This is a genomic window from Bacillus sp. 5RYD7K (assembly GCF_059831465.1).
Genome location: NZ_CP191200.1, coordinates 2,768,934 through 2,999,619, shown reverse-complemented (window position 1 = coordinate 2,999,619; position 230,686 = coordinate 2,768,934). Strand labels below are relative to the sequence as shown.

Annotated in this window: 167 protein-coding genes, 1 tRNA gene, 5 pseudogenes, 1 riboswitch and 1 other annotated feature (2 of these 175 only partly in view); of the genes and pseudogenes, 61 read left to right on the top strand and 112 right to left on the bottom strand. The window is 44.6% G+C overall.

What is annotated here, in order from left to right; all coding sequences use genetic code 11:
• Positions 1-61, bottom strand: partial view of a transcriptional repressor XylR gene (xylR, locus tag ACQE26_RS14975; RefSeq protein WP_500469974.1) — the 5' portion only. Its footprint begins 1,094 nt before the window's first position; 61 of the gene's 1,155 nt are visible here — the first part of the coding sequence; the start codon lies at positions 59-61; its stop codon lies beyond the left edge, outside the window.
• Positions 62-299: 238 nt separating this feature from the next.
• Between xylR and xylA the strand changes: the two genes are divergently transcribed.
• The 3 genes from xylA (at position 300) to ppsA (ending at position 6,226) form a co-directional block, all read left to right on the top strand.
• Positions 300-1,637 carry a xylose isomerase gene (gene xylA / locus ACQE26_RS14970; protein ID WP_500469973.1) on the top strand — a complete coding sequence of 446 codons (1,338 nt, stop codon included), beginning with the start codon at positions 300-302 and terminating at the stop codon, positions 1,635-1,637.
• A 116-nt stretch (positions 1,638-1,753) separates the two neighbouring features.
• Positions 1,754-3,256, top strand: coding sequence for a xylulokinase (gene xylB, locus ACQE26_RS14965; RefSeq protein ID WP_500469972.1), 1,503 nt, complete (start codon positions 1,754-1,756; stop codon positions 3,254-3,256).
• A gap of 372 nt (positions 3,257-3,628) precedes the next feature.
• Entirely contained in the window at positions 3,629-6,226 is a 2,598-nt protein-coding gene (ppsA, locus tag ACQE26_RS14960; RefSeq protein ID WP_500469971.1) for a phosphoenolpyruvate synthase, read from the top strand.
• 297 nt (positions 6,227-6,523) lie between these two features.
• Here ppsA and ACQE26_RS14955 read toward each other — a convergent pair whose 3' ends face one another.
• Positions 6,524-6,640, bottom strand: coding sequence for a YjcZ family sporulation protein (locus tag ACQE26_RS14955; protein WP_438422021.1), 117 nt, complete (start codon positions 6,638-6,640; stop codon positions 6,524-6,526).
• A gap of 540 nt (positions 6,641-7,180) precedes the next feature.
• Between ACQE26_RS14955 and ACQE26_RS14950 the strand changes: the two genes are divergently transcribed.
• The 3 genes and pseudogenes from ACQE26_RS14950 to ACQE26_RS14940 all read left to right on the top strand — a co-directional run bounded on the left by ACQE26_RS14950 (position 7,181) and on the right by ACQE26_RS14940 (position 9,196).
• On the top strand, positions 7,181-7,366 hold the full coding sequence (locus ACQE26_RS14950; RefSeq protein WP_438422022.1) for a hypothetical protein: 186 nt from the start codon (positions 7,181-7,183) through the stop codon (positions 7,364-7,366).
• Between the two features lie 351 nt (positions 7,367-7,717).
• Positions 7,718-8,631, top strand: a pseudogene (locus tag ACQE26_RS14945) (helix-turn-helix transcriptional regulator).
• A 64-nt stretch (positions 8,632-8,695) separates the two neighbouring features.
• Positions 8,696-9,196, top strand: coding sequence for a DinB family protein (locus ACQE26_RS14940; RefSeq protein WP_500469970.1), 501 nt, complete (start codon positions 8,696-8,698; stop codon positions 9,194-9,196).
• Positions 9,197-9,313: 117 nt separating this feature from the next.
• On the opposite strand, the gene adhP is transcribed toward ACQE26_RS14940, so the two are convergent.
• On the bottom strand, positions 9,314-10,330 hold the full coding sequence (gene adhP, locus ACQE26_RS14935) for an alcohol dehydrogenase AdhP (RefSeq protein ID WP_500469969.1): 1,017 nt from the start codon (positions 10,328-10,330) through the stop codon (positions 9,314-9,316).
• Positions 10,331-10,686: 356 nt separating this feature from the next.
• Here adhP and ACQE26_RS14930 point away from each other — a divergent pair, with 356 nt between their 5' ends.
• The 7 genes from ACQE26_RS14930 (at position 10,687) to ACQE26_RS14900 (ending at position 16,280) form a co-directional block, all read left to right on the top strand.
• Positions 10,687-10,977, top strand: coding sequence for a YozQ family protein (locus tag ACQE26_RS14930; RefSeq protein WP_500469968.1), 291 nt, complete (start codon positions 10,687-10,689; stop codon positions 10,975-10,977).
• Between the two features lie 241 nt (positions 10,978-11,218).
• Positions 11,219-11,638: a UPF0715 family protein gene (locus ACQE26_RS14925; protein WP_500469967.1), complete on the top strand. Its 420-nt coding sequence runs from the start codon at positions 11,219-11,221 to the stop codon at positions 11,636-11,638.
• A gap of 48 nt (positions 11,639-11,686) precedes the next feature.
• Positions 11,687-12,439, top strand: coding sequence for a GNAT family N-acetyltransferase (locus ACQE26_RS14920; protein ID WP_500469966.1), 753 nt, complete (start codon positions 11,687-11,689; stop codon positions 12,437-12,439).
• 146 nt (positions 12,440-12,585) lie between these two features.
• Positions 12,586-13,125, top strand: a complete 540-nt coding sequence (locus tag ACQE26_RS14915) for a GNAT family N-acetyltransferase (protein WP_500469965.1) — start codon at positions 12,586-12,588, stop codon at positions 13,123-13,125.
• Positions 13,126-13,564: 439 nt separating this feature from the next.
• On the top strand, positions 13,565-14,212 hold the full coding sequence (locus ACQE26_RS14910) for a DUF3885 domain-containing protein (RefSeq protein ID WP_500469964.1): 648 nt from the start codon (positions 13,565-13,567) through the stop codon (positions 14,210-14,212).
• A 170-nt stretch (positions 14,213-14,382) separates the two neighbouring features.
• Positions 14,383-15,450 carry an LLM class flavin-dependent oxidoreductase gene (locus ACQE26_RS14905; RefSeq protein WP_060962697.1) on the top strand — a complete coding sequence of 356 codons (1,068 nt, stop codon included), beginning with the start codon at positions 14,383-14,385 and terminating at the stop codon, positions 15,448-15,450.
• A 209-nt stretch (positions 15,451-15,659) separates the two neighbouring features.
• Positions 15,660-16,280: a lytic polysaccharide monooxygenase auxiliary activity family 9 protein gene (locus tag ACQE26_RS14900; protein WP_438422031.1), complete on the top strand. Its 621-nt coding sequence runs from the start codon at positions 15,660-15,662 to the stop codon at positions 16,278-16,280.
• 161 nt (positions 16,281-16,441) lie between these two features.
• Here the strand turns inward: ACQE26_RS14900 and ACQE26_RS14895 are convergent, their stop codons facing one another.
• Positions 16,442-16,531, bottom strand: a complete 90-nt coding sequence (locus tag ACQE26_RS14895) for a YjcZ family sporulation protein (protein WP_082761591.1) — start codon at positions 16,529-16,531, stop codon at positions 16,442-16,444.
• 142 nt (positions 16,532-16,673) lie between these two features.
• Between ACQE26_RS14895 and ACQE26_RS14890 the strand changes: the two are divergent.
• Positions 16,674-16,950 (top strand): annotated as a pseudogene (locus ACQE26_RS14890) (GNAT family N-acetyltransferase).
• Between the two features lie 378 nt (positions 16,951-17,328).
• On the opposite strand, the gene ACQE26_RS14885 reads toward ACQE26_RS14890, so the two are convergent.
• The gene (locus ACQE26_RS14885) at positions 17,329-17,475 is read right to left on the bottom strand and encodes a hypothetical protein (protein ID WP_500471514.1); all 147 of its coding nucleotides are present in this window, start codon (positions 17,473-17,475) and stop codon (positions 17,329-17,331) included.
• Between the two features lie 169 nt (positions 17,476-17,644).
• Entirely contained in the window at positions 17,645-20,062 is a 2,418-nt protein-coding gene (locus ACQE26_RS14880; RefSeq protein ID WP_500469963.1) for a peptidase G2 autoproteolytic cleavage domain-containing protein, read from the bottom strand.
• A gap of 257 nt (positions 20,063-20,319) precedes the next feature.
• Here ACQE26_RS14880 and ACQE26_RS14875 point away from each other — a divergent pair.
• The 5 genes and pseudogenes from ACQE26_RS14875 (at position 20,320) to ACQE26_RS14855 (ending at position 23,232) form a co-directional block, all read left to right on the top strand.
• A pseudogene (locus ACQE26_RS14875) lies at positions 20,320-20,521 on the top strand (TM2 domain-containing protein).
• A gap of 164 nt (positions 20,522-20,685) precedes the next feature.
• Positions 20,686-21,120 (top strand): dUTP diphosphatase, encoded by a 435-nt coding sequence (locus ACQE26_RS14870; protein WP_016935986.1) that lies wholly within the window; start codon positions 20,686-20,688, stop codon positions 21,118-21,120.
• A gap of 214 nt (positions 21,121-21,334) precedes the next feature.
• On the top strand, positions 21,335-22,159 hold the full coding sequence (locus ACQE26_RS14865; protein WP_060962691.1) for a poly-gamma-glutamate hydrolase family protein: 825 nt from the start codon (positions 21,335-21,337) through the stop codon (positions 22,157-22,159).
• A gap of 106 nt (positions 22,160-22,265) precedes the next feature.
• The gene (locus ACQE26_RS14860; RefSeq protein ID WP_167388673.1) at positions 22,266-22,415 is read left to right on the top strand and encodes a DUF8570 family protein; all 150 of its coding nucleotides are present in this window, start codon (positions 22,266-22,268) and stop codon (positions 22,413-22,415) included.
• Positions 22,402-23,232: a prohibitin family protein gene (locus ACQE26_RS14855; protein WP_438422034.1), complete on the top strand. Its 831-nt coding sequence runs from the start codon at positions 22,402-22,404 to the stop codon at positions 23,230-23,232. The genes ACQE26_RS14860 and ACQE26_RS14855 overlap by 14 nt, the downstream gene beginning before the upstream one ends.
• Before the next feature lie 26 nt (positions 23,233-23,258).
• Here the strand turns inward: ACQE26_RS14855 and ACQE26_RS14850 are convergent, their stop codons facing one another.
• Entirely contained in the window at positions 23,259-23,708 is a 450-nt protein-coding gene (locus tag ACQE26_RS14850; protein ID WP_500469962.1) for a YndM family protein, read from the bottom strand.
• 158 nt (positions 23,709-23,866) lie between these two features.
• On the opposite strand from ACQE26_RS14850, the gene ACQE26_RS14845 reads away from it, so the two are divergent.
• Positions 23,867-24,295, top strand: coding sequence for a hypothetical protein (locus ACQE26_RS14845; protein WP_438422036.1), 429 nt, complete (start codon positions 23,867-23,869; stop codon positions 24,293-24,295).
• Between the two features lie 31 nt (positions 24,296-24,326).
• Here ACQE26_RS14845 and ACQE26_RS14840 read toward each other — a convergent pair whose 3' ends face one another.
• On the bottom strand, positions 24,327-24,584 hold the full coding sequence (locus ACQE26_RS14840; RefSeq protein WP_500469961.1) for a hypothetical protein: 258 nt from the start codon (positions 24,582-24,584) through the stop codon (positions 24,327-24,329).
• Positions 24,585-24,634: 50 nt separating this feature from the next.
• Complete coding sequence (gene lexA, locus ACQE26_RS14835; protein ID WP_007611720.1) at positions 24,635-25,255, bottom strand: transcriptional repressor LexA; 621 nt, start codon at positions 25,253-25,255, stop codon at positions 24,635-24,637.
• A gap of 152 nt (positions 25,256-25,407) precedes the next feature.
• Between lexA and yneA the strand changes: the two genes are divergently transcribed.
• The 6 genes from yneA (at position 25,408) to ACQE26_RS14805 (ending at position 29,758) form a co-directional block, all read left to right on the top strand.
• Positions 25,408-25,719 carry a cell division suppressor protein YneA gene (gene yneA, locus ACQE26_RS14830; protein WP_500469960.1) on the top strand — a complete coding sequence of 104 codons (312 nt, stop codon included), beginning with the start codon at positions 25,408-25,410 and terminating at the stop codon, positions 25,717-25,719.
• Positions 25,720-25,734: 15 nt separating this feature from the next.
• Positions 25,735-26,385 carry a YneB family resolvase-like protein gene (locus tag ACQE26_RS14825; RefSeq protein WP_016935979.1) on the top strand — a complete coding sequence of 217 codons (651 nt, stop codon included), beginning with the start codon at positions 25,735-25,737 and terminating at the stop codon, positions 26,383-26,385.
• A gap of 68 nt (positions 26,386-26,453) precedes the next feature.
• Positions 26,454-26,687 carry a DUF896 domain-containing protein gene (locus ACQE26_RS14820; RefSeq protein WP_003153997.1) on the top strand — a complete coding sequence of 78 codons (234 nt, stop codon included), beginning with the start codon at positions 26,454-26,456 and terminating at the stop codon, positions 26,685-26,687.
• Between the two features lie 166 nt (positions 26,688-26,853).
• Positions 26,854-28,857, top strand: a complete 2,004-nt coding sequence (tkt, locus tag ACQE26_RS14815; protein WP_016935978.1) for a transketolase — start codon at positions 26,854-26,856, stop codon at positions 28,855-28,857.
• A gap of 150 nt (positions 28,858-29,007) precedes the next feature.
• On the top strand, positions 29,008-29,454 hold the full coding sequence (gene sirA / locus ACQE26_RS14810) for a sporulation inhibitor of replication protein SirA (protein WP_047474793.1): 447 nt from the start codon (positions 29,008-29,010) through the stop codon (positions 29,452-29,454).
• Positions 29,455-29,539: 85 nt separating this feature from the next.
• Entirely contained in the window at positions 29,540-29,758 is a 219-nt protein-coding gene (locus ACQE26_RS14805; RefSeq protein ID WP_003153994.1) for a YneF family protein, read from the top strand.
• 73 nt (positions 29,759-29,831) lie between these two features.
• On the opposite strand, the gene ACQE26_RS14800 is transcribed toward ACQE26_RS14805, so the two are convergent.
• Entirely contained in the window at positions 29,832-30,005 is a 174-nt protein-coding gene (locus ACQE26_RS14800) for an aspartyl-phosphate phosphatase Spo0E family protein (protein WP_012117647.1), read from the bottom strand.
• A gap of 200 nt (positions 30,006-30,205) precedes the next feature.
• Between ACQE26_RS14800 and ACQE26_RS14795 the strand changes: the two genes are divergently transcribed.
• The 3 genes from ACQE26_RS14795 to ACQE26_RS14785 all read left to right on the top strand — a co-directional run bounded on the left by ACQE26_RS14795 (position 30,206) and on the right by ACQE26_RS14785 (position 31,930).
• On the top strand, positions 30,206-30,913 hold the full coding sequence (locus ACQE26_RS14795; protein WP_016935976.1) for a cytochrome c biogenesis protein CcdA: 708 nt from the start codon (positions 30,206-30,208) through the stop codon (positions 30,911-30,913).
• An 84-nt stretch (positions 30,914-30,997) separates the two neighbouring features.
• A complete protein-coding gene (locus ACQE26_RS14790; protein ID WP_016935975.1) occupies positions 30,998-31,360 on the top strand; it encodes a response regulator in 363 nt (120 codons plus the stop codon).
• Between the two features lie 78 nt (positions 31,361-31,438).
• Complete coding sequence (locus ACQE26_RS14785) at positions 31,439-31,930, top strand: CcdC family protein (protein WP_095240656.1); 492 nt, start codon at positions 31,439-31,441, stop codon at positions 31,928-31,930.
• A gap of 27 nt (positions 31,931-31,957) precedes the next feature.
• On the opposite strand, the gene ACQE26_RS14780 is transcribed toward ACQE26_RS14785, so the two are convergent.
• The 4 genes from ACQE26_RS14780 to sspO all read right to left on the bottom strand — a co-directional run bounded on the left by ACQE26_RS14780 (position 31,958) and on the right by sspO (position 33,408).
• Entirely contained in the window at positions 31,958-32,386 is a 429-nt protein-coding gene (locus ACQE26_RS14780; protein WP_045925794.1) for a DUF2621 domain-containing protein, read from the bottom strand.
• Between the two features lie 232 nt (positions 32,387-32,618).
• Positions 32,619-32,990, bottom strand: a complete 372-nt coding sequence (locus tag ACQE26_RS14775; protein ID WP_060962684.1) for an Hsp20/alpha crystallin family protein — start codon at positions 32,988-32,990, stop codon at positions 32,619-32,621.
• Positions 32,991-33,084: 94 nt separating this feature from the next.
• Positions 33,085-33,231 (bottom strand): small acid-soluble spore protein P, encoded by a 147-nt coding sequence (locus tag ACQE26_RS14770; protein ID WP_003153984.1) that lies wholly within the window; start codon positions 33,229-33,231, stop codon positions 33,085-33,087.
• Between the two features lie 30 nt (positions 33,232-33,261).
• Positions 33,262-33,408, bottom strand: a complete 147-nt coding sequence (gene sspO / locus ACQE26_RS14765; RefSeq protein ID WP_003244839.1) for a small acid-soluble spore protein SspO — start codon at positions 33,406-33,408, stop codon at positions 33,262-33,264.
• A 231-nt stretch (positions 33,409-33,639) separates the two neighbouring features.
• Here sspO and acnA point away from each other — a divergent pair, with 231 nt between their 5' ends.
• The 7 genes from acnA (at position 33,640) to ACQE26_RS14730 (ending at position 38,437) form a co-directional block, all read left to right on the top strand.
• Complete coding sequence (gene acnA / locus ACQE26_RS14760) at positions 33,640-36,366, top strand: aconitate hydratase AcnA (protein WP_500469959.1); 2,727 nt, start codon at positions 33,640-33,642, stop codon at positions 36,364-36,366.
• 63 nt (positions 36,367-36,429) lie between these two features.
• The gene (locus tag ACQE26_RS14755; protein WP_064778975.1) at positions 36,430-36,939 is read left to right on the top strand and encodes a TlpA family protein disulfide reductase; all 510 of its coding nucleotides are present in this window, start codon (positions 36,430-36,432) and stop codon (positions 36,937-36,939) included.
• Between the two features lie 78 nt (positions 36,940-37,017).
• Positions 37,018-37,143 (top strand): FbpB family small basic protein, encoded by a 126-nt coding sequence (locus ACQE26_RS14750; RefSeq protein ID WP_012117651.1) that lies wholly within the window; start codon positions 37,018-37,020, stop codon positions 37,141-37,143.
• A 63-nt stretch (positions 37,144-37,206) separates the two neighbouring features.
• Complete coding sequence (locus ACQE26_RS14745; protein ID WP_013352427.1) at positions 37,207-37,353, top strand: acid-soluble spore protein N; 147 nt, start codon at positions 37,207-37,209, stop codon at positions 37,351-37,353.
• Between the two features lie 24 nt (positions 37,354-37,377).
• A complete protein-coding gene (gene tlp, locus ACQE26_RS14740) occupies positions 37,378-37,620 on the top strand; it encodes a small acid-soluble spore protein Tlp (protein WP_500471495.1) in 243 nt (80 codons plus the stop codon).
• A gap of 85 nt (positions 37,621-37,705) precedes the next feature.
• Positions 37,706-38,122, top strand: a complete 417-nt coding sequence (locus tag ACQE26_RS14735; protein ID WP_328220612.1) for a YbgC/FadM family acyl-CoA thioesterase — start codon at positions 37,706-37,708, stop codon at positions 38,120-38,122.
• A gap of 15 nt (positions 38,123-38,137) precedes the next feature.
• Entirely contained in the window at positions 38,138-38,437 is a 300-nt protein-coding gene (locus ACQE26_RS14730) for a hypothetical protein (protein WP_500469958.1), read from the top strand.
• 31 nt (positions 38,438-38,468) lie between these two features.
• Here ACQE26_RS14730 and ACQE26_RS14725 read toward each other — a convergent pair whose 3' ends face one another.
• Both ACQE26_RS14725 and plsY read right to left on the bottom strand, forming a co-directional pair.
• A complete protein-coding gene (locus ACQE26_RS14725; protein WP_438422046.1) occupies positions 38,469-38,756 on the bottom strand; it encodes a HesB/YadR/YfhF family protein in 288 nt (95 codons plus the stop codon).
• Between the two features lie 86 nt (positions 38,757-38,842).
• Positions 38,843-39,424: a glycerol-3-phosphate 1-O-acyltransferase PlsY gene (gene plsY, locus ACQE26_RS14720; RefSeq protein ID WP_016935965.1), complete on the bottom strand. Its 582-nt coding sequence runs from the start codon at positions 39,422-39,424 to the stop codon at positions 38,843-38,845.
• A 151-nt stretch (positions 39,425-39,575) separates the two neighbouring features.
• Here plsY and ACQE26_RS14715 point away from each other — a divergent pair, with 151 nt between their 5' ends.
• The 3 genes from ACQE26_RS14715 (at position 39,576) to parC (ending at position 44,800) form a co-directional block, all read left to right on the top strand.
• Positions 39,576-39,983 carry a CoA-binding protein gene (locus ACQE26_RS14715; RefSeq protein ID WP_500469957.1) on the top strand — a complete coding sequence of 136 codons (408 nt, stop codon included), beginning with the start codon at positions 39,576-39,578 and terminating at the stop codon, positions 39,981-39,983.
• Positions 39,984-40,406: 423 nt separating this feature from the next.
• The gene (gene parE, locus ACQE26_RS14710) at positions 40,407-42,374 is read left to right on the top strand and encodes a DNA topoisomerase IV subunit B (protein ID WP_060962677.1); all 1,968 of its coding nucleotides are present in this window, start codon (positions 40,407-40,409) and stop codon (positions 42,372-42,374) included.
• A gap of 2 nt (positions 42,375-42,376) precedes the next feature.
• A complete protein-coding gene (gene parC, locus ACQE26_RS14705) occupies positions 42,377-44,800 on the top strand; it encodes a DNA topoisomerase IV subunit A (protein WP_500469955.1) in 2,424 nt (807 codons plus the stop codon).
• 70 nt (positions 44,801-44,870) lie between these two features.
• Here the strand turns inward: parC and ACQE26_RS14700 are convergent, their stop codons facing one another.
• Together ACQE26_RS14700 and ACQE26_RS14695 are read right to left on the bottom strand one after the other, a co-directional pair.
• Positions 44,871-44,996 (bottom strand): hypothetical protein, encoded by a 126-nt coding sequence (locus tag ACQE26_RS14700; RefSeq protein WP_013352436.1) that lies wholly within the window; start codon positions 44,994-44,996, stop codon positions 44,871-44,873.
• A 24-nt stretch (positions 44,997-45,020) separates the two neighbouring features.
• Positions 45,021-45,374 (bottom strand): hypothetical protein, encoded by a 354-nt coding sequence (locus tag ACQE26_RS14695; RefSeq protein WP_438422052.1) that lies wholly within the window; start codon positions 45,372-45,374, stop codon positions 45,021-45,023.
• A gap of 377 nt (positions 45,375-45,751) precedes the next feature.
• Here ACQE26_RS14695 and ACQE26_RS14690 point away from each other — a divergent pair, with 377 nt between their 5' ends.
• The 4 genes from ACQE26_RS14690 to ACQE26_RS14675 all read left to right on the top strand — a co-directional run bounded on the left by ACQE26_RS14690 (position 45,752) and on the right by ACQE26_RS14675 (position 50,372).
• On the top strand, positions 45,752-47,170 hold the full coding sequence (locus ACQE26_RS14690; RefSeq protein ID WP_060962674.1) for an alanine/glycine:cation symporter family protein: 1,419 nt from the start codon (positions 45,752-45,754) through the stop codon (positions 47,168-47,170).
• A gap of 157 nt (positions 47,171-47,327) precedes the next feature.
• Positions 47,328-48,140 carry a hypothetical protein gene (locus ACQE26_RS14685; protein WP_500469953.1) on the top strand — a complete coding sequence of 271 codons (813 nt, stop codon included), beginning with the start codon at positions 47,328-47,330 and terminating at the stop codon, positions 48,138-48,140.
• A 1-nt stretch (position 48,141) separates the two neighbouring features.
• Positions 48,142-48,750, top strand: coding sequence for a DUF4166 domain-containing protein (locus ACQE26_RS14680; RefSeq protein WP_438422055.1), 609 nt, complete (start codon positions 48,142-48,144; stop codon positions 48,748-48,750).
• On the top strand, positions 48,744-50,372 hold the full coding sequence (locus ACQE26_RS14675; protein ID WP_500469952.1) for a YndJ family protein: 1,629 nt from the start codon (positions 48,744-48,746) through the stop codon (positions 50,370-50,372). The genes ACQE26_RS14680 and ACQE26_RS14675 overlap by 7 nt, the downstream gene beginning before the upstream one ends.
• A 658-nt stretch (positions 50,373-51,030) precedes the next feature.
• Here the strand turns inward: ACQE26_RS14675 and ACQE26_RS14670 are convergent.
• The 18 genes from ACQE26_RS14670 to ACQE26_RS14585 form a co-directional block, all read right to left on the bottom strand.
• Positions 51,031-52,167, bottom strand: a complete 1,137-nt coding sequence (locus ACQE26_RS14670; RefSeq protein ID WP_500469951.1) for an alpha/beta hydrolase — start codon at positions 52,165-52,167, stop codon at positions 51,031-51,033.
• A 567-nt stretch (positions 52,168-52,734) separates the two neighbouring features.
• A complete protein-coding gene (locus ACQE26_RS14665) occupies positions 52,735-54,234 on the bottom strand; it encodes a cellulase family glycosylhydrolase (RefSeq protein ID WP_500469950.1) in 1,500 nt (499 codons plus the stop codon).
• 419 nt (positions 54,235-54,653) lie between these two features.
• The gene (gene xynC, locus ACQE26_RS14660; RefSeq protein WP_500469948.1) at positions 54,654-55,925 is read right to left on the bottom strand and encodes a glucuronoarabinoxylan endo-1,4-beta-xylanase XynC; all 1,272 of its coding nucleotides are present in this window, start codon (positions 55,923-55,925) and stop codon (positions 54,654-54,656) included.
• A 77-nt stretch (positions 55,926-56,002) separates the two neighbouring features.
• Positions 56,003-57,541, bottom strand: a complete 1,539-nt coding sequence (locus ACQE26_RS14655) for a glycoside hydrolase family 43 protein (RefSeq protein ID WP_500469946.1) — start codon at positions 57,539-57,541, stop codon at positions 56,003-56,005.
• A 308-nt stretch (positions 57,542-57,849) separates the two neighbouring features.
• Positions 57,850-65,670 carry an amino acid adenylation domain-containing protein gene (locus ACQE26_RS14650; RefSeq protein ID WP_500469944.1) on the bottom strand — a complete coding sequence of 2,607 codons (7,821 nt, stop codon included), beginning with the start codon at positions 65,668-65,670 and terminating at the stop codon, positions 57,850-57,852.
• A gap of 89 nt (positions 65,671-65,759) precedes the next feature.
• Complete coding sequence (locus ACQE26_RS14645) at positions 65,760-81,842, bottom strand: non-ribosomal peptide synthase/polyketide synthase (protein WP_500469942.1); 16,083 nt, start codon at positions 81,840-81,842, stop codon at positions 65,760-65,762.
• A 44-nt stretch (positions 81,843-81,886) separates the two neighbouring features.
• A complete protein-coding gene (locus ACQE26_RS14640) occupies positions 81,887-93,829 on the bottom strand; it encodes a non-ribosomal peptide synthetase/type I polyketide synthase (RefSeq protein ID WP_500469940.1) in 11,943 nt (3,980 codons plus the stop codon).
• Positions 93,830-93,848: 19 nt separating this feature from the next.
• Positions 93,849-95,051 (bottom strand): ACP S-malonyltransferase, encoded by a 1,203-nt coding sequence (gene fabD, locus ACQE26_RS14635; RefSeq protein WP_500469938.1) that lies wholly within the window; start codon positions 95,049-95,051, stop codon positions 93,849-93,851.
• A 618-nt stretch (positions 95,052-95,669) separates the two neighbouring features.
• Positions 95,670-96,455 carry a 3-hydroxybutyrate dehydrogenase gene (locus ACQE26_RS14630; RefSeq protein ID WP_438263499.1) on the bottom strand — a complete coding sequence of 262 codons (786 nt, stop codon included), beginning with the start codon at positions 96,453-96,455 and terminating at the stop codon, positions 95,670-95,672.
• A 12-nt stretch (positions 96,456-96,467) separates the two neighbouring features.
• On the bottom strand, positions 96,468-97,124 hold the full coding sequence (locus tag ACQE26_RS14625) for a 3-oxoacid CoA-transferase subunit B (protein WP_500469936.1): 657 nt from the start codon (positions 97,122-97,124) through the stop codon (positions 96,468-96,470).
• 17 nt (positions 97,125-97,141) lie between these two features.
• Positions 97,142-97,843 carry a CoA transferase subunit A gene (locus ACQE26_RS14620; RefSeq protein WP_500469934.1) on the bottom strand — a complete coding sequence of 234 codons (702 nt, stop codon included), beginning with the start codon at positions 97,841-97,843 and terminating at the stop codon, positions 97,142-97,144.
• A gap of 24 nt (positions 97,844-97,867) precedes the next feature.
• Entirely contained in the window at positions 97,868-99,313 is a 1,446-nt protein-coding gene (locus tag ACQE26_RS14615; RefSeq protein ID WP_500469932.1) for a GntP family permease, read from the bottom strand.
• Positions 99,314-99,625: 312 nt separating this feature from the next.
• Positions 99,626-100,822, bottom strand: coding sequence for a cytochrome P450 (locus ACQE26_RS14610; protein WP_500469930.1), 1,197 nt, complete (start codon positions 100,820-100,822; stop codon positions 99,626-99,628).
• Between the two features lies 1 nt (position 100,823).
• A complete protein-coding gene (bioB, locus tag ACQE26_RS14605; protein WP_500469928.1) occupies positions 100,824-101,843 on the bottom strand; it encodes a biotin synthase BioB in 1,020 nt (339 codons plus the stop codon).
• A gap of 2 nt (positions 101,844-101,845) precedes the next feature.
• A complete protein-coding gene (gene bioD, locus ACQE26_RS14600) occupies positions 101,846-102,547 on the bottom strand; it encodes a dethiobiotin synthase (RefSeq protein WP_500469926.1) in 702 nt (233 codons plus the stop codon).
• Positions 102,544-103,698 (bottom strand): 8-amino-7-oxononanoate synthase, encoded by a 1,155-nt coding sequence (gene bioF, locus ACQE26_RS14595; RefSeq protein ID WP_500469924.1) that lies wholly within the window; start codon positions 103,696-103,698, stop codon positions 102,544-102,546. Before bioF ends, bioD begins: the two co-directional genes overlap by 4 nt.
• The gene (bioA, locus tag ACQE26_RS14590) at positions 103,688-105,034 is read right to left on the bottom strand and encodes an adenosylmethionine--8-amino-7-oxononanoate transaminase (RefSeq protein ID WP_500469922.1); all 1,347 of its coding nucleotides are present in this window, start codon (positions 105,032-105,034) and stop codon (positions 103,688-103,690) included. Before bioA ends, bioF begins: the two co-directional genes overlap by 11 nt.
• On the bottom strand, positions 105,031-105,801 hold the full coding sequence (locus tag ACQE26_RS14585; RefSeq protein WP_438422077.1) for a 6-carboxyhexanoate--CoA ligase: 771 nt from the start codon (positions 105,799-105,801) through the stop codon (positions 105,031-105,033). Before ACQE26_RS14585 ends, bioA begins: the two co-directional genes overlap by 4 nt.
• A gap of 203 nt (positions 105,802-106,004) precedes the next feature.
• Here ACQE26_RS14585 and ACQE26_RS14580 point away from each other — a divergent pair.
• From ACQE26_RS14580 to uptA, 3 genes and pseudogenes are all read left to right on the top strand, one after another.
• Positions 106,005-106,454, top strand: a pseudogene (locus ACQE26_RS14580) (GtrA family protein).
• 6 nt (positions 106,455-106,460) lie between these two features.
• The gene (galU, locus tag ACQE26_RS14575) at positions 106,461-107,354 is read left to right on the top strand and encodes a UTP--glucose-1-phosphate uridylyltransferase GalU (RefSeq protein ID WP_099744131.1); all 894 of its coding nucleotides are present in this window, start codon (positions 106,461-106,463) and stop codon (positions 107,352-107,354) included.
• A gap of 74 nt (positions 107,355-107,428) precedes the next feature.
• A complete protein-coding gene (gene uptA, locus ACQE26_RS14570) occupies positions 107,429-108,019 on the top strand; it encodes an undecaprenyl phosphate transporter UptA (RefSeq protein ID WP_489202267.1) in 591 nt (196 codons plus the stop codon).
• 55 nt (positions 108,020-108,074) lie between these two features.
• On the opposite strand, the gene ACQE26_RS14565 is transcribed toward uptA, so the two are convergent.
• From ACQE26_RS14565 to ACQE26_RS14485, 17 genes and pseudogenes are all read right to left on the bottom strand, one after another.
• Complete coding sequence (locus tag ACQE26_RS14565) at positions 108,075-109,604, bottom strand: acyl-CoA carboxylase subunit beta (protein WP_438422082.1); 1,530 nt, start codon at positions 109,602-109,604, stop codon at positions 108,075-108,077.
• A gap of 17 nt (positions 109,605-109,621) precedes the next feature.
• Positions 109,622-110,401, bottom strand: coding sequence for an enoyl-CoA hydratase (locus tag ACQE26_RS14560; RefSeq protein ID WP_500469919.1), 780 nt, complete (start codon positions 110,399-110,401; stop codon positions 109,622-109,624).
• 15 nt (positions 110,402-110,416) lie between these two features.
• On the bottom strand, positions 110,417-111,316 hold the full coding sequence (locus ACQE26_RS14555) for a hydroxymethylglutaryl-CoA lyase (protein WP_500469917.1): 900 nt from the start codon (positions 111,314-111,316) through the stop codon (positions 110,417-110,419).
• A 15-nt stretch (positions 111,317-111,331) separates the two neighbouring features.
• Positions 111,332-111,544, bottom strand: coding sequence for an acetyl-CoA carboxylase biotin carboxyl carrier protein subunit (locus ACQE26_RS14550; RefSeq protein WP_045927041.1), 213 nt, complete (start codon positions 111,542-111,544; stop codon positions 111,332-111,334).
• The gene (locus ACQE26_RS14545) at positions 111,541-112,890 is read right to left on the bottom strand and encodes an acetyl-CoA carboxylase biotin carboxylase subunit (RefSeq protein ID WP_500469915.1); all 1,350 of its coding nucleotides are present in this window, start codon (positions 112,888-112,890) and stop codon (positions 111,541-111,543) included. Before ACQE26_RS14545 ends, ACQE26_RS14550 begins: the two co-directional genes overlap by 4 nt.
• Before the next feature lie 21 nt (positions 112,891-112,911).
• A pseudogene (locus ACQE26_RS14540) lies at positions 112,912-114,564 on the bottom strand (AMP-binding protein); the annotation flags it as partial.
• Positions 114,565-114,596: 32 nt separating this feature from the next.
• A complete protein-coding gene (locus tag ACQE26_RS14535; protein WP_500469913.1) occupies positions 114,597-115,739 on the bottom strand; it encodes an acyl-CoA dehydrogenase family protein in 1,143 nt (380 codons plus the stop codon).
• Positions 115,740-115,870: 131 nt separating this feature from the next.
• On the bottom strand, positions 115,871-117,409 hold the full coding sequence (locus tag ACQE26_RS14530) for a glycoside hydrolase family 10-like protein (RefSeq protein WP_500469911.1): 1,539 nt from the start codon (positions 117,407-117,409) through the stop codon (positions 115,871-115,873).
• Between the two features lie 117 nt (positions 117,410-117,526).
• Positions 117,527-117,907: a DUF1360 domain-containing protein gene (locus ACQE26_RS14525; RefSeq protein ID WP_500469909.1), complete on the bottom strand. Its 381-nt coding sequence runs from the start codon at positions 117,905-117,907 to the stop codon at positions 117,527-117,529.
• A 72-nt stretch (positions 117,908-117,979) separates the two neighbouring features.
• Positions 117,980-121,783 carry a non-ribosomal peptide synthetase gene (locus tag ACQE26_RS14520; protein WP_500469907.1) on the bottom strand — a complete coding sequence of 1,268 codons (3,804 nt, stop codon included), beginning with the start codon at positions 121,781-121,783 and terminating at the stop codon, positions 117,980-117,982.
• An 18-nt stretch (positions 121,784-121,801) separates the two neighbouring features.
• On the bottom strand, positions 121,802-132,577 hold the full coding sequence (locus ACQE26_RS14515) for a non-ribosomal peptide synthetase (protein WP_500469905.1): 10,776 nt from the start codon (positions 132,575-132,577) through the stop codon (positions 121,802-121,804).
• A gap of 25 nt (positions 132,578-132,602) precedes the next feature.
• Positions 132,603-140,249, bottom strand: coding sequence for an amino acid adenylation domain-containing protein (locus ACQE26_RS14510; RefSeq protein WP_500469903.1), 7,647 nt, complete (start codon positions 140,247-140,249; stop codon positions 132,603-132,605).
• Positions 140,250-140,264: 15 nt separating this feature from the next.
• A complete protein-coding gene (locus ACQE26_RS14505) occupies positions 140,265-147,962 on the bottom strand; it encodes an amino acid adenylation domain-containing protein (RefSeq protein WP_500469901.1) in 7,698 nt (2,565 codons plus the stop codon).
• A 25-nt stretch (positions 147,963-147,987) separates the two neighbouring features.
• On the bottom strand, positions 147,988-155,646 hold the full coding sequence (locus tag ACQE26_RS14500) for an amino acid adenylation domain-containing protein (protein WP_500469899.1): 7,659 nt from the start codon (positions 155,644-155,646) through the stop codon (positions 147,988-147,990).
• A 476-nt stretch (positions 155,647-156,122) separates the two neighbouring features.
• Entirely contained in the window at positions 156,123-157,598 is a 1,476-nt protein-coding gene (dacB, locus tag ACQE26_RS14495) for a D-alanyl-D-alanine carboxypeptidase/D-alanyl-D-alanine endopeptidase (protein WP_500469897.1), read from the bottom strand.
• Between the two features lie 19 nt (positions 157,599-157,617).
• Positions 157,618-158,586, bottom strand: coding sequence for an aldose 1-epimerase (locus tag ACQE26_RS14490; RefSeq protein ID WP_500469895.1), 969 nt, complete (start codon positions 158,584-158,586; stop codon positions 157,618-157,620).
• Between the two features lie 115 nt (positions 158,587-158,701).
• On the bottom strand, positions 158,702-160,090 hold the full coding sequence (locus ACQE26_RS14485; protein ID WP_500469893.1) for an MATE family efflux transporter: 1,389 nt from the start codon (positions 160,088-160,090) through the stop codon (positions 158,702-158,704).
• A gap of 228 nt (positions 160,091-160,318) precedes the next feature.
• Between ACQE26_RS14485 and ACQE26_RS14480 the strand changes: the two genes are divergently transcribed.
• Complete coding sequence (locus ACQE26_RS14480) at positions 160,319-160,861, top strand: DL-endopeptidase inhibitor IseA (RefSeq protein WP_500469891.1); 543 nt, start codon at positions 160,319-160,321, stop codon at positions 160,859-160,861.
• A 299-nt stretch (positions 160,862-161,160) separates the two neighbouring features.
• On the opposite strand, the gene ACQE26_RS14475 is transcribed toward ACQE26_RS14480, so the two are convergent.
• The 3 genes from ACQE26_RS14475 to ACQE26_RS14465 all read right to left on the bottom strand — a co-directional run bounded on the left by ACQE26_RS14475 (position 161,161) and on the right by ACQE26_RS14465 (position 162,367).
• Positions 161,161-161,233: transfer RNA gene (locus ACQE26_RS14475), tRNA-Arg, on the bottom strand.
• 42 nt (positions 161,234-161,275) lie between these two features.
• Positions 161,276-161,821: a site-specific integrase gene (locus ACQE26_RS14470; protein WP_045926205.1), complete on the bottom strand. Its 546-nt coding sequence runs from the start codon at positions 161,819-161,821 to the stop codon at positions 161,276-161,278.
• A 315-nt stretch (positions 161,822-162,136) separates the two neighbouring features.
• On the bottom strand, positions 162,137-162,367 hold the full coding sequence (locus ACQE26_RS14465; protein WP_058906086.1) for an excisionase family DNA-binding protein: 231 nt from the start codon (positions 162,365-162,367) through the stop codon (positions 162,137-162,139).
• 243 nt (positions 162,368-162,610) lie between these two features.
• Here ACQE26_RS14465 and ggt point away from each other — a divergent pair, with 243 nt between their 5' ends.
• Positions 162,611-164,386: a gamma-glutamyltransferase gene (gene ggt, locus ACQE26_RS14460; protein ID WP_500469889.1), complete on the top strand. Its 1,776-nt coding sequence runs from the start codon at positions 162,611-162,613 to the stop codon at positions 164,384-164,386.
• 46 nt (positions 164,387-164,432) lie between these two features.
• Here the strand turns inward: ggt and ACQE26_RS14455 are convergent, their stop codons facing one another.
• From ACQE26_RS14455 to ACQE26_RS14440, 4 genes are all read right to left on the bottom strand, one after another.
• A complete protein-coding gene (locus ACQE26_RS14455; RefSeq protein WP_438420018.1) occupies positions 164,433-165,608 on the bottom strand; it encodes an MFS transporter in 1,176 nt (391 codons plus the stop codon).
• 139 nt (positions 165,609-165,747) lie between these two features.
• Positions 165,748-166,050: an ArsR/SmtB family transcription factor gene (locus ACQE26_RS14450; protein ID WP_007407355.1), complete on the bottom strand. Its 303-nt coding sequence runs from the start codon at positions 166,048-166,050 to the stop codon at positions 165,748-165,750.
• Between the two features lie 31 nt (positions 166,051-166,081).
• A complete protein-coding gene (gene thrS, locus ACQE26_RS14445; RefSeq protein WP_500469886.1) occupies positions 166,082-168,010 on the bottom strand; it encodes a threonine--tRNA ligase in 1,929 nt (642 codons plus the stop codon).
• A 51-nt stretch (positions 168,011-168,061) separates the two neighbouring features.
• Positions 168,062-168,286 (bottom strand) — a binding site (T-box leader).
• Between the two features lie 359 nt (positions 168,287-168,645).
• Positions 168,646-169,512, bottom strand: a complete 867-nt coding sequence (locus ACQE26_RS14440) for a LysR family transcriptional regulator (RefSeq protein WP_500469884.1) — start codon at positions 169,510-169,512, stop codon at positions 168,646-168,648.
• 118 nt (positions 169,513-169,630) lie between these two features.
• On the opposite strand from ACQE26_RS14440, the gene ACQE26_RS14435 reads away from it, so the two are divergent.
• The gene (locus ACQE26_RS14435; RefSeq protein WP_500469882.1) at positions 169,631-170,611 is read left to right on the top strand and encodes a zinc-binding dehydrogenase; all 981 of its coding nucleotides are present in this window, start codon (positions 169,631-169,633) and stop codon (positions 170,609-170,611) included.
• 418 nt (positions 170,612-171,029) lie between these two features.
• Here the strand turns inward: ACQE26_RS14435 and gltD are convergent, their stop codons facing one another.
• On the bottom strand, positions 171,030-172,511 hold the full coding sequence (gene gltD / locus ACQE26_RS14430; RefSeq protein WP_045926200.1) for a glutamate synthase small subunit: 1,482 nt from the start codon (positions 172,509-172,511) through the stop codon (positions 171,030-171,032).
• A gap of 16 nt (positions 172,512-172,527) precedes the next feature.
• A complete protein-coding gene (gltB, locus tag ACQE26_RS14425) occupies positions 172,528-177,087 on the bottom strand; it encodes a glutamate synthase large subunit (protein ID WP_500469880.1) in 4,560 nt (1,519 codons plus the stop codon).
• A 145-nt stretch (positions 177,088-177,232) separates the two neighbouring features.
• Between gltB and gltC the strand changes: the two genes are divergently transcribed.
• The gene (gene gltC / locus ACQE26_RS14420; RefSeq protein ID WP_500469878.1) at positions 177,233-178,135 is read left to right on the top strand and encodes a glutamate biosynthesis transcriptional regulator GltC; all 903 of its coding nucleotides are present in this window, start codon (positions 177,233-177,235) and stop codon (positions 178,133-178,135) included.
• 58 nt (positions 178,136-178,193) lie between these two features.
• Here gltC and proB read toward each other — a convergent pair whose 3' ends face one another.
• The 4 genes from proB to ACQE26_RS14400 all read right to left on the bottom strand — a co-directional run bounded on the left by proB (position 178,194) and on the right by ACQE26_RS14400 (position 181,727).
• Positions 178,194-179,312, bottom strand: coding sequence for a glutamate 5-kinase (proB, locus tag ACQE26_RS14415; protein WP_438420025.1), 1,119 nt, complete (start codon positions 179,310-179,312; stop codon positions 178,194-178,196).
• Between the two features lie 21 nt (positions 179,313-179,333).
• Complete coding sequence (gene proC, locus ACQE26_RS14410) at positions 179,334-180,182, bottom strand: pyrroline-5-carboxylate reductase (protein WP_438420026.1); 849 nt, start codon at positions 180,180-180,182, stop codon at positions 179,334-179,336.
• Positions 180,183-180,357: 175 nt separating this feature from the next.
• Positions 180,358-180,726, bottom strand: coding sequence for a replication termination protein (gene rtp / locus ACQE26_RS14405; RefSeq protein ID WP_016936568.1), 369 nt, complete (start codon positions 180,724-180,726; stop codon positions 180,358-180,360).
• A gap of 284 nt (positions 180,727-181,010) precedes the next feature.
• Positions 181,011-181,727 carry a 3-ketoacyl-ACP reductase gene (locus tag ACQE26_RS14400; RefSeq protein WP_500469875.1) on the bottom strand — a complete coding sequence of 239 codons (717 nt, stop codon included), beginning with the start codon at positions 181,725-181,727 and terminating at the stop codon, positions 181,011-181,013.
• 128 nt (positions 181,728-181,855) lie between these two features.
• On the opposite strand from ACQE26_RS14400, the gene ACQE26_RS14395 reads away from it, so the two are divergent.
• Positions 181,856-182,161 (top strand): DUF948 domain-containing protein, encoded by a 306-nt coding sequence (locus ACQE26_RS14395; protein ID WP_060962624.1) that lies wholly within the window; start codon positions 181,856-181,858, stop codon positions 182,159-182,161.
• A gap of 64 nt (positions 182,162-182,225) precedes the next feature.
• Positions 182,226-182,987, top strand: a complete 762-nt coding sequence (locus ACQE26_RS14390; RefSeq protein ID WP_500469873.1) for a hypothetical protein — start codon at positions 182,226-182,228, stop codon at positions 182,985-182,987.
• 30 nt (positions 182,988-183,017) lie between these two features.
• Here ACQE26_RS14390 and ACQE26_RS14385 read toward each other — a convergent pair whose 3' ends face one another.
• The 3 genes from ACQE26_RS14385 to ACQE26_RS14375 are packed head-to-tail and all read right to left on the bottom strand — an operon-like array spanning position 183,018 to position 186,801.
• Entirely contained in the window at positions 183,018-184,265 is a 1,248-nt protein-coding gene (locus tag ACQE26_RS14385; RefSeq protein WP_500469871.1) for an RbtT/DalT/CsbX family MFS transporter, read from the bottom strand.
• A 37-nt stretch (positions 184,266-184,302) separates the two neighbouring features.
• Positions 184,303-185,781, bottom strand: coding sequence for an FGGY-family carbohydrate kinase (locus tag ACQE26_RS14380; protein ID WP_500469869.1), 1,479 nt, complete (start codon positions 185,779-185,781; stop codon positions 184,303-184,305).
• Positions 185,782-185,799: 18 nt separating this feature from the next.
• Positions 185,800-186,801 (bottom strand): 2-hydroxyacid dehydrogenase, encoded by a 1,002-nt coding sequence (locus tag ACQE26_RS14375; RefSeq protein ID WP_500469867.1) that lies wholly within the window; start codon positions 186,799-186,801, stop codon positions 185,800-185,802.
• Positions 186,802-186,922: 121 nt separating this feature from the next.
• Positions 186,923-187,015: riboswitch (SAM riboswitch) on the bottom strand.
• A 146-nt stretch (positions 187,016-187,161) separates the two neighbouring features.
• Between ACQE26_RS14375 and ACQE26_RS14370 the strand changes: the two genes are divergently transcribed.
• Together ACQE26_RS14370 and ACQE26_RS14365 are read left to right on the top strand one after the other, a co-directional pair.
• Positions 187,162-189,216 (top strand): molybdopterin oxidoreductase family protein, encoded by a 2,055-nt coding sequence (locus tag ACQE26_RS14370; protein WP_500469865.1) that lies wholly within the window; start codon positions 187,162-187,164, stop codon positions 189,214-189,216.
• A gap of 80 nt (positions 189,217-189,296) precedes the next feature.
• Positions 189,297-189,581: a hypothetical protein gene (locus ACQE26_RS14365; RefSeq protein WP_500469863.1), complete on the top strand. Its 285-nt coding sequence runs from the start codon at positions 189,297-189,299 to the stop codon at positions 189,579-189,581.
• A gap of 45 nt (positions 189,582-189,626) precedes the next feature.
• On the opposite strand, the gene ACQE26_RS14360 is transcribed toward ACQE26_RS14365, so the two are convergent.
• Positions 189,627-189,851, bottom strand: a complete 225-nt coding sequence (locus ACQE26_RS14360) for a hypothetical protein (RefSeq protein WP_500469861.1) — start codon at positions 189,849-189,851, stop codon at positions 189,627-189,629.
• Between the two features lie 177 nt (positions 189,852-190,028).
• Here ACQE26_RS14360 and ACQE26_RS14355 point away from each other — a divergent pair, with 177 nt between their 5' ends.
• Together ACQE26_RS14355 and ACQE26_RS14350 are read left to right on the top strand one after the other, a co-directional pair.
• Positions 190,029-190,607: a MarR family winged helix-turn-helix transcriptional regulator gene (locus ACQE26_RS14355; RefSeq protein WP_500469859.1), complete on the top strand. Its 579-nt coding sequence runs from the start codon at positions 190,029-190,031 to the stop codon at positions 190,605-190,607.
• On the top strand, positions 190,600-190,881 hold the full coding sequence (locus ACQE26_RS14350; protein WP_438420036.1) for a hypothetical protein: 282 nt from the start codon (positions 190,600-190,602) through the stop codon (positions 190,879-190,881). Before ACQE26_RS14355 ends, ACQE26_RS14350 begins: the two co-directional genes overlap by 8 nt.
• A 37-nt stretch (positions 190,882-190,918) precedes the next feature.
• Here ACQE26_RS14350 and ACQE26_RS14345 read toward each other — a convergent pair whose 3' ends face one another.
• From ACQE26_RS14345 to ACQE26_RS14330, 4 genes are all read right to left on the bottom strand, one after another.
• On the bottom strand, positions 190,919-191,383 hold the full coding sequence (locus ACQE26_RS14345; protein WP_500469857.1) for an SMI1/KNR4 family protein: 465 nt from the start codon (positions 191,381-191,383) through the stop codon (positions 190,919-190,921).
• A gap of 13 nt (positions 191,384-191,396) precedes the next feature.
• Positions 191,397-193,196, bottom strand: a complete 1,800-nt coding sequence (locus tag ACQE26_RS14340; RefSeq protein WP_500469855.1) for a T7SS effector LXG polymorphic toxin — start codon at positions 193,194-193,196, stop codon at positions 191,397-191,399.
• 348 nt (positions 193,197-193,544) lie between these two features.
• Positions 193,545-194,681 carry a site-specific integrase gene (locus ACQE26_RS14335; protein WP_060962613.1) on the bottom strand — a complete coding sequence of 379 codons (1,137 nt, stop codon included), beginning with the start codon at positions 194,679-194,681 and terminating at the stop codon, positions 193,545-193,547.
• A 236-nt stretch (positions 194,682-194,917) separates the two neighbouring features.
• Entirely contained in the window at positions 194,918-195,580 is a 663-nt protein-coding gene (locus tag ACQE26_RS14330; protein WP_060962612.1) for a hypothetical protein, read from the bottom strand.
• Between the two features lie 109 nt (positions 195,581-195,689).
• Here ACQE26_RS14330 and ACQE26_RS14325 point away from each other — a divergent pair, with 109 nt between their 5' ends.
• A complete protein-coding gene (locus tag ACQE26_RS14325; RefSeq protein WP_060962611.1) occupies positions 195,690-195,932 on the top strand; it encodes a hypothetical protein in 243 nt (80 codons plus the stop codon).
• Positions 195,933-197,339: 1,407 nt separating this feature from the next.
• On the opposite strand, the gene ACQE26_RS14320 is transcribed toward ACQE26_RS14325, so the two are convergent.
• Together ACQE26_RS14320 and ACQE26_RS14315 are read right to left on the bottom strand one after the other, a co-directional pair.
• Entirely contained in the window at positions 197,340-197,735 is a 396-nt protein-coding gene (locus ACQE26_RS14320; RefSeq protein ID WP_060962609.1) for a hypothetical protein, read from the bottom strand.
• A gap of 14 nt (positions 197,736-197,749) precedes the next feature.
• Entirely contained in the window at positions 197,750-198,061 is a 312-nt protein-coding gene (locus ACQE26_RS14315; protein ID WP_060962608.1) for a hypothetical protein, read from the bottom strand.
• A 148-nt stretch (positions 198,062-198,209) separates the two neighbouring features.
• On the opposite strand from ACQE26_RS14315, the gene ACQE26_RS14310 reads away from it, so the two are divergent.
• The 3 genes from ACQE26_RS14310 to ACQE26_RS14300 all read left to right on the top strand — a co-directional run bounded on the left by ACQE26_RS14310 (position 198,210) and on the right by ACQE26_RS14300 (position 199,757).
• Positions 198,210-198,437, top strand: a complete 228-nt coding sequence (locus ACQE26_RS14310) for a helix-turn-helix domain-containing protein (RefSeq protein WP_060962607.1) — start codon at positions 198,210-198,212, stop codon at positions 198,435-198,437.
• Positions 198,438-198,562: 125 nt separating this feature from the next.
• Positions 198,563-198,826 (top strand): hypothetical protein, encoded by a 264-nt coding sequence (locus ACQE26_RS14305; protein WP_060962606.1) that lies wholly within the window; start codon positions 198,563-198,565, stop codon positions 198,824-198,826.
• A gap of 253 nt (positions 198,827-199,079) precedes the next feature.
• The gene (locus ACQE26_RS14300) at positions 199,080-199,757 is read left to right on the top strand and encodes a hypothetical protein (RefSeq protein WP_060962605.1); all 678 of its coding nucleotides are present in this window, start codon (positions 199,080-199,082) and stop codon (positions 199,755-199,757) included.
• A 33-nt stretch (positions 199,758-199,790) separates the two neighbouring features.
• Here the strand turns inward: ACQE26_RS14300 and ACQE26_RS14295 are convergent, their stop codons facing one another.
• The 34 genes from ACQE26_RS14295 to ACQE26_RS14130 all read right to left on the bottom strand — a co-directional run bounded on the left by ACQE26_RS14295 (position 199,791) and on the right by ACQE26_RS14130 (position 228,968).
• Positions 199,791-200,033 (bottom strand): helix-turn-helix domain-containing protein, encoded by a 243-nt coding sequence (locus tag ACQE26_RS14295; protein WP_060962604.1) that lies wholly within the window; start codon positions 200,031-200,033, stop codon positions 199,791-199,793.
• Positions 200,034-200,497: 464 nt separating this feature from the next.
• The gene (locus ACQE26_RS14290; protein ID WP_060962603.1) at positions 200,498-201,169 is read right to left on the bottom strand and encodes a M15 family metallopeptidase; all 672 of its coding nucleotides are present in this window, start codon (positions 201,167-201,169) and stop codon (positions 200,498-200,500) included.
• A 41-nt stretch (positions 201,170-201,210) separates the two neighbouring features.
• Positions 201,211-201,618 (bottom strand): phage holin family protein, encoded by a 408-nt coding sequence (locus ACQE26_RS14285; RefSeq protein ID WP_014305660.1) that lies wholly within the window; start codon positions 201,616-201,618, stop codon positions 201,211-201,213.
• A 37-nt stretch (positions 201,619-201,655) separates the two neighbouring features.
• Complete coding sequence (locus tag ACQE26_RS14280; protein WP_060962602.1) at positions 201,656-201,898, bottom strand: XkdX family protein; 243 nt, start codon at positions 201,896-201,898, stop codon at positions 201,656-201,658.
• A gap of 2 nt (positions 201,899-201,900) precedes the next feature.
• Positions 201,901-202,182 (bottom strand): YomQ N-terminal domain-containing protein, encoded by a 282-nt coding sequence (locus ACQE26_RS14275; protein WP_014305662.1) that lies wholly within the window; start codon positions 202,180-202,182, stop codon positions 201,901-201,903.
• Positions 202,179-203,462 carry a BppU family phage baseplate upper protein gene (locus tag ACQE26_RS14270; protein ID WP_158509240.1) on the bottom strand — a complete coding sequence of 428 codons (1,284 nt, stop codon included), beginning with the start codon at positions 203,460-203,462 and terminating at the stop codon, positions 202,179-202,181. Before ACQE26_RS14270 ends, ACQE26_RS14275 begins: the two co-directional genes overlap by 4 nt.
• Before the next feature lie 7 nt (positions 203,463-203,469).
• Complete coding sequence (locus tag ACQE26_RS14265; RefSeq protein WP_060962600.1) at positions 203,470-206,058, bottom strand: peptidase G2 autoproteolytic cleavage domain-containing protein; 2,589 nt, start codon at positions 206,056-206,058, stop codon at positions 203,470-203,472.
• Positions 206,059-206,072: 14 nt separating this feature from the next.
• The gene (locus ACQE26_RS14260) at positions 206,073-207,929 is read right to left on the bottom strand and encodes a phage tail protein (protein ID WP_235588393.1); all 1,857 of its coding nucleotides are present in this window, start codon (positions 207,927-207,929) and stop codon (positions 206,073-206,075) included.
• Between the two features lie 21 nt (positions 207,930-207,950).
• Entirely contained in the window at positions 207,951-208,781 is an 831-nt protein-coding gene (locus ACQE26_RS14255) for a phage tail domain-containing protein (RefSeq protein ID WP_060962599.1), read from the bottom strand.
• Positions 208,781-213,076, bottom strand: coding sequence for a transglycosylase SLT domain-containing protein (locus ACQE26_RS14250; protein ID WP_060962598.1), 4,296 nt, complete (start codon positions 213,074-213,076; stop codon positions 208,781-208,783). Before ACQE26_RS14250 ends, ACQE26_RS14255 begins: the two co-directional genes overlap by 1 nt.
• 218 nt (positions 213,077-213,294) lie before the next feature.
• Positions 213,295-213,672, bottom strand: a complete 378-nt coding sequence (gpG, locus tag ACQE26_RS14245; RefSeq protein WP_022553671.1) for a phage tail assembly chaperone G — start codon at positions 213,670-213,672, stop codon at positions 213,295-213,297.
• Between the two features lie 117 nt (positions 213,673-213,789).
• The gene (locus tag ACQE26_RS14240) at positions 213,790-214,404 is read right to left on the bottom strand and encodes a major tail protein (RefSeq protein WP_060962597.1); all 615 of its coding nucleotides are present in this window, start codon (positions 214,402-214,404) and stop codon (positions 213,790-213,792) included.
• Positions 214,404-214,790: a tail completion protein gp17 gene (gp17, locus tag ACQE26_RS14235; RefSeq protein ID WP_060962596.1), complete on the bottom strand. Its 387-nt coding sequence runs from the start codon at positions 214,788-214,790 to the stop codon at positions 214,404-214,406. Before gp17 ends, ACQE26_RS14240 begins: the two co-directional genes overlap by 1 nt.
• Positions 214,787-215,173: an HK97-gp10 family putative phage morphogenesis protein gene (locus ACQE26_RS14230; protein WP_060962595.1), complete on the bottom strand. Its 387-nt coding sequence runs from the start codon at positions 215,171-215,173 to the stop codon at positions 214,787-214,789. The genes gp17 and ACQE26_RS14230 overlap by 4 nt, the downstream gene beginning before the upstream one ends.
• On the bottom strand, positions 215,173-215,499 hold the full coding sequence (locus ACQE26_RS14225) for a phage head closure protein (RefSeq protein ID WP_060962594.1): 327 nt from the start codon (positions 215,497-215,499) through the stop codon (positions 215,173-215,175). Before ACQE26_RS14225 ends, ACQE26_RS14230 begins: the two co-directional genes overlap by 1 nt.
• Complete coding sequence (locus tag ACQE26_RS14220) at positions 215,480-215,752, bottom strand: head-tail connector protein (protein WP_041482598.1); 273 nt, start codon at positions 215,750-215,752, stop codon at positions 215,480-215,482. Before ACQE26_RS14220 ends, ACQE26_RS14225 begins: the two co-directional genes overlap by 20 nt.
• Positions 215,733-217,031, bottom strand: a complete 1,299-nt coding sequence (locus tag ACQE26_RS14215) for a phage major capsid protein (RefSeq protein WP_060962593.1) — start codon at positions 217,029-217,031, stop codon at positions 215,733-215,735. Before ACQE26_RS14215 ends, ACQE26_RS14220 begins: the two co-directional genes overlap by 20 nt.
• Positions 217,031-217,633, bottom strand: a complete 603-nt coding sequence (locus ACQE26_RS14210) for an HK97 family phage prohead protease (protein WP_060962592.1) — start codon at positions 217,631-217,633, stop codon at positions 217,031-217,033. Before ACQE26_RS14210 ends, ACQE26_RS14215 begins: the two co-directional genes overlap by 1 nt.
• Positions 217,593-218,804 carry a phage portal protein gene (locus tag ACQE26_RS14205; RefSeq protein WP_060962591.1) on the bottom strand — a complete coding sequence of 404 codons (1,212 nt, stop codon included), beginning with the start codon at positions 218,802-218,804 and terminating at the stop codon, positions 217,593-217,595. The genes ACQE26_RS14210 and ACQE26_RS14205 overlap by 41 nt, the downstream gene beginning before the upstream one ends.
• Positions 218,805-218,816: 12 nt before the next feature.
• The gene (locus tag ACQE26_RS14200) at positions 218,817-220,523 is read right to left on the bottom strand and encodes a terminase large subunit (protein ID WP_060965033.1); all 1,707 of its coding nucleotides are present in this window, start codon (positions 220,521-220,523) and stop codon (positions 218,817-218,819) included.
• Between the two features lie 44 nt (positions 220,524-220,567).
• Complete coding sequence (locus ACQE26_RS14195; RefSeq protein WP_060962590.1) at positions 220,568-220,987, bottom strand: P27 family phage terminase small subunit; 420 nt, start codon at positions 220,985-220,987, stop codon at positions 220,568-220,570.
• Positions 220,988-221,053: 66 nt separating this feature from the next.
• Positions 221,054-221,278, bottom strand: coding sequence for an HNH endonuclease (locus tag ACQE26_RS14190; RefSeq protein ID WP_500471494.1), 225 nt, complete (start codon positions 221,276-221,278; stop codon positions 221,054-221,056).
• Between the two features lie 140 nt (positions 221,279-221,418).
• Positions 221,419-221,610, bottom strand: coding sequence for a hypothetical protein (locus ACQE26_RS14185; RefSeq protein WP_060962588.1), 192 nt, complete (start codon positions 221,608-221,610; stop codon positions 221,419-221,421).
• 5 nt (positions 221,611-221,615) lie between these two features.
• Positions 221,616-221,957, bottom strand: a complete 342-nt coding sequence (locus tag ACQE26_RS14180; RefSeq protein WP_060962587.1) for a hypothetical protein — start codon at positions 221,955-221,957, stop codon at positions 221,616-221,618.
• Entirely contained in the window at positions 221,957-222,331 is a 375-nt protein-coding gene (locus tag ACQE26_RS14175; protein ID WP_060962586.1) for a hypothetical protein, read from the bottom strand. The genes ACQE26_RS14180 and ACQE26_RS14175 overlap by 1 nt, the downstream gene beginning before the upstream one ends.
• Before the next feature lies 1 nt (position 222,332).
• Positions 222,333-222,584, bottom strand: coding sequence for a hypothetical protein (locus ACQE26_RS14170; RefSeq protein ID WP_060962585.1), 252 nt, complete (start codon positions 222,582-222,584; stop codon positions 222,333-222,335).
• A gap of 4 nt (positions 222,585-222,588) precedes the next feature.
• Positions 222,589-222,885, bottom strand: coding sequence for a hypothetical protein (locus ACQE26_RS14165; protein WP_201025257.1), 297 nt, complete (start codon positions 222,883-222,885; stop codon positions 222,589-222,591).
• Positions 222,886-222,889: 4 nt separating this feature from the next.
• A complete protein-coding gene (locus tag ACQE26_RS14160) occupies positions 222,890-223,069 on the bottom strand; it encodes a hypothetical protein (protein ID WP_060962584.1) in 180 nt (59 codons plus the stop codon).
• Between the two features lie 59 nt (positions 223,070-223,128).
• Positions 223,129-223,383: a hypothetical protein gene (locus ACQE26_RS14155; RefSeq protein WP_060962583.1), complete on the bottom strand. Its 255-nt coding sequence runs from the start codon at positions 223,381-223,383 to the stop codon at positions 223,129-223,131.
• Positions 223,384-223,542: 159 nt separating this feature from the next.
• Positions 223,543-223,734, bottom strand: coding sequence for a hypothetical protein (locus ACQE26_RS14150; RefSeq protein ID WP_145912979.1), 192 nt, complete (start codon positions 223,732-223,734; stop codon positions 223,543-223,545).
• 3 nt (positions 223,735-223,737) lie between these two features.
• Positions 223,738-224,274, bottom strand: coding sequence for a hypothetical protein (locus tag ACQE26_RS14145; RefSeq protein ID WP_060962582.1), 537 nt, complete (start codon positions 224,272-224,274; stop codon positions 223,738-223,740).
• Between the two features lie 2,313 nt (positions 224,275-226,587).
• Positions 226,588-227,502, bottom strand: a complete 915-nt coding sequence (locus tag ACQE26_RS14140; protein WP_060962581.1) for a hypothetical protein — start codon at positions 227,500-227,502, stop codon at positions 226,588-226,590.
• Positions 227,503-227,824: 322 nt separating this feature from the next.
• The gene (locus tag ACQE26_RS14135) at positions 227,825-227,959 is read right to left on the bottom strand and encodes a lysogeny pheromone AimP family peptide (protein WP_021495004.1); all 135 of its coding nucleotides are present in this window, start codon (positions 227,957-227,959) and stop codon (positions 227,825-227,827) included.
• Between the two features lie 46 nt (positions 227,960-228,005).
• A complete protein-coding gene (locus ACQE26_RS14130; RefSeq protein ID WP_060962579.1) occupies positions 228,006-228,968 on the bottom strand; it encodes an AimR family lysis-lysogeny pheromone receptor in 963 nt (320 codons plus the stop codon).
• Positions 228,969-229,206: 238 nt separating this feature from the next.
• Here ACQE26_RS14130 and ACQE26_RS14125 point away from each other — a divergent pair, with 238 nt between their 5' ends.
• On the top strand, positions 229,207-229,758 hold the full coding sequence (locus ACQE26_RS14125) for a helix-turn-helix domain-containing protein (RefSeq protein WP_060962578.1): 552 nt from the start codon (positions 229,207-229,209) through the stop codon (positions 229,756-229,758).
• Positions 229,759-230,220: 462 nt separating this feature from the next.
• Here the strand turns inward: ACQE26_RS14125 and csaA are convergent, their stop codons facing one another.
• Complete coding sequence (gene csaA, locus ACQE26_RS14120; protein ID WP_099745015.1) at positions 230,221-230,553, bottom strand: chaperone CsaA; 333 nt, start codon at positions 230,551-230,553, stop codon at positions 230,221-230,223.
• A 68-nt stretch (positions 230,554-230,621) separates the two neighbouring features.
• Positions 230,622-230,686, bottom strand: the final stretch of a protein-coding gene (locus ACQE26_RS14115; RefSeq protein ID WP_500469842.1) for an AraC family transcriptional regulator. 646 nt of this gene lie beyond the right edge of the window; only the last 65 of its 711 coding nucleotides appear in the window; its start codon lies beyond the right edge, outside the window; its stop codon occupies positions 230,622-230,624.

Below are 230,686 nucleotides of genomic sequence, written 5' to 3'. Positions count from 1 at the left end.
TTTCTTTTAATAATAACTTTTGGTTTACTTTTTTGACAAAGGCTTGATCAGCGATATCCACTTCATCCACTCCATTTGTATAATCTTTAAATTAAGTTGAGGTTTCTGTGTTATCATGCGAAGCGTCACACATAGCGAATCCAATCTTATTATATCTAATGTATTCGTTAAAAACTAAAAAAATATTGAAAATACTGATAAGGTTATATAAGATGAAAATAAGTTAGTTTGTTTAGGCAACGAACTAACGTGTAATGTGACATAAAATGCGTCGAATTTATTTTTAAGGGGGAAATGTCATGGCTCAGTCTCATTCCGGTACAGCCGGCTATTTTGAAAGCGTAAACAAAGTGATTTATGAAGGGAAAGATTCCACGAATCCTTTAGCATTTAAATATTATAATCCTCGAGAAGTAATCGGCGGAAAGACAATGAAAGAGCATCTGCGGTTTTCTATTGCTTATTGGCATACATTTACCGCTGACGGTACAGACATGTTTGGAGCAGCTACGATGCAAAGACCGTGGGATCATTATAAAGGCATGGATCTGGCGAGGGCGAGAGTAGAAGCAGCATTTGAGATGTTTGAAAAACTGGATGCGCCATTTTTTGCTTTCCATGACCGGGATATCGCACCTGAAGGAAGTACGTTAAAAGAGACAAATCAAAATTTAGATATTATCGTGAGCATGATGAAAGAGTACATGAGAACGAGCGGCGTGAAGCTATTATGGAATACTGCAAACATGTTCACGAATCCCCGTTTCGTTCATGGTGCGGCGACTTCTTGCAATGCAGATGTGTTTGCGTATGCCGCAGCACAAGTAAAAAAAGGGCTGGAAACAGCAAAAGAGCTTGGCGCCGAAAACTATGTGTTTTGGGGCGGACGTGAAGGATACGAAACATTGTTAAATACGGATTTAAAATTTGAGCTTGATAATTTGGCCAGATTCATGCATATGGCAGTGGATTATGCGAAGGAAATCGGGTATACGGGGCAATTTTTGATTGAACCAAAACCGAAAGAGCCGACCACTCATCAATATGATACAGATGCAGCAACAACCATTGCCTTTTTGAAGCAATATGGCTTAGACAGTCATTTTAAATTAAATCTCGAAGCCAATCATGCCACATTAGCCGGGCATACATTCGAACATGAATTACGAATGGCGAGAGTGCATGGCCTTCTTGGATCTGTTGATGCGAACCAAGGTGATCCGCTTTTAGGCTGGGACACAGATGAATTTCCGACAGATTTATATTCTGCGACATTAGCCATGTACGAAATCCTGCAAAATGGCGGCCTTGGAAGCGGCGGATTAAACTTTGACGCAAAGGTCAGAAGATCTTCTTTTGAGCCTGATGATTTACTTTATGCCCATGTTGCAGGGATGGATGCATTTGCAAGGGGATTGAAAGTCGCTCACAAATTAATCGAAGACCGTGTGTTTGAAGATGTGATTCAGCATCGTTATCGCAGCTTTACCGAAGGGATCGGTCTTGAAATTGCAGAAGGAAGAGCTGATTTTAAGACACTTGAGCAATATGCGCTAAACAATCAGCCAATTAAAAATGAATCAGGGAGACAGGAGCGGTTAAAAGCGATATTGAACCAATACATTTTAGAGGTATAACAAAGAAGCTTGATCCGCTAAAAAGTTTTTAGCAGGGAAAGCCGAGTTGCCCCGGAACTTCCCGTTCTGGCGGGAAGTTTCAATGGGGACTTATTGAGAGGGAAAGGAGTGAAAAAATGAAGTATGTCATTGGAATAGATCTTGGAACGAGCGCCGTTAAAACCATTTTAGTCAATCAACACGGCAAGGTTTGTGCAGAAACGTCTAAAAGATATCCGCTTATTCAAGAGAAGGCGGGGTATAGTGAGCAAAATCCCGAAGACTGGGTGCAGCAAACAATTGATGCATTGGCTGATTTGGTTTCTGAATCCGGCGTTCGAGCCGAAGATATAGACGGGATAAGCTATTCAGGACAAATGCATGGGTTAGTCCTGCTTGACCAAGATCAACAGGTGCTGCGTCATGCGATTCTTTGGAATGATACCCGAACGACTCCTCAATGTATGAGAATGACCGAGACATTTGGCGATCATCTGCTTGATATCACAAAAAACCGTGTCCTGGAAGGGTTTACATTACCTAAAATGTTATGGGTGAAGGAACATGAGCCTGAACTTTTTAAAAAAACTGCTGTTTTTTTGCTTCCGAAAGACTATGTGAGATTCCGTATGACCGGTGCCATTCACACTGAATACTCCGATGCGGCGGGAACGTTACTTTTGCATATTATCCGCAAGGAGTGGAGCGATGAGATTTGCAATCAATTTGGTATCTCTGCAGATATTTGTCCTCCGCTTGTTGAATCACATGATTGTGTAGGATCGCTGCTTCCGAACGTCGCGGCGGAGACAGGGCTGATGGAAAAAACAAAAGTGTACGCCGGGGGAGCGGATAATGCTTGCGGTGCAATTGGAGCCGGTATTCTTTCATCCGGAAAAACATTATGCAGTATTGGGACGTCAGGGGTCATACTTTCCTGTGAAGAAGACAAAGAAAGAGACTTTAAAGGGAAAGTGCACTATTTTAATCATGGAAAAAAGGATTCTTTTTATACGATGGGAGTCACGCTCGCTGCTGGATACAGCTTAGACTGGTTCAAAAGAACGTTTGCGCCAAACGAATCGTTTGAACAATTATTGGATGGGGTGGAAGCTATTCCAATAGGAGCAAATGGACTGCTGTATACTCCTTATTTGGTTGGTGAAAGAACGCCGCATGCTGATTCATCTATTCGGGGAAGCTTGATCGGAATGGATGCGTCCCATAAAAGAGAGCATTTGATGAGGGCGGTAATGGAAGGCATCACATTCTCTTTGAATGAATCAATTGAGCTATTCCGCGAAGCGGGAAAATCAGTTGATTCCGTTGTCTCTATTGGCGGGGGAGCTAAAAATGAAACGTGGCTTCAAATGCAAGCTGATATTTTCAATACGCGGGTGATTAAGTTAGAAAACGAACAAGGTCCGGCCATGGGAGCTGCTATGTTAGCTGCTTTCGGGAGCGGGTGGTTTGAATCCCTTGAAGAATGTGCAGAGCAATTTATACGTGAGGCTGCTGTATTCTATCCGGAAGAACAAAATGTTCAAAAATATAAAACACTATTCGATTTGTATAAGAACATTTACACTCACACAAAGGATCTCAATACAGCTTTGAAGAGTTTTCGGGAAAATGAATGATAAGTGCGGTTCGTCAAGAGAGCGTTTTTGCCGGGAGATCAATGAAAAAACAATTAACAGCTAAAAAGCTTTGATGGCAAAGCTGCTTATAAATAATGTCATTTATCGGAGGAAACTGATAATCATTCTGACTATGTGGGGAAACCTTTCCGCAATGAATTCACAGATATCATTCAACTTCGTTCCTTAGAAAATTAAAAAAGAACCCCGCCAATTTGGCCAGGTTCTTTTTATATTGCACAAAAACAGACACGGTGATATAATCAGATCATGCGTGCTTTCTGTGTAAAAGGTCATAATTATCCATCTTATATTATGATTATATCATGCTGGAAAGCTCTTGTCAATTTTTTTTTGAAGGGGAGATATAGAATGAGTTCTTTGGTTCTCGGTATCCACGAAATTGAAAAAACACAGCCTTTACTCGTTGGAGGAAAAGGGTTGCATTTAGGGGAATTATCAAAAATTCAAGGAATACAAGTACCAGAAGGATTTTGTGTCACAACAGCAGGATATCAAAAAGCCATTGAACAAAATGAAGCGTTACAAGCGCTGTTTGATCAACTGACCATGCTGAAAGTGGAGAATCGGGATCAAATCGGTAAAATCAGCAGGGAAATTCGGCAAACCATTATGGAAGCAGAAATTCCTTCCGATGTAGTTAAAGCAGTTGCTTGCTATCTCTCCCGGTATGGCGAAGAACATGCCTATGCCGTGCGTTCTAGTGCAACTGCTGAAGATTTACCGCATGCCTCTTTTGCCGGTCAGCAAGACACCTATTTAAATATTACCGGTGTCGATGCAATCTTGCAGCATATCAGTAAATGTTGGGCGTCCCTATTTACTGATCGTGCAGTCATTTACCGTATGCAAAATGGATTTGATCACAGCCAAATTTATTTATCCGTTATCATCCAAAGGATGGTTTTCCCTCAGGCTTCGGGGATCTTATTTACCGCTGATCCGTTGACCGGAAATCGAAAGCTGCTATCCATTGATGCCGGTTTTGGACTTGGTGAAGCATTGGTCTCCGGCTTAGTATCCGCCGATTGTTATAAAGTACAGGACGGGCAAATCGTCGATAAGAGAATAGAAACTAAAAAAAAGGCTGTCTATGGACGAAAAGAAGGCGGAACGGAAACACAAGAGATCAATCTTGATCAGCAAAAGATTCAAACACTGACTGATGAACAAATTTTACAGCTGGCACGTATCGGGAGGCAGATCGAAGCTCATTTCGGCCAGCCGCAAGATATCGAATGGTGTTTGGACCGCGATACTTTTTATATTGTCCAGAGTCGTCCGATCACAACGTTATACCCCGTTCCTGAAGCGAACGATCAAGAAAATCACGTCTATATCTCTGTTGGTCATCAACAAATGATGACGGACCCCATAAAACCCCTTGGATTGTCTTTTTTTCTGTTGACGACTTCTGCACCCATGCGTAAAGCCGGCGGAAGGCTATTTGTTGATGTCACACATCAGCTGGCATCCCCTAAAGTCAGAGAAGCTTTCTTAAAAGGCATGGGGCAGCACGATCCGCTCTTAAAAGACGCACTTATGACCATAATAGAGCGGAGTGATTTCATTAAGCCGATACATGATAAAACGGCACCGATTCCCGGAAAAGGCAATACAGATATGCCGGATCAAACTGAAAACGATCCGGCAATTGTTTCTGATTTGATTAAGAGCAGTGAAACATCGATAGAAGAGTTAAAACAAAACATCCAGACGAAATCAGGATCTGATTTATTTCGTTTTATTTTGGAAGATATCCAGGAATTAAAGAAGATTTTATTTAACCCAAAAAGTTCGGTATTGATTCGAACTGCAATGGATGCTTCATCATGGATTAACGAAAAAATGAACGAGTGGTTAGGTGAAAAAAACGCAGCAGACACGCTTTCTCAATCTGTACCCCATAATATTACTTCAGAAATGGGGCTTGCGCTATTAGACGTCGCCGATGTGATCCGTCCTTATCCAGAAGTCATTGCTTATTTAGAGGATGTAAAAGAAGATTCCTTTTTGGATGAGCTGGTGAAGTTTGAAGGCGGACAGGAAATCCATGACGCCATCTATGCTTTCCTCAACAAGTACGGAATGCGATGTACCGGAGAAATTGATATGACAAGAACTCGATGGAGCGAAAAACCAACTGCACTTGTCCCTATGATTCTTAATAACCTCAAAAACTTTGAGCCAAATGCCAGCCGGCGGAAATTTGAGCAAGGGCGGCAGGAGGCGTTGAAGAAAGAACAAGAGTTATTAGATCGATTGAAGCAATTACCGGATGGTGAACAAAAAGCCAAAGAAACCGAACGAATGATCCGCATCATCCGGAACTTCAGCGGGTTCAGGGAATATCCAAAATACGGCATGGTCAGTCGCTATTTCGTTTATAAGCAGGCTTTACTGAAAGAAGCCGAACAACTCGCCGAAGCGGGGATTATTCATGAAAAAGAAGACATATACTATCTCACTTTTGAAGAACTTCAAGAAGTCGTACGCACAAATATATTGGATTACCAAATCATCAGCACACGAAAAGACGAGTACAAAGTATATGAAAAACTATCTCCGCCGCGTGTTATCACGTCTGACGGCGAAATCGTTACAGGCGAGTACAAACGAGACAATCTCCCGGCCGGAGCGATTGCAGGGCTGCCCGTTTCCTCGGGAGTCATAGAGGGGCGGGCACGTGTTATTTTAAACATGGAAGATGCCAATTTGGAAGAGGGAGATATATTAGTTACCTCCTTTACCGATCCCAGCTGGACACCATTGTTTGTATCCATAAAAGGCCTGGTCACTGAAGTTGGCGGACTGATGACCCATGGAGCGGTTATAGCGCGTGAATACGGTTTACCTGCAGTTGTTGGAGTTGAAAATGCAACCCAATTGATAAAAGATGGGCAACGAATCCGCGTTCATGGCACAGAAGGCTGTATTGAAATATTATAATAGCGGGTGTGTGCAGCGGGACATCAAGTATTTCCCGCATTTGTACCAATGATCATAACAAAGGTCGAACAATAAGAAAAGCCGGAACCTCTTAAATGAGGCGTCCGGCTTTTCTTATGTGAAAATGAATTAATATGTGAAATCCGCATTCTATAAAAAACCTTTAGAGTAAAATGAAATATTTACTTTATGGTCTTCTTTCCAAAAGTGAAAACGCCATAAAAAGATCTTATGGCGTCTGTCCGAACTGAGAGATGCAATTTTCTTGGGAGACGAATATGGTTCGTCAATGTGCTATTAAAGGAAAGCAGCACCTACAATGATTAACAAAATGAAAAGCACAACGATCAAGACGAAAGTGCTTCCGCCTGAATAACCAGAAGTTCCGCCATAATTTCCACCGTAGTTTCTCATATTGCCACCTCCTCTTGTTAGGATAGTATATACTATGCCGAACGATAAATTTCGACATGGATTTTAGTCTAAAGGAGAAAAAATGAAGTTTTTGTCTAAATGAAGGGCTGATGAATGAAATATCATTTTCGATTCTCCTTAGGCTGCACACGCATGTTTAGTTGAGAGTAAGAACCTTTAGGATATGCCGTTTTACTTCACGATGGAAGCGGAGTTAACCTCGCACGAAATGAATTAGATAATGAGAAATAATCAAGAAAGAATGATTCATCATTTCCCGGGCAAGCGCAGTATACGACAAATAACAAGTATTCTCCTTTTTGGTTAACATTTCGTTTTGGAAGAGAACGCATTAAAGTGAACGAAAAAGATTGGACACAGAGCAAGGTAATGCTGGTAGCCAATCATGATTAACCTGTGGGGCGGGCACAGATCAACCAGAACGAAGTAACTTCCCCGGTCATGAGTAAAGCTTTAGCCTGAAACTTTTATAAAGCAGTAACGTATTACTTTTATAAAAATAAATAAGGGGGCTTTTGAATGGGAATAAAAGATTTCTTTAATATAGAGTTAAAATGCTCCATCTGCGGGAAAACATTAAAATCTGGTGATGGGCTGACAGCTCATATTACCCTTCCGAGTGAGAAGATGATGCCTGTGGGGAGAATGGACAGAGTGTTAAGTAAATTCGCTGATAAGGTTTACTGTAAAAAGTGTAGTGAGTAGATCGTCAGTGTCATGAGGAAACTCGCCAGAGTTTCCTCATGATATATGTCGGTCAATTCAAATTAGAAAAAAGCGAAATTGTAATGACTAAAGTAGACAAAGAACCCAAGGATACCAAAGAGATCATTTTTCGTTTACTTTGCTTTTTGGAAGGTTTGCTTAGTTCGTGGATCACTGCACCCCATAAAAGCATGGATGCTAGAATGATAAGACTCATATATAACAGTGCTCCTTTGCTTGTTTTAAAAAATTTTACCATCTATAAGGCGGAAATGTCGATGAAATGAACAAAACAAGATCTTAACAACGATTACCGCTGATCTTAATCAATGATGGGAAAGGAATTGAGAGTTGAAATTAGAACGTTTATTATCAATCATATTCAAGCTCTTACATAATGAAATTTTATCTGCTTCCAGTTTAGCTGATGAATTTCAAGTATCATCGCGGACAATTTATAGAGATATCGAAGCGATTTGTGCTGCTGGAATACCGATCGTTTCATATCAAGGTGCTAACGGCGGTTTCGGGATGATGAAAGGATACAAATTTGATAAAAGTTAATCGGATCTCACGATGTATTAAATCTAATCACTGTATTAAGCAGTTTATCGAGTCTTTTTGAAGATAAGGAAGTAGAACATACGATAGATAGATTAAAACCTCTGGATACAAGCGGCAACAACAGGACGTTGTATGTTGAGTTGGAAAGCCTTAGAACAGAACCGAATTCCTTAAGGCAGCTGCGAAAAGCTATACATGAAAAACAGGTGGTACGCTTTGATTATGTCAGCAATAAAAATGAATTGACCTCACGTGAAGCAGAACCAATCCATCTTCATTATAAGTTCCGTAATTGGTATGTATATGGTTATTGCAGAGAACGTCAAGATGTCAGAGAATTTAAAGTGTCACGTATGATGAATATAACGCTGACTCAAGAAGAGTTTATGCACAGTCACAAAGTGAAAGATAATTCATCTTATTCAGACTCCAATGCGGAAGGGTTTGAGGATGTTGTCATTTGGGTTGATCCTAATTCTCTGGCAAAAGCTTTAGATCAATTTCAGAACGCGTCTAAAGTCATGAACAGTGATGGAAGTATGACGTTTACCATTTCTGTTTATCAGCCTCTGCATGCCGGATGGCTTATATCAATTCTCTTAAGTTTTGGCAGCGGAGCTAAAATAATAAAACCGATGCAGCTGCAATCAAAATTAATCGCTGAAGCCAAAAAAATAATGAAAGTTTATCAAGATGTATGACGATCTGCTGTCATATATCTTTTTTTATAATCATAAGTATCAACTTTAAAGGAGAAGATGTTAAATGAACCATGCGAAAAATATGTATCAGTACCATGTTTGGGCGAATAAAGCGTTATTAGAAAGAATAAAGGAATTACCAAGTAACGTTCTTTATGAAGAAGTTCGCAGTTCATATCCTACAATTGCTCAAACGTTCAGTCACATCTGCGCGGCGGATGCTATGTGGCTGCAAGTACTTAAAGGAATAGACATGCAGGAAGCAGTGGAAGGTTCTGCGGCTTATGCAGAAAGGACTCATTTATATTCAGCAGATGAATTTGCGGCGTCCTATGATGAACTGGCTTCACAGTTTGAAGAATGGATGAATAACCAAACAGATTTAGAACAAAAAATGAACATAAATAATCCTTGGTTAGGTTCCAGAGAAACGGCTTACTCAGAAATTTTATTCCATGTTGCCAATCATGGCACTTATCATCGGGGCAGCATAACAACTATGTTAAGACAGCAGGGTTACGCTTCAGCAATGAATGACCTTGTATTATATTGGTATCAGGGTTAGTTCAGTACTTGTAATATGAATAATCGCCGATTGGTCAGAACTAAAATGACAAAGGCCAGGGCGCTGCGCAAGAATAGAGATCAAAGGCTGCCGTATCATTCCCGGCAGCCTTAATGATTAGGAAGTAAAATCGATAACCATACGGCCGGTCACTTTCCCTTGCTCCATTTCTTCAAATATATCATTCACGTCTTCAATCGGGCGTTTTGTCACTTTAGGTACAACTTTACCGTCTGCAGCAAATTGAAAAGCTTCCCTCAGGTCTTCTCTGGTTCCTACTAATGAACCTACTACCTGAATACCATCTAACACAAGGCGGGGAATATCTAATTCCATCTTGTCGACCGGTAAACCGACAGCCACTACACGCGCACCGGCTTTTACAACATCAATCGCTTGATTGAAAGGGATTTTTGAGACAGCAGTAATGACCGCGGCATCCAGACCTAAATCGCCGGTCACTTCTTTAGCCTTCTTGACGGGGTCGTCGTTTAAACTGTTTACAACCGCGTCAGCGCCTAAACTCTTAGCAAAGTTCAATTTTTCATCGCTAATGTCGAAAGCAATTACTTTAGCGTTAAAGACATTTTTTGCATATTGAACAGCCAAGTTGCCCAAACCGCCGACTCCAAATACACCGATCCACTGACCAGGTTTAATTTCACTGACTTTTACTGCTTTATAAGTTGTGACACCTGCGCAGGTAATGCTGCTTGCGGCTGCCGGATCTAAATGTTCAGGCACTTTCACTGCATAATCAACCGCCACGATTGCTTCTTCAGCCATTGCGCCATCAACTGTATAGCCGGCATTTTTCACATCTCGGCACAAGGTTTCACGGCCTGTTAAGCAATATTCACAGCGGCCGCAGCTTTCAAACATCCACGCAATGGAGACGCGGTCTCCTTTTTTCAGGTTGGTTACGCCTTCACCAATCTCGGTTACTATGCCTACTCCTTCATGACCTAAAGTGACGCCTGTCACATCCCCGAAATCAGCATTTTTAACATGCAAGTCAGTATGACATACACCGCAGTATTCCATCTTAACTTTGGCTTCACCGTGTCGCAAAGGACGCAATTCTTTTTGTACGATCGCTATATTTTTGTTCTTCGTTGCTACTACTGCTTTCACAAAATACACCCCTTTCAAATATTTGCAGAAAATTGATACTTATCTTACAATTTAGCACAATGAACTTCTTTTGAAAACCCTTACATTCGGAGAAAAACAGATAACTCCCCATCTCAGAAGGAGGGGATTTTATTTTTTATGAAGTGCGATTATTGGGTGTGACGGGCTAATTGATAAGGAGAATTTATAGGCAAAGGTTATCCTTGAAAGCCTTAATTCAAAGCGATTTTCTAAAGCTTCTTTTTAGAAAATCCACCGAATAGCGTATGAATATAATTCCCATAGACACAATAAGAACAGTTGAAAACACTTAGTTACACCCGTCAAACAAAATTGATCAAGATGGAGTGAATAACATGGCTGAACAACATGGCGCAGACAGACCGGACGATTACAAAAGATTTTCTTCTTTGGACAAGGACTATGATTCTCAGCAGCAATCTTTAGCCGGCGATACCAAAACAAACGAGGCAGACACGGAAACACAAACTCATCATAAAGAAACTGAAACAACAAATACGGCAGGGAAATATTTTGACACATCAGATTATGAGGGAAATACACAACTGGAAAAAGGATTGGCTGAAACACATGAACAGGTCAGCGATGACTATTTTGAAGGAACGATTGATCAAAATTTGGAATAGTCATATAACGGAACTTTCTTGTAGAAGTCAGTTCCGTTATATTGATACTTACCGGCCTTTGGATTTGAACATGATGAACCGGGTGAAGATTATATTCAAGGTATCTCCTTGACCTTTTTTATGGGCAAAAAAAGATTTCAAAAAATATAGATCTTTTAAAGTGATCGATATATACTGATTTAAATAACAGGAAGAAAATGAAAAATTAGAGAACTGAATTTTAAAAAAGCAGGTGAAATAAATGGAAGGGGCGGCGCGAAGCAGCTTAAAATGTTATGTTTTCACATTGGCTTTTTCAAGTTTATCATTTGGTCTGGTTTTTGGATTGTATATGTTTGTATACTCGGGCTTTGTGCCACTCGCATTAGTCACTGTGGTTATCATTGCTTTTTACGCTTTCGTCACTTACTTTTTATTTGCTGTGCCTGTGCAATTTTGGTTAAGAAAGAAGCCGAAAAAGTGTAGTTTGATTCATCTTTTCATTTATACAGCAGTCGCTTTTTTAGCTGTGTTCTTGTTCTGGTGCATGGGGAGTCAGTCCATTAATGTTAGAGTTTTCGAGAATTTCATTTATTACATGATGAGCATTACTGCTGCGTTAATCTATTGGTTTTGGGACTCTATATTTCTGAGAAAGCAGTTTTTTATAGAAAAATCATGAGCTTAACAATTTCGGGTTAAACGCTGATCTTGGAATGGGGAGATCATAATGGAATACATTGAATTGAATAAGGACAATATTGATGACAATCATATTTGCTGCGCACTAGGTGCGAAACAATATGAGAAGGCCGTAACGGAAAAGAAAAGCTGGCTTAAAGATCGAATGGCTGATGGTTTGGTGTTCTATCGATTAAACGAGCGGGCAAAAGTTTTTATTGAATATTTACCTGCAGAAAAAGCGTGGGTTCCGATAAGCGCTCCTAATTTTATGTATATTAATTGTCTTTGGGTCTCGGGGAGATATAAGAACAGCGGACATGCGAAACACTTGTTAGATAAATGTGCGGAAGATGCCAAATCCCGCGGTATGGATGGAATTGTTCATATAGTTGGTAAGAAAAAACTTCCCTATTTAAGTAATAAACATTTCTTCGAGCATATGGGATTTACTTTGCAAGATGAAGCAAAACCTTATTTTCAGTTAATGTCATTGACCTGGAATGTACATGCGGCTCCTCCTGTATTTAAAAAACAGGTTAAAAGTTATTCCATTAATAATGAGGGGATCACAATATTTTATACAGCTCAATGTCCATTCGCAGTCGGAGTGTTAGGGGATTTGAAGGAACTGACTGAAAAGAAAGGGCTTCATTTTCAGGCTCATCGATTATCCTCCAAAGATAAGGCACAAACATCACCGGCCATCTGGACAACTTTCAGCGTGTTTTATAATGGAGAATTTCTCACTCATGAAATTATGAGCGTGAATAAGTTTGAAAAGTTACTCAATAAGCTTTAATGAGGATCATTTAAAAAAACGTCAGCATTAAACATTATTGATGCGGACAAAAAAGATAACATATATAGTACAAATAGATTGAGATCGTTCTTTAACAAACGGGCGAGGCCTGTTGAAGAATCATTTCAAAAATAGGAGACTAACAAATGCAAAAAATTGAAACCCCTCGCTTAGTTTTAAGAAATTTTACCGAGGAAGATTCGCACGGTCTTTTGGAATATTCGGCACATCCGAGAGTGAACTGCTTTCTTGATGACAAAATTTCTACGATAGAAGAAGCCGTCTTAAACGTTCAAAAAAGAAGCAGAGATGATTCTTATATTGCTGTTTGTTTAAAAGACAGTAATGATCTGATCGGAGAACTATTTTATTTAAAAGAAGAGCCTGATACATATTCCGTTTGTTGGAATTTCAATGCTCGATTTGAAGGGATGGGATACGCCAGTGAAAGTGCAAAGGCTTTCTTTGAGTATCTCTTTATGCAAAAAGACGCAAGAAGGCTTTATGCATACGTTGAAGATGATAACGGCAAGTCACAAAAATTATGTGAAAGATTAGGTATGCGTAAAGAAGGTTATTTTCTTGAATTTATTTCATTTACAAAATATGAGGATGGAACACCTAAATATGAAAACACTTTCCAATACGCACTGCTAAAGAAAGAATGGTTAAAACAAAAAAGTTAACGGAAAAAACCTTGCCGGGGGCAGGTTTTTTTGCGTTTAAGTTAAATCCTTCAATGCAATTACCGATATTACCAATGGATTACGGAATTGAAAAAAATGCTAGTTTAGTAACGATCAAATGAGATTCAGCTTGGCAAAGCAATGAAAATCATTTACCGTAACGTTGTAAAATTCGAGGAGAGGGTGAATGTGATGGAAAGCCTAAATAACTCTTACAATATCACGAAAGATCCAAAGTTTTTAGCGTTTTGCAGTTTGAATGGAAGGATTTGCAGTGAGGTGAGCTTGTGAAAAAAGGATCAGGATGAATGTGACCAGCATCCACCCTGATTAATGGGGTTTACAGTGTTCTATTTCATTGTATTCCAATCGGAATAATATTACAAGACGAAAAAATAAAAAGTGGGTCGATCATTAACAGAAAGTGAGAATGTTTTGAATGAAAATAAAGGATTATCTGAAGGAAAGGTTTCCGGCTTTAAAATTAATGCCGAGCATTTATCATCAATGGGACGTAGGAATTCACTTTTCTCTTGGCCGTAATATATATCCATTTAATGAAAACGGTGAGCTGAATCTTGAGTATTTTCAGTGTGTCCATCATCAAATGACCGAAATTTTTAATGAGCTGTTTGAACAAAACGATGACTTATTCCTTGTTGCAAACATATATAAGCACAAAGCTCAAGGTAATGACGCCAGAAAATTAAAAATTTATCAGCCGTTTCTGAAGTGCAAGGATGATTTATATCGGATTCAGGTGGAGACCTGTCCGTATCCGTTCGAAGAAGATGATGCAGAAGAATACGAGATGCAGCAGTTTTCTTTGTTATGTAAACGGAAGGATTTGCGTATTACCCCATTACTTAAGGCAGCTGCTCACGAATATTTTCCTCTGAAGCCAAGATTTGGGGGTTACACCGTTGATTATCCCGATGTTTTCTTTGTGAATATTGCAAAAGACATTATTTTCTTTGTATATGATGACAGAGGGTGTGAAGTTATCGCCCTTGATGCCGGAAGTATAGGTGCGCTTTATGACCAATATTACGATTGGATTGAAAGTGAACGCATGCATTCGAATTAGCTTTTTCGAGGTGTGTTCTTGCCTGCGCGGTTTCGCATTTGGCAGGAGGAATGTAATGGAACTTCTGGATGCTAAGATGCTGTATTTATTTGGATGAATTCCATTTTGTAAAACGGCTGAATAGAATAACAGCATAAAAGTTTTTTTACACAGTGCAGGAGGAGAGAAACGTGAGGGCTGAACATCATGATGGTATGGAAATTGGAATTTATTCATTTGCAGAATTATACCCCGATCCTCTGACAGGGAAAACAGTCAGCGCAAAGCAGCGGGTAGAGGAATTGATAAAGCTGGCGAAATTGGCTGACGACGCAGGGCTTGATGTATTCGGCGTAGGCGAGCATCATCGTCTTGATTATGCAGTGTCGTCGCCGCCGGTCATCTTATCAGCGATTTCACAGCTCACCGAAAACATTAAGCTTACGAGTGCCACGACTGTATTATCCACCGCAGATCCCGTCCGTTTATTTGAGGATTTTGCAACGCTTGATCTGATATCAAACGGAAGGGCGGAGATCATAGCGGGACGCGGTGCATTTTTAGACTCGTTTCCTCTTTTCGGTTATGATGTGGGTTATTATAAAGAACTGTTTGAAGAACACGTTGAGCTTTTTTTGAAATTAAATTCGGGGGAAGAATCGGTCACCTGGAAAGGACGTTACCGGCCGCCGCTGAATGACGCAGAAATTTCCCCTCAGCCTTTTCACGGAAGCATTCCGCTGTGGTTAGGTGTTTCAGGAACTCCGGAAAGTGCGGAGCGGGCCGGAAGAGCAGGTGCCGGTCTGGCATTAGCTGTATTGAGCGGTGATCCGAAATCATCTAAACCACTTGTTGACAAATACCGAGAAGCAGCTTCTAAAGCCGGTCATCCGCCGGAACATGTGAAAGTTGCCGTAACCGGGCATACGTTCATTTCAAAAACGAATGAACAGGCAATACAAGAATTTTACCCGTATCATTCTAATTATTGGTCTCATGTTCATTCATACCACGGGATTCATGAACCTTTAACGAGGGAAGATTTTGAGCGGGCGTCCGGTAAAGAAACAGCCTTATTTGTCGGAAGCTCACAGCAGATCATTGAAAAAATCATGCGCCAATATGAGCTCTTTGGCCATCAGCGGTTTCTCGCGCAAATCGATATAGGCGGTATGCCGTTTAAAAAAGCTGCGGAAAACATCGAACGATTAGCATCAGAAGTAGCACCGGTGATCCGAAGAGAAACCGGCAAAGATTAAATGGAGTCAGGCGGAGCGGGCCGGTTTTTGAACATCGCGGACTCGACATCAGAAACGGTCCGGCTTTTTTTATGATTATAAAAAACAAAGGGAAGAGCGCGAACCTCATTGCTTTTTCCTATCAAGAAAAGGAAGGTCATTTCATCCTCCATCGTGAAGTGTATATACTGAAAGGTTTTTATTTACAAAAGAGGGAGGATGATGTAGAGATGAAGGGTTTGGTCAAAGCTGCAGTTTTAACTGTTACTCTCGGTATTGGAGGCGCTTTCTATTCAAGTGATGCATCTGCACACGGGTATATAAAAGATCCCGTCAGCAGAGCGTACATGGGAGCATTAGAGAAACAAACAATGGGCTGGACGGCGGCTGCTCAGAAATATGGCTCCGTCATTGATAATCCTCAGTCTGTTGAAGGGCCGAAAGGATTTCCGGCTGCAGGTCCGCCGGATGGAAGAATTGCATCTGCAAACGGAGGATCGGGACAAATTGATTTCGGTCTGGACAAGCAGACTGCAGATTATTGGGTAAAACAGAATATACGCGGCGGCTTTAATTCTTTTACTTGGCACTACACTGCACCCCATGCGACATCAAAGTGGCACTATTATATCACCAAGAAAAATTGGAATCCGAATAAACCTTTGTCGAGGGATGAATTCGAATTAATCGGAACGGTAAACCACGATGGCTCCAAGGCAGATACGAATCTGACTCATAGGATTTTTGTGCCGACTGATCGAAGCGGTTATCATATCATTTTAGGGGTATGGGATGTCGCGGATACTTCCAATGCCTTCTATAACGTCATTGACGTGAACCTTACACAGTAATCTATGAAATCCATTGATCGGCTGCATTCATGCATCGCCGATCTTTTTCGTTTGAAAGAGTTAGTTAAATGAGGAAACAGCAAAGCGCCATAATGAATTCATTATGGCGCCTTACGATCATAGAGGTAATGCTGACATGGATGCGGAGGTAAGGAGGACTCTTAATAACCGCCGAGGAAAGAAGCACCGACGATGACTAATAAAATGAATAGCACCACGATTAACGCAAAGGAGCTACCATAATCGCCCATATGATCTCACCTCCCTTAAGAGGATTAATACATATTATGCTGAATGTAAAAGTTTGATAGGGATGCTAGTTTATTTTTGAAAAAAAGTTCGTCTGCATATATTTTCTTCTCACATTTCCATCTTCTAAAGGGGGAATCATAAATGCTTCCTGTAATAGAAACGGACAGACTTATTCTTAGAGAAGTTGAAAAGAAAGATGCAAAGCAAATATTTTCTTGTTTTTCAGGATGCAATCGTAACACGCTATTATGGTTTGGAACCTTTTGATTCAATGGAACAGGTAGGCGCTGTTGTTTTCATTGAGAATGCAGCGTTTCAATCAGAAGGAATTTTGAGAGGGTATATGTATCAAAACGGACAGCCCCATGATACACGTGTATATTCTATACTGAATGAGGACGTTGATGAGACGCTATAAAGCAATCTTTCAGCTGCGTCTCCTGCAGAAGGAGTTTGATTGTAAGAAACGATTCCAATAATCACTAACAAGATAATCAACACAAATATGCTCCACAGAGTTATTTTTAAACATTTTGACATGACATACCCTCACTTTGAAAGACTTTACCGGATCTGTGATCGAAGACCATTTCAAGTATATTCCATATAAAAGAGAAAAATGAGCAGTATCTCGGTGCAAAAATAAAAAAACTTGCGGTGCGCTGCCGCAAGTTTTTTCGCATTAAGGTCTGTGGCATTCAATATGCTGATTATTACGATCAAAATCTTATTTAGAAATACAAATTAACAAAAACACCCGGAGTTCACCGGGTGTAAAAAGCTTTAATATATCATGTCAGCAATGTTTTTTGCATTTTCTTTTATAGACAACGATGTAATCATAATCAAGATGCTTTTTGTCTTGTTTCTTTTTCTTTTTTTGTTTAGGCTGCTTTTCTTCCTTTTCACCGTGATCATAATGTCCGTCCATATCCATATCCATACTCATCTTCCTCCTTTTTTCATCTGACGGTAGTATTCTATGACAGAAGGAACAGATGGCTTGGACAAATGAAACGATATGCTGTAAAAGAGGCGTCTCATCTGCTATAAAAAAACAGGATCATACCCGTACGATAGATAGGAGAGGAAATGATCCTGATATGAAAACACTATTTGATAACCGCTATTGCAATGCCGTACCCTTTTTCCGGACTGTATAAGGCCGTCAGTTTCAATACCTTCCAGCCTTCCGCGGCTTTTGTACCGATTCCGTTATGGGCCGTGATATAATCCCCCGGGTTTACCGTACTGTCTACCCGTACGTAGTGCCGGCCGCTGAGTCCGACAATATGCCATTCGTCTCTGGCGGCGCGCGCTTCATAGTCAGCTTCAAGAGCCGGACTGCAGTCTGGGTTTTGTTTCGGCACGCGTATCGTTTCTCCTGTTTCTTCGTCAGTTACATTTTCATATATGAAACCGCCGAACTCGTTTGTCAAAAAACGGCTTTGCCATCCGAAGCTTGCGGCTCCTGATATAAAAGCGGCTGTTTCTGAAATGACGCCGAGCATATAATCACCAACGTGAGCCGGCTCGATTTTTTCTCCCCTCACTGTGACGATCGTCCCGGCGGGAATCGTCTGGCCGTTTACACTTTCAAAATATTCTCCGTACCCTGACAGGGAAGAGGTGACGGCTCCGGCGAAAGTTCCGTGGCCGCCCGCTGAGTCCAGTTTCCACTTAATGGACTGATGCCCTCCGGCAACGGTGTACGGTTCTTCCAATGTAATGCTTTCTGATGACAGAATGGTTCTGGAGACTTTGCTGCCCGTAACATGGACATTGTTTGAAGCAGCGATAAATGCCCTTGAACCTTCAGAACTTGAACCTCCGGAAGAGCTGATGATCGCATTTCTGTCACCCCTTGCCGTAATATCGCCTGTGCCCGCAATAACGGCGCTTGTCGGGTTAAATGCAAAACCCGAGCTTGTCGCAAGCTGTGCGCCGCCTTTTAAATTGACGGGGATCTGCTCGTAAGTCTGTCCTTTTATAGAAGCGGCAGCGCTGTAGCCTTCCGCCTGCACGCCGAGAATGACAGCCTGGCTGTTAGGGGACGTAATTCCGACAGCACCGCCATCTCCGATCATCGTTCCATTCATAATATTTACGTTATATTGGCCTCCGCCAATTGAGATGCCTTTGGGGGAAGACTTGTAAATATCAAAATTTGAAATTTTAACATAATCGGTTTTATTTGATCCGCCGGATATATTGATGTCAACACCGGCTTGTGTAAAACCGCGTATTTTAATGCCGCTGATCGTAATATTTTGACTGCGGTATTGAAGGGCTACGACAGGATTCCCGCCATAGTCATATGAAGGATCACCAATAGCTGTGAATCCGTTTACATTTACGTTTTTATAGGCAGAGATAACCAGCGCCCTTGGAGTCACGCTGTCATAGAGAGCGTTGAAGACCGGTTCAATCGCGGTGCAGTCGGTTAAAGTAACATCATAAGCCGTCGTGCTTTCGGGGTCTGAGGCCTGATGGTGTCCGATATGACGAATATCAAACGAACGTACATCACGATACGAAACATGGCCGATAATATGAACATTTTGGGAAGCCGGCCACAGGCTGTGCGCCTTTACTTCAATTCCGCGGATATTTCCGCTCGTATAGTTATTCAAAAGCCACACATGTTTAGAGCCGTCATCAATTTCAATGCCATTCGAATTTGCGCTGCCCTCGGCATGCTCTGTTCCGCGCGGGTTCCCTGAATGACAGTTGGAAATGAAAATATATTCGCTGTAATGGGTGGTAATGCCGTCGTCTCCGGCGCCGTACGCCACACAGTTATCTATCCATATATAACGGCAGCCGTCTTTCGTCCATTCTGTTTCAGGCAAATGATCATAAGCCGGGGATGTGATATCGATACCATGCAGACCTGCGTTAACCGCTTCAACATTCTTGATCCAGCCGTATTGCACATTGGCAAACGTTAAACAGCTGGAAAATTGTCCCCCGGGGTTTCGGACTCCGCATTGACGATCCGGATTCCAGTCTAGAGTCATGCCCTGGACAAAAATATTACGGTTTCCATTTTCGTAGTTATCATTGGTAATAACCCATTCATATGCGGGAGTGTCCTCATGGAGTTTAATCACGGTAATCCCTTGTCCCTCACCGGAGATGGTAGTCCACGACGGAAGTTTTATCCCTTGAACCAAAAATTCTCCTGCGGGAACATTTACTTTGACGCGGCCGTTCCCGATCGCTCTCCGAAAGGCTTCCGTATTGTCCCGGCCGTCAGGGACCGCTCCGTAATCCTCCACATTTACTTCCCGGGTGATTTTATTCATAAGCATTTCGTATTCTGTATCAAGCCGTTCTTTTAAAAGTGAGGTGACCATTCCTTCCGCCGTCACCCGGGCATCTGCGATCTCAAGATTATCATCTGTTGCGGAATGCTTAATAAAATTCTGCATCCTTGCTTTGAGATGTTCCAATTCAGAGGAATGCGCAGGGTGAGACTGCAATGCGGGGTTTAAAGACGGATCAGGAAAGTTTTTAAATTGAACCATTCTAAAGACACCTCTTTCTTTTGATATAAGCGCTTGACGCAGAGGAGAACAAAAAAGCCGCGCGCCTTATGCGCTTATTCATCAAATTCTTTGTTGAGAACGAAATCCCTTTTAAAATCAGATTGATTTTCAAAAAAACGCCAATATTTCAGGTGAAAGATCAAAACGAAGAAAGTTTTTGAAAACGAGTATAAAATTCACCTTTATAAGAGTGTGTATTATAAGCGGAGCTGTCCTGTGAAAACGATAGAAAAAGATTGTTGGGAGGACGTTATGATAAGGCTGCAATATTAGCATTTTTTCTAGGCGGTTTCGGCATTCATATGTTTTATTAAGGAAGAATCGGACAAGGGATTCTCTATCTTTTGTTTTGCTGGGCTTCAATTCCCTCATATTCATCTCTGCTGAAGCGAAGAAGCATTTGATCAAAAGTATAATGATTATTATGACCAACAGTAATCAAAAGCCTGAGTGGGATATTCCGCTTATCAGTTTCGTCTCAATTCAGCATTTTCTTTTCTTCGCATTAAATCCTTTCCTCAGCTGCTCAGTTAAAATGGTATAATGGTGCACGGATTGGTCATTAATACGACTAAAATAGGGAATCAAAAGGAGCGGCGAACATGACTTTACAAATTAAAATTAAATATTCAGATGATACACAAACGAGAATCAGTAAAATTGAACAGGGGGATTGGATCGATCTGCGGGCTGCAGAGGATATAACAATCAAAAAAGGTGAATTCAAACTTATCCCGCTCGGAGTTGCGATGGAGCTGCCGGAAGGATATGAGGCCCATGTCGTTCCGCGTTCAAGTACATATAAGCATTTCGGTATTATTCAGACAAATTCAATGGGTGTCATCGATGAATCTTATAAAGGTGACAATGATTTCTGGTTTTTCCCGGCATACGCACTTCGGGATACCGATATTTCCAAGGGAGAGCGGATCTGCCAATTCAGAATCATGAAGAAAATGCCTCAAGTGGAATTGATCGAAGTGGACAAGCTCGGAAACAATGACCGCGGCGGTCTGGGATCAACAGGCACAAAATAAAACGATTAAAGACTGCTGTTAAGCAGTCTTTTTATTGTGATTTCGAAGCGCCAGCCGCGCTGGCATATTGATGATTGATTTCCCGACATTCCTTCTTAAGCATTCCGTTTTTCTAGAAGATGCTCTGATGTTTTTATTCTTTAAGATGAACGGAGGTCTTGTCCAACGTATATAATATTGTGACAAAAGTGTAAACAAAAGAAAGGATGATGTTATGAAAAAAAGGGTTAGAAGAGAAGACCGTAAAGCTGCTGGCAAAGAGGCAGAGCAGAAGAAACCGTCCAAAGTCACCCTGTTCTGCCGTTCGCTTCAAAGGCTGAAGCATTTGTATTGTAACATAAACATACAATTGCCATCAATAACCAAAAAAGGAATTTTAGTTTTAATTTTATCGTTTTTGCTTCTGCCGTTTTTACGGGCTGATGCTGCTTCAGATACTTACGGCAGTTTCGAGGAATTAAAACTGCATGAGGCCCCCTCCGTTTTTTCTATTTCATCGAAAGAACATGACCCTTCTGTTCTCATATTAGCTATACACGGCGGAGGCATAGAGCCGGGGACCAGTGAGTTGGCCAGAAAAATTGCCGAAAACCGGAGCCTGTATTTATTTGAAGGGTTAAAATCAGCCGGCAATGCTGAGCTGCATTTGACCAGTTCGCATTTCGACGAACCTAAAGCCGTTCAAATGGTGAAAGAGCACTCTAATGTCATTTCATTACACGGTTACGGCAGCGACGATAAAAAGATAAAAATCGGCGGTACAGACAGAGAACGGGCCGAACTTTTGACAGATGTGCTGAAACGGAACGGGTATCCTGCCGTTCTTCTTGGCATAAATGATAAATACGCAGGTGTCAGTCCGAACAATCTTGCCAATCACTCTTCATCCGGATTAAGTATTCAAATCGAAATGAGCACCGGTTTTAGAAAATCACTGTTTGATACTTTTACGCTTAAAAGCAGAGCGTCCACACAAAACGATACCTTTCTCCAATTCACAAAAACGATTTCTGATTTTATCAATGACAATTATAAATAAGCACGCCGCTTTTTGCCGGCGGAGCTTTTTCTTTTGAAATTTATGAAACTTTAAGTTCTTAAGATCGTATACATAACTGACAGGATGAAAGAAAAGAGGTGGGCAAATGAAAGTGATGATCGGGTCTATCATTCTTCTTGTCATCATCGGATTCGGTTTATGGCTGATGCTTAGTCCAATCTTTAAACAAGTGGGAAGCGGAGCCAAAAAATTTAAAAAGTCATGGGAGGAAAAAGATCAGCATGAGCGAAAATAAGCGCGGAAACACAAAAAAAATTCTCGGCGGTGTGATTATAGGTGCAGCCCTTTTAATTGCGGGCGTTACGGCGTCATTATTTATTGAAAAAATACCGAATGGTTATGTCGGAGTCGTATACTCACCGAACGGCGGGGTAAAATCCGAAACTTTGGATCAAGGCTGGCACTTAGTCGGTTTGTTTAATAAAGTAACGGAATATCCGGTGCGTATGCAGACCGTAAATAATGAAAATATAAAAGTGGCAACCTCAGACGGTAAAAATATTGAAATGGATATCGCTTACAACTATGTTGTTCAGCCTGATAAAGTAGTCGATCTGTTTAACAAATTCGGGGCGGTAGACGTTGAAACGATTGAAAATACATATTTAAAAACAAGGCTGTGGGACGCGGCGCGAAAATCAATCAGCAAATACTCGGTTATTGACACATACGGGCAAAAATCTGCAGAAGCCGCTGCCGATGTTCAAAAAAGGTTTGCTGAGGATATGAAGAACCTTGGATTTTTAATTGATGATCTGACGCTTGGCGTACCGAAGCCGGATAAAGCCACACAGGAAGCTATTGATGCAAGAGTGAAGTCTTCACAGGAGCTTGAACGGACGCAGACTGAAATTAAAATAGCTGAAGCAGAAGCGAAAAAGAAAAAAATTGAAGCGGAAGGGATCGCTGATTATAACCAAATCATAAAAAAATCAATGTCTGATGAAATGATCAAATATAAATGGATTGAAAAATGGGACGGAAAAACACCGAAAGCGACAGGCACAGACTCACTGCTCCAGCTGCCGCTGGACGATCAGAAGCAAAAATAAAAAGAAAGGAGGCGGATGCCTCCTTTTTATGTTTTTTCCTGAGGGTCTTTTTCCGGCACCAATTCTTCAGACGCCTCGGTTTGATAGCTCAATAGTGTGCTGTCTGTCCCTGTTGTGTCCTGATAATCTTCGGGAAGCACATATTGCTGCAAATATCGGTGAAAAAATGCCTCAAAAACAGAAATGCAAAGTGCAGAGATAACCGATGCCGCGGCAGGAGAGACATTAAACCCGCCAATGTTCATTAGAAATATCCATAATATAATGAATGAAATTCCGAAATCAGCTGCAACGGCTGTAAAATTGCTTGTTCTCGGCAGAATCATGCAATCACCCAAAAAGTAAGTGATCAAACTTAAGATCAAGGTAATAAACAGAACGTTTAAAAAAGTTACTTGGTACATCAGATCCAGAACAATGTACAGCAAAGCAAGTGTGAGCGCCGTTTTAGAAGCGAAAGCAATTACATGTTTCATTTGAACCACCTTCGTTATTTCGTTTAGTCTTCATTGTAGGCAATCAGCAAATTTTTAAACTGGTATATAGTGGTTATAAAGTGTGCGTTTTAATAAAATGTAAATAGACATCACCATATTCACAAGTTAAAATATGTAAAAAAAAGGGGGATGCAAAATTGAAAAAATGGTGGATATGTATTGCTGTTTTTTTATTATGTTTTTGCGGAGTACACTCAGCTGAAGCGGCTACCACTGGATTCGGATCAAAAACAAGCTTCATTATGGAGGGAGATGTAAAAGAGTTTTTTATTGAAAATCCGGGGGCTGTATCAGCTGATGATTACCTATTAGGATACAAGTTCACCATTGTGAACAATTCTTCATGCAATTTAAACGTGAAACTCCAGCGGATGGCACTGAACGGAAACTTTTATACATTAAGTTCTAAAAGCTACAGCGGCAGCTGGTTAAACCTAAGTGCCCAGGACAAAAAATCAATTGATCCGCATCACAAATACAGGATTCTGATTGAAAGCTCTTCAAACGACTGTGAACCTGTCCATATTAAAGGGTTATACGGCGTGGAATATTATCATTTTGATTGAAAATAGATACCCGCAAAGGCAGCGGGTTTTTTTACATCTCGTCAAAACTTATTGTACTATGCACTAAATATTCATGAATATAATGTAATCCGTCCGCTCCAGATGAAGATAAATATATATCAAAATCAGCCCGCACAAATACAAAAGTTGAAAAATAGATAAAAAGTTTCCTTAGAGAAACATTATTTATTGACTTCAAAAGTGAGATGCCGGATAATAAAGATGTAAGTTTTTCCTCCTTAGCAGGTTCGTTTCTTAAGCCAGGGCGAATCTGCTCTTTTTTATGCAAAAGTAAAACCCCTCTGAAAGGGGTTTTACGATAAATAAAGTTTAATAGAATTAATGAACGGCTCTGAATACGCCGATCACTTTCCCTAAAATGCTTACGTTTTGCAGGATAATCGGTTCCATCGTCGGATTTTCCGGCTGCAGCCGCACATAATTGTCTTCTTTATAGAAGCGCTTGACCGTGGCTTCATCATCTTCGGTCATAGCCACCACGATTTCCCCGTTATTGGCCGTGTTCTGCTGTTTGACAATGACGTAATCTTTGTCAAAAATGCCGGCGTCAATCATACTTTCTCCCATGATTTCTAACATGAATACGTGTTCTCCCGGAGGAACCATCCTGTCAGGAAGCGGAAAATACTCGTCGATATTTTCAACAGCCGTAATCGGAATACCCGCCGTCACTTTCCCGATGACCGGAACATTGACAACCTGGCTTTTCGGAATTTGGACTTCTTCTTCATCCAATACCTCAATCGCTCTCGGTTTAGTAGGGTCCCGTCTGATCAGGCCTTTTGTCTCCAGCCGCGCCAAATGTCCGTGCACGGTTGAACTGGAAGCCAGTCCTACTGCTTCTCCTATCTCTCTTACAGAAGGCGGATATCCTTTCGTTTTTACCTCTTCTTTAATAAAACGCAGGATATCAAGCTGCCTTTTTGATAGCTTCGTCATATTTCGCACCTCAAAACGTCGATTTTAAGTAGATTATAGCATGATTTTCCTGACAGTACAAACATAGGTTCGAAAAAAACGATTGACAGAAACATTTGTTCGTATATACTGAAAGGTATAAAAAGCGAACAAACATTCTGGAGGTTGTTTAAATGGCGAAGGAATCTATCATATTTGTCGGACTGTTTACTGCGATTTTAAGTGCTGTTATTTTACTTGTTTCATGTACGGGAAATGATCAGGCGCTCAGCCAATATGTTAAAATAAAGGTTCAGGACGGAGATACTCTGTGGTCACTTGCGGATCAAGTAGCAGAGAAGAAAAATATTAACAAAGAAGATTTCATTGAGTGGGTGACGGAGAATAATCATCTCCAAACTGCTGATATAAAGCCCGGAGACGAACTTATTCTTCCGGTTAAGAAGGAGCATCCGGCCGTATATCAGCTGGCCATTGTCAATTAGAGAGGAAAGAGAGAAATGAAGGCGCTCATTTATGCCCGGGTAAGCACAAACAAAGAACAGCAGCAGACGTCTTTAAAAAGACAGGAAGAGGAGCTCAGTGAGATCGCTGCGGCAAACGGCATGGAAGTCGTAAAAGTCATTTCAGAGAAAGCCAGCGGTTACGAAATGGACCGCGACGGAGTATTTGAAATGCTTGATGAAATTAAAAAGTCACATATTGACGCGATATTGGTGCAGGATGAAACAAGACTGGGAAGAGGAAACGCCAAGATCGCGCTTTTGCATTGTATTTACAGGGAGAACGTAAAGATATATACGACGGCTCATAAAGGCGAGCTGGAGCTTTCCGAAGCTGATACGATGGTACTCGAAATCGTCAGTATTGTGGAGGAATATCAAAGGAAAATTCACAATATGAAAATCCGGCGGGGAATGAAAAGAGCCGTAAAAAATGGCTATAAACCTGAACGGAATCTGAAAAACAGACATGAAAACAGCGGAAAAGAAAAAAAAGAGGTCCCTGTTTCGGAAATTATCAGGCTGAGAGCCAACAAGCTTACCTTTGCAGAAATCGCCGCCACCTTAAGAGGATTCGGCTATGATGTATCCAAAGCCACGGTTCACCGGCGTTTTCAGGAATATATCGCAGACAGCGAAGGCAGCTGACATGCTTCAGTTGTAAAAAAGATGATGTTTTAGTAGTATATAATCAACACGCACCAAAGGAGCTTATTATGATTTCTAAAGAAAAAATCGCAAGAATTAACGAATTGGCTCAAAAAGCTAAATCAAACACGATAACAGATGAGGAAAAAGCCGAACAGCAAAAGCTTCGCCAGGAGTATTTGAAAGGGTTCCGCTCCTCAATGAAAAATACGTTAAAGAGCGTAAAAGTTATTGATCCGGAGGGTAATGATGTCACTCCTGAAAAATTAAAAAGGGAACAACAGAAAAATAATCTTCATTAAACAGAAAGAATACGGCAATACGTATTCTTTTTTCGTATATACTAATATCAGGCTGTGATTTGCGACAATTTTCAACAAGTTTATCTCAAATTTAAGCTGAAAGAGTTGAGAAAAAGTCAGCATCGCTTTATGATGAAAAGGTACAACAATAAGGAAGGGGATTATAATGGATACAATTGAAAAGAAATCAGTTGCCACCATACGTACACTATCTATAGACGCAATTGAAAAAGCTAATTCCGGACACCCGGGCATGCCGATGGGAGCTGCTCCGATGGCTTACACGCTGTGGACGAAGTTTATGAATGTAAATCCGCAGAATCCGGGATGGTTTAACCGCGACCGCTTTGTTTTATCAGCAGGACACGGTTCAATGCTTTTGTACAGCATGCTGCATTTAAGCGGGTATGACCTCAGCATTGAAGACCTGAAACAGTTCCGTCAATGGGGAAGCAAAACACCGGGACATCCGGAGTTCGGGCATACAGCCGGAGTCGACGCAACGACCGGGCCTTTGGGACAGGGTATCGCTATGGCAGTGGGAATGGCAATTGCAGAACGCCATCTGGCTGAAACATATAACCGTGATTCATTCAACGTAGTTGATCATTATACATATAGTATTTGTGGAGACGGCGATTTGATGGAAGGCATTTCTTCTGAAGCCGCTTCTCTAGCAGGCCATCTGGAATTAGGCCGCCTGATTGTATTATACGATTCTAATGATATTTCTTTAGACGGCGATTTAAATCGATCTTTCTCTGAAAATGTAAAACAGCGTTTTGAAGCCATGAACTGGGAAGTCCTTTATGTTGAGGACGGAAATAACATCGCTGAATTGACGGCTGCAATTGAAAAAGCGCGCCAGAATGATAAAAAACCAACATTAATTGAAGTGAAAACGACAATCGGTTTCGGTTCTCCAAACCGCGCGGGCACATCCGGTGTTCACGGCGCTCCGCTAGGACTAGAAGAGAGCAAGCTGACTAAAGAAGCGTACGCTTGGACGTTTGAAGAAGATTTTTATGTTCCAGAAGAAGTATACGCGCATTTCAACGAAGCTGTAAAAGAAGCCGGTGCGAAAAAAGAACAGGAATGGAATGAACAGTTCGCGGCATATAAGGAAAAATATCCTGAGCTTGCTGAACAGCTGTCACTCGGCATGAAAGGCGAGCTGCCGAAAGACTGGGATCAGGAAATTCCTGTCTATGAAAAAGGCAGCAGCCTTGCTTCCCGCGCATCTTCAGGTGAGGTGCTGAACGGCATCGCCAAGAAAATTCCTTTCTTTGTCGGGGGATCTGCTGACCTTGCGGGTTCAAACAAAACGACAATCAAAAACGCAGGGGACTTCACGGCCAAAGACTACGCCGGGAAAAACTTCTGGTTCGGTGTCCGTGAATTTGCGATGGGCGCTGCTTTAAACGGAATGGCGCTTCACGGCGGCCTCCGCGTATTCGGCGGCACATTCTTTGTGTTCTCAGATTATTTAAGACCTGCTATTCGTCTGGCGTCATTAATGGGGCTTCCTGTCACTTATGTATTTACGCATGACAGTATTGCCGTAGGAGAAGACGGACCGACTCACGAACCGATTGAGCAGCTTGCATCTTTACGCGCGCTTCCTAACCTTTCTGTAATCAGACCTGCTGACGGAAATGAAACCGCAGCTGCGTGGAAGCTAGCCGTTCAAAGCCAGGATCATCCGACAGCTCTTGTGTTGACACGCCAAAACCTGCCGACAATTGATCAGCAGGCTGAAGAAGCGTATGCCGGAGTAGAAAAAGGGGCTTATACCGTTTCCAAAGCAAAAACTGATTCACCGGACGCCCTTCTTTTGGCGACAGGTTCTGAAGTCGGACTTGCGATTGAAGCACAGGCGAAGCTTGCTGACGAAAATATTCATGTATCTGTAGTCAGCATGCCGAGCTGGGACCGTTTCGAAAAACAATCGGCCGAGTACAAAAACAGCGTACTTCCTCCGAATGTGACGAAACGTCTTGCGATTGAAATGGGATCAAGCTTCGGATGGGGCAAATTTACCGGTCTTGAAGGAGACGTTCTCGCAATTGACCGTTTCGGTGCTTCAGCTCCGGGAGAAACAATTATGAAAGAATACGGGTTTACTGCAGAAAACGTGGCTGACCGCGTGAAGAAACTGCTAAACAAATAAAGAAACAAAAGAGGATGAGTCAAATCATCCTCTTTTTCCTGTATATACGACAAAAATAGAAGGGTCGCCGTAACAGTAATAGACAATTCTTTCTTTTCTCCTTTTGTATAATAGAAAGCAATACACAGCGCTGTAAAAGGGGATGAGGAAATGGAACGTCATTACTATACGCACCTGATTAAGGATGAGTTTGCGAACCACTACTTCGGTCGGGAAACCGCTATGTTTGAATTGTTTCGAGACTATCATTGGACAAATCTGACACCCCAAGAATATCAACTGACAAAAAAGCAAGTTCACTATATAACAGAACCGATTCCGGTAATACATATGCATCAGCGTCTCCAGCTTCATTTAAACCGAATGAGTTACAGCCGTTTAGATTCAATTTATCAGCTTACACTGCCCGGAGAAAAGGGCCGCGCCACCTTCATGATGAAAGACAGCTTGATTGAGATTGCAGCTTCGGGAGATTATGAGGCGGAAACGATTTTCTTTGAGATTCTCCGTAAAATCAGCCCCTGTTTTCTTGCGATGGATTTTAAGACAAGGCGTTATGGGTGGTTAAATCCGGTCAGAGAAAGAAATTTTGTCTAAAAACGAGCAAAAAGAGATGTAATTGTTGTATAATAGCCTTTGGTTTAGTACACTTTAAACTAGACAACATGAAGGAGGAAATAAAATGACTTTATGGGTTGGCATCCTAGTGGGCGTTGTCGCATTGCTCATAGGTGTTGCACTCGGGTTTTTTATTGCTCGTAAATATATGATGAGCTATTTGAAAAAGAATCCGCCTATTAATGAACAAATGTTACGCATGATGATGATGCAAATGGGAATGAAACCTTCTCAAAAGAAAATTAATCAAATGATGAAAGCCATGAATAATCAAGCGAAATAATACGTAAAGATTATGATATAGAGATACATGGTTATAAAAATAAAAAACCCGGTGAGGGTTTTTTATTTTTGCGTCATGTTTCACCCCAACTGCCGGTGTGCAGTTCCTTTTGATATTGTATGAGAAGGTGGTCAAGCTCCTGGCTGAGTTCTATCGTAATGTTTGATGTCATTCCGTTTGTCATGACGATTTTAAGCAGCTCTGCCCGTTTTTTTTCAATTTCATTTAATAGATGCTCTCTAATCACAGGGATATATCCTTTCATACATAAATCTTTCACTGAATCGCTATTATTATATCCACATTTATACTGTTTTTCAAATAAGAAGGAGTATAATATCTTGATGTCAAATTAAATTATATAAGCTTTTTCTATAAAAAGTAATCCTTCATGGGAAAGTGTTAAAAAAATGAAATGATTTTGTCATAACTCGAAAGGAGTGTGTCATGGTGAGTTTTAATTACTTTCTGACGTTCGGGGCCGGGTTTCTGTCTTTCATTTCTCCCTGCTGTCTGCCGCTGTACCCCGCTTTTTTGTCATACATAACCGGAGTCAGCATGGACGAGGTGAAAACGGAAAAGGTGATGCTGCAAAAACGGGGGCTCGTGCATACACTTTGTTTTTTGCTTGGTTTCTCCGTGATTTTTATTGCACTTGGATACGGAACCTCGTTCATCGGCAGTTTTTTTACCCGTTATCATGAAGCGATCCGCCAGTTTGGCGCTATCATGCTGGTTCTTTTCGGACTCATTACGGCGGGTGTGTTTCAGCCGAAAATCATGATGAAAGAGCGGCGCATTCATTTTAAGCACCGGCCCGAGGGGTTTATCGGCTCTGTTCTGATCGGTCTGGCGTTTGCAGCCGGCTGGTCGCCGTGCAGCGGGCCTATTTTAGGCGCCGTGTTTTCACTGGCCGGTACAAATCCTTCTTCAGCGGTGCCGTATATGTTTTTATATGTTTTGGGATTTGCCATTCCTTTTCTAGTTCTTTCATTTTTTATTACCAGAATGAATTGGATTCGAAAGCACCAGCTGCTTATCATGAGAACCGGCGGCATTGTTATGATTGTCATCGGAATTATGCTGTTTTTTAACTGGATGAGTTATATTCTGATCGTTCTGTCAAATCTTTTCGGAGGGTTCAAGGGGCTGTAAGAGATTGATAACTTTTGAACTATTATATACCCTTTCTTTTTTGGTACAATAAGACTAGTTAATGTTAAATATGTGGAGGGGAATATGACACGAGTTTTAGTTGTAGATGACGCCAAGTTCATGAGAGTGAAAATCAGAGAGATTCTGGAATCGGCGAACTATACAGTGGCCGGAGAAGCGGCTGACGGCGAGGAAGCTCTGGCCGTTTATCAAAAAATCCGTCCCGATCTGGTGACAATGGATATTACCATGCCGGTTAAAAACGGAATACAGGCGCTGCAGGAGATTTTAGCTTTTGACCCGAAAGCCCATGTCATTATGTGCACCGCCATGCGGCAGCAGCGGATCGTTCTGGAAGCGATTGAACTGGGCGCTAAAGATTTTATCGTTAAACCGTTTGAAGGTTCTAAAGTGCTGGAGGCCGTAGGCAGAGTAACGGGAACATAAACGTATTTTCTTTTCACATTGGTTTTTTTATGTTTTTGGAGTATAGTATATAGTATCAAACTCCGTGCAAGCAAAGGAATGATAAAGATGATGATTATAATTTCATCCGTTATTGCAGCGGCCATGGCAATCTCTGTAATGATTGTGAGGATTAAATCCTCCGATAAGCCCGCTTCACCAAAAAAAATAATTCTCCCGCCGATTTTCATGAGTACGGGAGCGCTGATGTTTCTTTTTCCGATTTTCAGAGTGACGGGCGAAGAATTTTTGGAGGCCATTACGCTGGGCGTGATCTTCTCTATTTTTCTGATAAAAACATCTAAATTTGAGATTAAAAATAATGAAATCTATTTAAAACGGTCAAAAGCATTTGTGTTTATCCTAATTGGTTTGCTGGTTATCAGAATCGCTATGAAATCCATTTTGAGCACGACGATTGATTACGGAGCTTTAAGCGGAATGTTTTGGATTCTGGCTTTCGGAATGATTGTCCCGTGGCGCATCGCGATGTTTATGTCGTACCGCAAACTTGCCAATGAACTGAAGACCGCTGATATTCAGATGAATTAAAACCTTTCCGTCCGCCGGAAAGGTTTTTTATTTGAGCAGGGTTTGATAAGGAGTAAGGTCAATCTGTTTTTCGCGGAGATGTTTTTTCAAAAACTGGTGATCCCGCTTAGGGGTGGCCAGTATGTAACCCCTGATGATTAAATCCCGGTTTATTTGTTCTGCTTCCTCTTGTAAAGAGATTTCACCGATTTTTCCGGCGATTTTAGCTTTGGCTACATCCCGAAAGAGCTCTGGCACGGGGGCGACCAGTTCATCCAAAAACGCCTTGTCGCCTTCATTCCATAGGTGTCTGCTTTTTTCAATATAATAATCCTGCCAATCCAGTTCTGACCGGCCGTCTTCTTTCGGTAAGCGTTTTAAAAATTTTCGGAACATAAAAAACCCCCCGATGGACAGCAATCCGATCATTACGATGACCCAAAATAAAATAAACCACATAAACCAGCCTTCAAGCATTGTTTTATCTCCTCCTTACTTTAACCATATTGTAAACGAAGACAGAATAGAAGAACACATGAAAAAAGAATAGAAAAAATGATAGATGTCCAGTCAATCTGATTGCTAGAACATATTCTATCGTATAGTGATTCTGCTATTTGGCCATGGGAGATTCACTTCGAGGGTATATGACTGATATGACCGGACAAAAAAGCCGCTTTCATTGAGGGATGAAAACGGCTTTTTTATGTTATAGAGGAAATTGAAAGGAAAAAGAGGCAGGGGTCTCATTTGGCTCCTTGTTCATGGAGACGGTCAGAATATGGTTTGTGAAATCAGTGAAAATATGTTTGTCGTTCAGATAAAAAGGCAGCATCATTTGTTTGTTTAACGTCTGTTCAAGCGTTTTAACAGAGAGCATGAACTCATTTCCCGAAAGAGTGACGGTCATCGCCTGCACCGGCTTCAGCGCCGTCAGGTCAGCTTCAATGATGTATTGACGGCTTGTTTCATATAGATCGATCGGAAGCGCCTCGTCATACCAAGCATACGGGTCCTCGTAAAACTGCCGCAGCCATTCTTCGATATCATCAAATTCTTCAGCGTGATTTGAATGATTCATGGAAGCATCCCTCCATATTAAAAAAGCCTTGCTATAACGTATGCAGAAGCTTTAAATGGGTGAAAGCACAAAAAAACAGACACCGAGGTCTGTTTTACATATCGTGGCTTGTATTATGTTTTTGTCTTGTATGGTTGCGGTTTTTCACTTTTTTGCTTCCGCTTAACGGTTCCGGCTGGCCGGGATTATGGCCCTTCGGAGCATTTTTATGCATATCTTTGCTCGTATTTTTATTTGTCATGTTAAAGCCTCCTTTTTTAAGGGGTGACGGCTATTGGTTTGTTTTTCTTTTTTTATTGTTCTGCCGTTCTGCTTCGGTCAGGACAAGCTGGTCATTTTCAATATAACCCGCGCCTTTGCCTTGGCTTTTTGCATCATTCATGCCGTTTATCACATGATTGGCTTTTCGTTTTACCATGATCATCACCTCAACTTTAATATGGCTCTTTACAGCCCGTTGTATGAGACATAAAATAGGACAAAATTTACCGGAAATTATGCTGATAAGACGATCTTATTGTATTTAATAAAAACATTGATATTTACTTATGTATGATTTTATACTAAGATGAAATTGTGAGAAAATTGTGATGTAATGTGAACATTCATCTAAAGAACGATCTTGATCTTTGAAGGGGGATTTTGGAGAATGACAAATCAGCAAAAAGTCGCAACACAAGACGTTTTCCAAGCAAGAAAAACATTTTCTTCAAACGGGAAAACATACCACTACTATTCATTAAAAGCATTGGAAGACGCAGGGGTCGGCAATGTTTCAAAACTTCCTTATTCTATTAAGGTTCTTTTGGAATCCGTTTTGCGTCAGGTAGACGGACGCGTCATTACGAAAGAACATGTTGAAAATTTAGCAAGATGGGGTACTGCTGAATTAAAAGATATCGATGTGCCGTTTAAACCGTCACGGGTTATCCTACAGGACTTTACCGGCGTTCCGGCCGTAGTTGACCTGGCATCTTTAAGAAAAGCCATGGCTTCTGTCGGCGGAGATCCTGATAAAATCAATCCTGAAATTCCGGTTGACCTGGTCATTGACCACTCCGTACAAGTCGACAAAGCGGGTACGGAAGACGCGTTAGCCATTAATATGGACTTAGAATTCAAAAGAAATACAGAACGTTATAAATTTTTAAGCTGGGCAAAGAAAGCGTTTAACAACTATCAGGCCGTTCCGCCTGCAACAGGTATCGTCCACCAGGTAAACCTTGAGTTTTTGGCAAGTGTCGTTCATACGAAAGATGAAGACGGAGAGCTTGTGACATATCCTGATACTTTGGTGGGAACAGATTCCCATACCACGATGATTAACGGAATCGGCGTTCTCGGCTGGGGTGTCGGCGGTATTGAGGCGGAAGCGGGAATGCTCGGCCAGCCTTCATATTTCCCTGTTCCTGAGGTCATCGGCGCGAAACTTGTCGGAAAATTGCCTAACGGAACGACGGCAACTGACTTAGCGCTGAAAGTCACTCAAGTGCTGCGCGAAAAAGGCGTAGTCAATAAATTTGTTGAATTCTTCGGCCCTGGTGTTGCTGAGCTTCCGCTTGCGGATCGGGCGACTATTGCCAATATGGCGCCGGAATACGGAGCGACTTGCGGATTCTTCCCGGTTGACGAGGAAGCACTTTCTTACATGCGTCTGACCGGCCGTGAAGAAGAGCAGATCGATGTCGTGGAAGCATACTGCCGCAACAACGGTTTATTCTATACGCCTGACGCAGAAGAGCCGATTTTTACAGACATTGTAGAAATTGACCTGTCAAAAATTGAAGCGAACCTTTCAGGCCCGAAACGTCCGCAGGATTTAATCCCGCTTTCTGTCATGCAGGAAACGTTTAAAAAACATCTCGTCAGCCCGGCCGGCAACCAAGGATTCGGAATGGATGCTGCTGAAGAGAACAAAGAAATCTCATTTAAACTTAACAGCGGCGAAGATGCGGTCATGAAAACAGGGGCAATTGCAATTGCCGCCATTACAAGCTGCACAAACACATCTAATCCTTATGTATTAATCGGTGCCGGATTGGTAGCCAAAAAAGCGGTAGAATTAGGATTGAAAGTGCCGAATTATGTGAAAACATCACTTGCACCGGGATCTAAGGTTGTTACTGGATACTTAGTCAATTCAGGCCTTCTTCCATATATGAAGGAGCTCGGCTTTAATCTTGTCGGCTACGGCTGTACGACATGTATCGGAAACTCCGGACCGCTTTCTCCAGAGATTGAAGAAGCAGTTGCTAAAAATGACCTCTTGATCACTTCTGTTCTGTCAGGCAACAGAAACTTTGAAGGCCGGATCCATCCGCTTGTCAAAGGAAACTACCTTGCTTCGCCGCCGCTTGTCGTCGCGTACGCATTGGCAGGCACTGTGAATATTAACTTGAAATCTGACCCGATCGGTGTCGGAAAAGACGGACAAAACGTTTACTTCGATGACATCTGGCCGTCAATGGATGAAATCAACTCCCTCGTCAAACAGACTGTGACGCCGGAATTATTCCGTAAAGAATATGAAACGGTATTTGACGACAACCAGCGCTGGAATGCAATCGAAACGACGGATGAAGCACTGTACAAGTGGGATAAAGATTCTACTTACATCCAAAACCCGCCGTTCTTTGAAGAAATGTCTGTAGAACCGGGAAAAGTTGAGCCATTAAGAGGGCTTCGCGTTGTCGGCAAATTCGGAGATTCCGTGACGACTGACCATATTTCTCCGGCCGGAGCGATCGGAAAAGACACGCCGGCGGGCAAATACCTGCAGGAAAAAGGCGTTTCTCCTCGGGACTTTAACTCTTACGGCTCACGCCGCGGAAACCATGAAGTCATGATGAGAGGAACTTTCGCCAATATCCGCATTAAAAACCAAATCGCGCCTGGCACAGAAGGCGGATACACTACACACTGGCCTACCGGTGACGTGACATCTATTTATGACGCATGCATGCGGTATAAAGAAGATAAAACGGGTCTTGTCGTCCTGGCCGGCAAAGATTACGGAATGGGCTCTTCACGTGACTGGGCTGCAAAAGGAACAAACCTGCTAGGCATCAGAACAGTCATTGCGGAAAGCTTTGAAAGAATTCACAGAAGCAACCTCGTCTTCATGGGTGTGCTGCCGCTCCAGTTCAAACAGGGTGAAAACGCGGATACACTCGGTTTAACCGGTAAGGAAGTTATCGAGGTGGATGTTGATGAAACTGTACGTCCTCGCGACTTGCTGACTGTCAGAGCCATCAGTGAAGACGGTACGGTAAAAACATTTGAAGTCGTTGTCCGTTTCGACAGTGAAGTGGAAATTGATTACTATCGTCACGGCGGCATTTTACAAATGGTGCTTCGCGATAAAATGAAACAGTAGCAGAAAGAAGACAAAAGAGAGAAAGCGGACTGCTTTCTCTCTTTTTATACGGGAGGCCTTGAGATGCTTGCAAAATGGCTGGGCGTATTGTTACTTATCGGGTTGTTAGTGTATGCGGGCTGGAACATTTATTCTGCACAAACAAGTCCGAAAGAAGGGACAGAAGAAGGGATGAAGGCTCCTGACTTTACACTCGACACACTGTCAGGAAAAAGCAGCTCCCTTTCTGATTATAAAGGTAAAAAAGTGCTCCTTAATTTTTGGGCGACGTGGTGCAAGCCATGCCGGATGGAAATGCCCGATATGCAGGAGCTGCAGAAGGAATATCCGGATATTGCGGTAGTAGCCGTTAATTTTACGTCCTCTGAAAAAAATATACAGGCTGTGAAATCGTTCGCTGATACTTATCAGCTGACATTTCCAATTTTGATTGACAAAAGCGGGATTAACGGAGATTTCAACGTGCTTTCTTATCCGACATCATACATATTAGACGAAAAAGGAACCATTCAGCACATTCGAGTAGGCACGATGACAAAAAAAGAAATGAAAGAAAAACTGGATCTCAAGTAGAGGTTCAGTTTTTTTTATGCGAAAGGCTTATCTTTTAAAAAATTGGAAAAAATGAATGAAAACACGGAGGTGAGAAGATTGAAAAAAATGAGAAAACGTTCTTTTCATGAATTGGTTATGGAGAATAAACGTGAGCTGATGACCAATACGGAATATTTGAATCAGCTTGAAGAAAAGCTGGAGCAGCGGTTCAAACAAAAATAACCTTTAATTTGCAGTCATGTTTGCGCCTCCTTTTGCGAAATATACTCTTAAGGAGGGATGAACATGGGCACAAACAAGAAAGACGGCCAGCCGCAGTACGCTCCGAGCCACTTAGGGACTAAACCCGTTAAATATAAACGAAACAAAGGGGAAAAGTTTCATGACAAGTCAAACGGACATCCGATTGTCATGCAGACGAAAGGCGAATAATATCATTAAAGGAGAGCAGACATGATGACAAATTATAACCAAAAACCGAACCCGGACGACCGTTCTGATAACGTTGAAAAGCTTCAGGATATGGTGCAGAATACAATCGAAAATATAGAAGAAGCGAAAGAATCAATGGAATTTGCGACAGAAGAGGAAAAACAGCGCATTCAAGAGAAGAATGCCAGACGCAATGAAAGCATTGAATCATTCCGAAGTGAAATTCAGGATGAATCGGCTGCGAGAGAAAACGGCTATCAATCGTAATAAAAACCAGGGAAACCTGGTTTTTTCTCTTTCCGCCACGTTGTGATAAAATAGGGCTAATCTGATAATAAGGGAGCAGAGAACGTTGCATGTGTCAAAAAAAGAAATAGAAGTGCGTTATGCGGAAACAGATCAAATGGGTATCGTCTACCATGCCAATTACTTAGTTTGGATGGAGGTCGGGAGAACGGCGCTCATTAAGGACCTCGGATTTCTGTACAAGGACATGGAAGAAAGAGGGGTGCTGTCACCTGTAGTGGATATCAGCATTTCTTATAAAAAGCCGCTCCGCTACGGAGAAACAGCAGAAGTACATACGTGGATTGAAGAATATAACGGATTTAAAACCATTTACGGCTACCGCATCTATAATCCGGATCAAGAACTTGCGATCGAAGCGTCATCCTCTCACATATGCGTCGATAAACAGAGTTTCAAACCGATTCAGTTCCGCAAGGCCTTTCCTGATTGGCACGCCGCTTACGAAAAGGCAAAAAAATAAGGAGCGGCTCAAGTTATGGCATTTGGAATTACACGCAGAGAACTGGAAAGATGGAAGCGGGATGTATCGGAAGGAAAAATCGCTTTTTTAACGCATTATTGGCTGGACGACCGCTTTCCGGAGGCTAAGACCGTGACGAAGGCCGGTTCTAGCGATCTCAATAAGCTGATCCGATGGGGATCGGAATACGGGCTGAAGCCTGAGTGGATTCATCATAAAAATCAATTTCCCCACTTTGACCTGCTCGGTGAAACGCAGAAACGCATATTAGAAAAAGAACATCTGACTGATCATATCAGAAGGTTCAAACTGTAAAAAAAGAACGCATCCGCTGCGTTCTTTTTTCTTACACATAATCAAATACCGGCTCTTCTGACTGATCTGAATATGTGACGGACAGATCGTGATTATCAAAGTACCATAAGTCGCTTTCTTCAATAAAAAAGGTAATGCCATCAACTTCCGTGCTGATTCCGACGTTCATCGGCTGGTCTTTTGAAATACCGAGAGAAAAGCCTTTCTGGACGCTGCTGCATCCTCCGTAACGGACAAAGAAACGGACCTGATCGCCTGTTTCCAGTTCTAGCTCTTCTTTGTACCAATCCAGCGCGCCTTTCGTTACTTTCATGTTCATCCGGAACACTCCCTTTTTGTTTCTCATAAAGAAATTATCTCTATTATAAACGCATATGGCATTTTGATGTCAAAATTGAAGTTTCATCAAAACCATTTGATTTTCGGTTCTGTTTTGTTCATAATCCGTTTGATGTTTGCCCTGTGTCTGTAGATAACAAACGCGGTCAAGAGCGTCACTACGATTAATAAATAAGGATCTTTTACAAACAGACAGTAAATAATCGTATAAATCCCTGTTAACATTGAAGACAGAGAAACAAATTTCGTAAGGAATAAAAATACGAAAAACACTGCAACCATCGTTACGAATAACAGCGGAGCATAAAACAGCAGGACGCCTCCTGAAGTGGCTACGGCTTTTCCGCCCTTGAATTTTGCGAACACGGGGAATACATGGCCGATCACTGCGGCCACTCCTGCGAGAAGAGGGTGAATGGGAACGTGCAATAAATACGGCAGCGCCGCGGCCAAGGTGCCTTTTAAAATATCGGCTGCAACGACGACAGATCCCGCTTTCACGCCAAGCGTGCGAAAAGCATTTGTGGCGCCCAAATTACCGCTTCCATGTTCTCTAATATCAATCCCTTTCGCAAGTTTGCCTACGACTAAACCTGACGGGATGCTGCCTATTACATAGGCCAAAATAATCAATAAAGCAATCAACATCTACATTTCTCCTTTTCAATGTCCCTTCACTTTATTTTAACACGAGTTGTTATCGTCTGATGACAAGTTTTTTGAGAATTAAGCTGACAAACCGCTTTTTTTGAATCCGGTGAAGCTGTCGTGTACAATAATACAAAAGGAGATGGTAAAGATGCAAAATCCTTCAAAGTCAGAGATTAAAGACATTCTTGACCGAAGCAAACGTATCGCCGTCGTCGGGCTGTCAGACCGTCCCGACCGGACTTCTTACATGGTTTCCAAAGCGATGCAGGATGAAGGGTACGAGATTATTCCTGTCAATCCGACGATTGATGAAGTGCTTGGCGTTAAAGCCGTCGCTTCATTAAAAGACGTTGAGGGACCGATTGATATCGTCAATGTGTTCAGACGCTCTGAGCAGCTTCCCGGCGTCGCTGAAGAGTTTTTACAGACGGATGCTCCCGTTTTTTGGGCGCAGCAGGGCCTGGCAAATGAAGAAGCGTACCGCATGATTACAGAGAAAGGGCGGACGGCCATTATGGATTTATGTATAAAAGTCGCCCGCGCTGTTATAAAATAGGAACAAAAAAGGCAAAAATCCTTGGCAAATCAGGGGTTTTTGTTTTTTTATTGAAAGAATACTCTTTGCGTATGATGTTGAAACAGATACAATAAAGCATGAACAGCTTTTTTAGAAACCCCTGCATGAAAGGGGGCTGCAGTCTGTTTGCGATGGACGGCAGAAATCTATATAATAGAAAGCGAACATAAGTTCTCGTCTCCAGAAAAGAGCACCAAAAAGATGAAAAGCCGTTCGAATGTATGTCTTGCGGCCTAAAAAACGAGCCATTCGCTTAAATATGTTGCGAAATCAAGCATATTGGTTATAATTGTGAGTCCGAGGAGAATTGGACCGAAGCTTGCGCATACTGAAAAACAAAGACATGAAAACATTTAAAAAAAGAATGATTAAGAGCAGGTTTTTTGAAAGGGGTTTGTACGTTTGGCTAGAAAACAGCAATTTGATTACAACGAAGATGCCATACAGGTGCTTGAAGGCCTGGAAGCCGTCAGAAAAAGACCGGGAATGTATATCGGTTCGACGGACGCACGCGGCCTGCACCATCTGGTATATGAGATCGTCGACAATTCCGTCGATGAAGTCCTTGCCGGCTACGGAGATCATATTATCGTAACGATACATAAGGACAACAGCATCTCCGTGCAGGACAGAGGGCGCGGAATGCCGACCGGAATGCATAAGCTCGGAAAGCCGACACCGGAAGTTATTTTCACCGTGCTGCATGCGGGAGGGAAATTCGGCCAGGGCGGCTATAAAACAAGCGGCGGTCTGCACGGTGTCGGCGCATCTGTCGTAAACGCTTTATCAGAGTGGCTGACAGTTACCATTGAGCGTGACGGCTATGTTTATAAACAGCGGTTTGAAAACGGCGGCAAGCCTGTGACTTCACTTGAAAAAATCGGTACGACCAAGAAAACGGGAACGCTTACCCATTTTAAACCTGATCCGTCAATGTTCAGCGCAACGGTTTATAATTTTGACACGCTGTCGGAACGCCTGCGCGAATCCGCCTTCTTATTAAAAGGCTTAAAAATAGAATTAATTGATGAGCGGAACAACGTAAAAGAAGTATTTTATTATGAGAACGGAATTGAAGCATTTGTCGCCTATTTAAACGAAGAAAAAGACGCTTTATGCGAAGTGGTTTCCTTTGAAGGCGAGCACCACGACATTGAAGTCGATTTTGCTTTCCAATTTAATGACGGATACTCAGAAAATATGCTGTCATTCGTTAATAACGTCAGAACAAAGGACGGCGGCACCCACGAATCAGGAGCCAAAACGGCAATGACAAGAGCGTTTAATGAATATGCGCGAAAGGTCGCGCTTTTAAAAGAGAAAGACAAAAACCTTGAAGGCGCCGATATCAGAGAAGGGTTGTCCGCGATCATTTCCGTGCGTATCCCGGAGGAACTGCTGCAATTTGAAGGCCAGACAAAAGGGAAACTTGGCACAAGTGAGGCGAGATCCGCCACGGACGCAGTCATTTCTGAGAATCTTGCTTATTTCCTGGAAGAAAACCGCGATACAGCGACCCTGCTCGTCAAAAAAGCGATTAAAGCAAGCCAGGCCCGTGAAGCTGCCCGTAAAGCGAGAGAAGAAGCGAGAAGCGGTAAAAAACGAAAAAAATCAGAAGCGACGCTGAGCGGAAAACTCACACCGGCCGGTTCCAGAAATCCGGCGAAGAATGAATTGTATCTCGTGGAGGGTGACTCTGCCGGAGGTTCTGCAAAACAGGGAAGAGACCGGAAATTCCAAGCCGTGCTGCCCCTTCGCGGAAAGGTCATCAACACAGAGAAAGCAAAGCTTGCAGACATTTTCAAAAATGAAGAGATCAATACAATTATTCATGCGATCGGCGGGGGAGTCGGCGCAGATTTTGAGATCGACGACATTAACTATGACAAGATTGTTATCATGACCGATGCGGATACCGACGGCGCGCATATTCAAGTCTTGCTGTTAACATTTTTCTACCGCTATATGAAACCTTTAATTGAGCACGGAAAAGTCTTCATCGCGCTTCCGCCTCTTTACAAAGTCAGCAAAGGAAGCGGCAAGAAAGAGATTATTGAATATGCTTGGTCCGACGAAGAAATGGACGGCGTTTTAAAGAAAGTCGGCAAAGGCTATACCATTCAGCGTTATAAAGGTCTGGGAGAAATGAACGCAGACCAGCTCTGGGAAACGACGATGAATCCCGAGTCGCGAACGCTCGTCAGAGTCAAGATTGACGATGCGGCACGCGTAGAGCGCCGCGTAACGACATTAATGGGAGACAAAGTAGAACCGAGAAGAAAATGGATTGAAAAGAATGTTGCCTTCGGATTAGACGAAGAGAGCAATATTTTGGAAAATGAAAACTTGTCGGTCGCTGAGGAGGTTTAATAGTGGCACAGCCAGAGTTATTTCATGATTTACCGTTAGAAGAAGTAATCGGCGACCGTTTCGGACGCTACAGTAAATATATTATCCAGGACAGGGCGCTGCCCGATGCACGTGACGGGTTAAAGCCGGTGCAGCGGAGAATTTTATACGCCATGCACGCAGACGGAAATACATTCGATAAAAATTTCCGGAAAGCGGCAAAAACGGTCGGGAACGTTATCGGTAATTATCATCCGCACGGAGACAGCTCCGTTTATGAAGCGATGGTGCGGATGAGCCAGGATTGGAAAGTGCGGAATGTGCTGATTGAAATGCACGGCAACAACGGAAGCATTGACGGTGATCCGCCTGCTGCCATGCGTTATACAGAAGCGAGATTATCTTCTATCGCATCAGAGCTTTTACGGGACATCGATAAAAATACGGTTGAATTCGTTCCGAACTTTGATGACACAAGTAAAGAACCGGTTGTTTTGCCCGCTATGTTTCCTAACTTGCTGGTCAATGGATCTACCGGGATTTCCGCGGGCTATGCGACTGATATTCCCCCTCATCATCTGGGTGAGGTCATTGATGCTGTCATTAAGCGGATTGAATCGCCCGATTGCACCGTCGATGACTTGATGCAGGTGATTAAAGGGCCTGACTTTCCGACAGGAGGCATCATCCAAGGTGTCGACGGCATTCGGAAGGCCTATGAAACCGGTAAAGGCAAAATTATTATCCGCGGCAAGGCTGAAGTGGAAGCCGTAAGAGGCGGACGGGAGCAGATCGTCATTACAGAAATCCCGTTTGAAGTAAACAAAGCCAATCTCGTGAAGAAAATGGATGAATACCGCATAGACAAAAAAGTTGAAGGTATTTCTGAAGTCCGGGATGAAACGGACCGCACGGGGCTGCGGGTGGTCGTTGAGTTAAAGAAAGAAGCCGATGCAAAAGGCATCTTGAATTTCTTATATAAAAACACTGACCTGCAGACAACGTATAACTTTAATATGGTCGCCATACATAACCGCCGGCCGATGCTGATGAGTCTTACGGCCATTCTGGATGCGTATATTTCCCACCAGAAGGAAGTTGTGACAAACCGCTCCGTCTTTGAATTACAAAAAGCAAAAGAGCGGCACCATATCGTTGAAGGACTGATGAAGGCACTGTCTGTGCTGGATGAGGTCATTGCTGTCATCCGGGCAAGCAGCGACAAGAAAGATGCGAAACAAAACTTAATGTCTAAATTCGCATTTACGGAGCCTCAGGCGGAAGCGATCGTATCTTTGCAGCTGTATCGTCTGACAAATACGGATATTACGGCATTAAAAGAGGAAGCGGAAGAGCTCAGCAAGAAAATTCAGGAGCTTGAAGCCATTTTAAGTCATGATAAAAAGCTGTTAAAAGTCATTACCAGCAGCCTGAAAAAAGTGAAAAAGACTTATGCTGACAGCAGACGGTCGGTCATTGAAGAGAAGATTGAAGAAATTAAAATCAATCTCGAAGTTATGGTTGCCTCGGAGGACGTCTATGTGACAGTCACGAAAGACGGCTATGTAAAACGAACAAGCCAGCGGTCATTTGCCGCTTCCAACGGCCAGGATTTCGGGATGAAGGACACGGACAGGCTGATTCACCAATTTGAAATGAATACAACGGATGTGCTCCTGCTCTTTACCAATAAGGGAAGCTATATATATTGTCCGGTTCACCAGCTTCCTGATATCAGGTGGAAAGACATGGGGCAGCACGTCACGAACATCACCACGATGGACCGTGACGAAACCATCGTGAAAGCTATACCGGTAAAAGAATTTGATCCATCTTCATATTTATTGTTTATGACGAAAAACGGTATGGTGAAAAGAACTGAAATGACGCATTACAAAGCGCAGCGTTACTCAAAAGCGCTTGTTGCTCTTAACCTTAAAGGGGACGATGAGCTGATTGATGTTCATGTCACAGACGGCAGCTGCCAGCTGTTTATCGCCACCCGCCTCGGGTACGGCTTATGGTTCGGTGAAGATGAAGTAAATGTAGTCGGAGCCCGTGCGGCCGGCGTAAAGGGTATTAATTTAAAAGACGGTGATACCGTCGTATCAGGACAAATCCTGCATGAAACAGATTCGCTTGTCCTCGTCACACAGCGGGGAGCCATCAAACGGATGAATCTCTCTGAATTCGAAAGAACATCAAGGGCTAAGCGCGGTGTCATCATGCTGCGTGAGCTTAAAAAGAATCCGCATCGTGTTGTCGGAGTATTCGCGTGCGCTTTAGCCGACATGATCGCTGCGGAAACAGAAAAAGGCGAGAGAATTGAAGCCTCCGTGAAATCCTTGCGGGCTAATGACCGATACAGCAACGGCTCCTTCTTTACAGATGAAGATGAGACAGGGCCGGTCACAGATGTATGGCGTATCCCCGCATCTGATGTTTAAGAGTAAAAATAAAATAAAATGAAAAAAAACCTCCGCTCAATTGGTCCTAAAGCGGAGGTTTTGCTATTTATTAGCTCTCGTGACTGCCGAATAAGTCCGTGATAGCGTGAACGACTTCAATTCCCTGCCACACAAATAAATTTAATGCAGTGAATGAAAATAAGCCTAAAATCACCATTCGTAAGATAAACAACATGTTGAACAACCTCCTCATTTTATGTTACATAGTTAGGCGATGTTGAACATGAAGCTCATCGAAATACGAGGACTGATAAAATTTAGCGATTAAAAAGCTTTTCTTTCGCTGTCTTCTCCGGGAAGCGGGGCGCTTTCTGTCTGATATCACGATCAGTGAGACAGAAGCGGCAAAAAGCGCCGTCAAAATAAATGAGCCCGTCAGCGATTTTTTCTCATCGTCAGCATTTTGGCCGGCCTTCATTTCGTGCATTTCCTGCTGATCGGCTACGGCTTTAAAATGATGAGCAGTATCAAACGCATGGGGAATGGAGAGCAAATGAAAGCTTGCAATCGCTAAAAATAAAATAGAAGCTTTTAAAACCAAGATTTTTTTCAAATGTTCTCCCCCCTTCATAAGTCTGAATATTTTTATTATAATACCCTAATTCAAATTGAAAGTAAACACATTTATTAAATTTAAAAAATTATTATGCTGGTTAAGTATATACCATTCCGTCCGTCTTTTCATCTCTTATCTCTTAAAGGCCTATTTGTTATGATATGCACGCAACCCTTCTGATGTGACAACATTTTTCAGGATGCGGGATAAAGAAACGGGGCATACCAGCAATAAGCATGATGAAGAAACCGAAACATTTTCTTAAAAAAACTTCTCAACATCTGTTGTTGTGATATAATAATACCCGTTGTGTTAAAAGATCTAACATATGCAGCAAAAATGACAGTAAAAGATATGTAAAAGGGAGGTTAAACATGGAGGCTTTCATCAGTGAAATCATAAATGTTCCAAATGATTTTATTTGGAAGTATCTTGTTTATATTTTAGTAGGAATCGGATTGTATTTTACATTCCGTTTTCGCTTCATTCAATTCGAATACTTTATTGAAATGTTTAGAATCGTCGGGGAGAAGCCGCAAGGAAATAAAGGAGTGTCTTCAATGCAGGCATTCTTTATCTCGGCCGCTTCGCGTGTCGGTACCGGAAACTTGACCGGTGTCGCGCTGGCGATTGCAACAGGCGGTCCCGGCGCAGTATTTTGGATGTGGATCGTAGCGATTGTCGGTATGGCTTCAAGCTTTGTGGAAAGTACCTTGGCGCAGCTGTATAAAGTGCGCTCCGGCGATGAATTCCGCGGCGGTCCGGCATATTACATGGCGAAGGGTCTCGGCGCCCGGTGGCTCGGTATTTTATTTGCCGTATTGATTACCGTTTCTTTCGGACTTATCTTTAATGCCGTGCAGTCAAATACGATTTCTGTCGCGTTTGATGAGGCTTTCCATGTGAATAAAACAGTTATCGCCATCATCTTAGCTGTATTAACGGCTTTCATTATATTCGGCGGGCTGAAACGTGTTGTATCCGTTTCGCAATTTATCGTTCCGGTCATGGCGGGTATGTATATTCTGATCGCGTTGTATGTTGTAATTGTGAATATTACCGCGGTACCTGAATTGCTTATGACGATTGTGAAAAATGCGTTTGGTCTTGAACAGATCGTCGGCGGAAGCTTGGGAAGCATCATTATTATCGGTGCGCAGCGCGGCCTGTTTTCAAACGAAGCGGGTATGGGGAGCGCGCCGAATGCCGCAGCAGCTGCACACGTATCGCATCCCGCTAAGCAGGGATTAATCCAGACGCTCGGCGTGTTTTTCGATACATTTATCGTTTGTACATCGACTGCCTTTATCATTTTATTGTACAGCTTTACGCCTAAAGGTGACGGCATCCAAGTGACACAAGCCGCACTGCAGCACCATCTCGGAGGCTGGGCCCCGACGTTTATTGCAATTGCGATGTTCTTATTCGCATTCAGCTCAGTCGTCGGCAACTATTACTATGGTGAAACGAATATCGAATTTATTAAAACAAGCAAAACATGGCTTAATATTTATCGCGTATTCGTCGTAGTTATGGTGGTATACGGATGTTTGGCTGACTTCAAGATTGTCTGGGACATGGCAAACTTGTTCATGGGTCTCTTAGCTCTCATTAACTTAGTGGCAATCTTGCTGCTGAGTAATGTAGCCTATAAGATCTATAAAGATTATGCCGCTCAGCGCAAAAAAGGACTTGATCCCGTATTTAAAGCTGAGAATACTCCGGAACTCAAGCATATTGAAACATGGGCGGAAGAAGAAAGTACAAGCCCTGAACACAAGGCTGCCAACTAAGGAATATGCATATCATTTATGAAACCCTTCACGTTTAATGTGAAGGGTTTTTTTATGTTAAAAACCGGCTTTATATTCCTGAAATCTTATTGCGGAATTTCATACATCCCTATGATAATATAGGAATTGTTTACAAAAGAAGGGGAGAGGAGGGAGCATGAAACAGAAGCCGATATATGTCGAAATCAATATGGCGTCTGATATAGAAACGCTTTGGGAATATACGCAAAACCCGGTTCTTCATAAGGAATGGGACCTGCGCTTTTCTGACATTACATATCTTCATAAGTTACCGGATGAACCGCAGAGATTCCTATATGAAACGCGAATCGGTTTTGGGCTGAAGGTGTCCGGCACGGGTGAATCAATGGGTGACATAAGGCCTCAATCGTCAGAAAGGGTGTCGGCGCTTGCTTTTGCATCTGATCATCCGCTGTCTCTGATAAAAGACGGCCGGGGCTACTGGAGGTATATAGAGCGGGATAACGGGGATATCACATTTTTGACTCAATATCAATATGAAACGGCCTGGGGTCTGCCGGGAAGATGGATAGACCGGTTTTTATTTCGTCCGCTGCTCGCCTGGGCTACCGCATGGAGCTTTGATGCGTTGCGGCTTTGGATAGAACAAAACCGACATCCGAAGATATCCGTCCGTTTCGGGTTTGTCTATGTCCTGATGTGTCTCGTATTCAGTTTGTATTGGTTTTTTCAAGGTTTTCATGATAGCTGTGCCGATGCAGAGATCGTGAAAGGAGCGCTGAAGACAGGATTAGGGATATTATGGCTGCTGCCTATGCGGAGAAAGCGGCTGATCCACGCCGGACAGTCGGCCTTCTTTTGTATAACGGCAATGCTGTATTCCGGCGGCGGATTCGCCATTCCATTAGGATTACTTACGATAGCGGGTATGATTCTTACATTCCTGCTGCCGAGCGCCGCGCATACAAAACGAAAGAGAGAGAAGTGAAATGACGGATTCAATGTATGAAAAAGCGATTATTCATTATCAATTCCTGCATCCGATGCTGCAGAAACGGTACAAGCTTGCCGGATCACGCACGTTTTGCGGAGAAGGGGTTATGTCAGAAATTAAGGGAGGCTCGTTGTTTGTCAGAATGCTTTTAAAGACAGGCGTTTTTTTCAGATGTTTTTTCTCAGAGAGGGGAACAGATATCCCTTTTACCATTGAGAACAAAAACAGGCAAAATGGTGTGGAGTGGAACCGCACCTTTTTCTTTAAAGGTAAAACACGTTTTTTTGATGCGGTCATGGAATATGACGAGCGGGAAAACAGAATTCTTGATTACTTCGGCAAACCTCACATCCTGCTGTCTGAACTGCATTTAGAAGCGTCTTCAGACGGAGGGCTTGTTATTACATCCGGAAAGCAGTGGCTCCTGATAGGCGGAAAGAAAATCCCGCTTCCGGCTTGGCTGTGCGGCAGTTCAACCGTTTATGAGTCTTATGATGAGGAAATGAATTGTTTCAGCATAAAGGTTCACGTGAAAAACCGGATACTCGGCACAATTTTCTCTTACCGGGGGACTTTCCGGGAAACAGAGGGAGAAACATGCTGAAGCGTCATCTCATGGTAGGCGCGGTTTGCTTTTTGGGTTTTGCGGCGGCTGAAGCACCGCATCTATCAGCTGCTGAGACGTTTGTTTTATTATCCGTACTATTTTTCGTTCCTGCTGTATTCGGCTTTGCGTTTCGGCCGTCAAAGACCTTAGAGAATGTGCTATTACGGAGTTATCCCATTGCCGCTTTATGTGCAGTGCTTGCGCTGATTACAGACTTCAGCTTTTTTGCCTTTGTCTGGCTCATTTATACGCTTGGACTTGCACTGTATGCTGTATGGCGGCTCATGAAAACAAATATCCACAGAACGGAAGAGATGTCTGTTATGATGGGTTTCATTTATTTGGCCGGCGGCGGATTTTGGTTTTTTGCATATATCCTTAAGATTCCTATCATGGATTTCGGTCCGCTTATCGTGCTGCTGACGGCGGTGCACTTTCACTATTCGGCTTTTCTCATTCCGATCTTTAACGGATTGCTCGGCAGAATCCTGCGGGAGAACCGCGTTCTTTACATGCTGAGTACGGTCATCCTCCTGATTTCGCCGATCCTTATCGCCCTGGGGATTACATTTTCAAAGACACTTGATGTGATTGCTGTCGCTCTGTATCTGACGGGTCTGTATGTTAATGCGTATCTCGTCTTTAAGGCGCCGTTTGCTGTGAAAACAGCCAGGTTCTTGATCAGGAGTTCTTCGGCTGTGTTAATGATTACAATTGCTTTTTCTTTAATATATTCGTTCGGTGTCTACCGCGAGGCGGCAACGCTCACGATCAGTCAGATGATTTGGATTCACGGGGCCGTCAATGCATTCGGCGTTATTCTGCCGGCTTTGGCGGGGTGGAGGTTGGAAAATCCGAGACCGTTCGATGAGAACAGTGAAAGAACGTTCAGCCGAATTTACGGGAAGGGAACGATAGGCAAAGATTTTTTGACTGACATTCATGCAGCAAATGAAATCCATTATACCGGCATTCAGGATCAGATGAGAGAACTGCATTCTGAAGACTTTTCAACTGAAAACCTGGCTCCGGCCGTTATTTCCTTTTATGAAGAGACAATCGATTATGACATCAAGGCAAAAGTGACGTGGAGCGGATGGTTTCGTCCGTTCGCGCGCATGTACGAGCCGTTCAGCAGAAGAGCGGGGCAGATCCACCTGTCAATGAATCCGGATTGGTATACCATGCACTCTAGTATGAAAGGAGTCGATTCTTACAGAGACGGCAGAAAAAATGTCCGGGCGTGGATCAGAACAAATGACAAGCAGGAAACCGTTTTTACTGCGCTGTATTCAGCGTACAGGTCAAAAGGGGAGGGATACATGAATATTTCTCTCCCGCTGCCGTATGGCCAAATGACGGGCATTTTGAAACCTTATACACATAAGCAGAATCTTGTTTTGACGAGCAGACGCCGAAAAAGCGGAGCGGGTGATGAAGGGATTTATCTGCAGACGAAATGGGGAGCATGCCATCTTCCTCTGGCAGAGACATTTCTTATTGCGGCCCGGAGCGAAACAAGCTTGAAGGCCGTTCATCATATGTGGCTGTTCGGCCTGAAGTTTTTAACGGTGCAGTATCGGATCACTCACACTTCCGCAGGTAAGCAAAGCGAATAACAAGCTGTAAAGCCGTCTGTTCAAGACGGCTTATTTATCATGTAAATATAGAAACATCCTGAAATTATGAAATGGAAGCGCTATCGTAATTGTATTGTACTCAACATTCGTCATTTAACTTGAAATCGCTTGGCGGTTCAATATATTTGGAGCTGGGGCTCAGAGCCGAATTATATTTCGCAACAGCGCTCAGGCTGACAACTGTTATACTTTCACTGTGTGGGGAGCCAGTGCAAAAAATCTTCGGAAATGAGCAAGGAAAGTGTAAAAAAGTATTACCAGACATGAATTTTTTATTTGTGTGTTGATTGGATAATAAAAATTACTTTTGCAGCGTTAGGTTTGATTCAGCTGTATCAACCGGAATTAAATTTGTGCGTGACAGATGAATAATAATAAGCGCAAACGGAATATACGGTTATTTTGCTATATATTTCTTTTTTGTCTCATTAACTAAAGTATACTTAGTTAATGAGACAGATAATTCATTTCCTTACCTAACTTCCTAGAATATATATTATGTAAACTAGAAATTATGAAGAGAATATAATCGATCCATTCTAACAGCACTCCCTTTTTGCAGTGTACTATTAAAAAACCTCTACGTCCTTAAATTGGTCATAAAGGTTTTTCGGTTTGAGTATTTTAATCGGTTATGTCACTTGATGCCGGTCTTCTTGATCAATTCCACGCCATCGTATGCCAGACTTTCCACACTTGCAGCCTTCTGCAGTATGTAATGGTCAAAAAAGTTCTTCGTATAGTCTGTAACAAGATTCCGCATCTCCATAGCATCCCGTTCGCCTCTGAGTTCCGCATTCACACTGGTAAACACGATGTCGCAGTAATCTAAATGCGCAGCACGATCAACTGAGAAATAATAGGTTTCCATGCTATTGTTAGCGCCAATTATCGCATTCATGTTATAGTTCGGTTCACAAAACAGCAGCAAAAAGGGTTTTTTAAGGTCGCTGTCGAGAAGGCCGAACGCACCGCTATCCAGACCAATCCCGCAGGTGAACCGGTCGTCGTCCCGGCAAACAATCGCCGTCGTAGGCCCTCCGTAAGAATGTCCGACTATGCCCATGCCGATGTCAAGCAGCAATCTGTCCTTAAAGATGGAATTCAGCTCTCCAGAGTCCAGTTTGTAAAGATAATCGGCTGCATACCTTACATCTTCCGCCTGTAATTCACTATACTTTGTTAACTTGTCAAGTATCGGCAGTGAAAGCACGTTACGGCACATTTCAATGGCTGTTTCATCGTCTGGCCGCATCTCCATCTTACCAGCCAACGCCAGCATTTCCGGATCTTCAGAAAACGCCAAAATGACATCCGAAAAATCCTTTGATATATTAAACAGACGCCCATCTTTACGCTTATACATCGTGCTATTCTGATGGCCGATGCTTACCACAACATATCCCATGCTTGCCAAGTCTGAACAGATCACTGTGCCCCATTCTGGAGAACCGCCTCCGCCGCAAACATAGAATAACACCGGATAACGCTTTTCTTTCCCGGAGAGAGCAAGGTCGTCATAACATTGGGTCTTGATATCTATAGAGTAAGCATCCTTCAACGCAGTGAGAAGTGGCTGCTCATCAAGCATTTCGCAGACTTCAGGAAACATGTACGTTGATGTAGTCTTTCCTTCGCTGCTGTCGGACGGATAGTACACAAACGCCGTCAGTTCTCTTTTTGAGTGATCTGATGCCGTGTACTCAAAATCCATCTGGGTTCGGCCGACAGTATAGCCGCCAATTGGTTTTGGAAATGCGTCATAAGTTTTCATTCTCTTGTTCCCCCTTAATGAATAAAAGTGGCGAATGTAAAATACATACATTGAATACTACATCCTATGTTCAGTGAGTCATATCTACTCCTTTGCTTTCTTGAGATTGCTAAAAATTTCAGAATATTTATGATCTTCAAGCAGCACGTGATCCATAAAGTCAGCAAAGTACTTGCTAATCTTATGGTATAGCCTAGGCGTCAATATCAGGCCGGAGATATCCATCAGCCCTCATTCGGCACACATGCAGATATATGCAAACTGTTTCAGTGAGTTTGATTTCCAAATCATTCAGCGGTTCGGTCACAATGCCATTAACGTTGCCAAATAAGCCAGTAAGGGAAAATTGTATATCCAAAAATAAAAAATCCCTACACATGGGTCTCGTACATGTACAAGGGCTTTTCAATTCAGCCGCAACGACCTTTTTCGTCATATCTCCATATGTGCATTTGTACAGGCCTATAGACTGTTTCAGAGTTTCATCCGACACGTAAACTTCTTTGTATTGCTGTTTTTAAGATCATAAAAGCGGACATCGTGTTGCTGATGTCCGCCTAAAGCTAACTAATTGGGTTCTGTTCCCCAAATCAGTTTTCCTTGATGATATAATGTGATTTTTTTCGTTGTTTTAAACGTATTTGATTGGAAAAAGGAATAATCGCCGCTTTGTGCATAATTGCTCCAGTCATCGTTGTGAAGACGAAGCTGAATATTCCCTGTGCTTGCTCCCGGTGACAGTGTTCCTTTTTTAAACCCCAGTTCCAGATAGGTATCTGCACCTTGCTTAGGTTTATGCAGCGTCACAAACTTGTGGGTCAGATTGCCGCATCCAATCTGCGCGTAGTCACAGTCAAAGTTTTGGCCTTTGTTTTTCGCGTTATACCAGTAACGGGCAGTGACATCTTTTAAATCAACCTTGGTATTGCCGTTATTTTTTATGTGAAGCTGCGGGCGAATTTGGTTGCTGTTCACACCCCCATCCCCTGCTTTGTATTGTACAGAAATGCCGTTTTCCTGTGCGGGGTTATCTTGTGCCGGCGTTTCAGGGCGTTCTTTCGTTGAATCTTTGTTGCCGAGAATGTTTTCTCTTACGAATGTTCCTGAAGGAGTTAAATCTGCAAGCGGCCAGCCGCCAGTTTTAGATGCTCCCGGCTTTAACGCTGAGGATGATTCCTGCTTATCAGAAAGATTCCAGTTCACCCAGCTGATTTTCTTGCTGTCGAGATAATTCAGCCATTCCCGCGACTGGTCAAGGAATACACCGCCATTTCCAGACGCGTCGCTTGTTCCCCATTCCGTCACGAAAATAGGCGCTCCTTTACTGAGTGCATAGTTTGCTTTATCCCGTAAAGATTGGCCGTGTGTGCCGGCATAAAAATGAAGCGCGTACATGACGTTTGCATCTTTCAGCTGATCGTCGGCTGCATCATTTACATCCTGGCTCCATGTACCGGTACCTACAATGATGGGATTGTCGGGGTCATTTTTGCGGATAACGGAAATCACTTCCTCCGCATACGGTTTAATATCCCGCTTCCAGTTCACATCGCCGTTTGGTTCATTTGCAATTTCATAAATGACGTTTGGCGTGTTTCCGTAAAGACTTGACATTTCCTTGAAAAATTCTTTCGCCTTCTCTTTATTTTGGTTTGGATTGCCGTCATTTAAGATATGCCAGTCAATGATGACATATATCCCAAGCTCTTTTGCCGCTTCAACCGCTTCTTTCACTTTATTTTTCACGGACGGGTTGTCAATATAACCGCCATCTGCCGTATACATCGCCGCGCGGAAAACGGTGATGCCCCAATCGTCTCTCAGCCATTTTAAGCTGTCTTTATTGACGAAATCACCATACCATTGCAATCCGTGTGAACTGATCCCTTTCAGCTGTACCGCTTTGCCGTCTCGGTTTACGAGCTGTGTCCCTTTTATGCTAAGCTGACCATTCTTGGCTACTGGCGTTTTTGTCCCTGCTGCAGATGCCGGCGGAGCCAGCATGCCGCCCATTGTCAATACCGCAATCAATAAACACGAAATAAAAATAGAGATTGACCGTTTCATATCTGATCTTTTCCTCCTTCACATCATTTTGGCTCTCACTTCTTATGAGCACGAACTCATTGTAAAAATCTTTCTCATGATTGTCTATCAACCTAATTTCTTGTTTTTGGGAGGTTTAAAAGCCTGTCAATTTGCTCTATCCCTATTGAATAAGATACACCTGACATATATAGAACAAAGAAAACTGGACGGAATCGGGACTTTACACGTCATTTTTCAATCGAATCGAAAAATTAAATTTATTTCCAACGTAGATACGCTAAATGTGATGAGTCTCAATATGGCATTGAATCTTATGATTTTCGTGAATAGTAAAAAAATCAACATTTCTCCCTCTCTCCACAGAAAATAAGCCAATTTTCTTTTTGGAGTCAGAAAATTGGCTTATTGCTATGGTCTATTTGAACAATCAGATGCCTTTAACGCTTTACAACAAATGTTGTCACGCTTTGAGCCGGCAGATGGGCCCAAAAGTGATTGTCCGTTACTTTGAGATCCGTTCCAGGCTGAAGATTGCTGTTGCTGCTCGTGATCCATCTGGATACCCCAGAAGCAGATCCGTTCTGCAACACAAAGTTTTGGTTGACCCCTGTATTGGTTTTGTTAATGGCGACAATCACGACTTTGTTGTCACCTTTATAGGCTGACACGTAAACATTCGGATTAGGGTTTTTCGTTGCATCAATCCTTACATATCCAGGGCGCACAAACTTTGAGAAATGAGCCATATTGTAGCCTCGTTTGCTGATCGTGCCATCTTCTTTCATAGGACCATATGATCTTCGGATGTACCACCAAACATAAGCTTGAAAATCCCCTTCTACCATCGAACTGTGAATATGTTGTGAAACATCCAAGGCCTCGGGCCATCGATCCGCCGAGTTGTTATCACTGTTCGGATAGTATACTTCCGTCATCCAAAGGTCTTTCCCCGCTCCTTTTTGTTTAAAAAGAGGATAAGGGAATTGACTGACCTGAGTCCCGTACAGGTGGGTTCCGAGAATATCCATATTGGCAAGAGCCTGAGGATCGTTCAAGATCGGGTCCGACAAATTCTTTAAGTATTGAAATGATTCAGGCGCAACGACGCGGGCATTGATCGAGCCGGCGTTTTCTCTCATAAAGCGAAGTATTTCTTGCGGCGTCCACCACGTCCACTCGTGAGCGTAATCAGGCTCGTTTTGGATGGAAATCGCATACAGATTCACACCATTACTCTTCATGAAGGTAACGAAATCGTTAAGATGCTGCGCGTATGCGGCGTACTTATCGTATCTCAGCCGCTTAGCTGATGTGTCACCATTATGATTGAAAGTCTCAACCATATCGTTTGGCGGATTCCAAGGGGAAGCAAAAACAATTGCTCCATGTTTGATCGCAGTCTTTGCAGTCTCTACTTCTTTGTACCAGTTATTTCTATTTTCATCTACATGAATTCTTAAGATCGAAAAACCTAACTGATTCTGTCCATTGCCAAAAGCAGTTTCTCTTTGAGCAGCTGTTAAATCTCCAACCCAAGCCGGGTGGTTCATCCCTCCAAAACCGCGAATCACTTGTCTTTCTGCGGAAATGTTAACTGTTACATCATTTGCCGCCAAGACCTCAGCAGCGCCTGGGCCCATTAACATTACTGACAGCGTAGTGAAACATACCAATAATAGACAAATTGTTTTTTTTACGCTCAACATCATTTTTTCCTCTCCTTTATCTGTCTTTTACCGTATTAGAAAAATGTGTTCTGTCCTGCTTTTATATCACAAAACTGATGTTATCTTTGCGTAAATTGCCAATAATCAAAATTAAACAAGTTTCCTGAACCTGTTCCGGTAAATACAAAGAATACGTTGTGCACACCTGCTGCGCCGCTTACCGCAGTTTCTATTTCTCTCCAATTTTGTGTTCCGCCTGTGGAAGGGACATTCAGTGTTCCCGCAAGCTTACCGGTTGGACTATCGAGACGCACTTCTATTTTTCCGCCAAGAGCGGATGCTACATTTGCTTTAAACGTTCTGGCACCGCCTGACCCGAAGTCTGCATTTCCTACAGCAATCCAGTCTCCGTTATGAATGTTTGTGACATGTTGATTATTGAACGGCCCGCCGGGTGCAGAGGAATTCTCGGTCAAAATCCGTCCATTCCAGGCAAACGTTTCAGCTTCTACCCGGTTGTATGGATTCAAGTTAGAAAGCTGTTTTACGCCTGTATAATTTGCCGCCACCTCTTGAATCGATCCGTCTGGATTATGCACAAGCTTATTAATATGGGGAGAACGGTATCCTTTGCCGGCCCCAAACAGAGCGGAGCTGACAGTTTGAGTATGATACACCGTGTACCACTCGTTTTTAAAATTGAAAACGGCATGATGGTTGTTTCCGCCGCCTCCGAAAAATGCACCCGGATTTTTCAGGAAGTGCCCTCTATATGTAAAGGGACCCATGGGACTTGAGCTGGTCATGTAGCCGATCTCACCTGGGGGTTTATCGGCCGGGTGCGCGCCGCTGAAATTGATGCAATAGGAATAGTAATATGTCCCGTTATATTTGTGCATTCCCGAATCTTCAAACATGAAAGGCGCATCGATCGTAGATGCACTTCCCACAATACTGGTCATATCAGGCCCTAATTTCATGACTCTTGCTGTTTTAGGGTTTGCCCATTGCTCCTGCGTCGGATTTGAACCTCCAGGGATGCCTCCGCCGGCATACAGGTAACCGGTACCGTCGTCATCTACGAATACTGCCGGATCAAAAAGCCATACAACGCCGGACATTCCTGGTGTACTTGGCGTCACCAGCGGTTTTCCGATCGGATCTGTCCACGGACCGGTCGGGCTGTCTGCGGTGAGAACCCCGATACCTCCGCCGCTGTTTGCGAAATAAAGGAAAAATTTGTCCTTGCCATTTATCTTTTTAACGGCGACTGACGGGGCCCAGGACGCACCTGCCCACTTTGCGATCCCCCGGCCGCCATTAGCGCCATAGGCACCTGCTACCGGAATGGCTCCGTGGTCTGTCCAGTTCACCATATCCGCTGAAGATATGACGAATACTCTATTCAAATTGGCAAATGAATTATCCTTAATCGTTCCGTTGCTGTTATATTCATAATCATCACTTGACATATAGATGTAGACTCTTCCGTTATAAGTCAGCGCAAACGGATCTGCGCCCAGATGATGGTCTATAAGCGGATTTGAATTCCCTGCATGTTTTGCAATTGGCGTACTGGCAGCATACGCAGACTTCCCAGATAAGCAGCTCAATAATAAAACAAGAACCCATAAACATAAGTTACATTTTTTCCTCATTACGTAATATCCTCCTTTTTTTAAAATAGGGGTGATTTTGGGAATTTGCAGTGTTGGCAGCATACGACGACTTCCCAGTAAAGCAACTCAATCATAAAGCAAGAACCCATAAACATAAGCTACACTTTTTTGTCATGACTGAATATCCTTCTTTTTCCTTAAAATGAGGCTTTTCTTTTAACATTTGATGACAAATGGTCATGGAGAACGCATAACGAGGAAAGCGTTTCAAGCCTATGAGTTTACTCTCTTCTTTTTCGTACAAAATGCCGCTGACTGTCATCCAGCGGCATTTTACACTGGATCATTTACATGTTGTCAAACTTCGTATTTCCCGCAAATGATCCCATTGACAGTTGTTCTTCAAGAACAAGTCCGTGATGATGCCGTTCTTCAATCCGTTTAATAATATATCGAATGGCTTCCGCATTTTCTTCGATATTGTGAGGTTCAAAGATCGTCACGTGATCTCCTTTTAATTTGTACTCAAGATAATGCTGTGCTGTTGATTGTGTCCAGCCCCTATCATCGGTTACATCGCCGCATAGCAAATGATGGATGTTGGCGTTAACGGCGCCGGAATTGATCACTTCATTGTGGTACGCAAGATAGCCTCTGATTTTATCCTTAATCGAAGGAATGGTTAATATTTCTCTGTAATAGTCCGGAATAATGTCCATATTCAGATGGACGATCTCTTGGATTTCCTCTTCCGATAAATGAGTTACCGAATCGGTGATTTTAGAATCCAGCATAATCACATCAGATACGGTGCGGCCTCGCTTCTCCAAAGCTTTAGCAGCCTCAAAAGCCAAATTCGATCCTGAAGAGTAACCAAGTAGAACAAAAGGCCCTTGTTCTTGAATGCTTATCATGCTTTCTGCATACCGGTCTACTATTTCTTTCTCATGAGACGGCTCTTCTAAAAAATCAGCGGCATAGACGGTGCTGACGCCGTCAAGTCTTTTCGCCATTTCATTATAAACGAGTCCATATCCGATTAAAGGCGGGAAACAGAACACAGGGATTGAATCTTCCTGGTTCAGCTTGACGAATACGTTATGATCCGTCTCGGATTCGAAAACTGCCGCTTGAATGGCGCGTGCCATTGTTTCGATGGTAGGAAAATCGTATACGGCTTGATAATGCATGTTGAGTCCCATACCGGCGTTAATTTGATGAATGAGCTGCAATACTTTAAGTGAATGGCCGCCAACGTCAAAGAAGTGATCTTTAATCCCGGGGTCAGGCAGAGCTAAAATATCCTTCCATATATCGGCCAGCTGCTTTTCAATTAACGTTCCTGGCGCTGTGTATTCGGTTCCGGTAAGCCTATTTCCCTCAGGAGCCGGCAAAGCTTTTCGATCGATTTTTCCATTAGCAGTTATCGGCATCTTCTCTACTTGTACAAAATAAGCTGGAATCATATAAGCAGGCAGTTTGTTCAGCAAATGACGCTTCAGCTGCGCCGTATTTAATGACTCGTCTCCTGACAAGTAAGCGCACAGCTGCTTTGAGCCCTCTTCTTCAATCGCGATGACAACCGCTTCTTTGACAGCATCGAGTTGTAATAAAGATGCTTCGATCTCGCCGAGTTCTATCCGGTAGCCTCGGATTTTCACTTGATGATCGATTCGTCCCAAATACTCGATATTGCCGTCAGGCAGCCATCGCGCGACATCTCCCGTTTTGTACATTTTTTCACCTGCGGCAAACGGGTGTTCAACAAATTTCTCGGCCGTTAATTCCGGGCGGTTCAAATATCCTCTGGCTATGCCGGCCCCGCTAATGTATATTTCTCCGGGAACGTCGATCGGCACCGGCTTCATTCCCGCATCCAGCACATAAATATTCATATTGGCCGCGGCTGTACCGATTGGCACCGATTCTCGTCTGTCTTTCTGCGGATCAAAGGAATAAATCATACATCCGACGACTGTTTCCGTCGGTCCGTATTCGTTAAAGATTTCAATTTGATCTTGAAATCGCTCGCTGATGCTCCGGGCCAGCCTCACGCTTAAATTGTCGCCGCCTACAATCAGTTTCCGGATCCTGCACTCATGTGGAATGTCCATTTCATTTAATAACTGCAAATGAGCGGGAGTCAGCTTGATAATATCTACTCTGGAATCCCGTACAATAGATGGAAGCAAGGCAGCCCTGTCTTCTCCGCCGAAGACTATGATGGCATTGCCGCTGACGAGCGGTGTAAAAATAGACGTTACCGTTAAGTCGAAAGCGATGGAGGAGTACAGTGGGAAGTTGGTTTTTTCCCCCTTGACATATACTCTGGCAGCCCACCAAATATAATTGGTTAAGCCTCGATGCTCTATTAGTACGCCTTTGGGTTTGCCTGTAGAGCCAGATGTATAAATCGCATACGCTAAATCCTTCGAATCACTGATCCGCTCAAGATTAGAGTGCTCTTCGTGATAAGAGCTTTCCTCATCTAAGAGAACGATCGTTCCTGCATGTGCTGATCTCTGCTGAAGATGGTACTGTGTCAAGACGATCTCGGCTTTGGAATCTTCTAATATATACTGTATGCGGTGCTTCGGATAATCCGGATCAATAGGTACGTAGGCGCCGCCGGCTTTTAATACAGCCAGTATTCCCACAACCAGATCGATGCTATGTTCGCTGATGATGGCTGTGAGCCTGTCCACTTGCATACCATTGGCCCTTAATGTTCGAGCTAATCGATTAGCCCGTTCATTGAGCTGTCGATACGTTAGTTTCTCATCTCCAAAAACAATCGCCACTTGCTCCGGCGTTCGCTCCGCTTGTTCTTCAAACAATTGATGAATCGTCTTTTCCTTTGGATACTCTGCCGCCGTATCATTGAACTTGTCTATCAGGAGCGATCGTTCATCCGCTGTTAATATCTCAAGGTCTTGAATGCGTATGTCCTGATCGTCCGCCATTTGATTCATGATTTGTATGAAATGCGTCTGCATCCGCTTGACACTTGCATGATCATAGACGTTGCTATTGTATACAAAATGAATGTCGATTTCTCCCGCGGGCATGACAATGAAATTGAAATCGTAATGGGTATGCTCTTCCATATGAAAATTGATAATGTCCAGCGCGTCACGATTCGGTTTCATATGCTCCATTTGTTTCTCGACCGGATAATTTTCAAATACCATAATATGACTGATCAACTGCTGCTTTTGTTCGGTTTGAGCCTGAATTTCATACAACGGAAATGTATCATACGCCTGAGAAGCCAATGCCTGCTCCTGGCTCATTTTCAACACTTGTTCCACAGTCATTTCAGGCTGAGCGGTAATACGTACGGGAATGGTGTTGATAAATAAGCCGACCATGGATTCAATACCCGGAATTTCTGCCGGGCGTCCGGATACAACCGACCCGAAAACGACATCCTGACTGTTGTTGTATCTTTGCAGCAATAGCCCCCACGCACTTTGAATGAATGTATTCACGGTGACGTGATGCTTGCTTGCGGTCTGTCTGATTTCTTCTGACAGCTGTTTTCCGAGCCGGCATGCAAGCCTTTGTTTTTGATATTTCTTGGCTTGGTTTGAGACAGGTTCTTTCAGTAAAACGGTTTGTCCTTCATAACCGTCCAAATATTTTTGCCAATAGGCCGAAGCGTTCTGATGATCCTGGTCTTCCAGCCATTCGATATATCGGCTGTACGGGGTGACGGCTTCCCGCTCCGGTTTTCTTCTCTCAAGAAGCTCATAATAGGTTTCAAACACTTCTTTCGTAATAAGAGGCAGACACCAGCCATCCATTAAAATATGATGGAAGCTCCATATCAATCGGACTTGGTCGTCCTCTGTACGAAGGATTGATACGCGCATTAACGCATCTTGGGTAAGGTCGAATCCTCTTGCCTTATCTTTTTGTACAAAGCCGGCAATGAACTCGTTTCGTTGTTTATTCTTCATGCTTCGAATATCTTCAACAGTTATTTCGATCGGTTTTTTCCGGAATACGATCTGCAAAGGCTGATCTTTCCATTCCGTATAAAAATGAGTCCGGAGAATCTCATGTCTTTCCGCCAGCTGCGACAAACTCATTGTAAATGCCTCGATATCCAAGTCGCCTTTGAGGTCAAAAGCGGCTTGTTCAAAGTAAGCTCTGGAAGCCGAATCGATTAAACTATGGAACAGCATACCTTTCTGCATGGGAGTTAAAGGATATATATTTTCAATGTCGCCGATATGCTGTGTTTGCTGAACAAATTGATCTAATTCCTCGATTGTTATGTCCTTCAGCGAAATATCGCTTGGCGTCAGGTGAATGTCTTCTTGAGCTGCGCAATGTTCGATGACTTCTTTTAGGCTGTTCTTTAAGAGAGCTGCACATGTTTCCATTGTTTCTCTTCGATATTGTTTACCGCTGTAACTGATGGCCAATGACAGCCGGCCGTCTGAGATCATGCCGTTAATGTCAAGCGTATAGGCAATGGGATGTCTGTCGCTTGCAATTTTCCCTCCGGAGTAAGGAGATACCTCGATTCCTCCATTTTCGAAATCTTGATCAAATTGTCCGAGGTAATTGAAGCTGATTTCCGGATGTCCGGTCCATTCTGATGCCTTCGGATGATCGGACAAATATTTCATCAGGCCATATCCTATTCCTTTTTGGGGAATCTGACGCAGCTGTTCTTTCACCGTCCTAATCCGCTGGGAGATGTCCCGGTCCGCCTGGATTTGAAGAGAAACCGGGTATTGGGTTGTGAACCAGCCCACCGTACGTGAAATATCAACGTCTTGAAAAATAGATTCCCTGCCGTGTCCTTCCAGATGAACATGAATTTCTTCATGCCCCGTCCAGCGATGAACAGCCATTCCGAGTCCGGTCAGCAATAAATCATTAATGTCAGTCGTATAGGCACGGTTCGATTTTTTTAATAAACGCTCGGTTTCTTCCTCTGTCCATTGGACGATGATCGTTTCCCGGTCTTCGGCCAGACCGGTCTCCTGCTCATTATCCTTTGGCAATTTGTGTTGCGAGATATGTTTCTGCTCAAGCCAATATTGATTTTTCGCTTCAAATTCCGGGCTTTCTGCATAACGTTTCAATCGTTCAGCCCATAACAGATAGGAATCCGTCTTCTTAGGGAGCGTGATCGCTTCTCCGTTTTGGAGCTGCTCATAAGCTGACGTTATATCCTCAAGTAAAATCCTCCACGATACGCCATCTACAACCAGATGATGAATCGCAATCAGCAAATGATCGCCATCCTGACATTGAAACAATCCCAGTTTCATGAGCGGTCCTTCGGCTAATCGGATGGATTGCTGAATGTCATTGGCTATCGTTTCTATCGTTTCGGCAGGGTTGTTTTCCTCGAGTAAAGAGAACACGTCGAGGCTGAATAATTCTCCTTCACTGATCCCGCGGGTTCTGGCTTCGTATCCATGATCTCCCTGAACATAGACCATGCGCAAAGCATCGTGATGCTCGGCAACCTTCTTCATAACTTTCTGAAGCTTCGATTCATCCAACCCCTCTTTAAAATAAAGCATGACAGATTGATTATAATGGTGCGGATCAGGGTATTGCCGGGCGAAAAACCAATGCTGGATCGGCGTCAATAAGGTACGGCCTTTGATTTCCCCTTGTTCTGCGATTCGGGTAACGGGCTCAATAAAAGGAGCAAGCCCGGAGATCGTCGGGTGTTTGAACAAGTGTTTGATGTCAAGCTTATACCCGGCTTGATATAAGCTTGAGGTTACCTGAATCGACTTAATCGAATCTCCTCCCAGCTCAAAGAAATGATCATCGATTCCGACCTGTTCTGCGCCTAATACCGATTCCCACACCCCGGCCAGTATTTTTTCCAGTTCTGTCCGCGGAGCTGTATAAGGATTGCCAGTGAGATTTCCCGTTGGAGCAGGCAGCGCCTGACGATCGATTTTTCCGTTGGAAGTAAGCGGCATCGCTGCAAGCTGTACAAAATAAGCAGGGATCATATAGACCGGAAGCTGCCGGGACAGGTGCTCCCGAATTTCGCCTGCGGTTAAAGAATGCTGTGCGGTATAATAGGCGCACAAGGATGTTTCCCCGTTGGTTTCTTGTGCCGTAACGAGAGCTTCTTGAATCGGCGGTATTTGGAAAAATGCAGATTCGACTTCCCCGATTTCAATGCGGTAACCGCGGATTTTCACCTGGTGGTCGATCCGGCCTAAATATTCGATATTTCCGTCCGGCAGCCGCCTTGCTAAGTCTCCCGTCCGGTACATTTTCACCTCTGGTACAAAGGGGTGCTGCAAAAATCTTTCCGCCGTTAATTCCGCTCTGTTCAAGTATCCTCTGGCGATGCCGTCCCCGCTGATATATATTTCTCCCGGGACGCCGGCCGGCACCGGCTTCATGCTCTTATCCAGCACGAAAATGTTCATGTTGTCCGCGGCGGTTCCGATCGGCACTGATTCCCGTCTGTCGTTTTGCGGATCAAAGGAATAAATCATACAGCCGACGACTGTCTCTGTAGGCCCGTATTCGTTAAAAATTTCGATTTTTCCGCCGAATTTCCCGCTGATGCTTCGGGCGAGCCGCGTGCTTAAATTGTCACCGCCGACAATGAATTTCCGAATGGTGCACTCAGCAGGGATATTCATCTCTTTCAATAACTGCAAGTGCGCCGGGGTCAGCTTGATAATATCCGCCCTTGAATCCTGAATAATGGAATCAAGCAAGGCAGCACTGTTTTCTCCTCCGTAGACAATAATGGAATTTCCTGTAATAAGCGGAGTAAAAACAGACGTTATCGTCAGATCAAAAGCGATGGACGAATATAGGGGAAAGTTGGTTTTTTCCCCTTTGACATAGACCCGGCGGGCCCACCAAATATAATTGGTTAAGCCCTGATGCTCAATTGCCACTCCTTTAGGCTTGCCTGTGGAGCCTGACGTATAAATGACATAGGCCAAATCCTTCGTACTGCTGATCGGTTCCAGGTCAGAGCCGTCTTCGTGGTAAGAGCTTTCCTGATCGAGGAAAACCATTGTGCCCGCAAGTTCCAACTGTTTTTGAAAATGGCTCTGCGTCAGGATGATATCAGCTTGGGAGTCTTCTACTATATACTGTATGCGATGCTTCGGATAATCCGGGTCAATTGGCACATAGGCCCCTCCCGCTTTTAAAACGGCCAGTATTCCCACGACCAGTTCGATCTCATGTTCGCAGATAATCGCAGTGAGCCGATCCGTCTTTACCCCCTTTTTCCTTAACGTTCGGGCTAATTGATTGGCACGTTCATTGAGCTGGCGATATGTGAATTGCTTTTCTCCGCAAATAACGGCTGGTTGATCCGGTGTTCGTTTCATCTGTTCTTCGAATAACTGATAAACCGTCTTATCCCGGGGATATTCAGTTTTCGCAGTTTGATTGTCAACGAGAAGTGAATGTGTCTCCGATTCTGGCAAAATATTCACTTGGCCGAGGGGGAGCTCAGGCTGAAATAATATGACAGAAAATAGACGGTTTAAATGTCCGAGCACCTGCATCATATACTGACGGTCATAGACTTGTTCATTAAAACATAACTTTATGCCAATCAAGTCTTCACCCATAGCAAACTGAAATAAAGCATCTGCAGCAGCCGTTTCTATGAAACCATCAGGATGAATTTGCTCTAGTGAAACGACTGTATGGATGATCGGCAAATGATTTGCATTGTAGTTCAGCCTCAGCTGTCCGGCCATTTTATCAAAGGGAACGTCCTGATATAAGATCGCTTCGTCCAGCGTATGTTTCAATTCATGGAAAATTGATTTAAACGTACTGCCGGAATTGATATGCTGTTTGATTAACATGAGCTGGTCTGAACGAAGATCTTCATCAGTTTCGTCTTCAAAGGTTGGAACCCCTGTAATCACGCCTTCTTCCCCCGTATATTTGTATAAAAGGGATTCAATTCCGATCAGGAGAACCAGATAGACGGCCATTGGCGTTTGGTTCGTCATGGTCAGGATGCGCCGTGATACATCCGCACTCAATGAACTGTGAATACAGTCAGATCCACTTGTTATATCACGCTTTACTGTTGAGTCGGACATTTGAAACGAAGGGAATGCACTAGGACGGTCTTCCGTGTGAAACATTCGGCCCCAGAACAACTCCTGTTGTTTGAATTCTGACACTCATATCCCTCCAGTTGGTTTCATTCCTGTTTTGCAGGCGGCTGGCGGCAGCCGCGGCATTCATGCCGGGACAGCCGCTGCCCCCGTGATTAGAAATCCAATTCGATTGTGCTTGCGAGATGTTTACTTTTGTTTACTTTTTCGCTTAATTGAATGTCTTTTAAAGGAATGGATGGGTTTCTCATAATCGCCGAAAGGATCATGACGTAATCCTTGGCCAATACAGCAATGGTTTTCTTTTTAAACAGTTTCGTACAGTAATCAAAACTGCCCTGAATCTCATCTTGGTCCATTAAGAAGTTCAGCTGTAAATCAAACTTGGCTGCCGTCTCTGTTTGTTCATAAGGCCTGACTGCGAGAGAGTCCACTTCAATATCCGTTTGTTCGGTATTTTGCAGGACAAACATCGTATCAAACAATGGATTGCGGCTTAAGTCCCGTTTCACACCCAGTTTTTCAACTAATTCTTCAAAAGGATACTCTTGATGTTCAAAAGCCTTCAGCATGGTTTCTTTCGTTTCCGTTATATAATCCAAAAATGTCTTTTCCGCCATCGGAGCGGTGCGGATGGCTAATGTATTGACAAACATTCCGATAATGGGTTCCAAATCCGCATGCGGTCTCCCTGCAATAGGTGTACCGACAACGATATCATCCTGACCGCTGTATTTTGCCAGCAGTATGGAATAGGCCGAGAATAGAATCATGTAAGCGGTCGTTCCGGTCAATTCTTCCAGCTGCTTTATCCCTTGGGTGACAGTCTTATCGAGCGTAAAATTGTGCCTTTTCCCATCAAAGCTTCTAACCGGCGGTCTCGCAAAATCTTTCGGCAGCTCGAATGACGGGAGCTCTTCATGAAATACACCAAGCCAATACTCTTCCTGGCTCTTGATTCGTTCTCTTTGTTCTTTTTGATGTTTCCATTCCGTAAAGTCTTTGTACTGAATACGGAGCGGAGCTAACTCTTTGCCGTCATACAATTGAATCAGTTCTTCGACAAAAATATTCATGGAGGCGCCGTCCGTGATAATGTGGTGCATGTCAAACATAAAAATATGCAGGTCTTGTTCTAACTCGATGAGTCCGGCCCTGAGTAATGGAGCTTGGCTGAGATTGAACGGTCGCACGAAGGTCCGGAAACATTCCTCAACCTCGTCAGCTGTTGCTTTGTATCTTTCCATCGAAAACTCCACTTGCGGTTTGATCACCTGCACCGGTTCTCCGCGGACCATTTCAAAACCGGTACGCAGCGATTCGTGGCGCTGGATCAGTCTTTGGAAAGCGGTTTGCAAGCGATTCATGTCGAGTTTTCCTTCTAATGTAAGAATTCCCGGCATATTGTAGCTCAGTTCTCCGCCTTCTATTTGTGTTGACAGGTAAACCATCTTCTGCACGGACGATACGGGATAGACATCTTTTGCTTTGGCTTTCGGAATATAGTCCGGTCCGTTGGTTTCAGCTTCTGCAATAGCCTGTGCCATTTCTTCAACTGTCGGACATTGAAAGACTTCTCTTAATGAAATGTTTTTGCTGAATTGCTTATGAATTTTGGCGATGAGCGTCATCCCTCGCAACGAGTGGCCGCCCAAATCGAAAAAGTTATCTTTTACACCTATTTCTTTTACCTTCAAAACGTCTTGCCAGATGCATATCAGCTGCTCTTCCATATTCGTCCGCGGAGCAACGTAGTCAGTCCCCGTTTGCAAACCTGCTTCAGGCATCGGTAATGCTCTTCGATTTACTTTTCCATTGCCGGTTAGCGGCAGTTTCTCCAGCTGGATGAAGTATGAAGGGATCATATATCCCGGTATTTGGCCAGCAAGTTTTTCTTTCAGCTGACTGATCGAGAGTGATTGCTCTGCTGTAAAATAGGCATACAAATCGCTTTGGCCATCTGCATTTTCTATTGATAGGACAACTGCTTCCTGTACGTGCTTGAGAAGAGCGGCCTCCACCTCACCGAGTTCAATCCGGTAACCGCGAATTTTGACTTGATGGTCCCTCCTTCCCGCATATTCAATGTTCCCGTCGGGAAGGTAACGAGCCAGATCGCCTGTTTTATACATCCGTTGATTCGAGTCATATGGGTGCGGAACAAAAGTTTCGAGCGTCAAAGACTCCCTGTTATGATAACCTCTGGCCAGGCTCACTCCTGAAATACAAAGTTCACCGATGATTCCGACAGGCTGAAGCGTTCCGGCTTCATTCAAAATGAAAATCTCCGTATTTGAAATCGGTTTGCCGATCGGCTGAAGCTCCTGATCTGTATCAGGATCGACGGTATACATGGTCACAACATGCGTCTCCGACGGGCCATAATGATTATGCAATGTGACTTGGTGGCGTGCCAGCATGTCACGCAGCATCCTTGTTGCGATGAGCTGTTCTCCCGCAGCGATGATATGATCCACGCACTCGGCAAACGGTTCGAAATAGTGTTTCTCTGAGGCAAGGAGCTTAAGGAACGCGGTCGGGAGAAATGCTGTTTGTATCCCGTGCGTTCTGACAAAATCATTGAGCTGACGTATGTCACGTTTTGCCTCATTGCCGATGATAAAGAGTGTTCCTCCGCTTGAAAGCGCGGAGAACATTTCTTGATAGCAGACATCAAAGCTCATTGCGGCAAATTGCAGCACTCTGTCAAAGCGAAGCTGCGTATGATCCTGCTCATAAGCGAGCAGATTCGTCATCGTCTTGTGCTCCAGCTGAACGCCTTTCGGCTGCCCCGTTGTGCCTGACGTGTAAATAACATACATTAAATCATTTTCCGAGCAGGAAAGATTAAGATTGTCTGCTCTGCCTTGATATAGTAACGGATCATCAAGCAGAAGCACTTCTCCTTCAAAGAGCGGCGGAATAGCGTGACCTGCACAAGTCAAAAGCACATCGGCACCGCTGTCTTTCAGCATAAAAGCCCGCCGTTCATCAGGGAGCTCCGGATCGATAGGGAGAAATGCTGCGCCGGCCTTTAATATGGCTAAAATGCCGATGATCATATGTGCTGAGCGATCCGTGAGAACGGCAACAACCTGATCAGTGCAGGCACCCTTATCTTGAAGAACGCGCGCCAGCTGATTGGAACGTTCATTCAGCTGACGATAAGTCAGCGTCTGATTTCCAAACATGACGGCTTCATGGTCCTGGTTAAGCACAGCCTGCTGCTCAAAAAGCTGATGAACCGTAGTCGGAGTACGTGTTTCTGTTGCAGTATCGTTAAAGAGTTTCTGAATTCCACTCTTCTCTTCTTGGGTCATCATATTCAAACGAGCCAGCTCGGCCTCAGGCTGTTTGATAATCGAATCAACCAGCTGTTCAAAATGCCCCATCATGCGTTCAATCGTTTCCGGTTTAAACAGAGCCGTCAAGTATTCCATCGTGAACTGAATACCCGACTCTTCTTCCACAGCCGTTAAGGTTAAATCAAATTTCGCCATCGTATGTCCGTTTGGATATGGTTTGAAAGTGACGTCATTTATCTCTAGCTGTTCCTGCTCCGTGTTTTGAAGCACAAACATGGTGTCAAACAATGGATTGCGGCTCAAGTCTCTGGCGATATTCAGTTGATCGATCAGCGCTTCGAACGGATAATCCTGATGTTCATAAGCTTTTAATGCATTCTCCTTCACTTCGGACAGATACTGAGAGAACGTCTTCCCTTTTTCAGGGTAATTTCTCATCGCCAATGTATTGACAAACATTCCGATAATCGGTTCCAAATCGGCGTGCGGTCTTCCCGCTATAGGGCTGCCGACAATAATATCTTCCTGGCCGCTGTATTTTGAAAGCAATAATGTATAAGACGCAAGGAGCACCATATATAAAGTCGATTCGGTTTGGGATGCCAGCTGCTTTAATCCGTCGCTTTTTTGCTTATCAAGCGTAAACTGCATTGTGGCTCCCGCAAAATCCCGTGCCGACGGCCGGATATAATCGGCCGGCAGATGAAGGACAGGAACGTCGCCGCTGTACAGCTCTAACCAATAGGCTTCTTGTTTTTGAATCTGCTGTAATCTCGCTTCGCCGGTCTGCCATACCGCGTAGTCCTTGTACTGGATGCGCAGGGGCGGTAATGTCTCTCCTTCATAAATCCGGATAAATTCTTTGATCAATACGCTCATGGATGTTCCGTCAGAAATAATGTGGTGCATATCAAACATCAGAATTCCGCGGTCAGGTTGAAGTTCAATCAGCCCTACGCGAAGCAGCGGCGGCTCATACAGGTGAAAAGGACGAATAAATTGGCGGATATAAAGGTCCGCATCATCTTCTTCCCCTTGGTACCACTCTGCTTCAAACGCCGCGTGATCCAAGACATACTGAACAGGTTCTCCGTCAGCCATTTTAAAACCGGTGCGCAAAGATTCATGGCGCAAAATCAGCGTTCGGAAGGCTTGCTGCAGCTTGTCACGATCAAGCTTTCCTTCCACAGCCATCAGTCCCAGCATGTTGTAACTGAGTTCTCCGCCCTCCAAGTGATTCAGGATGTACAACCGTTTTTGTGCTGAGGATACCGGATAATAAGGTCTTTTTTCAATTGCAGGAATCGCGGCATACCCGGTCAGCTCCGTCTTCGTGATCGTCCGTGCGAGCTGTTCAATGGTTGGGAAACGGAAGACGTCCCGCAAAGGAATTTGGACATGCATTTGCTTTTGTATTTTTGCAATCAGCGCCGTTGCCCGCAGGGAGTGTCCGCCGATATCAAAAAAGTGATCTCGAATCCCCACCTGCTCTAACCCGAGAACATCCTGCCAAATTGCCGTCAGCTGAATTTCTGCCGAAGTTTGCGGCGGAACGTACTCTATGCCGCTGTCACGCTTTTTGACCGGAGCCGGCAATAACTGGCGATTCAACTTCCCGTTTGGCGTCAGCGGCATCTTATCCAGCTGCACAAAATGAGCCGGGATCATATATCCGGGTAAATGCCGGGCCATTCTTTCGCGAAGTTCACTGATCTGTATTGTCTTATCCGCTGCAAAGTATCCGCACAAGTAATATTCATCATCTGCATCTTTAAGGGCAGCTGCTGCGGCTTCTTGAATATCAGGAACGTTCAGCATCACCGATTCGATTTCACCGAGTTCAATCCGAAAACCTTGAATTTTCACCTGATGATCAATCCGGCCGATATATTCAATATTTCCATCCGGCAGAAGGCGGGCCAGATCACCGGTTCTGTACATTCGGTCCTCCGGTACAAACGGATCGGCAACAAATTTTTCGTCCGTCAGTTCCGGCAGGTTCAAGTAACCCCGCCCGACACCGTCCCCTGCAATATACAGCTCGCCTTGGACGCCCTTCGGCTGCAGCCGTTTTTTTGAATCAAGAATGTACATTCGGTTTCTGCCTAACGGCTTGCCTATAGGGACATAGTTTTGGCTGCGTGCCCACGCATCGGAAGAACATTCAATGTTGAACAGAGACGCGTCTACGCAAGTCTCCGTAGGCCCATATACATTGGTAATCCCAGGCGCCGCGCCATGATCGCCGAATAATTGCATGAGCTCATTTACCGTCGTTTTGGAAAGAGCCTCTCCTCCGATTAAAAGATGCTGAAGCGTGACTCCCTGCAAATCACCTGCAGCTATCAAAAGCTTTAAGTGGGCAGGTGTTCCGTCAGTGATGTCAATCGAATGCTGCCGAAAGTAACGGCATAAGGCAGCACCGTCTGACACAATCTCTTTCGGAACAATAAACAAGGTATGTCCTGACAGCAAGGAAGCATACATTTGCTGAACAGAAGCATCGAAATAATATGGAGCGAGCATGGCTACATTCAGCTCCGCATCATAGGCAGAGTATACTTGGCGGCTCAGCCCTTCTATCAGGTGGATGACCTGGCAATGTTCAATTAACGTGCCTTTAGGCTTGCCTGTCGTACCGGAAGTATAAATGGCATAGGCCAGTTGACTGGACTGATAAGAGAGTGCAAGACTGCTGTCTTTTTCGTGATAGAAATGTTCCTCCATGAGATCGATACATGTTCCTGAGAAGCCGATGTCATCCGGAAGCTTCCCGCGGTAAAGCAATACGCTGATGCTTGAATCATTTAAAATATAACGGATGCGTTCAGACGGAGAATCAGGATCTATCGGCAAATATGCACCGCCCGCTTTTAAAACTCCTAAGATGCCTACAATCATCTCAAGCGAGCGTTCAGTCATAATACCGACAAGCTGATCCGCCTGCACTCCTTTTGCCTGCAAGGTTCGCGCAAGCTGATTGGCACGCCGGTTCAGTTCTCCGTAGGTTAATTGCTTACCCTCGCATACAACCGCCGTATGGTCCGGCGTACGATGCGCCTGTTCCTCGAACCGCTCATGAATCGTTTGTTCGCGCGGATAATCCATACCCTCAGATTGAAAATGGCTGAGCAGATGTTCTTTTTCTTGCTGAGAGAGAAGCTCCAATTCTTCTATTTTGACAGACGGTTCCTGCAATACTTGCTGCATGAGCTGTTCAAAATGACCGGAGAGCCGCTCCACTTCTGATTTTTCATATTCGTTTTCATTAAAACCGAAATGAACAGCCAGCTGTTCGCCGGGTATAACCACCACATTCAAATCATAGTGGGAGTGTTCCTGCATATGAAAATTCGTAATGTTCAGCTCCGTACCATGCTGTCCCGTCTCTTCGACCTGCTGCCCGATCGGATAGTTTTCAAAGATCATGATATGGTCAATCAGGTTCTGCTTTTGTTCCGTTTGTGCCTGAATTTCGTATAAAGGATAGGTATCGTACGATTGGGAAGACAGAGCGTTTTGTTGAACCATTTGCATCGTATCGGCAAAAGAGTTGTCCCCATCGCAGCAGACCCGAACCGGAATGGTATTGATGAACAGTCCGATCATCTGTTCCACATCAGGAATTTCCGCCGGCCTTCCTGACACGACACTGCCGAAGACAACGTCTGCGGACCCGCTGTATTTCTGTAATAAAATTCCCCACACCGTTTGGATCAAGGAATTTAAAGTAACCTGATGCTGGTTTGCGATCTGCTGTAATTGTTTTGTCTGTTCGTGCTCAAATTGGCAGATCACATTGGCATAAGCGTATTCTTTTTGTTCATGCTGCGGTGTTTTATGAAGAAGCGCGGTTTCACCTTTATATCCTTCAAGATACTCGCTCCAGTACCGCTTTGCTGCTCCCTGATCTTGGCGGTCAAGCCACTCGATATAGTCGCTGTAAGGAGCTGCAGATGACGGTTCTGTTCCCCTTCCTTTTTGTAAGGCGCTATAATGATCAAACACTTCCTTCGTGATAAGAGACAGGCACCAGCCGTCCATGACAATATGATGGAAGCTCCAAATCAAATGATAGTTGCGGTCTTCCGTACGGAAAATCGCTATGCGCATCAGCGGATCGCGAGTCAGGTCAAATCCTTTAGCCTTGTCTTCTCTTTGATAGGCTGCGATTGCATTCTCACGACGGTGCTTCTCTATGTCACGCAAATCTGTAAAATGAATTTGCGGTTTTTGTGTTTTATAGACAATTTGCAAAGGAATATCGTTCCAGCCGCTGTAAAAACGGGTTCTGAGCACGGCGGATCTTTCAAATAATCGCTCCAAGCTTTGTTTAAACCAATCAATCTTTAACTCTCCCTGCAAATCGAACGATGCTTGTTCAAAATAAGAATGTGAGTCCTCGTCCAGCAAGCTGTGGAAGAGCATTCCTTTCTGCATCGGAGTGAGCGGATACACGTTTTCAATCTCACCTGCATGCGGCAGTTGAACGAGGAGCTGATCCAATTCGTCAATGGACATGCCTTTTAACAAAATATCGCTTGGCGTCAGTTCTGATTGTTTTTTATGAACGCAATGCGTAATGATTGTGCGCAGGCGGCTTTGAATCGTTTCCGATAACCGCATGATCGTTTCTTTTGCGTACTGTTTACTGCTGTAGCTGATCGTAAGCTTCAGCCGGCCCTCGGTTATCATTCCGTTTATATTCAATACATACGGTCTTTCTTGATTTCCGCTTGAGTCTGAACCGCAAGAATAAGAAGATAATTGAACTCCATGCTGCTGTAAATCTTGGTCAAACTGTCCCAAGTAGTTAAAGCTGATCTCAGGATCGAGTTTCGATGGCAGTCCGCCGCTTAAGTACCTTGCTATGCCATATCCGATCCCTTTATGCGGAATTTGGCGCAGCCCTTCTTTGGTCGTTTTAATATAATCAGAGATTTCTTTGCCTGGCTGCGCGTGCAGCACAACCGGATACAGACTAGTAAACCAGCCGACCGTGCGGGAGATATCCATATCTTGAATGATCTGTTCTCTTCCGTGTCCCTCTAAATGAATCGGAATCCGGTCAAGCCCCGACCAATGGGATATTGAAAGACCAAGAGAAGTTAAAAGCAAATCGTTTATTTCCGTGTGATAAGCGCGATTCGCTTGTTTTAATAAGAGCTCCGTTTCCTCTTTCGTCCATTCCACAGTTGCTGTTTCACTGTCTTTTGCAGTTGTATGGGTTTCCTGAAAATCTGTAGGCAGCGGTTTTACTTCAGTTTGTTCGATCTTTGTCCAATATTCCTGCTCTTGTTTTATCGTTTCACTTTTCGCATATTCTGAAAGTTTTTTGGCCCACAATTGGAAAGAATCAGTTTTTTGCGGAAGTTGAATCATTTGCCCGTTTTCAGCTTGCCTGTAGCCGGTCACGAGATCCTCCAGTAAAATGCGCCATGACACCCCGTCTACAATCAAATGATGGATGGCGATGAGCAAATGATCCCCGTCTGCGCATTGAAACAATCCGGCTTTCATTAACGGGCCATCACTTAAATGCATACTGCTTTGTATCTCATCAGCCTTGGCTTCAATGGTCTGCCCCGGGTCGGATTCTGCTTTCAAATTCAGGACTTCAAGGTTGTACAGTCCGCTTTGGGCGATCTCTGCATTCTGTGCCTTGTATCCATTTTTCGCAGTCTGGAACGTCATCCGGAGCGCATCGTGATGTTCTGCAAGCTTTTGCAGGGTTTGACGCAGCGGCGTTTCCTGAAAACCTTCCGATGCATGCAGTATGACGGCTTGATTATAATAATGCGGATCTATTGTTGTTTGTTCAAAAAACCAATGCTGTATAGGAGTCAGGCTGACTTTTCCTTTGACCTCACCTTGATCGGCTGTACGCAGATTCTGCTTGATATGCGGACTCAATTCGGCAATCGTAGCATATTGAAACAAGTCTTTGATTTCCATTTTGTATCCGCTCTGTTTTAATCTGGATGACACTTGGATTGACTTAATGGAATCTCCGCCAAGTTCAAAGAAATTATCAAGAATACTGACATTCTCTGCGCCTAATACCGATTCCCAGGCAGAAACTAATATTTCTTCCGCTTTTGTTCGAGGAGCTTTATACTCTGCTCTGTCCTGCAGCTCGAAATCCGGAGCCGGCAGTCCTTTTCTGTTTATTTTTCCGTTAGACGTTAAAGGCATTTCATCAAGCTCGATAAAATAAGCCGGAACCATATAACCCGCCAGGCTGTGAGACAATTGTTTGCGGAGCCGGGCTGCCGTTGTTTGCCCGCCGCTCACGTAATATGCACACAATTGTTTAAACCCGTGGGCATCTTCTCTGGCCGTAACGACAGCTTCCTTGACCGCTTCTTCTTGAAGCAGCGCTGCCTCGATCTCGCCTAATTCGATACGATAGCCTCTGATTTTCACTTGTTCATCTATTCTGCCCGCATATTCAATGTTTCCGTCCGCCAGCCACTTCGCCAAATCTCCGGTCTTATACATTTTGGCTCCGGGTTCAAACGGGTCATCGACGAATTTCTCTGCCGTTAATTCGGGACGGTTCAAATATCCTCTTGCTACACCGGCGCCACTGATATAGATCTCTCCCGGCACTCCGATCGGCGCGGGTTTCATATTTTCATCAAGAACGTAAATGCTCGTGTTAGCCGCAGCGGTTCCGATCGGTACCGATTCCCGTCTGTCCTTTGCGGCATCGTAACGGTAAATCATGCAGCCGACAACGGTTTCCGTCGGTCCGTACTCATTGCATATTTCAATCCGGCCTTCGAACTGTTCATGAATACTTTGGGCTAACCGGGTGCTTAAGTTTTCTCCGCCCACAATCATTCTTCGGACAGCCGTTTGATCGGCGATGTTCATTTCCTTCAAGACCTGCAAATGGGCCGGGGTTAATTTAATGATATCCACCCTCGGGTCCCGCACAATCGATTCAAGCAGAGCTGTTTTATCCTCTCCGTCATAGACGATGATCGTATTGCCTGTGATAAGCGGTGTGAAAATAGAAGTCACCGTCAGATCAAAAGAGATGGACGAGTACAACGGGAAGTTGGCTTTCTCGCCTTTTACATAAACTTCTTTCGCCCACCAAATATAATTGGTCAAGCCGCGGTGCTCGATTAATACGCCTTTTGGCCGCCCTGTGGAGCCTGACGTATAAATGACATACGCCAAATGGCTTGCATCACTTATCGGTGCAAGGTCAGAGTCATCTTGGTGATACAACTCTTCATCATCCAGTAAAATTGTGATGCCTTCATAGGAAAGCTGTTCCCTGACATCTCGCTGCGTCAAAACGATTCCGGCTTGGGAGTCATCCAGCATATACCCGATGCGGTCTTGCGGATATTCCGGATCTATAGGGACATAGGCGCCGCCTGATTTTAAAACGGCAAGGATCCCGACCACCGATTCAATGCTGTTTCTGCTGATGATGGCCACAGGATGATCCGCCTGCACTCCCTTTGCTCTTAACGTTCGCGCCAGCCGGTTTGCCTGCTTATTGAGCTCTCCGTACGTGAGCTGCCTGTCCTTATCAATGACGGCCGCTTGATCGGGCGTACGCTGCGATTGCTCTTCAAATAATTGATAAACCGGCGTCTGCGGAAACGGTGCATCCGTGTCGTTAAGTGTCTGCAGAAGAGTTCTTTTTTCGCCTTCCGTTAACAATTCCACTTGATCCACCCGGATATCCGCATCTGTCACGACTTGATGCAGGATTTGCATGAAATGTTCCCGAATCCGCTCTATGCTTGCCCGATCATACACATTGGCATTGTATTCAAAAGAGATGTTCATCTCGTCGCCCGGTATGACGGTCAAATTAAAATCGTAGTTGGTCTGTTCTTCCATTTGTACGTTAGAAATGGTGATGGATGATCCGTTTTGCCGGCCTATGCTTTCCATATACTGATCAACCGGATAATTTTCGAAGATCATTAAATGTGTAATTAAATCTTGCTTTTGCGTTGTACGCGCCTGAATGTCGTACAACGGGTGTGTCTCGAATTGTTGAGACGCTACAGCCCTTTCCTGCGCCTCTTTCATAAGCCCGGCAAACGTTGTCCCCGCTTCACACCGGAACCGGACGGGAATGGTGTTAATGAATAAGCCGATCATCGTTTCCACGTTTGGAATTCCAGCAGGTCTTCCGGATACGACACTCCCAAACACAACGTCCTTGCTTCGGTTATATTTCTGCAGCAAAACCGCCCATGCCGTCTGCAGCAGCGTGTTCAGCGTGACATGATGCTTGCCTGCCGTCCGCTTCATTTTCGAAGTGAGATCGGAGCTTATGTCACACGTCACTTTTTCAGGAACGTATCGTCCGTCTTCCGCTGCATGGTGATCCTTAGGAAGGCCGGTTTGCTCCTCATATCCCTCCAAGTACTGACCCCAATAAGCCGTGGCCTCTTTCGCATCTTGCCGGCCGAGCCATTCAATATATTGACTGTACGGAGTAATTGATGATTGTTCAGGCTGCTTTTGCTGAAGCAAGGCAAAGTAATTCTCGAATATTTCTTTTGTAATCAGCGGCAGGCACCAGCCGTCCATTAAAATATGGTGGAAGCTCCAGATAAAACGGTATGTCTTTTCATCCGTACGGAGAATGAATAACCGCATTAACGCGCCTTTTTCTAAGTCGAACCCCCGCATCTTATCTTCTCTGGCATACTGCTGAATCATCGCTTCTTTTTGTGATTCCTTCATCTCGCGTAAGTCAATGAATTGAAAACCGATCTTTTTCGTTTTCAATATGATTTGCAGCGGCTGGTCTTTCCAGCCTCTGTAAAAATTCGTCCGGAAAATATCATATTTTTGCGATAAGACATCCAAGCTTTTTGAAAATGAATCAATCTCCAGATCTCCATGCAGATCAAACATCGTTTGCTGAAAATAAGCACCTGAATTCGGATCAAATAAGCTGTGAAACAGCATGCCCTTCTGCATCGGTGTTAATGGATAAATATTTTCCGCCTCGCCTAATTCAAGTGTCTGCTCCAAAAGCTGTTCCAGTTCGTCGATTGAGATATCTTTTAACAGGATGTCACTTGGTGTGAGGGAAGTCTGCTGCCGGCTTACGCAATGTGCAATGACTTCTTGCAGACTTTCTTTTAAACCTTTGGCAAATTGCGTCATAGTCGATCTTTCGTATTGTTTGCTGCTATAGCTCAGTGTCAGTGATAATGTCCCTTCAGAAATCATGCCGTTTAAATCAAGCACGGCTGTTCTCTCTTGGTTTTCGTTCATTGATAACCCTGTGGAAAAAGGCGATATGCGCAAAGCCTGATGCTTCAGGTTTTGATCAAACTGACCCAAATAATTAAACGATATTTCCGGATTCAGCTGCAGGCTGTCGGCTTCGGGATGCCCGGATATATATTTGATGATGCTGTAATTCATGCCTTTATCCGGGATACGGCGCAGCCCTTCTTTCACGGTCTTAATCCGCCATGACAAGTCTTTTCCGGCTTCCATCCTCAGTGCGACAGGGTACTGGCTTGTAAACCATCCGATCGTGCGGGAAATATCCGCATCCGGAATAATCGGTTCTCTCCCGTGGCCTTCCAAATTTACGACAATGTCTTCCATGCCAGTCCACCTGTGAACGGCGAGACCTAACGAAGTCAGCAGCAGATCATTGATATCCGTGTTGTAGGCGCGGTTCGCTTGTTTTAACAATTGCTCCGTTTCCTCTTTTGTCCATTGAATCGTCACTTCTTCGCTGTCTCTTAATAATGAGCCTTCGCTTATTTTGTCTTTAGGCAATGGCTGCGGCTCCGTGTTTGAAAGCTCGGCCCAATAAGCAATCTCCTCTTCCATGTCGGTTTCTTTCGCATATTTGGACAATTGATCGGCCCAGTATGGAAACGAATCTGTTTTTTGCGGGAGGCGGATCGTTTGTCCGCGCTCTGCCTGCTCATAACCGCTTGCAAAATCTTCGAGTAAAATGCGCCACGATACTCCGTCAATCACCAAATGATGAATTGCAATCAGCAAATGATCTCCGTCGGTGCATTGGAACAAACCAAGCTTCATCAAAGGCCCTTTGTCTAATATCATGCTGCTTTGAATCTCATTCGCTTTATCGGAAATTGCCTGAGCAGGATCGGTTTCGCCTTTATAATTCATCACTTCCAGATGATATAATTCACTTTCATCCGTTCCTGTAATTCGCGGAGCGTACCCGTTCGGTGTTTTTTCAAAAATCATCCTCAAGGCATCGTGATGCGACGCGATCCGTTCCATCGTCCGGCGAAGCGGAGCCTCTTTCAAGCCTTCCGCCGAATATAACATGACGGCCTGATTGTAATGGTGAGCTTGCGGCATCTTTTGTTCAAAAAACCAATGCTGTATCGGGGTCAGGTTTGAGCCGCCGGTCACTTCCTTTTGATCAGCCATCCTGCCGATCGGCACGACAAATTGACTTAGTTCTGCAATCGCGGGATATTTAAACAGATGTTTCATATCAACCTTGTATCCGGCTTGATACAATCTGGATGACACCTGAATTGATTTAATCGAATCTCCGCCATAATCAAAGAAATTATCCATAATTCCGATACGTTCTGCCCCTAATACATCTTGCCAGATGGACGTCAGCAGTTCTTCTGTTGTGTTCCGCGGGGCTATGTATTCGTTATCCGTCCGCGTATTTTCTTCATCAGCAGGCAAAGCTTTCAAATCAATTTTTCCATTGGAAGTGAGCGGTATGCGTTCCAAATGGATAAAGTAGGAGGGAATCATATAATCCGGCAGTTTACGGGATAATTCGGCTCTGAACTGCGCAGCCACAGAAGGCTCGCCGACATAATAGGCATACAATTGCTTGGCCCCGTCTGCGTCTTCCCGCGCGACGACTGCGGCTTCACGAACGTTTTCCAGATTGAACATGGCCGCCTCTACCTCGCCGATTTCGATTCGGTAGCCGCGGATTTTCACTTGATGATCGATCCGCCCTGCATATTCGATTCTTCCATCTGGCAGCCATCTGGCGAGATCCCCCGTTTTATACATCTTTTGACCGGAGAGATGCAAATGCTGAACAAATTTTTCCTCCGTCAGCTCAGGCCGATTGAGGTAGCCGCGGGCCACTCCCGCTCCTCCGACATACAGCTCTCCCGGTACGCCGATCGGCTGGATTTGCTGGTGCGCTCCTAAAATATAAGCTTGATGGTTGGCCACCGGTTTGCCGATTGTGATCTGTTCATCAGCAGACTGAACAGGGTGAAAGGTCGATACCACGCTGTTTTCTGTCGGTCCGTATTCATTATTGATCCGAATGTGAGGCTGCAGAGAATACAGCTTCTCAACTGTATCTGTTTCCAGCTGCTCTCCGCCTACAACAACATGCTGAACATGAATGAAGTCGTCCGCGTTCATCTCTTCGATCATCGTTTTCAAAAGACGGGGAGAAGTTGAAAAATGTGTAATCCGCTCTTGTTTCAAGACATTTTGAATGGCGAAAAGGTCTTTATTTTCTTCATTCGGCAAAAGGTGCAAAGTCGCTCCCGAAATAAGCGGGCCGAAGAAATTTAAAATGAACGCATCAAAAACATACGGGTACAAGACAAGCACGCGATCCGCTGAAGAATGCTTGAAAAACGCCTTCTTCCACTGGAGCGAATTCACAATACCGCCGTGTTCAACCATGACTCCTTTCGGCTTTCCTGTTGTGCCCGATGTATAAATGACATAGGCTAAATGGCTGTGTTCCGCTATCGGTGATAACAATGAGCCATCCGCATGGTATGATGTTTTGTCATTTAAATCAATCACCGGGCCGTCAAAGGTGAGGCTGTTTTTCAAATGACGCTGAACAAGGAGAACGTCCGCATTCGCATCCTGAAGCAAATATTGAAGCCGCTCGTTTGGATATTCAGGGTCCAGGGGTACATAAGCGCCCCCCGCCTTCCAAACGGCTATGATTGACACGATCACCTCTAACGAACGATCAGCCAGAATTGCGACCAATGTATCGGCTTGAACCCCGCAATTACGCAATGTTCTTGCCAAACGGTTCGCCTTTTCATTCAATTCCCTGTACGTCAAATGGGCGTTTTTAAACTTGACCGCCGCGTGCTCAGGCGTTCTTTCTGCCTGTTCTTCAAATAATTGATAGACGGTTCTGCTCCCGGAGTAATCTCTGCCGGTATCGTTAAAATCAAACAATAGTTTCTGCTTTTCCGCTTCGGGTATCATTTCTGCCGTATGGATCTCCGCTTCAGGCTGAAACAGGATCACAGACAGCAGATGATCCAAATGGGCTGTCATTTGATCCATATAGCGCTCATCGTACAGATTGCCGTTATAAAAAAGCTTTAAATGAATCCCGTTGTTTTCCAAATCAAAGTGAAACAGCGTATCGGCTGCAATGTCTTCTTTAAATTGCAAAGAATGAATTTCGTTAAGCGAAACGACGGTATGAATCAAAGGCAGACGCTCATCATTGTATTGCACGCTTAGATGCTGAACCATTTTTCTAAACGGCAGGTTTTGATTTTTCAGTGAATCATTAACAGCTTCTTTCAGCTGTTCAAACACGGTTTTAAATGTACTCTCGTTTGAAAGCGTATTTTTCAAAAGAACAACGGAGTTAACAGCTGACTGACTGCTTTTTTGCTTCGATACCGTTGGAATGCCGAGAATCAGGCTCGTTCGATCGGTATATTTATACAGCAAGCATTCAATACCTGACAATAAAATCAGATAGGCCGCCATATCGGAATGATTCGCCATTGTCATGATTCTTTGAGATACTTCCGGAGATAAGGAACGGCAGATGCATTTTTCCTGGTAGCCGGTACGGGCCAATGACGCTTTATCCGCTGCTTTAAAGTAAGGGAATGCGCTTAGTCCGTCTTCTTCATCAAACAGGTTGTCCCAGTACGTTTCTTGGTTTTTAAATACCGACATTGGAGCACCTCATTTTATATAATTTAAAGAAATAATGCTTTTCCCTAAAAGTTCAATTGAATAGAATCAAGCGCGTTCTCTTCTTCCTCATTGCTGCCGCTCAATCCGATTTGATCGATCAGAATGTCCGGCTGTTCCAGAATCGCTGATAGGATGTGTAAATAGTCGTTTGATAGAATCTCGATTCTGCTTTTCTTAAACAGTTTTTTCGAATATTCAAACAGCCCGTGATAGTTGTCGTGATCCGTTTGAATCGACAAGGTCAAATCGAACTTGGCAACCGGATGATGAAATGGATACGGCTTGAGCTGCAGAGAATCAAATGTCAATTCAGCCTGGTCGAGATTTTGCAGCACAAACATCGTATCGAATAAAGGGTTGCGGCTTGCATCCTTCGGAAGATGTAAATGCTGTATCAATTCTTCCAACGGATAGTCTTGATTTTTATAGGCGTTCAGCATGTTTTCTTTTACTTCGTTTAAGTAGGCATCAAATGTTTTACGGCCCGCCGGGTGATTGCGAATGACTAACGTATTGACGAACATTCCCACAACGGACTCCACATCCAAATGAGTCCGCCCGGCAGACGGCGTTCCTACGATAATATCTTCTTGTCCGCTGTATTTAGATAAAAGAATCGTATAGGCTGCCAATAAAATCATATACAGTGTTGCGCCTGTTTCTTCTTCCATTTGTCTTAAACGCTGTTTCAAGTGTTCCGGTATAAGAAATTCAAATGATTCGCCTTCGTAATCGCGTATGGCAGGTCTCTCATAATCCGCAGGCATATCCAGTACGGGAATGTCATCGTGAAACTGATCCAGCCAATACGCTTCCTGGCTCTTGATGTTCCGTCTCTGAATGTCTGATTGCTGCCAAACCGCATAATCTTTATATTGAACTGAAAGCGGGTCCGGTTGGCTCCCTGCGTAGAGCCGGCTCAGATCGTTCATCATAATATTGACGGACACGCCGTCAGAAATGATATGATGCATATCAACCACAAGCACATGCCGCAAAGGTTCAATTTCAATTAATCCCGCTCGCATCAGAGGCGGTTTGGCTAAATCAAACGCTTGGATGAATTCAAGCACACGGTCTTCCGCTTCTTCTTCGCTTGCTTGAATTTGTTCTATTGTAAAGTCGACGCTCTGATGAATTCGCTGTGCCGGCTCCCCTTCATATAATTCAAAGCTGGTCCGCAACGCTTCATGACGCTCAATTAATTTTTGGAAAGCGTCGTTTAACCGGTCGGGATCAACTCCTCCTTCCACGCTCATGGCACCCGTCATATTGTAAGTCAGCTCGCCGCCTTCTGCGTGACTTAACAAATACATCCGTCTCTGAGCTGAAGAAACGGGATAATAGGACATTTCTTTTGCGGCCGGGATCGGTATATATTGATTTTTGTCCATGTGTAACGTCTTTTCAGCCAATTGTTCAATGGTAGGAAACTTGAATATATCTTTTAGAGACAGATTCACATCCAGCTCTTTTTGAATTCTGGCGGCTAAGGCCGCTGCGCGAATGGAGTTCCCTCCGAGATCAAAGAAATGATGTTTAATCCCCGCACGGCTTATTCCGAGCACTTCCCGCCATAAATCTGCGAGTTTGGACTCCGTCTCATTGCCCGGCGGAACATATTCAGATGTCTGCTGCAGACTCGCTTCTGGCGCGGGCAGTGCCTTACGGTTTATTTTCCCGTTGGACGTTAACGGCATATCGTCCAGACGGATAAAATAAGACGGAACCATGTAATCCGGAAGCGCGGATGACAATTGTTCCCTAAGCTGCGCCGCCGCTATAGGCTTGTCGCTTACGTAATACGCGCATAATTGGTTTAAGCCGTCTTCTTCTTTCACTGTAACCGCGGCTTTTTGCACCGCTTCCGCGTTATGCATCGCCGCTTCGATTTCACCAAGCTCGATTCGGTGGCCCCTGATTTTGACTTGTTCATCAACGCGCCCAATATATACAAGATTTCCATCCTTCAATCGTTTAGCCAAATCCCCTGTTTTGTACATCTTCGCTCCCGGGACATACGGGTTTTCAACAAATTTCTCTGCCGTTAAATCCGGGCGGTTCCAATACCCTCTGGCCACACCCGGTCCGCTGATATACATTTCGCCGATTACCCCGATCGGAACCAGGTTTCTGCTTGCATCGGCCACATAAATATCCGTATTGGCTGCCGGTGTGCCGATCGGTACAAATTCCCGCTTGTCCCGTTTTGCGTTGAAGTGATAAATCATACATCCGACGACAGCTTCCGTCGGTCCGTATTCATTGAAAATGTCCAGCCGGCCTTTAAACTGCTCGCTGACACTTTTGGCCAGACGGGTGCTTAAATTTTCTCCGCCCACAATCATTTTCCGTATGGCGGTGCCGCCTGCTATATTCATCTCCTTGATGACATGCAAATGTGCCGGTGTCAATTTGATCATGTCTATTCTTGTGTCCCTTATAATTTCAGAAAGCACGGCGCTTTTGTCCTCTCCATCGAAGACAATGATGGTATTTCCAGTAGCCAGCGGTGTAAATATCGAGGTCACCGTCAGGTCGAAAGAGATGGAAGAGTATAATGGGAAGTTGGTTTTCTCACCTTTTACATAAACCTCTTTCGCCCACCAAATATAATTAGCCAGCCCTTGGTGCTCAATGAGTACACCTTTCGGATTTCCCGTAGAACCCGACGTATAGATCATGTAGGCCAAATCATGTGTATTGCTTTCCAATTCAAGATTCGAGCGGTCCTCATGATATGAACTTGCCTCATCCAAAAGCACAACGTCACCATCATACGGTAATTGATCTTGCAGGCTCTGCAGTGTTAACACAACCTCCGCCCTTGAATCTCTCAGCATATATTGGATTCGATCTTCCGGATATTCAGGGTCAATAGGCACGTATGCGCCGCCGGATTTCAGAACAGCCAAAATGCCAACAATCAGCTCAAGGCAATGCGGAGAAAGGATGGCAACGAATTGATCCGCTTGTACGCCTTTTATCCGTAACGTCCGCGCCAATTGGTTCGCCCGTTCATTGAGCTGTCTGTACGTATACTGCTCATTGCCAAAAATAACGGCTGGATGATCGGGCCGCTGTGCCGCCTGCATTTCAAACCATCGGGTTACTGTTTCGTTATGCGGATATGGCGTCTTTGTGTCATTACACTCCGTCAGTAATTGATGCCGTTCGGTTTCAGACAGCATAGGAACGGAAGACAGCGTCATCTCCGGCTGCTCCACAAGGCTGTTTAATATGCTGATATAGTGTCTGGTGATCTGTTCAATGGTGTCTTTTTCAAACTGTCCCGGTTTAAAATCAAAATGCATCTCGATCTGTTGTCCGGCATCTTCGACCGTCAGCATCAAATCATATAAAGAGACTCCGGGATTTCGCTCTTTCACCTTAAACGTACATTCATCGTGCCGGATTTCATGAAATTCAATATTTTGAAACACAAACATCGTGTTAAACAGCGATTTTCGCGTTGTTTCCCGCTGCACATTTAATTTCTCCACAAGCTTGTCGAATGGATAGTCTTGGTTTTCGAAAGCGTCAAGCGTCTGTCGCTTTACTTCTTCCAGGTAATCCGAGAACTTTCGATTGGCGTGCGGCTTCGTTCGGATTCCGAGGGTTTGTATGAAAATACCGATGATCTTTTCAATATCCGGATGATTTCTTCCTGAAGCAGGCGTGCCTACGACAATATCTTCTTGGCCCGTATATTTATGAAGCAGCACTTTGTAGGCGGCCAGCATCACCGTATAGAGAGTCGTTCCCGCTGTTTGCGCCAGATCTTGCAGCGAACGGATGACATCCGGCTGTAAAGAGCACGTCACGCGATGTCCCTCAGAAGACTGCTCCGCCGCTTTTGAACCGTCTGTCGGCAATTGAAGGACCGGGATTTCGTCTGGAAATTGTTCCAGCCAATATGCCTCCTGCCGCTTCATGGCATCCTCATTCAGCCATTGGTTTTGCCATTCGGCGAAATCTTTATATTCAAATTCAATATCCGGTAGCGGTTTTTGATGATATAAAGCCAGCAATTCATTTGTAAGGATGTTGACGGAATAACCGTCCGAAATGATATGGTGCATATCGATGAGCAGTTCGGCTTGCCCGTTTTCAATCTTGATCAGCTCCGCACGAACCAAAGGAGCTTCTTCCAAGCGGAACGGTTTTACAAATCGGTCTGAATAGGCGTCAAATTCGTCCCGGCTCATCGTCCGGACATGAACGTTAAAATCAACTTCGTTATCAAGTTTTTGGACGATTTCACCATCTATAATGTCAAAATATGTGCGAAACGCTTCATGCCGCTCTATGACTTGTTGAAGGGAAGAAATCAGAGCCTGCTCATCGTACTTCCCTGTTATTGATATTTGCCCGAACATATTTTGAGCCAGCTGATCGGGCTCCATTTGGTGGAGGAAATAGACTCTTTGCTGCGCCGGCGATGTCGGGTAATACGCTTTTTTCTCAGCAGCTTTGATCGGGAGGTGCATGACTTTCGTTTCGTTCTGAATGAAACGTGCTAATTCCTTAACAGTCTGATGATTGAAAAATTGTCCGATGGAAACCTTTTGATGAAATGTCTTCTGAACTTTGGATAGCATAAGGGTCGCTTGGAGTGAGTTTCCTCCCAGATCCAGGAAGCGATCTGATCTGCCAATCCGTTCAAGGCCGAAAAGCTCCTCCCAAATACGCGCCAGCTGCCGCTCCGTTTCATTTGCCGGCGCCTCGTAGGCATCAGCAAGTTTTTCCGTATTGCTTACGATTGAGGAGACCCGCTTTTGGTGTTCGGCGTACAGTTCTTGTAAATCATGCTGTTCTTCATCGGAAAACATCACCAGGGCGTTAAGAGGGACTGAATCCCCTTCAACCATCTTTTGCAGCAATGTCGTAAAGCCCGCTCCCCACTTTTTCATGATCTCCGGACTGACGACATTCGTATTAAAATCAAAATCAAGAACGTATTCTTGATCGACATCCGTTACGTTAAGAAACAGATCGTATGAAATGCATTTCATAGGGTAAGCAACGAGCTCAGCTTCCGCCTTTCCGAAGTGAAGCTTTCGAAAAGGCCTGTCCAAATTAAAAATAATACGCATATCCGGCACATGATTGTGCGGAAGTTCTCTGGCCGCCAGTGTCATCGGAACGTCTTGATTGCGCATTGCTTGATTCACGTTTTCTCTCATCCGGTCCAGATAGCCGGATAAAGTGGTTTCTGAAGAAGCCGTGTTTTTTACCGGAATCATATTGACGCAATTTCCAATCAGATCATGCTGTTTCATATGGGATTGACCGGCTGTCGGCATCCCGATTACAAGGCCCGTCTGTTTGGTAAGCTGGTGCAGAAAAAGGTGAAATGCACCAAGCATCGTTACAAATACGCTGTTTTTCATCCGAATGCTCAAAGACTTTAAGGCCTTGCTTAAAGGCCGCCCAAGCCGGACGGTACACCGGTCTCCCTCGTATCCGTTCTGATGGCGGGCAGAAGCGGCGCCCGGCAGGACTGCCTGCTGTATCGGTTCAGAAAAATGATGCCGCCAATACCGGACTCCTTCTTCATAATGGCCGCTGTCAATTTGCGCCTGCTGCCAGTCTAAATATTGGCGAAATGAAGCAGCGGCCTCTTTTAGCGGAAACGGTTTTCCTTGTACGATTGCCGCATAGCTGTTCTCCAGCTCTTGAACAAAAACGGCGATTGACCATCCATCGGCAATGATATGATGGAACGTGAGCACAATCAGGTGTTCATTGTGAGCCGATGTAAGCACATGGATTCTAAACAAGGGCTTTTGTTCATAGAAGTGAAACGGCCGCTTGGCATCTTCTGTCAGCCATTTCTGAATTTCTGTTTCCCGCTGTTCTTCCGGGTGACCGGTAAAATCAATGACAGGTATTTCTATAGTCATCCGTTCCTGCACCTGCTGTACCTCGTCATCGGGATGAATCACCGTACGTAAAGCTTCATGACGGTCGACGATATGCCGGACGGCTTGTTTTAATGGTGTATGCTGCAGTTCGCCCTTTACTTTCAGCATAATGGACTGGTTTAAAGCTGCAGAAGCTTCATTCCCATAATGGGATGCCATGACCAATTGTTTTTGTTCATCTGAAAGCTCGTACGCCCCGGATTTGTTATGGCCGCCGTCATCAGGAGAATCCGGGCCTTCCGGAATAAATCCGCCTCGGCGAAGATCCTTCACCGTGTCTTTAACAGCTTGAATGATATGTTCAATATCATCCGCGGTATGCGCCGTGGATAGGAAGCAGTTGCGTCCTTCCCACACATAGACCCCTTTATAATTGAGATGGTAAAAGAACAAGTCGTTATCAAGCGATGAGACAAACCGGAATAAAGAACCGAATTGAACCATGCGGATAGGCACTTGCGATTGTTCAAAGAAGCGATTTAGCCGATCAACCAAGGAGGCTGTTTTTTGATTCAGCTGTTCATACAGGTGTTCTCCCTCGGTTTGTAAATGGCGAAGCACGGCTAACGACATTCTCATGGTAAGCGGGTGAGTATTGAAGGTGCCGGCCACAAACGTGCGTTTTGCCTCATCTTGCGGATAGGAATCGTCCCCATACTGCCAGGTTCCCCCGTCGATCGCATTCATGAATTCAGCTTTTCCGGCAACAATCCCTAACGGCTGTCCGCCGCCGATGATTTTTCCGTAGGTCACTAAATCAGCCTGAATACCGAACCATTCCTGAGCGCCGCCGAGACCGATCCGAAATCCTGTAATAATTTCATCGATAATCAAAGCTGTTCCGGATTGCTGCGTGATCGCCCGCAATTCTTTCAAAAATGCCCGCGGCTGCAAATCGGGCCTGCGGCTTTGTACCGGTTCAACCAGTACGGCTGCCAATTCATCACCGAGGCTGCGAATCACATCGAGCGAATCGGGATTGTTGTAATGTAAAATAATCAAATCATCCATATAGCTCTGCAGTATGCCCGGAGCCAGCGGATTCGCAGACGAGGCTCCGCCTTTTGTGCCGGCAAGCCCTAATACCCCGTCAAACGTACCGTGATAAGACCCCGAGAAGGCCACAACTTTCTTTCTTCCTGTTGCCGCCCGCGCTAAACGAAGGGCAACCATGACAGCCTCTGTTCCGGAATTATAGAAAGCGACCCTTTCCACCCCAGTGCATGTGCGGATCCGGTCGGCAACTTCTCCTGCGACATCCGACATCGGGCCGAGCGGAGGCAATGATGAACGGACTGAATCATCGATAACCTGTGTAATAAAGGAAGGATGATGCCCGAAAAGGTTAACTCCGAATCCCATGGTGACATCGATATATTCATTTCCGTCAACGTCCCACATTTTGGAACCGTCAGAACGTTCGGCAATAATCGGGTACACGATTTCCTTCCAATATGAACGGAAGCTGGACAAGTTGCGGTTATTTGCATGAGCAAATCGGGTTTTGTCCGTATACTGTTTGGAACCTTTCGTTTTATCTGCATATTTCACGATGAAATCTTCTAAATATTGTTTTTGCCGTGCGGTATAGTGTCCCTGTTCATGCAGGTTCTGAGGCTGGAAAGGAACATAGGGTTTCGCTTCTTGGGCCGTTTTCTTTTCTGCAGTGACGGCCGGAGGCCCCTGCTTGACAGAAGGAATTGATTTCTCTTGTGCTTTATCGTGTTCTTTCACATCGGAATGATAACCGCCGTTTTTCAGCAAATTAAAGCTATTTAACTGAGCTTGCAAGGTGTCCTGGATTAATTGATTTTGAGAAGCGATTATTTTTTCAAGCATATGTCCTTGATGATCTTCTCTGTGACCAGATTCAGGCTGTGCTTCTGGAATGACTAGTGTTTCATGCACCGGAACATTCTCTTGAGCCGGAGCGGATCCAAAGGACGATGGAGCGGTCTCAGCCAAGTAATCGATGACACTTTGAAGGTTGTTCATCGTATCAAAAAAACGATCCATCGGGATGTCTACCCCAAATTCGTCCGCGATGGCTTTTTTGACCTGTGACAGCATGATGGAATCCATTCCGAGCCCGATAAAATGAGCGTTCAGATCAAGCTCATCTGCTTTGATTCCCGAAGCATTGCTGATGACAGTTTTCAGGAAGGATTCAATATGCGCCTTCGATTGATTGATGTTCAATGCGGCTTCTCCTTTCTCTTGGCCCTCGTTTAGGCGCAATTGGTCAGCTTCAGCCCAACAGCGGTTCCGTTCAAACGGATAAAGGGGCAATGGCGTTTTTTGTACGGTTTCACCGGCGTAAATGGCGCTCCAGTCTACAACGGCTCCCTGCACAAATAATTCGGCAGTGCGATTCAGCCATGTGATCCGTTCATCATGTGTACGTATACGCTGCTCCATCAGAGCGGCTGCTTGTTTATTCAGCTCTTCTTTATGAGCAGGCAGCATTTCCTTCAAGTTCTGATAACCAACGTATACTCCGGGAAGATGTCTGTCTCCCTGGATTACGGAAGTCAGCTTGTCACATAATTCCTGCTTACTGAATACAATCATGGCAATACCATGATCCAAATGAGCTCTGCCCGTGCCGGCTGTATAGCAAATGGACTTCAATGAAGGGCTGTCATCTGCTACATATTGGCGGTACTGCTGTGCAAGTTCATAGAGTGCATTTTCAGTATGAGCGGATAAAACAAATAGGTGCGGCTCATTTTCATTTTCGGGTGCATCCTCATTTTGAGAAGTATATTCCTCCAATACCACATGAGCGTTCGTTCCGCTAAAACCGAACGAGCTGATTCCGGCTCGCAGCGGCTCATCACCCGATGTGAACTCCGCAGCTTCCTGATTCACATAAAATGGTGAAGAGTGAAAATGAATGAGCGGATTAGGTTCATTAAAGTGCGCTAAAGGCGGGTTTTTCTTATGATTCAGCATGAGGACAGATTTGATCAGTCCGACGATGCCTGCTGCTTCAAACAAATGACCGATGTTCGATTTAACAGAACCAATCGCGCAAAATTGTTTTTTTGCCGTATACTTTTCAAACGCTTTACAAAGTCCGTTAAATTCAACCGGATCGCCGAGCTTGGTTCCGGTGCCATGTGCTTCGATGAAAGACAGCGTTTCAGGATCAATGCCCGCGTCTTTCCAGGCCGTCTCAATGACCTCAGTCTGAGCTGCCGGATTCGGTGCGGTAATCCCGGCGGTTGTTCCGTCTTGATTTATCGCGCTTCCTTTAATTACGCCGTAAATATGGTCTCCGTCGCGAACCGCATCCTGCAAAGGTTTTAACAGGACAGCCGCCGCGCCTTCACCTGTGCCCGTGCCGTCTGAATCTTTACTGAACGTTTTCGTGTACCCGTCCGAAGATTCCATATCAAGCCCGATACGGATCGGCAAGAGCGATGTCCGGATACCGCCGGCAAGTGCCATGTCACAATCGCCGGACATTAAAGATTTGCATGCCATATGAACGGCGGCAAGCGATGAGGAGCATGCCGTATCCACTGTGACCGCCGGCCCTTTTAAATTTAAGAAATAAGCGATCCGGCTGGCTAACACGGAAGGAAGATTGCCTACAATATATTGATGAAGCTCCTCCGGATAATTCGCAGAAAGGAGACGTTCATAATCGTAGCCTACCTTCGAGTACCCCGCATATACCCCGACACGGCTCCCGTTCATGCTGCCGCCGGCATAGCCCGCATCTTCAATCGCATGCCATGCAGACTGCAAAAACAGTCTTTGATTGGGGTCCATAAACTGAGCCGTTTTAGGAGCTAAACCGAAGAACGAGTAATCAAAGCGGTCGATTTCATCTAAATAGCCGCCCTTCACAAACTGATTCTCATTGAATTCGCTTTGGATGGACTTTAAATAATCCGCCGCATCTTTCAGCCGGGATGCAGGGTATTCCCGAATGCTGTGCTCACCTTTTTCAAGCAGATTCCAAAAATCACTTTTAGTTGATGCTCCCGGGACATTGAGCGACATCCCGATAATGGCGATATCTTTCGGTGTCACATGGCTTGGTTTCGCTGTCACGTCCTGCTTGATTTCAGCATGGCTTTCAGACAGATATGCCGCCAAATCAGTAATAGAAGGATACGTAAAGAGGTCGGAAACGGCAAGCTCGCGTCCAAATCTCTGTTCTATACGCTCGGCAGCCTGCGATAACTGTAATGAATTTGCGCCCATATCAAAATAACTGTCAGTGAGGTGAACCTTTTTCCCATCGAGCACATCGGAAAAGATAGACAGTAATTCCGTTTCGATTTCATGAATGGGAGTCTGTCCGGAAGTTTTCGGGCTGCTCTCCAAACATTCATTGATGGCGGCAGACTCTGCTGAAAAATTCCCTGCTTCATACTGTCTGGCCAGTTCATAGCGCTTAACCTTCCCGCTCGTCGTTTTTGGCAGCTTTTTGATCGGAAGGACTTCTTTTATGCTCCAGCCGCCCCGCTGGTATAAATGCTTTTTGATCTCTTTGACAAGCGGCGCGAATTTTTCAGGTGATTTTTTGTAAACAACAAAGAGCACGATCTCTCCGCTTCGCGTCTTTTGGTCATATACACCGCAGGCGGCAACCCTTCCTAAGTCAACCTCTTCCATTTCAATCGCGACCCGCTCAATATCGTGAGGATAGACATTTTTTCCGTTCACGAAAATAATGTCTTTTTCTCTTCCGGTTACGACTAAGTTGCCACTTTCACTAATGAATCCGAGGTCTCCCGTTTTTACCCAGCCGTCAGAAGTCAGCGCTTTTTCCGTACTCTCGGGGTTGTTATAATACCCTTGCGTCACATTGTCTCCTTTGATCTGGATATGGCCGATGATTCCGTCTTCTAATCTTTCATTTGCTCCATCGGAGATCCGAAGCTGACAATAGTCAATAGGTTGTCCTACTTCGACGAATGAAGCGCAATGTTGATCCTCTTTGCTGACGTTTACAGCTCTTTCACCAAGATTTAAATAGTCACGATGCAAATAAACGGGAACGAATTCTTTACCTGTTTTAGAAAACGCTGCGCCAACCGAAGCTTCCGCTAAACCGTAAACATTCAAAATGGCGGATCTTTTCAGATTGAATGCTGCGCATCTAGTCAAAAATTCGTCACAGAGCTCCGGCAATATCGGTTCTGCACCGTTTGCGATGACTTTGATATGGGATAAATCCCAGTCTGGTTCGTTTTTCAGAAATTTAAGGAAGTAGTTGTACCCGAAATTAGGAGAGGATAGAATACTGGCTTTATGTTCATGAGCTTTTTTCATCCAAAGAATAGGTCTGCGAATAAATAATTCTGTAGGCATTAGATTTTGATTGATTCCGGTTATGAAGGGAACAAGGTGGCAGGCGATGAGCCCCATATCATGCGTTAAAGGCATCCATGATAAGAAAGAGTCTTTCGAATGAATGGCTAGGGCAGTCCCAATGGCGCACGTGTTATGTATTAAGTTGTGATGCGTTAACATGACTCCTTTTGGATCTCCTGTCGATCCGGAAGAAAATTGGATAAAAGCCAGTTCATCCGCATCAGGTTCATAAAACGAAGCGGGGTAATCGTAGGTGTGGTCTTGAATGATGTCAGATTTTTCGTTTAATTGATGATGGAAATCCTGTAAATCGTGTTCTGCAGCGTATTTCTTTATTTTGTCCAATACTTTTTCAGAGGCAATCAGAAACGGATGATTTAATATATTCCAAATGCGCCACACCTTCAGCTTATGGTCATCATCTTCTCCGATACTGACCGGTACCGGGATCATTCCTCCTAATATACAAGCCCAAAAAGCAACGACGAATGATTTGTTTTCTTGGATTTGAAATACAATTTCCTGCTTCGGCTGAATGCCGATATGCTGTAAATAGCCAAGATACCCTTTCGCTTCATCAAACAATTGGCGGTAAGAGACAACTGTCTCGTTTTTATCGGATTCGATAAAACGGATCCCGCGATCAGATATGCTGCTTCTTTCCCGAATGACATCTACTAAGGTTTGGAATTGACTGGTATACATAGGTCCCCTCCTGGGCGCTTTATTTTAAAATCTGCAATTGTTCCCAAGCCGGAAGCTGTTTAGCTTCACAAATTAATTTGCATAAATGGATTGAATGTTCGAGTTCTTGTTCTGAAAGCACGTCTTCATGCCTTTTCATTCTCTCCTTCAGCTCTTGGATTTGCATAAATAATGGCGTCGTCATATTGGAATAAGCCGCTGAATCCTCGTTGTAATTTCGCGCAATGACGGATTGAATCATCAATTTATTCAGTTGTTTTTTGCGTAAACGGACAATATGCTTCTTTCTTTCCGCTGAATTGGAAAGCAGCTGAACATCAGATGTCTGTCCTAAGGGATAAGGTGCAATGTGATTCGTTGTTTTTCTCAGCAGACCGGTTAAGACATTGTTCGGACCCATTTCGATGACTTCTGTGACTCCTTGTAAAAGCAAGTAATGCATTGATTCCGCCCATCTTACCGGCATCGTCATGTGCTGCTTGAGATGTTCGATGATCGCATTTCCGCTGCTGTAAGGGCGTGCGGTGACGTTTGAAATGATCGGCCATGCGGCATCCCGGAAGGAATACTGGTGTAATGCACTCTGGAATTGTTCGGATGCCGATCTTATCATTGAACTGTGAAAAGGTGCACTTACATTTAAATAAGTGTATGCCGCCCCCTTTTCCTCCGCCATCCTGATGACACGTTCCACAGCTTGCCGGTGTCCGGAAATCACATGCTGCCGGTCTGAATTCATGCAGGCTACACCTGCCGGAAAGTCTTCCGTCGACACTTTCGCACACATTTCTTGCAATGTTTGAAGAGAGAGCCGGGTCACGGCGGCCATCGTCCCCTGCTGCTGAGGATCGGCATTTTGCATAAGAATTCCCCGCCGCCTTACAAGTGTAACGGCATCATGAAAAGAAAGGGCGCCGGCACAGACAAGCGCCGAGTATTCTCCTAAGCTGTGACCTGCAAGAAAGCGGGGCTTCACCCCTATTTCTTGCATATACACTTGAAACGCAATCACACTGACCGTTAAAATAGCGGGCTGCGCATTCATTGTTTTTGTTAATTCATTCATATCACCGTTAAAACACAGCTTTTTTATATCCAAGGAGATCGCGTCGCCAGCTTCTTCAAATAATCTTTTTGCGACCGCAAAATCGTTCCAAAATTGTTTACCCATTCCTACAAATTGAGACCCTTGTCCAGGAAATAAAAAGGCAAGATTGTTCATGAGATTCCTCCGATCATATTGAACAAAAATACAATATCCTACAAATTATCCCTTTATCTAACATCCTAGCATGATTACAACAAATGTGTATAGAATACTTTCGGAGGAGTTATTGTTCGATTTTACAAACGAATTAGATATATTTATTCATAAAATAAAACATGGGGGTTTCACCTAAAATCAGTCTTAAAGAGAGGTGATAAGAGCCGGGCCGGAAGCTTGTTACCGACTCTTCTTCACTCATGGTGCGCCCTTGATGTTTCATATTTTTTGGGTATATCGGCATAATTGTGTCAGAAATTACATCTTTTCTGTTTATTGTAAAAGTTCATTTGTATATCTGTGAAGGATTGTAAACTGGTTATGCAGGAATGAAATTAGAAGAGGAAAATCTGCAAGTGAAATGCGGCGCAGAACATACGGATGAGCCTGCTCCGATACCGATTGACGCATTCTCAATCGATTGAATTCCGGCTTTTTTTGTTTACATTGTTTTGTAAGACCTTCCGTCAGCATTCACCATCTTGCTTATCAAGAACCCCTTTTTATTTTGCACTCCTTATTTGGACAGAAAAAAACAGTCGCTTTAGAACGGCTGTTTTTTCATGGGTATCAGAACTATTGAGCGGTATACCCGCCGTCCATAACGACGGCCTGACCGGTGACGCCTTTTGCTTTGTCGCTAGCCAAAAATACGGCGTAATCCGCAATTTCCTTCACTGACAGCAGCCGTTTTTGGGGAACGAGCGGAAAGATGACGTCCTCCAGCACCCGTTCGTACGGTACATTCCTTGTTGCGGAAATATCCTTTAACTGATTGCGGACAAGCTGAGTGTCCACATATCCCGGGCAAAGCGCATTGACGGTAATGCCGTCAGCCGCGCCTTCAAGTGCGCCGACTTTCGTTAAGCCGATGACGCCATGCTTGGCACTGTTATATGCCGCTTTTCCGTAAAAACCGATCAGTCCGTTGACAGACGCCATATTGATGATCCGTCCGAACTGCTGTTTTTTCATGACGGGGAATGCATGTTTCATGGTGAGAAACGGTCCAGTCAGCATGACACGGATGAGCCTTTCAAACTGTTCCGCGGGAAATTCCTCGATGGGCGCGATATGCTGAATGCCCGCGTTATTTACGAGAATATCGAGCCGGCCGAATTCCGTCACGGCTGTTTGAATCATATCGGCCGTTTGTTTTTCATCTGTTACATCACACGTGATGCTGATGGCATGGGCGCCTTCTCCGCTGAGTTTTGCAGCAGCTTCTTTTCCCGCCTGTTCATTAACATCCGCTATGAGAACGGAGGCTCCTTCACGGGTGAATTCTTGAGCGATTTCAAATCCGATTCCTCTGGCTGCCCCTGTCACTACAGCTGTTTTGTGTTTCAGCATTGAATGCATGATGATACCTCCTTATTTCCGCCCGGACGTTAATGCTTCACTGACAGTAAAATGACCTTCTGTTTTCTCAAAGACCTCCTCTATTGTTACACCTTCCTGCAATTCGGTCAGCGTCATACGGCCTTGGCGGAAATCGAATACCGCCAAATCTGTGATCAGCCGATCGACGACCTGCCTGCCGGTTAAAGGCAGCGTACATTCCGATTTCACTTTGGACTCTCCATATTTATTCACATGCTCCATGATGACAACGATCCGTTTTGCTCCGTGAACCAAGTCCATGGCGCCGCCCATTCCTTTAATCATTTTTCCGGGGATCATCCAGTTCGCCAAATCTCCCCGCTCGGACACTTCCATGCCGCCGAGGATGGCGACATCAATGTGACCCCCGCGAATCATAGCAAACGATTCGGCACTGTCAAAATACGAGGCTCCTTTGACTTCGCTAATGGTTTCTTTCCCGGCGTTAATAAGATCTGGGTCCTCCGTTCCGGCAAGGGGATAAGGGCCGATTCCGAGCAAGCCGTTTTCCGACTGAAGCATCACATTGTAATGATCCGGGATTTCATTGGCGACAAGCGTCGGCATGCCTATCCCCAAATTCACATTCATTCCGTCCTTAATTTCCTTTACTGCCCGTGCGATCATTCGTTTTCTGCCATCTTTCATGAGATCAGCTCCCTTCTTCATGCTTCCCGGACGGTGCGGCGTTCAATCCGTTTTTCATGTGTCGTGCTTTTGAGCACATGCTGGACAAAGATACCCGGTGTATGAATGTGATCCGGATCAAGCTCTCCGATATCGACGATTTCTTCAGCCTCTGCAATCGTCACTTTGCCTGCCATGGCAGCAAGCGGATTGAAGTTTCTCGCCGTCTTTCTGAAAACCAGGTTGCCCATAGGATCAGCTTTCCAGGCCTTTACGATGGCGGCGTTCCCTGTAATTCCTTTCTCCAGAAGATAGGTGCGTCCTTCAAATGTCTTCTGTTCTTTTCCTTCGGCTACTGATGTTCCGACGCCCGCAGATGTATAAAAACCCGGGATGCCCGCCCCTCCCGCGCGAATTCGTTCTGCGAGCGTTCCTTGAGGAACCAATTCGACTTCCAGCTCCCCGCTTAAAAACTGCCGTTCAAAGGTTTTGTTTTCTCCCACATAGGATGCGACCATTTTTTTGATCTGCCGATTTGCAAGCAAGAGGCCCAGTCCCCAGTCATCAACACCGCAGTTATTACTGACAACGGTCAGGTTTTTCACGCCGCTGTCCCTGATCGCGAGAATTAATTGTTCCGGAATGCCGCACAGGCCGAATCCTCCTGCGATGAGGGTGTCTCCGTCTTTGATCAGTTCAGCAGCTTCTTTAAACGAATCCATGATTTTCCCTTTTCCCATATTCGCTTCCCCTTTCTGTTTTGGCTACACAAGGCCCGTCAGACTGTAAATACCGATGATGACAAACACAGCGGCTGTTTTAATGACGGTAATGGCAAAGATATCTCTGTAGGATTGGCGGTGAGTCAACCCGGTGACCGCGAGCAGCGTAATGACGGCGCCATTATGCGGAAGAGTGTCCATCCCGCCGGAGGCCATCGAGATCACCCGGTGCATGACCTCCGGCGGGATGTGAAATGTATGGATTGCTTCTGTATACGCTGCGGACATCGTACTTAAAGCGATGCCCATTCCTCCTGAGGCCGACCCTGTAATCCCGGCAAGCGAAGTGGTCGTCACCGCTCCATTGACAAGCGGATCAGTAAACGTCTGCGATATACCGCTGCTGACCGCTTTGAAGCCGGGAAGCGCTGCGATGATGCCGCCAAATCCGTATTCGGCTCCTGTATTCATTGACGCCAGCAAGGCGCCCCCGATGCCCTCATTCAGTCCTTCCTTCAAATTGAAGAGCACTTTTTTCCAATCGAACAAAATCGTTGTCATGATACCGATGAACAGTGCGAGCTCTACTGACCAGATCGCAGTGACGGAAGAAAGATCAATCTTTCCGAACGCTTCTAAGCCGAGCGGCGCAAAATCAAATCCGTCGGGATACCAATGCGGGAGCCACATCGTGAAGCATTTGTTCAATACCCCGACAACGATAAGCGGCATAAAGGCGAGCACTTGCCGCGCGGTACTGAGTTCTGCCTCCTGCGGTAAATCAGGCATGTTTTTTTCATAAGCCAAACCTGAGGATTCCTTTGCAGCGGAAACTTCAGACGGAAACCCAGCATAGCCTTCTCCTGCATCGGCCGCTTTCTTGCGCCGGAATTCTAAATAAAGCATCCCGGCCGTAAGCACAAATGCTGCACCAATCAATCCGAGCCAGGGAGCGGCATAAATATTTGTTTTAAAAAATGCTGTCGGAATGACATTTTGAATTTGCGGTGTGCCGGGAAGCGCATCCATTGTAAATGTAAAAGCGCCCAATGCAATCGTTCCGGGTATCAGACGTTTGGGAATATCAGCTTTCATAAATAGGTTTTTAGCAAACGGATAGACGGCAAACACCGCTACGAAGAGACTGACGCCGCTGTACGTTAAAATCGAACCCATTAAGACGATGGCGAGAATGGCTCTTTTTGCTCCCACAAGCCTGACGATTGTTTTTGCGATCGACTCGGCGAGCCCGGATATTTCAACAACCTTGCCAAAAACAGCCCCCAAAAGAAATACGGGAAAATACAGCTTAATAAAGCCAGCCATCTTCTCCATAAATATATTCGAGAAGAAAGGAAGTACGAAGCTCGGATCTGTCAGAAGCACAGCAAACAGCGCGCAAATCGGGGCAAATAAAATGACTGAAAAGCCTCGATAAGCCGCAAACATCAGCAAGCATAATGCCAATAAAATAATGATAATGTCCACAAATCCCCCTCTTTTCTGCTTCATGATAGCAAACGCTTACAAATTGATTCGAAGGAAGAAAATGCAACGACCATGCCAAGCTTACATCATGCTTCGTTTTTTCGAAAAAAGACGAATGAATTCTGGACAATTGGAAGTTTCCGTTTTGGCGGAAAGAAAAGGAAGCCCTTGTTACGTTATATTGAATGGCTGAGCGGTGAGTTTTTTTGGATATGAGAGAGAGGGTTTTTGCTTTATAAATATGTATTCTTTTTTCTTTCATTTATTTCCTGCAAGAGGAACCGGAAAAATCCAGCCCTCCTGCATGGTCATTCAGCCGACGATAACCGGAAGCTCTGTGAGCGATCTAAAACCAATGAGCTTGCGGTATTCAAGCTTAGGTGCGGCCAGCCGAAGCTTAGGCAACCGCTCTAACAGCGCTAGAATGGCTATTTGTGCTTCAATGCGCGCTAATCGTGAACCCACGCAAAAATGGGCATTCTTTCCGAATGCAAGATGCGGATTCGGTTTTCTTTCAATGTCCATTTTGTGAGGCTGATCGAATATGCTTGGATCACGATTGGCTGCACCTAAAAGGATATATACCTGCTCTCCTTTTTTTATGATCTTTCCATTTATTTCGCAGTCTTCTGAAGCGGTGCGGGCCGTCAGCTGTGTAGGGCTGTCGTAACGCAAACATTCCTCGACTGCAGTTTCAATAAGCGAGGGGTTTTCTCTCAGTGCGCTAAGCTGTTCAGGGTGTTTCAATAAAGTATACACACCGTTGCTTATGAGGTTTACCGTCGTCTCGTGTCCGGCTATGATAAGTAATACACATGTCGCGAGTACTTCGTCTTTTGAAAGCTGTTCCTCCATAATAAACCTGCTGATTAAGTCTTCCTTGGGATGCGTTTCCCGCTTGTGAATCAAATCTCTGAAATATGACGTCATCCTGCCTGCGGTGTCGCTTGCTCTGACTAACGTTTTTCTTGACCGGGTAAAATCAATGGCCTGAATGACGTCTGCTGTCCATTGTCTGAATTGATATCTCTCCTCTTTCGGCACTCCGAGTATCTTCGCAATGATGAGGCTTGCCAATGGAAAGGCAAACTCTGAAACAAGGTCTGCGGTTTTTTTGTTTTGCACTTGATCCAATAAGTCATGCACCGTTTCTTTTATACAGGGGCGGAGTGATTCCGCCGTCTTTGCGGTGAATTCTTTCCCTATAACCATCCGCATCCGCTTATGGTCTGATTGATTTTTAAATAACAGCATATCATGCTGGATATGCGATAGATTTTGATATTTCGTTGATGTTTCCGGAAGAGGAACGCGGTTTTTAAACCGGGTGTCTTTCAGAATCGCTTCCGCCTCTTTATACCCGGTGACATACCAGCCCGGATATTTTAATACGGTTCCTTTATAAACAGGATCAATGGATCGCAGTTTGTCATAAAACGGGTAAGGGTCATTCCAAAAATCTGAATCCGCCTGGAGGGACGGATGTGAAATTGATACGCCCGCCGTCATCTTATACCTCCGTTTTGCAGGCGGATTGTAAGCCGGCTTTCATTTCTTCGACGGATTCAACTTCAAAACCTAGATCATGGAGCATTTGATGATCCTCTGTTTCATGCTGTCCTGAGGTTGTTAAGTAATCGCCGACGAATATAGAGTTTGCCGCGTACAGGCCGAGCGGCTGCAGCGAACGCAGGTTGACTTCCCGGCCTCCTGAGATACGGATTTCTTTTGCCGGATTGATAAAACGGAACAAGGCGAGCACTTTCAGGCAGTACACCGGACTTAATTCGCTTACTCCTTCTAACGGAGTTCCGTCAATCGCATGCAGAAAATTAACCGGGATGCTGTCGGCATCAAGCGCTTTCAAGCTGTTCGCCATATCAATGACGTCCTGTTTCGTCTCTTTCATGCCGACGATGACACCCGAACAAGGTGACATCCCCGATTGTTTCGCCATTTGTACGGTATTGACCCTGTCGTCATACGTGTGTGAGGTCGTAATGTTTGCGTGATTCCTTTGTGATGTATTGATGTTATGATTGTACCGGTCGACTCCTGCCTGTTTCAGCCGCTCTGCCTGTTCCGGCTTCAACAGACCGAGACATGCGCAGATTTTTAAACCGTACGTTTCTTTAATTTCTTTGACAGCATCAACCACTTGGTCTACTTCTCTGTTTGACGGTCCCCGGCCGCTGGCGACGATACAGTATGTTCCTATATTCAGGTCATGGGCGCGTTTTGCCCCTTTAAGCAATATATGCTTATCCACCATCCGATAAGACTCGATCGGCGCTTTTGATATTGCAGATTGTGAACAGTACCCGCAATTTTCGGGACACAGGCCTGACTTTGCATTCATAATCATATTCAGCTTTACCTTTTTTCCGTAAAATCGTTTTCTGATATGAAAAGCGGCATGCATCAGCAATAAAAGATCCTCATCAGGGCAATTTAAAATGGCAAGCGCTTCCTGGTTCGTTACTTCCGCCCCGTCCAGCACTCTCTCTGCAAGATCCATCCATTGATTCATGTTTATCTCCCCATTTGTGTCAGATTCATGAAAGAGGAAACATCTACATGTTTCTCAATCATGTGTTGAATGTTTTCTGCTGAAACGTAATCCAGCTTCGGTGTCATTCCCAAAATCGGAACTTTGCATAATCTTTCAATCATGCTCGGGTTTGTCTTTTCGTCCATCCCCGGCCGGCTTTTTACGCCGTTGATAATAATGCCGAGAACCTCTATCCCCATGTTTTTCGCATATTCAACGGTTAAATATGTGTGGTTGATGGTTCCGAGATCAGGCCTGGCCACAATCACTGCCGGCAATTCCAAGGCCTTTATCAGATCACTGACTAAATAATTTTCACCAAGCGGAACGGAAATGCCTCCTGCCCCTTCGACGATGAAACACTCATGACGATTTTTGATCTTTCTCCAGTGGGCCGTGACCTCCTCCATGCTCACGGATTTTCCTTCAAGCATGGCGGCCGTGTACGGTGCAAGCGGCTCTTTCCATTCAAATGGCGTAATCTCTTCATGAGACAGTGCGGTTTGTGACATGTTTTTCAACAGCGAGGTGTCGCTGTCCGGATGAGTCCGCGGCACCCCGCTTAAAAACGGCTTAAACACTCCGACATCCGCACGTTTCTGCCTGAATGCCGCGGCTAGTCCGCAAGAGACGATAGTTTTTCCGACGCCCGTATCTGTTCCTGTGACAAAAAAACTTCTCATTTGTTTATATTCAGCTCTTTTCTAATGGAATCAAATGCTTCTGTCAGCTCGTCTATGTCCTGTAAGCTGCGATCCGCCGTGACGGTCAGCCTGATTCTGCTTTCACCGTCAGGAACGGATGGCGGGCGGATGGCCGGGGCGCAGATTCCCTTTTTCTCCAGCAGTGCAGCAATTGAAACCGCTGTTTTTGCATCACCGATGATGACGGCAATGATTGGTGTATCTCCGCCTCTTACGGTAAAACCAATATCGGTCAGACGGGTTTTGATCGTTTTGACAGACGATAGCAGCTCACGGCGCGTATCGTTCATATCTGATATGATGTCAAATGCCGTATGGGAAGCCGCACAAATTGACGGCGGAAGGGCCGTCTGAAAAATAAACGTCCGCGCATGATTCAGCAAAAAATCAATGAAAATGTTTGACCCCGCGGCAAAACCGCCTTCCGTTCCGACCGCTTTGCTTAACGTGCCGATGACAACATCAGGACAAACACCGAAATATTCACTGGTTCCCCCGCCGTTTTCCCCGAGTACACCGGTTGCATGCGCGTCATCTGCTATCACAAATGCCTGATACTGCTTTGCAAGCGCCATTATGCGGTCAAGAGGCGCAATGGTGCCGTCCATGCTGAAGACGCCGTCCGTGACGATAAAGCGGCGGTTCCTGGACTGAACGGAGGCAAGTTTTTCCTCAAGATCAGCCATATCAATATGGCGGTACACGATGGTTTCCGCTTTCGATAAACGGCAGCCGTCAACAATGCTCGCATGGTTCAATTGATCGCTTAAAATGACATCGCCTTTTTGCGGCAGTGAAGCAAGCACGCCCATATTCGCCAAGTAACCGCTGGAAAACAATAAAGCAGCTTCCGTCTGTTTAAAATCCGCGATTGTTTGTTCAAGTGTTTCATGCCAAAAAGTATTTCCTGTCGTTAACCGGGAACCGCTGCTTCCCGCTCCGAAGCAGCTTAGCGCCGTTTGCGCAGCTGTGATCAGCCGTTCATCTTTTGACAGGCCTAAATAGTCATTGGATGCCCAGATCTTTTCCCTCTTGTTTTTGAGAGCGGTTTCCTGTTTCCGCAGCGTCCGATACAGCCCGTCTCTTTTCACCGCATCGAGCCTTTCGAAGAGCCATCCGTCAAAATCCACGGCCGGTCACCTCGGCTATCGCTTCTTTCATAATGGAGATCATGGCTTTTAACTGATCAGTCGTGCTGGCGAGCGGCGGAAGAAAGGCGATGACGTCTCCGAGCGGCCTCGTCAGCATACCGAGCTCTCTCATTTTCAAAGACACCTTATATCCAACACGCTTTTCAGGCGGATAAGGCTGTTTTGTCCCCTTATCCTGCACGAGCTCTATGCCGCACATGAAACCGAGCTGGCGGACATCGCCGACATGAGGAAGCTGCTTCAGATCATGAAGAAGCATCGCTGCCGTTTTTGATTTTTCGGCAACTTGTTCAACGATGCGCTCTGATTCAAATAAACGAAGATTTTCAATTGCCGCGGCACAGCCCAGCTGATTTCCTGTATAGGAGTGGCCGTGGAAAAATGTTTTCATATTTTCATAGTCGTCATAAAAAGCTTCATAAATCGCTTCTGCGGCAAACGTCACGGCGATCGGCAAATAGCCTCCCGTAATTCCTTTCCCTGCGGCCATCAAGTCCGGCTGGACATTTTCATGCTCACAGGCAAACATTTTTCCGGTGCGGCCGAACCCCGTCGCCACTTCGTCAACGATCATTAACACATCATATGCCGTACACAGCTTTCGTACGCCTGCCAGAAAGCCTTCAGGCATGACGATCATGCCGGATGCGCCTTGCACCATCGATTCAATCGTAAGTGCGGCAATCTCTTCGTGATGCTTTGCAAGCAGCTGTTCGAGCGCGTTCAGACATTCATCCCGGCACTGTACGGGGTCGCCGCTTTCAGATCTGTATACATAAGGAATCGGCGCTTTGTAGCTTTCAAACATCAGCGGGCCGTATACATGGTGAAAGAGTTCAATAGAACCGATGCTGACGGCTCCGATCGTATCGCCGTGATAGCCGTTCTGCATTGAAATAAATGTCTGCTTTTTGGGTCTCCCTATGTTTTTCCAGTATTGAAAGGCCATTTTCAGAGCGATTTCCATTGCTTCGGCTCCGCTGTCAGAGTAAAAAACACGTGTCAGATTTTCAGGTGTAATGCCCGTCAGCATCTCGGCAAGTTCTGTCGCGGGAACATTCGTCATGCCCAGCAAGGTCGAATGAGCGATTTTTTTAAGCTGTTTTTGAATCGCCTCATCCATTTCTTTTTTGCGGTGGCCGTGTACATTGAGCCATACTGAGGAAAAGCCGTCATAGTATTCTTTGCCGCTTGTGTCTTTCAGCATGATTCCGTTTCCGCTTTCAATGATTAACGGATCTTCATCGTAATCTTTCATTTGTGTGAAAGGCAGCCAAAGATGCTTTTTGCTTTTTTCAATCATGGATTGTTTCATATGTTCCCCTCCCGCTGAATGAACACAGGCTGTTTCTCTAAAAAATGGATACAGCTCTGTGTATCTGTGATTCCATCTGAAAAGAAAATCCGGCAGCCGCATTCATCGCCGTCATTCTTCATCTTGGTAATCCGCTGATAGCCCAGCTTTTTTGCGGCAACGTAGCCCGTTATGTAATCAGGGTCATCTGACCAGCACACTTCAGCTATGATTCCCGGATGCGCGCAAACCTTTGCCGCGATGGCATGTGCTTCTTTGATTCGTGAATTTTCCGGCATGTTGTGCTCAAAAGCCCATTTTTGAAAATCGTGTGTCGGCCAATCCACTCGGGATACCCGCACACCTCTTTCCCTTCTGCCGTCAATACGTTTTCCTGTCCGGATGTCAAACAGGACTGCTCCTCTTGCTTCTCCATATTCCGCGATGCTTTGATAGGCTTTCTCTATCATGCGCGGAGGAATTCCTGCTTTTTGCAAAAGCGTCCGGGCGATTGCTTGTCCTTTCTCTGCCGTATCTGTTTGATGTACAGTAATCGGCAAAGGGCGGATCGTTTTGATCGGTTCATTGACGCTTTCAAGCTGGATCTGCATGAAATCAGGTGTCCCTCTTGAATGCGAGAAGCCTTTATGTAATAAGCCATTCACCGCTTCCTGTATTCCGCTGTAAGTGATAAGCCGTTCTCCGCCGGAAATGTGTTTCCCGCCCTGTTCATGAGGGGCGTTTCGGGAAGCTCTCATTCTGACGCTGTAATAGGTTTCTTCCTCCAATCCTTTCCCCTCCTTTCTCTTACCTTGAAAGACAATGTTAACCAAAATAATTAAAGGTTAACACTTATACAGAATATTAGTGCCCCTCTCGAAATATGTCAACCTAAACTATCAATATGTTAACTTAACGTTTTCATGTTTTGTTCATATTTTAGTCATTGTTTTTTCAACGCAGTCCGCTAAAGTAATCGATATCAACAAATATGACAGCCATCCGCATCTTATTATGAGGGGAGGTCACCGTTATGCTGAAAGGAAAAATAAAGACGTTAGGCCGTTTCTGCACGGTCGGGGCCGGAAATACGCTGATCGATTTTGGTGTTTTCTTTCTGCTTACCGCCTGCCATGTCCCTTATCTGCCGGCACAGATCTGCTCCTATTCGGCTGGAATGATCAACAGCTATGTGTGGAACCGGAATTGGACGTTTCGTGTAAAGCGCAAGGCTGACGGGAAAGAGATCGTGCGCTTTCTCATCATTAATCTTGCTGCGTCGGGGATCACCTTTTTGCTGCTGTACGCGTTTCAAAAAAGCGGCTGTTCGCTTTTAGTGAGTAAGCTCGCCGCCACTATTGGCGGAATGATGATGAATTTTTTCGGAAACCGAATCTGGGTATTCGGAGATTCGCTGAAAAACATACAGGATCAGGAGTGAAGATGAATGAGAAAAAAAGTGAGAAAAGCGGTCATTCCCGCAGCGGGTTTAGGAACGAGATTTCTGCCGGCGACAAAGGCGCAGCCGAAAGAAATGCTGCCGATCGTGGACAAACCGGCAATCCAATATATCGTAGAAGAGGCCGCCGAGTCAGGGATTGAAGATATTCTGATTATTACAGGAAGAAACAAGCGCTCGATTGAAGATCATTTTGACCGGTCGGCGGAATTGGAATTCAATCTGCGGGAAAAAGGCAAGACGGAGATGCTGAAGGAAATGCAGCAGATTGCCGATTTGGCCAATATTCATTACATCCGCCAAAAAGAGCCGCTCGGCTTAGGTCATGCGGTGCTGTGTGCGGAGCATTTTATCGGAGAAGAGCCTTTTGCCGTTCTCTTAGGTGATGATATTATGGTATCTGACACTCCCGCGCTCTCGCAGCTCATAGACGTCTATAACCAACACGGCACAGAAACGATCGGCGTACAGCCCGTCGATCCCGCCGATGTCAGCAAATATGGTATTATACAGACAGGGCGGCACAACGGTCATGTGTACCAGGTTGAGGATCTGATTGAAAAGCCGGCTGTTGAAAAGGCGCCCTCTCATATTGCCGTGATGGGCCGTTACATATTAACCCCTGCCATTTTTAAAGCGCTGAAGACGATCGGAAGAGGCGCAGGCAACGAAATCCAATTGACAGACGCACTCCGCGAAGTGTGCCGCACCCAAAGTATCTACGCGCGAGAGCTCGAAGGAAGACGGTTTGATATAGGCGACAAGCTCGGCTGTTTTAAGGCCGGCACGGAGATCGGGCTGCTGCGGAAGGAAATGAGACCGAAACTCTTAGCTTATTTAGAAGAGGTATTAAAAAGAGAATCTGAAGAAAACGTGCGTTAAAAAATAATTTGTAACCATTTTGCTTGTCAATCAGTCATATAATTGGGTAAAAAGATAAAGAGGTTGTGAACAGTGTGGGCAATTTTATTAGTGAAATATTATCCTGGCTGACAAGTATGGGCTATTTAGGGATTGCTCTCGGATTAATGATCGAAATCATTCCGAGTGAAATCGTTTTGGCCTATGGAGGCTATATGGTGTCAGAAGGCACGATCGGTTTTATCGGCGCCGTTATCGCCGGCGTGATCGGGGGAACGATCGCGCAGTGCTTTATTTACTGGATCGCCCGTTATGGGGGGCGGCCGTTTTTGGACAAGTACGGCAAGTACTTACTGCTGAAAAAGCATCATATTGATGTTGCCGAAAACTGGTTTCGCCGTTACGGCGCGGGCGTAGTATTCTCGGCCCGGTTTATCCCGGTCGTAAGACACGCGATTTCCATCCCGGCCGGCCTCGCGAAAATGCCGCTTTCCAAGTTTCTCACCCTGACGACGCTTGCGATTATTCCGTGGTCTGTCATTTTCGTTTATCTCGGGTATCAGCTCGGCGGACAGTGGAAAGATGTAGACAGCTATGCCGGAATGTATACGACTCCGATCATTATATTGGCTCTTGTATTTATTGTTGTTTATTTTGTCGTGAAAAAGATGAGATCAAGACTATGAAAAAAAGACTGCATAGAAGAACGGCCGCGGGCCGGATCTATGCGGTCTTTTTTATTTATACCGGGTATACGGGGTGTTTCCGGTGTGTGAAAGTCAGTTGTTTAGACATGTAAGCAGTGAGGCGTTTATTGAGTTCGTCCCGCAAGGAATCAGCGGGAACGATGCCGTCAATCACCATTTCAGAGGCAAGACGGTAAAGGTTAATGTCTTCCTTGTATTCATCTCGCTTTTCCTGAATAAAAGCCGGCCTTTCTTCTGGAGCGAGTTCGCTGATTTTGTTTGCGTAGACCGCATTTACCGCTGCTTCTGGCCCCATTACGGCAATTTGCGCAGTCGGAAGCGCTAAGCAGCAGTCCGGTTCAAAAGCCGGGCCCGCCATCGCATATAATCCCGCACCGTAGGCTTTTCTGACAATAACGGAAAGCTTCGGAACAGTCGCTTCCGCCATTGCGGAGATCATTTTTGCGCCATGCCTGATGATGCCCGCCTGCTCAACCTTCGTTCCGATCATAAATCCGGGGATGTCTGCCAAAAACAGAAGCGGAATATGAAATGCATCGCACAAAGCGATGAATTTTGCGGCTTTATCCGCCGAATCAAGAAATAAAACCCCGCCTTTGACACGCGGCTGGTTGGCGATAATGCCGACCGGCTGTCCGTGAATCCGCGCAAGTCCCGTTATTAATTCCTGCGCAAATAACGGTTTAATTTCAAAAAAAGAGTCTTCATCGATGACACGTTCAATTAAATCCAGCATGTCAAACGGTGCGTTTTGATGTGCCGGAATGACATCTGAGAGCGGTTTTTCAAATTCTTTCGGGTTCTTGGATTCGCTGACAGGCGCTTTTTCCGTATAATTTGCCGGAAAGTAGCTGAGATATGTCCGCGCCATCGTGATTGCTTCTTGTTCCGTCCGGGCAAGAAGATCACCGCAGCCTGATACGGAACAATGCATACGGGCGCCGCCCATTTCTTCAAGCGAAACTTTCTCGCCGATTACCATTTCCGCCATGCGCGGAGAGCCTAAGTACATGGATGCATTGCCTTCGACCATAATGACAATGTCGCAAAAGGCCGGAATATAAGCGCCTCCCGCAGCGGAAGGGCCGAACAATAAACAGATTTGCGGTATGCGTCCCGACAGCTTTACTTGATTATAAAAAATGCGGCCGGCTCCCCTTCTGCCCGGGAACATGTCGACCTGATCGGTAATTCTTGCACCTGCTGAATCGACTAAGTACAGAAGCGGACACTGCAGTTTTTCTGCCGTTTCCTGAATGCGGATGATTTTTTCCACCGTTTTCGCGCCCCATGAGCCCGCCTTTACGGTTGAGTCGTTTGCCATCACACAAACGGTTCTGCCGCTGATGGTTCCGATCCCGGTGACAACCCCGTCAGCCGGCAGTCCATCTGACATGCATTCGGCGAAAAAAGCGTCTTCAACGGATATGCCGTCATCGAATAGAAGCTTCAGCCTGTCTCTTACAAATAGTTTTCCCTTTTTTTCGTTGCTTGCGTGATATTTAGCCGCTCCTCCCTTTTCAATCGTTTTGCTGCGTGTCTGCCGTTCTTTTTCGTAATCCATCCGAGTCCCTCCAAGTTTTATTTTCCTTTGTATTCAGGGGGTCTTTTTTCATTAAAGGCGCGCAGCCCCTCTTCTCTGTCAAGCGTCGGGATGACTTGTGCATATGCTTTTCGTTCGATTTCGAGCCCTGTATTGAGGTCTGTCTCCAGCCCCCTGTTTATCGCGAATTTTGCTTGTCTGACGGCGATCGGCCCATTGGCGGCGATGCGGCCGGCCAGTGCTTTTGCTTTTTCCATAAGTTCTTCGGCATCACATACATGCTCGACCAGCTTTATGTCTTTTCCCTCTTGGGCCGTGAGCCTCCGGCCGGTGTAGATCAACTCTTTTGCCGCACCGGGTCCGATCAGCCTCGGCAGTCTCTGTGTTCCGCCCGCCCCTGGTATGATCGCAAGGCCTGTTTCAGGGAGGCCGAGGCCCGCCCGGCTGGCGGCGATTCTAATATCGCAAGCAAGGGCGAGTTCAAGTCCGCCGCCGACTGCCGTTCCATTCAGCGCTGAAATGACCGGCTGCGGGAGTGCTTCAATTGAGGCGGCGGTTTCACCGATACGCTTGACGCTTTGTTTGACTTGTTCATGATTCATCTCCGCTCTTTCTTTTAAATCAGCACCGGCGCAGAATGTGTTTCCGAAGCCGGTGAGAATGACACAGCGAATGGATGGCGAGTTATTGATGTCTGTAATCACACGCTGTAAATCATCAATCATTTCTGATGACAGTGAGTTGGCTGCATGCGGGCGGTTCAGCGTGATCAGACCGATTGTTTCTTGACAGACGGAAAACAATACGCAATCTCCCATGGCTTCTCCTCTCTCTCATTTCGTTCTGAAGACTTGCAGGTTTCTGCTTGGCAGGTCTTTGCCGATTTTATCCCCGATCCATCCGGCGGCTTCAAGTAGTTTATTCATGTCCGTCCCGGTATAAATCCCCATTTGTTCAAGCATATAAATGACGTCTTCTGTGGCGGCGTTTCCTGCTGATCCCGGGGCATACGGACAGCCGCCAAGCCCGCCTGAGGAGGTATCAAAGGATGTAATCCCCATATCAAGGGCGGGAATAATATTTGCAAGAGCCGTGCCTCTTGTATCATGGAAATGGAGTGCGATTTTTGAGGCGGGAATTCTCGGCAAAAGAGCTTCAAGCACGGATATGACCTGCAAGGGGTTCGCCGCGCCGATTGTGTCGCCGAGCGATAATTCATCAACACCCATTTCAAAAAGCGTGTCTGTGAGCCGGATGACTTGTTCGATCGGTACGTTTTGTTCGTAAGGGCATCCGAATACAGTGGAAAGATAAGCTCTCGTTGCCATTTTTTCAGCTTTTGCTTCAGAAATGACCTGCCTGAGCTCTTGAACGGTCCGGTCAATCGGTTTGTTGACGTTTTTTTGGTTATGGGTTTCGCTCGCTGATAAAAACACACAGGCTTGATCAATTCTGCCTTCTGCCGCATGCTCCAGCCCGATGAGGTTTGGAACGAGAGCTGCGTATACTGTATGTTCTGTTCTGGTAATTCCCTTTGCAACGTCCAGACTGTCACGCAGCGCCGGAATCCACCTCGGATTCACGAATGAAGTCACTTCGATATAGGAAAGTCCTGTTTTTGACAGCATATTGATCCACTCAATCTTATCTTCTGTATCCACCCATGCGGACTCATTCTGCAGGCCGTCACGAGGCCCTACTTCGTTGATGCGGACATGCTTCGGACAGTTCATGCTGCACCTCCCGTTTTATTGGAGCTCAATCAGGACCTCACCTTCATCGGTGAAATCGCCTTCTGCTTTTTTCACTTCTTTCACCGTTCCGGATACATCAGCAATAATCGGAATTTCCATTTTCATTGATTCCAAGACAGCTACTTCCTGTCCTTCTTCGATGACATCGCCCGGTTTCACATGAATTTTCCACAGATTTCCCGCCATCTGAATTTTTATCTCGCTCATTTGGACGCCTCCCCGTTCATGGTTTGTAAAAATCCGGTTGTCGCTTCACCCTTTTCAAACGCTTCTGAATGGGCAATCTTTGACAGCAGCGGAATATTGGTTTTAATCCCTTCTACATGGTATTCGCGAAGAGCGGTTTTCAGTTGTTCAATGGCTTGTTTTCTCGTATTCGCCGTGACGATCATTTTGGCAATCATCGGATCGTAAAACGGAGAAATGGTGCTTCCCTTTTCAACGGCGCATTCGTGTCTCACTGACGGATGCCGTAAAACGGAGAAAGACGAGATGGTGCCGGGTGACGGATAAAAGGTGACCGGATCTTCCGCATAAATCCGCACTTCGATCGCATGCCCGTGATGTGTGATGCCTTTCTGTGAGAAAGTCAGCGGCTGCCCTGCGGCAATTTTCAGCTGCTCTTCCACAAGATCCAGTCCTGTAATTTCTTCTGTCACCGGATGCTCTACCTGCAGTCTTGTATTCATTTCTAAGAAATAGATTTGTTTCTTTTGGTCGACGAGAAACTCTATGGTGCCCGCATTTTGGTAGCCGATCGATTTAGCGGCTTTAACGGCGGTCTCGCCGAGTCTTTGTCTTAATTCATCATCAACAAACGGGGACGGCGCTTCTTCTATCACTTTTTGATGGCGCCTTTGCACTGAACAGTCACGTTCAAACAGATGAACGGTATTGCCGAAAGAATCTGCGAGAATCTGAATTTCAATATGACGGGCGTTTTCAATGACTTTTTCCATATACATCGCGCCGTCTCCGAAAAAGGATGCGGCCCGCTTTTGATTGCTTTCAAACGCTTTGGCCAGCTCTTCTTCTGAATGTACGATCTGCATGCCGATTCCGCCGCCTCCAGCGGACGCTTTCAGCATGACCGGAAAGCCGATGACGCGGGCCTCGGCTAAGGCCGAGTGTACATCGGGCAACGGTTCTGAAACACCGGGAACGATCGGGACCTTTGCTTTTTGCATCGTTTTTCGGGCTTCTATCTTGCTGCCCATTTTGGCGATGATGTCAGCGGGCGGGCCGATAAATGTGATTTGTTCCTTCCGGCAGCGTTCGGCGAACGAACTGTTTTCCGACAGCAGTCCGTAGCCGGGGTGAATGGCGTCCGCTCCGGCGGCTTTAGCGGCTTCTATGATTCTGTCGATATGTAAATAGCTTTCATTTACTCTCGATTTTCCGATCGGATAAGCCTCATCTGCCGCTTTTACATGGAGCGCATTCTGATCGGCTTCTGAATAAACAGCTGCCGAGGGGATACCGAGACGTTTGCAGGTGCGGATAATTCGTAAGGCGATTTCTCCTCTATTGGCAATCAGGATTTTTGTAAACAAATGTGAAGCACTCCTTTTTCATTAAGTTAACTTGAGCTCTTCAATCGTTTTTTCCCGCAGCTTGAATTTCTGAATTTTTCCTGAGGCTGTCATTGGATATTTATCTGTGAATAATACATACCGGGGGACCTTGTAGCGGGCGATATGTTCTTTGCAAAAGGCTCTGATGTCTTCTGCGGAAGCGGTTTGTCCGTCTTTGAGCCTGATCCACGCCGCGGCTTCTTCTCCGTATTTCGGGTCAGGCACGCCGACAACCTGAACGTCTGCTACTGCGGGATGCCGATATAACATTTCTTCAATCTCCCGGGGATAGATATTTTCGCCGCCTCTTATCAGCATGTCTTTCAGACGGCCGGTGATTTTGCAGTACCCGTCTTCATCCATGACCGCCAAATCACCCGTATGCAGCCAGCCGTCTTTGTCTATCGCTTCTTCGGTCGCTTCTTGATTTTTATAATAGCCTTTCATGACATGATATCCGCGGGTGCAGAGCTCTCCCTGTTCGCCCCGGGCGGCCTCTTCGGATGTTCCGGGCCGAACGATTTTGATTTCGATATGAGGAAGCGCCCGCCCGGCTGTTTCCACTCTTCTTTCAAACGGATCATCCGTTCTTGTCTGCGTAATAACAGGTGATGCTTCGGTCTGTCCGTAGGCAATGGTAATGCCGGTCATCCCCATTTTGCCGATCACTTCTTTCATGACTTCCGCCGGACATGGCGAGCCGGCCATAATTCCGGTTCGGATGTGAGAAAGATCATATTCAGAAAAACGGCTGTCATTTAGGAGGGCGATAAACATCGTCGGCACACCGTGCAGAGCCGTGCAGGCTTCTTGCTCCACCGTTTTCAGAACGGCTGGCGGAGAAAACTGTTCAATCGGGATCATCGCTGCACCCGCGGAAACACATGCCAGCACGCCGAGCACACACCCGAAACAGTGGAAAAACGGCACGGGAATGCATAAACGGTCACTTGGGGTAAGCTTCATGCACTCTGCGATATTGGCCGCGTTATTGACGATATTAAAATGTGAGAGCATGACGCCTTTCGGAAATCCGGTCGTACCCGATGTATATTGCATATGAATGCAATCATCCTTGTCCAGGCTGTCCATCCTTCCGTCAAGCGCTGCATCCGTTACAGACTCGGCATCCTTCAGCAAAGAATCCCAACGGTGCATGCCGGGCGGTCTTTGATCCCCGATATATAACACCGTCCGTAAAAAGGGATACCGTTTCGAACGCAGCCTGCCGCGCTCACAAGTTTTCAGCTCCGGAATCAGCTTATTCACCATTTCAACATAAGATGTCTGCCTGTAGGAATCCATGATAATCAGGGACGTGACGTCTGAATGTGCCAGCAGGTAATCGAGCTCTGCGATTTGAAAATTCGTATTGATGGTGACCAGGACGGCGCCGATTTTCGCCGTTGCAAATTGCGCCGCGAGCCATTCCGGTATGTTGGATGCCCATATGGCCACATGATCTCCTTTTTCAACTCCCAGCTTCATCAGCCCTTTTGCGGTTTGCCGGCATAACCGGTCAAACTCCGCATACGTATAACGAAGGCCGCGCTCAGGGTAAACAACCGCTTCATGATCCGGAAAAAGCTCCGCGGTCCGCTCAAGCAGCTTTCCCGCTGTTAAATGGATAAGTTCAGCCATATGACCTGCTTCCTTCCATTCTTGTTTTGGTAAACGTTTTCATTTCACTTCAAGAGCTGTCTTGCAATGACCATTCTTTGAATTTCTGACGTTCCTTCGCCAATCTCCATCAGCTTTGCGTCACGAAGCATGCGTTCGACACCGCACTCCTTCATATAGCCGGAACCGCCGTGAATTTGGATGGCCTGAAGGCATGTTCTGACGGCCATTTCTGAAGCATAGAGCTTGGCGAATGCCGCTTCTTTCGTAAATGGCAGGTGTTGATCCTTCAGCCAGGCCGCTTTAAGCACCATTTGTCTGGCAAGGTCAATTTCCATCGCCATGTCAGCGAGCTTAAATTGGATGGCTTGAAATGACGATATCGGGCTGCCGAACTGCTTGCGTTCCTTCGCATATGAGAGCGACGCCTCCAACGCTCCTTGAGCGATACCGACAGCCAGCGCCGCAATCGAAATCCGTCCGCCGTCTAATGTATATAAAAATTGCTTGAAACCTTTTTCAGGATCACCGAGCAGGTTGTCGGCAGGCACCCTGACATCCTCCAGCACAAGCTCGGCCGTATCCGATCCTCTCACACCCATCTTGTCGTACGGACTTGTGATCGTAAATCCCGGTGTGTCTGTCGGGACGATGAGAGCTGAAATGATCGGTTTTCCGGCGGAGTTCTTTCCCGTAACGGCGGTGACAATGACCGTGCGGGCGTAATTGGCGTTAGTGATCCAGCATTTCTCTCCGTTTATCACATAGTCAGCACCCATTTTCTCAGCCTTTGTCTGTGTTCCGCCAGCATCTGAACCGGCATTCGGCTCCGTCAATCCGAATGATCCGAGCGCTTTTCCGGAAGCTAGCGGAGTAAGATGTTCTTGTTTTTGCTGTTCCGTACCGAAATAGTACAATGGGCTTGCACCGAGTGACACGGCTGCCGCGTAGCTCAGCCCCGTGCTTCCGCAGGCTTTTCCGATTTCTTCAACTGCCGCTGCATAGGAAATGGTATCACCGCCCGCTCCTCCGTATTCTTCCGGAAACGGAATTCCGAGAAGGCCGAGTTCGCCCATTTTCTTAAATGTGTCTATCGGAAAGACGGCTGATTGATCAACCTCATGGGCTTTCGGGGCAATTTCATTTTTGGCGAAATCTCTGACCATTTCGCGCACCATCTGCTGTTCTTTTGTCAGTTGAAAATTCATTAACCTTCCTCCTTCTGCTGCTTTCTACATTTTATTAATGGGGGTCTTTATTCATTCCATCCAAATAAAGATTCGGACTCATCCGCCAAAAAAACTGACAGCGCGGCAACTGTCAGTTTTTTTCAGAAATGCTATTTAACCGTCCGTTTTGCGGAGGGGCGGCTTTCATGGTGAAGCCTGTCAACGGAAGTAACGATATAGGTGCAGGCGCCTTTCGCCTGGATATCAGTATCTGAAAATGTCTGCGTCCGTGATGCTGTCTTTCTGACTGTATCCACTAAATAAGGCTGCTTTCCCTTTTCTGCGCGGTAAATGGCGTAATAAGCCGTTTTTTTACCATTGGATTTCGCATCTTCGATATAGAGTGTATTGCCTGAAGCGTTCTTCTCCGCTCGTTTGACAGCCGGTTTTTTTAAAGCGGAATGTCCGAGCCAAGGCATCTCGGGTATTAATGCGGGCCGGCTGTACATGTCATTGATCAAGCGGTTTTTCACATCGAGCGGGTTACGGTTCAGGTCCTTTAAACTGAAATGCATGCTGCCTTTAATCCAAGCTGATTCCCTGTTAAGAGCAATCTGTCTTCCGTATTCCTCCGGATCGGCCCAAGGCGGATCAGCGTTGTTGTTGATTTTATAAGCTGCCTGCCCGATATATAAATGCACGGGACGATTTTTCACTTCATTGCCCCACCAATCCGCTAAGACGTCATATGCCGCCGCTTTAAAGCCGATACTCCAGTAAATCTGCGGTGCGATGTAATCAATATATCCTTTTTGGATCCATTCACGCGTATCAGCGTATAAGTCATCGTAGTTCCGCACTCCGGCGGCCGTTTTGGAGCCTGTCGGGTCATCTGCGGCATTTCTCCATACGCCGAATGGGCTGATTCCGAATTTGACATAAGATTTTTCTCGTTTAATGGCCTGATTGATCTCTTTTACAAGCTGGTTGACGTTATCTCTGCGCCAGTCATCAACTGATGCAAAGTGAGCTTTTCCGTACCGTTCGTATGCCGCTTGATCGGGAAATTCCTTTCCGGCGATTTTATAAGGGTAAAAATAGTCATCCATATGAACCGCATCAATGTCATATCGGCTGACCACCTCTTTGATTCCATCCGTTATAAATTGCCGTACTTCGGGAATGCCCGGATTATAATACAGCTGATTTCCGTATGCGGCGACCCAGTCCGGATGAGAACGGGCGGGATGATCATCTGAAAGCGCATTCGAATTTGTGTGATTCATCGTGATCCGGTAAGGGTTGAACCAAGCGTGGAATTCAAGATTCCGTTTATGTGTCTCTTCAACTAAAAAAGCAAGCGGATCGTAGCCTGGATTTTTGCCTTGAGTTCCTGTCAAATACTCTGACCAAGGACCATAATCTGATGGATAAAAAGCATCAGCCGTCGGTTTAATTTGAACGACCACGGCGTTCATCCCCATTGCCTGAACGTCATCCAGCAGCTTGCTGTATTCTTTTTTTTGCTCATCGGGTGACAGCCCTTTTTTAGAGGGCCAGTCGATATTGGTGACAGACGCGATCCATACGGCTCTCATTTCTCTCTCCGCCTGAGTGCCGCCAGCTTTTGCTGGTGCTGAGACTGTAAAGATGCCGGCTGTCAGTAAAACGGCCAAAAACCATATGATGCTGAAACGGCAGCCTTTCATGTTTTTCCCCCTCTCAGCTTTACGGTATTCCGAAGCATTCCGGGCGGTGAATCAAAAAGCCTGCTTTATTCCTCTCAGCCTAAAAAAAGAAAAAAGTCCTAAAGCGGATGAAACGCTTCAGGACTTTTTATGTTTCATAGCGGCGAGCACGTCAATGACCTTCGTTCCGACGCCGACACACGTTTCAAGAATGGCCTGCGCTCCGGCGATGGATAAAATGAAAATAACCGGATGTGCATAGCGGGGCCAGACCAAGTAGCAGATGCCGATCAATATGGCGCACCAGACGCCCGCACACCAATAACATTGCAGCATATAACCGAATGCGGAGGAGGGGACTTTTTTTTGGACGGGGCGCCCGTTTTGATCGACGGTTTTTTCTTGCTTTAAAAAGGGTTTTCTTATGAATTCGGTAATCTTATCAAATACAATTAAATGGGTCAGCCGGTAGCTGGCAAGAATGATCATTACATACGTAAGCCAAGATAGGTTCGTCATCTCAAAGCCTCCAAAAAACTGGTTTGATTCCCCTATCTTGCCCTCTGTCATCCTGAACCATTCTGCCGGATGTTACAGATTCCGCGCCAAGCGTCTTCCGCTGTTTGCAATGATGTCCAGTATGACCTCAGCATTTTGCTGTGCAAAGGCGGGTTCAAACATATCTTTATGGGCGCCCTCGCCTTGATATTCCTGATAGAGTCCCGTTGTGGCGCCTTCCCATTTCATCGGCTCGGTCTTATCACTGTGCTCTTCCTTTATGCCAGCCTCGATAAAATGGAGGTTTGCCGCAATTTGGCCGTCATTTATCAGTTCCGCCCAGTACGTTTGATAGCGCTCTGTTTTTCGGATGACCGCTTCCCTGACGGCTTCCGGGACATTTTCGGCTGTTGCGTTTGTTGGCTGCGGCGGCAATGTGTCAAGCTTTCTGTACGCGTCTGCGATAATGACGTCGCTGATTTCTAATCCGCGTTTTTCCATCGCTTTTGCAGCCTCGAATGCCGTATTGCCGCCTGCCGAATATCCGAAGAGGATGTAAGGGCCTTCCGGCTGGATTTCCAGCATTTTGTCAATGTATTGTTCCATTCTGCTGTCTTCTTCAATAAAGTTAAAGCCGTACACAGCAGCCCGTCCATTTAATGCTGCCGCCAGATCTTTGAAGAAAATGCCGAAACCTGAAATTGGCGGAAAACAGAAAAGGTTGCGGCCTTTCGGCTGATTCAGTCTGCTGATATGCTGTTCGGCGGCTTCTGACAGTTTGCTGGAATACAGCTTTTCAGCCAATTGTTCAATTGTCGGATATTCAAATATCATTTCAATCGGGACATCCATCTGCTGTCTGGTCTTCAGCTGGTGAATGACTTGCAATGCTTTCAAAGAGTGCCCGCCAAGCTCAAAAAAGTCATCCTGTATGCCCAGCTCCCCGCAGCCGAGTATCGGCGACCAAATGTCGATCAGCTCACGCTCTACCCAGTTTCGCGGGGGAACGGCTTTTGATGACGTCTTTTTCCGTTCTGGCGCAGGGAGTCTGCGGCGGTCCACTTTGCCGTTTGCGGTAAGCGGCATACGGTCAAGCTTTACCATATACTGCGGAATCATATAGTCGGGAAGCAGCCTTGCCAATAGGGAGCGAATGGTTCTTTCTTCAACATGCGCGCCCGTATAATACGCACAAAGGATTACTTCTTGTCCTTCGTCTGACACGATGACTGCCGCTTCCCTGATTCCATCAATTTCAGTCAGCCGCGCTTCAATTTCGGCCGGCTCGATACGCTTTCCGCGAATCTTGAATTGACGGTCGATACGGCTGATGTATCCGATGCTTCCATCCGGCAGCCAATAAGCCAAGTCGCCTGTTTTGTAAATCTTTTCTTCAGGATGAATCGGGTGGCTGACAAATGCTTCACTTGTTAAGTCAGGCCTGTTTAAGTAGCCTTTGGCAACCCCGTCACCGCCGACACACAGCTCACCAGGCACGCCGATCGGCGCAAGTCTGCCATTTTTCTCAATGATATACGCGGTTGAATTAGTGATCGGTTTTCCGATTGGAATCGGCTGAGAAAAATCATGCCTGATTTCATAAAAGGTGGAAAACGTCGTATTTTCTGTCGGTCCGTATATGTTATAAAGGCTGAGATTCGGACAGCGGTGTCTGACCTTATTGATGAGCGCCGGGGACAAAGCTTCTCCGCCGACATATAAGGTGCGCAATCCGGAAAACATCTCCGGATCAGCTTGGGCAAACTGGTTAAAGAGCGCCGTCGTCAAAAACAGAATCGTAATACGATTGGAACTAAGATAATGGCCGAACCTCTCAGGCGCAAGCATTGTCGTGCGGTCAACCACATGAAGGCACGCTCCGTTCAAAAGCGCTCCGAAGATTTCAAACGTCACTGCGTCAAAACCGATGGACCCTGTCAGAATGAGACGGTCCGTCGTGCCGGCCGACGTGTAATTGCTGTTTGACACGAGCGATACGACGTTGCGGTTGGAAATCATCACGCCCTTCGGTTTTCCTGTTGAACCGGATGTATACATAATATAGGCAAGATCATCAGGCGATGTAACGGTATTCAGTTTTCCCGCGTCAGCGGTTTGTTTCTCAGCGGCTGCCGGGATAGAGATGATGTGAGAAAAGTCAATATCAGTCTCAATCCCGTTTTGTACCGTTAAGAGCTGTGCTCCGCTCTCAGTGAGCATATCGGCGATCCTGTCGGAAGGCAGATCTGCATCGAGCGGAAGGTACGTCCCTCCCGCTTTCAAAACAGCGAGAACAGCGATGATAAATTCCGGTGAACGTTCGGCTAAAATCCCGGCAATTCCCTTTTGCGCCAAACCGTTTTCAAGCAGGGTGCGGGCGAATGCAGTTGACCGTTCATCAAGCTCCCGGTACGTCAACGTCAGCCCGCCGGCGTGAAGCGCCTGATGACCCGGGGTTTTCTCCGCCTGACGGCTGAACAGGCTGATGATGCTTTCGTCTCTTTCATAAGTTGTTTTCGTGTTATTAAATTCGCCGATTATTCTTGATTTTTCCTTTTGTCCGAGCATCGGCAGCAAGTCAGCAGGAACATCGGGATTAAAAGCGGCGCAGCGCAGCGCTTCTTCCAAGTGTCCTTTTACGCTCTCTATCCATACTTCGTCATAAACGTTCGCATTATAGCTGAATTTGATGAGCAGCTCATCGCCGGGCGCTATGATGAGGTTAAAGTCGTAGCCCGATTGTTCCGACACGTTGACATTCCCGATCCGGAATGGTGCATCCGATTCCTTTTCCGCGTCTTTCATCTGCTGCTGAATCGGATAATTTTCAAACACGATAATATGGTCGATTAAATCCTGTTTCAGCTCAGTCTGAGATTGGATGTCGGCAAGCGGATGATAGCTGAACGCCTCTGAATCAAGCATTTCCTTCTGACAGCGGCCCAGCAGTTCTCTAAAGCTTTCATCACCCGTTTTAATGCGTACCGGGACGGTATTGATAAACAGTCCGATCATGCTTTCCACGCCGTCAATGACAGAAGGCCGCCCTGATACGACGGCGCCGAACACGGCATCGTCCGTCCGGTTGTAGCGCTGCAGCAGCAGGCCCCATACGGTCTGCATAAGAACTGCAAGCGTTGCTCCCTCTTCTTTGGCGGTCGTTTTCAGCTTGTCCGTCAGGTTTTGATCTAAAGAAAACAGCAGCTCTTTCTTGCGGTAGCCTTTTTCCTGGGGCCGGACCGATATTTTCGGCAGTCCTGATGGTGTCTCAAAGCCCGCTAAATATCCTTTCCAATACTCAGAAGCTGCGTCGTTGTCCTGATCGGTCAGCCATGTAATATAAGTGCTGTACGGCTTAGCAGGCTCCAAGGTGACGGGTGAGCCTGATTCAATCGCCCGGTACATATGCATAAATTCCTGAAGGACGATGCCGAGGCACCAGCCGTCCATGAGGATGTGATGATGGCTCCAGACGCATACATATTCTTCGTCAGCCGTTTTAAACAAAGAAACACGCATCAGCATATCCTTTTGCAAGTCAAAGCCGTTTAAGCGGTCACGTTCTTTAAATCGCTGTATATAGCTGTTTTGTCCCGCTTCATCCAAATGTGTAAGATCTTCGCGGTGCAGCCGGAATTCCCGCTCACGAAGCACGACTTGGCGGGGGCCGTTCAGCTGAGCGACATGAGGTAAAAAAACCGTTCTGAAAATATCGTGGCGGCTGATGACAGACTGTACGCTTTGCTCAAACAATTCCGGACGAAGCCGGCCTTGTATGGTGAAGACGGATTGCTCGATATATGCAGCCCCCTCCTTTTGCAGAAAGGAATGAAAAAGCATTCCTTCCTGCATTCGGCTGAGGGGATAAATATTTTGGATATTTTTCGTTTTGTCCATGTGTTCCTCCCGCTCGGTTTAGTGGAAGCTGAGTAAGTCGGCAATATCCTGCAATGCTTCCTCAGTCAGCTCCCGATCATCAAAGTCACTGACGGTTTTCTCCGTATCGGTTTTACTGAGGCAATGTTCCGACAGTTTCAGGAGAAAATACCGGCAGCTTTCGGACAGCCGTTCGATCGTACCCTGCCGGAAGCGTCCCGTTTCATAGGAAATGCTGACGGTCATCCGGCCTTTTGCCGCAATCGCGCTGATTTCAAGTGACTGCTCCCGTTTCCATGTATCCGTCACATCATCTCCGCTGCCCAAAGGAGAAAACTGAAACGCGTCAGGCTGTTCCATTTCTGCCGGATTCCCGCCGGGCGCATCGAATTGTCCGAGATAGTTAAAGCTGATCTCCGGTGCTTTCCCGAAGGTCATCCCGGCAAGCTTCGGCGGTGTCAAATATTTAAGGACGCTGTATCCGTTCCCTTTATCCGGAATGCGCCGCAATGTGTCTTTGACGGTTTTCAATGTGCGAATTTCATATTCTTCAAAAGGTTCATAAGCTCCCGCCCGGAAAAGCACCGGATAAATGGAAGTGAACCACCCCACCGTTCTGCTGATGTCCGCAACGCCCTGCTCCGATTGGCGTCCGTGTCCTTCAAGGGCGATTTTCAAAGCATCCCGCGGCGACCATTTCTGAACAGCGAGCACGGCGGAAGCCAAAAGCACATCTTGCGTATCCGTATTGTAGGCGCTGTGCACATCTTTCAACAGCGCATTTGTTTCACTTTCTGTTAATGTGAAAGATACCGTGTTCCGTTTTTCCGCAGAAGTTTGAGATCGTTCTGTCTGCTCACAAGGGAGACTTTCTGTTTCATAGTGTTCTATCTCCCGCCAATACTCCGCCTGCTGAAGCAGCTGACGACTTTTGGCATAATCCTCCAGCTGCTCCGTATATGATTTGAATGACATGGTTTTCGGCGGAAGATTGATTTCTTTTCCGGAGACGGCCTGCTCATAGGCAGAAGCCAAGTCTTCCAATAAAATCCGCCATGACATCCCGTCAACGGCGAGATGATGGACGGTAAGAAACAAATAATCCTCTGCTTCAGAGCGGAACAGCCCCGCCTGTACCAGCGGCCCGTTCTCCAAATCCATGTTTCTCTGAAGCTCTGCAACGCGGCGTTTTATAAAACGTTCTTTTTCATGCTCATCGCCTTCCGCTTCCCAAATAGTCAGGCTGTAGAGCTGCTCATCTGGGAGGCCAGCCGGTCTGTTGAAGAGGAAAAGGCCTTTCTCTCCGTCTTTTTTGCACACAAGACGCAAGGCATCATGATGAACGGTAATGGCTTTTAACGTCTTCCTCAAAGCCTCTTCATCAATTGCATTTGTTCTCGTCAGCATAACGGACTGGTTAAAATGGTTTGCTTCCTTCATGTCCTGTGCGAAGAACCATTTTTGAACAGGTGACCACTTCACTTCTCCTTCTGCGGGAGCTTGGCTGACCGGCTGCCGCTCTGTACGGACATAAGGCGCCAGTTCTTTAATTGTCGGCCGGCTGAAAATATCTTTTACGGCGATCTGTTTTCCTGTCTGGTGTAATCGGGCCGAGACTTGCAGGGCTTTGATGGAATCGCCGCCCAGCTCAAAAAATGATTGATCGACTGCAATGTTTTCAGTTCCGAGCACGTCGCTCCAAATCGCGGCCAGTTCCTTTTCAATGGCGCTGGAAGGTTCTGTGAACACCCGTCCCGTTTGCATTTTTTTCCGCGGCTCAGGAAGCGCGCGGCGGTCAAGCTTCCCGTTTGGTGTGACCGGCAGGGCCTCAAGTGTTTCAAAGAACGCCGGCACCATATAAGCGGGCATTTGGTTTCTGAGCGCCTGCTTCACCGTTTCGCTTTCTGTTCCTTCTTCTGTCACGATATAAGCGCATAATTCCCTTTGGCCTGCTGATGCGGGCAGAGCAGTGACGGCTGCTTCTTTGACACCTTTTATGCCTGTTAAGGCGGCCTCAATTTCTTGCAGCTCCACCCGGTAGCCTCTGATTTTGACTTGCTCGTCCATTCGGCCGATATATTGCAGCGTGCCGTCCGGCAGCCATTTTGCCAGATCGCCCGTGCGGTACATGCGCCGGTTCTTGTGGAACGGGTCTTGGACAAAGGCTTGAGCTGTTTGCTGAGGAAGATTGCGGTACCCTCTTGCAAGGCCGGAACCTGAGATGCAAAGTTCCCCTGTTACACCGATCGGCTGCAGATGATCCCCGTTTAAAATATAAACGTGTGAATGATCAATCGGCCGGCCGATCGTAATCTCCTCATTTTGTTCTATATGTCTTGCCGCTGCAGTGGCGACGCTGTTTTCCGTCGGACCGTACTCGTTGGCAAGTTCCGTGTGAGGACAAACCGATAAACTGCGGCTGATCATGTTTTGATCGACCGCTTCTCCCGCTAATGTGACAATCCGGAGAGACTCGGCATCTCCCGGCTCCAGTACGTCAAGCAGTGTACGGTACAGCACGGGAACAATAATCATGTGAGTAATGCGGCAAGAAGCGAGATAGTGTTTAATGGCCAGAATATCTTTCGCTTCGTCTTCAGCTAAAACGGCCACTTTCGCGCCGGAAATCAGCGGTGTGAACATACTTGTTACAAATCCGTCAAAGGAAAATGAAAAGAGCTGAAGAACCGTATCTTTCTCATTCAGATCATAAAATCTGCTCCGCCATTGAAGGGTCTGGCTGACAGATCGATGTTCGACCATAACCCCTTTCGGCCTGCCTGTCGTCCCTGACGTATAAATGATGTAAGCCAAATCCTCCGGCGCCGACAGTGACTGAACCGGTGAAGCGTCCTGTTCTTGTATATCTTCCAATGCGAGCACTTCACCTTTAAAACGATCAGGCACTTGATCTATCGCGCCCCGTACGGTAAGAAGAATCGCTGCGCCGCTGTCTGAGGTGATATATTGCTTACGTTCCTCCGGATATTCAGGATCTATCGGGACGTAGGCGCCTCCGGCTTTCCAAACTCCGAAGACTGCCGCTGCTTGTTCCGGCGATCTTGGTATCACAATGCCGACGGCTGCATCAGGTCCGATCTGCCGTTTTTGCAGAGCTCTGGCGATTTTATTCGACCATTCATCTAAATCTTTATATGTGACCAGTGTTTCCCCGCTGATAAGGGCCGCAGCATCAGGAGTTTTTTGTGCCTGGGTGATGAACAGTTCATGAACTGTTTTTTCCGGCAGCTGTTTATCCGTCATGCCGTTAAAGTCCGCAAGAATCCGGTTCCGTTCCGGAGCAGTCAGCATGCTGATCGCTTGTAAAGAAGTTTCCGGTTCACGGACAATGTGTTCAAGCATCGTCAAAAAGTGGGCAGCCCAGCGTTCCATCGTTTCTTTTCGGAATAAAGCCGCGGCATATTCAAACAGAAAATGAATCTGTCCCCCGCCTTCAGAAGCCTGCAAAGTGAAATCAAATTTGGAAACCGGACGGGACATGTCTGCAGGCTGAATATGCAAACCGTCCAGAAGCAGTTCCTCATGCTCTATATTCTGAACGACAAGCATGGCATCAAACAGCGGATTGCGGCTTGTGTCCCGCTGCACGCCGAGCCGTTCCACAAGCTCTTCAAACGGGTAGTCCTGATGCTCATACGCTTCCAATGCGGCCTGGCGGACTTCCGCCAAGTAATCGGTAAACCGTTTGTCTCCTTTCGGCTCCGTTCTGATGGCGAGTGTATTGACGAACATCCCCAGAATCGGTTCAAGGTCTTTATGCGGGCGCCCGGCAATCGGCGAGCCGACGATGATGTCTTCTTGTCCGCTCAGACGTGCGAGCAGCGTATTGTACGCGGCGAGAAGCACCATGTACAAAGTGGAGCCATGATCGCGGGCGATGCGGTGAAGGCCGGATGCCGTTTCAGCGTCAAGCGTGCACGATACGTTCCCGCCCGCAAAGCTTCTGACAGCCGGACGAGGCTTGTCAGCCGGAAGCTCAAGCACCGGAAGCTCGCCTTCAAGCCGCTTCAGCCAGTAGGCTTCCTGCTTCTGGTATCCTTCCTTCTCCTGAAACGAGCGCTGCCAGACGGCATAGTCTTTATATTGAAGACGCATCGGCTTAAGCGAACGGCCGGCATACAGCTCGCCGAATTCTTTAATCAAGGTGTTGACGGACACACCATCGGAAATAATGTGATGCATATCCGTTAATAAAAGATGGCGTTCGTCCGATTCTTTCACGAGGGCCGCGCGGAAGAGCGGCGCTTCATCCAGACAAAACGGCCGGACAAATGCGTCTGCTGACTCGGCTTCATCCAGCTGAAACGGCACGCTGTCATGGATACGCTGCACCGGTTCGCCGTCAGGCCCCGTTTCAAAGGACGTTCTGAGCGACTCGTGCCGCTCCACAAGCTGCCGGAACGTCTCCTCCAGCCGGCCGCGGTCAAGCGGGCCCGTCAGTTCCAGCACTGCCGGCATATTGTAGCCGACACCGCCGTCTTCAAGCTGCTGGAGCACATACATCCGTTTCTGCGCTGAAGACACCGGATAGGTGTCCTGTGTTTTCGCAGGCTGAATCGCTTCATACGGGCTCTCTTCGAGGTCCTGAATGACCGAAGCGAGCTCTTCCACCGTCGGCCGGGCGAAGATGTCCTGTAACGGCACCTGAACGCCGAACTCCTTGGCGATGCGGGAGACGAGAGCCGTCGCTTTTAACGAATGGCCGCCCCGCTCAAAAAAGTGATCCCGGATGCCGACGGGGCCGTTTTTCAGCACCTCTTCCCAAAGGGCGCAAAGCTTCATTTCCGTGACGTTCCGCGGTGCGGTGTACGCCTGTCTGCCTGCCGCTCCGTCAGGAGCCGGCAGCGCGCGGCGGTCAAGCTTTCCGCTCGGTGTGACCGGCCACTCGCTCATCTCAATAAACTGAGCCGGCATCATGTAGGCTGGAAGACGTTTCGCAAGTTCTGCCCGCACGTCATCGCTTTCCCGTCCTTCGATATAGGCGTAAAGCGCGGTTTCGCCGTGTTCGGTCCGGGCGGTGACCGCCGCCTCACGAATGCCGTCAATGCGCCGGATCGCCGCTTCGATTTCCCCCGATTCAATCCGGTAGCCGCGGACTTTCACCTGTCCGTCTGAACGGCCGAGCCATTCGACTAGCCCGTCTTCTGTCCAGCGTGCGATATCGCCCGTCTGATACATGCGTTCTCCCGGATAAAACGGATCATCGAGAAAACGTTCTGCCGTCAGTTCAGGACGGTTCAAATAGCCCCGGGCCACCCCTGTCCCTGCAATGTACAGCTCTCCGATACATCCCGGCGGGAGAAGCCGTTTCTTTTGATTTAAAACATACAGCCGCATGTTATGTCCTGAAATGCCGATCGGAACATTGTGAAATTCACTTTCTCGCCGTAAATCAAAGTACGAGGCTTCCACAGTCGCTTCTGTCGGTCCGTAGGAATTTGTCAATTCCGTTTTCGGCAGAAGGTCATAAAAACGGGAAACCAGGTGCGGGCCCAATTGTTCGCCGCCGGCAAAAACCCTTTTTAAGCGGGTCTTTTTGACGGACTGTTTTCTGGAATTTATATATTCCAAGAAAGCATGAAGCATGGAAGGCACAAAATGGGCCGCCGTTATGCGGTTATTCTCCAGTGCGTTCAGTATTATTTCAGGGTCTTTCTCACCGCCTTGCGGAAGAAGGAAAACAGAAGCTCCCGCGATCGGCCACCAAAACAGCTCCCAAATCGAAGCATCGAAAGAGTATGATGTTTTATGCAAAATGATGTCAGAATCACTTAATCCATACCGCGTTTGCAGCGAGTATAAGAAGTTTACGGCTGACTGATGTTCAACCTGCACGCCTTTTGGGCGTCCGGTAGAACCGGATGTGTAGATAATATAAGCCAATGAATCGGGTTTTACGGGAATATTCGGGTTGGCCGCGGCTTCCGGGTTTCCTGTTTGCCCGCTTTTCAGGGATATGATCTCTCCATCAAAAAGATCTGCGGCCGAAAGTTCCGGTTCCGCAAGTAAAAATCTTACGCCGCTGTCTTTCAGTAAAAAGCAAATCCGCTCTTTCGGGTAATCCGGATCAATCGGCAGATATGCACCGCCTGCTTTTAAGATGGCGTAAATGCCGATCAGCATGTCAGGAGAACGCCGGCCCATGATAGCGGTTTTATCCTCCAGCCTTATCCCCCGCTTTATCAGCTGGTGCGCAAGCTCATTTGCCCTTTCGTTCAGCTCATGATACGTAATCGAAATGTCGTCAGTTAAAATTGCCGGACGGTCCGGCGTTTTCTCCGCCTGCTGTTCCAGCAGAGCATGAAGAGGCTGCTCAAGCGGAAACGCTGTTTTCTGCAAGGGGCTGAAATCGTGAAGCAGGGACATTTCTTCTTTTTCTGATAAGACGGAAATATCGTCTAATTCCAATCCCGGATCAGCAGCGGCGTTTTCGGCAAGTGTCGCAAAAAATCCCGCCCATTTTTGAATCGTTTTTTTCTCAAACAAATCGGTACTGTATTCAAACTGGCAGTACAATTCCCCAGCGTTTTCCGAGATGTACAGCGACATATCAAATTTAGAAATCGGCAGGCTGATGTCTGCCGGCTGCAGTTCAAGCCCGTCTGCCCTAAGCTTTTGCTGTTCCATGTTCTGCAGCGCAAATGTTGTATCGAACAGCGGATTTCGGGACATATCCCGCGGCACACCGAGCTTATCGACGAGTTCTTCCAACGGATAATCCTGATGTTCGTAGGCCTCAAGCGCCGTTTGGCGAATCTCCTGTAAATAATCTTTAAATGTCTTGCTTCCTTCGGGACGCGTCCTGACTGCAAGCGTATTGACAAACATGCCCAGAACGCTATCAAGATCGGCATGAGGCCTTCCCGCAATCGGAGACCCGACAATCATATCTTCCTGTCCGCTTAAACGGGCTAACAGAACGGTGTACACACCGAGCAGCGTCATATAAAGTGTGCATTTGTTTTCTTTCGCCAGCTTTTTCAACTGTGCTGTATGTTTTGCGCTGATGACAAATGACACCCGGTCACCGGAAAAGCTCCGCACCGCAGGACGCGGCTTATCAGCCGGCAATTCAAGTACGGGAAGCACGCCGGCAAGACGGTTCAGCCAGTACTCCTCTTGTTTTTTGTATGCGGCGCCGGCCATAAATGATTGCTGCCAAACGGCATAATCTTTGTATTGAATCCGTAACGGAGGCAGACTTCTCCCAGCATACAGTTCACTGAATTCACGTATCAAAAGATTGACGGATACGCCGTCTGAAATAATATGATGCATGTCAGCTAAAAGCAGGTGCCGGTCTTTTTCAATTCGGACAAATCCGGCCCGGAAAAGAGGCGCTTTGCCGAGGTCGAACGGCCGGATAAACGCTTCAGCTGATTGTTCTTTTGTAAATGCAAACGGAACCTCGTCGTGAATCCTCTGCACCGGCCGGCCGTCTTTTTCTTCAAAGGACGTTCTTAGCGGTTCATGCCGCCGGATCAGTTCCTTGAACACGGCTTCTATCCTGTTTCGGTCAAACGGCCCCTTCACCTCTAAAACGGCTGGAATGTTATAGCTGACCCCTCCATTTTCAAGCTGGTGAAGGACGTACATCCGTTTTTGTGCGGATGAGACAGGATAGGTTTCTTTCGTTTCTGTTTTTTCTATAGATGCGAACGGATTCTCTTCTGCTTCGCTGATGATATTGGCGAGTTCTTCTACGGTCGGATGGCTGAAGACATCGCTCAGCGGAATTTGCACGCTGCACTCTTTAGCTATTTTTGCCACGAGCGCCGTCGCCTTTAATGAATGGCCGCCAAGCTCGAAAAAGTGATCGTGAACACCGATCGGACCGCTCTGAAGCACTTCTTCCCATATCCGGGTAAGTTTCAGCTCCGTCACATTGCGGGGAGCCGTGTATTGACGGCCTGCGGCGTACCCCGAAGCTTCCGGAAGGGCACGCTGGTCGACTTTTCCGTTTGCAGTGAGCGGAATCGTGTCAACAAAAGCCCATTTAACCGGAATCATATAATCAGGCAGCTCTTTCGCCAAATCGCTCCGCAGCTGAGAAGGATCAGTCGCTTGTGAGACGCTGCAGTAGGCGCATAATTCATTTTCGCCCGACTCATTTGTTTGAATCAATACGGCAGCTTCTTTCACGGCATGATGATTTGCCAGAACGGTTTCAATTTCTTTCGGTTCAATCCGGTACCCTCTGATCTTCACTTGATCATCTGTCCGGCCGATGTATTCAATTTGGCCGTCCGCACGCAGTCTTGCCAAATCTCCGGTCCGGTACATGACGGCACCCTTTCTGAACGGATCCGGCAAAAATTTCTCTTCGGTCAGCGCCGGATTGTTCACATAGCCTCTTCCTGTATTCGCTCCGGAAATATACAATTCTCCCGCAATTCCGAGAGGCTGAAGCTGTCTGTTTTGGCTGAGAATATACATCTTGTTATGATGGATCGGTTTCCCGATCGGCGGATGTTCAGGTATGTCATCTCCCGCAGAAATCGTATACGTTGAAACCACATGGGTTTCTGACGGGCCGTAATGATTATGCAAATGCATACCGTGTAAACGGAGCGTCTGCCTGAACAACCGCGAGACGGTCAGCTGCTCTCCGGCCGTAATGACATGCTTCACACAGCGGGGAAAAGACTGTGCATAATCGTCTTCATTGAAAAGCATTTTGACAAAGGCAGTCGGGAAAAATACCACTTCTGCTTTATGCTGATCGATAAACGAATACAGCTGAGAAACATCTCGTTTGATTGATTCCGGCACGATACAAAGAGTGCCGCCGCTCAAGAATACTGAAAATAACTCCTGGTAGCAGACGTCAAATGCCACAGATGCGTACTGCAGCACATTTGTGCAAAAATCAATGTCTGTGTTCGTCAACTGGTCAGAAAGCAGGTTGGCCATATTTTTATGTTCAAGCAGCACACCCTTCGGTTTCCCTGTCGTTCCGGATGTATAAATCATATAAAGCAGATCGTCCGCTGTATTAATGGATTGCACATTGCTTCCGTCCGCTTCTGTCCCGGCTTCTTCTATGTATGTAACCTGCAGCGTTTGTTCCGCGGGAACTGACTGATGCCGCTCTGTTACAACATGGACGCAGCCGCTGTTTTCAATGATATAGCGGATACGCTCCTTTGGACTGCCGGGATCTATCGGGACAAAGGCGCCGCCCGCTTTTAAAATACCGAGAACGGCCGCCGCTAAAGAAGGGGAACGGCCGAGCATGACGCCTACCGGCTCCTCCCGCTTTAATCCGCGTTTTTGCAGCAGACGGGACAGCTTATTAGCCGATTCGTTCAGCTCTTTGTACGTCACTGACTCGCCTTCATACTTGATCGCGATTTGATCCGGCGTTTGTGCGGCCTGCCGTTCAAACATCGCATGAATCGTGTCATACTCAGGCTTTTCAGTTTCTTCAGAAATTGGAGCAAGCAGCTGCTCTTTTTCCTCAGGAGTTATGATTACAAGCTTATCCGGCGTGATATCAGGTTTGTCGAGAATCTGGGAAACGATGTGTGTCAAATGACCTTTGATATTTTCGATAAATTGGCGGTCATACACGCTTGAATCGTATCTCATTTTCAAATGAATCTCGTCACCCGGCGCCACCATAAGATAAAAACTGTAATTGGTTTCGTCTTCCATGCTGAAATCATGGATGTGGAAAAGATCTTTCGTATCCCCCTCGCTGTTCAGCACGTCAAGCTCCTGTTCAACCGGATAATTCTCAAAGACGAGAATATGGTCAATTAAGCCTTGTTTTACTTGTGAATTCGCTTGTATATCATAAAGCGGATGGTAGCTGTAAGCCTGCCCTTTCAAAACGTCCTTTTGCACGTTTTTGATCAGTTTTTGAAACGGGATGTCCGCTCCGCTGATTCGGACAGGGACAGTGTTAATGAACAGGCCGATCATTCGCTCGATGCCTTCGATTTCAGACGGCCTTCCGGAAATGACAGAACCAAAAACCGCATCCTCTGTCTGATTGTACGCCTGGAGCAAAATGCCCCAGAGCGTGTGGAAAATGGTGCTCAGTGTGACCTCTTCTTTCACGGCCAGCTCTTTCAGCTTGGCTGTGTCCCCTTTTGAAAAGGAAAACGTCACTTCCTCCTGTCTGCTGCCGCCGGCTTTTCTCCGTTTCGGCAGAACAGTCTGCTGTTCAAAGCCTTCAAGGTATCGCTCCCAGTACGAAGCGGCTTTTTCTTTATCTTGCTCCATCAGCCACTTGATATAGGTCCCGTACGGCACAGCGGGCTCAAGCGTTAACGGTGTTTGGCGGAGCCGCGAGGCGTATATCTGGAAGAACTCTTTCAGCACGATTCCGAGACACCAGCCATCCATAATGATGTGATGGAAGCTCCATATGCACGTGTATTCACGTTCTCCGGTTTGCAGCAGCGTCACCCGCATCAGCATGTCCTTTTGCAGATGAAATCCTTTCTCACGGTCTCTTCGTTTAGCTTCTTCGATATATTTTGTTTGATCAGCCTTGTTTAAATTGGTGAGGTTTTCTTCAATGATGCTGACGTTCCGCTCTTTTAATACGACCTGCTGCGGAACGGACACGTTCTGGCTGATAAAGATCGTTCTGAAAATATCATGTCTTTCGAAAAGAACATGAACGCTCTCTTCAAATACGCGGGTGTCAACCTTCCCTGTGATTGAAAAGGAGGCCTGTTCGGCGTAAGCCTGTGATTCCTTTTGCAGGAGGGAATGAAAAAGCATTCCTTCCTGCATATAAGACAGCGGATAAATATCCTGAATTGCATTCTTTTTTGTCATGTTATGATCTCCCCGTCGCCTTTTTCTACAGTTCCTCGACAAAACTCGCTATGCTGTCCAAATCATCAGATGTTAACGTTTTGCTGCTAAAATCACTAACAGTTTTTTCTGATTCTTCTTTGCCGGTGCAGTGCGCCATAATATCACGCAAATATTGTTGTAAGGTTTGCAGCAGCTGTTCCATCGTTTCTTTGCGAAAGCGGTTCGGCGGATAGCTCAAACTGAAGTGAAGCTTGTGCTGTGCAGCCATCGCGCTCATTTCCACCGCTTGTTCCCGCTGCCATGTCGGCGTAATGTCGTGCCCGCTCGCAAGACCGGATAAACTGAACGTGTGCTGATCTTCTGTATCATTGAATTGCCCTAAATAGTTAAAGCTGATTTCAGGCGCTTGTCCAAACCGAATTGTTTTTTGCTCAGGCGGTGTCATATATTTTAAAATGCCGTAGCCTATTCCTTTATCCGGTATTTTTCCGAGTGTGTCTTTTACTGTTTTTACCGCCGTCCCAAGTTCTGAACCGGCAGCAGTCAAGTCAATGAGCACCGGATACATGGAAGTAAACCAGCCTACGGTGCGGCTGATGTCAAGCTCCGGCATAATATGCTCTCTTCCGTGCCCTTCCATCGCGATGCGGAGTCTGCCTCCTGTCCAGTCCCGTAAAGCCAAGGCTGCCGCAGTCAAAAGAATATCCTGCGTATCGGTATGGTAGGCCCGGTTGACCTGCTGCAGCAAAACGGACGTTTCTTCTTCTGAGAGCGTAAAGCTTACCGTTTGCCGAATGCTGTCGGCTCCCGTATGATGCAGCGGTTTTTCATAAGGAAGTCCGGCGGCGGTTTCTTCTTCAGTAAAACGCCAATAGTCTTCTTCACGCATCAGCTTGCTGCTTTTTGCGTATTCTGAAAGCCTTTCTGCGTACTGCTTAAAGGAATCAGTCTTTGGCGGAAGCTGAACCGGCTGACCTTTTACGGCTTGAGTGTAAGCGGCTGATAAATCCTCCAGCAAAATACGCCATGACACTCCGTCAACCGCCAAGTGATGGATGGTAATGAATAAATAATCCCCAGACCGGGTTTTGAACCAGCCGGCTTTTAATAACGGCCCTTTTTCAATATCCATCTGCTGTTGGAGTGCAGCCACCTCAGTTTCTATTTCTCTTTCCCATGAATCCGTTTCAGACAGATCCCATATATCCAAGCTGTACAGTTCATCCTGTTGGATGCCGTGATTGATTTGTCTGAGACTTCCGTTTTCTGCACTGACGGTGATCCGGAGTGCATCATGATGAATGACAAGATGCTGCAAAGCTTCTTTGAGCGGCTGTTTACGCAAAGCGTCCGAGCTGAACATCATGACGGACTGATTGAAATGATTTCTGTTTTCCATCCGCTGTGATAAAAACCAGTGCTGAACGGGGGTCCAAGGAATATCTCCTTCAACCGGCCGCTGATCGATGACTCTTTCCGCTTTCCGGATAAGAGGCGCGAGTTCCTTAATGGTCGGATGGCGGAACAAGTCACTTGCCGCCATTTTCCACCCATAGCGTCCGAGCCGCGCGGAAACTTGCAGCGCTTTGATTGAATCGCCGCCCAATTCAAAAAATGAGTCTTCAATCCCGACTTGCTTTGCGCCGAGCACTTCCTGCCAGATCACGGAAAGCTGTTCTTCAAGCTCATTGCGGGGAGCTGTGTATGCGGTTTGAAGCGCGAGCTCCGGTTCGGGCAGATTTTTCCGATCCAATTTACCGTTCGGCGTAAGCGGCAGCCTCTCAAGCTCCATCATATAGGACGGAACCATATAATTCGGCAGGCGCTGAGAAAGTAAAGAACGCACTGTTTCTGTGTTCATGTCCGCCTGCAGGCTCATGTATGCGATCAGTTCTTTATTGCCGGACTGTCCGGTTCTGACTGACACTGCAGCTTCTTTCACGCCGTCCAAGCTCCTCAGAGCGGCTTCAATTTCTCCCAGCTCCACCCGATAACCGCGGATTTTCACTTGATCATCCATTCGGCCGGCATACTCGATCGTTCCGTCCGGCAGCCAGCGGGCTAAATCTCCGGTGCGGTACATTCGTTCTCCGGGAACAAATGGATTAGGGACAAATTTTTCTTCCGTCAGCTCAGGACGTCCGAAATATCCTCTCGCCACACCGTCCCCGCCCGTGCATAATTCGCCGATGACGCCGATCGGCTGGGGTGTTCCCCTGCCGTTTATGATATACGCGGTTGAATTTCCGACAGGGCGCCCGATTGGGATTGAATGATCGTATGATTGTTCAATCAAAAAGCATGTCGAGAACGTTGTGTTTTCCGTCGGTCCGTATCCATTCCATACTGCAAGATGCGGCAGTGCTCCCCGAACCCGGTTGACATGGCTTGGGGACAGTGCTTCTCCGCCGATAATCAATCGTGATAATCCCGAAAACACATGTTCATTTTGTTCGGATAAATGGTTAAACAGAGACGATGTAAGCCAAAGTGTCGTTATACTGTTTTGCTGTATAAATGTTTCCAAAACATCAGAATCGAGATAGGTTTCCTGGTCACTTACATATAAAGAAGCACCGTTTAAAAGCGGGCCGAATATCTCAAATGTCGTGACGTCAAATCCTAATGATGAAGTAAACAACAGTCTGTCTTTCGGCGTGAAATCAATATAATTGCTGTTTTTCACAAGGCGGATCACGCTTCGCTGTTCAACCATGACGCCTTTTGGCGCGCCCGTTGACCCGGATGTATAAATCATGTAGGCCAATGATTCGGGTCCGCCGAGCGGTTCGGGATTTTCCGAACTCAAGCCGGCCTTTGTTTGAATATCCTCTATGAATAAACGTTTTTCTGAAAGCGGCAGACCGTCAACTTTATCAGATTGAAGGAGAATATCAGCTTTGCAGTCTTTAAGCATCCATTCAGCCCGTTCCCGCGGCACATCGTCAGCGATAGGCAAGTAGGCGCCCCCCGCTTTTAATATTCCAAGAATGCCGGAAACAAGCTCTGTTGTGCGGCCGGTTAATATTGCGACCACACTTTCCGGACCGGCGCCATTTGATCGGAGCGCCGCAGCAATTCTGTTAGCCCGTTCGTTCAGCTCTCTGTATGTCAAGGTTTGTCCGCGATATACAACTGCCTGGGCATCAGGGGTTTCTTCCGCCTGCCGCTCAAATAAACGGCTGATGGTTTCGTGTTTGGGATAATCGCTTTTCGTCTGATTAAATTGATAAATGACGCGATTTGTTTCAGCATCATCCAGCACGTGAATGTCACCAAGCGGTATTGTTTGGTCTTCAATCACTTTCGTAAGAATACGGGTAAAATAAGAAAGCCATTTTTCGATTGTCTGTTTTTGATAGATATCTGCATTGAATTCAAAATCAAAGCTGATGGTGCCGTCAGACCCTTCTGCCGCATAAAGCGTGGCATCAAATTTTGCTGTTTTATGACCGGTATCCGCAGCTTGAGTCAAATGCAGCTCATTTAAAACCAAGGATTCGCGCTCCATATTCTGGAGCACAAACATCACGTCAAACAGCGGATTGCGGCTCATGTCCCGCTGCACGCCGAGCCGTTCCACAAGCTCTTCAAACGGATAGTCCTGATGCTCATACGCTTCCAGTGCGGCCTGGCGGACTTCCGCCAAGTAATCGGTAAACCGTTTGTCTCCTTTCGGCTCCGTTCTGATGGCTAGCGTGTTGACGAACACCCCGAGAATCGGTTCAAGGTCTTTGTGCGGACGCCCGGCAATCGGCGAGCCGACGATGATGTCTTCCTGTCCGCTCAGACGCGCGAGCAGCGTATTGTACGCGGCGAGAAGCACCATGTACAAAGTGGAGCCATGATCGCGGGCGATGCGGTGAAGGCCGGATGCCGTTTCAGCGTCAAGCGTGCACGATACGTTCCCGCCCGCAAAGCTTCTGACAGCCGGGCGGGGCTTGTCAGCCGGAAGCTCAAGCACCGGAAGCTCTCCTTCTAGCCGCTTCAGCCAGTAGGCTTCCTGCTTCTGGTATCCTTCCTTCTCCTGAAACGCCCGCTGCCAGACGGCATAGTCTTTATATTGAAGGCGCATCGGTGCAAGCGGGCGGCCGGCATACAGCTCGCCGAATTCTTTAATCAAGGTGTTGACGGACACACCGTCAGAAATAATATGATGCATATCCGTTAATAAAAGATGGCGTTCGTCCGATTCTTTCACGAGGGCCGCGCGGAAGAGCGGCGCTTCATCCAGACAAAACGGCCGGACGAATGCGTCAGCTGACTTAGCCTCATCCAGCTGAAACGTCACGCTGTCATGGATGCGCTGCACCGGTTCGCCGTCATGTCCCGTTTCAAAGGATGTTCTGAGCGACTCGTGCCGCTCCACAAGCTGCCGGAACGTCTCCTCCAGCCGGCCGCGGTCAAGCGGGCCCGTCAGTTCCAGCACTGCCGGCATATTGTAGCCGACACCGCCGTCTTCAAGCTGCTGGAGCACATACATCCGTTTCTGCGCTGAAGACACCGGATAAGTGTCCTGTGTTTCCGCCGGCTGAATCGCTTCATACGGGCTCTCTTCGAGGTCCTGAATGACCGTAGCGAGCTCTTCCACCGTCGGCCGGGCAAAGATGTCCTGTAACGGCACCTGAACGCCGAACTCTTTGGCGATGCGGGAGACGAGAGCCGTCGCTTTTAACGAATGGCCGCCCCGCTCAAAAAAGTGATCCCGGATGCCGACGGGGCCGTTTTTCAGCACTTCTTCCCAAAGGGCGCAAAGCTTCATTTCCGTGACGTTCCGCGGTGCGGTGTACGCCTGTCTGCCTGCCGCTCCGTCAGGAGCCGGCAGCGCGCGGCGGTCTAGTTTTCCGCTCGGTGTGACCGGCCACTCGCTCATTTCTATAAACTGAGCCGGCATCATGTAGGCCGGGAGGCGTTTCGCAAGTTCTGCCCGCACGTCATCGCTTTCCCGTCCTTCGATATAAGCGTAAAGCGCGGTTTCGCCGTGTTCGGTCCGGGCGGTGACCGCCGCCTCACGAATGCCGTCGATGCGCCGGATCGCCGCTTCGATTTCCCCCGGTTCAATCCGGTAGCCGCGGACTTTCACCTGTCCGTCTGACCGGCCAAGCCATTCGACAAGCCCGTCTTCAGTCCAGCGTGCGATATCGCCCGTCTGATACATGCGCTCCCCCGGATAAAACGGATCATCAAGAAAACGTTCTGCCGTCAGTTCAGGACGGTTCAAATAGCCCCGGGCCACCCCTGTCCCCGCGATGTACAGCTCTCCGGCAACGCCCGCAGGCTGAACGGTTCCCCCGCCGTCTAACACATAAAGACGGACACCCGGAACGGGTTTTCCGATCGGAAGCCTTGTCCGTCCGCTGTCCCGTTTTCGGTCACAGACGTAAAACGCCGCATCAACCGTTGCTTCTGTCGGCCCGTAGCCGTGAATGAGCACGGTCTCCGGCAGAAGATCGGCAAACCGGGCAGCCGTAAGCGGTGAAAGAGCTTCCCCGCCGGCAAACACGCGTGTCAAGGTTTTGCCGAGGCGGATTCTTGTTTCCTCAGGCTCTGTTTCCAGCGCGTCTAAAAAGCTGTTGACCATCGCCGGAATAAAATGCGCGGTCGTCACCTTTTCCGAGGCAAACGCTTCGATCATCCGCGCAGGATCTTTCTCCCAGCCGGCCGGAAGCAGATACACGGAGGCGCCTGACATCGTCCACCAAAACAATTGCCAGATGGAAGCGTCGAAGGAAAAGGATGATTTCAGCACGATTATATCCTCTTCCGTTAACGGAAACTGCCCTTGCATCCCGGATAAAAAGGCGGCGGCCTGACGGTGTTCAACAGCCACCCCCTTCGGTGTTCCCGTCGAACCGGAGGTGTAAATAATATAAGCGAGCGAATCGGCATCCGCTTCTTCAGAGACAGCCCCTGTCTCCGTCTCACCTGTAAGGGCAGAAAGAGACACTTCTAGCGTCTCGCCGTAAAAACCGGAAACGGATAATCCTGACTGTTGAAGCAGGAGACAGGCGCCGCTGTCGTCGAGCATATAGCGCAGCCTGTCCTCCGGATATTCCGGGTCAAGCGGCACGTAGGCGCCGCCCGCTTTTAACACGGCAAGCACTGAAATCACCATCTCCGGCGAGCGTTCAGCGAGCACGCCGACCTTGCTTTCTTTGCGGACGCCTTTTTGGCGGAGCCGAACAGCGAGTCTGTCTGTATACCGGTCAAGCTCGGCGTACGTCAGCATACCGTCCGGGAAACGAAGCGCCGGACGATGCGGCGAAAGCTCGGCGCGGCGGGTAAACAGCCCGTGAAGCGTCGGGGCCGGCGGTTCAGCCGCATCTGTCCGATTAAACGCATCCAGCATATTTCTGGCTTCACACGCATCCAGCAATGCGATCTCGGAGGCGCTCATTTCAGGATCGGAAATGACTGATTTCATCATATGCCGTAAAAAGGTTTCAATCTTCTTCATAAAAACACGATCGTATATACCGGTATCAAAGTTTAAGCGGATATAAAGAGAACTTCCCGGAATCACCTTTACGCTGCATCCGTAGTTTGTGACTTCCTCCATCGTGAAATCCTCTACTGCAAAATCAAATGAACCGGCCTGACTCACATTTTCAATTTCACGCTGGGCCGGCACATTTTCAAACACGATAATGTGGTCAAACAGCGCCTGCTTCAGAGGGCTTTGCGCCTGAATGTCATACAGCGGATAATAGCTGTACGCTTCTGCTTGCAGCGTCTCCTGCTGCAAATGTCTGACGAGCTCCAGGAAGGAAAACGAACCGCTTTTTACCCGCACGGGAATCGTATTGATAAACAGTCCTACCATTTTTTCTACGCCCGCCAGATCCGACGGCCGACCGGAAACGACAGAACCGAAAACGGCGTCTTCACAGCGGCTGACTCGCTGCAGCAAAATGCCCCACAGTGCCTGAAACACCGTATTCAGCGTTGCCCCCGCCCTTGCCGCAATGTTCTTCAGCTCATTTGTCTGCTCTTCAGAAATAGTGAAAACAGCCTGCTCAAGCTCGCCGTTTGGTTCCGCGGATTTTTTCGGAAGAGACGCCGTTTGCTCAAGATCGGCAAGTCTCGTTTTCCAAAATGACTCGGCTTCTTTACGATCTTGCTTCATGAGCCATTTAATATACTTTCCATATGGCTGAACAGGCTCGAGAGACGGGAGCCGCCCGTCTCCGAGAGATTGATAGATCATCAGAAATTCCTTCATGACAATTCCGAAGCACCAGCCGTCCATGACGATATGATGGTGGCTCCAAATACAAACATAGCGTTCGGGCGCTTTTTTCAGAATGGAGACTCTCATGAGAGGGTCTGATTGCAAATCAAAGCCTTTATCTTTGTCTTCTTTACTGAAACGGTCGGCATACATGTCTTGCGCCTTCTCATCCAAATGAGAAATATCATGAAACTGAACGCGGCTCGGCCTGTTTTTTAACACGACTTGGCGGGGCTTCGCCACATTCTTATGAATAAACGTCGTACGGAAAATATCATATCGTTCAAAAACAGCATTTATACTTTTTTGGAATCGTTCCCGGTCAAGCTGTCCGCTGATCGTAAACACTGCTTGTTCGAAGTAGGCTCTTGAGTCATGATCCAAAAGAGAATGAAAAAGCATGCCCTCCTGCATAAAAGATAAAGGGTATATATCTTGTATTTCCGGTTGCTGCCCCATTGCGCCTCTCCTTTTCTATAGTTTGTTGACGGCTCCCATAATGTCACTCAGATCTTCCAGCGTTAACTCTTCATCACTGAAATCAGCAGCGCTCCATTCACGCTCCTCTTTGCCTGTGCAATGCGTGATGATCTGCTTGAGAAAGGTATGAAAATGCCCCGTCAAAACTTCAATCGTTTCTTTTTGGTATTGAAAACGGTTGTACACCACATTCAAGCTGAGACATTCCGATGATACGGAGCCGCTGATATCAAGTGTGTACGGACGTTCCCAGTCTGGGCTGACTTCATTTCCCGCTTTTACGGGAGAAACACCGAAGCCGGTGGAACGGATCTCCCGGTCAAACTGCCCCAAATAGTTAAAACTGATTTCAGGAGAATCAGATTCAGCCTCTCCCCAGAATTTGCTTATATATTTCAGCACCCCGTATCCCGCTCCTTTATGCGGAATGCGGCGCATCATGTCTTTTGTCCGCTTAATGTGATAACCGAGACGCCCCCCGTCATCAGCCTGATCTTGAAAACTTGCGTCAACCAATACCGGATAAATTGACGTAAACCACCCGATGGTTCTGCTGATATCAAGATGCTCCAGATGCTCTTCCCTTCCGTGGCCTTCCATGCTGATTTTGAATGTCTCATTTCCGGTCCATCTGTTCAGCGCAAGGCTTAACGCCGCAAGCAATAATTCACCTGTCTCCGTTGTGTATGCCCTGTTTGCCTCCGTTAACAGCTGCTCAGTCTCCTGTTTTGTCAATGTAATGGTCATCACATCTGTATCTTTAAGGAGATTGGAAGAGATGCGGGCATCTTTCGGAAGCGGTTTGACCGCCGCTTCTTCTCTTTCAGACCAGTAATCTGCTTCCTGCAGCAGCCGGCGGCTTTTTGCATAATCAGAAATTTGCTTTGCATAAGTCTGATAGGAATCAGTTTTCGCCGGAAGAACGGCTTCTTTTCCAACAAGCGCCTGCCGGTAGCACGCAGTGAGATCTTCAAATAAAATCCGCCATGACACTCCGTCAATGACAAGGTGATGAATGGAAAGCAGCAGATGATCGCCATCAGCGGCGTGAAATAAACCGACAGCTATGAGCGGACCCGTTTCCAGCCTGATGGAAGTTTGAATACGGGCGGCCGCCTGTTCAATTGCGGCGTGCTCCTCTTGTAATGACCCTGTCCCTCTTACGTCAAGCGTTTCAAACGTAAAGAGTTCTTCTTCAGAAAGGTTCTCAGCTCTGTTATATTGCATCACCGATCCATTTTGCGTGCCGCATATCATCCGTAATGCGTCATGATGAACAGCGAGCTGTGCCAGCGCTTTTCTCATTGCGGATTCATTGATTCTGTCCGCACTGCGGAGCATAACGGTCTGATTAAAATGATCATGCGGCAATGATTGTGACAAGAACCAGTGCTGGATCGGCGTCAACGGCACTTCTCCGGTGACGGGAGCCTGATCAATGACGCGGCGGACTTTCCGGAGCCGCATCGACACCTCTCCCAGTGTCTGGTGCTCAAACAGCTCACGAACAGTCGTTTCGTAGCCCTGCTGCTTCAGCCTCGCACATACTTGCAGCGCTTTAATCGAATCTCCGCCGAGATGGAAGAAATGAGCATTGGGGCCAAGGCCTTCAACACCTAAGAGTTCCTCCCAAATGTCAGCCATCATTTCTTCAGTTTCATTCCTCAGGCTGATATCATCTCCGGGATTTTCGTTTAATTCAGGCTGCGGGAGCGCCTTCTCATCCAGCTTCCCATTCGCCGTCAGAGGCAGTTCATTAAGCTGCATCAAGCGGGCGGGAATCATATATTCCGGCAGGAAAGCTCTGAGAGAGGCCTGAACCTCTGCTTCTTTTAACTTTTCGTTTCCGTGTAAGACGGCATAGGCGTAAATGGAGTGCTGACCGTGCTGATCAGCACGTGTGATCACGGCGGCCTCTTTCACGAAAGAAAGCTTCTGCAGCGCTGATTTAATTTCTCCCAATTCAATTCTGTGGCCTCTGACTTTTACTTGCGCATCTTTCCGCCCGACATACTCCAGCTCGCCATTTGAGAGCCTTTTGGCGATATCGCCCGTCCGGTAAAGCCGCATATCGGAAACGTGCGGATTCGTGATGAAACGGGAGGCCGTTAAATCATCTCTATTTACGTATCCCCTCGCGACGCCTTCTCCGCCGATATAAAGCTCACCGGGAATTCCGATCGGCTGCGGATTCATATAGGCGTCCATGACAAAAGCATGAAGGGTTTCCAGCGGTCTGCCGATATTGCTTTTATTTCTCTCGATATCTTCCATATACAGTTTTTTGTATGTGACGTGAACCGTGGTTTCCGTAATGCCGTACATATTCACAAGCTCCGTCTCCGGATACTTCTCTTTCCAGCTTTTCAGCATGCCGGGCTGAAGCGCTTCTCCGCCGAAAATGACATATCGAAGCTTCAGCTTGTCCGTATGCCCGGCTTCTTCATGAATGAGTCCGGAAAAAGCCGTCGGCGTTTGGTTCAGCACCGTTACGCCTTCACTTAGCAGCAGCTGCCGGTACAAATGCGGATCACGGGCTGTTTCTTTCGGCACGATGACTACTTTTCCGCCGTATAAAAGCGCACCGAATATTTCCCAAACAGAAAAATCAAAGCAATAGGAATGAAACAGCGTCCAGGCGTCTTTTGGCCCAAAATCAAACGGCAGCCCTTTATGTGTGATAAGGCTGATGACATTGCGGTGTTCCGTCATAACGCCTTTCGGTTTCCCTGTTGTGCCCGATGTGTAAATCACGTAAGCCGGCTGTTCAGGCGTTATCGTTTCTTTCGGACTGTCTGCTGAAACAGATTCAGGCTTATCGATATATAAAACCGGCAGACCGTCCATTCCGGAAATTCCAAGACCCGATTGCGTCAAAAGAACACGCGCGCCGCTGTCAGTCAGCATAAATGAAATCCGTTCGTCCGGATATTCAGGATCAATCGGCAGATACGCCCCTCCCGCTTTTAGAATACCGAGAATTCCAATCAGCATATCCGGAGATCGTTCAGTCATCATCCCGACAATCTGTCCGGAGCGGAGCCCGTTTTCTGAGAGCATATCGGCGATTCGATCCGCCTTTTCATTGAGCTCGCGGTAGGTGAGACGCTCATCGGCCATGACGGCTGCGATTTGATCCGGCGTTTTTTCCGCCTGTTTTTCAAATAAACTGACGATCGTTTCATGCCGCGGATACTCAGCCGTTTGATGATCAGCTTCCAGAAGCAGCTGCTGCTCGTTTGTGTCCAGCAAATGAATATCAGACAGCTTCCGTTCGTAATCCGACGCGATTTGTCCTAAAAGCTCTTTAAAATGACCGGCCCACCGTTCGATCGTTTCTTTTTCAAACAATGCGGTACTGTATTCAAAATGAAAATCCAGGGCGCCATCCGGCCGTTCCTCAGCATGTAGCGTCAAGTCGAATTTTGAAATGTCATGCTTCACTGCATGTGCAGAAACGGATAAGCCCGGAAGATTCACTTTGAAATCATCACTGTTTTGCAGAACGAGCATGGCATCAAACAGCGGATTGCGATTGACTTCCCGGTGTGTATCAAGCTTTTGGGCGAGTTCTTCAAACGGGAATTCCTGATGTTCGGCTGCGCCGAGGGCGAGCATTTTCACCTCTTCTAAATAAGCGCGGAATGTCTTATCACCTTCCGGCCTGCTTCTCATGGCCACGGTGTTAACAAACATGCCGATAACCCCTTCAAGCTCAGCACGGCTTCTGCCTGCCGCAGGTGAACCGACGACAACATCTTCCTGTCCGCTCAATTTAGACAGGAACAGGGAATAGCCTGCCAAAAGAATCATATACAGCGTGGAACCCGTCTCATCCATGAGCCGGCGCAAATTCTCCGCCGTTTCCTTTTGAAGACGCGTTCGAACCGCGGATCCGCTGAAATCAGGAAGCTGCGGGCGCTTTTTATCCAGCGGCAGATCAAGAACGGGAATGTTTTCCCCGAGCGCATCCAGCCAATACTGCTCATGTTTTTTGAACTCTTCAGCGGCAGACCGGTCATGCTGCCAGACGGAAAAATCTTTGTACTGCAGTTTTAACGGCCGCAATTCCTTCCCTCTGTACAAATCCGTCAATTCCTGAATTAGAACGCTCATTGACACACCGTCTGCGATAAGATGATGCATATCGAGCAGCAGAAAATGGCGGTCTTCATTGACTTTGGCTAAAGTCACCCTCAAAAGAGGCGCTTTTTCCACGTCAAACGGTTTAACGAAAGTTTCCATCGTCTCGTGAAGAAGTGACTCGGACGGCATGTGAAGCTCCGTGAGTTCGAGATCAGCATGTGAATGTATGTGCTGCATCGGCTCCCCGTTTCGTAACACAAATGATGTGCGTAACGCTTCATGCCTTTGCAGCAGCGCTGAAAAGGCTTCTTGCAGACGGTCCCGATTGAGCCTGCCGCTCAGTTCCAGACAAGCGGGCATATGATAGCCTGTGCTGTCTGAAGCAAGCTGGTGAAGGGCATAAAGCCTTTTTTGAGCAAAAGATAACGGGTACAAGTCCTTCGTCTTTGCAGGCGTGATTTCTGCATATTCTCCTCTTTTCCTCTGTTCAAGGAAGCGGGCCATGCTCTCAATGGTCGGATGTTCAAAGACATGGCGGACGGCAAGTTCAATTTGCAGCCGTTTATGTATGTTTGAAACAAGTGATGCGGCTTTCAGCGACTGTCCGCCGATTTGGAAGAAATCATCTCTCATACTGATGCGGTCCCGTTTCAGCACATCTTGCCAGATAGACAGCAGCTCAGTCTCAAGCATCGTGCGGGGCGCTTGATAATCACCGGTTCTCTCAGCTTCTTCCGGTTCAGGAAGTGCGGCTCTATCAAGTTTTCCGCTCGCAGACAGCGGCATTTCCGTCAGTTTGGTAAAGCTTCCCGGTATCATATAAGCAGGTAATGTCCCCGCCAATTCAGCGTGCGGATCAAATGTCACACCCGCGTTTTGCAGTACGACATAAGCTGCAAGCTCCTGTTCTCCGTCCGCCGTTTTGCGCACAGTAACTGCCGCCTCTTTTACCCCGGACAGACTTCTGAGTGCCGTTTCGATTTCTCCTAATTCGATTCTGTAGCCTCTCACTTTCACCTGATCATCAAAACGCCCCATATATTCAATCGTTCCGTCCGGTAAAAACCGGGCTGCATCCCCCGTTCTGTACAGCCGTTCACCTTCACGAAACGGATGAGGGGTAAAGGCTTTGTCCGTCAGCTCTTTTTGCTGAAAATATCCGTGTGCAAGACCTTTTCCTGAAATACACAGTTCACCGACGGCTCCGACCGGCTGCAGCTGGACACCGTGCATTATATAGACGGATGTATTGGCGATCGGGCGTCCGATCGTAATCCGGCTGCTTTTTTGCAGATTGCGCAGGATCGTCGCTGCCACACTGTTCTCTGTCGGGCCATATTCATTCAGCAGCTCGGCATTCGGGCATATATTCCGGCTCGCTTCCACGATATCAGGGGTTGCCGCTTCCCCGGCAAATGTCACCGCCCGAAGTGTCTGCGCATCTTTTTTTGTCAGAGAATCAAGCAGGACGCGATACAGAGACGGAACGATCAGAAGATGGCTTACCCCGTGGCGGGCGATTTTCTGTTTCATTGAAAGAACGTCTTTTGCATCGTCTTCATCAGTCAACAGTACACAAGCGCCGGACAGCAGCGGAGTGAAAAGACTTGTCAAAGAGCCGTCAAATACGTATGAAAAAAGATGAAGCGCTATGTCGCCTTCTGACATGCCGTATTCTTCACGCCGCCATTGCAATGTATTGCTGATCGCTTTGTGTTGTACAAGCACACCTTTCGGACGGCCTGTCGTTCCCGAGGTGTAAATGACATACGCCCAATTTCCGCTGCCGGACACCGGCGGAAGCGGCTCGGTCTGCCGGGAAACCGTTTCCTCCAAGATGACGACGTTTCCCTTGAAATGCGGCGGAATGAGAGGAAGCAGGTCTTTTTCAGTCACGAGCAGTGAAGCTTCACTGTCTCTCAGCAAAAATGAGATCCGTTCAGGCGGATATTCCGCATCAATCGGCATATAAGCGCTGCCCGATTTCCAAATTCCGAGCAGAGCGGCGACCGTATTCATCGATCGGCGCAGCATAACAGCGGTAATCTGATCGGGACGGGCGCCTTTTTCCCTTAACGCGTGCGCAATCTGATTCGCCCGCTGATTTAATTTCTTATAGCTCCAGCTTACCCCGTTATATCTCAACGCTTCCTGGTCGGGCGTTTTGGCAGCCTGTTCTTCAAAAAGCCCGTGAACGGTTGTCTCAGGATACGGACGGTTTGTGTCGTTAAACGAATGAATCAAGGCCTCTTCCTCCGGCGGCACGAGACTGATGCTTGATAAGAGCCTGTCCGGATCCTCCGTTACACAGGAGATGACCTCAAGAATATGCCCTTTGATCCGTTTCATGTCCTCCCGATCATAAATGTCAGCATTGTAGCTGAATTTCACATAAAACTCTTCCCCCGGAACGATGACGACGTTGAGATCATAGTTCGTTTCTTCCGCCATCGAAAAGTTTTCAAGAGAGAGCGCGTGGCTTTCAGTCTGCTGCCAGCCGTTTACCGCAGCCTGCATCTGAACCGGATAATTTTCAAAGACAAGGATATGGTTCAAGAGATCTTTTTGCAGACCGCTCTCGTTTTGAATGTCATAAAGCGGATAATAGCTATGCTCTTCCGCTGCGAGTGAATCTTTTTGCACTGCTTTAACAAGCGATGCAAAAGTCATATCCTCAGCTGCGCGCACCCTCACCGGAACGGTATTGATAAACAGCCCGGCCATGGATTCAATGCCGCTGATAGCTGACGGCCTGCCGGAAACAACCGAACCGAAGACCGCATCTTCAGTCCCGTTGTAACGATGGAGAAGCAGGCCCCAAATCCCCGTAAATATAGTATTCAGCGTGACCCCGATGCCCCGGGCAATGTCTGTCAGTTTTTGTACGGTTCCAGGCTCAAGGGAAAATTGAAAATGCTCAGATGTATAACCGTTTTGCGCCGGCCTAATCTTCGTTTGCGGAACGGAAACGGTTTCTCCGTAATCTTTCAAATAGCCGGACCAGAACGCTGACGTTTCTTCTTTATTCCGGCTTCGGAGCCATTTGATATAAGTGCTGTAAGGGTCCGGACTGCCGAGGTTTACAGGCCGCCCGTTCCGGATCGAATAATACATGCTGAAGAAATCTTTCAGCACAATGCCCAGGCTCCAGCCGTCCATCATAATGTGATGGTGAGTCCAAACGCATGTATGGCGGTTTTTTCCCGTATGAAAAAGAGCAAGGCGCATTAAGGGGCCTTTTTGCAGATCAAACCCCTTATGCCGGTCGTTTTCCTTGAATTCGTCAATGATGCTTTGCTGCTGTTCTTCCGAATAATCTGAAATGTCTTCAGTCCGTACGGCAGTGTCACGGCGTGAAAGGACAACTTGCTGCGGCCCTTCAAGGTCAGGTACTTCTTTTATGAAAATCGTTCTGAAAATATCATAGCGGCTGACAAGCATATCAAGGCTTTTTTGAAATGTATCAACGCATAAATCTCCGCTGACCGTAAACGAAATCTGCTCGACATATGCGTTTGATCCGGAGTCTAAAAGCGAATGAAACAGCATGCCTTCCTGCATATATGATAAAGGATAAATATCTTGGATTTCTGTCGCTTGTGTCACGAATGCCACACACCTTTTTATGAAATTAAAGTCCTTTTACGAGATCTTCAATGCTTGATAGTGCTTGAGCGGTCAATTCTGTATGGCTGTAATCAGTTAATGTTTTTTCCCGCTCTTTCCTGCCAGAACAGTGGGCGATAATGTCCTCAAGATGAGTTTGGAAACGATTCATGAAAGACTCAACTGCCCCCGGTGCAAATACGCCGGTATAAACGGCTTTTACCTCCAGACGTCCGTCCGCCGCCATCGCATTAATATCCAGGTCAAACTCACGGAGGCGCCCGGCCGCTATATCATGCTGCGGCTTGAACGGCGACATCTTCAGTCCTCCCTCAAGACCGTCAAACGCACCGAGATAGTTAAAGCTTATTTCTGGGTCTTTATAAAGAATGTTTCGCGAATATCTCAGCAGCCCGTAGCCGGTTCCGTAATGAGGAACCCGCCTCATCATGTCTTTTACCGTCTTTATGCGGTGAGCGGTTTTTTCGCCTGAGCCGTCCGGCACTCTCATATCTAAGAGCACCGGATAAACAGATGTAAACCAGCCTGCCGTTCTCGAAATATCAATGTCAGGCATATGACCCTGGCGTCCGTGTCCTTCAGTGCTGATAAGCATCTGTTCAGAACCCGTCCACTCATGAAGCGCCATTCCAAGCGCTGTTAAAAGCAATTCATGAACATCCGTGCCGTATGCCTGCTGTGTTTCTAAAAGCAGCTGTTTCGTGAGCTCCCTGCTTAATATCCACGATGCCGTGCGCGCGTTTTCCTGCATCCGTCCGGCATTTCCATCTTTTATTTTCGGCAGCGGCGCTGTTTCAAAAGACATCACACTGTCCCAGTACGCGGCTTCTTCAAGCAGCGCTTTGCTTTTGGATATGTCAAAAAGTTGTTCGGCATATGTGATATAAGAATCGCTTTTCGGCGGCAGTTTGATTTGTTGGCCTTCTAATGCCTGCTGATAAGCTGTCTGCAGATCTTCAAGCAATATTCTCCACGACACGCCGTCCGTGATAAGGTGATGAATCGCAATCAGCAGATGGTCGGCTTCTTTCAGCCGGAACACTCCGAGATGAAACAGAGGCCCTTGATCAAGGCGCATGGCCTGCTGTATTTCTTTTTCTTCGGCGGCTATCCGTCTTTCCGGCTGTGTTTCTTCTGAAAGATCTATGACGTTAAGCGTAAAGATTTCTTCATGCCGCTCTTTGATTCCACGGTTATATTGAACAACTTCCCCATGCTCATTTTGAGTAAATGTCATTCGCAGCGCATCGTGATGTTCTGTCAGCGAGCGAACCGCCTGAGACAAAGCATTTATCTGGAATCTTTCTTCACTGCACAGCATGACTGATTGGTTATAATGAAGATCAAAAGCACCCGGTTCCTCAAAAAATCTCTTCTGGATCGGTGTCAGCGGAGCGCTTCCTTCTATCGGCCCCTGATCAGCCATTGCAACAGCCGGCGTGAGGTGCTTCGCGAGTTCTGCAATCGTCGGGAACTGAAACAAATCGCGGATCGACATGTTCCAGCCTTCTCCGGCGAGTCGGGCTGACACTTGAAGCGCCTTAATGGAATCTCCCCCAAGCTCAAAGAAAGAGTGATGAATGCCCGCTTTCTGAATATGAAGCACATCTTCCCAAATCCGGCATAACAGCGCCTGTTTTTCATCGCCGGGCGCGACAAATGCCTGTGATGAATGTATCTCTTCTGCCGGCAGAGCCGATTTATCAAGTTTGCCGTTCAGTGTCAGAGGCATGCTGTCTAAACCGATAATATGAGACGGCATCATATAAGCAGGAAGCTCCTGCATAAGAAACTCGCGAAGCGATGAGATATCAGCTGTTTTAGGTATGATGTACGCCGCTAATCTGCCCTGTCCTTCGGCATCTTTCATCACGGTAACAGCCGCTTCTTTGACTTGATCGTGTTTCAAAAGCACACTTTCAATTTCTCCCGTCTCAATTCTGTATCCTCTGATTTTTACCTGCTTATCAATCCGCCCTTGAAAACGAAGAATGCCATCCGGCAGCCAGCAAGCCTGATCTCCGGTTCTGTAAAGTATTTCTCCCGTTTGTAACGGGTCGCTGAATGCGCCCTTTGTCAGCTCCGGCTGTCCCCAATATCCTTTGGCGACGCCGGCGCCTCCGATATACAGCTCTCCGAAAACGCCGATCGGCTGAACCTGTTTGTCCTTGTTTAAGACGTACATTTGCACATTCGGAAGCGGAACACCGATCGGCACATCATCTTCCCGCGGCTTTTCGCTCATTTTGGCTTCATAATACGAAGAATCAATTGTCGCTTCTGTTACACCGTAGCTGTTAATGATCCGCATGTTTTCTCCGAAACGCTTATGAAGCGTATAAAAATCCTTCGCTTTGATCATATCCGAGCCCAGTACCAGTACTTTTACACTTTGCAGCGCAAGTTTCCGGCGGTATATATATTCCATAAACGGAACAATCAGCGCGGGTGTCGACTCCATAAATGTGATACGGTGCTGATCAATGAGCTGATAAAGCTGTTTCGGCTCAAGCCGGACGTCATCCGGACAAATGACAAGCGTTCCTCCATTTAGCAAGGCGCGGGCAAGATCTCCTGAAAAGACATCAAATGAGAAACTCGCCATCTGCAGCACCTTGACCGGTATACGGTCAAGCTCATAAATGCTGCGCCATGCAAGTGCTGCATGGGTAAAGCTGCGGTTTCTGACTTCGACTCCCTTCGGCGTTCCCGTCGTTCCCGAAGTATATATAATATAAGCAGTATCATCCGGAGACACTGCCGGATGAATATTCTCCACACAAATATCGTATTGATCTTCCTGATCGAGCTGAATGAGCAACAAATTGTGATCCGCAAGCTGCAAAGCAAGCTCTTTGTATTCAGACTGCACCAACAAGACGGCTGCCGCGCTGTCCTTTAATAAATAGCGAATTCGTTCCTTCGGATAATGTGAATCAATGGGGATATACGCCCCTCCCGATTTCATGACGGCAAGAACACTGACGATCGCTTCAATCGAACGATTTGCCAATATAGCTGCTCTTTTTCCCGGACCGAATCCATTTTTGTGTAATGTTCGTGCAAGCCGATTTGCCCGCTCATTAAGCTGCAAATAGCTGATCTGTTGTGTTCCTTCAATGACGGCCGTCTGATGAGGCGTTTCTGCTGCTTTCGCTTCAAATAGCTGATGGAACAGTTTGTATTTTTCCGAGAACTCGGTTTGTGTGTTATTAAAATCAGTCAGTATCTTTTGCTTTTCCTCTTCTGTCAACATATCAGCTTTTGATAGTGTGACTTCCGGTTCGGCGGCAACATGGCGCAAGAGATTCAGTAAGTGGCCCATCCAGCGTTCAATCGTTTCTTTCATAAAAAGCTCGGTGCTGAATTCCATTTCAAAGCGGATGTTTCCATCGGATTCAGCAGCTGATAAGGTCAGGTCAAAACTTGATACATCATGTTCGGTATGCTCTGATCGTGACGCCTTCAGCCCGGCCAGATTTATCTCTTCTCGCTCCATATTCTGAAGAATAAACATCGCATCAAACAGCGGATTGCGGCTCATGTCCCGCTGCACGCCGAGCCGTTCCACAAGCTCTTCAAACGGGTAGTCCTGATGCTCATACGCTTCCAGTGCGGCCTGGCGGACTTCCGCCAAGTAATCGGTAAACCGTTTGTCCCCCCTCGGCTCCGTTCTGATGGCGAGTGTATTGACGAACATCCCCAGAATCGGTTCAAGGTCTTTGTGCGGGCGCCCGGCAATCGGCGAGCCGACGATGATGTCTTCCTGTCCGCTCAGACGCGCGAGCAGCGTATTGTACGCGGCGAGAAGCACCATATACAAAGTGGAGCCGTGATCGCGAGCGATGCGGTGAAGACCAGATGCCGTTTCAGCGTCAAGCGTGCACGATACGTTGCCGCCCGCAAAGCTTCGAACGGCCGGGCGGGGCTTGTCAGCCGGAAGCTCAAGCACCGGAAGCTCTCCTTCTAGCCGCTTCAGCCAGTAGGCTTCCTGCTTCTGGTATCCTTCCTTCTCCTGAAACGACCGCTGCCAGACGGCATAGTCTTTATATTGAAGGCGCATCGGCTTAAGCGAACGGCCGGCGTACAGCTCGCCGAATTCTTTAATCAAGGTGTTGACGGACACACCATCGGAAATAATGTGATGCATATCCGTTAATAAAAGATGGCGTTCGTCCGATTCTTTCACGAGGGCCGCGCGGAAGAGCGGCGCTTCCTCCAGACAAAACGGCCGGACGAATGCGTCTGCTGACTCGGCTTCATCCAGCTGAAACGGCACGCTGTCATGGATACGCTGCACCGGTTCGCCGTCATGCCCCGTTTCAAAGGATGTTCTGAGCGACTCGTGCCGCTCGACAAGCTGCCGGAATGTCTCCTCCAGCCGGCCGCGGTCAAGCGGCCCCGTCAGTTCCAGCACTGCCGGCATATTGTAGCCGACACCGCCGTCTTCAAGCTGCTGGAGCACATACATCCGTTTCTGCGCTGAAGACACCGGATAGGTGTCCTGTGTTTTCGCCGGCTGAATCGCTTCATACGGACTTTCTTCGAGGTCCTGAATGACCGTAGCGAGCTCTTCCACCGTCGGCCGGGCGAAGATGTCCTGTAACGGCACCTGAACACCGAACTCTTTGGCGATGCGGGAGACGAGAGCCGTCGCTTTTAACGAATGGCCGCCCCGCTCAAAAAAGTGATCCCGGATGCCGACGGGGCCGTTTTTCAGCACCTCTTCCCAAAGGGCGCAAAGCTTCATTTCCGTGACGTTCCGCGGTGCGGTGTACGCCTGTCTGCCTGCCGCTCCGTCAGGAGCCGGCAGCGCGCGGCGGTCAAGCTTTCCGCTCGGTGTGACCGGCCACTCGCTCATCTCTATAAACTGAGCCGGCATCATGTAGGCCGGAAGGCGTGTCGCAAGCTCCGTCCGCACGTCATCGCTTTCCCGTCCTTCGATATAGGCGTAAAGCGCGGTTTCGCCGTGTTCGGTCCGGGCGGTGACCGCCGCCTCACGAATGCCGTCAATGCGCCGGATCGCAGCTTCGATTTCCCCCGGTTCGATCCGATAGCCGCGGACTTTCACCTGTCCGTCTGAACGGCCGAGCCATTCGACAAGCCCGTCTTCAGTCCAGCGTGCGATATCGCCCGTCTGATACATGCGCTCTCCCGGATAAAACGGATCATCGAGAAAACGTTCTGCCGTCAGTTCAGGACGGTTCAAATAGCCCCGGGCCACCCCTGTCCCCGCGATGTACAGCTCTCCGGCAACGCCCGCAGGCTGAACGGTTCCCCCGCCGTCTAACACATAAAGACGGGCACCCGGAACGGGTTTTCCGATCGGAAGCCTTGTCCGTCCGCTGTCCCGTTTTCGGTCACAGACATAAAACGCCGCATCAACCGTTGCTTCTGTCGGCCCGTAGCCGTGAATGAGCACGGTCTCCGGCAGAAGATCGGCAAACCGGGCAGCTGTAAGCGGTGAAAGAGCTTCCCCGCCGGCAAACACGCGTGTCAGGGTTTTGCCGAGACGGATTCTTGTTTCCTCAGGCTCTGTTTCCAGCGCATCTAAAAAGCTGTTGACCATCGCCGGAATAAAATGCGCGGTCGTCACCTTTTCAGAGGCAAACGCTTCGATCATCAGCGCGGGATCTTTCTCCCATCCGGCCGGAAGCAAATACACGGAGGCGCCTGACATCGTCCACCAAAACAATTGCCAGATGGAAGCGTCGAAGGAAAAGGATGATTTCAGCACGATTAGATCCTCTTCCGTTAACGGAAACTGCCCTTGCATCCCGGATAAAAAGGCGGCGGCCTGACGGTGTTCAACAGCCACCCCCTTCGGTGTTCCCGTCGAACCGGACGTGTAAATAATATAAGCGAGCGAATCGGCATCCGCTTCTTCAGAGACAGCCCCTGTCTCCGTCTCACCTGTAAGGGCAGAAAGAGACACTTCTAGCGTCTCGCCGGAAAAACCGGGAACGGATAACCCCGACTGTTGAAGCAGGAGACAGGCGCCGCTGTCATCGAGCATATAGCGCAGCCTGTCCTCCGGATATTCCGGGTCAAGCGGCACGTAGGCGCCGCCCGCTTTTAACACGGCAAGCACTGAAATCACCATCTCCGGCGAGCGTTCAGCGAGCACGCCGACCTTGCTTTCTTTGCGGACGCCTTTTTGGCGGAGCCGAACAGCGAGTCTGTCTGTGTACCTGTCAAGCTCGGCGTACGTCAGCATACCGTCCGGGAAACGAAGCGCCGGACGATGCGGCGAAAGCGCGGCGCGGCGGGTAAACAGCCCGTGAAGCGTCGGAGCCGGCGGTTCAGCCGCTTCTGTACGGTTAAACGCAGTTAACACCCGTTTCTTTTCTTTTTCATCCGCCATATCAATATGCCGAATCAGCCGGTTTGGATTTCTAACGGCATTTTCAACAATGGTCAGCAAATGAGTTTGAATCCGTTTAATCGATGTTTCAGTAAATAAAGCGGATTGATAATCAAAATTCAGCTCAATCAATCCCGTATCTGTCCGCTCCTTAATTAAAATGGACAGCTCATTTGCCGTATGCCCGCTGAAAAACATCGCCGTTTCATAATCGAAACCTTCCGCCTGGCGCCATGCGAGAGGCTGGTATTGCATCGAAATCCCGATGATATTTTGCAGATCGTGATGAATCTGCCTTAATTCATTGACAAAAAGATTGTAAGGATATTTCTGGTGCCGCATAACAGACAGCTGCTGTTTTCCTACACTGCGGACAAAAGACAGGAACTCCGCATCCGGATCTGCCGTCATTCTGATCGGCAGTGTGCTGACAAACATGCCGAGCATATCCTTTTCGAGCTTGGAGCCCCGGTTTCCGTAATAAGTACCGATGGCAATATCCTTTTTAGCCGTCAGACGGCTGATGCATATGTATAACGAAGCCATAAACAGAGAGATGATGCTGACATTATGATCTTTGCAAAAACGCCGGATTGATTGTTCTAAGGAGTGGGAAAGAGTGATTGTATCTCTGGAAGCTGCAGTGCTTTGTCTAAGATGAGAGGTTCGTTCCGCAAGTGAAAGGTGTTCAGGAACAGTTCGGTACGTTTCAGTCCAAAATGAACGATCTTTTTGAAAACGGGAAGATTGTAAATATTGCTGTTCTTTTTCCATGTAGCTGAGATAGGAAGGACTTTGATGGTCGGCCAAATCCTCGCTTCGCATGATTTTTTGATAGATTTCAATGAGCTGATTGCCAAGCAGATTGAGCGAGATGCCGTCCATGATAATATGGTGAAATTTTGAATAAAGCCAAACTTCTTCGTCTGACATGACAAGCAGAGTAAATTGATACAGCGGTGAATGAAACAGCTTGAACGGAACACGCGTCTGTTTGTCAATCCATGCATCCCGCTCTGATTGATCCATATGAGTAAAATCAACGGTCTCTAAAGAAATCGGCCGATGCCCGGCCAGATACAGCTGGGGTTCTGAGCCGTCCCCTTCCGTCAGTTGAAACCTGAGCGAATCATTTTGCAAGATAGAGAAATCTAAAGCACGGCGCAATACGTCAAAGTCGATATTCCCCCTGAATTTGACGCACGCCGCGAGATTGCAGATACTTGTGCCCGGCTCGAGCAGCTCTGTAAACCAGACTCTTCTTTGGGCGTGAGTTAAAGAATAAACAGTGTTCTTCAATGGAATCCCTCCATTTCAATTTAAGAGGATAAGAAAGTGAAATAATTACAATTAAAATTCGACAGCATATGACTAAATCATCCATATAGCATTATTTTAAAACATATTTTAGAAATCACAATAAAAAATTAAATTTTCTCTAACATTTTTTAGAATATAGTATATTATGCTTACTTAGATTCTTCATTTCTATAATTTTTATACCATGTAAAACGGTATGTATGCACAGTGCAAACTGGTTCTTAAACACTATAATAAGGAATAAAATGTATAATAAATCGCGTCTTTAAAAAGATTTTGCCTCCCGGAAAGAAGTTTTTATAATAAAAATGAAAAATCGGTAACACTTAAGAAAAGAAAGTGTCAAAAAAGGCGGAATATTGAAGATATTACTTTTTGAAGAGATTGTTTCATAATAGCAATATAATATTCGTTTTCCATCAAAAAAAAGCCGGATCCCATAAGGATCGGCTTTTTTATTGATTTGCCAGCACGACTGCGATCTTGTCTTCAATGTCTTTTCCGTCATCTTCGTCAAGCAATCCGTTTTGAAGCACGGAAAAAATAAGCGTATCCCCTGTTTTTGTTTCCACATAGCCGGCAATTGAACTGACTGATGTTAATGACCCGGTTTTCGCTTTAATTTTGCCTTCTGCAGGAGTATTCTTCAGCCGATTCCGAAGGGTGCCTCCCGTCATTCTGTCACTTGCACCGGCGACAGGGAGCGAACGAAGGAAAGCCGGGTACCACTTTTCTTTCTGAACAGCATACAAAAGCTCTCCGATTTGTTCGGCGGATACGCCGTTAATATGAGAAACGCCGGAACCGTCTCTGGCAATCAATTCATCCGGATTCAGCCCGAACGATTTGAGCTCCGATTTCATCACGTCCAAACCCTTTTCCCAACTGCCCTCGCCTTTTTTCACTTTCCCCATTTCCTTGATCAGAATTTCGGCGTGCCCGTTGTTGCTCAGTTTCATAAACGGGATCAATAATTCCGAAAGAGGCATGGATGTCCGTGATGTGACTGGCTGGGTGTGATGCGGCATGCGCCCGGTTTTAATCTTCCCTTTTACAGTGATCCCCTGTTTAGTAAGCGCTTGTTTCCATAAATCTAACGCATAGGACGACGGATCCCACACTGCCGCCCATTCTCTTGCCTTTGCCGCGCCCGCCGGCATGGTTCCCTTTACCGTAATCACATTGCCCCCATGCTCCCGTTCAACCGTCAAATCTTTCTTTTCATCAGAAGCGACGGTTTTTACTTCATTTTTCACACGTACGACGTCCGTATGGGGAGAAATCGTAATACGCGCCTTTTTACCGGGCTGTTTCGCCGGGCTGATTTCCGCAATCACCGTTCCGGTATCATAATCCTCATTCGGTGAAGCGGTAAGAGCTGATACTTGCGCGCCATAATATTGGCCTTCATCGCTCCACGGAAGATCAACTGAATACCTGGTATCGTCATACCGTGAATCATCCCCGACCAGATCTCCTTGAATGACACGGATGCCTCTGGCTTTGACTTGTTTAGCCATCTTCTCAAAATCAGAAGCCAATAGGGTCGGATCGCCAGTTCCTTTGAGATAAAGGTTTCCGCGCAGCTGTTTTCCTTTCACGGCGCCGTCTGCCCGTACTTCTGTTTTAAAGGTGTAATCTTCACCAAGAACGGAAAGCGCCGCAGATGCCGTCAGCAGCTTCATCAGTGATGCAGGCCTCAATCTCATATCTTCCCGGCTGCCGAACAGCACCTCCCCTGTTTTTGCCGATCGGACACTGACGCCTGCCGCGGCGCCCTTTAAGGCAGGTTCTTCATTCAGAATGTGTTCCAGCTCTTTTTGCAACGCATTTTTTTGTTCGGCCGCTTTGGCGGAATCATCAATATAAGGAACGGCGGCTATGACCAAAAGGAGAAACACCGCGGCCAAGCGTTTGACATATGTTTTCAATGTTATCCCCGCCTCTTTCTTATTCTTCGTCATGCAAAATGGTGATACGGGATGACGCAGCCGCTTCTTCGCCCGGTTTCAGTATCTGAAGCCCCGTCAGTGATGCAGGCTGATTCAGATTAAATGCATCTGTAACGGAGGTATAAGGCTCAAGACTGACAAACCCCTGCTTTCCGTCACCGTTATATACCACCCAATGCTTGAAAGACGTGTCTGCCTGATACAAAACGGATAGCTGGTCATCAGGGTGATAAATAACAGCTTCGTTATTGCCGCCATTCCGCCCGGAAGAAAGAAAAACATCGTCAAACTGCTTATTTTTCAAAGACATCCCTTTACGGAACGCTTCTTTATCAGGCACATCCAATAAACGGCCCGTCGGCACGAAACGTTCATTTAATTCCCACATGCGGTCAGCCGTCAGGAAAAGACGTGATCGCTCTTCGTTGAAAACAAAAGTTGAATGATAGCCCAGCCCCCAAGGAAAAGCCTCCGTTCCCTTGTTGATAATCAGCGCCCGCTGCGTAAACACATTGTTTTTTAATGTATAAGTCATCCGGACAATGACATCGTGCGGAAATTGTTTATGGACACGGGGAATTTCTGTAAGATCAATTTCTGTTTCGACTGTCAGTTCATCCCCCTCTTCTTTCGCCGCCGCCAATTTCCAATGCTGGTTGTGAAGAAAGCCGTGAATATGATTATGTTTATCCTCTTCGTTTATGTCAAATTGATACGTGCGGCCGTCAAAACGAAACGTCCCGTCCGTAATCCGGTTCGGCGGGAATAAAACGGGAATACCGTACAGCATCGGTTTTTCGCGAAATTGTTCCGCGGTTTCCGGTTCTCTCAGAATCTGCATACCGGTTCTTTTATCCCGGATCGCAATGACCTGTGAGCCCCATTCCGGCACAATGATGCATTCAGCCTGTTCAGTTTCCGCTTTTACGGCCGAAGCCCCTAAATAAGTCGTATGTTCAATCGTCATAAGCACCTGCCCTTTCCTTGTTTTCTAGCATGTATAGGAATTCCATTTTCTAAACTCATTTTCCTTCTCTGAAAAAAACATCGCCCGTATGAACTGAGCGATGTGCGGTAAAATCTTATTGAATCAGCCGGGTAATCTGTTTTTTCTTCCATACAAACCTGTAATAGCCGTACTGCAGCAGCAGGCTGATGACAAAAGCCGCCGGATAACCGACCCAAATGCCGAGAATGCCGAGTTTCGTGTAATGAGATAGTATAAAGGCGACAGGCACCTCAATTCCCCAAATCGCAAAAATGCTGATAACAGTCGGCCATAATACCGTACCGCTCGCCCGCATTGTCGCTGAAACGATCTGAGCGTGACCGAAAATCAGATAGCTCCAAAGTGTAATCATAATAAGATTGCGGGCAATATGAAGCGTATCCTGATCGGTTAAAAACAAAGCCAGTATTTGCCGGGAGAAGGTGTAAATCAGCACAATCAAAACCCCGCCAATCAAATAATTCAGGCCGATGCCGACTTTGATGACCTGCTTCAGCCTGCCGAATTGATTGGCTCCTATGGATTGGGCGGCAAAAATTGAAACGGCGATACCGAGGCTTACCGCCGGCATCTGCACATAACTCGCCACTTGGTTAACGACCCCGTAAGCAGCCGTCGCGTTTGATCCATAATGATTCACAAAAGAGATGACCGCGATTTCAGAAAGTGATACGAGAATCATATTGATGCTCGACGGAATACCGAGCCGCAGTAAAAGCGCGAGCAGCTTTTTGTCCATTTTAAGAGAGCGGAACGCAGCCCGGTCAAATGCCAGCGGGTGCTTCTTTTTCCGCAAATAAACCATCAGCACGATAAATGTCACGATGTTTGAAATGACCGTTGCATACGCTGATCCGTAAATGCCGAACTTCGGAAGCCCGAAAAGTCCGAGAATCAATAAAGGCAAAAGCCCGATGTTAATGACCGTACTGACGATTAACGTATAAAACGGGGTCTTTGAATCTCCCGTTCCGCGTAAAAATGTTGTATAAGCAAAATATAAAAACATCAGCGGCATCGCGCAAAACAAAATGCGCGCATATCGGACACTTACATCTATTACGTTTTCCGGCGTTCCCATCAGCCGCAAAATATCAAGCGTAAACACACTGCCGACAACTGCCAGAATAATTCCGAGCATAAAGGTAAACGTCAGCGTAGTGCCGACAATCGCCTTCATTCTCTCTTCATTTTTTGCGCCGTAAGCCTGCCCGATCAGAATGGAACTTCCTGAACCGATTCCGATTGTAAAGGAAATCAGCAGGAAAAACAGCGGAAAAAAAGACGACACGGCGGCAAGCGCATCGACTCCGAGCCACCTTCCGACAAACACCATTCCGACCAATTGGCCGACAGATTGCAATACGTTGCTTAATAGCAGCGGGACTAAAAATAATGACATAGACCGCCAGACAGACTGGCCGGGGCCTTCCGCTGTCTCCAGATTATCTTGTACCTCCATATGTAGGACTCCTTTTTTGATTTTCTTCCATTTTATTATTCAGCAGACAGCTTGTAAAAACCTTTTGTTCAATGAAACTCTTTATCTTTTTCTTCCGTCTTACATGGAAATAAATCATAAAAATAAAAAGTGCGGAAAATATTTCTGAAAAGGTATTGTAATCTTACCGTAATTATTGTAACATTTGTAACATAAGAGAAAGAGATTCGTTGAAGGAGAGATTAAATCATGAAAAAATGGCTATTATTCCTTACTACTATTACATTAATTCTATCACTGGGCACTGCGGCGACTGCCAAAAATACGTCTAATGACCTTACGCAAAAACAAGCACTTCAGCTGGCTCTGTCAGCAAGAGAACATTTTTGGAACACCATGAGCGGAGGAACGCTTAAGTCAAAAGCAAACTGCACATCCGAGCAGTTCGAATATCAAAATCTTCAATATGTATTCATGTGCAAAGAACTCGGAACAAAAGCGAAAGCCGTAAAATATCTGACACCCGCTTTTACAAAGCAGGCGATTGATAAAGGACTTAAAGAGTACCACTTCACTGTAAAAGACGGCAAATTGGCTGTTCCGGTCGGCGACGGAGATAACCTCCTGAATTGGAAAAAAGCAAAAATGACCCTTCTTTCTAAAAAAGGAAGCGTCCAAACGTACCGCTTCACTGTACCGACTCTTGACGGTTCTCCGTCAGCAAAACGCGACGTTACATTCGTAAAAGAAAACAACGTTTGGAAAGTCAATCAATTTGATGCTGTTATATAAAGAAAAGCCCGCTAAAAGCGGGCTTTTTTGAATGATGCAATGGCGTAATTATAACCGAAAGGCTTTTCAGGTCACGAAATATAAAAGACTCCGTGAAGAAGATACACGAAACACCCTTGATCTGTTTGAAAAAATACCTGACGTGAAAACATCTGTTTAGAAATGTGCAAAATTTGTGCAAAAAAATAAAATCGCATCGTTTTTCAGCGGGTTCTTACAAAAATAAAAAGCTTGCAAAAACGACAAAAACCCTTGTTATACAAGGGTTTTTGCGTTTGGTAGACGTGATTAAAATAAAACGCTCTAGGAGAGATTCGAACTCCCGACCTGCAGTTTAGGAAACTGCTGCACTATCCGCTGTGCTACTAGAGCCTGCTTATATTATAGTAACGCTGGCGGCCGTTTTTTTCAAGCCTACAGCCCGCCGAACACTTTATAAGCGGCTCTCGTCGTATCCTCATCTATTCCGATATAACGCATCGTAATAGACGGAGAAGAATGATTTAATATCCGCTGGAGTTCGGCAATATCTTTCGTCCTCTGATAAAAATGATACCCGAACGTCTTTCTCAGCGTATGCGTCCCGATCTCCTCCAATCCGCACGCAGCAGCTGCTTCTTTTAATATTCTGTATGCCTGAATCCGCGAAATAGGCTTATTCGTCCGTTTCGATTTAAACAAATAGTCATTCTCTTTCATGTCTTTTGTATATGCGTATATGTCGGCTTTTAGAGATTCCAATATTAGAATTTTTCTTTTCTTTCTCGTTTTGCTCTCAGTCGCCCATACATGGTCTTTGTTTCTGACATCCTTCACGCGAAGCGGCAGAACATCAGAAATCCGCAGTGCGCTGTTCATGCCGAAAATAAATAAAAAATAATCACGTTCACTTTTCTTCATTAAATACTGTTTGACTTCCTGGATCTTTTCCAAACTTCGAATCGGCTGTACGATATGCATCAAAAAACCCCTTATAATTGGTGAAGTAACATATTGAGCATTATGTTACTATTATAGCTGAAACCCATTGAATGATAAAGGATAAAGCCTCTTATGTAACATAATATACATAGTGTTACATAAAGAGAATGAGACACCATCTTTCAAAAAGATCCCTAAAAACATCGTTTATATCCCCGTGACGGGATTTTGGGACATCAGATCCTCTTAGTATTCAAAAAAGAAAACACCGCCCTTAAAACGGAATCTGAGCGTTCGGTTTTTTTGTGAACAGCCGAAGAAATGCAAAAAAAAGACACAATATGAAATTGTGTCCTAATCTTCGTCTTTTACATCAATGTCTTCAGGGAGCGGTTCATTTAAAAACTCCTGTATCATTTCTTTATATTTTTCCAGCTGTTCAAGATGGGTTTGAAATTGTTCTTTGTTGATTAAATATTGCTGCCCGTCATGGATCGCTCTTATTTTATTCGTCAAAACAAGATTGTGTACATATTCTTCAGGAAGACTGGTAAACTCCGCTGTCTCTTTAATGGTTAAATACATGGCTCACGTTCCTTTCATATGTCATGTGAGTGAATTCTGTTTTGTTTATTGTAGCTTATTTTTTGCCTTAATGCTTGTTTCACAGCTTTTTCTGTCCGGTTTCCCATTTATCCCATTAGCGACTGATTACATTCACACAGAAACCCCGTCTTTTTGCACACCGGACTATTCCGTTTGTCACTTGTGAAAACAGCACATTTTACTTACTCTATAATTGTAAGCGGAAAACAAAGGAGGCAGACTATGAAAAAGAAAAAGTTTATGAATCTTTGTTTTATCGTTCTGCTCAGTACTTTGCTCGCAGCCGGAAGCATCCCTTATCACGCTCAGGCTAAGAATCACCCGTTTTCCTATGATAACTACAAACAGGTAGATGTCGGCAAAGACGGCATGGTCGCCACCGCCCATCCTCTCGCTTCACAAATCGGTGCCGACGTGCTGAAAAAAGGCGGAAATGCAATTGACGCAGCAGTTGCCATTCAATTTGCATTAAACGTAACCGAACCGATGATGTCGGGAATCGGCGGCGGCGGATTTATGATGGTTTATGATGCGAAGACGAAAGACACCACCATTATCGACAGCCGGGAACGCGCACCGGAAGGCGCAGCACCGGATATGTTCCTGGACGAAAACGGCAAAGCCATTCCTTTCTCTGAGCGGGTTACGAAAGGGACTGCAGTCGGTGTTCCGGGAACATTAAAAGGACTTGAAAAAGCGCTCGACAAATGGGGCACCCGCTCCATGAAACAACTCATCACCCCTTCCATTAAACTTGCCTCAAAAGGCTTTCCGATTGATTCGGTTTTAGCTGACGCCATCTCAGATTATAAAGACAAATTATCACACACTGCTGCAAAAGACGTGTTTCTTCCAAACGGAGAACCTCTGAAAGAAGGAGACACACTCGTCCAAAAAGACTTAGCCAAAACATTTACAGCTATTAAGTACAAAGGCACAAAAGCGTTCTATGACGGAGCATTCTCCCAAAAGCTCGCGGAAACAGTGCAGGAATTCGGCGGCTCAATGACAGAAAAAGATATTAAAAACTTCAATGTGACGATTGACGAACCGATCTGGGGAGATTACCAGGGCTACCATATCGCAACTGCTCCTCCTCCAAGCTCCGGCGGTGTTTTCCTGTTGCAAATGCTGAACCTTCTGGATGATTTTAAGCTTTCCCAATATGATATCCGTTCTTGGCAAAAATATCAGCTTCTCGCAGAAACAATGCATTTGGCTTATGCTGACCGTGCCGCATTTGCCGGGGATCCAGAATTCGTCAACGTCCCTCTCAAAGGTCTCTTGAATCCAGATTATATCAATGCCCGCAGACAGCTGATAGATATGAATAAAGTGAATAAAAAACCGAAAGCCGGCGATCCTTGGGCTTATCAGGAAGGCTCTGCAAACTATAAACAAGTCGAACAGCCGACTGATAAACAAGAGGGTCAAACGACTCACTTCACGGTAACCGATCGCTTCGGCAATGTTGTATCTTATACAACAACGATTGAACAGCTGTTCGGTTCCGGCATTATGGTTCCCGGATATGGCGTTGTTTTGAACAATGAATTAACAGACTTCGACGCGGTGCCGGGCGGCGCAAATGAAGTGCAGCCGAATAAACGTCCGCTCAGCAGCATGACTCCGACCATTTTATTTAAAAATAACGAACCCGTCCTGACTGTCGGCTCCCCCGGCGGAGCAACGATTATTTCTTCCGTTCTGCAAACGATCCTGAACAAAGTCGAGTACGGCATGGATCTGAAAGCGGCAGTCGAAGAACCGAGAATTTACACAAACAGCATGACGTCCTATCGTTATGAAAAAGGAGTGCCGGAAGAAGCCCGCACAAAACTGAACGAAATGGGGCATAAATTCGGCAGCAGTCCGGTTGATATCGGAAACGTGCAAAGCATCCTGATCGATCGTGAAAACGGCACCTTCACCGGCGTTGCCGACTCCAGCCGAAACGGAGCCGCAATCGGCGTAAACTTGAAGAAATGTGAAAAATAACAAAACAAAAAGCCTCATTTCTCAAACTGAGAAACGAGGCTTTTGTTTATTCGGCACTGTATTCGGATGAGGTTTTTTCAGACATTAACAACATAAGTGAAAGTACGCCGCACATCGCAATGACAACACCGCCTGCACCAATCCATGTCACTGACGCAAGAGACAGATGAGTGACAACAATGCCCCCGATACCTGCCCCGGCAGCCATCGCCAGCTGCATCATAGACTGGTTGAGGCCAAGTAATACACCTGATGATTCCGGCTCCATCGTTGCCAAATGATATTGCTGAGCCGGCCCGGATGACCAGGCGGAAAAGGACCAAAATATAAGCACTGCCGCCGCTCCGGCAGCAGAATGTGTAACAAAGGGCAATAACATGAGCATGATAGCATGAAGCGCCATTCCGCCGGTTAATGTGAGACGCGCCCCCCATTTGTCTGCGCTGAAACCGCCCGCTTTAGAGCCGGCAAGACTCGCAACCCCGAAAATAAGCAGCAATGTGCTCAGCATTCCGCTGCTGATATGAGTAACGTTCAGTAAAAACGGCGAAAGGTACGTATACGCAACCGAATAGCCTCCAAGCCAAAAAAACGTGATGGCCAGGCCGACAGCCACTTTTCGTTTCTTCAAAAAAGAAAGCTGCTGAATGAGCGGCACGGGTTTATCTCCTTTTATCTCAGGCAGCGCGAAACGTATAATCAGCATGGCAATGGTTCCGAGTGCCGCAATACCGGCGAAAACCATCTTCCAGCCGAAAGCTTCAGACACGGTTCTTCCGATCGGAACACCGATAATGAGCGCAGCCGTAAATCCCATAATGACTGACGCAAGAGAGCTTGCCTGCTTTCCCGGAGGAGCGATTTTTGCTGCGATCGTAAGCGCGGTTACCACCACGGTTCCCGCTCCAAGCGCCATGATCACCCGCGCTCCCGCAAATAAGCCGAATCCCTGCACAAGGAAAGAAATGATATTTCCGATAACAAACAGCCCCAGAGCATAGATCATAAGCTTCCTTCTGTCCAGCCTTGCTGTCAGAACCATCACGACAGGCGTTCCGATTGCATAAACGAGTGAAAAAATTGTAATCAGCTGCCCTGCCGCTGCCACAGTGACGCCCAAAGAACCTGCAATTTTATCAAGCACTCCGGATATCACATATTCAGAGGTCCCAACTAAAAAGCTGATAATCGCTAAAATGTAAACCTTCCATGTATTTTTCATCTGATACACTCCTTCATTGATGATTTATATAAAGATATATTGGGATATATCGATATAAAGGATTAAAACAGAAACAAATCGCAATATGTCGATATGTAATCAGAAAAAGAAACTGAATCCCTCTTCAAAGGATTCAGCCCTACATTTCGCGCTGAAAATAATCGGCCATCGCCTTTATCGCTTCTTCATCTCTTTTATAATAGGTATATTTGCCGATCCGTTTCGTTTGGATAAGGCCCGCCCGCTGAAGGATGGAAAGATATTGAGACGCCGTTGACTGTGTCATCTGAAGCTTATCGGTGATCTGACTTACACATACTCCGATTTCATTCATATCAATGCCATCATGCGGGGCGAAGTGACGGTCCGGCTCTTTCAGCCATTGTAAAATCTCAAGCCGGGACTCATTAGACAACGCTTTAAAAACATCAATAGGTTTCATACGTTTTATTATATCGTGATTTTGCGATATGTCAATGTCGATTTACTTGAATCTCTTGTTTTGTTTCATTTATGATCCGGGAAACAAAATCACCCACACTCTCTTCAAATGTGTTTTCCCGTCCGTATTGTCTTACCTGTACAGATTGATGGCGGCACTCATGATCACCCACAACAGCAATATACGGTATTTTTTTCATTTGTGCTTCTCTGATTTTATACCCGAGTTTTTCATCCCGCTGATCAAGCTCAGCCCTGATACCCGCGTTCTTCAGCTTCCGGTGCGCCTGTTCTGCGCAGTCCCGGTGTGCGGTATTTGATACCGGGATGATTTTTGCCTGTACCGGAGCAAGCCATAAAGGGAACGCTCCCCCGAAATGTTCAGTAATGATTCCGAAAAATCTGTCAAGAGATCCGAATACCGCCCGGTGAATAACAACAGGACGGACTTTTTGATTTTTTTCATCAATATATGTTAAATCAAATTTCTCCGGCATTTGAAAATCGAGCTGGACAGTAGCGCATTGATGGCTTCGATTCAGCGCATCTTTTATATGAATATCAATTTTCGGGCCGTAAAATGCGCCATCCCCCCGATTAAACCGAAAATGATATCCCTGTTCTTTTAATACTTTCTCTAGTGCGCTCTCAGCTCGGTTCCACAAATGTTCGCTTCCCATGTAATTGTCCGGTCTTGTTGACAGCTCAATATCATAGGAAAAACTGAATGCGGTGTACACCTCGTGAATCAGCTGAAGCGCTGAAGTGATTTCGCTCTCGATCTGATCAGGCGTTACAAAAATATGCGCATCATCCTGGCAAAAGGACCTGACGCGAAGCAGGCCATTGAGCGCCCCGCTGAATTCGTGACGGTGCACCTGGCCGAATTCAGCCATCCGAATCGGAAGATCGCGATAAGAACGAAGCTTTTCTTTAAAAATGAGCATGTGGCCGGGACAGTTCATCGGCTTTAACGCGAAGCGCTGATGATCGGCTTCTGAGAAATACATATTCTCTTTATAATGATCCCAATGGCCTGATTGCTCCCAAAGACGCTGGTTCATCATCATAGGTGTGCGCACTTCCTGATAATGATAGGCATCCTGCTTTGAACGCAGAAATGATTCAAGCGTATTTCGGATGAACTGACCGTTCGGCAGATAAAAAGGCATACCCGGCGCTTCTTCTGAAAACATAAAAAGCTGTAATTCCGCTCCCAATTTTCGATGATTTCTCTTCTCCGCCTCTTTTATCAGCTGAAAATGCCTGTTCAGCTCCTTTTTTGAAGAAAATGCCTTCCCATAAATGCGCTGCAGCATTTTTTGATTGCTGTCGCCCCGCCAATAAGCCCCTGACACATGAGTAAGCGAAAAAGCTTTTATCTGACCGGCAGACGCCAAGTGCGGCCCCCGGCATAAATCAATGAAGTCGCCCTGACGGTAAATACTGATTGTATCATGATGCGGAATATCGGCTAAAAGCTCGAGCTTCAGCGGCTCGTGAGCAAACAGATGCTCTGCCTCTTCTCTGGAGATTTCTTCTCTGATGATTTCCGGATTTTCAGAAATGATTCGGTTCATCTCTTTTTCAATGACGGCCAATTCTCTTTCTGTAATCGTTTCATTCATGTCAAAATCATAATAAAAGCCATTCTCAATAACGGGACCGGTCCCTAAACAGACCTTCGGATACAGACGTTTTACCGCTTGCGCCAATACATGCGCTGCTGTGTGTCTCATCACTCCCAGCCCCTCTTCAGACTGAAAACTGCACAGTTCAATTTCAGCGTCTTCATGAATGCTTCTTCTAAGGTCATATAACGATCCGTTCACCTTGCCGGCGGCTGACGCCTTTTTCAAACCCGGACTGATTGATTGGGCAATCTCTTCTAACGTAACACCTTTCTGGTATTCTTTTTGTTTCCCGTCAGGAAAAGTAATGACAATGTGCGGTTTCTTCACGGTCTGATCTCTCCTTTATTTTTAAGAAAATAAAAACACACTCATCCCAAAGCAAGGGGCGAGTGTGTGTCAGACCCGCGGTTCCACCCAAATTCCCGCCACTTTAAGCGGCGGCTCATTGTTGCCGTAACGCGGCTGTACGGTATCGGCTGCTTTCGTTCACCGATACAGCTCAAAAGGCGGTAAGCTCATTCTTCGTGCCGGGAAGGTCTCAGCCTTGCCTCCCCTCTCTGTATGGCCGGTTCGAATGACTCATGTCCTTATCATTGCCATTTTTCTTATCAACATAAAAACACACTCATCCCAAAACAAGGGACGAGTGTGTGTCAGACCCGCGGTTCCACCCAAATTCCCGCCACTTCAAGCGGCGGCTCATTGTTGCCGTAACGCGGCTGTACGGTATCGGCTGCTTTCGTTCACCGATACAGCTCAAAAGGCGGTAAGCCCACTCTTCGTGCCGGGAAGGTCTCAGCCTTGCCTCCCCTCTCTGTATGGCCGGTTAAAATGACTCATGTCCTTATCATTGCAGATTCTTTATCCGAAAAAACTTTCTTTTATTATACATAAATTTCCGCGAAAAGAAAGTTTTTTAAAAAAAATCGTAAAAATTCGGCATATTCAGCTGTCCTGTTACGTCATCTTCCATGCGGTAACGCTTTTAATCCATTCAGCAGTTCTTCAAACGCCGATGTCAAAAATAAATCACGCCGGTAGATGAATGATATATTCATATCCCGAAAACGTTCAGGGAGCTGATGATGAAAAAGATTTTCCCGTTTTTGAAAATAACGGGCGGCTGACGCAGGCAAAAAGGAAACACCCAGCCCTGCCTGCACCGCTCCAATAATGGCTTCCAGCGTTCCGAATTCAATGATTTTATGTTCAGGCACTGCTTCCTCTTTCAATATATTTTTTATTTTTCGGCGGTGCGAACAGCCGGCGGCAAAAAACAGAATCGGCTCTCGCAGCAGGCTTTGCAAGCTGCCTTCCAGCACATTTGAAACCACGATCAATTCTTCTTGGAATACGGCGGATTGTTTAAGGTCTTCGTGTTCAACCGGCCCATAAACAAAAGCCCCGTCCAGCTCATACTGCAGGACGCGCTGCACTAAGGTATGTGTATCACCGGTCGACAGTGACAGCTGTACTTTCGGATATCGTCTGCAATACTCCGTGAAAAATTGAGGGAGATGGACGGCTGCAGCCGTTTCTAAAGAACCGATGCGGAGCGGACCGTTCGGATGTCCTGCCTCTTGCGTGTTTTTTTGCGCCTCATATAGCAGCTGCAGAATTCTGTCTGCATCTTTCAATAAGCTTTCACCTGCTGGCGTCAGCGTCATTCCCCGATTCGTCCGGTAAAACAGCTGTGTTTGTAATTGCCGTTCCAGCTGCTGAATCCGGTTTGTCACATTTGATTGAACATAATGCAGACTTTCGGCCGCCTTTGAAATACTGCCTTTGCGGGCGACAGTCTGAAAAATCTTTAAGTCTCCGCTTTCCATGTAAGGACACCTTCTTGCTATGATTTTTATTGATAGCCGGCTATCAATTTTCCTTCATTTACTGCAGCTGTTACAGCCTGTAAAATTTTTCTCATCAACCATAAAGGAGAGAAAAATAATGGATGCCATTATCATACACGAAAATAGCTTTCATTTCAGGCAGACACCTGACAAACATCCAGGGAACGGAGAAGTCAAAATAAAGCTGAAAACAGCCGGATTAAACCATCGCGATTTGTTTTTAATGAAAAGCCACGAAATCGGAAACCAAAAATTCATTCTCGGTTCAGATGGCGCGGGAATCGTAACTGAAATAGGACACGGCGTCTGTTCTCATTTACTGCATGCGGAAGTCATCATCAACCCGGTGCTGAATTGGAAGACTGTTAAGGATGTACCAGCCGTCCCTGATATTTTAGGCGGTCCAAGCGACGGAACTTTTTCACCTTATGTCATCGTTCCTGCGGAAAATGCCATTGTAAAACCCGATCATCTGACATGGGAGGAAGCGGGCGTGCTGCCATTATCAGCATTAACCGCTTATCGCGCCTTATTTACAAAAGGACAATTGAAAAAGGGCGAACACCTTATCCTTCCGGGCATCGGGAGCGGCGTGGCAACATACGCCTTACGAATGGCAAAAGCAATCGGAGCGACAGTCAGCGTCACCTCCCGCAGCGAAAACAAAAAACAAACCGCACTGTCATACGGTGCAGACCGGGCAATTGACAGTTACGGCGACTGGAATGAAGCGCTGAATGGCAAAAAAGCAGATATCATACTTGACGGTGTCGGTCCCGCTTTATATCAACACTACCTTGACATTATGAAACCGAATGGCCGGATCGTAACATTCGGTGCCAGTTCAGGTGATCAGCTCGGATTTCCTATTCGCTCGCTGTTTTTTCCGCAGATTCATATTCTCGGTACATCAATGGGAAGCAATGAGGAATTCGCGCAAATGCTGGAATTGATAAAACGCTGCGGCATCCGCCCCATTATCGACCGTATGTACCCTCTAAGAGAAGCAGCCGATGCCATTAAGAGAATGCAGGAAGGACGGCAGTTCGGCAATATCGGCTTTCATATAGATGTCTAAAAAGAGGAGCGGACCCTTCCAGGAGCCTTTCCGCTCTGACATACTCTTGATATTATTTCTTTCAAATAAAAAAGTGTTTTCCCGGTTTTTAAAACTTTTCGATGATACAGCCACACGACGGGTAAAGTGCCCGTCAATAAAATAAAATGGGAAAGCACAGGAAATGGCCTTTAAACGGCGCCGTCCGATGCTTGCACAGCGCTTCCAGATCACTTATGTCAGCACAATCCTTTACGTAACGTTTTGGAGGCAGCTATCAAAACAGGCCTTCTGAACGTTCACCGATTTGAAACTGCTGAACGGAAGAACAAATAATACGGCGCTCTGTTTCAGAAAGCAGATCATGTTAACAGTTCAGTTCCATGACATATGAAAAAACCGGCTGAGCCCAGCCGGTTCTATAATTAATCCCCTTTATTTACGGTAAAACAGTGCTCCCCATTAAATAACTGTCGACTTCGCGCGCTGCTTCCCGGCCTTCATTAATCGCCCATACAATCAGGCTTTGGCCTCTTCTCGCATCCCCTGCGGCGAAAACACCGTCAACATTCGTTTTATAATCCCCATATGCCGCCTGAATTTTATGATTTGCCGAATCGACACCAAACTGCTTCAATAATGGCTGTTCAGTTCCTTCAAAACCGATGGCGATAAACACCAGCTGAGCAGGCCATACTTTTTCCGTTCCGGGCAGTTCATGAAATTCATACTTACCGAATTCATTTCTGACTTTTTCCATTTGGATGGTGTGGATCTCTTTTAAGCGGCCTTGTTTATCGGCCACCATTTTTGTCGTCTGAATTGAATATTCTCTCGGATCTTTGCCGAACTTTGCCTGCGCTTCTTCATAGGCGTATTCAAGGGTGAAGACGTGCGGCTGTTCAGGCCACATATTGTCATTCGTGCGCGTCTGAGGAAGTTTAGGATGTTTTCCGAACTGATGCACGCTGCGCGCTTTTTGGCGCAGCGCGGTTGCCACGCAGTCAGCTCCTGTGTCTCCCCCGCCGATCACGATGACGTCTTTTCCTTTAGCGTCTATAAATTGTTTATCTTTGAAGTTGGAATCTAAATAGCTTTTCGTCGCCAGTGTTAAATAATCCATTGCGTAATGGACGCCTTTTGCTTCCCGGCCTTCAATCAGCAGATTGCGCTGCTTTTGGGCGCCTGTGCACAAAATGACGGCATCAAATTGTTCTTTGAGCTCATCAGCCGTTATGTCAACGCCGATTTCGGTATTTGTCACAAAATCTATACCTTCCTGCGTCAAAAGCTTAATACGGCGTTCGACGACATTTTTCTCAAGCTTCATGCTCGGAATGCCGTACATCAGCAGGCCGCCGGCTCTGTCAGCACGTTCATAGACCGTTACGGAATGACCGGCTTGGTTCAGCTGATCAGCGCTTGCCAGACCTGCCGGGCCTGAACCGACGACAGCGACTTTCTTACCTGTGCGTTTCGCTGGAATTCTCGGCTGAATCCATCCGTTTTCAAAACCTTTGTCAATGATCGTCCGCTCGATGTTTTTAATTGAAACAGCCGGATCTGAAATGGCCAGTGTACAAGATCCTTCACAAGGAGCGGGGCAGACCCGCCCTGTGAATTCAGGAAAGTTATTCGTTTTCAGAAGGCGCTCCAGTGCTTCTTTCCAGCGCCCCCGATAGACGAGGTCATTCCATTCCGGTATTAAATTATAAATCGGACATCCGGATGTAAAACCGTTAATATCAGCGCCGATTTGGCAAAACGGTGTGCCGCAATCCATACACCGTGCCCCCTGCCGCTTTGACGCTTCATCTGAAAATGGAGCCGAATACTCTTTCCAATCTTTTAAGCGAGTGAGAGGGTCCCGCTCAGCCGGTTTTTCTCGTTTTTCTTCCATGAATCCAGTTGGTTTCCCCATGTTCCTCTCCCCTTTCTTACTGCACTACCGCTTGTTTTTGATCTTTAGCCGGCGTTTGGTGAGCCTTTGTGTTGGCTTCAAAAGCATACATAATGGCATCTTCTTCTGATAACCCCGCCGCTTTTTGTTCTTCGATGCTGAGGAGCATTTGTTTATAGTTTTTTGGAATGACTTTGATAAAGGTCTCTGCGGCTTTTTCCCAATTGTCCAGGAGGTCTGCGGCTTTTTTGCTGTTTGTCAGCGCCGCATGCCGTTTGACCATTTCTTTTACTTCTTTGATCTCCGTTTCATCCGTCAGTTTTTCAAATGAAATCATTTCCATGTTGCATTTGCGTTTAAATGCTTTGGCATCATCGCTCAGGACGTATGCGATACCGCCTGACATCCCCGCTCCGAAGTTTTTGCCGACTTCATCGAGGACGACAACCCGGCCGCCTGTCATGTATTCACAGCCGTGATCTCCGATACCTTCTACAACGACATTGACTCCGCTGTTGCGGACCGCAAAACGTTCACCGGCGCGCCCGTTAATGTACGCTTCCCCGCTTGTTGCTCCGTAAAAGGCAACATTTCCGATAATAACGTTCTCATGCGTTTCGCAATTGAAGGCATCAGGCGCTTTCACGATGATTTTTCCGCCTGACAGCCCTTTTCCTACGTAGTCATTTGAATCCCCGGTCAAATGAAGCGTCATCCCTTTAGGGACAAATGCGCCGAAACTCTGTCCGGCTGATCCGGTGAAATGAAGCCTGATCGTATCATCCGGCAGCCCTTCCGCTCCGTAGCGTTTGGAAATTTCACTTCCCGTCACGGTTCCGGCTACGCGATTTGTATTATTGATCTTGATTTCCGCTTCCGCTTCCTGACCGGCTTCAATTGCAGCCTGCACGGCCGGAAGAATTTCCGTCATATCAAGTGACTGGCTGATTTTATGATTTTGCGCAGTCCGGAAAGTGCGCACGCCTTCAGGCTGATACAGCAGCGTGGATAAATCAAGCTGTCCCGCTTTCCAATGCGCTTTTGCACGTTCGCTGACATGAAGAACGTCCGTACGGCCGATCATTTCATCCAGCGTTTTAAAACCTAACTGCGCCATATATTCACGCACTTCTTCCGCGACAAACAGCATGTAATTTACGATATGATCAGGATCGCCCATAAACTTTTTGCGAAGCTCCGGATTTTGCGTCGCGACACCTACAGGACATGTATCTAAGTGGCAGGCGCGCATCATGACGCAGCCTAGAACGACGAGCGGCGCTGTGGCAAAGCCGAATTCTTCCGCGCCTAGCAAGGCGGCCATCACAACATCGCGCCCTGTCATCAGCTTACCGTCCGTCTCCAATACCACGCGATCCCGTAAACCGTTCAGCATCAGCGTTTGGTGAGCTTCTGCAAGACCAAGCTCCCACGGAAGACCTGTATGTTTAATACTCGTTTTCGGTGAAGCACCCGTTCCGCCGTCGTACCCGCTGATGACGATGACATCTGCCGTACCTTTTGCCACACCGGCCGCAATCGTGCCGACGCCGGCTTTTGACACGAGCTTAACGCTGATTCGCGCGTTTCGATTTGCATTTTTCAAATCATGGATCAGCTGAGCCAGATCTTCAATTGAATAAATGTCATGATGAGGAGGCGGTGAAATCAGCCCCACACCTGGTGTAGAACCGCGGACATCCGCGACCCAAGGATATACTTTGTTGCCCGGAAGCTGGCCGCCTTCTCCCGGCTTCGCCCCTTGCGCCATTTTGATCTGCAATTCATCCGCATTGACGAGATAATGGCTTTTTACGCCGAAACGGCCAGATGCGATCTGTTTAATTGCACTTCTTCTGTCGTCACCATTTTCATCCGGAATAAAACGTTTCGGGTCTTCGCCGCCTTCTCCGCTGTTGCTTTTTCCGCCGAGCCGGTTCATCGCTATTGCCAAAGCTTCATGCGCTTCCTTGCTTAATGAACCGAATGACATCGCCCCTGTTTTAAAACGTTTCACGATGGACGCAGCTGATTCAACTTCCTCTAATTTTAAAGGCTTACGGTCTTCTTTGAAGGCGAACAGATTGCGTAAAAATCCGATTCGTTCTTCATCCGCTGCATGAGAATATTGCTTAAACAGGCTGTAATCATTCTTGCGGCACGCCCATTGCAGGGTATGGATGGTTTTCGGATTGAAAGCGTGGTGCTCTCCCCCGTTTCGCCATTGGAATTCACTACCCGGCTCAAGAGTTTGGCTGTAATCATCCTTGTAAGCGGCTTGATGACGCTGTTTCGCTTCTTGCGCGATCGTTTCGATATCAATTCCGCCAAGCTGTGATGCAGTTCCCGTAAAGTATTTGGAAATGACGTCTTCACCGATGCCGACCGCTTCAAAAATTTGGGCGCCCCTGTAACTTTGCACAGTTGAAATTCCCATTTTTGACATCACTTTCACGACGCCTTCTGTCACGCTCTTTCCGTATTTGCTGACAGCTTCTTCATACGGAATATCAAGCCGTCCTTCATCGATTTCCTGCTTATACGTAGCATAAGTCAAATACGGATTGACAGCGTCGGCCCCATATCCGATGAGAGCCGCAAAGTGATGAACTTCACGCGCTTCGCCTGATTCAACGATAATGCTTGCTTTAGTGCGCAGACCTTGACGGATCAAATGCTGATGCAGCGCACTGACGGCCAAAAGCGGCGGAATCGGCGTCAATTCTTTACTCATTGCCCTGTCAGATAAAATTAACAGAGATACGCCTTCCTTAATCGCTTTTTCCGCCTGCTGAAACAAATCTTTCAGGCCTTTTTCTAGGTCATCGGAAAACAGCGTCCGGATGTTCTGGCTCTTAATGTCAGGATGCACAAGTGTTTTCAGCGCATAAAACTGTTCGTTAGATAATACAGGAGTGTACAGTTTAATGCGGCGGGCATTTCTTTCACTCGGATGCAGCAGATCGCCTTCAGCTCCGAGCCATGTCACCGTGGAGGTCACCAGCTGCTCGCGGATCGCGTCAATCGGCGGGTTTGTGACTTGCGCAAACAGCTGTTTAAAATAATGAAACAGTGATTGGGCACGATCAGATAAAACGGCGAGCGGCGAGTCATTTCCCATGGAGCCGAGCGGGTCTTTGCCTTCTTTAATAACAGGAATTAAATATTTCTGAATATCTTCATACGTATAGCCAAACGCTTTTTGCCGGACGAGAAGATCATCGAATTGTTCCTCTTCCCGGATTTCCGGATCAGGATTCACTTGAACCAATTCCTCTTCAAGCCATTTTTGATACGGGAATTCATTGGCGATCTCCGTCTTTACTTCTTCATCTGAAATAATCCGGCCTTCCTCTAAGTCAATGAGCAGCATTTTTCCGGGTTCCAGGCGTTTTTTATGAAGAATGTTTTCCTGTTCCACTTCAATAACGCCCACCTCAGATGAGAAAATAATATGGTCATCTTTTGTCACATAGTAACGTGCCGGACGCAGACCGTTACGGTCAAGGATGGCGCCGATTTGTTTACCGTCCGTAAACGAAATGGCGGTCGGTCCGTCCCACGGCTCCATTAAAGAGCTGTGATATTCGTAAAAAGCCCGTTTCGCTTTAGACATGTGAGTGTTTTCGGTCCATGGTTCCGGGATCAGCATCATTGCCGTATGTGCCGGCTTCCGTCCCGCCATCACGAAAAATTCAAACGCATTATCAAGAATGGATGAGTCACTGCCCTCAGCATTTAAAATCGGCAGCACTTTATGAAGATCGTCTCCGAAGCTTTCTGAAACGAACTGCTGCTCTCTCGCCCGCATCCAATTGATATTGCCCCGGAGCGTATTGATTTCTCCGTTATGGATCAGATAGCGGTTCGGATGGGCACGTTCCCAAGTAGGAAAGGTATTTGTGCTGAACCGTGAATGTACGAGTGAAAATGCAGATACGAAGGTTTCATCCTGCAAATCCAAATAAAACGCGTCAACCTGCTCAGGCGTTAACAAACCTTTATAAACGATAGTCTGGCTTGACAGGCTTGCGAAGTAAAAATCAAGCTGTTCTTGAACGCCCCAATTTTCAGCCTGCTTCCGGATGACATACAGTTTGCGTTCAAAAGCAAGGCTGTCTTTCAAATCGTTTGCGGCACCGATAAATACTTGGCGCACGTACGGGCAAGTACTTTGTGCCACTGTTCCGATTTTTCCGACATTAACAGGGACGGTTCTCCAGCCGAGAACGGTCTGCCCTTCCTGCTCAATGAATGCATTTACCTGTTTTTCGATCTTTTTTCTTTCCTCTTCATTTTGCGTGAAAAAGACCATTCCTACCCCGTAACGGCCTTTTTCAGGCAGCTTCATTTCTCCGCACTCTTTCTTAAAAAATGCATCAGGGATCTGAACCATCAGGCCGGCGCCGTCTCCCGTATTCGGGTCACTGCCCTGTCCTCCTCTGTGATCCAGCTGGCAAAGCATCTGCAGTCCTTTTTTGACAATGTCATGTGAAGGTTTCCCTTTTAAATGGGCATACAAGCCGATTCCGCATGCATCATGCTCAAATTCCGGACGGTAGAGACCTTGTGCTTTCGGCATTTGATTGTAAGTCATAATTCCTCTCCCCCGATCAGTTTCCGTTAATTATCGGTCATAAAATCTGACAACTTTAAATTAATTGTAAGTTTTCAAAACAATATAAACAATATATAATTTAGATCAAATACATCTCAAAATGAGATAGATAGGTGTGAACGCAATGGAATTACGCCAGCTTCGGTATTTTATGGAGGTAGCAGAACGGGAGCATGTGTCAGAAGCGGCTGATCATCTGCATGTCGCCCAATCCGCCATCAGCAGGCAGATTGCAAATCTTGAAGAAGAGCTGAAGGTCACTTTATTTGAACGGGAAGGCAGAAATATTAAGTTAACGCCGATCGGCAAACAATTTTTAGAATATGTTAAAACAGCGATGAAAGCAATTGATTACGCGAAGGAACAAATCGATGAATATCTTGACCCTAATCGCGGAACCGTCAAAATAGGATTTCCGACGAGCCTTGCAAGTCAGCTTTTGCCGACGGTGATTTCAGCATTTAAAGAGGAGCACCCGAACGTTGAGTTTTTGCTCCGCCAAGGATCTTATAAATTTTTAATCGAAGCCGTAAGAAACAGGGACATAGATGCGGCGCTTCTCGGCCCCGTTCCGACGGAATTTCCCGACATAACAGGCAATATCTTATTCACAGAAAAGATTTACGCGCTTGTTCCGCTGCATCATCCGCTTGCCAAACAAAAAAATATCCATTTAATTGATCTGCGCGGCGATCAATTTGTTTTATTTCCTGAAGGATTTATTCTCCGCAATATGGCGATTGACGCTTGCAGACAGGCAGGCTTTGCGCCGCTTGTATCAACGGAGGGCGAGGATTTAGATGCCATTAAAGGATTAGTCTCCGCAGGGATGGGCGTTACTTTATTGCCTGAAAGCACCTTTGCGGAAACCACACCTCGGTTCACGGTCAAAATTCCGATTGAATTCCCTCAAGTGAAGCGCACCGTAGGCATTATTAAGCCAAAAGGCAGAGAACTGGCTCCGTCTGCGAATGATTTCTATCATTTTGTCATTCAATTTTTCTCCAAACTTGAACAATATCAATAAAAACAAACCCGAGCTTCAAAACGAAGCCTCGGGCTTTGCCATATTTTATTGACTTTTCTCAGCCGATCGGGATGGACAGTTCAACGTGGCAGACAAACGCTTCCGGATCAATGACTGATTGACCGGTCTGTTTATGCGGCGTTTCTTTATATGTCTTCAGCTGAGCCGAGGAATAATTGACGATGCCGAGCCCAAGCTCTTCTCCCTGCTGATCAAGCAGTCTGACAACCGCCCCGCTGCTGAATCTGCCGTTAATCTGTTCGATATCCTGCGGTGAGAGCGCCACATTTCCGTTCGCTATATCGCGGCTGCTTTTCTTCTCCATCACAATCTCGCCTTCGGGGCCGGAATTAAATGCAAGCCATTGTTCTTTATGGTTTAACGGGAGGGTTCCTTCCGCTTCAAAATAAGTTCCTTCAGCCGCCTCTTCTACCGCTTGAAGCAGAATGTCCGGGGTATTAGCCTGCCCGAGAAAGCCTTTAATACCGGAGGCCATCACAATTTTAAAAGCATCCAGCTTTGAACGCATTCCGCCGGTTCCCATCTCACTCCCGGCATCTCCCGCGCTTGCTTCTATTTCCGGGGTGATGTCACTTACATGTCTGATTCGTGCCGCTTCCGGGTTGCTGCGCGGATTATCATCATATAATCCGTCGATATCTGATAAAATCACAAGCATATCGGCATCAATTAAGCCTGCGACCTTTGCCGCGAGTGTATCATTATCACCGAATTTCAGCCGATTGACTGTGACGGTGTCATTTTCATTAATAATCGGAATAATGCCTCGTTCCAAAAGGACGTTCATTGTATTGCGGACATTATGATAGCGGTATTCATCAGAAAAGTCGCTTCTTGTAATTAAAATTTGTGACGCGACATAACCGTGCGCTAAAAACAGCTTTGAATAAGCTTCCATTAATAATCCCTGCCCGATGGAAGCAGAAGCCTGTTTTTCAGGGAGGCTTTCCGGTTTCTGAATAAAGCCGAGCTTCCGATAACCTGCCGCCACTGCGCCGGAAGATACTAAAATCACTTCATAGCCGCTGTCTTTCAGCTGTGCGATTTGATCCACCAATGTCTCCAGTTTTCTTCTGCTGATTTCTCCGTGCAGGCTCGTCAGTGAGCTGCTGCCGATTTTCACCGCGATTCTTTTGATCTCCGTCCGAGACGTCACTGTATCACTCCTGTTTTTATTTTATAGTGCTGCTGTTTTTTCAATTGTTTTGCTGATCTCAATAGAACGTTCGGTCGCATGTTTAATGGCTTTGGCAATGGCTTCCCCGCCGCCTTCAGACCTGAGCGCATCAAGGCCGGCTGCAGTCGTGCCGTTTGGAGAGGTGATGTTTTCTCGAAGCACATCCGGTTTTTCCCCCGTCTCCATCAGCATTTTGGCTGCGCCTAATAATGTTTGCACGCCGATTTTGCGGGACAGTTGTTTTTCTAAGCCGGCTTCTTCACCTGCTTTTTCGATAAACTCCATTAAATAATAAAAGTACGCCGGTCCGCTGCCTGCGATGCCGGTGAAAATGTCCATCTGATCTTCCTTGATCACATATACTTCACCGAGACATTCCAGAAGGGATACCGCAGTCTGTGCTGAACTTTGAGAGACATGGTCTCCGAAAGCCGCAGCTGTTGCCGATTCGCCGATCATGCTGGATGTGTTCGGCATGACTCTTACAACCGGCTGATTCTCATGTAATGATTGTTGTATAAATGAGGTTGTTATGCCTGCCAAGACAGACAGGATGATTTGATGAGGTTGAATACGCCGTTTCAGCGTCTCCAGAGCGATTTCAGCATCCTTCGGTTTCATAGCTAAAATAAAGATATCAATGTCTTCGGTTTTCATGCTGTCAAAAGCCGTGCCTTGAATTCCGTATTGATGTTCCAATTCAGCGAGTCGCTCTGTATTTCGGCGGTTTGTCACGCAGATGTTTTGATTGGGAATTTTTTTTGCGCGGACCATGCCTGATATCATTCCTTCAGCCATTGATCCTGCTCCTATAAAAGCAACTTTCTTTTGATCTAAGATCGGTAACATCTCCCTTGTTCGTATTTTGTTCGCATTTTCACACGTTTTTTATGTTATCATGTCAGGAGTCAATGTCAAGTTTGAAGGTTTTATTGATATGTATTGTTCCGATCCTGTTATTATGTATAATGAATCACAGAACACCCCGCCTGAGCCCGGGCGGCGGGGTGTGTTCCGGACAGATTTAAAAATTATCGGAAAGGGCTTTTTCTATCAGCTTTTTGCAGCGGTCAAGCTCTGTCTTAAGCTGTTTTTTGTAAAGCTTCGCAGCTTCATAGTCTTTAAATTGATAGAGAACGACTTCCTGGAGTTTGGCTCCTTCTTTTTTGACCTTTACCTGTTTTAAGATCCCGTCATCCAAGAGTTCGTGGAGTGAACGGTATACCTCAGTATGATTCGGCTTAAAACCGATGGGTTTAAATTCGGAGCGCAGCACCTCGAGAAGCTTTAGTCCGTAAAGCCGTTCCTGCTCTGTCATTGTAATCATGTAAAGCTTTAAAAAAGCCCTTTGTTTCACTAAAAAACCGGTTGAACTTCTTTTTTCTTCTTTCAATATGTGCACACCCTTCCCTCTAACAAATTATTCCATGTACTAAATATTCTCTTTATATTCCGTTTTCCCTTTCATTGTGCGAACAGTTTAATTTGTATTGATTTGTTTTTTTGAACGGCGGAGAAAAAATATAATTGAACATTTGGTACATAGTTTATTTAGTTTAAATTATAACTGATATCGGTTTCTTTTTCATTCCTTTTTTCGCACAAATCCTTTATATCTGCTCATTCAGTTTTAAGGAAACAAAAAAAGACCTGTCTAAAAAGACAGATCCCGTTTTTTTAAGGATTGGTTGACCATAAACCGGCAGTTTTGACGAAAATGCGCGGATGTAATTTCAATTGAGCAACCATATATTCTGCAAGATCCTCAGGCTGCATGACTTTTTCCGGATTGCCGTCTGTCAGATTTAATTCAATTGACATATCGCTGGCAACCGTGCTCGGAGTCATTGCGCTGACACGGATATTGTGTTTTCTCACTTCCTGCATGAGAGATTCAGTCAGACCGAGAACGGCAAATTTCGAAGCGCTGTACGCACTTGTCGCCGCGGCGCCTCTTTGGCCAGCCGTAGAGGAAATATTAATGATATCTCCTGATTTTCTTTCAATCATTTCAGGAAGAACGGCGCGTGTCACATGGTACACACCCATTACATTCACTTGAATGATGTCTTCCCACTCTTCTGGCGTAAGATCTAAAAATCCGCCGAATTTGCTGATTCCGGCATTGTTAATCAGGATGTCAATCTCACCGAGATCTCCTTTAATAGATGCAACGGCTTGTTCGACCTCTTTTTGACTTTTCACATCGGCAGAAGCGAATGATGCCTTTACACCAAGGGCTTCCACTTCTTCTGCAACCTTTTTAACATTTGCTTCAGTGCGGCCGATTAAACCGATATTGACTCCTTCTTTCGCTAAAGCAATAGCGGCGGCGCGGCCGATTCCTCTGCCCGCACCCGTGATAAGAGCCGTTTTGTTCTGTATGCTTTCCATGTCTTTCACCCTTTCTGAATGTCCTTATGTACGATTTCACATTATAAGCAGAAAAAAAACAATTAGCAAATAAAAAGATTCAACAGTCTCCATAAAGGGTATCAACTGAAAAAAGGAGTGAAAAGCAGATGATTATCATTTTGTATATCAGTGCTGCCGTTGCGGCTGCCGCCTTGGTTTATTTAGCCGTATCAGCCGTGCGTTTTAAAAGAAAGACAGCGCCTGATATAAAGAAGATTAACGTCACGGCAGCGTCCATGCAGACGTCCGTTGAAGAAATCAAAACAGAAACCCGTCTGTTATCACAAAAGCAGAAAGAACTGCAGGAAGACTTTCTTACTAAAAAAACAGCCGTGCAAACGACGGCTGCCGAAGCAAAAGGAACGCCTCATGTTCTGAAGATGCTCTGGAACGCCGGTAAAAGCGATTTATGAGCCTGCATGCCATCCGCCGTTTTTGCTGACACTAAGAGAATGAGCGGGTTCAAGGAGGCATAATATGATTTGCAATCGTGAGCGGCTTGCACATTTTTTGCGCCAGCTTAAAGCATTATCATCTTCGGGAGAATTTACAAAATCGGATTTGCTGACTCCGGAGTTCCATTTAGCAAAAGACGGAGATCTGGATATGTATTATTCGCCTCATAATGAGTATATCAACCCTCATGCTGCAGTTGTCATCTCCGGAATTACACCCGGTTTTTTTCAGATGCAGCGGGCTTACAAAGCAGCGGCACAGCTTTTAAAAAACGGCGAATCTCTTGAGATGATAGCATATGAGACAAAAAAAGCGGCCGGGCTTTCCGGTTCCATGAGGCAGCACATGATCGAAATGCTTAATGAATGCGGTCTGCCGGCCGCCCTCCGAGTTGAGAATTCATCCTGTTTATTTGGTGCAAAACGGGGGCTGCTTCATACGACATCCGTTATCAAACACCCTGTTTTTTATCAACAGAAAAACTATACGGGACATCAGCCGCCCATCAGCAGGTCAGCTCTTCTCAGCCGTTATGCGCTGAAATATTTTCCGGACGAAATAGAAATGATGAAAAAGGACATTCTGCTCGTCCCTCTCGGTAAAGCAGCAGAATCCGCCTGCCGCATGCTGAAGAAGAACGGGAGGATGAATCATGCATTCATTTTGGAAGGCTTCCCCCATCCGTCCGGCGCAAACGGACATCGTTTCAAACAATTTCACGAAAACAAACAATCGTTACGTGAACAAATTCAGCGCTTTGCCGGGTTTCTTCAGAAGCTGTAAAAAACGCCCCGAGCCTTCGGGGCGTTTCTGTTAAGAAGCATATTCAGGCAATGATTTATCGTGTTTTGCCGTTTTCTCTTCAGGTATTTTAATTTGATTTGTCAGGATTGCACTTGCGAAATAGAGTGCTGCGAAAATCCATACTACACCTTGTGTGCCGACAAGCCCGATAAACGCCCAGGCAAGCGCGGGTCCGACAAATGCCGACAGGCCCGCGGCCAGATTTAACACAGACATGGCAGCACCTTTATCGCTGCCCGCCGCTGTCGGCACGATAGCTCCGATCGGAACGAATCCGGCCAGAAGCCCTCCCCAAATAAAGCCGACAATGCTGACGAAAAGCAAGTTCCCATGTGATACAACAGGAGCATAATATAATAAAAGGGTAAAAATGCCGCAGCCCGCTCCCCCGAACCACATGACTGTCTTTTTCCAGCCGAACGCATCGCCGACTGTGCCGAAGATTAAGTTAAAGACGATATTGCCAAGAAAGATCGTGCCCCAAATCTGCAGCCAAACATTTGTAGAAATGCCGTGCTGCGCCATATGCATTGGGAGAAATACCGGAAATCCGTATGTACCGATGCTGTTAATGATCCGAATGATCCCCCCAGAGAGCACGCGCGGATTTTCAGCAAGGATGGTGATTCCCTTCATTAATTCCTGCGCCTTTTCCCGCTTATCTGCCTTTTTCTTTTCAAAGCGGTCCCTATTTAAAATCAAAGCAAAAAACGCGCCGAGGCATACCCAAAAAATCGAACTCCACAGCGTATTCAAATAGCCGAAAGATTTGATGGCCCAGCTAGAATACCAGGCTCCGAATACAAACATGCCGCAGCAATAAGCAATCCAGAACCAGCCGACCGCCGTACTGAGCTTGCTTTTCGGCGACCGGTAAATCACCCATGTCAAAAAAGAATAGGCAAACAGCGGATAGCCCAGCCCTTTAATAAAATACGTGACATACATCACCGGCAAATTAAGATTTTCAAATCCGTATGCGATAAACGCGGCTGTTCCGATAACGTAAAATAACAGCCCCATAAACATCGTCCGCTTTGCGCCGAAGGCTTCGAGACAGACGCCTGAAAACCAAGACGCCACAGCGAGAGAAATACCGTAAACCGTAAACAGGGATGCTGATTGCTGTACCGTCAAGCCGTTTTCAACTAAAAACGGGCTGAGCCAGCCTTGTTCAAGGCCGTCCCCCATCATAAACAGCACGACCCCTAAAAATCCCCAGGCAAGCTGTTTCGGAATTCCTATTTTATTAAGCATTTTTTGTTCCTCCTCAGCAATCTTTCATGTTGTCATCTCATCCCCAAGTCAGGCTTTCACCGCTGGGCTGAAAATGCGCAAATAATTTTTGCGTCTGTTTCCATTCTTCATATTGGAAGAGATCCGTCTGATCCGATTCCGGTTCAATTACCTTTATGCGGTTCGAAAGTTCTTCTTTCACACCGAGAGCTTCGTTGCAGATCATCGCCGCCCCCATTACGGATGCCTGGCTGAAGCCTTCTCTCTTATAGATTTTCTTTTGGAGAAGGTTAGCAAGAAACTGCGTCAAAGCATCACTTTGGAAACCGCCGCCGCACACCTTCACATCATCTTGTGAAAAGGAAGACACCTGTGTTAACGCCTCATAGTTCCATTTGATTGAAAAAGCGATTTCCATCAGAGCGGCTTTGACAAAATGCGCTCGGCTTAAACTTTGGGACAGCGGGGCATCAAAAATAAATCCGCCTTTTGCGAGTGCGTTTTTCTCAGACGATAAATAGGAGCCTAACGCTGAAACACAAGCTTGATCATGTTTCGGCAGACTGGCGATTTCCCGTTCCATGACGCTGTAGGATTCATTCGGATAAAAAATGGATTTTAATTTTTGATAATTGAGTCCCGTTACACCCGGATTCGTTTCAAGAAGCCATTGACCTTCTTCTGTATGGCAATTCAGCCATGCATTCTCTAAACTTTCGGTTCCGGTCTCCGCTGTTATCTTTGTAATCGGCGTCGTTGTGCCGGATACGATGACGATATCTCCGGGCTTTGCATCTGCACTTTTGATGGCAAGCTGTGTGTCTCCCCCGCCTGCAATCACAGGCACTCTTTCAGAAAGACCGAGAACCGCCGCTTTCTTAAACGTTAACATTCCGACCACCGTCCCAGATCGGACGAGTGAAGGAAGAATGGCAGAAGGCACCCCGAAGATGTTGCATAATTTCTCTGACCACGCCTTTTTCCTTACGTCAAACAGCAGTGTTTCAGCAGCCTGTGACGGTTCATAGCTTAAAATACCGCTCAGCTCAAATGTCACCCAGTCACTGATGCTTGTGATGTACTTCACTTCTTTCCATAATGACGGCTGTCTTTTTTTTAACCCGACAAGTTTCATGGCGGAAAATAAAGCGCTCGGAAGGCGTCCGGCGCGCTGATGTACTTCTTCTTTTAACTCGATCTCTCCCTCCCATTCGCGCCCTCTATTATCAATGTTGGGCAGACCGAGAAACGCCTTTTTATCTTTATTAATCAGAACAATTCCCTGCCTCTGGCTTGTTGAGGTGATTCCGATTAATGTAATATGTGGGCTTTTGGCAATAACCTTCCTTGCCATAGCGCTGATTTGCTTCCATAACCCTTCCGGTGAGAAATATCGTCCGTCCGGATAAAGCGGATCCGTCACATATTCAATGTCTTCCCTTTCCAATGCTGTCACATCGCCGCCGGCAGTCACAACCGCGACTCGCGCATTCCCAGTCCCGATGTCAAATACAAGGTAGCCTTTTTGTTCAGCCATTACAGCCTCCTCCTTTTTCTATCCTTCCATCTCAAGTTCTCTTTTGTTATAAAGTTCACGTATTGAGCAGGTTTGATCTTGTTTCCATTTGAAAAGCGCTTCATTTAAAATCTTCACATGATGATCCTCCACTTCAAATGTTGCGCCCGCTAAATGGGGAGTCGCTAACACATTCGGCAAAGAGATCAATTCATAATCAGAAGATTCAGGCGGTTCGTGATAAAACACGTCAAGGATCGCTCCCTTAATCCGCCGTTCTTTCAGCACCCGCAGCAGCTCTTTTCTGTCTGTAACCGCCGCTCTTGATGTATTGACAAAAACAGCTTCTTGCTTCATCAATTGAAAATGCCGGGCGCCGATCAGGCCGATGGTTTCATCGGTGCGCGGCAAATGAACGGAGACAATATCACTTTCAGAAAATACCCGTTCAATCGTCGTTTTTTCATACTCCCGGTTCTCATGATTGACAAAGGGGTCATAGTACAGCACCTTGCAGTCAAAAGCCGTCAACAGCCGGGCGATTCTCTGTCCGACAGCTCCGAAACCGATCAGGCCGACTGTTTTCCCCGTCAGCTCATTTCCCCTGAATTTGACGTAAGCCTGCAAATAATCACCATTCCACTTCCCGTCCTTCAGCCACTGATGAGAAGAATACGTGTGGCGCAAAAACGAAATGACATTTCCGATAAACATTTCAGCAACAGCCTGGGCATTGCGGGCCGGTGTATAGAAGACAGGGATATTTCTTTTAGTCGCCGCCGTGATATCCACATTAGACGGCATCCCTCTGCAGACGCCGATAAAAGCGGAATCCGGCAATATATCAATCACTCGCTCTGATACCTCATCAAGTTCGGTAATAAGCCCCGACGCGTTTGTCTCTTGAATCATCCAGATTAATTCATCTTCCCGATAGGCCCGGCCGTGCTTCTTCCACGGCAGGTGCACAGTCCGCCCGAACAGATCTGTCAGCTCCTTCAGCCCCTCGTCGTGATAGGGTGCGGTAATTAAAACCGTCATGGTGCAAAACATCCTTTTCACATAAATTTTTTCACAAAAAAATCTCTTTCCCCGAAGAAGGAAAGAGATTCATATACCGTCTTTATCCGCTTGAAGCGCACAAATATGTATAGACCATTCTTTCCTATCTTTCAAGCATACGCTTGCTGGAATTGGCACAATAAATGTTGCCGAGGTTTCATAGGGCCAGTCCCTCCACCTCTCTTGATAGAAAATAAAATGATGAAATTGTCAGGCTTTTAAAAGAATAAACTCATCATAGATAAGTCTTTCCGTGATGTCAACACTTTTTTTCTGAATTGACGATCTATTTCGAAATGTTATAATGCTTACAATATAAAAAAAGAGGAGAAATGGGCTATGAATTCTGCTGCAAAACAGCCAAACGGGGTCTTTAAATCGGTGTGCTCACTGGACTGTCCCGATCAATGCGGCTTACTTGTGACAAAAAAGGACGGAAAAATCGTTAACATTCAGGGAGACCCGGATCACCCCGTCACATCAGGGAATATTTGCAACAAAGTCAGACACATGGCTGAGCGCATTTATGATGAAAAACGTTTAACCGTCCCGTTAAAACGGATCGGCGAAAAAGGTGAAGCCGTGTTTACGCCTATTTCATGGGACGAAGCAATCAATACGATCAGTGCGCGCTGGAAAGAGCTTATTGCCGAAGAAGGAGCGGAAAGCATTCTCCCGTACAGCTTTTACGGTAATATGGGAAAACTGGCGGCAGAGGGAATGGACCGCCGTTTTTTTCACCGACTTGGGGCGAGCCAGCTCGAACGGACGATCTGCAGCAAAGCCGGATCTGAGGGCTATAACTATACAATGGGAGAAGGCGCGGGTACTGACCCGGAAGAGACCATACATGCAAAGCTCTTTATTTTTTGGGGAATCAATGCCGTCAGCACGAATATGCATCAGGTCATGATTGCTCAAAAAGCCCGGAAAAAAGGAGCTAAGATTGTCGTTATCGATGTACATAAGAACCAAACAGGCCGGCTTGCCGATTGGTTTATTCCCATTCGCCCCGGCACAGATGCCGCACTCGCTCTCGGTATCATGCATGTTTTATTTGCCGAGAACCTTCACGATGAAGCATTTCTCACAGAATACACCGAAGGCAGTGAAGAATTAAAAGCGCATGTCAAACAGTATGATCCGGAAACGGTTTCTGTTATGACAGGCGTTAAAGCAGACGATATCAGACGCCTTGCGAGAATGTACGGGGAAACCTCCCCTTCCCTTATCAGAATCGGAAACGGCATTCAGCACCATGACAATGGCGGTATGATCGTCCGCACCGTCGCCTGCCTTCCGGCTGTGACAGGACAGTGGCTCCGCACCGGGGGAGGCGCAATCAAGCACAACAGCGCGGTATTAAACTATAACAGACAAGCGCTCCAGCGGCCTGATCTGCTTTACGGCAGGAAGCCAAGATCATTTAACATGAACAGGCTCGGAAGCGTTCTTTTAGAAACAAAACCGCCCGTGCGCTCCTTGTTTATTTACGGAACCAATCCCGCGGTAGTTGCGCCGGAAGCGAATAAAGTCAGAAAAGGCCTGCAGCGGGACGATTTATTTACAGTCGTTCACGATCTGTTTTTAACGGAAACCGCCAAATATGCGGATATCGTTCTCCCTGCTGCATCTGCTTTTGAAAACACGGATTTTTACACGTCTTACTGGCACCATTTTATTCAGCTGCAAAAACCGGTGATCGAACCATATGGGGACAGCAAATCGAATACGGAAGTGTTCCGTTTGCTTGCCGGGGCGATGGGCTTTACCGAGCAGGAGCTTCAGGATTCCGATGAAGAATTAATCAGACAGGCGCTGGACTTTCCCGCCAATCCGTATATCGAGGATATTGATTACGATTCGCTTTCATCCCATTCTTTCATGAGAGCGAAACGGAAAAAACCGCTTTTTCCGGGCAAGCTCAAGACACCGAGCGGAAAAATTGAGTTATATTCTGAAAAGATGAAACAGGACGGTTATCCGGCGCTGCCGACGCACATCCCTCTTGAGAGTGATGATAATTTCCCGCTGTTATTTGTCCCGGGACCGAATCATAACTTTTTAAACTCGACATTTTCGAATAATGAAAAACACGTAAAACTGGAAAAAGCGCCAAAGCTTTTTATTCATACAAAAGATGCTGAGCGCCGGAACATCGAAGACGGGGAAACCGTGAGAATTTGGAACAACCGCGGCGAATGTGAATTGACAGCTTCAGTCGGCGAACAGGTGCTTCCCGGCGTTGCAGTCAGCCAAGGTCTTTGGGCCGACGCGGATGATAAAAAACAGCTGGTCAATTCACTCACTCCCGATCGGCTTGCAGATATGGGCGGAGGCGCTGTTTTCTTCTCCGGAAAGGTGCAGGTGGAAAAGATCGGAAAGCAAAAATAAGCTCCCCCGCTCTTACTGAAGGTGAATCCTTTCGGCGGAGACCGTATAAAACATAATGACTTTTATTGGAGGTTTGCTGTATGGATATCATTACCGGCATTGGCATCGCTTTAGCCGGATATTTCATAGGAGACGGATTAAAAAACTTTAAATCACCTGATCCTCATGAACACACTGACCAAATTCTCATTAAAGAAAAAGACTTACACTATTATATTGGCTATTATTTAGGCGTGACTAAGGAAGAAGCAAAACATATCGTGCCTGACACTTCCGACATTCCGCATATCACCAGAAACGGAAAGCGGTATGTACAGAAAACTGCATTAAGAGAATGGCTGACTTCCATGCTGGAAAAAGAATAACAGCTGCCGTGAATAGCGGGAAGAGAGTTCTTCTCTTCCCGTTCATTAAGATTTGCCGCCCTGCCTCTCTTCAACCCCAAACATACGAGAGATATCGTTCTTACTTAACGAAACATCCCCTTCTTTGGATCTCAAATAAAACCCTTTCGTATATAACCGTATGACTTCCTCGTATGCAAGCTCATGACGAAGGACCGCCATTAAACGCCCGTCTTTTTCATCCTGTTTATTGAACCATTCATACTGTTCTGACCAGTTCACTTTCTGCATGTCAAACACCTTCTCGCATTTATTATACTTATTTCACCTTTTGAAAACACTCCGACTGCCTGTGACATTAGTAAAACAGCCATACCTCCCCCCTTTTAGTCACCAAGTTGACTTATTTCCTATTTCGATGTATATTGTAATTGTCAACATGGTGACAATTTAGATTGGAGATCACTTATGGATATTAATTTACTAATGAAAGAACTGCATTTTATGCAACAAAGTTACGCATCACTGTTTTCGGTCGTCAATAAGGTGCAAACTCGCGGAGACGAATACTTAGACATGTTGACTTCCCGACAGCACATGACTCTTATCGCTATTGCCCATTTACCGACGGAAGATACCACACTTATGAATATCGCTAAAAAGCTGGGCACAACAAAACAAACCGCTAACAAATTAATTTCAAGCCTCGCGAAAAAAGGATATGTTCGCACTGTATCAAGTAAACAGGATAAACGTTCAATCAATATTGAGATTACCCCTGAAGGAAAAAAAGCGTTAATTTCCTGTTCAGAAAAATCCATCTATTTTTTAGCGGATATGTTTCATGAGTTCACAACTGAAGAAGTTGAAACATTCTGGAGGCTATTGCAAAAACTTTATCGTTTTGATGGTGAAAAACAGGATGGTTTTGAAGGAAAAGCACATTTGAAAGTTGAAGACCAGGCTCAATTCATCTTAGATGGCTATGAAGAAAAAATCATGGCTGAATTTTCAAAACGGCGATACGGGAGTGCAGACGATGAATAATATGCTTTATCGAAAAGTAAAAGAGGCAGAGAATAAGATAAAGGAAAAAAGCTATGAGCTGAAAGATAAAATTGATCAATTTATTTCTCATGCCAAATATAAAATTCATTGCAAACGCAAACTGGACCGAGCCGGCAATTATATATCAATTGCCATTGGACTCTTTATCCTAACTGCCTCGTGGCTGACCGAAACACAATGGCTGCTTTGGATAGGTGCCGCGAGTATTTTGAGCAATGCCTGTTTGCTCATTGTAAATCCTGTTAAAGAATAAGCCTGAAAAAAGCTCTCTAAAAGAGAGCTTTCTTTTATTAATCGTCCCAGTCTTCATCTTCTTCCCAGTTTTCTTTCATCTCATGAAGTCTTTCATAAAAGAACTTTATAAAATGGGCAGAATTAAGTTCTTTATAGCCACCGAATTCACTCCAAATAACAACTGGACATTCTCCTTCACTGTTGATTTTATTGGTATCTAAGCAATACCCAAAAAAATCAACATGTTCTATGACTACTAAGCCACTTGGCAACCCCCTATATTCATGATATTCCCTGGTTGTTTCTACAACTGAAGCACCGCCAAAATCATAGCCTAATAAATCGATTCCATAAACCCCGCCAGAACCATAGTTTCTAAGAAACCATTTGTAGCTATCTGGCAGCGCGACTTGAAGATCTTGCTCAATTTTTAAAATTTTATCTTCTCCAACCCCACCCGTAAAATCTTTTTCTTTTGCATTATCTGCTATGAATTCTTTTACTTTCAAATAAAAATCCATTGTTTATAACCCCTTATTCTTTCTCATATTGTTTTGCTCTCCACTTCCAATACCTTGTCTTAAAATTATTGTACTGTTTCTCCAGGTAAACATCATTCCTGAAGCTTTCTCCATTACCTTTAAGGCCATGTATTACGTCGCTATACTTTGTATGTAAACTATTAGGTATCTCAAGCAACGGTCCACTTTCTTCTTGTATGAGGTGATGTAAGTTAATCTGTGTTCCGTCTTTAGCATAAGGAGACTTACCATCTTTCATTAATTCCAGGTTGGTTTTTCCTTTTGGAGTTTTTTGATTAATATCAATGTCATTTAAGGTATAGACTCTACGGCTTACATCTCTAATTTGTCCTTTAACTTTTACTTTGCCGTCTATTTCAAAAGCACCATACTTTTCTTTATTTAACCAAGGAAGGTTTATTTCTTGACCGGTAAACGGCTTTCTCGTTCCATCCGGAATTTTCTTTGCATTGATCAAAAGTTCATTTTTAAGATTTTGGCTGTCAATCACATTGTATGGTACGTTATCGGCCAGAGCAAGTTTATACTTCGGGTTATAGGGAAGCAGATCTGGAAGGTTTACATCCTTAAGTTTCTTCCCTGCCTGTCCTGCCTTGTTTATGACCTTCCCCGCCGCATCAGCCTTGTTAACGGCTCCTGCGCCTTTCGTTCCGACTACAGCCACAGCTGCTGAACCAATTGCATATGTCACCCATCTTGATCTGGAGTAAGCATCTCCGTTCACCATATCTTTTTGATACGATTCCTCAATAGCTGTTGAAATGGCATTATAAGTGTTAATCGGATGAGCAACTGCCCCTACGATACCTTCAACAACTTCATCAGGCTTGCTGATCAGCTGCCACAAACCGGTTACCGTGTCTTTCCCAACATCATAAAGACCGACGCCGGCTCCTTTTAAAATATCCCAAGTCACTTCCCCGGCTTCTTCCATCTGTTTTGCTTGTTCAAGCTGAATGACATATTGCTGCTGGGAAGGTTCAAGGTTTTCGTAACCGATTTTCTTCGCAATCTCTAAGTATTCATCCGGATCAGTTACTCCATCAGCAAGCTTTTTCTTTAGATCCTTGATTTCCCGCTCTTTCGCTTCTTCCTTCTTCATTGTCAAATAAGCATCTGAATGTCTTGCAATCTCGCCTTTTTTCTTATGTATGTCACTTTCTCTGTACGCCTTAGCGTTATAGTGAAGTGGTGTTGCGTTTTTCCCTTTTCCCGTGGCATTTTGGAGCTGTTGAAAATCTGCTTGAATGAACTGTTCATTTGCCTCGGTTTCTGCGTATTCTTTCATTAGATCATGATCAAGCTTTCCGAGTTTATGTATGGTATCGTTCCTTTTTTTATCTGCCGACTCAAGCTTTTGATCGACATCCTCTGTCGAAAAAACTTCAAGATGAATGATATCGCTGATTTCATCAAGGATACCTTTCATTTCATTGCGCTGCTCCTGAATGATGGCTTGTGATTTATTCTTCGCATGAATCAGCTCATGTTCTAAAAATGACTCTTCCACAAACGAATCGGCCAATCCGGCATCAGCTACTTTTCCTGAAAGACTGTTAAGAAAAGCAATCTTCATATCGATCAGATCAAGCCAGCTGTCTGTGACACCAGCGTGATCTTGGAAGAATGCTTTGATGTTATCGGCGCCACTACCTGAAAACTCACTGTCATCTAAGTCAGCCATTCCCTGAAAAGCTTTCTTGAGATTGATAAATTGTTCTCTAATCTGATTGTATTGTTTTGCCCGCTTTTCTGCGGCTGAAATGAACGAGTCTGCTTCAAATATCTTCATTTACGTCTCCTTTCCGCTTCTTTCCGTCTAAATTTTACCATAGGATATAAGATAAGCTGAACCTCTTTCATTTGTCGCACTGTTTTATGCAAGATCATAGAATTTGAACAAAACCTTACACCAAGTAGTCATGATGATTAGCAAAACAAAGCCAGATATAACATATATTAAAATATCTCTTGCATTTCTACAGCCGCCATGCTATATTCATATAGCGATGAGCTGAATTGTGTAAGCCGATGCACATGCCCTTGCGGCGCACACGAATGTGGCGTGTTAAGGGAGGTACTGCAAAGCCTTACACAGCGTAGCTCATCGCTTTTTTATTTTCCTAGGTCACAGGAGAGGTCACGGTTTCAACAATAAATCCATTTTATCTGCTGCTTCTAATTGCATTGATGGAAGAGCATGACTGTATGTTCCTAATGTTTGTTTAATATCAGAATGGCCTAACCGTTCTTGTACAATTTTCGGATTCACGCCGATACTTATTAGATACGTAGCATGTGTGTGTCTTAATGCATGTGGCTTAATTTTAGGCAAGCCCAGTTGCTTTCGTATTGAATGAAATCCCCTTCTCCAATTACAAGGCGGTAGCCAATTCCCCATTTTCGTACACACCACTAAGTCAAGATCATTGTACTTTGCTCCAGCTTCTTTCTTATCCCTTTCAACAAGGCGCTTATGCTTCAGTAAACTTTCACAGAGTGACTTTGGAATACTAATCTTCCTATAAGAATTAATGGTCTTAACCTCTGGCATTAAACCGTAATTTCCTTTTTCATCTATCTTACATAGTGTTTGACGAATGGTTACATACCGTTCTTCCCAGTTGATGCTTTTCCATTCTAAGCCCAATACTTCACCCATTCGCATTCCGGTTTTAATGGATATTTCATAACCAATGTAGTGTCTTGATGGCCGTTTGATTTGCGAGACATCTAAAAAGCGTGTTATTTCTTCAGGTGTCCATGTATCTACCCTTTTATTTTCACTAGGCAAATTCAATTCTTCAAATACGCTCACATCAAGCTTTCGTCTTCTTGCTGCTTTCTTGAATATGCTCCTGGTCAACTGTACTGCCCTTCTTATTCCATCCGGTGAAACTTTCCTGTCAAAATAAAGAGTGTTAATTTGTTTCTGAAGTATCTCTTCGGTCAGTTCATCAAATTTGTAATCAGCTAGGTAAGGCAGCACATTGTAATCAAGAATCTCCTTATAATTAATGTACGTACTTGATCTCTTGACCCTTTTACTCTCTAGCCATGTTTCTGCATAGCTCCCAAAGGTATCTGTAATCTTAGGCAGGTACTGCTTTTCTTTTTCAACTTCAATGATAACCTGCTTTAATTTCTCTTCAGCTTCTCTATAAGTTTTCATGCCTTTTCTTTTACGCTGAATTCTCTTTTTGGTTATAGGATGTGTTCCACCTGAATAAACAAAGTAATACGTGCCAGTCTTTTCATCTTTTTTTATCTTTGTCATTAAGCTCACCTATTTAAGTGAACACAAGGTAAACGTACTTAGGATAATTATAGCACGATCCATGACTGTGACCTTATACCTGACTGGGTAAAACACCCACCCAGCTTCTGACGTCGTGAAATGCGCCTGCAGCTTCTACTGAACGAGTCGTTCACAAAAAGTCCACTCTCCAAGTTTCTGAAAGTGGACTTTCGATAGCTTAATTCGATTTCAACTAAATTCATGCGTAAAAAAGGTTATTTTAATTTTCTTTTCCAGAGCCAAGAAGTCTTGAAAAGATGATTATGTTTATAGTTTGTAAAAAATGTATCTGATCTACGCTCATATTGCCCCTTCTTGGCATTCATCAACTTATAATCTAATCTACTCCAATGAACTGTAGTCTTTACACTACTTACAGCAGCAATGACACCAGCTGCTGCTGTAACGGCCGCCGCCTTTTTAGCTGTTTTCATACTAGTAGCCATAAAGACTGCAGCAAGAACTGCAACACTGGCACTAATCGTACTATAAGTACCTTTACTATTATTATAGCCTGACCATTGATCTCTCAAGATACCAGCCGATGTATCGTTTTTATTTGCCAATTGTTCAATAGGTGATGAAGCCTCTTCATAATTCACCACTTCGCCATTAACTTCAAGTTTTCCAATATTCTGGTCATATTGAATCTTGTCTGTTTTTTCCCCATCATTTACAATAATCTCAACTACATCATTAACAGTTCTTTCAGAAAAAGTGTACGTAGTTCCGTTGTAATCTACAGATTCAGCTTCATAAGTCGGTTCAACATTCTGGACAACTGCGCTTGGGGCTTGACGTTCTTTTGCATCTGAAACAGGACTAAAAATTGTAACAGCAGTCAAAACAGCAACACTTGAAAGGACAATCTTTTTCATGGTAAATTAATACCTCCTTTTGTTATTCATTAACAATTCTGGAGGTTTATTCAGCTCAATTAAACCCATTATTTGTATTTTAAGGATAATTTAAACTAGGAGGTTTATAATGACTAATCTTACATTCAGACTTTTCCATTACACATCGCTAGCATTGGTTCTTTTATTTCTCATATTAGGGTTTACCTTAAATGGCGCTTTCTTTTATTGGACTCTAATTTTAGTCGGCCTTTATTATCTAATCAGAGGGATAATAACGGCTAAATCAGAACGCCGGAAAAATGGCACATTTATTACAGTTTGTGGAGTAATTATAATTCTTGCCGGTTTATTTACATTGATTGTGCGTTAGAAAGTGTTTGATTCTTCTCAAAAAGTCGGGTTATAAACATCCGGCTTTTTTATTTTTATGTTAAAAACAGCATTTTCCGCTTTGACCTGATCTCTTCAATTGTGATATCAGATGTTCCCTGCTCATGTCATCATAATATTGTTTAATTTTCTTTCTGATATTCTCTTTGTTCAACTTCATCACTCCTTTAATACAGGTCGTTGTTTAAGGGTTATTCTCCACTTCTGGGGAAATAATGGTTCAGGCTGAACTATCGTTTATAGGCTTCATTTAAGTATATAGATAATAACCATATATACTTAACCAAAGGGTAAAGGGTCTGGTTCATCATGAACTACACCTTGCCAGGTTCATAGTGAACCTCACAAATTTCTTTGTTATTTGTCTTGACTTTTCTTTTGATTTTTTGCTTGATTGGTTGAGACTGTGGACAACGGCTGGACAAGTTGTCTGCCTGAATTTGCTTGTAAAAAAAATAAACAAACTCAGGCAGGCGACTGAAACTTGATTGTATATCAACTTGTGGTATCCGTGTGTTCACCCTATTTGCCGTTGGTTATTCTCCAAACAAGCCTACTGTGTCAAGTGTCCCTAACAGGTTCTCAAAGCTCAAATCTGAGCCCTGATACTTATGGCTTGTCCTGCATCGTCAGAAACGATACACCCTTCCTTCGTCAGCACTTAATGGCAGCTTTCGCCTTTCAGATGCATGTGTAAATAGGGAAACACAGAAGGCATCCTATCCTCATTTTTTGCGTCGGCTGAGTCACTACCCTGTCAAGTTTTACGTGTGTTAGCGCATTCCACGGCAGTCTAAGGCTCCATACCGGCGCCTTCGGATTTCAAATGGCACGGTAACATTTCCTTAAAAAAGGCATCACTAAAGACAACACCTTAATTCAGGAGTATAGACTGACTGTATTCAGTTAAATTGAGATTATAGAGGACAAGGATTCCGCTCCCCGTCCTCACTGTCTATTTAATCGTCTGCTTTCCACACCGTGAAGATATCGACATACTCACTCTTACGGAAAGCAATCTCACTGACTTCAGATACCATACATTCAATCACATCAACTGTAGGACATTTCTTGATAATCCACTCTATGATTGAATAAAGATGATCTCTGTAATTGCACGTAAACCTTTCTTTCAACAAATTATTTCTCCTATCATATGCTTTAAATTCATAAGTGGTATATGTGTTTTTCATTTCAGTTATCCCCTTGATTAAATTGTTATGTTTAAATACAATGGGAGTGTACTAACCCATCAGATTAGGAGAGTGCTGGTGACACTCTTCCTAATCACCCAAACCACGCTATGCACAATATGCTTAAAGCTGGTACAACTACGATCAATCCTCCAAATACAACCTGACAGAACCGTTCGTTATGTAAATCCGTCTTATTCATCGTCTTCCACTTCTACCACAGTTGCTTTTTCATCTATGTAAAACACATTGTCTGTGATAGTTGGGATAACTGTTTTACCTCCCCCCATATCCAACATGATATGAGGGAAATCAACGCCCATTTCTCCTGTCTGTTCTAACGCTTCAATTGCATCTTGCTCATCCTTCGCATCAAGTTCAACACAAACCGGTATTGTCATAGCTGTGAAGATTTTGAAACGCTTTTTAGGCTTTCCATCGTCGTATGTTTCAATGAAGTTGTTTTCCTCTTCGAACATTTTTCCTCTGAAGTAATTGAAATGATTCGTCATTTCCTCGATACGCTGTTCGTTTGTGATTGCCCCTAAGCTTGCTACGTTAGTTCCTACAGTATGAAGGTTAATTTGCATCGGTTATTTCCCCTTTAGTAAGTTTTGTTTTTATCAAGAATCTGATAGCCTTCCAGTGTAACAAGCTCCCTATTGTCAATGAGAGCATCCCATAATCGTGTACTGAGCAACTTATCAATTACTGCATTGGTTAAGCTTCTGAGGTTTTTGTATTTGATGTCTTCGGCCAAGAATACTGAATGGATACTGTCGTATTTCCCATCCTTCCTTTTAAGGACTTGATACAGATGTACTTGACCATCTTCGCCAGAAATGGCGAATTGCTTGTAAAACAACATTGCTGGTAAGTCACCCAAATCACTTCTACGAATGATTATGCGTTTCATTTCAAGACCTCCTTTGTGACACCTTTTTGTTGTTGACTTAATCATAAAACAACAACATAAAAGAGTCAACACCTTTTTGTAGTTATTTTTAAAGAAAATCCACTTTTGAATTGCATTTTTTGTTATAATCAAAAAGGAGGTGAAACTGTTGACTAAAATTGTTAAAACAAGACTGAAAGAAATATTAGATGAACGTGGCTTATCTATCAGAGGTTTCGCCTTTGGAAATGACCTTAGATTTGAAACCGTTAGAAGGTTTTACAATAACACTGCTAAACAATACCAACGTGAAACATTGGGCAAGATTTGTGATGCCTTGGATATAGAAATTGAGGACTTACTATACATTACAGACGATGATTCCGAAAAGTCTTAAGCAAAAGTATTGCTTTTATTTTTTTTAAATTCGTTAAACAAAACCATTGAAATATTCGATTGTCCAAATTTCGGACAATCAAAAGTATTGCCATTGCTGTTATACTGTACGGAGAGGTGAGAAGGATGGAAAACAACATGCTTCAAGCGATATTAGATGAGATTAAGAACGTTAATAAAAAGATGGATGAACGCTTTAATGCAGTAGATAAGCGTTTAAATGAAATTGATAAGAAATTAGATCGCATTGAACAAAATGAACCAAAAGAAGTCATATCTATGCTTAAATTGATTAACAAAAATATTGAGCATGATCATAGCTATAATGACAAGAAATTCTCTGGGTTAGAAAGACGTATCCATGATCTTGAAGAGAGATTGAATAACTGAGGAATTCAAATGCGACGACATAAGGGGATGGGATAACATGAGTATCAGTAAGATTAGGAGCCTTTTTTATAAGTCTGCTCGTGTTTTAGGAGACGTACAAGCCGTTAAGAATGGTACGATAGGTAAACGTGTAGCAAGACGAGCTGCAGGAAGAGCAACCAGCAAACTAATGAAAAACATTTTTAAATAGGCAGTATTCCCCCTTCTAAATGTGGTATTCTTTACCTAAACCATAAAGGGGGAAAAATTACATATGAAGAAATTTACGCTTTTTTTTATTGCTCTTATGTGCTTTTCATTAACTGCATGTGGCAGCAATTCAGAATCGTCAAATGATTCGAAACAAAGTAAAACAACAAATACAGCAGTCAACTCTAAAAAAACTGATGACACAGAAACAACTGAACAAGGAGAGAAAAAAACCTTGTCTGTTGTTGGTGACAGTATTGAAGATCCGAGCGTTGGGAAAGTTACATTGGAGTCTCGTAAAGATTTAAACCAGGTTCTTAAAGTTGGTAATCTGAGCATCTATTTAACCGGTGTAAAAGTTTTAACTGTTACAGATATGAACGAGGAATACAAAAATGATCTTACTAATGCACTTAAACAAGATTTAGACAAGTTTACATATGCTCAAATAACCTATACCCTAAAAAACAATGAGGCAGATCAAATTAATTGGTCTGGATTTGAATATGCAGTTGTGGACGGTGTTCAAAAGGATTTAGGCTACAATCGCATGATGCGTTACCCTAATCCTGAAAACATCGAAATCCTTGGAAACTCTTCTCAAGAAAATAGCTTCGTAACGGTTCCTGTAACCACTTCAACAAAGAAAGTTCGTCTAAAGACAGCTGATGTTCTCATAAGCGACAGAAGCAAAGATAACCGATTAACACATGGAAAAGAAATTGAAGTATCAATAAAATAAAAAAAGACCCCTTCACAGTTATTTGTGAGGGGTTTATTTATTGTGTGGTCTATGTTTAGAATTAGCTTCAAGCTCCTTTTTCAAGACCTCTACATCCTGTCTTAAAAACAAGGCTGATCGTCCAATCCTTTTAACTGGTATTATTCTTTCTGTATTAATCAATGCACTCATTCGTTGCTTATTGACGTTCAATATCTCAGCAACTTCAGTAGTGCTAAGGACTTCGGTTTTGATGAAGTCCTCAACCTCCTGGCGACCTCTTAAATGAAACTCCATGTTATTTTCTCCTTAAAATCATGTCTTTAACGATGGCATAAATCGTTAACAAAACCACAATAGCCATTACTGCTGTTGTAAAAGAGTTTGTCCAAAATGAGCGTATGCCAATAGCTGCAACAGACAATAAAATTAATGAAAAGATGAACTTTTGATTTTTCTTCATTTTTTATGCTAGACTGATTATAATGATATTGAGAAGCGAGTTAGTGGCTCGCTTCCCTTATCTCTGGTTAGTCCTTCTTATTTTTCTTCTCGCTATCGTTTGATTGTTGCGCAATCCATCCGATAGAGACGACGTAGAAGATAATTTGAAGGACTTTTATCATATTGTCTAGCATTTCCTCACCTCCTTATACATTTATTATAACACAACTATGTACTTGAGTCTATAGTTAATAAGAAGTTTTTTTCAAATAAATAAAAGAATTCCCTCGAAAATTTCAAGGGAACTATTTATTTACTTAAACCATTTTGCCATACTGACCAGACACATATCGGCGTTTACCGTTATGAATGATCTCCCAGTATCCTTTAGAGTTGTTTGAACCTCTAACAGACCCAGCGATATCAATTGTCTTACCAAGCCCAATTGTACCTACGTTCTTAGCGTTGATACGGTCAGGTTTGTCCATAATAATTGCAGCGTTCGATACACCAACAATTTTGATCTTACCAACCGATTTGATGCCTGAGTTAGTGGTTTTAGAAGGTGCAGAAGATGCTTTCTTTCCAAATGTATCAGTACCATAGCCCTTATAGTTGAATTGAAGATGTGGCTGATCTACAAAGCCTGTCCAATCTCCACCCCATTCAAAGCCAATTGATTTGGCATAAGCAATAAATTTCTTAATATCTGAAGCACCGTAACCATTCCATTTAGTATCAGATTTAGAATAGCCACCAGTTGGCACAAAGTCTAATGCTTGTCCTACAAGGTGGTATGATTTCATTGTCTGTGAAGCACCTTTACGAACGTTCTCACGTTGCTGTGATTCTGAACGAATTGTTTCATAGATAAGTACACCAATTTTGTTTTTCTCTGCGTAGTCCATCAGCTTTTTAGCAGCTGCTTTTGTGTTGTCTGCAAGTTTATTGATATTGTCCATGTTTCTTTTGTAATAATACATTGTCATATTAAATTCCTCCGTTTTAATTAAATTAAAAAGCCCACCGATTACTCAGCAGACTTTTCTTTTTGACTGTCTTCTTCAATTACTTGTAACTTGTCTTTAATGAATCCAGGGACTTTAACTCCCATTTGCGCAAGGTTCTCTATAATAGATAGACCCTCATTAGCTATGTAAAATAAAACAGTTCCAAACACCAAAACGCCATTTAAACTGCAAATTTGATCTATAATATTGGCCAAGATGACAACAACAAAGCTCATGAACTTCCGCACGTATCCAAACCAAGCGTTTCTTGATCTTAATGATTTGTCTTTAACAGCCTTAACTACTCCCGTAAACACATCAATAAAGCTTAGTAGTAGCAGCAAATCAAGATATTTTACACCCCCAAATAAATAGGCTTTTGCGATTTCCAAAGTCTCAATATTCAACACCAATTCAATTCCTTTCATTTAGTTATCACCCCCTTTTAGGGCAAAATAAAAACACCTATTCGCTTACAGGTGCTGTTTCCTTAGTATCGGACTCCTGGTTTACTGTGTCAGTCCCAACAGATCCGTCAGTTTCCCCAGCAGTCCCTTCTGAGGGAGGTGAATCTTTGCTATATTCATCCCCCGTAATCTCCTTGTATTGTTCAGGTGTAATCCGTTTTCCTACAACATCAAATACTTGTTTCTTAGTCCATAACTTCTTTTCATAGAAATACTTGATATCCGAAAACCAGTCAATCATGTTTAACCTCCCATAGCTACCAAATAATATAGATTTGCAACCTTCTCAGCCAGCACTTCAGTTTCACTCGGTTCAGGAGGAAGTGGCTTTAAACTGTCAATGTATTCTTGAGTTGCAGACTCAAACCATTGTTCTTTTTTAACATCAAATTTAGCCCTATAAAATGAAACCGGTTCAACTTTAGTACAGTTTTCCGGAATCACATAATTACCTTCTTCATCCGGCTCAATCGTAATTGGTTTGGTTAAAATGAAATTTTCATCGTATTCATAAACCTGAATCATGCTGTCCCTCCATCCTGTAAGCCCACGACTACATCAAGATAATACCCTCCACCTGCTTTGCTTGAGTCAGCAGGATCTTGGTACTTTATTTTTAAATCTCCAGTATCATAAATGATTAAATTGGCTGTGCCACCTGTTCCACTTAATGGCACAGTATAAACACCCCCACCGAATGGTACGTATTCTACCGGAATTGAGCCGAACATAACTTCTGGTTCAGTTCTGACATGACCCCTTAAAATTAGAAATGCTCCCCATTTTGCGTACATTGGTGTTCGTGTCCCTGCTGTAGCCCCATTCTTTAGCATGATGTTGGCATATGTGACAGCTCCGTTCCATTTCTTACGCTCAGCATCAGAGGTATGTCGGATTTGATTAAAACTATGTGCAGTGAACTGTTGTAACAATTCTTCCATTTTAGCTTTGAAATCTGATGTGAACTGTTGAAGTAGCTCCCCTACTTTATCCTTAAATGACTTATTCACATGAATTTCCTCATCATTCACATGTGTATCAAATTCACTTTTAGGAGCTTGCTGAACGTTATCAACCTTATCAAGTCCGAGCTGTGCAGCAGTAACCTTGTGTGGGTTTGAGGTATCTGAGGTGTGTTTGTCAAAATCCGTTTTCTTTGCTTGAACGTCATTAGTTACGGCTGATAACCCTATTTGTGCTTTTGTTACACCATGTGGGTTTTTCTTGTCATTCAAATGATTATCAAGGTTCGCTTGAACAGCATCTGCCTTTTCTTGAGCACCCTGTTTTGTTTCGATGTTCTCCAAGTCTTCAAACTTCTTCTTTAAATCGTCAAGCGTTTGAATGGTTGAATCATAAATCTCAGTAACCTTTGCTTTCAATGTCTCAAAATCATCAATGTAGTATTCGCCCAATGGTGCAATATCTTGATCCATTAAGCTTTGTGTTACTTCAAAGCCAAACTTATGAGCAGACATAGCTTGTTTGTTGCTATAAACCAGGACTAACTCACATTGAAACAATCCATACATCTTGATTTCATCTTCATCAAGAACATATTCAGCAATTCCATTTACTTTATCAACCAATGTAACGTCCCGTACTCTTTTCTTACCATTGGCAGGAACAAGGATTACTTTCCCTGTCACTGCTGATAATGGTAATGGCGCATCATCTTTACGCAAATTAAAAATCAGCTTTGCTGTTCCAACATCTTGAGTTGAAAACTTGAAAGCTGATCTATACGTACCTTGTGAAACTGTATTAATGTCAAACGTATATGCTGATTTCTTATAAATCGTTATTACCTCCTTATCTAATAAATGCTATTGCTACACCATATCCCTTATTAGAATCATACGGCTGCTTAATTTTCATGACTGTTAATCCCGTGTTGTCATCTGATTTGGATCCTTTGCCATTCTTAGCTATAATCTTATCACCTTCTTGAACAGTATCATCAATACGTACATGTATCTGTCCAATAAGACCAACAATATGCCACTCATCACGCTCCTGTCGTGAAGTGTAGTCTAATTCAGGGTCATAGTCCGGATTTGGCTTAGGAAGGCTTTTCTTTTCAGTTTTTATGTTTCCATCCTTATCTGTGTATTCAACTTCAGTTTCTTCATAGATCAATCCACCGAAATCATTTCTTAGGTATCTGTCATTCCAATAAAACTCAGCGCTACCTAATACAACACCCGCTGTTTCAGAAATAACCCCTAGAATCTCATCACCTTTTAAAGCCTTGCGAATCTTATCTCCTTCAAGGGTTACAAGGTATCCACTCTCAATCTTTTTGCCATCTGTAGATTCAAAATACTCAGCGTAGTCTTTGAAGTTTGAAGCACTTTCAACACGACCAACACCTAAGATATTGCCGTTTTGTGAGTCTATTTCCCATTTAGTATTAGCTGTAGATGCTTTACCTGTTCCATATCCTCCCCTAATGCTATAACTGTTGTTATTCTTAACAGCTTGGGAAGCTACAACCATTCTTGATGAGCCATCACCTTCAGTGTGACAGTTATTTGAGGCAATAACAGCTTGCCTTGATGCTTCTGTTGAAGATCCACCAGAGGACGCAATAACTGCATTACGTGGGCCTTTTGTTTTACAACCACCTGTTGTAGCAATGATAGCACTCGTACTGTCTAATGGGTGCCCTGAAGTGGATGCAGCTCTAAAGCCACCTTTAACATTGTTTGGTACAACAGAATACTTTTCACCGCCAAAAATAGCTGCGTCAGTATATCCGTAGGCTCTGACAAACAACAAATTTGCTTGCGTATTCGGGGATGTGATACCGGTTGTGCCGCCCTTTGTATGTAGGAGAGCATTTGATAAGTTAATATTGTACACACCACCACCAAGAACAACACCGACTGGAGCTGAATCTTGAATCACTAGATTACTAATCATTACATCATCAGTTCTTTGATCTCCACCTACTACGTGTAAATCACAGTCTGCTTTTGCGAACCCTGTTATAGTCATACCATTGACTGTAATCTTACGGCTTTTAAATTGGAAGGACACAATTGGATTGTCTTTATAGTCATAATCAGGATCTCCATAAGCCCTGAAGCCATGAATATCTACCCGTTGATATGCGGACACGTCTAATGCCCTTGGGGTAACACCCTCATACAAGCTATTGAATACAGGCTGAAATGCTGTACAGTCTACTAATGCTACGTCTCTTGCAGTATCACTCCATGGATCCTCTGCTTTGTGATGTCCTATATGCCTCAAATCATAGGAACGTACGTCACGAACAGAAACATGACTGATAATATGGATGTTTCTTGATGCTGGCCATTCTGTATGAGCCTTAACTTCTACACCTCTAATGTTTCCAGATGTAAAGTTCCCCGTTAACCATACATTTTTAGAACCATCATCAACTTCAATCCCATTTGAGTTAGACGATCCCTTATCATGTGCTTCACCTGATGGATTGATACAGTGACAGTTATTAATGAAAATGTATTCGCTATAGTGAGTCGTAATCCCATCGTCACCATAATTGGAAGCTCTACAATTATCTATCCAGACATATTTACATCCTTGTGCTGTGTAATCAGGCTCCTTGGCTGCGTCATGATTATAAGACGGAGCTGTAATATCAAAACCATGTAAGCCCGCATTAATTGAATTACAATTCTTAATCCACAAGTATTTAGTATTGGCAAATGTTACACAGCTTGATTGTATTCCGCCTTGTGCTCTTAATCCGCCTTGTCGGTCTTTATTCCAGTCAAACGTAATCCCCTTTACATAGATACCCTCGTTCCCTGCTTGATGATCTCTATTTGTAAGCAATATTGCTCCAGCTGGGGCATCATCAGGCATTTTGAGATAAGTGATATCTTCTCCTTTACCAATCAAACGACAGTTAGAAGGAACTTCAATTTGACCAACATATGTACCAGGAGAAAAATGGACTTCAACATTTCCTTCACCAATTGCATCTTTAAATGCTTGCGTACAGTCTGTAACACCATCAGGAACAGCCCCAAAATCATCAACATGGACAATTCTATCTAACTTCTTTTTATAATAATTGGCATCATAAACAAATCTCCCTGAAGCTGTAGCAAAAGTCTTTCCATCAATAGCTGAAACCCTCAAATCAATAAGCTCATTTATGTTATGGTTGTCACTATTTAGAATGAGGTTGTCAATTCTTGATGTGTCATACTTCAGTTTATCAGATACAGTAAATGCTCCATAAGCGATTTGGTCGGCTGCATGGGCTCCCCTCGTCTTTGCGTGGACTTTTAAAGCGTTCAAGCTTTGATTAATTCCTATTTCGGTCAATCTGGCATTTTCATCTAATATTGAAAACATTTTTGATGTTGGATTGACTCCATGATTCTTATTTAAATAAACCAATAATTATTTCACCTCTATTTTTGTCCCACAATCAGGATTTTCACTTTTGAATCACTAGGCACTTCAGTTGGTTCTATTAATTTCCCGCTCTGGTAAAAAGTCATGTTAAACTTAGAACCATCTTCGTCATCAATAGATATTGAAACACCTTTTTCCTTTAAAATTGATGAGGGTTCACAGGACACATACGTTACATCATAATCCTCATCAGTATTTAAAGTTAGAAGCTTAGAAGACAACGACAAATAACCTTCACCTGAAATAAGCTCCCATTGACCATTAATGAATTGAATGGTATATGAAAAAGCTTCTCTTTCTGGTGAAGGCGTGTTGTGTATCTGTTCAACCTGTGCTTTAATAACCGATAATTGTGAATCAATATAGTTTTTGTTGTTGTTAATATACCTTTGCTGCTCTTTAAGTCGCTTCTTATCCTCTATTTGCCTGTCTTCCGGATCTTGTTCCCCACCATTGAAAGTAAGTTCTGCGCCTTCAGACAAATCTAAAGGATTGTAACTCATCCCTGTAACACGTATACTGTCCTCAAAAACAATACCGCTTTGAACATCTGCAAAAACTTGAATAGTGTCTCCTTTAATAATTTCATCTTCAATTCCTTCTAAAACAGTGTTAATGTATTCATCATAAGTTAAATTATAGCTTACGTTTGCATATGGATTGACTTTCTTTGCGAGTAATTTTTCCATGTCTTCTTTGTTAGTTATTGTGTCGTCGATTACATCTTCAGCCCAAGAAGGCTTACCTTCAATTAAGTAATCTTTTTCCTCAGGGTGTATGTATACTACAGGAGGGAAAACGTATTTTTCATCATCGTTCTTAAAAGACCTATAAACAGTAATGATATCCCCACGCAACAGGTACATTATTGGATCAGTTTTTTTTGTGTTAGGGTTGGCTGTATCCCTTCCTTTGAATGTGGCTGTAACTTTATAGTCTTTACTGTCCAAACCTCGGATAATATCAAATTCTTGTTCTGTTGGGTTGGCATCTTTTTTATAAACAGAAATCGTTTTAGTTATGTCCCCTATTTTGAACTCCCATTTACCTCCCATTTTAGAAACAAGAGTTCTAAATTTAAATCCTGTACCATTAAACGAAAATGTAAACGTAGCTCCTTTTTTCTTGGTGTAGTCTCCTTTTAAGGAATCGTCATACTCCCAGCTACCAGTTTTAGAGCTATATGTTATTGATTGATCACCTAAGATATCTTTATCTTCCTTCAATTTCCCAAACCCTTTAACCCTGGTTGTTGTATCATCTTCATTTACTGTGAATTGAAAGGTTTTCATATTGGAAGCTGAATCAAATTTTTTATTAATCACCCTGCCCATTTTTTTGTAGACATAGATAGTCGTGTTATCAGCATCTATTTCAATTCCATATGTGTTTATGATGTCATCCATGAGTTCAAGTGAAGATTTAGAACCGAAATTCTCAAGTTTTTGGGAAGCAATATCCTTTGCATCATCCATTAAAATAAATTTGAATCCACTATCCTTTAAAGCGAAAGATAGAGCTTCATTTAGACTCTTTTTCCCTTGTATTGTACTTGCGATACGGTTCTTTCTTAAACGAAAAACATAGATATGAGTAGCTGTGACTTCTTTGGTGTATACATCACCTTCCACCTTAGGAGTTACACTATTGATAAAATAGCGCTGAGATTTATGTTTTACTTCGTCTACAACAATGAAGTTCCTCCCAACCAAGGCGTTGAACGGTATCAAATTGTTTTCATCTTGTTCAATTGTAAAGGAGATATCCTTTTTACCGTTAATGTCATCATTGAGTTTGGGATCAACATAACAAATTTCATATGATTTGTTTGTCAACCTGTCCAAGACAAACATTTGATTTATCTTGATCACCTCCTAAAGGTAATAAAAATGTGTTATGAATCTAATATCAGAATATGAAGCGTTCTTAATCGTGAAGACATTTCTTCCGGGCTCCAACGGAGGGAACCTCCCATTCTTGGTAGTAACTATAGTCGATCCATTTAAAACGTAATGTTCAAAAAGACTTAATTTATTTTTTTTGGATTGACTGCCTACAAGGGTTACACTTGTTCCATTTGTTTCATTAGCAATAATAATGTCTTTACCTTCTAAATACATTTCAACGTTGTATTTAAAATTCATTGGATCTAATGTCTCGTCTCCAAGGTTATAGACAATGAATTTGTTTTTATTCTTAAATTTATAGATTGGATCATCAACAAGTTCAACATTCATCCCAATATCCCAATGCTTATCAATTAAATTTATGTTTTGAGAAGTATTGTAAAGTGATTCTGAGAGACCTTGAATTGCCGTTAGTGTGATATCTACTGTTGCCCAAGGTTTATCCTCTTCCTGAACAACTGAAAACGTATCATCACATACAACCAACCATCTTTTATTTGGCTCGTAAGTGTGCCCTACATAATAGGGATCTTTTCTTTTAAATAATCTGAACAAATCTCCCCTCAACAGGTAAAATTGTTCTGAATTACTTACTGAGATATTTAATCTCACAGTTATCTTTCGTTCTTTGAATCTTCCTCTGTTGTTTTTCTTCGGCGTAATAATACCATTACGGAGAGGATGAGTCTTTGTTTTCCTTTCAAAGTCAGCTGATTCAGGTCTAAATGAGCTAAGTGAGACACCTCCAAGGCGCTCACTTAAAAACTTCTCATCTATAATAAGATCATATTCTTCCATCAATTCACCCCTGCTAACAGTGCTTTTCTTCCATATCGTTTATTTGACCTTTGATCCATTTTCTTACCAATGGATTGTTCAAAATCAATCGCAACATTTATCCCCTCTTTAATAGAGTTATAAATACCTTTAAGGTAATTGATTTGTTGTTTAAGTTGATTTATCTGAACATCTTGTCTGCTTGTTATTGATTCAATCGAAGGTATACGGGGAGTATTAGAGGACGTATCTAGGCCTAAATCTTTACCTGCTTGTGCCCAGATTCCAATGTTTCGCTCTCTATATTTCGGATCGCTTGTAATTATGTGTTCATCGTAACCACGTTCATTTAACATCGCCAACTTAGAACCGCCTGTTCCGGGTGAAGTTCCTCCTGATTCATATCCAACGTAACCTCCACCCTTGGCCATTGATTTAAGTCCAGGATGATTCATAATTCCGCCATATCTACTGTTGGTATAGTTAATTGCGGCAAGCACTTGGTGAACAGGATTCTTAATGTTTCCATATCCAGGCTCTTTATGAGCATTAAAGGTACTTGGGATGAATTGCATTAACCCTTGTGACGGGTGTCCGGCTTTGGCGTTGCTGTCCCATAAGTTAATTGAATTAGGGTTGCCGCCTGATTCTTGCATTGCTATCGTTTCTAAAGCACCTGCAAATTGAGAACCTAATCCTTTGATTTTCAATGCTTCAGCTACCCATTTCTTAACTGCAGCTGTACCACCACCACCTAAAAATGTCCCGACTGTATCCATTAAACTGTCTATACCTGTTTTAGCTAGACCGCCTATTGCTTTTAATGGACTGCCGCTTATTTTTGTAAACCAATCAGGAACAATACTGTCTGCAATACCAAACATTCCGGCTGCCTTATCCCATAGAAAACCAGCGCCTTTCATAATCCAGTCAAAATATTGCCCTATCCCACCTTCATACCCAGGGAAACCATGGCTTTTTAGAAGTCGCTCTGTTTGTTTATTCGGTAGGACTGAAGTACCTGGGTTTAAGTTACGGAGCTCTGATCCTTTATTCCCTGATAGATATGTACCGACACCTGGTTCATGAATGAGCTCTCGCCCTTTCTCACCAACAATCGCTAAACCCCCAGAGTGACCCCTATTTGATGTACCACGAGCATAAGCACCCTTTTGAGCACCGCCTAATGAACGACCGGCTGTTTTAGGTGCTGATTTCTTAGACTCTTTTGGCTTTTCGGATTTATCTTCGCCAGAGAAAATTCCTTTAATCCAGCTCCATGCCGATCCAACCTTATCCATCATCATGTCCCAACCGTTTTTAACATCCCCAGTTTCCTCATCAATTTCATTAGCATGTTCTCCAGCTTGTGCTTTAGCTTCTTTAACTACTTTCTTATGCATATCTTTAGCGGCCTTAACAGAGCCGTCACGTTGCTTCTTAGCTTCCTTGATCATCTTATCTGCCTGTTCTTTGCTTATTGATCCAGTCTCATCTCGCTCTCGGATAATGGCAGCGACAGTTTTATCATATTTCTTTTCAGCTTCTTTAACGGATCCATCACGGGCTTTAATACTATTTTTGATAGTATCTGCAGCTTGACGAGCTGTGATATTAGATGATTCATTTTTCAATTTACCAAGAATGGCTTTTTGTTCAACTTCACTCTTACTCATCGTTTTAACAGCAGTTGTCATCATTTTGTTTTGAATAGAATTAATTTTCACTTGTTCAGCCTTAGTTAATGATCGTTTTTCATTGCTTGCCTTATTTAAAATTGACTGAATTTGCTTTTGGTTTTTATCTACTTCTTTTGTCTGCTGACTTTGCTTTTGTTTAACATTGTTTAGGATTGACTCTTGTTCTTTTTTACTCAATGATTTACTGGATGCCAAAAACGTTCCCAAAGCTTTATAGCTTTGATCTCCTTTAGTTTTAATGCTTGTTTTGATTTTGTCTCCCATTTGATCAAAGTTTTTCGTGATATTGTCAGCTGCTTCCTTGGATACTTTTTGACCTGACCAATTCAACTGATTTAATTGTTCCGTGGCTTTATCGTTTAGATTTTTGTATGCAAGAACAGACTTTGTTGTGGATTCAGATACCTTATTACCGAAACTGTCCAGCGTAGGTATAGTATCTTTTTGCATATGTTCATTGAGCTTTATACCAGCTTCAGTTAATAATGTAACACCAGTTATCGCTAAACCAACAGGGCCACCTAATGCACCAAAACCAAGCCTTAATAAACTAGCTCCTCTTGCAACTCCACCTAAACCACTTACTAGCCCTAGTGCTTTTCCTCCTAATCCACCAAATTTTCCGGCTGTTTGTGCAGCTTCTCCTGCCAGTCCTGATGCTGCTTGAGTAGCAGTTTTTGCTTTTCCACCAAATCCAGTAAGATGAGTAGCGGACTTTTTCGCGTTTTCTCCAAAACCAAATAAGCTTTTACCGCCCTGAATAATTTCGGGTAAAAACGTTGTTGCTATACCTAAGACAGCTCCCCACTTACCGCCAAAAATAGTCATTGCTCCACCAGCTAAAAGTGAAGCACCTCTTAATTTCCCCATGCCTTTTGTGGCGCCATTGATTCGGGCATTTGCTCTTTCAACTCTGGATCCAGTTACAGTTGCAGCAGTTCCCAAGGCAGTCATTGAAGCGCTGGTAGTTGCTGATTGAGCACGATAACGCCCCATAGCAGCAATACCATTACTCATAGCGCCTGTAATGCTTCCTACCCCTCTTATCACTGCACCCAACGCAATTGTAAGAGGAGGAACGACAGCTGCTAACCCAGCAATGGCTATAACACTATTACGGCCAGCAGGAGATAGCCCATTCATCCAGTCGGTAAATTTATGAACTGCATCTGACGCAACTTTAAAGCCTGGTTCAATTGTATCCAACATAACTTCGCCTAATGGAACCAAGGATGCTTGGAGCTCCCTAAAATCTTTGGCGGCACGATCACTCAAGCTACTTTTTAATGCTTTACCTGCCTTGTCTGTAGCACCTTCCACATTATTAAAGCTGTCAGTAACCTTAGCTAATGCAGATACACCTTTTTGTCCCAAGTCTTCAAATTGAGTTCCCATGATGGCTTGACCAAGCGTGTATGCCTTACTTTTGTTAGACATGCTATCAATATCTTTCATAATAGACGTAAATACTTCGTCTCCGCCTTTACCCGTCTTCTTAAATTCTTTGTAAAGGTTTTGAGTATGCTTGGACAAAGATTTCATTGCATCACCAGCAGAACCGTCAGATAAACGTATGTTCATTTCTTTAACTAAGTCACCGACTTTATCTAACTGAAATGCACCTGTTTCTGCTCCTGCTTGAAAGATTGAGAACATTTTATTAACTGAGAAATCCGCTGCGGCAAATTGATTTGAATATTCATTAATTGAGTCTAGGAACTCATCAGAATAATTCAACCCCCGTTGAAAACCTGTTGTAATAAAATCCATTGATTTGTCTACAGATAAGTTGTCAAAAGAGTTCTGCATTGAATTGATAGCCTTTGTGATGTCATTTCCTTCTTCATCAAAAGTCTCGGAAATCACCATCGTATTTTTGGCAACCTCTTTTGTTGTCTCAACTGAAGCCTTTTTTAAGGATTCAATATTATGTCTAACGTTTACAATTGCTGTTTCAGCATCATGCGTACTTTCTCCAAAACCTTGTGTCCAAATATTATTTGCAGCTTTCGAAACTTCCTTAGCTTCTTCACTTGTTAGCCCTAAAGCTGCTTGTATTCTCCCTGTAGATTTTTCAACATCACTTGCAGTTTTTATAGCTACTGCCCCAAGTGTTGTTAAAGGTGCTGTTAATCCAACAGAAGCTACCTTACCAACCTTACTTAAATTATCCCCAAGTTTATTTGCACTGTCTGAAAAATCACTTAGTGCTGCGGAAGTTTTCTTCCATTGAGATTGTTGATATTGTAATTCAGCAGTTGTGTCCTTTAACTGTCTTCCTAACTTGTTATAACGTGCTTGTGCAGTATTTAAAGCAGCTGCAGCTCGTAACGTTTCTTCTGAATGCTCACCTTGCGTTTTTACTAATTCATCGTATCTTGCACGCAATTGTTGAACTTTTTGCCCCTGAAGCTGATACATCTTTCCCAGGTTTTCTTGCTTAGCTTTAAGCCCATCTAATGAGTTGCCAAAATCAGCAGTCTGGGAAGCAGTAAGCGTTAATTCACTTCTTACTGCAGCCATAGCTGCATTGATACCTTTTGCTCCTTGGATAACACCTGTACCATCCATACCGACTGTAGCTACGAAACTTACTAATTCCTCTCTGTTTGCCACGCTTCCACCTCCCTAGAATACTTGATCAATCGGCACCTTTTTAACACTCTTCCATTTCTTTTTCCTTTGTTCAACTGGATCATTTTTCTTGTCTAAAAACTCAATGTAATCATATAGGAATTTGTAGTCCATTCTATGTAAACCTTCAATAGTTGATCCTTTACTCTCTACAAGAAGATCAGTAATTTCAAGCACTTGTTCTATTTGTTCATCAATGGTTAATTGTTTTGGTTTGTTTCCATTGCCTTTGCTATCAACTTTCCCAATTCATCAGCCTGCTTTGATTCCATTTCTTTAATTTCCTCACGTGTTGGATGATTTAATAGTCCAACATAAATAATGTCATAAAAAGTGTCTTTTGCTGTTAGAGCATTAAACCCTTTCTTTAATTCATCTTTTGTAAACTGCTTATCAAATGCCGCTGTGATGAGGGAAAAACGTTTATCAAGTAATTTGTCCATTTCTTCAACGTCATTAGCGTTTACCGTCGCAGCATACTTTTCTAATTCTAAGGCTTTTTTATGCAAAGTCAGTGGTACAAAATCCTGTGTAAATTCTTTATCTTCACCATTAATTCTCAATTTAATTTCAATCATCAAGTTTCCTCCTAATTAAAGAAGGCACCTCTATAAAAAGGTGCCATGAATATTTATTCTTGTGGTTCAATTATGTCTTCAGTTTTATCGAGTGAAGGGGCTTCAATTGCCCCTGTATCAGGGAGTAGTAGTCTTTTCATCTAATTTTTCCAGATCAAATACTTGATCAAAGAAAATTGGTGCAAATTGTGTAGCAAAATCTGCATCATCTGAGTCACCAACAATTTTAAATACTTTGTCATGCTTTCTGTTGACAAACGTACCTTCGATGTCAACTTCTTGGAATTCGGCTTTATCATTTCCTGTTTTCCATTCATCAGATGGTACAGTAAACTTCCCTTTAGTTAACCATACAAGACGCTCATTCCCATTTTCCTTGGTTCCTTTAAATCCAATAGCAACATATGGAGAGATAGCATTTGCTTTGTAAGCAATCACTCCTTTTTTCAATTCAAGCCCTAAAATATCTGCTAACACATCCTGTGGAATCGCAGTGGTACCCATTGTCACCTTAGTATCCCCTGTTTTTTGTTGAACAGCATGAGTTCCATTATCTGCCCATTGTGTAGCAATATCCACTGAGGTATCAACCTTAATATTTTGAAACGGACAAAATGGTTTCACTTCACCATATGTTGGTTTTGCTGATTTTTCATCTGTGATAAGTTTTGCATAAACTAAATCTTCTGCGCCTACAATTGAACTTGTAGTATATGTAGTGTTTGTAGCCATTATTTTTCCTCCTGCAATTTTACTTTTGCTATGTAAGTCATCGCTTTGCGATAAGCGCCTGTGTTTTCCTCATAAAAAGGAGTCACCCCTGTTCGTTTGAACTTGAGTGACTTCATTAATTCATCTATTGCTGTTTGAATAGATGCAATATCGTCCAATGTCCAAAAATCAACTTGCATACTAATATCACTAGCTATAGCTTTATTATCTGTGTAATCGTCATTTATGTTATTTAACTCACAAACTCTTATGTATGGATAAGACATAGGATTTCCTTCTGAATCTTCATCAGGAACAGTCTGCCTATAAATCCTGCCTCCTACTAAATCAGTAACAGCTTTGTCACTCTCAAGTGCCGACATCACTATTACTTCCATATCAATCATAGCCCCAGCCCCTTCAATAATTCTTGCCGCATTGCTTCTCTGATTTCCCCTTTAGCTTTTTCCATGGATCTCGACATAAAGGGGTTAGGCGGTTGTTTGGATGTGCCTTTTTCAATAAACTTGGCTCTCCAGTTAGTGTCTTTACCTGGAGCAATAGCAACTTGACGTTTTCCGCCTACCACCTCTACATCAAATACTTCGATATCATCCCTTATGTGCATGTGATTAATATCAGATACAGGAACTTCACTTTTCATTGATTTCTTTGCGACGTTCCCACCAGCGAGTAAGACATTTTCCTCTACACTGTCGTACCTGTATCCAATTTCTTTTATCTTTTTCTCAATGTCCATATCACCTTCAATTCGTAAGAATGCACTCATTAGATCACTTCCTTGCATTGAAGCATGATACTTTTCTTAGTTTTCAGATCAGGCTTTACTAATTCAATTGTGTACATAATGCCTTCAAACTCAACTTCATATCCACTTTTGATTTCGACATTTCTTATGTAAGGTATCTTAAAAAGAGTTGCATACTCCAAATGAGCAGCGGCCGCTTGGAAGAACATTTTAGCTGAGGTATCAATAACTTCAGCCCATGTTTTCGTTAGGAACTCTGTGATTTTTGTTGGCAGTTTTGTCTTTGGATCTTTTTGATTTAGAACTTTATAAATAGATATTCTTGTATTAAACGTCGCTGGATTCATCTTCTTCACCACCACAAATTGCAGATTGAATAATTAAGGGGGTTATTGATGCTAACGCTTGCCCCATACTTTTTTCAGTCACTCTATATTCTGCAAAAATGCCAGCCACAAGGATGGTTAGATACTCATCCCCGTGACCATCAGCGTTTTTTGTGTATTTTTCAGCTGCATTTAAATAAAACGAAAGAAGATCATCCTCGTCTTCATGTTCAATTTTAAGATGTCGCTTTAATTTATCCAGCAGCCTGTGCATCAGCGTTCAACTCCATTTTGTAAACGGAAGGTTCAAATGGAGAATAAACAAGTTGACCATCATTTAGATTCCAGATTTTAAATCCGATGTGGTTTGTATCTGAATATTTTTCAACTAGTTTAGTAATTTCCATTGTGCCAATAACATCTTGAATGTGGAAATCAGAGAAATCACCAAAATACAAACGTGAAACATCAGGAGTATCACCGTCTACATAATCAGAAACCTCCACAGGGAATCCAATTAAACGATAACCAAACCCATTTTCAATACCTTGATCTGTACGGAGTAGAGGGAATCCATCTGGAGTTTTCAATGTTTCAATATCTGTTAATGCTGCACGGTTAATCAACCAGCGGGCATTCTTAAGCTTCTCAGTCGGTACTGTATTTTTGATCTTGACAAATTTATTGTACATGTCAGTTTCAGTTGTTTTGAAATCAACTGCTTTATTTATTAATGATCCTGGATTGTCAGTTGCGCTAAACATAAACTCTGCTTCTTTACGAACATACATCTTCTTAAGTTCATCAATAACAACTTTTTCAACAGGCATATCTGTCATTTGAAGGAGCTTCTTGGTAACAATAATTAGAGCGTCTGTTTCGGAAGGGTTTAGGTAAACCTCATCAAAGCCAATATCTGATTCCGGAATTGGATTATCAAGCTTACGTTCATCTTTATGTCTAGAAGCTGTCCCTTTCTTAACAAGGATTGGGAAACCTTGACGACCTTTTGTAGTATGAGTAGTTCCTAATCTCCGTAACGGATTTTCTTGTTGTGCATATGTAATGATCTCTTTAGCAAGAAACTCTGGAACTAAGATGTTACCAGCACCATTTTCAATTCCTAGTGCACGGGCTTCGGCTGGACTAATTCTATCCAGTAATAGGTTTGCAAATGCTTTACGCTGTTCTTGTTCTTTAACACTTTTACGCTTTTCTGTTGTTAAACCCTTCATAATATTACCAACCATAGCATCACGTTTTTCTCCTGATAAAACACCGCTACGTTGTTCTTCATCTCCCTTACTTTTTTGTTCTTGTTGTTCAGATTGCTCAGTTTCTTCTTTACCTTCATCTTTTTGTTCATCATCACCAGTTAGTTTATCTAACTCAGCTTTAACACTTTGCAATTCGGCAGTTAAATCTTCAATTTCTTTCTCTAGAGCTTCAACAGCTGATTCTTCAACCTTGTCTCCTTCTAAATCTGAACGAATTTCCTGCATTCTTGCTTCAATTGTTTCTTTTCGTCTTTTTAGGATTTCTGTTAATTTCATTAATTTGTTGCCTCCTGTATTGTTTGGATTAATTTTTGTTTTTTCTTTCGTAGTTCATGATCTTTCTTAGCTTTTTGATAAATTTCTTCCCCTGAACGGAGGTGTGCTTCAGTATCTTCATAAGCTGGGATTGCTACAACGCTAATTTCAAATAGTTCAACTTCCTTTATAGTCCTTACGTTTGGTTGGGATTCGTAATCCCACTCCTCGCTAACAATATTGAAGCCAAAACTACATTGATTGATATCACCCCTCTCCATACTCTTTTTCAAATCCGAAACCCATTGAGTATCTGGAGGTGTCACTGTAAATTTAAGACCTTTTTCATCTTCTTCAAGTGATAAAGTCCCGCTCCTAGTACGTCCAAGAACGTAGTCCCAGTTATGATTAAACAACGCTCTGACATCTGATTGATTAGACAAAGCTTTTGAAAACGCTCCAGGAGCTATAACCTCAGTAAAATAACCCCCGATATCTGCAGGGCTATTAAAAACAGCCCCATAACCAGTAATCTGTGGGGCTGTTTCTCCTTCATTATTTTGTTGTCTTATTTCCAGCCCATTAATTTGAAAGGTTCTCTGTTCCTTCTTCAGAATTTTCACCTCCTTCCAAGGCTGATTCAGTTACTTTTTCTAACTTGTCAAGTCCGATTAAATCTTTACTTATGTAAAGCTTACTTGACTCTTCAGTTCCTAATCGTTCGAATCCAATCATTTCCCTCGAATCATCAGGAGTAGCAATTGAAGTTCGAACTAAATTGTAAGCAATATCAGTTTTCTGCTTCATTCCAACGTAATCAAGCAAGTTATGCTTAAATTTCACTTTCAAATTGCTGTCTTTACCGAACAAAAGTATGCTTAAGTGTTCCTCAAAGTTTTTAAATATCGGTTTTAGGCAACTATTAAATAATTTCATCATTGCTTGTTCCATATCTTTTTGTTCCAGCTTGTCCAACAAATCAATATCAAGTCCAAAGTATTTGCCCAAGTCCTTTTTATAGACGTTTAGATATTTTAAAATCTTTTCATCATCAACCGGAGACTCTAATGCTTGAATGTCATACCCTTTTCCAAGTGGAATCAACTTTGTTTTATTCGATGTAGGGATCTCTTCTAATTGGTTAAGAATAGCTTTAACTGTTTTATTCTGCATGGTATTTGTTGGAGTTAAATGAGCATCTAATTTAAGCAAAAATGCAATTAGACCGCCCTTCTTATACTTTTCAGTTAATGCACCTTCAGCATTCATTACACCTTCAAGTGTTTCTTTAGCTAATTCAAGAAGACCAACCCCATTAAGATGATTCAACCCAATATTTTTAATGTGACGAATCATGTAATTTGGGATTATTGAACCTGAATATGAAAAACATTCTGTTCCTGCTGCTGTTAATTCATATTGTGTGCCTTCCAGTATATGAAGTTGGTTTTTTTGGTCATCATAGAATGGAAATACGTCTCCTCTAAGTAAATACACATTGGTCAGAAGCTTTTTAAATTCAAATCCCGTTAAATAGTCGTTAGGATTATTAAGAGCTATTAGAGCCTTTTGACTTCTCCAATCGTTCACCGGCTTACCTGTATACTTATCCTCAACAATAAAGTCTGTCATGGCAATTTGATCACTAATTAATTTCATTAGGTTATAGGTATCTGATGACTTTAAAATGTTGTCATCGTTAAGAAAATGCCCGTAGGTGAAGTAACTGCTTCCTTGTATATCGAAGCTACGTTTATTGCTAATTTTATTTAGAAAATTTCTTATTAAACCCACTAATTCACCTCCTTATCTATAAAGGTCGTCTAACATTTCGTCGTATTCGTCTTCATTAAAATCTGTAAGCATCATCATGGTTTCTTTGTGAGCTGCAAGGAATGCAGAAAAACCATCTATTTTATTTTTACTCTGTTTTTTAGAAGGTCGTTTAAGTCCTTGAGAGTTCTTATCAGCAACTACATTTTCGGTGCAATATACAAATAACGGGTTATCTGTTTTAATCCTCTCTTCATACATTAGAACTTCAACATCATCAAACGGTGAATTTAATACTGTTGAATATTGTTTAACTTCAACACATTCGACTCCCTCGTTCTCCAAGGCCTCAACTAGTTTCTCAGATAACGCAGGGTCTAAATTCACCTGAAGAACTTCATAATTTCTTGTACATTCTATTATGAAATCTTTAACCATATCCTGATCAATGGTTTTACCAGGGCACAACGTTAAAAATCCCTTTTCGACCATTTGGCGATAAGGAATTCCTTCTAGCTTCTCTCTAGCTTCTAAATTATGCTCTGGAAGAAAATACATTTGCTTAACCTTTAGAATGGATTTTCCGCTTGAGTCATGCGTTGGGATATTGATTGAAACACAGGTTAAGTCAGTAGTCCTGGCCAAGTCTATACCTAATACAGCTTGTTCACCAGACAAGTCGCCTAAATCAGTGATAAGTTCTCCTTTATCATCTTCAATCATTCGTTGAACGATATCCTTTTCAAAATATGTTCCAGTTGTTCTTACAAAAATGTTCAGATACTTTGACAGAAATTCATCCTTCCGCTCAGCGCTCATCTGTGCTGTTTTAAACTCACTTTCTACAAAGGTCGGTTGAACACTAATTCCCCAGTTTGGATTTACTTTTTCCCAAACCTTACGATCATCCCACTTATCACCTTTATCAGGCTCTGTTATGTAAGTGAAATAAGACACATCTTCATCCTCTTCAGATTTATTGGTAAGCAAGCTTTTAGCATAATCATAAATCTGTAAACCAACTGAAGTCGTACCTTTACCGGCAGTTGAAATTATAAACATGAGTGGCTGTAAGCGTGAGCCCATTCCAGATTTCAATACGTCATACATATCTGCATTGTTTTGGGCGTGTACTTCATCGAGGAGAACAAAGTGAGGGTTCTTACCGTCTAACCCTTGAGTATTTTTAGACAGAGGAAGAAGACTATTTTCAAATTTCTTGTTATCAATCATGTATCTGTAATAAATAGCATTCACATGACCTTTTGGCCCTTTGTAAATCTGAGTATTCAATTTAAGATCAGGGCTGTTCTCAATTGTCGCAGCAATTTGTTTGGCAGCAATGTTAGCTTGCTCGGAATCAGTCGCAGCTGTAAAACACTCAGCACCTACTTCACCATCTGCATACATAGCATAAGTAGCAGCTCCTGCAGCTAAAACAGTTTTCCCATTCTTACGAGGAATTTGAACATACACCGTTCTAACAGCCCTAACAATATTTCCGAATTCATCTTTTCTATAAAAACCATAAATGTTTGTGAAGATGAATTTCTGCCATAATTCTAATTCAATTGGCTTTCCCGCTAAATTACCTTTAGAATGCTTACAGAATGTTTCTACAAAATCCATAACTTTGTTAGCTTCATCAATATCTAACCATATGTCTGACCTTTTTTTCATTCTCTCATAGCGTTCAATTACCTTAATTACTGATTTGCAATGTCTTTTTTTATTCTTCATGACATAGTCAACATACAAATCAGCGTAGTTCACACCCTTTTCAATCACTTATCAGACCTCCATTTCTTGTTGTAATTATGGAAGCCTTCTGACCTTTTTTGTTTATTAGCATCATCAGTATTCTTATTTTGAATCTTGGGTGTCAGTGATAGCTGTTCTAACAATTTTGCCTTTTTATCATTCCAATCTTTAACCTGCTGTGCTAATGGATGCTTCATTTCATTGGTAGCTCCTGCTTTATTCGTATGAACAGAAGTAGCAGGAAACCCTTCATCACGCCATTCTTCATACATTTGCGTGTAAATAACATGAGCATCCAGATAAGTTTCAATTAAAGAATTGAACTTAACAATGGATGCTCCCTCTTCTTCCAATATAGGCACTATTCTTTTTTTCTCTTCTAATCGTATCTTGTTTAGTTTTTTTGTTCTTGCTGATTTTTGCTGTGGCGTTAGCTCATTCAAACTGACACCCCCCTTACAAATTTTTCACCTTTCGATACACAAGACTCCCCCTACGATATCCCCAAACTAAAAAAATTTTTGAAAAATGGATGGGGGGGGTTTAATTTTCGTTTCGTTTTCAATCTTCGCATGACATTTTGGACAAAGGAGAATTAAATTTTCCTCATCTAGTTTTAAACTCGGATCCTCTGATATTGGAACAACATGATGAACGTGTGCACTCTTTCCATAAGTGAATTTCTTACACTCTCTGCATCTAGCTCCATCACGTTGATAAATGTAATCCCTCATCCCTCGCCAAGCATCTGTCCTATAGAATGACTTATTAGCTGATTGGAACTTACCTTGTCTCTTCTTTTTTCTTTGATGATCCTTACAGTAATAGCTCCCATCTATAGCTAAGTTAACACAGCCATCTCTAATACAGTATCTCACTTTTCATCATCATTCTTTTCTTCATTCTTTTTAGTGTCATTCTTTTTAGCATCATCTTTCTTCTTCCCTGGTTTAGGATTAGTGTTATTCTCAACAAACACACTGGCTTTCTTCTTACTATCCCAAACTAATTTGCCATGCGCTGTTTCAATTGTTACTTCACCTTTCGCTCCAAACTTTACACCCATTATTATTACACTCCTTTCCTTTTAGCTTGAATTCTTTGTCGCTTTCTCTTTGAAATCACATCTTCGTATGAATAACCATCAGTATTATTTAGGTGTTTTCTATCTAAAAACAATAGCTCACCAAGTCCATACTTACTATCATCAAACTTCGGTGGGAAGTAAGACGTAGTGAAATCAAACTTAATACATGCTGCTCGTACAAAGTCTAAGCTCTCATCCAACTTCTTCTCAAGCATCTCTTTTCTTTTATTCATCTCTTCAAGCTCTTTCTTAATTCTAGGTACATTTTCCTCAAGCTCATAGCAAGCAACATCAAAAACTTTTTCTCTGAGTAAGTCCTTCCCCATTATTCAACCACTCCTTTATTAGTTCTCTTGTTATCAGCATATAGATCATAATAATAAACACCATCACGCTTACTCTTCTCTATTGCATTCTGAGTTGCTATATCAACGAGAATGGCTATCTCACTATCTGACAATCTATTAGTTTGGTTCTCGTACTCTAATCTTACATATCCATCATCACCGAACTTAGTAGCAAGTGAATCCTTAAATTTCTTTTCATTGAAGTTCACATTAATTCCAATCTCAATGAATGAATAGTTTTGTTCAATTGCTTCTAGCCGCATCTTCACGTCTTCCATTGCTTCATTGAAGTTGCTTAGTGTTTGAGATGCTTGTGTTGTATCAACAGTGATTCCCAAATGATTTGTCTTCAAGTTAAATCCCATCCTTTACATCTTCATATTGTGTACCAAACAAACGTACTCCAATTGAATACTTTTTATCTGGGTCTTCCACTTCATCTAATAGTTCTAAAGTTAAAACAAACTTATCTTCCTTAGAAAATAATGCTTCTCCTAAATCTCTTATAGCTTCTTTTGTTTGTTCGGATTCATCATTGAGTCTTAGGTAAAACTCTTTTCTCAAATCCATTATTTTATCCGCTACATCACTTAATTTTCTACTCATTTATTCACTCCTCAGAAAACGGAAATGTATTTATAAATTGCCTCAGTATCTCCATCTTTTCACGCTTTGTTACATCTATCATTAATGGCTCCATTCTTGCTTCTACATTGCTTGTCTCAGCCCACTGATTGAACTCTTCAACTCCAATGTTAATTCTCTCTACATGCAATTGTCTCTGTTTAATATTTAGTTCAATTTTCTTTTTACTCGTCTCAATATCGCCTTCAATTTGTTTTAACAATAAATCCATTTCCTCACGCCAAGACTTGAATTGTTCAATGTACATTTCTTCTTCTGTCATTTGCTCACTCCCCTTTATAAGCTCTATAGGCTTCTCTAAGATCCCAAATGTCTTTACATGAAACATCAGTCCAATAATCTTCTCTACCTGCTTTACTACCACACCGAGAGTTCTTTTCCAAAAAGGCTTCAATCATTAACTCTAAATTTTTCTTTAATACGTCCTCTTGCTTTTTATCATCCATTCAATCTCCTCCTAAAATAAAAAAGAAGATACCAAATGGCATCTTCCTAGTTTGCTAATTTATTTTTGTAAAGTGATTTCATTATCACTAATACGTCGTATTAAGTAAGGGCCATTAAAAGCACCTGATGCCCCATTTGTGTCTTCAAACTTAATACTAGTGATAATTACCTTTTGTTCAAACAAAGAGTCAAATGTTTGTTCTATATTGCCTGAATCAGCTTCAATAATTAATTCATCATCGTACCTCTCATAATAACCTTCACCATTAATTACATTCCCATTATTAATAACCATCTTACTGAAACTTTTCATAATTATCCCCCTATTACTGTTATTACTTAAATTGTAACAGGATGGACTTTTAAAGGGAATAGATTGGGATCGAACACCAATTAGGCTAATTAACCACTACTGTTATGTATGTTGTTTTCTGTCCTTGTTTAGATATTTATAGTCGCTCGCGAATCGACTTTATTTAATACGTTGCTTTTCTCGTTCATTCTTCTCACCATCACGCACTCCTCGCCAATAACCTATAGAAGAGATTAATGAAAAAATAGCGCAGAGTATCCCTAGCCTTACTCCTTCTAATAAGAAACCACCGATAAAACACAAGACTGCCATAGTAAGACAAGCAAGAGATTCAGCAATTAATCTATTCACAGTCTACTCAACCTCCACCTTGTGAGTTTTGTTATTGATGATTGATTGAACCGTCTGAAACGCACATCCATAAACACTAGCCATTTGCTTGCAGAAAGCTAATTTCGCATCTTCCCAATATGTAAATGCTTTTCGAATTTCTTGTACTTCATCTTCAGTAAGTAATTTTCTCTGGCTCATCTTCTCTCTAACACGCTTATCATATTGCAACGCCCGTGTAGTGAATTTAAGGTTAGCAAATGAATTGTTCGCTTTATTCATATCAATATGGTCAATTTCAAGATTCTTTTCTCGCCAAAAGTCTTTAGTGACTTCACATGCAGCCATCATTACAATTTCGTGCATGTAATAAGGTTTTCTTTTCCCATCATCGGATTTAAGTCCTGTCATTACATATCCAATATCGTTTGGTTGTGGGTTTAACCATTTATTCGTTACGGTGCTATACACTTTCCCTTCTTCGATATCACAGAAATATTTCGTGTGTCCTGGTACAACCTTTAAATTTCTTAAATCAACCTTCTCTGAAACTTTAATCAAATTTGTTTTCCTCCAATAATTTTAATTTTGTGTGCAAGCAGAAAAAAGCCCTTCAACCTGTAAAGGCGGGCTTAATCTCTCGCATCATCTCAACTAAAATTCAATTGGAGAGGTGTCATCACGACATGCTCATAGTTCCAATTTCCATTCACCCATTAAAAATTAATGAGTCAATGCAGATTAGAATTGTTGATTTGATCATCTTAAGTTATAATCAAAATTAAAAATGGCGTAAGTATGCTTAAATTTAGAATAAACGAGTGGGATTAAGACTGTTTAAAGGTTTCCCTTCCCACTGAAACGTTCCTTTCCTCCAATGCTCATGTGCACCTGAACACCTTTGGCGGTCTGCAACTACCCAATTGAAAAGCTTAAGGGAGATAGCGTACCGATCTATTGACCAATACGCTGGAGAATAAAAGGAGAAATGTATTTGATCTGGAGGTCATAATAACCCTTCATGTGTAAATTAAGCTTTCGACCTCCCTTAAGCTTTCCCTTATGGCATTTATCTCTGAAACACGGTTGAGCCCAGTCACAGCAAGGCTTCAAGCCACCTTTTTCACTAAACTTTTTCCGGTAAAACTGCTGTATCGCTTACCAGGCAAGGGATTGACGGGTTTCTAAAGGTGGTAGCAGACTTTGTTCCCTTATGGCGATTATCCAAAAAAGTACTAGAACATCAGTAATGACAAGGCTTCAAGCAACCTTTTCATAACTACAAAATTCGGTAAATCTTCTCTATCCCTTGGGAGAGTAAGGCTCACAGCACTTTCTATTTCGCTACCAGTTATTTTCTCTTGCTATTCCCTTATGACGATTAACTATAAAGAGGCTTTCAGTCCAGTCATATCAAGGGTTCAAGGCGCTTTATTTGTCAAACTTTTTCCGATGAAAACGCCGAATCCATTGATACGATTGGGTTCAAGGAACTTTTATTACCGTTACATTCATTTCTCTCCCTTATGGCGATTATCTCCCGAACCCCCTTCAGACCTTACGGGGCAAGGGCTCAGGGCACTTTTTCCAGCAATATTTTTTCAGCAAAATCGCTGTACCCATTGGTGGAGTAAGGACGAAGGCAGTTTCTATTTATCTCCTTTCGGTTTTTCAATTCCCATTAAATCCATTTATTGTATATTTTGTCTTGATATTCTTCTTCATTCCCTTATGGCGATTATCTTGAAATCACCCACGAGCCTATATGTGACAATGGCTCACGGCTCTTTTGCAGCTCATCTTTTTCCGGTAAATCGGTTACACCTGTTGGGAGAGTAAGGTTCATGACACTTTCTAAATGCTAACAGAATCTATTTCCCTTATGGCGATTACGTATTTTTATACCTCCAAGGGGTATTAACCCCTTATGAGAGTAAGAATAAATAGTCTCTTATTCCATCACAGAAGTAACTATAGACTCAAAAACTCAGCAATGTCATAGTCTCAAGGCACTTTCTATTTTATCGCTTTTTTACATACCCCCACCCTATACTTGTATATTTTCACTCTACTTAATCATTTTTCTCTCCTTTAAGGCGATTATCTTTTTTAAAGGATTAATGCTCCAAACGCTTGTGGCACAAGAGGAACAAGAGCATTGGAATAAATAAGAGTACAAACTCAAGCGGAATTTCTCTTCTTCATCCCCTTAAGGCGATTATCTCATAAATAGCCATGAAGTCAGATGTACCAAGGGCTAGAGATACTTTTTTGTTGAAACTTTTTCGGTTAAAATCGCTGTACACCGCACCACGTAAGGCGTGAGAGCTGTTTCTATTCTAGGACATTCTCGTTATCCACTCTGATAAATGGCGTGCTGTTTTCCTCTGTACCATAACTAGAAAATTTATAAATGTCCTTCAAACCCTTATGTATCAAGGACTTCAGCGTTTTTCTATTTTATTAACATTTTTAGAGCGAGTCTTTCTCATTGATTCTCTAGCCAAGATTCCCTCTACCATAACTAAAAAATTATTGAATGTGTCTCAAACCCTTACCAGTCAACAATTTCAGCGTTTTTCTATTTTTCTTCCTTTGTCCCCTTATGGTGATTATCTCTGAAACCCTTGTGAAGTCACGTGCACCAATGGTTCAAGCCACCTTTTCACAATTATAAAATTCGGCAGAAACGCTACATTCCTTGATATACGTGGCTTCAGACCACTTTCTATTTTCCTAAAATGTAAAACCATATCATTTGGGGATATACACAATAAGAGTATATATTTATTATTTTATTTATTATTAAATATATATATATTAATAGTGTAATACTTATTAAGTGTATCCCCATTTCGTATGGTTTTACATTATTCATTTAGTTTGACTCTTCAGATACTCCCCTTTAGTCATCCTTTTAGCCTTCTCATAAGTAATCATTTTCGTTGTAAATAAGCTGTGATGGTTGACTTTGTATCCATTTGCCTTACGCTCACTCTTTGGAACTGCAACAGACACGACAGGCATATTTAATACTGTCTCAATCATGTTGAATGACTTTAACACGTCAAGCAGCCTTTCAAGTGATGTTTGGGGAATCTTAATCTCTTTGCTCAGATTCGCCACTGAGACGTCATACCGTCCCTTCTGAGAGCCGTAAATGTCATTCATATGTCGTAGGTATCCGTAGAGGTAAAACCCCTTATATCCAATTTTGGAGTTACTGACACAGAACAGGAAAACTTCAAATGGAATTAGGTGAAAATCATGCGCATCAAAAAACGTTCCGTCCTCATGATTATCTTCATAGCTTTCTCTGCTGCGATAAAACCCCTTAACTGGAAATTTAACTTTAAAATTTCGTTGGTTTTTAAAGTATTCTTCTAACTCCATTCCTTTAAATTCACTAATCATATGAAAGATCGGTTCTGCTACCGGCTTATCCGTTGAAAGCTCTACAGCGTAGGGATAATCAGAGACAGTTTCTAAGTACCCTATCGCTTCCATTACGCCGTTTTTCTTAATAAGATAGTCATAAGCTTGGGTCTTCTTTCCAACCCCTAGAATACCCCTTAAAACATCTTGTGTGAGGGCTTCTTTACTTTCTTGATATTTCGCTTGTCGATACAGCCAGCTGGTAAGGTAGTAGTAGCTGTAACAAAAAGCAATGTGATTAGCATTTTTGATTGATGGTTCAGACTGCAAATCCTTAAATATTTCATTTGGTAAGATGTGATTACTCTGCCTTTCACTATATAGCAATAGCGTTTTGATTTCTTCAGATGTCAAATGACATTACTCCTCTGCTTAAAATGATTGCTTAAAATTAATGGCAACTACTTATTCAAATTATCTAATAGGTTTGTAACTTTGTCACTTCTATAATAGAGCCAAAAAATACGGTCATTAGATGATTTACCGGAACAAATGTAGCTGATCCCTTTCTTTTGAAAGTGTTTGTGTATATTGAAATCATAGCAAAAATAAAAGTCTTTTCTTGTTAACTCTTGGGTCATTTTCATTCGATCAATCTCCCTTTAATTTTTATCCTTAAATATGTATTAAAAAGGAGTGAACGAATTGCTCACCCCTTCAAATGGATATGTAATGCTTACGCACCACGTCCAAAACCTGCTACATGGAATGTTTCTTCCCCTGATGCGCTGTGAATTGTAGTTTGTTGACCCGCAACGAAACCAACAGCCAATGAAGCTACGATTGTAAGACCGATAAATACTTTTTTCATATTATGTTCACCTCCTTTCAAGTAATATCGCGCGACGTCGCGCGTTTTAGAGTGCAAGTAAATCCAAAATCTGCTCGTCCTCACCCATTTCTCTTAATTTATCCAAAGGCAAGCGTACGCTGTATAGATCACCAGACAGCTTAAAGTGTTTTATAGACTCATAAAAGAATCTCTTATCTTCATAAGCTAGTCCCTTTAGATAAAAGTGAATGCCAAAGTCATTATGAATATTCGGTTGCTTCTCTAACTTCTCCAATATTTCTTTAGCCTGTTGCAAGTTGTTTTTCTTGATGTGATAGTGTGCAATTTCTTGGATATCTGTAACTTCATTTGAATCAGGGTTTAACCAAAAGTTCTCTTGATTCCAATGGTTTTCCAAGAAACAAAGGCTTCTAGTTAGCTGTAATTTCGCCAAGGGGTTATTCTCAGTATGTTTTAAACCGGCCAGGTAATATTCCTTTGCTTTTTCATAATCATCAAGCAAATAAGTATTTCCCAAAGTTAGATAGCTATAAGCGACAAGCCTATCAATATTCGTTACATTAATGCCGTATGAGCAATAAAAACGAGCTTGAGTCATTTTATTCTGACTGAATGCTGAAGCGCCCAACAAAGCCATCAGACGGTAATAAAACGAACTTTTAATCTGTTCATTGTTTTCAATAAAATCAAGATCTACAATCATTGACATTTCCGCAAGGTTTGAGTATTCAGCCATTCTAAGGTAGTAATACAACGGAATTATGTAAGTGAATACACGCATTTCTTGAGACTTGGGATCAAGCTTCCCAATCGCTTTAAGCGCCTGATGTGCGTTTATTTCGCCTCTGTCTTGCTTACGTTTGATCTGATACACTGCTGCCCATTCACGTTCAATCGAACAGGTACTATTGATTAATTGATTAATTAATGTGTCAGTCAGTTCATACTGTTCATTAATATCTGACATTTCAAGACGTACCTTTGCATCTACTTTTGGTTTATTAGCTTCTCTCTCTTTAACTGTCAATGAAATAGCCCCCTAATTAAATCGCTCTGATAGAACATACGATCCCATTATAAATTAATTGGCAGGAATATGGTATAGGTTTTTATCGGATTATCTGGGATTGATTCAAGTATAACTTATTCAATTTTATTAATCAATATCTTTTATCTTATAATTTATAATTTATTCACTTTATTTTAATAACTTATTATTTGTGTTATCATAAAGGCAAAATTAGTCTAACCGGAGGAACAGAATAATGAGTGAACAAGTGATTCAAAAAATCGCTAAATTAATAAAAACTCATAGAAAAATGGTTAAGCAATTCTCTACTACAGAACTCGCTAACATGGTTGGGGTGAGTCAGGCTACAATTTCAAATATAGAGAATGGAAAGTTTGGCAAAAGAGCAAATAGTATAGCTACTGTTAAAATAATATTTGAAGTATTAGACATTCCCGATACTGATCCAGAAATCAGATCATTTCTGAATATTAAAGATGATGAACTTTCCAAAGGCGCAGTTAGAGGATCTGGATGGACAGTTCCAATTACCAGAACAACTAAAGTTAGGTTTGATGTAGCTGCAGAAGTAAATGCGAAGCAACTTCAATACCAACACCTAACAGATGAAGAACAGTCAGAAATAAATGAGATATTTAATTTTGAAAGTGAAGTTTTAATAAGAAGTGTCATGGACTATATTCAGGAGAACTTTGATGAGATTCAAAAAAGAGCTGTTTCAAATGTTAAAGAGAAGGTTCAGAAACTTAGCAATAAGATAAATGAAGACATCAGTAATAACATTTAATGCCTATATGATCTCTTCGCATGCATTTTTTTACACAAAAAGACCCGGATTTTAATTCCAGGTCACACTTACACCTTGCATTCACTTGATTTTCAGTACGTTTTGATTGCTATAACAATGTTTTTAACAGCTCATAAAAGTGCATTGGGGTCACACTCAGGTCACACTTCGGGTCACAGTTTGCTCTAATTCCCTCTTTCATTTGTCGCACTGTTTTATGCAAGATCATAGAATTTGAACAAAACCTTACACCAAGTAGTCATGATGATTAGCAAAACAAAGCCAGATATAACATATATTAAAATATCTCTTGCATTTCTACAGCCGCCATGCTATATTCATATAGCGATGAGCTGAATTGTGTAAGCCGATGCACATGCCCTTGCGGCGCACACGAATGTGGCGTGTGGTGTATCGCCTCAATACGCAAAAGACGTTTGCTTCTGCAAACGTCTTTTTTTATTATCCGATTTTCGTTCCGTTCGGTACGGTCTGCTCAGGCGTAAGCAGGACGACGTCTCCTTTTTCCGGGATGCCGCCGAGAACGAGCACCTCTGACTTGAATCCGGCGATCCGCCGCGGCGGAAAGTTGACAATAGCGGTAACCTGCCTGCCTGTCAAATCACCTGGCTCATACCGTTTTGTAATTTGGGCGCTTGATTGCTTTATGCCGATTTCTCCGCCGAAATCTATCGTCATCTTAATGGCCGGGACCTTTGCTTCCGGAAACTCTTCTGCTTTTACGACCGTTCCTATTCTGAGATCAAGCTTCATAAAATCTTCGATGACTGCCATATCAAAAACTCCTTTTTTACAATCATGATACCAAAAAAAGACACAGTTTATTTAACCGACCTTTGGGCTTATTTATCTGTTTGAAAGGTGTTTCGATAGGCGCGCGGTGTTATTCCCTTATGTCTGACAAACC

What these genes read in the sequence shown, in the direction of transcription:
- xylA (WP_500469973.1), top strand. Translation starts at nt 300, where the DNA reads ATGGCTCAGTCTCATTCCGGTACAGCCGGCTATTTTGAAAGCGTAAAC.
- xylB (WP_500469972.1), top strand. Translation starts at nt 1,754, where the DNA reads ATGAAGTATGTCATTGGAATAGATCTTGGAACGAGCGCCGTTAAAACC.
- ppsA (WP_500469971.1), top strand. Translation starts at nt 3,629, where the DNA reads ATGAGTTCTTTGGTTCTCGGTATCCACGAAATTGAAAAAACACAGCCT.
- ACQE26_RS14955 (WP_438422021.1), bottom strand. Translation starts at nt 6,640, where the DNA reads ATGAGAAACTACGGTGGAAATTATGGCGGAACTTCTGGTTATTCAGGC.
- ACQE26_RS14950 (WP_438422022.1), top strand. Translation starts at nt 7,181, where the DNA reads ATGGGAATAAAAGATTTCTTTAATATAGAGTTAAAATGCTCCATCTGC.
- ACQE26_RS14940 (WP_500469970.1), top strand. Translation starts at nt 8,696, where the DNA reads ATGAACCATGCGAAAAATATGTATCAGTACCATGTTTGGGCGAATAAA.
- ACQE26_RS14930 (WP_500469968.1), top strand. Translation starts at nt 10,687, where the DNA reads ATGGCTGAACAACATGGCGCAGACAGACCGGACGATTACAAAAGATTT.
- ACQE26_RS14925 (WP_500469967.1), top strand. Translation starts at nt 11,219, where the DNA reads ATGGAAGGGGCGGCGCGAAGCAGCTTAAAATGTTATGTTTTCACATTG.
- ACQE26_RS14920 (WP_500469966.1), top strand. Translation starts at nt 11,687, where the DNA reads ATGGAATACATTGAATTGAATAAGGACAATATTGATGACAATCATATT.
- ACQE26_RS14915 (WP_500469965.1), top strand. Translation starts at nt 12,586, where the DNA reads ATGCAAAAAATTGAAACCCCTCGCTTAGTTTTAAGAAATTTTACCGAG.
- ACQE26_RS14910 (WP_500469964.1), top strand. Translation starts at nt 13,565, where the DNA reads ATGAAAATAAAGGATTATCTGAAGGAAAGGTTTCCGGCTTTAAAATTA.
- ACQE26_RS14900 (WP_438422031.1), top strand. Translation starts at nt 15,660, where the DNA reads ATGAAGGGTTTGGTCAAAGCTGCAGTTTTAACTGTTACTCTCGGTATT.
- ACQE26_RS14895 (WP_082761591.1), bottom strand. Translation starts at nt 16,531, where the DNA reads ATGGGCGATTATGGTAGCTCCTTTGCGTTAATCGTGGTGCTATTCATT.
- ACQE26_RS14885 (WP_500471514.1), bottom strand. Translation starts at nt 17,475, where the DNA reads ATGGATATGGATATGGACGGACATTATGATCACGGTGAAAAGGAAGAA.
- ACQE26_RS14880 (WP_500469963.1), bottom strand. Translation starts at nt 20,062, where the DNA reads ATGGTTCAATTTAAAAACTTTCCTGATCCGTCTTTAAACCCCGCATTG.
- ACQE26_RS14870 (WP_016935986.1), top strand. Translation starts at nt 20,686, where the DNA reads ATGACTTTACAAATTAAAATTAAATATTCAGATGATACACAAACGAGA.
- ACQE26_RS14865 (WP_060962691.1), top strand. Translation starts at nt 21,335, where the DNA reads ATGAAAAAAAGGGTTAGAAGAGAAGACCGTAAAGCTGCTGGCAAAGAG.
- ACQE26_RS14860 (WP_167388673.1), top strand. Translation starts at nt 22,266, where the DNA reads ATGAAAGTGATGATCGGGTCTATCATTCTTCTTGTCATCATCGGATTC.
- ACQE26_RS14855 (WP_438422034.1), top strand. Translation starts at nt 22,402, where the DNA reads ATGAGCGAAAATAAGCGCGGAAACACAAAAAAAATTCTCGGCGGTGTG.
- ACQE26_RS14850 (WP_500469962.1), bottom strand. Translation starts at nt 23,708, where the DNA reads ATGAAACATGTAATTGCTTTCGCTTCTAAAACGGCGCTCACACTTGCT.
- lexA (WP_007611720.1), bottom strand. Translation starts at nt 25,255, where the DNA reads ATGACGAAGCTATCAAAAAGGCAGCTTGATATCCTGCGTTTTATTAAA.
- yneA (WP_500469960.1), top strand. Translation starts at nt 25,408, where the DNA reads ATGGCGAAGGAATCTATCATATTTGTCGGACTGTTTACTGCGATTTTA.
- ACQE26_RS14825 (WP_016935979.1), top strand. Translation starts at nt 25,735, where the DNA reads ATGAAGGCGCTCATTTATGCCCGGGTAAGCACAAACAAAGAACAGCAG.
- ACQE26_RS14820 (WP_003153997.1), top strand. Translation starts at nt 26,454, where the DNA reads ATGATTTCTAAAGAAAAAATCGCAAGAATTAACGAATTGGCTCAAAAA.
- tkt (WP_016935978.1), top strand. Translation starts at nt 26,854, where the DNA reads ATGGATACAATTGAAAAGAAATCAGTTGCCACCATACGTACACTATCT.
- sirA (WP_047474793.1), top strand. Translation starts at nt 29,008, where the DNA reads ATGGAACGTCATTACTATACGCACCTGATTAAGGATGAGTTTGCGAAC.
- ACQE26_RS14805 (WP_003153994.1), top strand. Translation starts at nt 29,540, where the DNA reads ATGACTTTATGGGTTGGCATCCTAGTGGGCGTTGTCGCATTGCTCATA.
- ACQE26_RS14795 (WP_016935976.1), top strand. Translation starts at nt 30,206, where the DNA reads ATGGTGAGTTTTAATTACTTTCTGACGTTCGGGGCCGGGTTTCTGTCT.
- ACQE26_RS14790 (WP_016935975.1), top strand. Translation starts at nt 30,998, where the DNA reads ATGACACGAGTTTTAGTTGTAGATGACGCCAAGTTCATGAGAGTGAAA.
- ACQE26_RS14785 (WP_095240656.1), top strand. Translation starts at nt 31,439, where the DNA reads ATGATAAAGATGATGATTATAATTTCATCCGTTATTGCAGCGGCCATG.
- ACQE26_RS14780 (WP_045925794.1), bottom strand. Translation starts at nt 32,386, where the DNA reads ATGCTTGAAGGCTGGTTTATGTGGTTTATTTTATTTTGGGTCATCGTA.
- ACQE26_RS14775 (WP_060962684.1), bottom strand. Translation starts at nt 32,990, where the DNA reads ATGAATCATTCAAATCACGCTGAAGAATTTGATGATATCGAAGAATGG.
- ACQE26_RS14770 (WP_003153984.1), bottom strand. Translation starts at nt 33,231, where the DNA reads ATGACAAATAAAAATACGAGCAAAGATATGCATAAAAATGCTCCGAAG.
- sspO (WP_003244839.1), bottom strand. Translation starts at nt 33,408, where the DNA reads ATGGTAAAACGAAAAGCCAATCATGTGATAAACGGCATGAATGATGCA.
- acnA (WP_500469959.1), top strand. Translation starts at nt 33,640, where the DNA reads ATGACAAATCAGCAAAAAGTCGCAACACAAGACGTTTTCCAAGCAAGA.
- ACQE26_RS14755 (WP_064778975.1), top strand. Translation starts at nt 36,430, where the DNA reads ATGCTTGCAAAATGGCTGGGCGTATTGTTACTTATCGGGTTGTTAGTG.
- ACQE26_RS14745 (WP_013352427.1), top strand. Translation starts at nt 37,207, where the DNA reads ATGGGCACAAACAAGAAAGACGGCCAGCCGCAGTACGCTCCGAGCCAC.
- tlp (WP_500471495.1), top strand. Translation starts at nt 37,378, where the DNA reads ATGACAAATTATAACCAAAAACCGAACCCGGACGACCGTTCTGATAAC.
- ACQE26_RS14730 (WP_500469958.1), top strand. Translation starts at nt 38,138, where the DNA reads ATGGCATTTGGAATTACACGCAGAGAACTGGAAAGATGGAAGCGGGAT.
- ACQE26_RS14725 (WP_438422046.1), bottom strand. Translation starts at nt 38,756, where the DNA reads ATGAACATGAAAGTAACGAAAGGCGCGCTGGATTGGTACAAAGAAGAG.
- plsY (WP_016935965.1), bottom strand. Translation starts at nt 39,424, where the DNA reads ATGTTGATTGCTTTATTGATTATTTTGGCCTATGTAATAGGCAGCATC.
- ACQE26_RS14715 (WP_500469957.1), top strand. Translation starts at nt 39,576, where the DNA reads ATGCAAAATCCTTCAAAGTCAGAGATTAAAGACATTCTTGACCGAAGC.
- ACQE26_RS14700 (WP_013352436.1), bottom strand. Translation starts at nt 44,996, where the DNA reads ATGTTGTTTATCTTACGAATGGTGATTTTAGGCTTATTTTCATTCACT.
- ACQE26_RS14690 (WP_060962674.1), top strand. Translation starts at nt 45,752, where the DNA reads ATGGAGGCTTTCATCAGTGAAATCATAAATGTTCCAAATGATTTTATT.
- ACQE26_RS14685 (WP_500469953.1), top strand. Translation starts at nt 47,328, where the DNA reads ATGAAACAGAAGCCGATATATGTCGAAATCAATATGGCGTCTGATATA.
- ACQE26_RS14680 (WP_438422055.1), top strand. Translation starts at nt 48,142, where the DNA reads ATGACGGATTCAATGTATGAAAAAGCGATTATTCATTATCAATTCCTG.
- ACQE26_RS14675 (WP_500469952.1), top strand. Translation starts at nt 48,744, where the DNA reads ATGCTGAAGCGTCATCTCATGGTAGGCGCGGTTTGCTTTTTGGGTTTT.
- ACQE26_RS14670 (WP_500469951.1), bottom strand. Translation starts at nt 52,167, where the DNA reads ATGAAAACTTATGACGCATTTCCAAAACCAATTGGCGGCTATACTGTC.
- ACQE26_RS14665 (WP_500469950.1), bottom strand. Translation starts at nt 54,234, where the DNA reads ATGAAACGGTCAATCTCTATTTTTATTTCGTGTTTATTGATTGCGGTA.
- xynC (WP_500469948.1), bottom strand. Translation starts at nt 55,925, where the DNA reads ATGATGTTGAGCGTAAAAAAAACAATTTGTCTATTATTGGTATGTTTC.
- ACQE26_RS14655 (WP_500469946.1), bottom strand. Translation starts at nt 57,541, where the DNA reads ATGAGGAAAAAATGTAACTTATGTTTATGGGTTCTTGTTTTATTATTG.
- ACQE26_RS14645 (WP_500469942.1), bottom strand. Translation starts at nt 81,842, where the DNA reads ATGTCGGTATTTAAAAACCAAGAAACGTACTGGGACAACCTGTTTGAT.
- ACQE26_RS14640 (WP_500469940.1), bottom strand. Translation starts at nt 93,829, where the DNA reads ATGTATACCAGTCAATTCCAAACCTTAGTAGATGTCATTCGGGAAAGA.
- fabD (WP_500469938.1), bottom strand. Translation starts at nt 95,051, where the DNA reads ATGAACAATCTTGCCTTTTTATTTCCTGGACAAGGGTCTCAATTTGTA.
- ACQE26_RS14630 (WP_438263499.1), bottom strand. Translation starts at nt 96,455, where the DNA reads ATGCATTCAATGCTGAAACACAAAACAGCTGTAGTGACAGGGGCAGCC.
- ACQE26_RS14625 (WP_500469936.1), bottom strand. Translation starts at nt 97,124, where the DNA reads ATGAAAGATGGCAGAAAACGAATGATCGCACGGGCAGTAAAGGAAATT.
- ACQE26_RS14620 (WP_500469934.1), bottom strand. Translation starts at nt 97,843, where the DNA reads ATGGGAAAAGGGAAAATCATGGATTCGTTTAAAGAAGCTGCTGAACTG.
- ACQE26_RS14610 (WP_500469930.1), bottom strand. Translation starts at nt 100,822, where the DNA reads ATGACGGCGGGCGTATCAATTTCACATCCGTCCCTCCAGGCGGATTCA.
- bioB (WP_500469928.1), bottom strand. Translation starts at nt 101,843, where the DNA reads ATGAATCAATGGATGGATCTTGCAGAGAGAGTGCTGGACGGGGCGGAA.
- bioD (WP_500469926.1), bottom strand. Translation starts at nt 102,547, where the DNA reads ATGAGAAGTTTTTTTGTCACAGGAACAGATACGGGCGTCGGAAAAACT.
- bioA (WP_500469922.1), bottom strand. Translation starts at nt 105,034, where the DNA reads ATGAAACAATCCATGATTGAAAAAAGCAAAAAGCATCTTTGGCTGCCT.
- galU (WP_099744131.1), top strand. Translation starts at nt 106,461, where the DNA reads ATGAGAAAAAAAGTGAGAAAAGCGGTCATTCCCGCAGCGGGTTTAGGA.
- ACQE26_RS14565 (WP_438422082.1), bottom strand. Translation starts at nt 109,604, where the DNA reads ATGGATTACGAAAAAGAACGGCAGACACGCAGCAAAACGATTGAAAAG.
- ACQE26_RS14560 (WP_500469919.1), bottom strand. Translation starts at nt 110,401, where the DNA reads ATGGGAGATTGCGTATTGTTTTCCGTCTGTCAAGAAACAATCGGTCTG.
- ACQE26_RS14555 (WP_500469917.1), bottom strand. Translation starts at nt 111,316, where the DNA reads ATGAACTGTCCGAAGCATGTCCGCATCAACGAAGTAGGGCCTCGTGAC.
- ACQE26_RS14550 (WP_045927041.1), bottom strand. Translation starts at nt 111,544, where the DNA reads ATGAGCGAGATAAAAATTCAGATGGCGGGAAATCTGTGGAAAATTCAT.
- ACQE26_RS14535 (WP_500469913.1), bottom strand. Translation starts at nt 115,739, where the DNA reads ATGAATTTTCAACTGACAAAAGAACAGCAGATGGTGCGCGAAATGGTC.
- ACQE26_RS14530 (WP_500469911.1), bottom strand. Translation starts at nt 117,409, where the DNA reads ATGAAAGGCTGCCGTTTCAGCATCATATGGTTTTTGGCCGTTTTACTG.
- ACQE26_RS14525 (WP_500469909.1), bottom strand. Translation starts at nt 117,907, where the DNA reads ATGACGAACCTATCTTGGCTTACGTATGTAATGATCATTCTTGCCAGC.
- ACQE26_RS14520 (WP_500469907.1), bottom strand. Translation starts at nt 121,783, where the DNA reads ATGGACAAAACGAAAAATATCCAAAATATTTATCCCCTCAGCCGAATG.
- ACQE26_RS14515 (WP_500469905.1), bottom strand. Translation starts at nt 132,577, where the DNA reads ATGACAAAAAAGAATGCAATTCAGGATATTTATCCGCTGTCTTATATG.
- ACQE26_RS14510 (WP_500469903.1), bottom strand. Translation starts at nt 140,249, where the DNA reads ATGGGGCAGCAACCGGAAATACAAGATATATACCCTTTATCTTTTATG.
- ACQE26_RS14490 (WP_500469895.1), bottom strand. Translation starts at nt 158,586, where the DNA reads ATGACGATTGAACATACGACTTATTTAGGGGCTTCGGCCGTAAAAGCG.
- ACQE26_RS14485 (WP_500469893.1), bottom strand. Translation starts at nt 160,090, where the DNA reads ATGGAGGTACAAGATAATCTGGAGACAGCGGAAGGCCCCGGCCAGTCT.
- ACQE26_RS14480 (WP_500469891.1), top strand. Translation starts at nt 160,319, where the DNA reads ATGAAAAAATGGCTATTATTCCTTACTACTATTACATTAATTCTATCA.
- ACQE26_RS14470 (WP_045926205.1), bottom strand. Translation starts at nt 161,821, where the DNA reads ATGCATATCGTACAGCCGATTCGAAGTTTGGAAAAGATCCAGGAAGTC.
- ACQE26_RS14465 (WP_058906086.1), bottom strand. Translation starts at nt 162,367, where the DNA reads ATGTATTTAACCATTAAAGAGACAGCGGAGTTTACCAGTCTTCCTGAA.
- ggt (WP_500469889.1), top strand. Translation starts at nt 162,611, where the DNA reads ATGAAAAAGAAAAAGTTTATGAATCTTTGTTTTATCGTTCTGCTCAGT.
- ACQE26_RS14455 (WP_438420018.1), bottom strand. Translation starts at nt 165,608, where the DNA reads ATGAAAAATACATGGAAGGTTTACATTTTAGCGATTATCAGCTTTTTA.
- ACQE26_RS14450 (WP_007407355.1), bottom strand. Translation starts at nt 166,050, where the DNA reads ATGAAACCTATTGATGTTTTTAAAGCGTTGTCTAATGAGTCCCGGCTT.
- ACQE26_RS14440 (WP_500469884.1), bottom strand. Translation starts at nt 169,512, where the DNA reads ATGGAAAGCGGAGACTTAAAGATTTTTCAGACTGTCGCCCGCAAAGGC.
- ACQE26_RS14435 (WP_500469882.1), top strand. Translation starts at nt 169,631, where the DNA reads ATGGATGCCATTATCATACACGAAAATAGCTTTCATTTCAGGCAGACA.
- gltD (WP_045926200.1), bottom strand. Translation starts at nt 172,511, where the DNA reads ATGGGGAAACCAACTGGATTCATGGAAGAAAAACGAGAAAAACCGGCT.
- gltB (WP_500469880.1), bottom strand. Translation starts at nt 177,087, where the DNA reads ATGACTTACAATCAAATGCCGAAAGCACAAGGTCTCTACCGTCCGGAA.
- gltC (WP_500469878.1), top strand. Translation starts at nt 177,233, where the DNA reads ATGGAATTACGCCAGCTTCGGTATTTTATGGAGGTAGCAGAACGGGAG.
- proC (WP_438420026.1), bottom strand. Translation starts at nt 180,182, where the DNA reads ATGTTACCGATCTTAGATCAAAAGAAAGTTGCTTTTATAGGAGCAGGA.
- ACQE26_RS14400 (WP_500469875.1), bottom strand. Translation starts at nt 181,727, where the DNA reads ATGGAAAGCATACAGAACAAAACGGCTCTTATCACGGGTGCGGGCAGA.
- ACQE26_RS14395 (WP_060962624.1), top strand. Translation starts at nt 181,856, where the DNA reads ATGATTATCATTTTGTATATCAGTGCTGCCGTTGCGGCTGCCGCCTTG.
- ACQE26_RS14390 (WP_500469873.1), top strand. Translation starts at nt 182,226, where the DNA reads ATGATTTGCAATCGTGAGCGGCTTGCACATTTTTTGCGCCAGCTTAAA.
- ACQE26_RS14385 (WP_500469871.1), bottom strand. Translation starts at nt 184,265, where the DNA reads ATGCTTAATAAAATAGGAATTCCGAAACAGCTTGCCTGGGGATTTTTA.
- ACQE26_RS14380 (WP_500469869.1), bottom strand. Translation starts at nt 185,781, where the DNA reads ATGGCTGAACAAAAAGGCTACCTTGTATTTGACATCGGGACTGGGAAT.
- ACQE26_RS14375 (WP_500469867.1), bottom strand. Translation starts at nt 186,801, where the DNA reads ATGACGGTTTTAATTACCGCACCCTATCACGACGAGGGGCTGAAGGAG.
- ACQE26_RS14370 (WP_500469865.1), top strand. Translation starts at nt 187,162, where the DNA reads ATGAATTCTGCTGCAAAACAGCCAAACGGGGTCTTTAAATCGGTGTGC.
- ACQE26_RS14365 (WP_500469863.1), top strand. Translation starts at nt 189,297, where the DNA reads ATGGATATCATTACCGGCATTGGCATCGCTTTAGCCGGATATTTCATA.
- ACQE26_RS14360 (WP_500469861.1), bottom strand. Translation starts at nt 189,851, where the DNA reads ATGCAGAAAGTGAACTGGTCAGAACAGTATGAATGGTTCAATAAACAG.
- ACQE26_RS14355 (WP_500469859.1), top strand. Translation starts at nt 190,029, where the DNA reads ATGGATATTAATTTACTAATGAAAGAACTGCATTTTATGCAACAAAGT.
- ACQE26_RS14350 (WP_438420036.1), top strand. Translation starts at nt 190,600, where the DNA reads ATGAATAATATGCTTTATCGAAAAGTAAAAGAGGCAGAGAATAAGATA.
- ACQE26_RS14345 (WP_500469857.1), bottom strand. Translation starts at nt 191,383, where the DNA reads ATGGATTTTTATTTGAAAGTAAAAGAATTCATAGCAGATAATGCAAAA.
- ACQE26_RS14340 (WP_500469855.1), bottom strand. Translation starts at nt 193,196, where the DNA reads ATGAAGATATTTGAAGCAGACTCGTTCATTTCAGCCGCAGAAAAGCGG.
- ACQE26_RS14335 (WP_060962613.1), bottom strand. Translation starts at nt 194,681, where the DNA reads ATGACAAAGATAAAAAAAGATGAAAAGACTGGCACGTATTACTTTGTT.
- ACQE26_RS14330 (WP_060962612.1), bottom strand. Translation starts at nt 195,580, where the DNA reads ATGAAAAAGATTGTCCTTTCAAGTGTTGCTGTTTTGACTGCTGTTACA.
- ACQE26_RS14325 (WP_060962611.1), top strand. Translation starts at nt 195,690, where the DNA reads ATGACTAATCTTACATTCAGACTTTTCCATTACACATCGCTAGCATTG.
- ACQE26_RS14320 (WP_060962609.1), bottom strand. Translation starts at nt 197,735, where the DNA reads ATGCAAATTAACCTTCATACTGTAGGAACTAACGTAGCAAGCTTAGGG.
- ACQE26_RS14315 (WP_060962608.1), bottom strand. Translation starts at nt 198,061, where the DNA reads ATGAAACGCATAATCATTCGTAGAAGTGATTTGGGTGACTTACCAGCA.
- ACQE26_RS14305 (WP_060962606.1), top strand. Translation starts at nt 198,563, where the DNA reads ATGGAAAACAACATGCTTCAAGCGATATTAGATGAGATTAAGAACGTT.
- ACQE26_RS14300 (WP_060962605.1), top strand. Translation starts at nt 199,080, where the DNA reads ATGAAGAAATTTACGCTTTTTTTTATTGCTCTTATGTGCTTTTCATTA.
- ACQE26_RS14295 (WP_060962604.1), bottom strand. Translation starts at nt 200,033, where the DNA reads ATGGAGTTTCATTTAAGAGGTCGCCAGGAGGTTGAGGACTTCATCAAA.
- ACQE26_RS14290 (WP_060962603.1), bottom strand. Translation starts at nt 201,169, where the DNA reads ATGACAATGTATTATTACAAAAGAAACATGGACAATATCAATAAACTT.
- ACQE26_RS14285 (WP_014305660.1), bottom strand. Translation starts at nt 201,618, where the DNA reads ATGAAAGGAATTGAATTGGTGTTGAATATTGAGACTTTGGAAATCGCA.
- ACQE26_RS14280 (WP_060962602.1), bottom strand. Translation starts at nt 201,898, where the DNA reads ATGATTGACTGGTTTTCGGATATCAAGTATTTCTATGAAAAGAAGTTA.
- ACQE26_RS14275 (WP_014305662.1), bottom strand. Translation starts at nt 202,182, where the DNA reads ATGATTCAGGTTTATGAATACGATGAAAATTTCATTTTAACCAAACCA.
- ACQE26_RS14260 (WP_235588393.1), bottom strand. Translation starts at nt 207,929, where the DNA reads ATGTTTGTCTTGGACAGGTTGACAAACAAATCATATGAAATTTGTTAT.
- ACQE26_RS14255 (WP_060962599.1), bottom strand. Translation starts at nt 208,781, where the DNA reads ATGGAAGAATATGATCTTATTATAGATGAGAAGTTTTTAAGTGAGCGC.
- gpG (WP_022553671.1), bottom strand. Translation starts at nt 213,672, where the DNA reads ATGATTGAAATTAAATTGAGAATTAATGGTGAAGATAAAGAATTTACA.
- ACQE26_RS14240 (WP_060962597.1), bottom strand. Translation starts at nt 214,404, where the DNA reads ATGGCTACAAACACTACATATACTACAAGTTCAATTGTAGGCGCAGAA.
- gp17 (WP_060962596.1), bottom strand. Translation starts at nt 214,790, where the DNA reads ATGATTGATATGGAAGTAATAGTGATGTCGGCACTTGAGAGTGACAAA.
- ACQE26_RS14230 (WP_060962595.1), bottom strand. Translation starts at nt 215,173, where the DNA reads ATGAGTGCATTCTTACGAATTGAAGGTGATATGGACATTGAGAAAAAG.
- ACQE26_RS14225 (WP_060962594.1), bottom strand. Translation starts at nt 215,499, where the DNA reads ATGAATCCAGCGACGTTTAATACAAGAATATCTATTTATAAAGTTCTA.
- ACQE26_RS14220 (WP_041482598.1), bottom strand. Translation starts at nt 215,752, where the DNA reads ATGCACAGGCTGCTGGATAAATTAAAGCGACATCTTAAAATTGAACAT.
- ACQE26_RS14215 (WP_060962593.1), bottom strand. Translation starts at nt 217,031, where the DNA reads ATGAAATTAACAGAAATCCTAAAAAGACGAAAAGAAACAATTGAAGCA.
- ACQE26_RS14200 (WP_060965033.1), bottom strand. Translation starts at nt 220,523, where the DNA reads ATGAAGAATAAAAAAAGACATTGCAAATCAGTAATTAAGGTAATTGAA.
- ACQE26_RS14190 (WP_500471494.1), bottom strand. Translation starts at nt 221,278, where the DNA reads ATGAGGGATTACATTTATCAACGTGATGGAGCTAGATGCAGAGAGTGT.
- ACQE26_RS14185 (WP_060962588.1), bottom strand. Translation starts at nt 221,610, where the DNA reads ATGGGTGTAAAGTTTGGAGCGAAAGGTGAAGTAACAATTGAAACAGCG.
- ACQE26_RS14180 (WP_060962587.1), bottom strand. Translation starts at nt 221,957, where the DNA reads ATGGGGAAGGACTTACTCAGAGAAAAAGTTTTTGATGTTGCTTGCTAT.
- ACQE26_RS14170 (WP_060962585.1), bottom strand. Translation starts at nt 222,584, where the DNA reads ATGAGTAGAAAATTAAGTGATGTAGCGGATAAAATAATGGATTTGAGA.
- ACQE26_RS14165 (WP_201025257.1), bottom strand. Translation starts at nt 222,885, where the DNA reads ATGACAGAAGAAGAAATGTACATTGAACAATTCAAGTCTTGGCGTGAG.
- ACQE26_RS14160 (WP_060962584.1), bottom strand. Translation starts at nt 223,069, where the DNA reads ATGGATGATAAAAAGCAAGAGGACGTATTAAAGAAAAATTTAGAGTTA.
- ACQE26_RS14155 (WP_060962583.1), bottom strand. Translation starts at nt 223,383, where the DNA reads ATGAAAAGTTTCAGTAAGATGGTTATTAATAATGGGAATGTAATTAAT.
- ACQE26_RS14135 (WP_021495004.1), bottom strand. Translation starts at nt 227,959, where the DNA reads ATGAAAAAAGTATTTATCGGTCTTACAATCGTAGCTTCATTGGCTGTT.
- ACQE26_RS14125 (WP_060962578.1), top strand. Translation starts at nt 229,207, where the DNA reads ATGAGTGAACAAGTGATTCAAAAAATCGCTAAATTAATAAAAACTCAT.
- csaA (WP_099745015.1), bottom strand. Translation starts at nt 230,553, where the DNA reads ATGGCAGTCATCGAAGATTTTATGAAGCTTGATCTCAGAATAGGAACG.